This is a genomic window from Legionella sp. PC997, from assembly GCF_014109825.1.
Classification (GTDB): Bacteria; Pseudomonadota; Gammaproteobacteria; order Legionellales; family Legionellaceae; genus Legionella.
Map to the genome: position 1 here is coordinate 1,044,730 of NZ_CP059576.1, position 230,686 is coordinate 1,275,415.

Below are 230,686 nucleotides of genomic sequence, written 5' to 3' on the forward strand. Positions count from 1 at the left end.
GGTTTACAGCTCCAATATCAAATTCCGGTTCAACATGAAGCCCATCAATACCAAAAAGCGACGCTACGTAAGCGTAAAAATAATGATGAACCTTATCAACACCCAGAACAAGGTCCTTTGGCGCAAGTTCCTGACTTTGCGCCAGAAAATCCACGGACTGTTGTTGGTTCTTATCGCCAATTCAGTTTCTTGAAAAAAGATTTGGAAGCTAAGGCTCATTATAGGAAAGAGTTCAATAATTTATTGAATGAGAGTAGTTCGCCCGAACAACTCCAAGAAGCTTTTCTTATCTTCTTGTCTGAGGTGACAGGAACTAATGCACCCCAATTGAAGAAAATAGAAAGATTACTCCAGACAATACCTTTATCTGACCTTAATTATAAAGGTCTAGCTCAAGTGTTTATTCATACTGGAACGGATGGTGTTTTCCTGTTATTGCACCATCTTAAGGAATTACACGATAAGGAATTGTTGAAAGACTTTAATAAGCTATTTCTTGATAAACCCGAAGACTATCTTGCTCTAATGTCACGCCAAGGCTTGGCAAATCTTAAAAAGTTGAGTGAATTAAGCCCTGAACAGCACATATGGTGGACTACTTTAGTTTCTAAACATAAAGCAACAGGTGCTCGTACTGAATTTAACGATTTATTTGAAGCCTATGATTATTTTCTGAAAGAGCTGGAGAAGAATGAACTGACCTTACCTTTCTCCTCTACATTAGAAAACATTGATCTTATGAAGCCTGCCTTAAATCATCTACTGTTCATAATAAATAACAGTAGTGATCCAGAAGAGCAATTGACTTGTTTAGATCGGTTAGATCTAAAAGGTGCCTATCATGCCAGTCGTTATAACGATTATAAACTAGTATCAAGGCAGATGAATTTAATAGCCGATATCGGTGAAGAAGACCTTGATTATTCAACCCCAACATTGCCTAAAGATCTGAGCGTTTGGTTTAGTCAAAAAGATCTTCCCTATGAAGTGGCTGTAACTCAATTCTATCGTTTCATTGGCACGCAGGAGTGGGCATTTAGTCTGGATGTATATCAAAAGATTGAGCGTGAAATTAGTAACGATCGAAAGTGGAGTACCCAGAATAAAGTATTATTACTCAATATCGCTGCGTTAATGACAACGGGGCAGAAGGCATGTACTCAAACAGAAAACCCTTATCCCCACTTTAAAAGTTTGCTTAACAAATTTTCGGCAATAGCCAATCACTTTGAGGAGCACAAAGACCAGGTATCAATGGTCCTTTCTGTTTTTTTAACTGCTCTAGGGAATATCAGTTGGGAGTTAATGCCTACTGCTGAGGAATTGGTAAGGCTTATTGATTTCCTGATACTCACCCAAAAATCGAACGTCGCACAATCAGAACAAGCACAGCGTGATTTTAATACAGCATGTATTCTTGCTTTGAATCTCGGGATGAAATATGGTAAAGCAGCTTCATCCATCTTCAGCAATTACGAACGGCGTTTGGGTATAGAAGAAACTCAAACCGTACCCATTCAGAAATTTCCTTTTTCTTCGTTGCTTCAACATTTAGTTCCTCCTTCTAAATTAGATACTTTTTTATCTGAGCTTTTTCATGACCAACCTGAGTCATTATCTCCGTTTGTGACACTTCTCTCTTTTTTGAACGATGAAGTATCTAATGCATCACAATATGACGAAGACGATAGTGAGTTTGAAGTAAAAATAAAGACCTTGGCAGAAGCTATGCACCTCTTGCCTGCCAAGCTTAGAGGACAACTATTAGAAATTCTCATCGATATCAACATAGAAGCATCTTATCGCTTGCCTTCTGTTGCCCAATTGATAGAAATTGTAAATTCAGTGATTAAGGAAGCAGAGAAATTAGAGGGTTTACCTCAAGTTGAAGCGCAAAATAAGGTACTTCGAACAATGGTTTGTTCTAAATTGCCTGAGGTAAAAATAGGAAAGGATAATGTTAGCGAACCAGTAATTAATCTTTTTAGCATACTCGAACAAACTTATGATGATTGGCAACTCCAAGAGAGGTTTGAAAATTTTCCCGAAAAATTAAACGGATATTTGGAATCCTGGATAGGTTCTCATCAAGTTGTACGGTGGTATTTGAGACAACGTCCTGTTAATGCTCAAAGAGTTTTCGAGGTTTTGGCTGAGGAAGAACAAGACGCAAAGAATTTATTAAGCAGTAAGTGGTTTTTATGGACTTTATCTGGATTTCCAGAAGAAAAAAAACAAATGGATGAGGTTTTGGGTACTGCATTTTTTATACAGAAATCCTTCATGTCAGTTTTGAAACCCAAAATAGAGGCCGGTTGCCAAGCCAGTTTAAGAACCGCTATAAATACATTACAAACATCAAATAAAGAGTTTGACAGTTTTCTATTGAAGCAAATTGACGATTTAGACCCTGAACTACCTACTGACGAAGCACTGTTGAAATTGGAAGAACAATTAAAGGCAGTGAATGGATTAATTAATTCCTTAATTCGTATTAAAAACCGAAGCAACATTGAATTTCACCGTTCTATTTCCTTACTAACCGATCTCATTAAGTCCACAGTATTTGAAAAAAATTCGCAAACAGTGGCTCAGATCACTAATTTACTGGATGCTTTAAATCAAGAAAAAACGGGTTCAGTGTCATCTCCCTTAGCAATTATATGCAAAATATTAAAAGAAACACCGGAATACTCAACACGCCAGCTACAAAATGCCTTAAGCGAGGTTGCTTATCTAACAAAACACCGCGAAATTCTTGGGGAAGAGGCATTCGAACTTCTATTGCGTGGTTCATTCAGCCATAATTTAACTCAGAAATCCTTATTCCCATTAAAAAACTTGATGGGATTGAAATGTTTAGCAGGTGTGGATAAACAGCAGTCTGAAGATTTGTTTGATGCGTTAATCAATGGAATAAAGAAAGCAGGTCCGAGTCTTAATGAAGGTTTACTAAAAAAAGTTATTAATAAAACAGTATCGGTTATTCAGTCGAAAGCCGAGGTGGTCTCACTGGTCCCTTTACTTACTTTATTAATGAAATCATGTAATACGTGCGCTAAAGATGAGTTAACACGTTATTACAATTTACTCTGTACGTTAGAACGTACAGATGATTCTGATTTAAGTAATTGGGCCAAAATATTAATTATATTGGGTGAGCAGACACCGGATGCAAATCTTCATCGCTTGTTGGAAGTTCAATCAGGACTTGAGTTAAATTCACTAAATCTTTCGGAGCTATCGCAATTATTCGATTATCCTCCTTATCCAGATCTGGAATCATTTATCGATGTATTACATGGATATGTTAAAGATCTTTGTGCTTATGCTGAGGCCTTTGATAAGGATCCTAAATCTGCCCGGGTACCGCAAAAAAATGCATTTAATATTATTTTAAAAGACACCAACCAAGTTCTTAATGAACAATTTGATACTTCGCGCGTTGCCAAAGTGATTACCAATATTAAAAATATTGTTGAAGGAACTGAGTTAAGTGATCAGGAGCAATATGATTTAGCACAACAAGTAATTTATATTAATTCAATAGGAAGAGAAAAACCTTTAACTTTAGCTGTAGGAAATGATCCATCAACTTATCAAATAACAGTCTACGAGGATTTGACCCTAGTAAGTCGCTCAGACTTACGTGAATTGTCCGATACTCTGATTTCTGTACTTAGAACATCCCCTTTGGATGCTCATGAGAAATTAAAAGCTCAATTGAGATTGCTTGCTGTATTACGTGAACAGTACTCTCGAGCTACAGGAGTTTTTGTTGATACCACCCAGCTGATTGCTATTTTAATGGCAATAAAAAATCGGAACAGCAATATGCTGATGGAACTCAATACCGATGAAAGCAGGATAGCCACTGCATTGTTTTCTGTAATGCAATGGGTTGAGGCCGATGGTGGGTCTGTTGATGTCTGTGCCCCAAACCGTGATTTGATGATTCAGAGTTATCAACAGGATGAAGATTTTTTTGTTTCCCTAGGGATCCCTTCTAGATGTGTGGGAGTGAGTTCCCCCAAAGGAACTTATCAAGTGGGTGGAATAAATTATTCTACTATAGGGGATCTGGCTTCATATCGCTCTCGTGCCAAAACCGAAAATGAAGACATGACACGTAATAAGGATGGTCATCCTGTATCGAGTAATTTAATCCTTCTTGGTTCTGATTTCTCAGAATTAGACGAAAAGACTTTGTTTCATCTCGCTCTTAAGTACGAAGGTGAGGATGAGAGCAGCTCTTATACCTGGGTTTATCCTTTAATTAATGAATTCATTAATCAAAAACGATTTAAAACTCTCGAAAAAGGCTGGAGCGAAGATCGAGATATAATCCAGTTAAGAGAGTTCCTAGACAGGCATGCGCCTACAGGTTTGCATAAAAAACAGTTAAACTCGTTACCGGATAAGAAATTTAGCCTATGGATTAATGCCGCTATAGAGGCACAACGTTTCATTGAAGGGGAAGATTTTATTATTCCTCCTTCTAAAACAGCACGGCATGTTGCTATTCCCTTAAATCAAAAAACCTCTCAAAATGATTTAACTTTTGTGACACATCAATTTCTGCATGCCCGTTTGCAAAAGAAATATCCGGACTGGGAGTTCGTTATTGAACCTGAGCTCCACTGTGTAGATTATGTATCAACCAGGGAATGCATTGAGCACTATAAAAAACAAGGACGCATTTTAAGTCTCTCGAACACTTTAAATCGAAAAGAGAGATTAGTGGAACAATGTAATAAATTCGATATAGATATCGCATGCACCATTCCATCACATGTAAGAAACAAACGTGAGGAACTGACTACAAAATCTATTGCAAATAAAACAGCTCACCTAAGTGCTGTAAAAACCGCGATTAAGCAAGCACAAGCAGGGCAACCGATCGTCCTATTCGCGAACGATGTTAATGAAGTAAAATTTCTTGAAGAAAAACTAAAAAACCAATTTCGTAAAAGCCATATTGCAGCATTTACTGGTACTGAATCAGTGGCAGAACGAAAAAAATGGATGAATGAGCAGTCAGGAAAACCAAATACAATAACGATTACTATGGCTACACTGGCACAAAGCGCTGATTTTATAACTCCGCATCCAAAGGGATTTTTAGCGATTCACACCTCTTTAGATCTACGAGCAGCAAAACGAATCACTCGCTGTGTTGGTGGCGAGGGCAAGCCAGCTACCTATGTGGTACTTACTGAAAAACAAGACGCCTTCGTTCTTGAATCTGGATTCTATAGGACCCAAAGTGAACGGAAAGAACTACTTCTTTCTTTGGCAGAACTGCAACGCCAACAAAATGAAGAAATTGCAGTGACCAATCATTACAAGCAAAAAGTAACCGACCTACAACAAGTTGTTTTGCAACAATTCCAAGACTGGAAAGAGTTTTTACATCTTGTTTATCCAAAGTCCGAATGGCGAACACTAGATGCCGAGTTAGTAGTCCAACGAGAAGATTTGATTCGTTCTTTGAGAGAGCATTGGGATCAATGCTTAGAAAACTCTGATCCACGAAAAAAATACCCTAATCCATATATACGTCGTACCGAAAATAAGAAGTTACATACGAACGCATTAGAGCACTCAATAGCCACCTACGAAATTGCGGTACGTTCTATTTGGGAGCAGCATCGTGTGCTTCTCAAAGAAAAAGCGCAGGGCTTTTTAACAGAAGGTTCAGTGAATGCATTGCGCTGTCAGTATCTGGATCAGGTATCTTTAACTGAGCAATTAAAATTTAATCGATTGGCTGCGCGCATAGGCAAGAAAGAAATGTTTGCCAAGAAGAAAAAATCGTGCCGTTATGTAGAGTCCGGATTAGATATAAACGGAGCGATGTTACGATTTACCGACGGTGATGTAGAAAGCTACCGGGAAGCGTTTGCTAAAAACCAAGTGAAATTATTAGCGAAAGATATTAGCGGGATTATAGAAAATAATCCTCATTTAAAGAACATCGTACGATCCATATTGGTTCAGCAAGTGATGAATGTAAAAAATCTAGATAATCTCGTTGTTTTTTTATTGGATTATGCCACTAAAGACTTGCCTGAAGAACGATTTAGTGAAAAGTACGCCATGCAACCTGTAATTCAAGAGTTGTTGCGTGTATATCAAGAAACGGGCCTTGAGGAACCAAGCGAGCTGAAAGATTTAAAAGCAGTGTATATTGATGGAGTACTCGCAGAACTTGTTGATGAATTGCAAACAAGTCTTTCCTGGGCTAATGAAAAATACCGGGGCCTAGGATACTGGCTCGAACGTACCGCTGTAACTGACGCAGCTAAAGATATATTGAGTGCGGCACATAGGTTAGCAGATGCCGACTTATTAAAGGGAGCTGAAAAACTTAGTGCCCAACAAAGTGCAATCAGAAATTTGTACCAAGTATTGGCAGAACATGAATCGCAACTTGAAAATTTATGGATATTTCCTTTAGGGCACAAGAATACACGTACCCTAATTAAAGAAACTTTGAAAACTCTTGATGGACTAACAGTTATTGGTTCAAAACGAAATAAATTAGATGCTGATTTCATACAGGATTGTAAAGAAGAATCGATTTGCGCAATAACGAAAAGAAAATTTAATTCTGCGATCCAAGCCCTGGAAGAGACGGAAAAAGGTTTACAGAAAAATAGGGATTGGGTTGCAATTAAGGATTCATTAAATGCAGTCCGAGCAGAAAGCAATTCGATATATGCTTTTCATGAAATGTATCATGTTCTCTCGAATAAAATGAACGAACTCACAAGGAAAAATTCTAAATTACAGGGACCTGTAGCTCGATTACGCGCAGAGGTGCGACATCTTTGTGAATCGTTAAGTCAGGAACATAAAGAACTACTGAATACAAGTAAGTATCTAAGATGTAAAGCTGAAAACCTTCATGAAAAACTTAATGGACTAAATGGCTTTAAGGTTGACAATGTTAAACTCAAGGAAGGGGATAATGGCTCTACTCATTATTTTGATTTAGTGATTGAAGGCACTGGTTCACATCCATTACTGCGACATTTTACTCATTATAATTCACCAACTCAGCATTTAAAGGAGCAACGAGATTGTTTGGAAGAACGTTTAATTGCAATAAAAGATAGACTGAGCGCTTTGAACCAATTGATAAAAGAACAAGTACCTCTACTTAAATGGGAATCAAGAAATAAGACAAGTGTGGCTAAGTTTCCCGAGCAGTTTCAGCATCAGGTCAATGAACTTTTTAGTTTAAAAGAATTGGTAACAGAGCAGATACCTGAAAATTTAGATTCCTTCCCTGAACCCGTTCGTAAACATTTTCATGACAGAGAATTGATTAAAAAATTTAATTTTCCTGATTTAGAAGAAGAAGAAATAGAACAAATTCAAGATATAATGTTAAAGATCGGATTCCGGGACTTGCATGAACGGATTATGGAAGGAAGAGAGCCTAAAAGTTTATGGGGCAATATTTCTGCCTACATGTGGAGCTATGTATTTACACCCGAAACTATGGATGATTTGCGGCGAGAGTTTAACGAATTAAGAAAAAGACCGATGAGAAATTTAAAGGATGCATTCCGTCCGGATATTGAAAAAAAACAGAATGCCTTAGCGGGGCAACTTGACCAATTACGACAACAATTAGAAGAGCAAGCTGAATCGTTGAAACAACAAGTTGCATTTTTGAATGAGAAAATTGTCGAGGAAGGGAGCAAAGAAAGGGTTTATGCGCTGCGAATTACAGATATGGCACAGCTGGTGGAATTTGAAAAAGAATTAATGGCGGTTAAATCAAAACAAGCAGTGAAAGGAACTCTCCAAGTGCCTTCCAAATCTAAGGTGCCTCTATCACCTTTATCTCTTGATAATCATGAAACAGTACTCGAATCAGTAACTCTAGTTATTTAATAAGTTGTAGCGCGGGTAACCGCGCTTCTCAATTAAGGCTTATTTAAATATAAGTACTTCTCCAAATACCCTATTTGTTTAAATATTGAACTATACTCAAATTTAGGTGCTGTTGAAATTTTGGAATAGCAATGTTATCTCAAGATGTAGTAAAAGTTATTGATACTATAAGCGAAAAAATTGAAACAAGTGATTTTGAATCATTAACTTTTGAAGATATAAAAAATGCATGTTTTATGGTGATGGGTCAAATTGAGCATATAAAAACCAGCAACCCATTTCCTACAGAACAGCATGCGAAAGAAAAGGACCTAATTGCCTATAAGCGTATTGTGATGCATTTAGTGGAATGGCAAGCCAGATTTATAGAAATGAAGAAAAGTAATGTGTTAGGAAATTACATTGCAGATTTAAATTTCTTACGAGATATGGTTCATTCCATTCCTGACGTACTAGGAGATGTTTACAAAGAAAAAATAGAAAAAATAAATTTCTACATTTCTCAGATACTTGCGCATATAAATAAGCTAAAAGTTAAATTACTTGAAGCGAATTGTTTTGATATTGCTTTAATGGCACATGCACAATGTGCTTATGAAGTCACTTTTTTGTATTCTAAATTACTTGAAATGCATTACACCGAGAAAATGCGTTATTCAGTAGTTATCAAAGGTTATTTTGAAGCAATTCAAGAGACGTTTGATTTTTATTTAAAAGAAATAACCTATTTTCGGGATCTTGAGATTACCAATGCAAAATTTTTAAGCTACTGTGTAATGAATTACCTCCCTAAAAACGTACGCCACTGACACTTACTCGCTTCCAATTACTCGATTAAATCCTGTTATTCAATTGAAAAATCCTTACTTAGTTGATCACAATTAGATCGTACAGAATAAAAAATACTATACTTTAGTGAAATATGAGCAATTAACGGGTAATGAGTGATGGGAATTCTTCATATATCACCAGACGAGCATTTAAAACGGGTTATGGGCAATCCCAGTGATGCCATCTTAAAACAACGTGAATTATCTGAAGCAACCTATCCTCTTTTGATTTCTTATTTAGAATGGCTGCGTAGAGTCAATTCGATCCAGAATAAAAACGATGTAATTCGTCAAAATGAACAAGTTTTAAGTGAATTTATTCATTTGTGTGAGCACAATTTACTATTTTTTCTTACGGTAACTGGGCGATTTGATATCATCCGCTCGCTTTTTGAAGATAAGGATTTAGTGGCGAAGGAAATTGCATTACTTGAGGAAATCGAAAAAGAACAAGCTCAGGCTGCAGCACATCAACAGGATTTTGTCTTTGTTCCTCGAAAAAAAGAGGCATCAATGCCACAATCTGAGGTGTCTAAATCATTTCCTCCTCCCACTTCTGAATGGGAAAAATCACTTTATGGTTTAACTAACATGGAGTTATATCGATATTATGAAGATGAAATGAGACGGATTACTCATAACTACCACACAAAACAAATAAAACGAATCGATGCGGTTTATGATCAACATCTAAATTTAATGCGTGAGGCATTAGATGTAATTGATCAAGATGAAAGTATTAGCGAAGAAACAAAACAAAAAGCGGTATCTCTTTATAAAAATTTAGTTGTACTAAGAGAGACAATGGATGCGCAATGTCATGAGGCAACTTCAATGGATGGAGAACCCCTCCTAGAAATACAAATCCTTGAAAAACAACATCAGATCAAAGAAGAAAAATTTAAGGAAGCGCAAAATGCTTTGAGCTCATTTTTTGAAGAAGTCCGCGATGAATCACCTCAATTACAAAAGATTTATGAGCAACATCAAACCATTACCCTGAATTTTCAACAAGAAAGTGAAGCGATTCAAAGGGAATGGAAACAGGCGATGGAGGAGTTATCTGTCCATTACGAGACTTCCCGGGAGCATGCTTTAGAGGATGTAAACGTTAGCTTGAGTTTAATAATAGATGAATTAAAAAAGTGTCCCGTTGATGAATTGAATGAGGAGCAAATCAACAAACTGGATATGAGCTTAATGCAATTAGAAAAATATAAAGAAGAATTAAAAACAGTTAAGAATTATGATTCCACTCAGGTTTTATTAAACCAATGTAATAAAGAACTAGAAAATTTAGTGAGTATTGTTGAACCAATATTGCCAGAAGATGCAAAACAACGTTTTGATATTAATGTAAAATTAATAAAAAAAATGTTTACCTTAGCTCCAATAAATTCTTCTCTAGTTCAAGAAACCCTTGATGTGGATGCTAAAACTTCTCTCCCTGTACCTACTGAGCCAGCATTGGAAGAAAATGTGAGTTTAAAATCAAGCACACCGGTAATCGAACCTCCGAGCAAAGAGCAAGACCTTGGTCTTAAATCAAGTTCGTTTACGGATGAGATTAAGACTGAAAAACATCAGGATTCTAAAGTATTTAATGAAGAACCCTCCATTCCTTTTATGGCTACAACGCGAGATGTGGACTTAAAATCGAGTAGTTCTGCGGTCGAGGTTATGAATGGGAAGTCCAAAGATATTCTTGATGAAAAAACTCAGAGTGTTCCTTTGCCAGAAGCGCAAAATATCGATGCGAAACCCAGTACATCAATTATTGAACTTGCGAGTCTTAAAAAAGATGAGTCTGAAGTTGAACCCAGTGGAGAGTCTCGAAATTCATTACACGTTCAACGCTATCGATTTTTTATGAATACTATAAGGGATGGTAGTGAACTCATTGAGTTTGATTCAGAAAAACAGCGTAATTATGAATCCATGATCGAAGAATTATCCACTGTTTTAAGTGAATTAAATGAAGAAGTTGAACCGGAAATCGCAGAAAAAATAAAAAGAATCGAAGATCTGATTGAAGATGTAAAATCCATTGGCTTTGATAAAGCATATCCATCTCAAATTCAAAAAATTTGTGAGGCATGTAACGTTTTAGGCATTGATTATGAACCTTTAAATCAAGTAAAAGATAATCTCGCCTCTATGTTTCAGTTCCCAAATAGCCCTCAAAGTAGTTTGGGGATGTAAATGATTTTTGTATCATAATTGAAATTTTATACCACATCATGCCTCTTTTTTGCTATAATATGTGCAATTTTTTATAAAAGGGAGAGGAAAATGTCACCACATGAAGAAGCATTATGGCAAGCTGTAACTAAAAAAGAATATGACAAAGTTAAAACATTGATTGATGATCATCCTGATTTAGTCAATGCAGTAAATACGAATGGAAGAACTCTTCTGATGCGAGTCGTCCTCCTCTTAACACCGCCGTTAGATCTGATTGAGTTTATTGCCCAACACCCTGATTTCAGCTTTGAAAACTCTATGGCCACTAAAACGACTATGAGCGTTATTTTATCCACAGGTCGTCCAGAAATTTTAGAACTTTTTGCAAAAGATCGACACATTATTTTTGATGGTGAGAATTTAGCTTATGTAACAGCCAAGAAGCTCGTGGAAAGTGCAGCTAAAGAGAAAATTGAAAAATACACAAAAATGCTGACAATCATTCGTGACGAAACGATACGCCATGCAATTGCAAGTGATGATTCTTCTTTACTGGAACGATTACAAAAAGCAGGAGATAACTTGGCTCAACCATTAAGTGATGGCAAACTTCCTGTGCGTCTTATCACTAAAGAATGTCCGGCCCCTCAGGTTAAATCATGGTTCCAATCTCAAATTGGAAAAAACGAAACAGGCATTGGAAATAGTGTCGATTCGTTCTTTGCTAATACTCGCAAAATGCAAGAAGCTCAAAAGGACATGGAGGAAGTTAATCGACGTAGATTAGAGAGTGAGAACCTATTGCTTGGAAATACTTATCACAGTATGGAACAAATAGCTTCTGCTATTAGCCTTACAAACTAAAATTGATTGGATCCTCTCTGGGTGAATGCATCGCTGTAGCCCAGGATCTGATCTTCTTTAAGCCCATTTTTCTTGTAACCCATGAATAAATCCTTTAATTTTGAGTTACTAAAAACTTCAAAGGTAAAGGAATAAGTGTGGTATCAACGCGATGATGAATGTTTAACTCTTCGTTTATATATTCAACCCGGTGCAAAAAAGACAGAGATTGTTGGTCTTTATGAGGGGGCGCTTAAAATACGCTTAAATAGTCCCCCTATTGAGGGGCGCGCTAATAAAACCCTTTTAAAGTATATGGCCGAACTATTTAAAGTACCAATAAAGCAGGTTACGTTGCTACGAGGAGATAAATCCAGACACAAAGTACTGTCTATCATTGGTTCCATGGTCGATCCTGATAATTTGCTTTGAATCGTAACGTAATTTTGCGATAGTAAAAAGAACCTATAACTAATCATCATTAATCTTATGAAAATCGAACAATTCGCGATCACATTTCATACTTCAGGAAGAGGAACGCAGGATATTACTGCTGATATAGCCACTTTGCTGTCAAAAACCCCGATCCAACAAGGCTTATGTCATTTATTTCTTAAACATACAAGTGCCTCTTTAATGCTTTGTGAGAATTATGATCCTCAAGTTCGCAAAGATTTGGAACAGTTCCTGGTCCGTTTAATTCCTGACGGGGATCCACTTTTTAAACATGTAATTGAAGGTCAGGATGATATGCCTGCACATATTCGTACTTTATTAACTCAAACCAGCTTAACTCTACCTATACAAAATGGGAAATTAGCTTTAGGTACATGGCAAGGGATCTATCTCTATGAGCATCGTTATCAAGCGCAAGAACGTCACCTGCTTAGTACTGTTGTGGGAGACTGATCGAGTTTTTGCTATACTATTATTCTCTTTATGAATGGAAAAAAATATGTCTTCTCTACCTCAATGCCCTAAATGTAATTCAGAATATACGTATGAAGATGGAAATCAATTAATTTGTCCGGAATGTTCCTATGAATGGGCAAAGGATGGATCCGAAGAACAAAGCCAGGACGATCAACGAGTAATTAAAGATGCAAATGGTCAGGTTCTGCAAGATGGTGATACGGTTACAGTGATTAAAGATCTAAAAATTAAAGGCTCGTCTCAAGTAGTAAAAGTTGGCACTAAAGTAAAAAATATTCGCTTGGTTGAGGGGGATCATGATATTGATTGTAAAATTGATGGAATTGGTGCCATGAAATTAAAATCTCAATTTGTTAAAAAAGGATAAAGTATGTCTAAACCGCTGCACATTACTTTTTTATTTTATGAAGGAATGACCGCTCTGGACGCCCTTGGTCCCTATGAGGTACTTAGTCGTTTGCCAGAAGTGATTGTGCAGCGGGTTGCTCTAAATACTGGGCCGGTGCGTACTTGTTCTGGACTTACATTAATTGCTGAGCATGCATTAAAGGATATCTCAGAGACTGATATTGTGTTGATTCCTGGTGCTGGTAATGCCACTGCATTACGTGATTGTCCTGAGATTCTTAAATGGGTCAAAATGATACATGAGCATACTTTATGGACTACCTCGGTCTGTACTGGAAGTTTAATCCTAGGTGCAGCAGGAATTTTATCTGGAGTTAAAGCAACAACACATTGGGCAGTAATGAATCGATTAGAAAATTGGGGGGCTATACCCACGCATAAACGATTCGTAATAGATGGGAAAATCATTACTGCAGCTGGGGTTTCAGCGGGTATCGATATGGCTTTATTTCTTGCTGCAAAACTTACGGATGAACACGTAGCGCAAAGTTTACAGCTCGGTTTGGAATATGATCCCGAACCACCTTTTGATTCGGGATCACCCAATAAAGCGTCAAAAATTGTACTTCAATCGGTTCGTGAGCGTTTAAAATATAAATTCGAACCGGAATGATTAAGGCAATACATAGAATATCAAACAAATAAATCCGGCAAGACCCATTATTGGATGCACCAGCACTCCTAATTTTGGAATGTGTTTTCCTTTCTTCGCAAGCGCAACCAAGCTTAACCCACCTAATGCAGCAAGAATTAAAAGAATTAAGCTCGCGACAAGAAGCGTGGCTTTGCCAGTCATAAATGCAAACGTGTGAACGATGATAATAAGTAATCCTAAGGTTGCAAAAACTGCATGCAAATTTCTCACCGTTCTATTTATAGGTCTGTCTTGAAGTATTGCTGTAAACAGAAAAAAACCACACACTATTGCAAGCAGAAAAAGAACAATAGCAATTATTAACATATAATCTCCTGACTAATTTACATATTCACATTGTTTTGCCTGGGTGCAGCGAAAAGGAACCCGGGATCTGTATTAGAAATACCTGGACTCCATTTCGCCGCACCCAGGTGAGAAATCTACTAAGGCGTCACATAATTTTCTTTTGATTTTGGAAGATTCAGTAGTTCAATTTCCAGTTGCTCTCCCAAAGTATCTTTTTTCATAGAAGGAGAAAAATTAATGATGGGTGCGGGATTTTTCAGAGCTTCAGCTAAACTAATAAACTTATATCCATTTTTTTGATACATTTCCAAAATATCTCCTAATACATAACTATTAAGGAGATTTGCATGAATTAATAATATTTGTTTGGCATTCTCACCCTTAGCATTTTTTTCCGCTCTTAATGTTTGTTTCCAGATATACGCTAGATATCGTGGCTTTATTTTTTGAATGTATTTTTCTCGAGAACGATAGGGGACTTTATAGAGCATTTCATTAAAGTCAAAATCTTTACTATCAATGGTTACAGGAGCAATGGTGTAATTATGTTCTTTTAGGTAATCGAATACTTTTTGTTTTTTATCATTTTTGCCTTCTGCGAGGTAAGGATAGCGAAAATATTTAGGTTCAGTCATTATAGGCGTAAGAATCTTATCGGCACGAGACACATCAGCTATATATTTATCAGCGCTCAGCTGATTTAGATTATAATGTGAGTAAGTATGATTACCCAACATAAAGCCTGCTTTACGAAATTGTTCTAAGAAATCCCATTGTCCTTTTTCGATTGCTCCTGCAATCACAAAACCTGTGACTGGAACTTTGTATTTTTGGAATGTTTGCACAATTTGGGTAAACCGTTCGGTGGATCGTTGACGATTCCCTGGGGTATCCATTCTTGAGGCTACCAGGGGTAAATCATCCATGGTGATGGCAATTTCTTTATCATCTGCAAAACAAACTGAAGAAACCAATGTAATTAAAAAAAAGAATAATTTAAGCATTGATAGTCCTTATCAGAATTCTAATAACCGGGGATGGTATCATAATTCGATGAATACGTTAAAAAAAGATTAACCCGCTATAAATCCATACTTCCATAATGCATTTTTAAAAATTTCGGCATCTATATACATTAAGCGCATATTCCTTATGCCTGAAAGGAAGTTTATGAGTTGGTACTTTTTGACATTGATCAAAATGTTGAGCCAAGCAAATCTTCCGATCATACTGATCAATATATATTATTTCTTTCAGTGTTTTATTTGCAATTTTTTTATTGATGTCTGCATTCCATAAAGCATATTGATTTTGAGGACTTTCACAACCCAAAGTATAAATAATGGGTTTGTTTTGCAGAAAAAAGAGCATGCGTGCTGCAAACCAACCTGAAGTAAAAATCGTATCCGGTAATTGGGGCTGTGTCGCATTAAATTTTTGGATTAAATTATAAAAAATAAGTTTTTTTGATTTGATAATATTAAATTTGGAGGTGTTATCTATAATCACGAACAAACTAATTATTGCGTAAAGTGCAGGTAATAGAATAGCAAATTTACGATAAGGGAATGTTGTAAGCCAATATCCCAATAAAATCGCACTACTGATTAAATAAGGAGTGAGCCAGAATTCCCGAATCCCAGCCTGGCTTGCGGTGTATAAGTAAAAACACAGAAAAGTAATACAAATAATACGGCATAATTTCACAATTAATGCATTTTTTTCATCTAGTTTTTGAGTTCTTACTAAAAATGGAGGAAGCAACATTATATTTAATGAAGGGACGAATAGGGTAAAAAAAGTTTCTATTGTATGAAAAAGAGGATTTACTTCTGGTTTAAGTGTATGGGTCGTTAACTGATAGATAAATGATTGCCAATGATTTTGATAGTTCCAGACAATCACAGGACTAAAAATAATAATGCTGAGAAGCGTAGCAAAATAAAAATGCTTCGATTTAAAGATGGAGCGATAAGTACTAAAAAATAAAAAAATAAGCAGAGAAAGGATTAAAACGATGCCACTATATTTGGATAACATCATCAGCCCTGCATTAATTCCAATTAAGTACAGCTCTTTTATTCTATTGGTTTGAATAAATTTTATAGTATAGTAGACGGTTAATGACCAAAATAAAACAAGGGGTGTATCATAGGTCGTTTGTTTTAAAATATCCAAAGTGACCAGAGGGGAAAATAGCCACGATAACATTGCAATACAGCTTGCTTCGCAGGATAAAAAAAAGCGAGCACTTTTATAAATAATCCAACTCGTTAATGCAATGCATAGGATGCCTATAAAGCTCAGGGCAAATAGGTTATCTCCGAATAATGAAGTGGCAAACCTAATAAAATATGCAATCATGGGAGAGCCATCGTAATAGGATAATGCCAGGTGACGACTCCAATCCCAATAATAATACGTATCAAGCGATAATATATTAATAGGTGCCATCAGGAGTAAAATGATAAAATACAGAGTTACAAACAGATAAACGCGTCGCGAGCTAAAAAATTCCCACGAAATAATCCTATTATTTGCTCTTTTCCCTGATGGATATCCTTTTCCCAATGGCATTGATACTGTTTCTTGTCGATTCATTCTGATGACAATAATTATCTTTAATTACTAGGAACATATTGTTCTGCCCAGATATGACGAGAATAAGTATAGTAATTTAAAAGAGATATTAAACCGATGCCGATACCCATTATTATATTTTCACGTAAGGGTCCAGCGCCAAAACAAAGCACTCCTAAGCGTAACCAATAACTTTGTAAGTTTATTATAAATATGGAATAAATAGCAAAAAGTAATAAACGCTTTATTTTTAATGGCCATGCTGATTTTTTTTTGACGCTAAAGGTGATTTTGCTATTTAAAACGAAATTATTGATGATTGCGGCGCATACTGCAATTTGTGAGGCGTCAAAAGGTGAGAATTGAAAATATTCGCGCAACACATTGTAGCTAATAAACTGTACTAAAATACCTAAAGAGCCTACGAGACACATTTTTAAATAACGTTTAATTTCATGATAACGTAAAGAAAAAACGACTCGCAGGGAATCGACAATGCTGTTTTTAGGCAGCTTGCTGTATCCTTTATTTCTATCAATAAAATCAATAGGATATTCACGAATTTTTGCTTTGTTTTTATGTAAAAGCCACAATAATTGCATTTTATATGCATAGTGATTTGTAAGAAATTGATCAGGCAGAACTTTTAAAAGTTGCTGTCGGCGAGTGGCACGAAACCCACTAGTAAAATCCTTATATTTTGGTGTGAGTACAGATCGAGCAACATAATTACCTAAAACGGAAAAAAGTTTGCGATGTAATTCCCAATTACTCGGAATACTCCCGCCTTCAACATAACGACTTCCTAGCACACAATCACATGTTTGCAACATCTCTAACATTGGGTGAATATACTTGGGTTGATGGGAAAGATCCGCATCAAACTCAAAAACAATATCCGCATTCAAAACAGTTAATGCATAGTTCATGGCTTGCAAATAAGCAGAGCCCAGTCCAGATTTAGTTGGTTCATTTTGTAAATGTAATTTGGGGTAATTATTCTGTAGCAAAGTAACGACTTTTTTGGTGTTATCTGTAGAGGCGCTATCGAAAATTAAAACATGTATATCATACTGCTCATTTTGTTCTACTGATGCAAATACTTGTTCTATTGTTGATTGAATGACCAACGCTTCGTTATGCGTTGGAATAATAATAACCACTTTCTCTTTTTCTAAAGAATGCTTTTCAATGGAATCAGAGGAATTACTTGCATCAGTCAACTTTATCTCGGGATTATGGTTATTTGGGGTGTGAGTTTATCAATTAGTTTTTATAAAAAAAAGAGGGAAAGGCTTTGTACTTAAATTATCCTTAAATTTTGAATTTGGATCATTTTTCTATTTTAACTATTTTTTTGCAGAAACTTAACAGTATTGATTTAATCGGTTTTTAATAACCCATTGTACAATTGAGCAATTCTTCACAATTCATCTCAAAGAGTTCTTTTATGGGAAAATCAAAAATTGGTCTCATAAAGCATACTTTTTTTAATAATTCATTAAAACCAAGTGATTTTTCTTTTAAAGAAGACGGGTTTCACTTGGCTCAATTAAAGGAGGAGTTTTTAACGTTAAATCAAGTAATTATATCGAATAGGTCCTCCTGGTCAGAAGAGAGTGCCAGCGTCCATTATCTTTATTTTTTATGTGATTTGCTGATTTCCTATTATCAGGTTGATTTTGTAGATTCTGATTTAAGAACGTTAAAACAACTTCGTCAGAGAATAGAGGCATTTTACAATATAGACCGCGCACCAAAAAAGAAAAAAATAATTGATAGTTTCCCTAAATTTCTAACAGAAAGCATACAAACAAGCATTTTGGATTATCTTTCCTCTTTTATTCGTATTTCCAAGCTACGTCAAAATGTCGGTACCATAAATACCCGGCGTTCTCAATTTTCTTACAGCCGTGGTCTTGCAAATTATGTAATTATTTATCTTCAAAAGAGTTCTGTATCCAAATTGATTCAAGAGATTAATAAAGTTCTAGGTAATCAATACAGCTTTATTGAAGGTCTTAATTTCTTAAATCACTCACGCAAAGCCATTACGGATCTGGGTATTTTGCTTTACACGTTGCGTTTCCTGATTAATTTACTCTTACTACTTAAGCATATCATTCAAGCTGCAACCAAGGAGGAATTATCGACAAAGAAAGTACTCGAACACGAAATGGAAAAGCGTGGTTTTATTATGGCGAGCGACTTGGTATGGGCTGTAGTAGGTTTGTTAACAACGTATAATAACTTTTTTCATATTGCGGATGCTGCTGTTCCACTAATCACAGTTGCCTTTCTGACGTTCGATACGTTATTGTTTTTAGCTCAGTGGCTTTTTGAAGCCAGTAAATATCACGATCACGTGCGAGAATTGCAGGCCCAATTAAAGGATGCAACCCTGTTTGAACGAAAAGTCATCCAGCGCCAAATTGATGTGGTCAATGATGAATGGGAAACCCAGTGCGCCTATTTTGCAATTAATATACTAGGAGCAAATCTACTCGCCACCTGTTTCGCAATCAGTATGCTATGTACCGGTCCACTTGCTTTAGCCGGGCTAGCATTATTCAGTATGCTAGGAAATGCTTTGTATAACACCTCCGAAGAATATAAAAAATATCAAAAAACCTCTATTGCAATACGGCGTGAATTAGCAAATGGAGCTCGAGTAGACGATGAGCAACACCGCCAAATCCTCAATAATCTCAATGATGAATGCAGCAAAAATTACTATGAATTTTGGAAAAACTTAGCATTCAATGTGGGGGGAATTACATTTCTTATTACTGCGGCCGTGGCTTCCTGGCCAATTGCTTTGGGAATAACGCTTATTTATGTAGGGTATCGATTAAAGGATGCTTATCAAAAACAACTCCATCCCCAGGAGGAGACCTCTCAAGATGTTTATCGAATTTTAGATCTCGACTCGCAGCTATCAGAAGGATTTTCAGAGTTTGCCTATAATTAATCATTACAACACCTAGGTTCTTATCGTTATTGATAATGGTCTATTATAAAAAAGAAAAACCTTATCGATCTGGATTTTTTTGCTACCTCTGCGGAGGTGAATTTTTTGCATTCCGCCAACAAATCCTTCCTAATTTAGAAGTTACCCAGAAGGAGACACATGAGGCAGCAAAAGCCGCGACAGCAGCTTGAGACAGGTTTTTATTTAGCTCATATTTTCTAACATCTTTTGCAATTATGAGCTATTATTCATGCACCTCAAATAAAATAAGGAAATCATTATGTCACAAAATTCTATGGGTCAATTTTGTTGGAATGAATTAGCTACTGCGGATGTGAACAAAGCGAAAGAGTTTTATAGCAAAGTACTGGGCTGGCAATTTAAAGAAATACATTCTGGTGAAATGACATATACTCTAATTCAAGCCAACGATAAAGAATTTGCAGGTATATGGCAAATTCCTGCAAATCAACAAAATGAAATTCCTCCTCACTGGATGGCGTATATTTTAGTAAATAATGTTGCTGATACCCTAGCAAAAGCAAAAGAGAATGGGGCTCAAGAAATTAAAGGGGTGACCCATGTTGGAGATATGGGACTCTTTGCGATTATTAAAGATCCTACAGGGGCTCATATTGCATTCTGGGAAACAAAGTAAATGGCTTATGTAGCCTGAGTGCAGCGAAGGGGGACAAGGAATTTATACTCTCCACTTCGCTATGACTGGCTACAGATCTACGAGTCTTTTATATAGCCTTTCACTCTTTTGATTGAGCTTCTGCCAAAGCTTATATACTTTGATTGCATCAGGAAGAGCCTGGTAGGTTATGGGTAAATTTCTTTCTTACCAGGGCCTGGCAAATTCATCAAAAAATTCTCTAATGTAAAATATTTGCGTTCATCAATATTAAAGGGCTGCAATAATACATCCGGCCAACACAAGAACAAGGGTGAGCAAGTCCTTTGAATTCAAGATGTTTAAAAGTATAAGACAAGTTATTTTGTCAGCGCTAATACTTAATCCAATCTTGCTCAGAAGAGTTATTTATAGGCAATAGTTCATAAGTTTTGAAGATATTTCCGTCTTGAGATAAAAGAATGGCTATAGGTCTGGTTTTTTCAAAGTGAGCAAAAATTATCATCATCATTACGGTTATAGGTACGGATAGAAACATACCTAATATTCCCCATATTGCCCCCCAAACTGCTAATGCAATTAAGATAACCAATGGACTTAAATTTAATGAATTACTTAAAAAACGGGGTTCAATCAAATTTCCAACAATAAATTGGATGGTTCCTAAACCCAGAGTGATTTCAGCAAAAGGAATCCAACTGCCAAACTGAACAAGAGCCAGAGAAGCAGGAAAAGCAATCGCAATAATGGCTCCAATATTGGGAATAAAATTAAGAAAAAAGATGAGAAGTGCCCAAAACTCTGCAAAATCCAATTTAACCCATTTCATAATTATCCAGCTGGAAAGTGCCGTAATAATACTCAAAATGGATTTGATCCCCAGATAGGTCTGAGTGTTATTCACAATATGGCTGATGATGTTGTTCACTATGAGACGACTTTCCAAAGAGGGGAACAGCGAATCGATTTTTTTTAGAAAAAAATGTTGTTCCACAAATAAAAAGGCAACATACAATAAAATGAGTACAGTAGAGCTTGCAAGCGTTGTGAATACTCCATACACACTGGTGAAAATCGTTTGAAAATTTAGACTTTTGATCATGCTGTTCATACTCGCTAATATTTGAATATGAAATTTTTGATCAATATTGTTAAAAATTGTTAATAAGTTTTCTTGATAGCGATTAGATGCCGCGATGACACTAGTGACATTATTAGTAATGATATTTATAAAAATTAAAAGAGATATTCCAAGTATGGCAAAGGCAAAAATCATACTGAGCCAACTGGGGACCTTGGGTATTCGTTGAATGATATTACTTATGGTATTAAGAAGATACCAAATGAAAACGGCGATCACGAATGGAATCAAAACATGACTTCCTATCACTAGGAAATAACCCACTATCCAGATGATAATTAATCCACAGGTAAAAAGAAGCATGCGACTCATTGATTCAATCCTAATACATGAGTGAGCTGAGTAGATACGGCCCGGCGCATAATACACTTCCTTTTGAATTTCTAATTATTATACCAATAATAGCACTTATTGCAGGAGGATAATTTAATATGAAGAATTTATTTTGTGGAAACTGAATTTAAAGTTATTGAGTAAGCTGCTGAAATATAACCTGGAATGTGAGTCCCAGGTTATATATAAAATCCGTATTAGCTTAGTATGAAACCACATGGAAGATCTTCAGGATCTTCAATCGCTACGTTGGTGAGTGCTTGTTTTGTAGTGGTATACGCTTCATTCATATCTTTTTTCAAGCCAAGATCGTTTTTCTCTACTGTAAAATAGGGTTCGCCAAAATAATGCTCCAGAACGGCGTTAATAAATGCTTTGAGCTTATTCCCAACCCCTGTGTGTGCCATCAAGGTAGGTTCCCAACTATAAATAGCAGAACGACACTCATTGGCAAATTCTTTGACACGATATTTATAATTAAGCACTCGTATGCCATTATTATAATCTTCGTCAAACTTAGTCATTGTTGATTCGAGCTGAGCTCTCAATTGTCGTAATGCATTGAAAACATCGCTAGGAAGTGGTTTTTTTTTGTTTGCATCAATTTCCGCATCTAACTGATTAATTAACTTTCTAACTGAAGTATAAATTTGAGGTTTATCTGTAACCAACCCCCCAAGATCTGCTGCTTTATTTTTAAAGAACATCCAAAATGACATATTATCAACCTCGCTCTCATTATAAAATTCAAGCTTTCTCTAAATGGTAGAGAAGGCAAGCGGCATCTTAGCACAACTAGATCACAAATTAATAGTGAAGTGCAAAATTAGATCTCTTTGGTTCAACTTTAATCCGATTAAAATAAAATCGAGATATAATCTTAGGTAGAGGCGGATTAGGCACCACTTATATTGCCCGAGCAAGGCATGCTGGGTACTCACCCATCCTAATACGCTGCCCAGCCTGGATTCCTTGACGTAGTTGGGTGCCGAAGGCTTCACTGCACCTGCATTCAGGCTACATTGGAAATTTGCTATTTTTAAGTCGAATAATTTCATCGCACATCTGCTGAATATTAAGCTCTTCCGTGTCAATACATAATTCACAATACTTCTGAAAGTTGAATCGCTTTAACCAATGAAGCGCCGAGCCTTTTAACCGATCACCTCGAGCGTCCTCTCTTTGTGCAATTACTGTTTCTGAGGCATAAAGATAAACAAATAATATTCCAAAGGGTTCTAACGTTTTTTTGTAGGCATTAAATTCATCTAAAGTGGTAATAAAGGAGTCAACAATAATATTGAAGCCTTCCTCACCGAGGAGCTTCAAAACATTGGGTATCGTTAAATAGAGTTTTGAACACAATGCTCCCGGCACGATTTCATAAGTTCCATCAGTATGTTTTTGTGCATAACAAATATCATTAGGAACACATACTTGGGGATTATCTGGATGTAATCCATCAAATCTATCGCCCAGCATACCCAAATATCCATCCGTACTAAAACTGAGCCAACCCTCATCAAGTCTGCTTTGTAATTCTTGACAAAGAGTTGACTTTCCTGAGGATGAAGTACCACAAACAATAATAATCATTTTTTACCTTGAAATAATAAGAAATATTAAGTTTTAATTGGTGCTAAAGTGAGTTCGTTATTTAATAAATAGATTAAGTTTAATGTTAAAAAAAAGTTTTGTGAAAGGGTATTAAAGACGAGTTAGTATAAGGGGAAATACATGACAAATAATGGTTCAATTAGCCCAGAAGATATTATACCTGATGGAGTAGATAACATATCCATCAACGGCACCATTGTAAGAAAAGGTACGGTTGCTGCTTTTTTAGCAAATGCAAAGGTTCTTGAACACCAATACAGTACCGAAATACAAAAAAACGAAGCAATTAAAACCATGAAGGAATTAGCCCCAGCGATAATTGCTACGGGTTTACATCAACATGTAGTATTTAAAAATAAGGTAGTTGAGCAAATTCTTATTGATGCTGAGTAATAGAGATAAATACTTAAAAAGTAAGGGCAGAGGAGATCCTATACTCGAGTAATATCGCCTATACTATGTATTGAATTTGCTCATTTACTATTAATCTCATGAATTCACCAAACTATCAGAGCCTTGCTTGGGCCCATCCGCTTGTTCAGGATTGGTTTATCCAGAAAGTAGGACAACCTACCGAACCCCAGGAGCAAGGATGGCCTTTTATTTTGGCGGGTAATGATACCCTCATTTCATCGCCGACGGGCTCGGGAAAAACTCTGGCTGCATTTTTAGCATGCTTGGATAGTTTAGTGCGTAAGGCGGTATCCGGAAATTTACAGGATATGACTGAAGTCTTGTATGTTTCCCCTCTTAAAGCACTCAGTAACGATGTACAAAAAAACTTACTTATACCCCTAGAAGAAATTACTGAATTAGCCAAGGGAAGAGGAATGCCTATCCAGGAAATCCGTGTGGCCGTGAGAACTGGGGACACCCCTAGCAGTGAACGACAAAAAATGCTTAAGCAGCCACCGCATATTCTTATTACTACCCCAGAATCGTTTTATATTTTATTAACCGCCGAGAAAAGTCGTATTAATTTGGCAAGTATCCATACGGTGATTGTTGATGAAATACATGCTTTGGCCAACAACAAACGAGGTACACACTTAACTTTATCTCTTGAACGTTTGGAAGCACTCACCTTAAAACCCTTTATTCGTATTGGATTATCAGCAACACAAAAACCTTTGGAAAAAGTGGCCCATTTTTTAACGGGGGCTAAGAAAACTAAAGTAAAATTAGTCAACATAGGGCATGCACGTCAGCTGGATTTGCACGTGGTAGTACCAGACATCGAATTAGCTGCCGTTGCTTCCAATGAAATGTGGGATGAGATTTATGAAAAAATTGCTGCCTATGCCCGAAAACATCGTTCTACTTTGGTATTTGTCAATACGCGAAAATTGGCAGAACGGGTTGCTCATCATTTAGAACAACGTTTAGGTGAGCATAAGGTTTTAGCTCATCATGGTAGTTTATCGCGAAAATTAAGACTCGAAGCAGAAACAAAATTAAAAAATGGATCGCTCCAAGTATTAGTTGCTACTGCTTCTTTAGAACTGGGTATCGATATTGGAAGTATTGATCTGGTTTGCCAAATAGGTTCCCCACGTGCAATTGCCACCGCATTACAACGCATTGGAAGGGCAGGGCACTGGCATGCTGCGATTTCTAAAGGACGTGTTTTTGCCACCACCCGCGATGAATTATTAGAATGTGCTGCACTGGTCTACGCAATACGTCAAGGAGATTTGGATCAGCTAATCATTCCAAAAGAGCCACTCGATATCTTGGCGCAACAAATTGTGGCCGCTTGTGCTACTCAGGATTGGGAAGAAAAATCGCTCTTTAACTATTTTAAAAACGCCTACCCTTATCATCATTTAACCTGGGAAAAGTTTGAAGAAATTCTTACGATGTTATCCGAAGGAATCGCGGGTTCTCGAGGACGTTATGGTGCTTATATCCACAGAGATCAAGTCAATCATATGATTAAAGCACGACGAGGAAGTCGACTTGCTGCGATTACTAGTGGGGGTGCTATTCCTGACAACGGATTATTTACGGTTATTGCGATGCCCGACAACGCAATGGTGGGCACTTTAGATGAAGATTTTGCGGTAGAAAGTAACCGTGGGGATATTTTTTTATTAGGGACTAACTCGTGGAGAGTACTTCGTATCGAAAATGGACGCGTACTTGTGGAAGATGCACATGGAGCGCCGCCAAGCGTACCTTTTTGGTTGGGGGAAGCACCTGCACGGAGTATTGAGTTATCACTACAAGTTTCGCAGATGCGCGAAAAAATCAATGAATTATTGCCAGAAAAAAGTCCGCAAATTGTTGATATAAAAAATTATCCTGAAATTAAATCGGCGATTGAATGGTTAATCAATCATTGTGGACTGGATAATTCCGCTGCGGAACAATTACTTGAATATGTTCGTTTAGGTCGACAAATTTTGGGAGCCGTTCCAACCCAAAAAACAGTAATTGCAGAGCGTTTTTTTGATGAAAGCGGGGGAATGCAACTAATTATTCATGCACCTTTTGGTGCGCGTATCAATAAAGCTTGGGGATTAGCTCTACGCAAGAAATTTTGTCGATCCTTTAATTTTGAATTACAGGCAGCGGCAACCGATAATGGGTTAAATATTTCTTTGGCAGAACAACATAGTTTTCCTTTACCTGATGTGTTTCATTTCTTGCATACCAACACGTTAAAAGAAGTTGTGACTCAAGCAGTTTTACAATCCCCATTATTGGGCATGCGATTTCGCGCAGTGGCTTCCCGTTCTTTAGCACTATTACGTTTTCGGGGGGGTAAAAAAATTCCTCCAAACATCCAACGTATGTTAGCAGATGATTTATTGGCCGCTGTTTTTCCCGATGCTGCGGCCTGTCAGGATAATTTGGGTGGACTTGATGTTATTTTACCTGAGCATCCACTAATTGAAGAGACCATGAAAGATATTTTAACGGAAGCTTTAGATATTGAGGGATTTGCTGAGGTGATTCATGCTATTGAGTCCAAGAATATCGCTTGTCTTGCAGTGGATACTCCTGTTCCTTCGGTATTTTCCCATGAAATTTTAAATGCTAATCCCTACGCATTTTTAGATGATGCTCCTTTAGAAGAACGACGTTCTCGCGCAGTCGAAATGCGCCGAGTACTTCCCGAAGCACTTTTGGAGGAGGTGGGTAAACTCGATCCTAAAGCCATTTCTGAGGTACAAGAACAAGCGTGGCCAGATATTCGCTCTGCAGATGAATTACATGATATCTTACAAACGGTAATTGTGTTTCCTGAAACCATTCAATTGTCTGAGTATCAATCTACTTTGCCCGCATGGAAACATTATTTTATTGAGTTACAGCACGAGGGAAGGGCTGCTTTAGCTTCAGTTGCTGGTAAAAATTATTACGTGGCAACGGAAAAAAAGAAAACTTTTCTTGGCATTTTCCCACAAGCAACATTTGCTAACGAAATTGCTGATATTGAGCATAAACCCAGCTCACAAGATGAGGGCATTTTAAACACTCTACGCGGTTGGCTTTTACATACAGGTCCCATAACCCCAAAAATTCTTAGTCATTTTTTGCAGCTTTCTTCTTTGGATGTTGAACATGCTTTACTCAAATTGGAAGCCAGCGGATATCTATTACGGGGGAATTTTCGTGCAGAGCATGTTGGAGAAGTCGAATGGTGTGAGCGTCGTTTACTCGCACGTATTCACCGTTACACTACAGAATCCTTACGCAAACAGATCAAACCCGTTACACGGGCACAATTTATGTCCTGGTTGTTGAAATGGCAACATGTGACCAAAGGAAATCAAATGCGTGGCGAGGTTGGATTATTAGAGGTTATCAAACAACTACAAGGTTTTGAACTTGCTGCAAATGCCTGGGAATCAGAGATCTTTCCTGCACGCGTGCACAATTATGATCTATTGATGCTGGATAAGCTCTGTATGAGTGGTCTGGTGGGATGGGGACGAATGTCTCCTCATCCTTCCATAGTGGTTAATGAAGAAGAAACAAAAAAATCAAGGCGCTTAACACCAACTCGAAATGCACCGATTACATTTTTTGTCCGCGAAGAAGCCGATTGGATTCCACCTCATGAACTTGTGGATAATATCGAAGAAGTAGATAGTTTGAGTCATCCTGCACGTAATATTTATCAATTCTTACAAAAATATGGTGCCTCATTTTATGCCGATATTGTGCGTGGCACGGGAAATTTAAAAGTGGAAGTAGAAAATGGGTTATGGGAGTTGGTTGCAGCGGGAATGGTCACCGCCGATAGCTTTGATAATGTACGTACTTTGCTGAGTACCAAACGTAAAAACAACAGGAGACATCGTAGCAGACCACTATTTCCACTGAGTACAGGACGTTGGTCTTTGTTGCATGTTCACGCACAAGCGGATTATGAAAAGCGTGTGGAAGCTGCATGCTGGATGCTTTTGAAACGCTACGGTGTGATATTCCGTGATTTGCTCGTCCGTGAGAAAAATATTCCTCGCTGGCGAGATTTATTGATTTTTTTGCGACGTCTTGAATTACGTGGTGAGGTACGCGGAGGCCGTTTTGTTGACGGATTTTTAGGCGAACAATTTGCATTACCTTATGCGGTTGATTCCTTACGTGCTATGCGAAAAGAGGAACTTGATGGGGAACCCCAAATTATTTCGTCTGTGGATCCTCTAAATTTAGTAGGTATTGTATTGCCAGGTGATCGAATTTCTGCAGCAACAAAGTCAGAGATCCAATTAGTAGCTGGTCAAGTTTCTATGTGAATTGACTCCTCTTCAAATCCAGGTGATTTGAGATTCTCTGCAAATAATTGAGAAAAATTCGGTACTATTAAACCGTTATAATGCTATAGATTTAAAATAAATTTTTTGTTATATATTTAGATAAAATGCCAATAATTTGAAACAATTTGAGTCAAATTTTGTTTGTTTTACCTCGTTATGTGTTCTTCGTATTCCCTTAATCACCTCAATCAGACATGGAGTAAAAAAATGAAAGTCAGTGAGTTAAAACTACGAATGGGTGAACTTAAAAGTAGTGTTGAATTATTAGAATCTCCCAAGGAAATCGTAGAATTGGTCTCAAGACAAACTGAGATGCTTGCCTTACTCGAGGATCAAAAAGAGGTTGATTCGAATGTGATGCTTCCTGTTAAAGAACTCATCAATCAATTCTGGCTATGGGTTATTAGAAATGTCGCTTATGACCAATGGGCCACGGGTACGCATGTCCGACCTTGGCTTTTATTCCAAAACTCATTGGCTAAAGCAAATTTGTTAGAGGCGGATTTCCTTCATCCTATACTGTATGAAAAGTTAAACTCTCATTTTGATGATTTAGCTGAAAATCGCTTAAGGATAACCGAACTCATGCCTTTACTTATTTCCGCTAGTCGAATGTTAGGTTATAAGGAGGTAACCGAAAATAATTATCCTCTCGAACGGTTAAACGCAAGGATATCTTCAGAAAAGCCTCAAGTAATTGCAAATATAAAAGATGTGATGTTTTTATTAAGAACTATTTTTTATCTAATTTATAGATATTGCACTTTTGAACAATGTTCTTTATTGCCTTCCTTGATTTATTTTCGTTCCCATACTACAGATGAAGAACGACGTTCTGAGTTGGCAATTTTTAATTGGTTAACTCAAAATACAGTTGAATGCACCCAATTTTTTAATACACATAATCAATACATTGATACTCGCTCAATTAAACTCATTGAAGCTTTGCAAAGGGTTGCTCATTTTCTTCCGTCTTTACGTGTCGAGTTTCTAAGTGCTACGAACCAAAGTCGTTGGCTTTACCCCTTTATTCAGCAAACCAGATTGGAGCAAAAGGATACCGAAAATAGTTTAATAGAGAAAACATTTCATTTATTAGAGACAGATTTTAAAACTCAAAAAGATAAATCTCTTGCCGCAAGCTTAAGTTTTGTTTCCGAAGTGAATAGACAAGCCCGAATCCTAACAAACCCAGAAGCAAAAATTGTTTATTCAGCAACCTACTTATTTTGCTTGGAACAATATAAAAAGCATCGCGAAAAGGATTTGCGTGACAAACATTCTTTATGGTCGCTTTCCGGAGACACTAAATGTCAAGCTGCAGAGAAAAAAAAGTTAGTTGTTCTTGGCAAACCTGTTAGGTTTGGTTTTTTTGAAACCTTAGCCATTAATCAAGGACGTTTGAAAAAAATAGTCAATTTTCTTGATGAGAAGCAAAGTTTAGAGTTGGAAGATTATACTTCTTATCTATCGAACTAACTTCAACATCGAGTGAAAACGATTGTTTTATATAAAATTTATTCCATTTGAAATTTGCTTTTCCATTTTGCGTAACATATATTTATTATTAGCTTTGGTATCTTAAAATCATTTTTAAGTTATTAAGAAAAGGAGTTCTTATGCGTGTCATCAACAAACTGTCCCTAGCAACCATGTTAGGTATTTTAGCAGTGTCACCCAGTATCTACTCTGCAGATACACCTGATATTTCTGGATCCTATAAATGTTCGTACCACGATCCTTTTACAACTCCCAATGATGGTACTGAAACCGTAGTGTTCAAGAAAAATGGTGATGTTTATAAAATCTCCGGTATTCCTACTGGAAGCGTATTTCCATATTACATTGGTAAAGGCATATTTAATAAAAACGTCAATAATGCGATTGGCTACATATTTTGGCAACCAAAGTCCCCCTCTGTAACAACAATCCAAATTTTTACAGTGAAACCTGATGGCACTTTGGATGGTGTTTTTGCAGAAAGCAATAAGGATAAAGGTGGTACTGAAACCTGTACTAAATCAACCCAATAGTGAATATTCGCATAAAGGTGAGAAAAGGAATTTATTATGAAAACTGTAATGAAAAGTATTTATTTAGTTACTGCATTATCCCTACCCACTTTAACAGCCTATGCAGATACAGAGAGCACGAGCACGACTCCTTCGAGTACTCCCAGCAGTTCGAGTACACCAAGTAACTCAAGTACTCCGACAACTACTCCTGCTACGAGTGACACTTCAACAAGTAAGACCGGAACATCTTCTTTTTTAGGAGATTATCAATGTCAACGTGTTGATGCGGCAAATAATACTGCAACTTATCCTCTTACCGTATCCAAAACAGGGGATACTTATACGTTAGAATGGGATAATAGTAACGGAGATCCTGTTCTTTACGGTACCGGTGTTATGCATCCAAATCAAACTAATGTGGTTGCCTCTTCATTTTGGGATCCAAGAAAACCGGACACAATTGGTATTCAAATGATAGAAATCAAACCCGATGGTTCATTGCAATCTAATTGGGTTTTGCAATCAGACAATCAACTTGGATCAGAGACTTGTACTAAAAGTAAATAATCAAAATAATCCAAGCATAAAGGGTTACCTTAGGGTAGCCCTTTCATTCTAAGTACCTAAGGAAACTTCAGTTCTGAATATAACGTTCAATTACCACACTAAATTCTTAGATAAATAGGCTCATAACCTATTTTTCATTTTATAAAAAATTATGGCAAAGGGTTCTTTGAGAAAGTAACGTGAGCTGTATTTGTTCTTTATCCAGCAGGCACTTGTTATTGCAGGAGAACTGAATACGGTGAGGCCCAGTTTTTGAGCTACTAGAATGGCTCGTGGGGCATGAAAAGGTTCAGTGACTAAAATAATGGATTTAAATTGGTTCGCTTGCAATAATTTTTTAGAATAAAGAAGATTTTGGAATGTGGAAGTTGATTCGGATTCAAGCAGAATGTCTTTTTCGGGTACGCCCAAAGATATAGCAATTTTTTTCATGGTTTGTGCTTCATTTATGCCATCTTCCACATCCGTACCGCCTGAGAAAAGTAGTTTTGGAGCATAGTTAGCCTTATATAAATCAATTGCATGTTTTACGCGAGCCACAAGGCAAAGGTTATAGGAATTATTGCGATAGGCTTTTGCTCCAAGAACTAATATAACATCGGCACGTTTTCTCTCATCTTTTTCCGCATTGTTTATAATATACACAGCTAACAAAGCATAAATAGCAAGAGTCGTAATCAAGAGAAAGATACCTAGGGGTATGTACAGTTTCATTGAATTCTCAAAATAATTCGTAGGGTTCTTAGTAACGGAAAGTTTATCAGATCTTATGAGGGCTGAATAAAAAGAGTTGGCTGTAAGTAATTTTTAAATATGTAAATGGGCCAATTGGCCCAATTTTTAGTCAAGAATTTTTATAATCAATGGTGTTGATGGTATTGAGGGTAGGGTGCACCATTTTCCACTACAATATAATCTCTTGGCGGCGTCCAGCGATGAGCATTTCTCCATCTTGAATGATGATGGTGATGGCGAAAATTTTTAAATCGTGGATAATAATCATGGGTATGATAAAAAGCAAAGGATGTAGTGGAAAATAAAGTAGCCGCGCCTAACATCCCGCACAGCAATATTTTTTTGATCATCATTTTTATTCCCCTCTTTAATTGTTATCTGCTGCTGAGTCTAAATAATGAATGTAACAGGGATATAACAAATTGTTGTGAAATTGTAACAACGTTGTTACAAAAGATGACACAGTGGAAAGAACTAACGGCAAACGCTTTTTCCTACCTCCATGCGGTTCAATTTAATAGATTTTCTTTTATCCGGAATTTTTTCAATGAATGGCAGTTTGTTTCAGACTATAAAATAAATCAGTTATGTACGTTTTTAGCGTAAGCTAATTTTCGCTTGTTGTTGTGATTCCATGTGAGTAACTACCTCAGTCAAATCAACTACCTCATCAGGAACATTAGGGATGCTGCAATGTGCAATCAATTTTGATAATAATATAGAGGCACAAGGACTGAAACATCCTGTAACTATTACCGTGGCAGGTAGTGTAGTAAGAAAAGTTAAACTCGTTGAATAAGGTACTTCGCTTGCGCGAAGAATATAATAAATACCAAGATGAACTCCAGCACCAAGGGCCATCGCAGCAAGAATTGCGCATTTTCTATAACAACAATTCTCGTTAATATTGGAAGAACGTTCCATAATCATTTCATCTCGTTCTTTTACATTATCCAAATAAATATCCTTATGTTGGCTAACAAGCTTTTGGACTAAAGGAGTAATGTATTGACTTTCCAGTTCGGGAGGTAATTTTTTATTGTTGTACAAAGTAAAAAAAAGATGAGGATTCGTTTTTTCGATTTTCTGTGCTGCTAGAGTAACAAGTGTGGGTATTAGTTTTGGCATGATTAAGCCCCTATCTAAATTCTAATGATGTTTTTATGAGTAATTGTTGTTATTTTGTATCAAATCATTAGGATTTGTTTCCATTTACTGGGTCAAACTATCCTGATTTTTGTTTATTTCCTGTGTACGTTGCGCTTCAATACTCAAAAATAAGGCCATTTTAGCCTAAGCGCGCGAAATGTAAACAGCCATTAAAAGATATGATGTTTTTGACAAAATAATTTAAGCTATACGAGAAGTGATTTTTATGGATTCATTGTACGACAACGAGATTATGATTAAGGATAAACATGTGGGATTTTTTTTATGGCATGGGTTATATGCTTCGAGGAGTTCGAACCCTTTCTACCTCAGGCTTAAGACGTTTTGTGCTATTACCTTTAGCAATTAATTTTATAATGTTTTCCGGATTGTTTTATCTGATACATCACTATGTATTGCCTTATGCTTATCATTACCTTGATAAGTTGCCTTCTTGGTTAAGTTTTCTTAGCAGCATATTTTTTATCATTTTTATCCTGAGTTTTTTCTTAATGTTTTTGTCGCTTTTTACTGTATTTTTTAATCTAATCGCAGCTCCTTTAAACGGATTATTAGCGGAGAAAACCCAAAAAATACTGTTTGGGAGTGCAATTCCGTCTTTATCATTTTATCAAGTGGTACTTCGCAGTATCAAGCGTCAAGGTGAGTTTCTTGGCTATTTTTTGCCTCGATTTGTGATTATAGTTATTTTATTTTTTGTTCCTTTTATCCAGCCGATTTATCCTCTCTTATGGTTTTTATTTAATGCTTGGATACTAAGTATCCAATATCAGGATTTCGCCATGGATAATAATCTGATTAGCTTTAAAGAGGCGCGAAGAATCGTTGCTCGTAATAAAATGCGTTCCCTTGGATTGGGTTTTTCTATAAATATAGCCAGTTTTATACCTATCTTAAATTTCTTGATCATGCCTGCAGCAGTGATAGCAAGTACCATTCTCTACTGTGAGCTTAATAAGAATTTGCTTCCGTCTATAAAGCAGGAATGAGAGTTATAGCCTCGGTGTAGCGCAGCCCAATCTGGATAATAAATCCGATTTTCGCTACGCTATTCTGGCCTATGGGATTAATACGCTTGAACTACAATTTTTCCTACGGCTTTACCTGATTCGAGTAATGCATGGGCTTTATCAATATTCTCGAAATAAAAAAGATGAGGATCAATAAGCGGCTTTAAAGAATCTTGATCCGCTAATGTTGCGATCTCTTTTAGAATTTTGCCATGACGTTCACGTTCGATGTTGCGTAATAATGGCAATAGCATGAATACTGCATGTAGACTTGCCGATTTACTATGTAAGGGTGAGAGATCGTGGTTTGAAGCGGCTTGAATGCTAATTACATTCCCATATAAGGCAACCGCAGCTAATGACTTATCGAGATTCTCTCCACCGATTGTATCAAATACAATATCAAATCCCTTTCCGTGAGTTAGTCGATTAACATAATCTTGAACGGATTCAAGCCGATAATTAATCGTTTCTTTAGCTCCAAGCGATTTTGCTATATCTGCTTTATCTGGGGAAGATACCGTTGTGTATACTTCCGCGCCACCCCATTTGGCGAGCTGGATCGCAATATGTCCAACTCCTCCAGTACCCGCATGAATTAATACTTTTTGTCCCGGTTTAATTTTAACTTTTTCAAATAATGCTTCCCAGGCAGTAATGGCCACTAGAGGTAATGCAGCGGCTTCAACCATACTCAAGGTTTTAGGTTTTTTCGCAATTAATTGGGCATCAGCAAGCATAAATTCTGCTAAGGCACCTGGTTCATTGAGGAATCCTCCCGCACATCCATAAACTTCATCGCCCACAGCAAACTCAGTTACGTAGTCACCAACTTGTTCAACAATACCTGCTACATCACTATGCAAAATGGCAGGAAATGGAGGAGAAATTTGGCTGTATTTACCAGAGCGAACTTTACAATCGACAGGATTTACGCTAGTTGCTACAACTCGAATGAGCACATAGCCGGGTTTAATTTGGGGAGTGGGGAGTTCAATCGTTTCAAAGATTGAAGCGTCACCAAAAGATGATATTGCTTGTGCTTTCATAGCGTCCTCCTAACTTGATGCACCAGACGTTTATTAAAATTGAAGAGAGCCGAAAAAATCTATCTTCCTTAATGCAAAATAGCATTCTAAAAAAATCGCAGAACATTTTCCAGCAACCGTTAGTTTTTTAATGGTTTTTTCAGGTATTTGCTCTGCAATTAAGCTTTTAGAATAACAGTTGTAAAAGTAAATTGGCATAGTTCAGCTTAACTGCACTATAGTGTTCATTAAACATCAAATTTATGATTAATAAAATTAAAAAGGATGAACACATGATGTGGCCGACAAAATTGACTCAAAAAATGGGCATCAAATTTCCAATTATCCAGGCCCCTATGGCAGGAGGTGCAACTACTCCGGAACTCGTCGCGGCGGTATGTAATGCAGGTGGTTTAGGTTCATTAGGAGCGGGATATATGCCTCCTGCTGAAATAAAAAGTGCACTCAAAAAAATACGAAAATTAACGAATAAACCCTTTGCAGTGAATCTGTTCATTCCCGAGCATCATTACGCCACAACCGAACAAATTCGAAAATCGTGTATGGATATCAAACACTCTTGTCTTGAATTAGATATAGAAATTGAACCCGTTTTCGAACCTTATGCACAATCCTTTGAGGAACAGATAAATGTCTTAATTGAAGAAAAAATTCCTATTTTTAGTTATGCATTTGGTATGTTGGATTCGAAATGGATAGCCAAATTTAAAAGGAATCACATTCTTTTAATAGGTACAGCAACCACTTTAGCTGAAGGACACCAACTTGCAGAATGTGACATCGATGCGATTGTTGCTCAAGGAAGTGAAGCGGGCGGACATAGAGGAACTTTTATAGGGCCAGCAGAGGAGGGATTGATCGGTTTGTTTAGCTTGGTGCCACAATTGGTGGATGAAATTAACCTTCCAATCATTGCTGCGGGTGGAATTATGGATGGCAGAGGAATTAGGGCCGCACTGGATTTGGGTGTCGAAGGCATACAAATGGGCACTGCTTTTTTGAGTTGCCTGGAGTCTGGTATTCCCGAGGTCTATAAACACGCTTTACTATCACAACAGCAGGATAATACTGTACTTACACGAGCTTTTTCAGGTAAATTAGCACGAGGTATACGCAATCAATTTATCGAGCGTATGAATACTAAAACACTAAATATCCTGGATTATCCCATTCAAAATACCTTAACGAGCGGAATGCGAAAAAAAGCAAAAGAACAAAACAATATTGATTTTATGTCTTTGTGGGCAGGTCAATCTGCTCAATTATGCAGGGATATGAGTGTAAATGAGCTAATGAATGCATTAGTGCAGGAAGCAGAGGCATTAAACTAAGGTACATGGTACACACTAAGAAAGAAAAAATAATAAGAACTCCCATTAAACATGGTATGGGAGTTCTATAATTAATTTAGAAATAATAGCTATTTGTTGATTCCATTTGAGCGACCTCATCTGGCTTTGCAAATTCCTTTCTAAATTCTTTGTCAATTTCTTGTCTTTGAAATTTGAAGCTATTTATAGCCTCCACTTGGTTTGCGCGCAGTTCATTATTGCTGGAGAAGAACGAATGTTTTTCCGTATAAGTACGGGAAGCATCGGTACATTTGTCGAGTTGTTGATACATTGTGTAATAACTTTGGATTTTACGAGCAAGATATTGATCATCTAAAATATCGATAGAGTACCTTCTGGAGTTTACTAAGTGTGTCTTTAGTTCAATTAGCAAAGTAACATAATTATCTCTTACCGACGTATTTTGAAATTTAATACATTGAGTATCAATGCAATCGAAAATTAACTTGTAATCTCCACTAGATAACGCTTCCAATAGCTTCTTAAACGAATTGCGACGTTCATAATAGTCCTTCCCTTTAGTTTTACTTAATAAAGAGGTTGCTTTGCCCAAATCATGCACATACTGGTGTATTGCTCTTAATCCTTGGATTATTGGCAAAGGATTAGGTTTTTCGGATAAATTCATTGTAGGGATAGATGGAGAGGATTTTGTCTTCTCGGAATAACAAGCAGAATATTGTTCCCACGTTAGTCGACTTGTTTTTCTCTTCTTTGTTGAATTATCAAAAGAATCGATTTCTTCTTTTTCTATAAAGAAATCGCCTCTAAGATCCTGAATAATGCAATTGCTCGCCAAAACATTACGACCATATAGGGCCTTCACCGCTCTATAGAGACAAAATGGCCCAGGTCTATAGTGGCCGCTTCCATTTGTAATTTCAGTTATCTTGCCATCTTTAACCGTAATTTCTCCTGCACAGGCTACAGCATTTCCACGGGTAAATGCCGGGTGACCAATCCGTTTCCCCTCTTTATATTCATCATCAGGATGTACAAATAAATTTCCTTCAATATCCATAGCGTAAATATATCCGGTGCCAGAGGAAAAAGGTTGTGTGGTGCCACTAAGACAAAGTTCGTTTTGATTATTGGTTGTAAGCATACAAGATAGTGCTTCTTCATGAGAAAAATAATAATTCTTAATCACTGCTTGGGATTTTTTTGTTTCATCAAACTCAATTTCTACAGTTAAATCTTCGCATTTGGGTTGTTGTTTTTCCCATGCATCATGAATGGGTTCCAAGACTGCTTTGGTAGTAGGATATAAAGTTCCCCATGCACGATGTTGAGGGTCTAAGAATTCTTTTTGCACTCTATCTGGTAATGCTAACCCTTGCTGATTTAATAGCGCGTGTACATCTCTAGTCACATCCAAGTTATCTTCGGCATACGGACGAGCTTTTGATTTTTCTTGTTCAGAAATATCTCTTGAAAGGAGATGAGCTTTACACTCAAAACTTTCCTTCACGATAAAGCTTTCTGCCCAATAATTGAATTTTCTACCTTGTTGTAATAACTTAAATACATCATCTTTAATCGCTTGATAGTGTGCTTTTTCCGGGGTTTCCAGAGACAGTTGACGGGAGGAATATTTATAAATTTCGATTAATTCACCGCGGTTATGTTTGATGAAATTATAAATTGCAATAATCACTTCGGTTTTGGAACTATTATCCTGAGAAAATTGCTGGATAATAGGAAGTAACTTAGAGTTATATCTCTCTTGATACCTTCTTATTAGATCTTTTAAATAGTCATCGTGTGTACCGTGGGGAGCTATTTTTTTTACAAAATCAAAGTTCTTAGTTTTAAGTTGATTTACAAAGGAAGTAATTTTCATCGGTTCTCCATCGATTGTTGGACTTTTTTTATGGTACCAATACTGACTTAGAGAACTATTATTAAATATACGCGAATTGTGCAAATAAGAACCATGAAAGGGTGAGATAGGAAGCTTATGCCCATTCAGCGATAGGTCATAAGCTTAAGAAAAATAACCGTCAAGATAATATTCTTTTACAGGCTCATTCCATTACCACTGCCTTCATCCATTTCAGCATCGTTACTAAGACTCTCAGGATATTCTTCTTTTGTTTCTGGATATAACGCTTGATAAAAAAAACTAGCCCCAGATTGACTTATGAAAATAGAGTTCTGACTCTCTTGCGATATAGAAGGGGATGCAGCAAGGAATTGTGATTGTGAAATATCAGGTTTCTTCGATAGATGATGTATTTGTTCTTCCAAATGTTGCATTATCTGCTGATCACTTTTTTGCGGTACTTTTATCGCTTGTAGTGTTTTAAGTGCTTGCTTATATGTTGCAATGGTATCTCCTAGCCGTTGATTTTGAATATGGGCTTTGGCCAGTGCTAAAAGTTGCATTGCCATATTACGGTATGCACCATCACTAGGTGTTTCATTGATTAAAACAGGAGTAAATGGATGTTTATCAGCGGATAGAGAAAGCTGATTTAACATATTTTCTATATTGTGGTCAATTTGTTGAATTTCATGAATGGAGATGGTTTCAAACTGTTCAAAAAGTGCTTGCTCTTGTTTTGCAAATTGTCCTTCACTGAGTAAATGTTCATGATTAGCAAACTTGGAAGAAGCAATATATGAATCCGTTGAGAGCTTCTTTTCATAATGTCCATGGAATTGCTTGAAATTAACAACTGGATCACCAATCTTTTGTTCCTCAAAAGTTTTATCTTTAATGCAGCCGAATGCTTTTATGGCATTCGCCATAGCCTCATCTCCTGCTGGTTGCTTTAATGATTCATAACATGCATCTGCTAAATCCATATACAACTCAGTTAATTTCCTATAACTTTTATCATGGAGAGGGGTTTGCAGTATTTGGTTTATAGCATCCATATAACATTGCGCTGATTTTTCATATTGAGCACTATTAAAATGGAGGATCGCCAGATCATGGTAAGCAGAAGAAAGATCTTCAAAATCTGTTATTGTTTTATTTACAATTTGTGAAAATAAATTGATTCCTTGTAGGTATCGGATTACTCCTTTTTTGGTTAGAGATGCTGTCTCAAGATATTTGGCTTCTGCAATTTTTAACTTAGCTTGTTTTCTGTATTCTTCATCCATTAAAGATCTCCTAACTCATTGACATTAAACTGTTTCCAATCAAAATATCATTATCGGAGATAGAAATACAATGGCATCAATTTCCATTGCAAGAGGAAACTCGAATATTTTTAAAAAGGATTCCTGGACTCGCTTCGCGTCAGTGGAAAGCGGGCCTCTTTAGAGATACGTTCCCTCTTTCGGGGGAACGGTAGTCTTTTTTAATGGTACCTATCTTCATACATCAATTGGTAATTTTTGTGGATTTTTATTACTCTACTGCAATTAAGGTGGATAATTCGCGTAGTGCAACAAAGAAAATCGTGTAATCAATGCTTGAGCTACCGAGTAACATCTCCAGCAATCTTTCCCATCGTTGCTGAATAAAGGGATTTTTTGAGAACCAGTAAGTGATCAGTTCTTCTGAACTCAGCCCTTTTTGATTATTCTTCAGAATGACAATGCTGAGCCGACGTTGCAAATTGTCCAATTCATCACGTAGAGATAAACGTGCCAGGCTATTCCAATGCCCTTCACGAGAATCATTACCAATTTGGTCCCGGAACCAGACCAGACTAAATTTGCTACCTACTTTGAAATAAACTTCAGCAGTTCTTCCTAGATCAAATTTATTTTGTGTCGCTACTTCCACTACATTTAATACGGTATACATAGCACGGGTAGTAGCGATTTTTTTTGCAGCTTCTTCCGGTAAACCAATGTCGACAAATTGAATAACAATTTTTTCTAAATATTCTTTTGTAACCCCAGCCATCAAATTAGGAATTGATTTTTCAAGTTTGGCTATAGATTGACTGTAGTGGGTAATATTATTAGTAATTCCACCGCTTAAACGTTTATGGTGCAAGAACCATCGAGTAGCCAAATTCATTAATTGTCTGACGTGGTGAAGCAACTCGTACTGAGTTTGTACTGTGACTTTGTAATTAAGCGAATCAATTAATTGGTGTAATTGCTCGGTTCCATATGCCTTTGAAGCAATAATATAAGCACGGGCAATGTCTGCAACTGATTGTCCAGTTTCCATTTGTAAACGATACATAAAGGTAATACCCATGCTATTCACAATTTGATTACTAAGCTGGGTGGCAATAATTTCACGTCGCAAACGATGTGTTTGCATGGATTTGGCGTACGATTTCAGCAACATGGATGGGAATCCGGTCTGTAGAATGGTTGCAAAATAAGGATCATCAGGTAAGTCGGATTTTAATAATTCACTCGTGATATAAATTTTTGTATAGGCCATGACAATAGATAACTCTGGGCGCGTTAGACCTTGACCCGCAGCTTTACGTTCCAAGAGATGTTTATCATCCGGAAGAAATTCGACGGTTCTATCTAAATGTACCAATCCCTCCAATTCCTTAATATAAGCTTGATATAAACCACTGTAAGCGAGAGCGTTTATTGCAGAAAAGCTTAGAACCAATGCTTGGTTGTAATTATCTTGTAAAACCAGCTGGGCGACTTGTTCCGTCATTTTGGTAAGCAGCTGGTTGCGTTTCTTTTCGGTAAGCTTGCCTTGATTCATTTCTTTATTGAGGAGAATCTTAATATTCACCTCATGGTCGGAGCAATTTACTCCAGCGGAATTATCAATTGAATCAGTATTGATCAGTCCCCCTGTAAGCGCAAATTCAACTCTTCCAAGTTGAGTAAATCCGAGATTACCCCCTTCTCCCACAATTTTGCAGCGCAAATCATTACCATTGACACGTAAGAATTCATTGGTTTTGTCACCTACATCTGCATTCGATTCAGTAGATGCTTTTACATAGGTACCAATACCGCCGTTGAATAATAAATCCACAGGTGCTTTTAATATTTCCCGAATCAGTTCATTGGGGGGTAGCGAGTCTGCTTGAATATCGAGTGCTTTTTTTACTTCAGGTGTCAGGGTAATCGATTTGCTTGAACGCGGATAAATCCCCCCACCTTTAGAAATTAATCGAGGATTGAAATCTTCCCATGAAGAGGTCGGCAAATTAAATAAGCGTTGACGTTCTTCAAAAGTTTTACGACCATCAGGATTTGGATCAAGGAATATATGACGATGATCAAAGGCTGCAATTAAAAGAGAATGATTGGTATAGGTTAGGCCATTACCAAATACGTCTCCACTCATGTCGCCGATACCAACCACCGTAAAATCTTGTTTTTCAATATTAATGTCTAGTTCACGGAAATGTCTTTTAATGGATTCCCAGGCTCCACGCGCTGTAATTCCCATTTTTTTATGATCATAGCCCGCAGATCCTCCAGAAGCGAAGGCGTCTCCAAGCCAAAATTTGTATTCTTTAGATATACCATTTGCAATATCGGAAAATGTGGCGGTTCCTTTATCGGCTGCAACAACAAGATAAGGATCAGCGTCATCATAGCAAATAGTATTCCGGGGCGAAACAACACGGTCCTCTTCATAATTGTCTGTCAGATCAAGCAAACCTCTGATAAATGATTGGTAACAGGCAATGACCTCATGTTTTATCTGCTCTCGATCAAGAAGGTGAGCTGCTTTCTTTAAAACAAAGCCTCCTTTGGCTCCAGAAGGTACTATTACTGAGTTTTTTACTTTTTGAGCTTTCATCAAACCCAGAACTTCTGTACGAAAATCTTCGGGCCGATCAGACCAGCGAATACCACCACGAGCCACCTTGGCGCTACGCAAATGTATACCCTCAAATCGTGTAGAATACACAAATATTTCATACATAGGTTGCCCAGGGGGTAAATCAGGAACTTTGGCGGAGTTGAGTTTAAATGACAAATAATCTTTGGGATTTCCATCATCGCCTAACTGAAAATAATTGGTACGAAGTGTTGCTTTGATTAAAGACCAAAAAAAACGAATGATATAATCCTCATCTAAGCTGGTAATCGCATCAATATCCGCTCGAATTTCTTTCTCCAATTCAATGCGTTTATTTTTACTTTTAGTGTTTTGTTTCAAACTAAACTTTAAACAAAAAAGTTCAATAAGTTTGTTGGCAATGGGTGCATAGTTAGCAATGGTTTTTTCAATATATTGTTGGCTAAAACGAAATCCAATTTGTTGCATGTATTTGGCATAGGCACGAATAATCATTATTTCACGCCAGGATAATCCCGCCCCTAACACCAATCTGTTAAACCCATCGTTTTCACTAAGCCCGACATTTATTTTGATTAAGGCTTCATTAAAATTGCTTTTAACTTGATCCAGCGTGAGTAAATTAGGATAGGAATAAGAAACATTAAAATCACCAATCCAAATAAATTGATTGGGTTCTAAAGCAATTTTATAGGGTCTTTCGGTATAAGTGCGTAATCCCATGTTTTCAATCATGGGTAAAATATCTGATAAGGGAATAGGGCCGCCGTATCGATATAGTTTAATGTGTAACGGGTGTTCCCCGCGTGCTGATTCAAAAAACACAATCGCCAAGGGGTTTTGTAGGGATAAATTATCAATTTGAGAGAGATCTTCTACTGCTTCTTCAATTGTGTGTTGTTCACAATAACTCATTGGTAATGCAGGAAGATATTTTTCAGCAAATTCTTTACCTTTTTTCGTACCGAACTGTTTTTTTAATTTTTGATGCAACTGATCTTTCCATGTGTTTTCCATTTTTATATCTCACACAGTTGAGTGTTATTATTGAATAAGTATAGGTCATGAAATGAATTGCATGTAATGGAGAGATTTGCCTAATAAATGTCAGTTTTCATTGCATTTCATATGAAATCATTCATGTATAAAAGACCTATACCCCCATTTCCTAAGGCTCAATGATGGCTAGGATTCATTTTCTTTTATTGAGACCAGCAAGCTTGTGGAGTTCTGGTAGTATTAAGTCCATTAACTGTCAAGGTTAAGGTACTACACGAAACGCCATTCTGGGTGTCATTAGCTTGGGCACCTTGGGCAGTTGCAGTAAGAGTATACCCCGTTGCGGTATTGTTAGTAGCTGATAATGAATAGTAGTTATTGTCTGTAGTAGTTACGCCGTTCCAAACGTCTGCTAAGGTACCATAAGTTGGGTTTTGACCACGGTATTTTTCTTCCTCAAGTTGGATACTGTTTAGAGTATTAATCCCTTCTGTGCGTCTAGAACGCATCACATAATTAAAGTAACTGGGCATACTAATCATAACAAGAATAGCAATGATGGCGAGGGCAATTACTAACTCCATCAATGAAAATCCCATTTTATTCTTTAAATTATCCATTTTAAAGGCTCTCCTGAATTACCCTCTTTAATCTTAGACTAAACTAATAATATATATTACCCATTTTGCATGGATGATAAAGTAAATGGAGTTTCTTTTTATGACCGTTCAAAGGATTGGCACCTATAAAGTAATGGGCTTTAGTTTCCTTGAGTTATTAATTACCGTAATAATTCTCGTCATTATTACGAGTATTGCTTTTCCTGCCTACACAAATTTTATGAACCAGAAGCGTGTCAGGACCGGAACGGAGGAATTGTATAATTTTATTAAAATTGCGCAATCAGAGGCTCTTACTACAAAAAATACCTATTATCTTAGTTTTAGTCCAACAACTTGGTGTTATGGGCTTAGTGATACTGCTCCATGTGATTGCACCGTAGTAAATAGTTGTATGGTTAAAAGTATTCAAACCATTGTTCGAAGTGGTGATTACTCAGGTAACCCGGTTGCTCTTTCTATAACTGGATTTTCAGGAACAAGTTCTGCCCCTTACATTATTTTTGACGGATTCCATGGAACAATAACTTCTGGAGGATCTATAACCGTTTCTTTGTCAGATAAATCTGCCAGAATTAATGCCAACAGTATGGGGTTGGTAACTGTGTGTTCTAATACTGTTTCAGGATACCAAACATGTCCTTAATACCGATTAAACAACACAAGGGTTATACCCTGCTCGAAATATTAATTGGAATTGGTATAGGTTTATTCTTATTAGGGGGGAGTATTGTAATTTATATCTCCTTAATGCGTTCTTTTTACAGTGTCATAGCAATTAATCGACTAGATCAACAATTACGTTCTGCCATGAATATGATGGTTATCGAAATCCGTCGTGCAGGTTATTCTGCAAATGCTGCTAATGATATAGGGACTGGAACGATTACTAATCCTTTTATTGCCTCTGCTAATGATATTACTGTCCCGGTAAGCAGCTGTATCTTATTCACCTATGATATCGATTCAAATGGCACTATGCCTGCATTAAATTCAGCCGGTTATGATAAACGCTTTGGATTTAGACTTTCAAATAATGTCTTACAAGCTAGAGCAGCAACAGACTCATTTTTTGATTGTACTAATGGCACCTGGATCAATTTGACAGATCCTAATCAGATCCAAGTGACTAATTTATCATTTACCCTGACACCTACGGTTATCACATTAAGTAATGGAGTCAGCACACTTACGATACGAAATGTTACAGTTACGCTAACAGGGAATTTGATTTCTGATACTTCAGTAAGCCGAACATTTGTCCAAGAAATACGAGTACGTAATGATAAATTTCAGCCCTGAATTATAGGAGGAGGGTATATTGCTATGAACTTTCAACGTGGCTATGTCCTGCTTGCTACATCGGTGATGATTTTACTGGGAATTGCAATCACGGCACTATTAACCAGTAAAACAGTGGATTTTGATCAAAAAATAGAAAATAACTTTTATCGGACCTCCCAATCATTCATGGCTGCTGAAGCGGGTTTAGAATATGGGTTAGCGTATCTTGAAGCAAATAAAACCGCCATTCGTGTTGATGCGAACAATGATGGTTTTATAGATACCTATACCAACTCTCAAATAACCAATGTTGCTTTTAGTAATAATACAAATTATACCGTCACTTATAGCAATCCAGTATATAATAGTTTCAACCGCATTACGGTATCTTCGAAGGGAACGGCAGATAATAACTTAGCCTCAACTACTGTAGTTCAAATTATGCAGATTTACCCCTTTGTACCGACACCTACACCTGTCCCACTCCTTGTAAAAGATAATGTAAATTTGAGTGGTTCTTTGACTATTAGTAATACAACAACAGGAACAACTATTTGGAGTGGAGGTGATACGGTTCTGGGCGGCTCGGCAAGCACATCCTCAAATGCAAGTTCTGGCTCTAATAGTGGCAGTCTTCAGGCTGATGTGGTGCACCACGATTCAAGTTTAAGTAGTTTGAGCTCGGATCAATTTTTTAGTAATTTTTTTGGTACAACAAAAACTTTAGCACAACAATCTGCAGATATTACCTATACTAATAGTAGTAATACCGATTACAGTGGTCTTTTAAATGGAGTGGTGGGTCAATCCATTTGGATTAACCAAACTGGAACAAGTACAGCCGGTTTCTCAGGTAATGCCACGATTGGTTCCCCTACCAATCCAGTTGTCTTAGTAGTTAATGGGCCTCTGCAGTCTAATGGTACTACAACAATTTACGGTATGGTTTATATAATGGGAGATTGGAATAATAGTGGGGGGGGAACATTGGATATAATCGGAGGAGCCGTAGTCGAAGGTTCAATCACTTCAACTGGTTCACCGAATATTACTTATAACACAGCAGTCCTGAATCAATTGAACAAAGTTGGGGCTTTTGTCAAAGTTCCAGGATCTTGGCGAGATTTTTAAGGATTTAAAGGTGAGGAGAGAGACGATGAACACTCATCAATTCAACTCAACCTCTTGCAAACAGAAAGGCTTGGGACTGGTTGAAGCCATGGTTGTTACCTCATTATTAATTTTTGGGATGGTAGCTGGTAGCAAGACGGAAGTGCATCTTATTAAAGCTAAGGCCAATACCAATCAAGATTATTTGTCCACTCAATTATTTAATCAAAAAATGGAAGAGTTACGTAATTACTCCACTATTGCAGGGTATAATGCCATTACAACGGGCTCCGATATAACGACTGAGTTTGATTCTACTTTTTATCGTACCTGGACGATTACCAATAATTCTAAATATAAAAAAGTAGATCATATTGTTACTTGGACCAATTCTAACGGCGAAAACTTGTCTATGGTATCTGCCAGTTATATTAGTCAAAATGATCCGGCGCTCAGTGGCCAATTGTTTAATTCTACTTTTACAAGTACAAGTTTACCCCCTATAGGCTCAGGGGTTCCTAATGCAGATCCAAATCCCAATCCTCCTTCGGTTCCATCGGGCTCTACTTATACGGTTACAGTTCCTAACACTAATATCGTGCTTACCTATGATTCAAATAATAATGTGACATTAATTAATAGTGAGCACGCTGTAACGCTATCAGGAACGATTGCTCTGGGTACAGGAGGTAATGCACCTCCTAATACAGTGGATCTTTCGAATGTAACTATATCCGTCGATTCATCTAATTCCCAGACTGCCACCTGTTTTTATGTAGGATCTTCAGCCGCCTTTAACTGCATTATGGCTTCAAGTTGGAGCGGCCGGGTTTTGTTGGGGGGAGTGAGTAATGTCAACGTATGCACCAGCAATCAGCAACCTTATACTAATCTGCTTACTTCATTAAATAATCAAGATTATCTAATTATAAAATCCAATAGAAACTGTCCTTCGAGTAATCCATTCTTATTGCAGTCTCTCTAAATACTCACCGAACACTTCAAATCTTTAGGGAAGGTAAGAAACCAAGAAATCAATCGATTATTTTCTATAATTAAAAGATTCAACTAAAAGGCTTAGCGGAGTGCCGTGTATGATAAAGGACCCCAATATGGATACACCAATCAATTTTAACGCAGGACCTGCAACCCTACCTGTGCAGGTATTGGATATTATTCAGAAAGAGCTATTTAATTGGAACAATACAGGGGTTTCAATTCTATCGATTGGTCATCGTACTCCCCAATTTTTGGAATTAGGGGAGAGGCTGGAGGCTTCAGTTCGACGTTTGCTCCACGTACCTAATGATTTTGCGGTTCTATTTTTACCAGGTGGTGCCCAAATTCAATTTGCAATGATTGCGATGAATTTAACGCGAGGCTTTAAGTATGCCAATTATATTGAAACCGGTTATTGGTCGGGTATGGCTATAAAAGAAGCACAAAAATACATACAAGTACATTTAGCTGCCAGTAGTAAAGATCGGCAATTTACAACTATTCCTGCTCAGGAAACATGGGATCTCCGGCCTGATGCCGCATTTTTGCATTTCACTGATAATGAAACAATTGGTGGAGTTGAATTCCCCGATTTCCCACAGGTAAGCGATAAGGTATTGGTCAGTGATATGAGTTCCAATATTTTTTCAAAGCCGGTGGATTTTAATCGTTTGGGGTGTATCTATGCTTGTGCGCAAAAAAATTTTGGCATCTCGGGTATGAGTTTGGTGATTGTCCGTCGTGATTTGTTAGATAGGGCCTTACCTGAAACACCCGCTGTATTTAATTATGCAATGCAGGATAAAAATCATTCACTTTTAGCTACACCTACCACCTTTTCCTGGTATATAGCCTCGCTTGTATGTGATTGGATAGAGCAAGAAGGCGGGGTAGTCGAGATGGAAAAACGAAGTTTGGCTAAAGCCAAATTACTTTATAGATGTATCGATGAAAGCCATTTCTATCATAATTCGGTATCGACTGATTGTCGTTCACGAATGAATGTTCCTTTTCTCCTTCCAAATCCCAGTGTGGAGGCGGAATTTTTCTCGTCAGCAAAAAAGGCAGGCTTATTGTATTTGGAAGGTCATCGCAGTGTTGGTGGTGCCAGGGCAAGTATTTATAATGCTATTAGTTTAAAAGAGGTTAAAAGATTGACTGAGTTTTTAAACTTTTTTGCTAAAACGCACAGAATGCATTAAATATGTTCTCGAAAGGTAAAAAATTTATGTCCCAGATACGTTGTAAAAGTGGGGAAAATAAGTCCAATTGCGTGTGCTGTTTCTAGAGGAAATGATTTAATACCCAACTCAGGAAAAATATGTTCGGCGAGAAACAAACTAACCAGCCAAACTTGAACCATACCAACTAAATTGACGAGGATAAAAAACATAATCGAACGTAAAAAGGTTTGCTGACTGTTCTTAAATACAAATAATTTACCCAGAATGAACGAGGTGATCATCCCGGTAATATAAGCCAAGATAATAGAGATTGAAAAGCTGAACTCATAGTTATAGAGAATTCTGCTGCAGAAATTTACCATAACTGAAATTGCTCCTGCCACTATGAAAGCAAGGAACTGTTTTGATTTAAATGCCTTGATCACAAAACACTCTCTTCAGTTTTTTCCAATGTGTAAGATGATAGTTCAATCCATGTAGACTGATTGTTCATAAATACAGTTTCCTAGTTCGCGGGATTAGCGCTTATTAAGATTATTCCAGATTTTTTTACCTATCCAATAAACAATTAAAACGATACAAATCCATAATAGTAGTAAGGGTAAAACATACACAAAGAAAGCGATCAAGCCATAAGTAAAATTGCGTAATTGATCAATGAGGGCATGATATGAGTCAATAAATGTTTCGGTAATTTTCCATTGTTTTTGTTGCTCTGTTTGAACGATCGGGTTCATGCTTAAGTTAATATTGATTAATGAATAAGCTACTGATTCCTTGAAATATTTAATTTGTCCTTGGATGACATCAATTTGTCCTTGGGTATCGCTTAATTGCTTAAAGACACTTAAAACGTCAGATGTATTTGTTGCGCTGGTCATAATTTTGGAGAGCTGTTCTTTGGCTTTTTGTAAATTGCTCAGTTGGCTTTGTAAATCAACAAATTGTTGGGTAATGTCTTCACCAGTTACTGATTCTTGCATGACTCGGGTTGCGAGGGACTTCAATGCAGTCAAGGCTTTATGTAAGCCTTGGGCAGGTACTCTAATACTAATATTTGCATTAGTATTATTGGTTGCATCGTTATCCTGAGTTACATTGGAGCTTACAACATAGCCACCTGAATTTTCTGCTAGTTGAGAAATTTTTTCTATTGCGGTGTTAATGTTATTAACTTGCAAGGAAATATTCGCATTACGAATAATCATACCTCGCATAACCTGATCTGATGGTTGGCTTGCAGAAGATGGGCTTGTGCTCTGCATTGCTACAGAGCCACCAGCATACTCTTGCTTTCCGACTCCCGCTGGCATGGGTACAGGACCGCCCTCATACATCGTCGTTCCCGTTATGCTAAACCATTGAGCGATAAAAAATAATATAGCCAAAGTGCCAATGAAAGCTAAAAAATAAAGGATTATTTTCTTCATTATTATTTCTACTCGTTACAATGGGTCAACTAAAGTGTGGCAAAGGTTTATTAAATTGTAAAATAATTGGCCTTTTGTTATAGGCTAAGGACGCCAAATAGAGCAGTTTCCAAAGCTTTTAAAATGAAAAAACCAGCAATTCTGAATCAATAAATTGCTGGTTTGTCTGGGCTTTGCCCTAAATATGAAAAATTTTATCTTTATCAGAGCGTCGGGACGAATTATAAGCTTTGCCTAATGCTTGTCACAAAACGCGACACATACTTTATGTTCTCTGACTTCCCCGCCACAGGCGGAATAACAAGCACGATACGTAGACTCACATTGACACGAATTGGTACAGCTATTGCTTCGATCAAAATCAGTTATAGATTTACTAATCGGTAAGCCCATTCTTTTTTGGTCTTCTTTGTATTGTTTGTATTCAAACATCGCATTTTGTTGAGCCCTTAGGCGGCAATTTTCATTGTCTACTCGGCAACTTTGTTGGCAATCATTTTTACTTTGAATACACTGGGCAGTGCACATTTTTGCTATATCTGATTTTGGTGGAACATAACTGTATTGGGTATTATAGATAGGACCACAGGCAGTCAATACGCCAGCTAGAACCAAAATAGAAACAATGAAGAGTTTTCGAAGCATATTTATCCTCTTTTGATGAGTTATGTAAAGCAATAGTTCTGGCATAGTGGTCATATAGCATGCAGACAAGTCTTAAACAGAACAAAATAGGGTTAGTTTAGTAATGCCTAATTGAAAAAGCAAGCGGGGATCTGGCTCACGTATGCAAGATCTTAAAATAAAGGATCGTTACTTTTATTCCTATTTTGATATATAATTAATCAACTTTTTAATCGTTTAATGATCATGCTTCGCATCATCAATCTCTTATTTTAAAAAACATGAATACTTCATTTTTATTTGGCTTTTTAAGCGGGTGTTTTACTACTGCTTTAGGTGGGTGGCAAGTACAAAAATTCGTGCAGAATAAGAATAAAACAGAACATATAAAGCAAAAAAAAATATTGGATTTAGATAAGCTTTTTAATGAATACCCTCATTTCATGAATGTGATTAAAAATGATGTGACCAATCCAAATTTTAAAAATATAAAAGAATTTTTTGTTGTCGATAAGGACGCAATATTGAATTCTTCTGTACCCAGATTCCGCTATGAGTTGTCTCCAGATGTTCTTCCAGCTTTAAATAGACTAGAAGAATTAGGTTATATTGAAAAAGTACAAAATAATTGCCTGCATTATAAAATTGCTGAAGAGTTTATAATGCAGCTGAAATCAATTAATTAGTGGCCGTTTAAGAAGTGATAGTCTTTTCAATAGACATGACCCCTATTTGATTCTTGGCCTTTTTGTGAATCAAATAGATTAATCCTGCTCCCATCAACGCACATAAAGGTATTAGCATTAATGCATGATAATAAGATTGGATACTGTATTGTCTTAGGCCATCTTCAGTGATACCTCCCTCCCAGTAATAATTCATTATTTTGCCTATTACTGTATGAAAAATTGAGCCGCCAAACATATTCACACAGTTTAAAAAGGCTATAGTTATTCCCAAATGTTTTGGGGAAACCAGTGTAGAGCCTGCTGCAAATACAATTACTTGATAACAGCACAAGATCCCAACCGTGAAAAATGAAATACTAAGTATCCACCAATTACTCACATTTTCTGTGAGAAGTGTTAAAAAAGTTAAGGCCAATCCAATTCCACAAAATCCTATAACTTTATAATTTCCTATTTTTTTACTCAAAAATGCCAACACGGGGCCACCAACCAGCATGCCTACGAAGATAAATGAAACGAGGAGGGCGGCATCAGATTTAGCAAAACCATAAGCGGTAGTAAGATAAGCTACCCCCCAAACATCTGCAAAACCCTCCAGTGCGCCTACCATGAGCAAATTTGCTAGGGCAAGCGTCCATAATATTCTTGAGGTAAATAAAACCGATAAATAAGATAGGCTTATCGCATTGGATTTTGTTGTTTTAATATTCTTTGGAGTACGTAAGATTAAATAAACCAAAATTCCTATACTGATACAAGTGAGTGCAAGTAATAAACCAACCTGTTGACCACCGTAAGTCTCAATGAGCTGGGTTGCTGGCTTGCCTCCATAGACCGCCCCTAACAGCCCAATACTAAAAGAAAATCCAACCATTTGAGAGTATTGAGTACTACTGAACCATTCCGAAATAATTTTGGACACTCCTAAGAAGCCAACAGCAGAACTCGCCCCAATTAAAAATCTACTCAACAAGGCTAGATAGAAATTATCAGTTGAGGTAAAGAGTAAGGCGCTGAGGCCACAGAGTACCGTAAAAATAAAAATTACTGTTTTGGTGCCAAATTTTTCGAGTAATAGCGCCATAGGAATTTGCATTCCCGCATAACCATAATAATAAAATGCAGCTAAGAGCCCAAAACTGGATGCATCTATTGAAAATTGTTTCATTATTTCGTGCATCATTAATCCTGGCCACAGACGCAAAATAAATTGAAGCGCAAAAAATGATAGGGGGAAAAACCACATCAAAAAGGGCAAACAAGTATTATTTAATTTAAAAAAATTGGTGCGAGTCACGATACCCTCCAGTATAGACAGTTATTCTAGTATCCCAAGACTTCCTCCCTAGAGAGGTTGGGAATAGAAAAAGCTAACCGCTCTAGGGTAAAGAGGGCAAAATAATAATAATGTGTACTAAAGAGGTTGTTGTCTGAAGGAAATCATGGCATGGCGATACTTTTGCAGTAAGCACTGCACTATAATTATTGCCTTTGTTCGTATCGCGATGATTCATATGGATAGCAGTTTGACTAAATTTTATCTATTATTGGATTAACATACCAAATTAGCCTTCAATATGTCAATTTAAATTTTCAGAGCATCACTTGGATTGATTGAGTAAATATTGGGGTAGGGGAATAAATCTATGAAACGAATCGCACCATTTCTTTTATTTATGGCTTCATTGAATCCATTATTTGCAATGGATAGTACACAATGGACTCTTTCACCGGATGGTTTAGGTCCTATTAAAATGAATATGACCCTGAAACAGGTTGAACGTAGTACTGGGAAAACATTCAACGCTACAAAACCCAATCCCGATCAAGCTGAAAATGAAGGGTGCTTTTATGTCACTTTGAATGGGGTAAAGAACGTATCCTTCATGGTTTCAGGTAATAAAATTGTGCGTATTAACATTAATTCTCCTAAGTATTTGACATCAAAAGGCGCAAAGATTGGAGATACTGAATCTCATGTCCAAGCGCTATATAAAGGTAAATTATCCATAGAACCCCATCATTATGATCCTCAAGGTCATTATCTCACTTTTTTTGAAAAACCCGATAATCGGGGTATTCGATTTGAATCTGATGGCAAGGTAATCACTTTAATCTATAGTGGCAACCATGAAGAAGTTCAATATGTTGAAGATTGTCTTTAAGTGGAAGGCTTATATTTTTAGTACAGTTTTTTATAATAAATTCTAATGAAACCTCATTGTATCTTTCTATTAAATTTAAATGCTTAGAAAACATACTGACTCAAAGAAGAACAATGAGTTCTTCTTTTTCAATGAACAAACATTAGAGTTGCTGTATTCAATAATTGACAATAGGCTCGATGTAATTCGCGTCTGTTATAGTTAATCTACCGCTTTAGGGCTGAATCATTCAGACAGCAACCTTGAATGTCGCTGAATGAGCTTGACGATAAATCTCATTAATTATAAGTTGAATGGTTGTACTTAATAAATATAAATTTTTTACTCCAAAGGAGGGTGATAATAATAATGAAAGGACTTATTAGATTAAGTAGTATTCTACTATTTAGCGCAAGTTATGGATTACATGCTCATGGATCCATGGAAATACCTATTTCAAGATCTTATCAATGTTATAAAGAAAATCCTGAGAATCCAAAATCTGCTGCGTGTCGCGCGGCTGTCGAATTAGGTGGTGCTCAACCACTGTATAATTGGAATGAAATCAATCAGGCGGCAGCTAATGATCGCCATCAAGATCTTATTGCTGATGGGCAACTATGCGCAGGTGGAAGAGATTTTTTTAAAGGGTTTAATCTTCCTCGAGCGGATTGGACTACGACTACAATTAAACCTGATTCTAATGGTAATTTTACCTTTACTTATCTCGCGACTGCGCCTCATCAAACAAAGTATTTTAAATTTTATATCACGAAAGACAGTTATAACTTTAATGAGCCGTTGAGGTGGTCTGATTTAGAGGCTAGCCCATTTTGTACGATAACTAATGTAACTCTCGCTAACGGACGTTACAAAATGGATTGCCCATTACCTACTAATATGAGTGGTAAAAAAATAGTGTATGTAATATGGCAGCGTTCAGATAGCCCTGAAGCATTTTACTCGTGTAGTGATGTATTTATAGATAACGTTTCTCTACCTACTTCCTGGTTTGAATTGCAAGATTTTTATGGTTCAGCAGATATTGCGGTAAATACCCAAGTGGTATTACGTGTCTTCAAGAATGAAGTTGAAGTCGAAAATAATAGCTTAACGGTCACTGATAGTAATAATAAGGCAACTCAATGGCCATTGGCTCTGGGACAAATAGTTAATGCTAATTCAAATTTAGTACACATTGGTCGGTTAGATCCTCAGACGGGACAAGTCGTTTTAGAGGCCGATCAGGCAAATAAAATTTATCTAAGTGATAGTGGAACCCAAAATTATCATGTGGTCCTTGATTTTATTGAGCCTAACGGCCAAGTCGATTACATCTATCCGGATGGCATTAACAATTACAAAGCAGGTACCGTAGTTATGGGGCGTTCGGATCATAAGCGGTATCAGTGTAAACCTTGGCCTTATTCAGGATGGTGTGCGCAAGCCCCAGCTTATTATGAACCTGGCGTAGGTTTGGCTTGGAGGGATGCTTGGGTGTTGTTGAATAATTAATTCTTAAAGTTTATGGTAACTCATGCAGGTTGAATTGATTCAACCTGCACCATTAATACCTATCATTTAGTATGGACTATTGCTGGTAAATTGACTCTCAGACCGATTAATACAGTGTTTACATAAGGCTTATAGCGTCCTTGCAGTGTCTCATCAGATAATGGTTCAATCTGAGTTCGTTCCGTACTGCTGTACTGGGTAAATTGATACGTTAAGAGTAGGTCCAGATTATTATTGAGCCTTGTGATGGCTCCTGCTTTTAAACCGCCACCGATTAGCCATTTTTTAAAATTGTCGCTAACTCCCACATTACCTGCAGTATTGTTCATGCTCACCGCAAAACGACTTCCTGAAATTCCAGGTCCTACGAAAAAGCGAGCTGACTCATTATATTGGTATGCGGGCAATAAAAAGAAGGAAAATCCATATTCTAAGTGTTCTTCAGCATGAACATCATCATTAAAGAACCATTCATTGATTCTATATCGTGACTTCCCTGTGAACAGATCTGCATCTGCTTCTAACGCAGTAGAAAATCTTGCGCTCAAGGGCAATTCATATCCTGCTGTAAGTTGTCCATGAAAATTAGTATATGCGTTGTTAAAACTGGAAGAAGTAGGTGTGACTTCTTCAAGAGGATAGCTCAAGCTTTTATCTATTGTAACTGAATTAATACCTAAATTTAGACCAGAATAAACGCCGGTATATCCATTACATGATAAGATACAAGCGAGGATTGTTGATAGGGAATGTTTATTCATATTAAAGCCTTTTCTATAAAATACTGGGAATAGTAATTGGGTTTGAAGTTTGACTTATGTGATTTTCACTGGTCGCAGTAATCGTGACATGAGGAATCCTTTTGGACGATCGAATGTTTCCAATAACGAAGCGATGGTTCTTAATATCCAACTTTATCGTGGCGCCAGGTAAACCATTCACTGTATAGACATCATTGGATATGGAAATACAATTAGCATATGAAACAAATGCTGTACTTGTGTTCATAGGATCACGCTCGGCTGCCGTTAATACCGGAGCTTTTGTTGGAACTGCGGTGATTGAGAAATTATTTTTTGACATATTAAAGAAGGTTCCATTACTTGCTTGCACCATAATCCGGGCTTTAGTGGTATTTAAATTAGGTGCGCAGATTTGTTCGTGCCCATCGTTTGGTATGTTAGACAAAAGAGTATAGGGAAATGTTTTACCGCCATCAGTAGATAAAAGAACGTTTACATTCTTGGCATTAACCGGAGAAAAATTAGTATTTGCTACATCCCAAGTAATTGTTTGTGGGGATAAACCTATCCAGCTAATACCTTTACCGGTGGGGGAGGTCACGATAAAAGGACCTGCACTACTTGTGGTGGTTACAGTGGTATCCGTATATGCGTTGCAAGATCCCCCTGGCGTATTCCCGCGTACTGAAACTCTAAATTTCATAACACGTGAAACTGAAGGTAAAACTTCCCAGGTAAACGGACCTCCATTGCTGAGTGCGGTGAGACTTGGGAAAAAACGAGTACCTTTTGGTTGTGGTGAAAAACTTCTAAAGCTGGGGCCTCCTGTTGCTGTACTAGTTGGAGGTTGGGGAGCAACTTCATTGTTCATTTGTTCCCAAGTATAGGTTAATACTCCATTGCCCCTACTTTTAGTTGCTGATGCAGTCAAAGCAAAAGGTGTTTGAGCAGGAATAATAACTCCTCCATTGACGCTAGAAATCTCCGGAGCGCTAGGGATCTCTGTAGTAACAGGACAGGTATGTGAAGGACTAGAAACAAAAGTTCCCATTTCTTGAAGATTAATCCCATTAAAATACGCATCTGAATTTTTTTGAACATTCGGGGGGCAAATTCCCGCATAACCCATAATGGTACTGCCACTTCCTGGTTCTACAGCTGTAGGCCCATTTCTTTGGCAGCTGTTATTTTGGACGTGATTTGCGCCAAATTGATGGCCTATTTCGTGAGCTACATAGTCAATATCAAAAGGATCTCCTACAGGCTTGGTTTGCCCCGTGACTCCACTTGCTTTATATGCATCAATACACACACTGGATAATTGTGCGAGACCGCTTCCTGCTGAATCTACAACATGACCAATATCATAATTGGGTGCACCAATAACTTGATTCACATTCTTCTGATTCTCTCGAATCATTTTTTGGGGGGAACCGTGTGTATAGGGTTGATCATTAGGATCGGTATAAATAATGAGATTATTATTAGCAATAATTTGCATGGTAATTGCCATGTCAATTTCATAAACGCCGTTCACTCTGTTCACTGTGGTTGCTTCTGCTCCCAATGCATCGTTTATGGTTCCACCTTGAAATTGGGTGTACTCTGCTGTTGCAGCCATGGCCAAGCGGTACTTTTTGAGTTGGCAAGGATTAAAACGGGCAAAATGTTTTGAACGAACAGGTGAGGTTGCAAATGGATTTTGACTATGGACCTCGCATTTTAAGCGCTTTGAAGTTATAAAATCCTTTTTACTATAAACCATATAATACTGATTGTTTCCTTTTCTTAAGGGATCAATAAAAACCGGACTTAGTCCTGGTCTGAAAATCATTGCATGAAACCCCTGGGGTGTTAGATCCAGCTTAACAAATTCACTTGGATCAGTAATCCCATAAGCATCGTAGGTTTTGATTGTGGGGAATTTTGCACTGAGCTCTGGATGCAAGGTGCTATTTTCAACAACCTGATACAGCTTTGTGGTTTCATCAGGTAGAGGAAGGGCAATTTGTAATCCAGCTCCTGATTTTAATTCATCTCGATGTGGCGCGTTCTCCAGCTCAGCGTAAAGTTGGCTGAGGTCAATTTCAACAAGGCGAAAATGGGTGGCCTGTATATTGTTTTTCGTCTTGGAAGACAATACTGAGGGATTTACATCTTTAAAAAAATGCTCAATCACTTGATCTTGTGCAGAGGCAATGGAACAAAACAGCATGAGTGATGAAGTAAAAAACGTCCGTGTCATTATATTTATCTCTAATAATTGAGAGACAAAATTTAACATTAGAATAAGAGGAATTCAATTTAAGATAGAATTTTTGCATAAACAAAAAAAACGATCGTAGTTTATTGTATTTAAAGCAATAAAAGAATTTTTTAGGTATCATAAAAAAGATTCTTTATAAAAGGAGCAACCCTAATGATCGTTGAAATGAATGTTATTCTTGGAGGAATTCTTCTTGGAGTAGCTGCCGGAGTAATGTTGTTGGTTCGAGGAAGAATTCTAGGTTGCAGCGGAATACTTTTTAATGCCTGGAACTTTGCTACTTATCGACCCAATATCGATAATCTTTTATTTATTATGGGGTTATTTTTAAGTGGATTATTCTTTAATTTGTTAATAACTGTGTCCGATCCCCTAGCAATTTTTAAAACCAATTATTGGCTCATATTCCTCGGAGGGGTATTAGTTGGCGGCGGTACCTATTTAGGTAGTGGTTGTACCAGTGGACATGGGCTATGTGGACTGTCTCTATTACGTAAACGCTCCATCATCGCGGTGGCTATCTTTTTTCCTGTGGCAATAATCACCTCTTGGTTAGTGCACTAAGGAGCTAATATGAAATCTATAATCTCATTAATTGCTGGATTGATATTTGGTTTAGGCTTAATTTTAACGGGAATGTATAGTCCCGACATTATTATTTCTGGCTTAAAAATTGGTGCAGCTACCTTTAAAATAAATTTATACCTCACTTTTGTTACTGCTTTATTGGTAACTTTTCTGTTATTCCAATTACGTAAATGGCTTCCTAAACCTTTATTAAATACCCGTTATGAATTACCCACCAAAGAAAAAGTTGACTGGCAACTTATTCTTGGTGCAATCGCTTTTGGTGTAGGTTGGGGAATTAGTGGAATTTGTCCAGGTCCCAATATTGTAGGGCTGGGAATTTTTGTCTGGCCGTTTTACTGGATAAATTTTATAGGTGTTATTATTGGTTTTTTGCTCACTCGATTTTTTATGGAAAAACGAGCGTCGAACTCCAAAAGTGTCTCGTCCTAATCAACTCAACAAAGCTCCTCGATTACTGAGGAGCAGTATGTTCTTGTATAAATTATATTTTTTAACAGAGTGCTTTCTTCTTTTAACTCCTTGCTTTAAAATCGTTCTATTCATCATTGAGATGATAACAATGATTTGCTCATTGAGAAGGAAACTTATTTATTATATCGAAACTCAAAAATGAGGATGGTGTATGTGGCGGATACTCAAAAGATCTTATCTTGCGATAATCTTAATCAGTGTAAGTCCTATTCTTTCGGCAAGAGCTATTATTGACGCCGATGTCCTCCAAACTTTGAAACATTCCAGAAGTTCTTCACATGCTCCTTTGTCACTTCTGATTTTTTTACATGATTTCTCTGAAAAAGAATCTTTTATTGAAGAAATAAAAAAAATTCCTAATGTAAATATAAAAGATTTAGGCTTTATGCCTGCAGTAGGAATACAAATTCCTAGAGATCGTAACTTAGTCTATCGTATTGCGGGTTTAAATGCAGCAGCACAAATTTCTTCTCATCCGGCAGCTATGCCAGAGTTAGATGTTACAGCACAAGTTTTAAAACTAACGCCATCATCCTTTTACCCTAATGTAAGTAATTGGTGGGCTCATGGTTATACGGGTCAAAAAGGTATTATAGGTATTATCGATACCGGGGTAGATCCTTTACATCCTGCTTTAGCCAGTAAACGATTAGTAGTGCGTCAAGATGTAGGCTCTGGATATTCTAATTTGATTAATGGTGTAAAAGAACCTCATGCAACCGGCGTAGCCTGTATTTATGCCAGTACTCATGAGAAATATAAGGGAATTGCTTATGGGGCCTCAGCCATCGTTTCTGGATTAGCAGGAGAGGAAACCGCTGATCCTGCAAGTATTATGCGTACGATGGAAACTTTGGATTGGATGTTGAATCGTTCTGAGTTGAAACCCACCATTATTAATTACAGCATGGGGAATGGTCGACTTGATTTAAATTGCCCTGCTTGTCCTGAGTGGAGTGGGCTTGCAAAAGTCATAGATTATGTAGTAAATACTCAGAAAATTCTTTGGGTAAAATCGGCAGGAAATGCCGGATACATAGAACCCGCGCATCAATTTACCTTTGCTTCCACATTAACAGTCCCAGGCGATAATTATAATGCGCTTACCATTGCCAATATGAATACTCTTGTTGCCGAAAATGAAACGATGGTGAAAACCGTAGATAGAACCAAACATCATATAAAGAATACCAGCAGTCGAGGTCCTACACCCTTTGGTAGACGTAAACCTGATTTAACTGCTCCGGGCCATGATACGATGACCTGCGCTCCCGATCCTAAAATATATGGTTTCGTCTATTCCAATGCGATGAACTATAAAGATGGGTATCGTCTTATGGGAGGAACAAGCTCAGCAGCTCCTCATGTAGGTGCGGCAGCTTTGTTATTACAAGATGCAGGGATTCAAAATCCCATGGCCATCAAAGCCTTACTCATTAATAGTGCAGATACGTGGACTGATGCGGGTACCATGGATACAGGACATACTAAAATCATGGGTTCAGCCTGGAATCGAACTTATGGATGGGGTTATCTCAACATGGAAAAAGCATTTCAACAAAGAAATGACATTGTGGAACGTGAGTTAACCGTAGAGCAGCCCACATGGGAGTATCAAACTACTTTAAAAAGAGGGCAAAAAGTTACCCTAGTTCATGAACGACGCGTTGGGTATACTCCCGAAGGAAAAGAATGGAAACTAAGCCACCTTGAGTTAGTGCTTATTGATTTGGAGCATCAAAAAGTAATAGATAGCGATAACAGTCCTATCGATACAGTACACCAGGTTTCAAACTGTAAAAGAGAGCCGAATGAGACAAAATGTTCTGATGACAGTAAAACAAGGAAGGTTTTAATACGAGTTACGCTATTAGATAAAGTTATCGATGGTAGCACAAGCGAACCCTTTGCTATTGTGGTTCCTCCCAACAATGAAGAGCATTAAAGGTAGAACCCGCAATTGTTTTCTTGGGGTTTAATTAAACTGATATCCAAATCTAATTGATTAATTCAAAGGACTATTAAATGCAAAAGTTGCCTCAATTAAATTAATGAACATATACTATCTATTTTAAAAATAAAAAGATTTTTATGTCAAAATTCTTAGCCAATCAATTTTTAGTTCGTGTGATTAACCATTTAAAGCAACAATCTGATCCATCCATTATCAAAAAAATACTACATGATTTTAGATTAAATTCACTTGAACTTCGCGACCAGGGGTTAAAGAGTTTTTTGGATAAACTCACCGAAAAATCCATTGATTTAGAGCAACTTATTGATTCTGTGAAGGAGGGATTGCTAAACAATCCGCCCATATGCGAATTACTTGCTTTTATAGAGCGAGAAAAATTAATTAGCGATCATGAGTTAAAAATAATGACAGAGCAGCTGCAAGTTCAACTGAATTTATTATGTTTATTTGAAGCATTTGCAGTGACTATGGTAAACAGCTTCACTTTTAATGAAGATATATATAATTTTACAAAAAAACAAAGGAATACTTTTTATCCTGGAAATCCTATCAACAATTTCTTCTTTTGTTCAAATAAGAGTAATAGTTCTCTTTTTAAAAGCCTAAAATTAGTTTCTGTTGATCCTGTTATTACAGAAGGTGCATTTATTCGTGCATTAGGAGATGAGGAGCTTAGCCAGGAAGGACTTGTTAAAAAATCAGAAGAGTTTATTAGGCAACATGGATTAGCATTGTGGAATGCGAAGATTTGTCCTCCTCCATTAGGCCAAATGCAGGATGATTCAGTTAAAAATGTGAGCTTAAATATATTAGAAGCAACTTGGGAAGAACAATACACCAAGGATGGAAAACCGGCTGACAATGCGTTTGCAGGAGCTACGCTTATTCGCATGTTAGAATACCTTCGACCCTCTCACTGTTATTTCTTTAGAAATTTAGTTTTGCCTGAGAAAAGTTCAATTACAGAGGAGGGAAAATATAGTCTATTACCGGACTTAATCGTAAATCAATTACAGAAACGAGTCAGTCAATTTTATCTATCGAAAGAATGGATGTATTTGTACAACAGTTGGAATTTACTTTTTGTAATCCGGAATTTAGAAGATAGTAAATTCCTTGCACTTAAACTTCTCATTCCTTCGGTATTGAATGCTATGCCAATGCAATATATGGAAACCCGAGTTTTTGTTCTTTATCTAATGGGCAATTTATATCATTTCAATAAATTAAGTATTTTCCCAAATGAGGCTCGACTCGCTCATGCCAATGTCATATTGAAGAAATGGGGAGAGATCAATAAAAAATATGCTGATCTTCTACTCAAAAACTGTTGCCCTGCATTAGCTGAAACTCCGGAAGGGGTTTATCATGATATTTTTGGGGAACATGCTAATTTTTCGTTAGCGTATCATATCGCCAATTTCATCCGAGATTTTGAAAATTTTCGAATTACCCCTGAAGAAACGCACACTTATGGAGTCCTTGCACCTGGAGCTAGCAATTACGAAATCTCATAAGTAGGGTTGTTGGTTTTTATTGTTCTTCGTGATACAACTCCATGTTCCTATTAGGATAGCAGATTTAACAAAAGGACTAGATTTCATAATGAGAACAGCAGCTTTAAGTCTTATACTTGGATTGAGTATAATGATTTCACCCCTATTTGCGAACGATAAAATAGAAATTTATGATTCCTCATCTAATGAATGTATTGAAAATATAGAACTACGTGTTAGCGATGGAGGTTTATTCCTGGATCAGTGCAGTCTCCGCGATCGTGATATTCCACACATTTTATCCTATCTCAATGAGCACCCAGAAATCACTCGTTTAAGTCTATCGGACAATCAGATTGGTTACCAAGGAGCAGAATTACTTTCTACTAGTACTCATATTCGATATCTTTTTCTCACCGGCAACCGTATTGGTTCGCTAGGAGCTGAAGCATTGGCAAAGAATGTTTCTTTAATATACCTTCTTTTAGGGAACAATCATATTGGTCCCTATGGAGCGCAAGCTTTGGCAAATAATACTTCATTGATCTTTCTTTCTCTGGATGGTAATCCTATAGGTTCTTCGGGAGCTAAATCATTAGCAAAAAATAAATCATTAATCCATCTTTCTCTCAAAAGAAGTCAAATAGGGGCAGAAGGTGCGAAAGCATTGTTTGCGAATCAAACATTAAAAAGTTTATATATAAGCCATAACCGCTTAGGGAATGAAGGTATCGAGTTTCTTGATAAAAATTTCTCCCTGAACTTTATTGATTTAGAAAACAATAATATTGATAAAGACGGCGTCGAGATTATAGCAAGAAAACCTAATTTACTTTATCTCACTCTGGATAATAATCCGTTACAAAATGAAGGAGCGGATTTTTTAGCTCATGCCAGTTCACTTGAGTGGCTTTCTATTGCGGGTTGTAGCATAGGCAATGCAGGAGCTCAAGCTTTATCAAATTTGAGTCACCTTACTTTGCTTAATATTGATAATAATTTAATTGGAGATGAGGGTATTGCAGCTCTCGCAACAATGAGTTCTCTAAATAATTTATATGCTGATAATAATCTTATTGGAGATGAGGGGGCAAAAAGCTTATCTAAAGCGATACCACTTCAAAATCTGAGTTTGAGTCATAATTACATTGGAGATGAGGGGGCTTTAGCCTTATCAGAAACGACAACGCTTTACACTTTAGATGTAGGATTTAATCAAATTACTGCCATCGGAATAAACGCACTAAAAAACAATGAGGTATTGACTTATCTGAATACTCAAGGCAACCCTGGAGATGAACGAAATACGCTCTAAACTTGGGCCTGGGTGAAATGAAGTGGGAGCCTGGGTTACGTCTTTTCGACAAAACCCAGGGTACTAAGATGAATCTACCTATTTGAAGCCAGTTGAACGATTGTCTCAATTGCATTATCCAAGCTTAGTAGTTGTGTTTCTCCATTAGCTCGGTTTTTATATTCCACACAGTTTTGTTCCATATTCCGTTCACTTACGATGATACGATGTGGAATACCAATCAAATCGTGATCCGCAAACAATACACCAGCTCTTTCATTGCGATCGTCAATTAATACATCAACGTCTAACTCTTTTAAACGTTCATATAACGCGTCTGCTTGTTCTTGGACTAACGGGGAGCGATTTCCGTTCAAAGGAATAATGACTACTTGGAAAGGTGCAATATTCTGAGGCCACAGAATGCCTTTTTCATCATGATGTTGTTCGATTGCGGCTGCAACTACACGAGTGATACCTAAACCATAACAGCCCATCAACATAGTTTCTAATTGACCTTGCTCATTAATGACTGCAGCGTTCATTGCTTTGGCATATTTGTCGCCCAGCTGAAAGACATGGCCAACTTCGATACCACGGCAAGAGCGCAGTATCCCTTTCCCATCTGGACTGGGATCGCCTTCTTTTACATTACGTAAGTCATAAACATGATATTCGGGCACATCTCTATCCCATGCAGCATGTTGGTAGTGCTTGTCTGTTTGATTGGCACCACAAATAAATGAATCCATAGCCAGTGCATGGTAATCCACGATAACAGGAATCGGTAAATTTACCGGACCCAGTGAACCAATGGGTGTCTTCAGGTTCGTTAAAATAGATTCCTCATCTATAAATTGCAAGGGAGAGTGCACCAAAGGATTTTTTATGGCTTTGACTTCATTGAGTTCGTCATCACCTCTTAAAACTAAAGCAACCATAGGATGCTCTTTTCCTTTTACAATCAGGGTCTTAATGGTTTTACTATTCGCTACACCCAGGAAGTTTGAAACTTCTGCTATAGTTTTTTGTTTTGGGGTATCGACCAGAATCATTTTTTGAGTGGTAGGAGTTGCTCTTTGAGGTTTGAGACTGGTTGCTTGTTCAATATTTGCGGCATAATCTCCGTGATCACTATAGAAAATTAAATCTTCACCCGAGTCAGCTAATACTTGAAATTCATGAGATGCAGAACCTCCGATTGCACCTGTATCTGCTTCAACGGCACGGTATTTAAGACCCATGCGATCAAAGATACGACAATAAGCCTGATACATATCTTGATAGGTCATTTGAAGACTTTCTAAATTTAAATGGAACGAATAGGCATCTTTCATAATAAATTCTCGTGCACGCATCACCCCAAAACGTGGTCTGATTTCGTCGCGGAATTTGGTCTGGATCTGATAAAAACTTGCGGGTAATTGCTTATAGGATTGCAATTCATTACGCATAATATCCGTGATTACTTCTTCGTGGGTTGGGCCATAGCAATATTCTCGACCATTAGAGTCTTTCATGGTAAGAAGCTGGCCACCAAAGGTGTCCCAACGTCCTGTTTCTTGCCATAGCTCTGCAGGTTGCACTGCGGGCATGAGCAATTCCATGGAGTTGATGCGGTTCATTTCCTCTCGTACTATTTGTTCTATTTTACGTAATACTTTTAAACCCAAAGGCATCCAGGTATAAAGGCCTGAACCCAGCTTACGAATCATTCCAGTTCTCAGCATTAATTGATGAGAAACAATCTCAGCATCGTTGGGAGTTTCTTTGAGAGTAGCTAAAAACCATTGAGACGCACGCATTTCTGCTCCTGAAAAATAGTATTGTTCTTGAATTACAATGCATTATACAGAAGGTTTCTGTTCAAAAACAGATGAATTGATGTGAGATAATGGCCCGACGAAGTTGAACCCAGGGTTAAATAAAGAGCTCCCAGGTCCTACTTCGCTGGATTTACTTAGAGGCTATTCCTTAATCTTAGCTTCTTCTAATAATGTATTTAATTTAGTTGCAAAGTGGGCGTAATTTTTTTCACCAAGTTGACTTAGTTCATACTCATAATTTTTATAGTGGACTTTACCTGTTTGAACATTATAAATCGCACCCACTATAGCTATATCATTTTGTTCAATCATGTCGTGCAAAATAGAGCTGCGATCATAAATTTCTTGCATGGTATGGGCTACGTTTAACTCAGTAACATTATCTACAAACGTTTTATTTTTACTGTGACGATTCGTATCAGTTTCGTTTTCAGCCTGGATAGCGGGTTTTATTTTGTTCAGTAATTCAGTGATATGGCCTTTTTCAACCCCATCACAAGCAGATTGAATTGCACCACAACGAGTATGGCCCAGAACGATAATCAGTTTAACACCCACAACATGACAGGCATATTCAATACTGGCCAAAACGTCATTATTGACGACATTGCCAGCAACTCTCACACAAAAAATATCACCAAAGCTCATATCAAAAATGGTTTCTACAGGAACCCGGGAATCAATACAACCAAGAACAATGGCAATGGGATGTTGCCCTTTAGCAGTGAGTTTAATGTCCAAATGGTTTGAACGGTGGATCCGGCTATCATTAAGGAAGCGTTGGTTTCCTTCATATAAGATATTTAATACCTGCGCAGGAGATAGGTGCGATTGTACGTCATAGGTGGTTACATTGATAAACTCAATATAATTATGAATCTTATAATGTTCTTTAAAGCCAATAAGATTCAATGAAATTTTCTTATTGGGAGCTTGCTCTTCTTTAAACTCTTTTAAAAGCTCAGTAATTTCCTTATCAATATACTGAGTATAACGAGCATCAATAATTAATTGAGACTCTCTCGGTATGGAATCAAGTTCCGCAACCAAAGCTGCCTTATTAAGGAAAGTCATTTGTTGCGGAAGCATTAAACGATTAATTTCTCCGGTGGGATGAATTTCTTTAAGAATATTAATTCGTGCTTGGCTGTTTGATTTTAATATATAAAATAAACTTACTGCTAATCCGATTAAAATACCCGTCAAAAGGTTAAACACAATGATACTGATGACGGTAGCGAGAAATGGAATAAATCGATCACTTCCCTGAGCATAAATGGAGCGATAAATTGAAGGCTTATTTAGCTTATACCCGGTGTAAATTAAAATGGCAGCTAAAGAAGATAAGGGAATCTTATTTAGAGTACCAGGGATTAACATCACTGCAAAGAAAATAAAAATACCATGTAAAATAGCTGAAATTTTGCTTTTCGAGCCCGCTTGAATATTAATAGAGGTCCGTACGATTACCGAGGTAACGGGAATTCCACCAATTAAGCCTGCGGTCATGTTTCCAACCCCTTGAGCAACTAATTCTCGGTTTGAAGAGGGATGACGACGTTTTTTATCCAGTTTCTCTCCGGCCTTAAGATTCAATAAGGTTTCAAGAGAAGCAACAATGCCAATAATAAAAGCATAAAGATAGACTTTGGGATTAGTTAAAGCTGCCCAATTGGGGTATTCCAATTTATTAACTAGCTCACCAAAACTTCCTGTATGCGGAATGTTAACTAATTGTGGAGAATCTTGAACCATACTTGAGTTGGTCCATTGAAAAAATTCATTAAGTAGTACTCCCAAAATAACGACGAGTATCGGCGCAGGTATTTCTTTTAGTATTTTATTTTTAGTTAGATCAAAATAAATTAAAGTACTGAGCGAAAGAACTGTAATCAACATCGCCCCTGTATTGATATGTTGATACAACCCAAGAATAGGACTCAACTTGATCTCTTCTGCTGTTTCTAACAAATGCATTTTGAGTTCATTGAAATCTGCAGAAAGAGTAAATGCTAGCGGTAGCTGTTTGATTATTAATAAAATACCAATAGCACATAATAAGCCTTGCACCACATTTGAGGGGACATAGTCTGCAACAAATCCAGCGCGTAAGCTTCCTATAACCACTTGAAGTATACCTGCGAGAAAAAGGGCAATTAAAAATGTATTGAAATCCCCAAGTTGGGTAAGAGCAGCAACTACCACCGCGGCCATACCGGCTGCTGGCCCGCTGACACTTACGTGCGAGCCACTTATACAACCTACGACCACTCCGCCTATAACTCCACTTAAAATTCCTGAGAAAAGAGGTGCGCCTGAAGCTAAGGCAATACCCAGACATAAAGGTATGGCAACTAGAAATACGACTATGGCTGCTACAAAATCAAATTTAAAATAACGCTTTGCATAAATTCGAAATATACGGGAGTCAACCGTTGAATTTGTAAACATGGGGTAAAATCCTCTATTAACGAAATAAAGTAAAAGGGTTACGTAGAATTTTCTGATTTTAGACTAAAGTGCCATCTAATAAAACATCATTGTAACAAAAATGTTATTAAAATGTTACGGTTTTGTTAAGATTTTGTGTTTGATACCAGCTTATTGATCTAGATTTGAGCATTATGTTTGTTTAATTGGGTTTGGATAAGATCAATAAATAGAAAGTTATGAGGGGGGTGCGCGTGAAACTAGAAAGATGTTTTGCAGGTAATCCTGGGCTCTTCACCCAGGGTAGGTAATTTAGACTTCAACTGGATCGAATTCTTCAGTACCAAAGACTTCGTCGGTATTAATTGTTTGGTTGGTAATTAATTCATTCTCAAGATTTCTAAAATTCCACATGTTTTGATCCATAAGCTGGCTGGGTTTAATACTTTGCAGCGCATGCAGGATATTACTAGGAACTTTGGGATTTTCTTCTGCAAGCTGATTAATTAAATGGGTTACTTTTTTCCGCATTAAATTTTCTTGAGAACCACAAAGTGTACATGGGATGATGGGGTAAGATTGTTCCTGGGCGAAGGTGATGATATCTTTCTCTTGCACATAACATAATGGCCGAATGACGATATGTTTTTTATTATCGCTAAGCAATTTAGGAGGCATTGAGCGGATATCCCCATTATAGAATATGGACATTATTAACGTACGAACTAAATCATCACGATGGTGACCAAGGGCAATTTTATTGAAGCCATGTTCCTCGGCATAACGATAGATAATCCCACGACGTAATCGTGAACATAAGGAACAATAGGTTTTACCTTCAGGAATTTTTTCTTTTACGATACTGTAAGTATCTCGAGTTAGGATTTCATACGGAATGAATCGATCAGCAAGCCATTGTCTCACGGCAGTATCATTCCAACCTGGTTGGGCCTGATCCAGAGTAAAAGAGAAAAGTTCAAATTTATTACCAGAACGTCGGCGTAATTGATCTAAAATCGTTAAGAGCGTAAAAGAATCTTTGCCACCAGATAAACAGACCATGACGCGATCACCACGCTGGATCATATTAAAATCTGCAATTGCTTTACCAGTATAATGGAGTAATTTTTTTTCAACTTGAGAGGGATTGGACATTATTAAAAACCTGAATAAAAGTGTTATTTAGTGATTGTGGTCTTGCTTACAGTAGAAATTGATCCATTAATACGAGTTGTTTCTAACCATGAATTTATCAACTCAAGATCATTTACATTCAATGTTCCGGCAAGATATTTTAGAGTTAAAACAGCATTAATTAAACTGTATTGATCATTAGCAAGTTGGTTCTGCGCTTCAAAGAGGCGCTGTTGGGCATTTACCACATCTACCATGGTGCGAGTCCCTACTTCAAATTGTGCCTCTGTACTTTCTAATGAATTTTGTTGGGAAATAACAGTCTGCCTGTCCGCTTTTACTTTGCTAATTCCATCAGTAATGGTATTAAAGGCAATCCGGCTGTTTACCACCACATCTCGATAAGTTTGTTCGACTCGTTCACTTGTGGCTCGAAAATTATGTTTTGCTTGCCGTGTTTGCGAGAGTACTAGTCCTCCTTGGAATGCAGGAAAGTTTAATGCCAAACCCACGCTGGATTGCTTTTGATTTGCTGGTAAAAACGGGCTGGAAGTGTTTACTTCATTTGTTGTTTCTGTGGAGTTGCCTTGGATCGCCACGGTAGGCCAGTTTCCTGCAGAGAGTGCCTTCATATTTTGACGGGCTACTTCAAGATTGCATTTAGCAGACAGTAATTTATAGTTTTGCCTAAGCCCTGTATCTATCCATTCATCTACATCGTTGGGTTCTGGCTTAATAAGAGGAATTTTTCCATCGCGTAGAGGCGCTATGAGTTCGTAAACATGATTAGTTAATTTCCTCAAATTTTCGTTTTGATTGATTTGATTGTTACGGGAAGCAATCACTGTAGCAATTGACTGATCATAAGCCGCCTTTGCTTCATATACAGAGGTAATTGGATCAAGTCCTACTTCAAAACGTTGTTTGGCTTGTTCATATTGGCGCATGTTTGCACGCTTTTTTGCCTCGGCAAAATTTAAGGTATCTTGGGCAAACAGTATATCAAAATAGGCTTTTGCTGTTCTAAGAATCAAATCCTGAGCTGCATCGTTAAAAGTGGCCTGTGCTGCTTTAACAGAGGCTCTTGCTTGTTTTACTTTTGCCCAAGCTTGGTAATTGAAAATAGCCTGAGATGCGGAAAATTGCCAGGTTCTAGATTTGTAATAGTCGTCTTGGACACTAAAGAAGCCATCATTAACATGAAGGAAATTTCGAGTTGTTCGTGCTGTAAGACCGGCCTGGGGAAGCAATGCCGCCCATGCTTGAGGCACAGCTTCCCTATTAGCCATGTAGGTTTCATAGGCATTTTTAAATATAGGATCATTTTCAAGAGCTTGATGATAGATATCCATTAAGTCCGTTGAAGCAAATGTTGGCGACAACAGACCAAAAGCCATAAGATAGCAAATCAACAATTTTTTCATTTAAACCAAATCCTAAAATACAAATTGCTTATGCATAGATTTATCGATCAACAAAGGAATGTTTGTTTCAAAAATCAGTGTTTCATGCCAATGTTCACTATGATCCAATTCGTACAATCGGCCTTGCATTGCAGGAGATGTTCCTTCAATAACAAATAATTTTCCGCCCGGAAGTATCTGTAATTTTTGAGTCTCATTTATTTGTTCTTTGGCTCCCGTGAACACAACCACATCATAAGGAGCATTTTCTAACCACCCTTGGCTGGCATCACCCGTAATTAATTCGACATTATTACAGTGGTGTTTTTTTAATACACGTGCTGCATGGCTCGTGAAATCGGCAAAATAATCTACGCTAATTACCTTTTTGCATAGCTTACTGAGTAAAGCAGTAAAAAATCCACTGCCGGTTCCTACCTCCAAAACTGTTTCATGGCCTTGCAAATCCAGGGCTTGGAGGATTTTTCCTTCTTCCAAAGGCGTAAGCATGCATTGATTATGATTCAGAGGTATTTGCATATCTGAATAAGCAAAATCGATAAATTGCTCGGGAACGAATTCGTGTCTGAGTACTATATCATATAGATTAAGTATGAATTCGTTTAAAACATCGCCAGTTCGAAGTTGTTGTTTGACCATGTTAATGCGTGCGCTTTGATAACTCATTTGTTCTACCGGGTTGATTGTTTTAGGTTAAGATTGACTATCATTTGCCAAGATTGCTCTTTCGCGATTTATTCGCGGTGATCTATTTTTAGTGATTTTAGAATTCCGCAAAATATGCTGTGAAACGAGATGGCAGCAGTGAATTGTCAATACACGTTCAAAACTGTTACACATCTTAGCAAAAAAATAGCGCATGCGCTAAGAAATAATGTCTGAATCCCAAATTTCGTGGTGACTCTGTTTAAAGTTTGTTATGATCTGCAATTTTTAATGGTTTTCTTAACCGATTTATATTTACCGATACATCAGTCACGAGATGAATGACTGGGGAAAAAAACAATCTAACGTAGGGGAGAATGCAGTGCTTGAGCAATTTACTGATTATTTGCAAACTGAAATAGCGACACTTAAAAGCGAAGGCTTATATAAAGGGGAGCGTGTTATTTCCAGCCAGCAACAAGCTGCTGTCACCGTAAATCATAAAGAAGTAATCAATCTTTGCGCTAATAATTATTTAGGTTTAGCCAATGATCATCAACTTATTGCTGAAGGACAAAAAGCACTGGCTCAGTATGGGTATGGTATGGCTTCTGTGCGTTTTATTTGTGGCACCCAAACTCCTCACAAACAGCTCGAACAGAAAATTAGTCAATTTTTAAGCAAGGAAGATACCATATTATATTCTTCATGTTTTGATGCGAATACTGGGCTTTTTGAAACCTTATTAGGTGAAGAAGATGCGATTATTAGTGATGCTTTAAACCACGCCAGTATTATTGATGGGGTCCGTTTGTGTAAAGCTGCGCGGTATCGATATGCAAATAACGACATGAAGGCATTAGAGGAACAATTAATTGCTGCTCAAGGTGCACGATTTCGTTTGATTGCTACCGATGGGGTTTTCTCTATGGATGGAATTTTAGCAAATCTTCCAGCCATTTGTGAATTAGCTGACAAGTATAATGCCATGGTTATGGTTGATGACTCACATGCAGTAGGCTTTATGGGTGAAACAGGTCGAGGAACTCCAGAGCATTTTGGCGTGAGTGATCGTATTGATATTATAACGGGTACTTTGGGTAAAGCCTTAGGTGGTGCTTCTGGCGGCTATACTTCAGCAAACAAGACGATAGTTGAGTGGTTGCGCCAACGTTCTAGACCTTACTTATTCTCAAATACTTTGGCTCCTGTTATTGCGCATACCTCTTGTGTCGTTTTAGATAATTTAATGGCCAATAATCACTGGGCTGAGAAATTAAAACAAAACAGCCGTTATTTTCGTGAAGGAATGACCCAATTAGGATTTAAGTTAATCCCGGGAGAGCATCCAATTATCCCTGTTATGTTAGGTGACGCAAGCTTGGCAGGACGCATGGCAAATCGTCTGTTGGATTTAGGTATCTATGTGGTGGGTTTTTCTTATCCTGTAGTACCTAAAGGGTTGGCTCGAATTCGTACTCAAATGTCTGCAGCACATGAGTTGCATCATTTGGATAAGGCAATCGAAGCTTTTGAAACCGTAGGTAAGGAATTTTCTGTTATTTAGTAAAGTGCTCTTCTTAAACTTAAAGAAGAGCTTTTTTTGAGGTACTTTTATGAAATCATTAGTCAAGGCGAAAAAGGAACCTGGAATTTGGATGGAAGATGTTGCTATGCCTGAATACGGCGTCAACGATGTATTAATAAAGATTAAAAAAACTGCGATTTGTGGTACTGATATCCATATTTATTCCTGGGATGAATGGGCGCAAGCGACCATCCCCGTACCGATGACTGTAGGCCATGAGTTTGCTGGTGAAATTGTTGCAGTAGGGCAGGAAGTACAAGGACTACATGTTGGACAACGAGTTTCTGGAGAAGGTCACATAACCTGTGGTTTTTGCCGAAATTGTCGTGCAGGTAAGCGTCATCTGTGCCGTAACACTTTAGGTGTAGGTGTCAATCGGCCTGGATGTTTTGCGGAATATCTCTCTATCCCGGCCACTAATGTGATTGTTCTTCCAGATAATATTACCGACGAACAGGCTTCGATTCTTGATCCTTTTGGTAATGCAACTCACTGTGCTTTGGCTTTCGATGTAGTTGGAGAAGATGTATTGATTACCGGTGCTGGGCCCATTGGAGTTATGGCTGCAGCTATAGTAAGACATATAGGGGCTCGCCATGTAGTTATTACGGATGTGAATGATTACCGTTTGGATTTAGCCCGCAAAATGGGTGTAACTCGTGCAGTAAATGTTAAATATGAAAAACTGTCAGATGTCACTGCAGAGCTGGGAATGCTAGAGGGTTTTGATGTAGGCTTGGAAATGTCAGGTAATCCCATGGCGCTTAATGATATGATGAAAGCGATGAACCATGGTGGGCATGTCGCCATGTTAGGTATTCCTCCCCAAGAAACAGCTATTGATTGGAATCAAGTTATTTTTAAAGGATTAGTAATTAAGGGTATTTACGGACGTGAAATGTTTGAAACTTGGTATAAAATGATTGCTATGTTACAAAGTGGATTGGATATTTCACCTGTTATAACGCATCGTTACCCAGTGAATGATTTCCAACATGCATTTCAAATTATGGCATCAGGCCAATCTGGCAAAGTAATACTTGATTGGTAGAAGACGATGAATTTTTTAATTGCCTCCCCCAGGCTATAAAGACAGTTTAAAGAAGACGGAGTAGTTATGTCACAATATATTTTTACCATGAATCGTGTCAGTAAAATTGTTGAAAACCAAAGATTTATTTTAAAAGATATTTCCTTGAGTTTTTTCCCTGGCGCTAAAATCGGCGTTTTAGGATTGAATGGTTCGGGTAAATCAACTTTATTACGCATTATGGCGGGGGTTGATACTCAATTCGAAGGCGAGGCAAGACCTCAACCAGGAATTAAAATCGGTTATCTTGAACAAGAACCTAAATTGGATCCGGATAAAACGGTACGGGAAGTTGTGGAAGAGGGCGTAAAGGAAATGAAAGAAAAACTCGCCCGCTTTGACGCAATTAGTATGCGTTTTGCAGAACCAATGAGCGATGATGAAATGAACACACTGCTTGCTGAACAAGGTGAATTGCAAAACGATATTGAAGCCGGTGGCGGTTGGGATTTGGATAGAAAATTAGATGTTGCAGCTGATGCACTTCGATTATCCGATTGGAATGCAGTGGTCGGTAAATTATCCGGAGGCGAGCGTCGTCGAGTCGCATTATGCCGTTTGTTGCTTTCTAACCCCGATATGTTGTTGCTTGACGAACCAACCAACCATTTAGATGCAGAATCTGTAGCCTGGTTAGAACATTTTCTGGAAAGTTTTCCTGGTACTGTTGTTGCGATTACGCACGATCGTTATTTCTTGGATAATGCTGCAGAGTGGATATTAGAACTCGATCGTGGTGAGGGAATACCATATAAAGGAAATTACTCTGCTTGGCTTGAGCAAAAAGAAGCACGCCTAGAGATGGAACAAAAGCAAGAAGATGCACATATGCGTGCAATGAAAGCAGAATTAGAGTGGGTACGCACCTCACCTAAAGGACGTCATGCTAAAAATAAGGCTCGTCTTGCTCGATTTGAAGAAATGAATTCGAAGGAATTCCAAAAACGTAATGAGACAAACGAAATATACATTCCGCCAGGGGAAAGATTGGGTGACCTCGTTCTTGAGGGTGAAAAAATCAGCAAATCATTTGGCGACCGAATCCTAATCGACAATTTGGATTTTAAACTTCCTAAAGGGGGTATTTTAGGGATAATTGGTCCTAACGGAGCGGGTAAGTCTACATTTTTAAAAATGATTACAGGTCAAGAAGAGCCAGATAGCGGAACTATTCGTATCGGAGAAACCGTACAATTGGCCTATGTAGATCAATTACGTGATGAATTAGATCCCAATAAAACAGTGTGGCAAGAAATTTCTGATGGTCATGACATAATGCAAGTAGGTAGTTTTCAAATGCCTTCCCGTGCATATGTAGGTCGTTTTAACTTTAAAGGCACCGATCAACAAAAGAAAATGGCCCAACTTTCTGGGGGTGAGCGCAACCGTGTTCATTTAGCAAAACTATTAAAAAGTGGTGGGAATGTATTACTCCTTGACGAACCGAGTAACGATTTGGACGTGGAAACGTTACGTGCGTTGGAAGGGGCGATTCTCAACTTTCCTGGTTGCGTCATCGTTATTTCGCATGATCGATGGTTCTTAGATAGAATTTGTACCCATTTGATGGCATTTGAAGGGGACTCACAAATTACCTTTATTGAAGGCAACTATAGTGATTATGAGGCAGATAGAAGACGTAGGTTGGGTGATGCAGCAGATAGACCATCCCGCATTAAATACAGAAAATTAGAATCGTAAGTTTTAATTAACTGTATGAAGCTATTTAGATGGAAATAAGAGGTAAATATCACTACTTATTTCTAACTGCAGGTCTAGAATGGATTGGTTAATTTCTAGATTCTGCAGTATTTTTTTTGTAACTATTCTAAGGGAATAAAGTGTAGGGAAATGAGAATTTCAAGAAAAGTTTTAATTAAGTGGAGATAAAATTTAAATGAATAAGTTGTTTTGGGCAGGTTTGTTACTATGTATCGGGGGGTTAACATCCTGTGTTGAGAATGATCCATCTACTTTAATTACTGATGATGCAGGTTATGTGCATCGAACAGTTCATTACACAAAAGATAAACGAGGTCGTGATTATTATCCTCAGAAGATTCAAGCAACAGGTGAGAGACGCTTTATTTTTGATCCAAAAGTTTCCGCATGGGCTGCTTATGATGAAGATGGGAATCGATTATTGACTGGGGGTGGATCCGCAGGTATTGATGTATGCGAAGAAAATCCAAATCAATCATGCAGAACTGTTACCGGAACATTTAAAGTTTATAACCGTCGCGGAGTCGATTGTAAGTCTGGGGAATATCCAGTTGATAAAAATGGCGGCGCTAAAATGCCTTATTGTACCTACTTTTATCAAGGATATACCGTTCACGCAGCCTACGATGTTCCAGAACATCCATCTAGCCATGGCTGTGTACGTATCTTCCCAAGTGCTGCAAAATGGTTAAGTGAAAACTTTTTCAAAATAGGTACAAAAGTTATTGTATTGGAATATCCTAATGAAGTGGGTGCCAATAAACCTGCTGTATCCGCATAAGGGAGAGATGAATTTATTCATCTCCCTAAAAACCAACTATAGCTTTGGTGAAGAGTACGTATGTTCGTTAGAATAAAAGTCACCTCTAACGTAGTAAGGGCGAGCTCCTCAGTAAATTCTTCCCGGGCTCCGCGTACGCTTCACCCAGGCTGCCATTCTAACGCTGGAAAGACAATAGTCCAAATTAAGGAGTATTAGGTGGTAGTGATGGTTGTGTGGAGCGATTTTCAGGCAAAGTAGGCTGTCCAGGGGTAGCTGGGGTCTGAGTCGCCGCCGGATTTGCAGTAGTGGGTTGGGTTGTTGTCGTTGGAGTTGACGGTGTAGCTTGATTTGGTGCAGTTGTGGGGGCCGGTGAGGTCGTTGGCGTTGAAGTATTTTCCGTATTTGGATTCATTACTGTAGCAGGGTTGGGATTAAAATCAGGCGGTAGTTTTTGAGTCACTGTTCCTCTTGGAGCAGCAATCATCTGGGTAATTCCCAAGTCTCCAGTCATTTTACGACCAATAGTCACGTCAACACTGAGTAATTGGGTTACTTTTTCTTTCTCATTCTGATAAACAACTTGTATCGGTAAATTAATTTTCCATTGATTGTCTTTTGCTTCTGTTAAAATAACTGGCCCATCTACTTGACTGCTTACAGTCAGCTTTTGAGATTTAATGGCTTCTAAATTCCCTGATTTTTGCAAAGCAGTGTTAAATCCAGTCCAGCCTTGTTCGGTAAAGCAAGGTTGCAATTTTTGCAGTTGAGCCTCCAAATTATTTGGATCAAAATCAAACGCTTGGGTAACTGCCTTCCCTGCCCATTTTAAAACCAAGGATTGATCGATAGTTTTAGTTTCTGCAGGAATTTTATACTCACAATTAATCGGTGCTGTGGGGGCTTGTGCTGGATTTATTGAAGGTATATTTTGACCCGGAGGTGTTGGTGTAGGAGGGGTCTGTTGTACTGCGCCTGGAGTTTGAGGCGGTGGTGTCACTGGCTGAGTAACATCTGCATGTACTTGAGTACCCAGCAGAGCAAATAGAGTACTCCAGAGTAATGTGTTCTTCATGAAATTGACTCCTTAAATAGTATGTAGCAATTCTGCGATAATAAGAGCCGCCAGTCTAGCAGTTTTTTGATCTTGATCCAAAGGCGGTGATAGTTCAGCAACATCAAAACTAACTACTTTGCCACTTTGAATAATGTATTTCAAGAGTGGTAAAATTTGCCAGGGGGTAAGGCCCAAGGGTTGAGGCGCACTGACGCCGGGTGCAAAGGACTCTGCTAAAACATCCAAACAAATTGTCAGATAAATATGATCTAAATTGAGTATAAAATCATCAAGAAAAGCCAAGTGCCAAGCTAAGCTGTTCCCATATAACTCTTCTGCTGTTAAATAATTAACATTAAGTTCATCTGCTTGTTCGAAAAGGGAGGGCGTATTTCCCATTTTTTGAATACCCACACAGCAATAATTAAAAGCTTGATTATTTTCTTTACAGTAGGCTGCAATTTGTGAAAAAGGGGTCCCCGATGTACCAGGCTGATTTTTTTGATGGGGTCTTAAATCAAAATGCGCGTCAAAATTGATAATACCTAACTTAGAATAATGGGGCGCTAAACCCTGATAATGTGCCCAGGAAATTTCGTGTCCCCCTCCAAAGGCAATTGTTTGATGCCCTTGTTGATGGCAAAAACTGATTAAATTAGCAAATTGAGTTTGTGCTATTTCCAGTTCATCTTCTTCACAAAAAATAGTTCCTAAATCAAAAAGTGGTTTATCAATAGAGCAAGGGAGTTTTGCTAATTGTGTTTTAATTTGATCCGGGCCTAATTTTGCTCCTGGTCTGCCCATATTTCGACGAACACCTGCATCACTGGCGAAACCAAGAAAAACCGTTTTTTTCTCTTTAGTGATTAAATCAGTTTGTTTAACAGGAAAAATAATTTTTTGAAAGAACCGCTCCGCATTAATTGTATCTTTTCTACCTTGCCAGAGTGCAGGATTGGCACGTTGGTAATTGGAAAGATGTTCAAACATTAAATTCTCCCTATAATCATTATGATATTACAATTTATCTTTGTTTATAAAAATCGGCATTTATCCTTATCCTTTAGATCCTACTTATTAAATTCATTTTAGTTTTCATAACTCTGAGCTTAAATGCAGTGGATGGCAACTACTTTCGAAAAATTTGCATTATAAGTTACAGTACACGATTTTGTTCCTGCAGGTAGTTTTTGTATCAACTGAATTTGAGTTTGGGTGTACTCACAAGCAATCCAAATTTCTTGCTCACCAAATGTCCAGGTTAGTTTTTTAATTTTAGAAGATTCAGTATCCGGTGCAAGGCTTGCATTGTCTTTAGGATGTCCAGAATAAAAGGTGATCCGTTCAAAATGATTAGTGCTATTCAAATTATCCAAAAATCCATTCCACGGGGTTATTTCCTGCTGTAAAGATTGATTTGTTTGAATGACCGCAGGACAGTGGATTGTTGCTGCAGACGCAATGGGGCATAACCCGATAAATCCCAGAAAGAAGCTGTAGCCCACAGTAGTTTTCATTTAACTTGCCTCTCGTGTTTTTTACTTATTGAATTCATTATAACATGTCAAAAAGATTTGACTCCGGCACTAGTTCATTTGATTTTTTGCCAGGACTCTCAATCTATTGCGATCGATTTTTCCAGTAAAACCATAAGGAAGTTGGTTCATAATGATCACTTGATAGGGACGTTTGTTGATTGGGAGTGACGCATGAGCAAAATTCATTAAGGTTTGCGGCGTGAGTTGCGACGCTTTGGTTTTAAATGTGACATACACAACAATATGATCCTGATTTTGCTTATTAGTATTGGGTAAAGCAATGGCCGCAGCTTCTTTAACCCCATCAAGTTGATAAAAGATATTTTCAATTTCTATAGGAGAGATAAGTTCCTCATTATAACGAATAATATCTACTTTACGACTGACGAACCAATAGTATCCCTCTTTGTCTTGATAAGCTAAATCACCGGTATGAAACCAGCCATCTTTTATAGTTTTTGCTGTCAGAGTCGTATCTTGCCAATATCCCGAGCACATACTTTTGCCACGAACAATTAGCTCGCCAATTTTGTGGGGAGTCACAATGGTTTTATTTTTATCATCTATTAAGCACATTTCCATATTGATTATCGGGAAGCCTATGGATCCAGTTTTCTTTGCTCCATAAGGTGGATTCATGGCGTAGATCTGTAATTCAGACATACCACAACCTTCGGTAATTTCAATATTAAATAGTTCCTTAAATCGCTCCTGAAGTGAAACCGGTGTTGCATCGCCTCCTGAAAAACAAAAATTAAGTGTGTTAATTTTAAAATCTGAAGACTCTACGTGGTTAATGAGCTCCAAATAAAGCTTAGGAAAGCCGTAGATTTTTGTAATCTGATGAGACTGGAGCTTTGCTAATGCATTCTCTGGATGAAATTCAGGTAATAGCACTACTGTCGCACCAACAGCGTGAAAAGGAAGAATTTGTGAACCAAGTCCAATTAAATAACACACTGGAAACATTACTAAGGTTTTATCCTCATGATTAATCTTAATTTGGGTGATTTGATTGCGCGTCCCTTGATATAAGCTTTGATGGCTGTGTACAACTGCTTTAGGTAATCCCGTAGTCCCAGACGTAAAGAACAGCAAAGCATTTTTTTTTAATCCAATTTCCATATTTACTGGAGAAGCTGTCGCAGATGAGAGTAATTGTTGAAAGTCTTGCACTCCAGGATAATTGTCTGATTTGAATGTTAGATAGCATTCTTTTATTACTTTTAATATTTTTGCATCTAACTGATTATAATATTCTGGTGACGTTATAAAAATACGTGCATTACTGTGTTCTAGCACATAATGAATCAATTCATTATTAAATCGAATGTTAACCGGGACAGCAATAGCTCCTATTAAAAAACAGGCGTAGTAGCAGAGGATAATCTCGATGCAGTTTGGTAATAGAAAAGCGACACGCTCTCCTTGTGAAATACCTCTCTTCAATAATGAAGCAGCCAGACGTATAGTTAATTCGTTGAGTTGTTGGTAACTGTAGCACCGTTGATCAACAATCAAGGCAATATTTTCAGGGAATTGTTCCGCTGATTTACCAAGTAATGTGCTTAATTGAGACATAAGACCTCCGGGGTTATTTTACAGAGTAAACTACTTACGTCAGCAGTAATTATTGCATATGGATTTTTAAATTGCTCCAGAGGTGAGTTATAAAGTTTTTTAGTTTCCTAGTACTTTTGGATTATTACTACATCACTGGAAGGCATGCCCGGATCGTCGTCTAGATTAACTTCTTCTATATTTTCGGCTTCGTATAAGATTTGGGTTGTTTTATCTCGCACTAATTTATTTTTAATTCCCGTAAATATCGAAAATAAAGCAAAGCCATGAACTGTTCTAATTCTATCGATTTCATCTTTGAAATCCTTATAGGAAGAAAATGAACCAGTATTAAGCTTCATCATTTGGGCTATCCTCATAGGAACCTTATAAGTCAAATCCCCATATTGGATTTTTGTTCCTCCATCTGCTAATACTTTTTCTTGCCAATATTTTAGATGCTCAGGATTTTGTGCGTTTAACTTTAATTTTTCTTTTAAAATGAAAATATCTTTAAATTCTTTTGCTTGGGCTGTTTGTACTTCGGCCTTTATTTTAAAAAGGGAATCATTAAAAGAATGAGATGTATCTGTCCCCTCATAGGCTTTATTATCAGAAAAATATTCTTTCAATTCTGCTTTGAAATCTTCCTCGCAGGTATCCATGTTTAAATTTAGTACGAATTTTCTAAATTCTTTGCTTTTCAAAGCCTCAGTTTTTAGTACGCTTATACGCTCCTGAAAGAAGCTGTGAATCTCATCTTTTAATTCAAGATCTGCTGGGGCATTCACTTCTTGGATCATATCCAGTGTTTCTGGTGGATAAACAAGTATTCTTAAGATTTGAAGATATATTTCTTGTTTAAATAATTCATTTTTTTTGAGCTTATCTTTTATTTCTTTTTTCAGACCTCCTGCCCAGATAACGGGATGGAATACTTTGGGGGATAAAATATCGTCGAGATCCTCGAAACTAAAATTGATTTGATTCACATCATTTTCAAAAGACATTATTTTTATAACAAATGGCCACAAAGAAGAGTCATGATCAATTTTAACGCTTCTGGCATTTAAATTTGTACCAATGTTATCTGATTTTAGATCTGTTTCAGCAAGAACCAAAGCACTAACGAGAATCCGTGCAAAAGTCTTATAGTCTGTAGGCTCTAATCCTTTTTCCATTATAGATTTAAAGGTTGTGAAACCAGGAACGCCTTCGGAGGCTACATAACGGTTCCCTAATTTGTCAGTTACTAATCGAGTTTTTGGTTGTGTGTTTCCAATCCAGAATCGATAAACTTCACCTGAAATTACTTCCAGTTCTAAGGGCTCATCTGGAGAATAGGCTTGTTTAACGAACCAAATTTTTTTATTACGTGCACTAATTTTTTCAGTGTTTTTTGGCTTTTTTTTGTAAACCCCAGCGGTATGTCCACCCGATTTGTCTTGAATGCCTTCTGACTCAAAGTTTTCTAGCGATTTGATTAATTTATCTTTCGAGAACATATCCACCAGCTTTAAAAATGACCTGATTTAAATATAATTATATCAAAAAATGGCCAATATTAGTACAGGTAGGTTTATTCTTGATATATTGGATTAAAAAATAAATGTGATTCGGTCGAAATGGAATAAAATAGATGATTAAGTTAGAATGCTCTGTTTTAGCTGCAATTGGTGTTCAAATATGGAGTTCTTCACGCCTCAACCGTATCAATCTATTCAGGAAATGAAAAACCTGTGGAGAATAGCCATGCACATGGCATACGTGAATACCCATCAGCAAAATCACACCATCCTAGATTGTTCATTATGTGTAGATGATGAAACCAAGGCAGAGATCGTGAAACGTTTGCTATCTACGCTTTCTTATACCAACTCAGCGGATATAATCTCAATAACTCTTTTTTGTTTAGGTGTACTTCATACAGGATTGCAGGCAGATGAGATAACTTTTCAAAACGGACTAGAGTATCTACAACAGGCCCTCACCCACAGAAATAAACAGGCGGTTCATTATTTAGCTAGAATTTATTCTGGGTGTCATCAATATAGAGGAACTTTGTCTCTAAATGATGAGGAACCAGCGATCCATTATTATCTTACTTCCTTTAAATTAGATTCCTATGAGGCCTTAAACGACCTTATGTCGAGTTTGAGATTAGGAGAGGGGGATATTTCTAAAGATAAAGATCGTTGGTATCAATTCTTTATTCAATTATTTTTAGAGGCGGCAAAGAATGAGAATTTGGAACTCATACCTCATTTAATTCGCTGTTTAATTCAACAAAATTATGTACTTTCTAAAACGGAGCCATTTTTAGTTATGGCCGCTGAAATTATTCATTCTTGGATGACCACATCTTATTGGAAGCCACGTTATACAAGGCTGGTTCAAGGTTACCTGGAGCAAGAGCAAAAAAAGGGGAACCAAGGAACGCTTTACTTATTTTATAAGCTCGATTTCTCTAAATCATCAACTGGAACTCATTTTTTTAATTCGAAGAATTCATTGAGTAATGACGACTGGAAGTTTATTCAGTCCATCGAGCAATTGCATAAAGAATTGGATATAGAATTACCAGTGCAAAATAAAATGGATGAAAAATATAAGACCTTTTCTGTACTATAGAAGAGCCAGGGTTGTCTCTAATTGTCTCAATGAGTTGATAATACTGGAATGATCGTTGAAAAAGGAATAGGGATTACCTGTGGAAAAAACAGAATGAGAAACTTCATAAATTAAGAAGAGAATAGGGCTGAATTCTCGATTACCCCCCCATCGTTTCCTTAAATCTTGTTTCGCTTGTTGAATCAATTTAAAGCATTGTCGTTGAAAATCAGCTTCTTCATATTTGTTTTGTGCATTAATAAAATGATAAAGCTCTTGTTTTATTAAAGATAAAGAAGTTAATGAATATTCAACATCTTCCTTAAATTGGGGGTCAAGTTTTTTGATTTTTTCTTCAATTGCGTTTACAGCTTCATATATAGTAAAAAATTTTTTTGTTTTGTTTATTAATTGCGGATGGTCATGGTTCCATTTTTGAATTGCAGGATTTTTACCAACCATCAGGATGGAGCGTCTTAAAGACCAGTTTTTTTCCAATAAATCAATAAGGCGTTGTTCTTCGCCGCAACGTAAACACGAAGTATCTTTGGGTTCAAGCGATTTCCCGATTAATGCGTCAATAAACTCGGCTATATATGAAGTAGGATTAGTTAAAGGGATTATCAAGGAATCAGTCAGATTTCTAATATTCTGTTCTTGTCCGGAACTCAAAGTCCAACGTTGAAATTCTTTTTGATTAAAAAAAGGAGCACAAAAGAAATCCAAATTTGTTTTGATAATATGTAGGGCGTGCTGGGTATCTTTATGCATGGCCTTGAAATAGGAAATTGATATATTGGAGTCATTATAATGTTCTAGTGGATACGGAGCTAGGGCTTAAAGGTCTAGAATCCAAATTAATTATAAAGATAAATGAACATCTTGAAACATCGTTAAACGAAGTTCCATTAAATTCCCTCTAAAAATTTAGATTCTTCTTTCATTTTTATTGATAACTCAATCATGCGCATAAAATTATGCCAACTTTATTCAATGTCTGGTATTATTTCTCGCATGTAAAATAAAAAAGTGTAAGAGGATATTGTGATTGTTATTACCGGTGGAGGAAGTGGGATAGGAAGATCATTAGCCTTTTCTTTGGCAAAACGAGAACAATCAATCTTAGTTGTAGGTAGAAGAGAGAAGGCATTGCAAGAAACAGCAGCCTTTTCTGAAAACATCCAATATATATGCGCTGATGTATCCACACGTGAAGGTCTTGAGTTTATAAAAAAACGTTTACAGGATATTGAGCAAATTAATGCGCTTGTTAACAATGCAGGAACCTTAAATCCCTTGGTACCTATCAAGGAAATTCATTCTGAAGACTGGAATCAAGCTTTAAATACCAACTTGAATGCCGCTCTTTTTCTTCCACAAATGATTTACGATAAATTGACTCATGGCCGTGTTTTGAATATTGGTTCCGGAGCTGCTTATTTCGCGATAAGAGGCTGGGCTGCATATTGCGTCTCTAAAGCCGCTTTATCGATGCTAACAAAGTGTTGGCAACTGGAATGTGATTCAATCGCCTTCGCCAGCGTGATGCCAGGAATAATTGATACAAAAATGCAAGTTATTGCGCGAAGTGAACAAAATCCTGATTATGAGCGAATTAATTTTTATCAACGCTTAAAAGATGAAAATCGACTGATTTCCCCAGATACCGTTGCCGAATTTTTGACTTGGCTTTTGTTGGATGTAGACAAAAAAACTTATGCCTCTAAAGAATGGGATATTTATGATACTAAGCATCATAAAGCCTGGCTTAAACCTCCTCATCAAGTTCAACATTGGGATCATTAATGGCTGCCTGCGACAAATTATTATTAAATGCAACGACCATTGATGCTCAGGGAAATCAATTAACCCAGCAAGCTATTGCGATTAAAGACGGTCTTATTGTCTGGTGTGGGTTGCAAGCCCAATTGCCAAAACAATTTTACGAAGCGCAACACAAAGAAGAATGTCAGGGGAAATTGATTACCCCAGGGCTTATTGATTGTCATACTCATTTGGTTTATGCAGGAAATAGGTATGCTGAGTTTCAAATGAAACTGGCAGGAGTGAGTTATGCTGAAATTGCTAAGGCGGGAGGAGGGATTTTATCTACAGTACGCCACACTCGAGAAGCCTCTGAAGAGGAATTGCTCCAACAATCTCTCCCCAGAATTCTTGCTTTACGCGCTGATGGAGTGACTACAGTTGAGATAAAGTCAGGTTATGGCCTTGATCTGGCAAATGAGTTGAAAATGCTGCGAGTAGCTAAACGTTTAGGAGATCTAACTGGCTTAAGAGTTAGAAAAACCTTCCTTGGAGCGCATGCAATAGGTCCTGAGTTTCAAGGAAACAGCCAAGCGTATATTGATGTTCTTTGCCATGAAATGCTGCCTGCATTGTGTGAAGAGAATTTGGTAGATGCAGTGGATGTATTTTGTGAGTCCATTGCATTTTCTCTGAAGCAAACAGAACAAGTTTTTACAGCTGCACGTGATTTAAATCTCCCTTTAAAATGTCATGCTGAGCAATTATCCAACCTCGGGGCAAGCGAGCTTGCAGCAGAATTTGGTGCTTTGTCTTGTGATCATTTGGAATTTCTCAATGAGCAAGGGGCATCTGCTATGGCAGAAGCCAACACGGTTGCTGTTTTACTTCCTGGCGCTTATTACTTTTTGCGCGAAAAACAAAAACCTCCAGTAGAACTTCTGAGACGAGCAGGGGTTGGTATGGCTGTTGCCACCGATTGTAATCCAGGCTCTTCACCAACTACTTCATTACGTTTAATGATGAGTATGGCCTGTCAATTCTTTTCATTGACGGTTCCTGAGGCTTTAGCAGCGGTTACCCGTCAAGCGGCAAGAGCATTAGGATTGCAAAAGGAACTTGGAACAATTGCTGCGGGCATGAAAGCTGACTTGTTATTGTGGTCTGTTAATGACAGTGCGGCTTTATGTTATTACTTTGCCTATCCTTTATCCCATCATATGATGATTGCAGGGGAATGGGTTTCTACATCAGATAATTACTAGGAATACTTTATGTTAAAACCACTAAAAACCATTATTTCTTTAGGTATTATTGTAAGCTCGTTTACTGTTTGGGCAGTAAATCCGATATCAATTAAAAAAGAAACTCCCGCATATATTATTGATGTTAAATATCCTCAGGGATTTACCGATCCACGGATTAATGCAGTAGTACAAGACTTCATCGATAAAACCAAAACGAGTTTTTTTAAAGAACTTTCAGCTGATGCCGATGTGCCTTTAGACGCACCCGGAAAATCCGGTTTAAATGTCACCTACTCTTTGCCTTACAAAACAAAGGAGGCCTTGAGCGTTGCTTTTAATATTTCAATTAATCATCGAGGAGCTGCACATCCTTCAAACACTGTAGCTGTGTTGAATTTTATCCATGGTAGCCAAGTTCAGTTAGCGGACTTATTTCGACCTGAGACAGATTATTTAAAACCTATAGCAAGTTTCTGCAGTAAAAAAATCGCTGAGAAAAATATTTCAGACAAAAAATGGCTCGAAGAAGGCACTAAGCCTATAGACAAAAATTATAAGATTTGGTCTTTTTCAAAAAATGGCATAGATATTATCTTTGATACATATCAGGTAGCAGCCTATGTTTATGGTCCGCAAACAGTAAACATACCTTTATCCCAGATTTCTTCTTTACTAATTCCTGAAGTAAAGCATAGTGTTTGGGGTCATTAATGGCTGATACTCCTTTTATAGCTGCCGATAAAAAGGTAGCTGAACTTACTATCCGAGTGGTGTTTCTCGCGATCATACTCACTGTATTGTTGGCGATGTCCAATGCGTATCTTGCCTTAAAACTTGGAATTTTAACTTCAGCATCAATACCCGCTGCAATTATTTCTATGGGGGTCTTACGTTTTTTTAAAAACTCTACCATTCTAGAAAATAACGCAGTGCAAACTGCGGCTTCGGCAGGTGAGGCTGTTGCAGGTGGGATTGTTTACACCATTCCCGCGTTAATAATTATTGGTTTTTGGAATCATTTTGATTACATGACCAATTTTTTCATTGCAGTATGCGGTGGAATTCTAGGTGTATTATTCTCTATTCCCTTACGACGTATTTTAGTCCATGATCCTTCATTGAAATTTCCGGAAGGCCGGGCAATTGCCGAAGTTTTAAAATCATCCGCCGAAAAAACTGGCCTAATAGATATATTAATCGGTGGGGGGATAGGCGCGACTATTGAGTTACTCCAAACTGGATTTAAAGTCATTGCTAACAGTTGGAATTATTGGTTTGTAGTAAAACGTTCACTATTTGGTTTAGGCGCAGGTTTTTCTGCAACAATGATAGGTGCTGGTTATCTGGTTGGTCATGATATGGCAATCAGTATCTTTTTAGGCGCAGTGATTTCCTGGCTCATTGCATTACCTATTGTCAGTCAATTTTATCCAGAATTTCTAAATCAGCATCCTGCGGAACAAGCCGCATCCCTGTTATGGAATAGCGAAATGCGTTATCTGGGAATAGGTGCAATGTTGTTTGCTGGGATGTGGACTTTTTTAAAATTAGTTAAACCCCTTTCTAGAAGTATTCAGACTTCCCTGAAAACATATACGTATAAAGGTATTGCGGCGCAGGTGCCACGTACGGATAAAGATATTCCATTACATTATATTTTAATAGCTATAGGTGCATTAGCTGCAATTCTTTTTCTCTTTTTCCAGCTGGTTCTCCCTTTACATTCAGTAGGATTGGATAACGAATACTCTCCAACCCTAATTTTCATTGCCGTTCTTTACGTCTTGATTATCGGATTTATTTTTTCAGTTATTACCGCCTATTTTTCTGGTATGGTTGGTGTCACAGCAAGCCCGGGAAGCTCTGTCGTTATCTCGGGAATGCTTTTTGCTGCTTGGTTATTATTGGTCGCGGTGGATCATTTTTTACCCTTACCTCTAAAGCCCGAACAAATTAAGGCTGCCGAGGCAATTACAATTATGATAGGCGCAGTAGTAACTGGTATTGCGGCAATTGCCAACGATAATACCCAAGATCTTAAAGTGGGGCAGTTGGTTGGTGCAACTCCATGGAAACAACAATTGATGCTGTTGTTGGGCGTGGTGATTTCTTCTTTGGTTATCCCACCAGTGATGCAATTATTATTTAATGTATATGGGATTGCAGGGGTCATGCCTCACGCAGGGATGGATATTAATCAATCGTTGCCTGCTCCTACGGCGGCTTTGATGGCAGCCATTACAGAAGCTGTTTTCAGAAATTCACTACCATGGACCATGATGTTTATTGGCTCGGCAATTATTTTGATTATTATATTTCTTAATCATTTTTTTCAGTTGCGCCGCTATTTAAATTTATCCATTTTAGGCGTTGCTATAGGAATGTATTTGCCACTTTCTTCATCCTTTCCATTGTTTATTGGGGGAATGATTGCATTGTTTGTTAAAAAGCGTTTACAGCGTTCAATGCCTGTAAAAGAAGAAGCGATGATTCGTAAACAAAAAGGAACGCTCATTGCCTGTGGTTTAGTTGCGGGCTCTGCTATTATGGACGTCCTGCTTGCAATTCCCTTTTCCATTTTTCAAAGTCCTGATGCTTTGCAATTGGTAGGGCCCAGTTGGAACAATATAGGCGTTTATTTGGGAATTTTATCTACCTTATTTCTTGCTTGGTGGATTAACCATAGAGTGGTTGGAAAAGGAAGCAATTCAATTTCCTAATTTTTTAGGACCTGGGGGGCAGTGGAACGAAACCTGGGGTTTCGATCCTTGGATCTGCACCCCATTAAAAACGCTGCAGTTTATTACAATGACTCAACTCTGATTTTATGTTGCAGGAGCTTTTCTTTGGTTTGTTGTGCTTGCGTTAATTTTTCACGTTCTTTAGCAATAATTTCCGCAGGTGCTTTATCCGTAAATTTAGGATTATTTAATTTACCTTCAGCAAGATTGATATCCTTCTCTAATTTGGCCAACTCTCTGGATAAACGAGTTAGTTCCGCTTCTTTATCAATTAAATCAGCCATGGGAATGAGTAATTCAATTTCTCCCAGCACAGCAGTAGCTGAAACGGGAATTTTTTCATCTGCCTCCAAATAATGGATCTGGCTTAATTTACTCAATGCCTTTAAGGTATGTTGATATTTTTCCACTCTGTCTTTAAGTATGGGTGTAATATTCCGAATATAAAGCGGAATAAGCTTAGCCGGCGAAATGGACATTTCACTCCGGATGGTGCGTATCGCTTGAATGGCTGCTTTTAACCATTCTAATTCCTCTTCAATGGTATCATTAATGAATTCAGGGTTTACTTGAGGATAAGCACTGATCATAATGCTTGAACCGTTATCAATGGTTAACTTTGTAGTACGTTGCCAGATTTCTTCTGTAATGAATGGCATTAGAGGATGCAACATTTTGAGAATCTGATCGAGTACATGAATTAAAGTCTTACGAGTACCTCGTTTCAAAGCACTCAATGCGTGCTCATCTTGTAGGATAGGTTTAGATAATTCAAGATACCAGTCACAGTATTCATGCCAGACAAATTCGTACATTGTGTTGGATAACAAGTCAAATCGATAGGTTTCGAAATAATGATGTACTTTACTGATGGTGTGTTGCAATCGTGATAAAATCCACTGGTCTGCTGGGGTATATTGAAATGCTCCGTCATCGAAATCTATTTGTTCTTCAGCAGTATTGAGCAATACATACCGTGCGGCATTCCATAATTTGTTACAAAAATTACGATAACCTTCAACTCGGCCTATATCAAAGCGTACGTTTCGGCCGGTGGATGCCAGAGAGCAATAAGTAAAACGAAGAGCATCTGTTCCATAGGAGCTAATTCCTTCAGGGAATTCTTTACGGGTGTTTTTTATGATGTTGTCCCGAACAGATTGCAGCATTAAATTAGAGGTTCGTTTTGCAATAAGCGAATCCAGATCAATTCCATCAACAATGTCTAGGGGATCAAGCACATTCCCTTTTGATTTAGACATTTTATGTCCTTCACTGTCTCGAATTAAGCCGGTAATAAAAACCTCTTTGAAAGGAATCTTTCCGGTAAATTTTAGCCCCATCATAATCATTCGAGCTACCCAGAAAAAGATAATATCAAAACCAGTAACCAGAACCGAGGTAGGGTAGAACTGTTCTAATTCGGGAGTACGTTCAGGCCAACCCAAAGTTGAAAAGGGCCAAAGTGCCGATGAAAACCAAGTATCTAAAACGTCTTCATCTTGCTTCAACACAGTTGAGTCTTTAATTTTATATTTAAAGCGAACATCATTTTCGCTGTATCCTACGTAGACATTGCCATTACTGTCATACCAGGCGGGTATTCGGTGTCCCCACCATAATTGGCGGCTAATACACCAATCCTCAATATTATCCATCCATTGAAAATAGGTTTTGCTCCAGTTTTCAGGAATAAAGCGAATTTCGCCATTTTTCACTGCAGCAATTGCGGGCTCAGCGAGAGGTTGAGTTTTGACATACCATTGATCAGTTAGTAGGGGTTCTATAATGACATTTGATTTTTCACCACGAGGTACTTTTAATTTATGGGGTTCGGTTTTAACTAATAAACCCTCGGCATCCAGATCTTTAATAATTTGTTCTCGAGCCACAAACCGATCCATGCCTTGATATTTCAAAGGGGCATTTTTATTAATAGATGCTTTTTTAGTTAAGATGCTAATAACGGGGAGTTGATGACGTTTACCAACTTCATGATCATTAAAGTCATGAGCTGGGGTAATTTTAACGCAGCCACTGCCAAATTCCTTATCGACATATTCATCCGCGATAATTGGAATGGTTCGATCACAAAGTGGAAGATGTACCTCTTGTCCAATAAGATGTTTAAAACGCGAGTCTTCGGGGTGTATCGCAACTGCAGTATCCCCTAACATCGTTTCAGGTCGGGTGGTAGCAACAATAAGAGATTCAGTTGAGTTTACGACTGGGTAGCGGATGTGCCAGAGAAAACCATCTTCTTCTTCGGAAAGCACTTCGAGATCAGATACTGCTGTACCTAATTTAGGATCCCAATTCACTAAACGGGTTCCACGATAAATTAAACCTTCATCATAAAGTTGTACGAATACTTTTTGTACTGCGGCGGATAATCCTTCATCCATAGTAAATCGTTCACGACTCCAGTCTACTGAAGCACCCAAACGTCGCATTTGCTGGGTGATAGTATTTCCAGATTCATTCTTCCATTGCCAAACGCGTTCTAAAAACTGTTCGCGGGTAAGATCTTTTCTAGAAGTTCCAGCGGCCTCAAGTTGACGCTCAACCACGAGTTGGGTAGAAATGCCCGCATGGTCAGTACCAGGTTGCCATAAAGTCTTATGGCCTAGCATCCGATGATAGCGGGTTAATGCATCCATAATCGTATGCTGAAAACCATGCCCCATATGCAGACTGCCTGTGACATTGGGAGGAGGAAGCATAATACAATATTTTTTACCATCACCATGAGGTTGGAAATAGTGATGAGTTTCCCAATTTGTATAGCATGCTTTTTCAATTGCTTCAGGGGAATAGATTTTATCCATGATTAAACCTGTACTGATAAAAAGACGAAATGTTATCACAAAATCAACCATAAGTTGAGTTAATACGGTGAGCAATAATTTTCGATTGGAAATTTATAATTGTAGGTTTGGAGCTTAGTTGAAGCGCAGCAAAACCCGGGATCAATTAGATCGAACTCCTTGGTTCACTGCGCATCACCCAGGCTAGACTTGGTTAGGGATGTTGATGATTATGAGAGGGCAATTGAACATCTGGAATTTTTGCTTCATCAAACTGGGGTTCAGATTTCTTGGAGCGATGATCTTCCGCAATGTAAGTATATAGGGTAGGGACTACAAACAGGGTGAACCCCGTTCCGATTAACAGACCTGTAGCGATAACCAGCCCTATATCAAAACGGCTTACTGCTCCGGCACCACTAGCAAACAAGAGAGGTAATACACCAAATACCATAGCAGCAGTAGTCATGAGAATAGGTCTTAACCTAATTCCCGCAGCCTCTTCCACTGCAGCTCGTCTATCAAGATTTTTTTCGCGCTGTAAATGGTTGGCAAAATCAACGATCAAAATTCCATGTTTGGAGATTAATCCGATTAGAGTAATCAAACCAACCTGAGTGTAAATGTTGAGACTTGCCTGACCCAAATTCAAGGGAATTAAAGCTCCGCAGATCGACATGGGTACGCTGATTAAAACAATGAGCGGATCACGAAAACTTTCATATTGAGCTGAAAGTACCAAAAAGATAATGATGATTGCAAAAACGAATGCAAAAAGTAAAGCGCTTCCTTCTTGAATAAATTGTCTCGATTCACCACCATAATCAAAAGAAAAGCCTTTAGGTAAAGTATCATTGGCCGCATCTTGTAAAAATGCGAGGCCTTCGCCTAAGGTTTTTCCAGGCATCATTACTGCTTGAATGGTCGCAGAATTCATTTGTTGGAAATGTGTTGCTGCATTAGGTGCAGTTTGTTCTTTGGCAGTGACTACCGTTGAAAGGGGTACCATGGTACCGTTTATGGTTTTCACATATATTTGCCCCAATTGCTCAGGAGTCATACGAAACGAGCGGTTTAATTGGGGTATTACCTGATAACTGCGGCCTTCTAAATTAAAATAATTCACATAACTGCCTGATAAAGCACTGGTTAAGCTGCTTCCTACAGCCTGCATATCTAATCCCATTTCTGAAGCCTTAGAGCGATTAATATCCAATACAATTTGCGGTTTATTGAATTTCAGTGAATTATCGATGTAAATAAATAAGCCACTTTTTTTGGCTTTTTCGGTAAGCTTATCGGAGACATCTAACAAGCTCTGAAAGTCATTTGTTGTTTTAATAACGAATTGCACTGGCGTACCCCCTCCGCCGCCTGGAAGGGGGGGAGGGACAATTGCAAAAGCATTTAAGCCTGCAATCTTTGATAATTTATCTTGCAATGGTTGTTTTAAAGCAAACTGGCTTTGACTACGTTGATTCCATGGTTTCAATACCATCCCTGAGATGGTTTGACTGCTGTTGTTCACGGTAAAATAATTTTCTGTTTCAGGGAAACTTTTATAAATATCATCAAATGGTTTGGTGAAGGCTTCTATATAATTAAGTGTCGCATATTGAGGGATCATGGCCATGACAAAGAAGAAGCCCTGGTCTTCATCAGGGGCTGTTTCAGCGGAAGTATGGGTATAGAGATAAGGCAGCATAAGTATAACAATTGCCGCAAAAAACAACATAATTACCCGAGTGTACAGCAAACTGTGTAATGCATTTTGATATCTTACTTTTAGTTTATTGAAAAAAGTATCAAGAAAATTAACAAATTTGCCACTACTAATGTCTTTAGACAAAACCCTTGAACACATCATAGGAGAAAGAGTTAAGGCGATAACTCCGGAAATGATTACTGCACTCGCTAAAGTAAAAGCGAATTCTTTGAATAAAGCACCTGTTAACCCCCCCATGAAACCGATAGGTGCATAAACCGCTGCCAAGGTTATAGTCATTGCAATAACTGGAGTAGCTATTTCTCGAGCCCCAATCAAGGCAGCGTCAAAAGGAGTTTTTCCTTCTTCGATATGTCGATGGACGTTTTCTACGACCACAATGGCATCATCCACTACCAAACCAATGGCGAGTACAAAAGCGAGTAAGGTCAGCAAATTGATACTGTATCCTAAAATAAGCATCAAGGTACATACACCTATTAATGAAAGGGGAATGGTTACCACAGGAATCAGTACCGAACGGAAGGAACCTAAGAATAAAAAAATCACTACGATAACAATCAAACCTGCTTCAATAATGGTATGGGTTACTTCATCCAAGGAGGCTCGAATAAATGCAGTTGCATCATAAACTATTGTTCCTGTTAAGGAGGGCGGAAATTCTCTGATAACCGAAGGAAGTATTTTTCTCACATCACTGATTACGGTCAGGGGGTTCGCAGTTGGAGTGGGAGTTATAGATATGAATACTGCTTTTTTGCCATTGAATGTTACTGAGGTGTCATAATCCTGTGAACCTAATTCAATAGTGCCAACATCGCGTAAGCGAACTATGGATCCTTTATCACTTTTAACAATTAAATTACTAAATTGAGTTGTGTCATTAAGATCGGTTTTTGCAGTAATGCTGATCGCAACGTATTCACTTTTTGTATTTCCTGCTGCAGTGAGGAAATTATTTTTGGCAAGTACCATAGAGACATCTGAGGGAGAAACCCCTAATGCGGCCATTTTAACGGGATCAAGAAATATTCGCATGGAGTAGGTAGCACCGCCCAAAATCTCTGCTTTAGCTACACCATCTACTGTTTGCAATTGGGGTTGGACAACACGAGTGGCATAATCAGTAATTTGCTGGGGTGTCATTTCCGTACTGTCTAAGCTGATATACATCAGTGCTGTTGAACTATCGGAAGTTTTCAATATAACGGGTTGTTGAGATTCTTTGGGCAATTGGTTTAATGTTTGTTGGACTTTACTCATCACATCAGTAAAAGCCACTTGCGGATCAAAGTTTAATTTAATATTGAGAGTGATGGTACTTAAGCCTTGAGTACTGGAAGAGGTCATATAGTCAATTCCCTCTGCACTGGCTACAGCTTTTTCTAAAGGTGAAGTAATGAATCCGGCAATAAGATCTGCATCTGCACCAGGATATCCTGTCATAATGGTAATAACTGTATTGTCCATGCGGGGGTACTGACGAATTTGCATCTTATAGATCGAGTTGATACCAAAAAGCAGAATGAGCAAACTAATTACCATGGCAAGTACGGGCCGTTTGATAAAAAGATCGGTAAACTTCATAACGTGTTCCTGATTAAATTTTTGTAATAGGTATGATATGCCTATATTAAAATTAACCTGGGTTTATTTGACCCAGGTTACTATGATTCAATTAGTTTATTGTCCCAATATATCCGGATTACTGATTTCATTTAGTTTGACATCATTATTGATTACAACAGGCGTGCCATTTTGTAATTTTATTTCTCCGGCGCTTACGACCAATTGTCCTGGCTTAACTCCTTTTTTGATTACCGTATAATTTCCTCGTTGTTCTCCGGTTGAAACAAAAACACGTTTGACCGTGAGTAGGTCAGAACCATCTTCATTTTTCTTTCCTTCCGCATTTTTTTCAATGATGTACACTGCGTTACCGTAGAGACTGTATGATATAGCGGTTGAAGGAACAATCACGGTATTAGGCTCAGGCGGTTGGCTTATTTCAATTGAAGCAAACATACCCGGCACAAAGGTAAAACTATGAATTTTATTTTTGCTATTTAGATCAGAATTGCACGTAACAATTCGTTTATTGCCCATGGATTCTTTTCGGGTTTCGACTAAAGGAGAGTGTTCAGGATCTTTAACTGCTGCGGTAGGGCAATTAGCAAGGGTACCTTGTACTAACATATTGTGTGTGTTGAGATCCACTTTAGAGTTTATTGCAGTAACTTTGGCCTCAAAAAGAGCATTAGGAAATCCTTCTACGGAAAACGTAATAGTTTGGTTAGGTTGAATACGTTTATACATTTGTTCGGGGAGATAAAACTCCAAATACAAGGGGTCAAGTGATTGTAAGGAAACAATTGTAGTTTGTCCCGGGCTGATAAATTGGCCTAGGTTTACTTGTCGTATACCTAATTTACCCGCAAAGGGTGCGGTAATGTGCTTTTGCTTAATCTGTGCTTGCGTTTGATCAAGTTTTGCTTGGGCTTGATCGAGATTTGCTTTAGCTTCATCAACACTGGAAATAGGAGCTGCACCACGTTTGAACAAGTCATATTGACGTTTATAACTGAGCGTTTTCAGGGTTAATTCTGCTTGATTAAATTTTAATAACGCTTGATCCACACTATCATCAATAGTAATTAAGGGGGCATCTTTATCAACATATTGTCCTGATTCAAAATCAATTTTTACCACATTTCCTGAAGCTTGGGCGCTTACATCGACTCCGTTAAATGCAACAAAATTCCCTACGGCATTAATGGTTGGCTGCCAGTTTACTGACTTGGCAACAGCTGAGGCGACAGAAACAGCAGGTGGTTGGTAGCTTGCAAAAAAACGCTTAATCAAAATTGATTTGATCAGGTTAAAAGCAATGATCCCACCGAAAACAATCACTAAGGCGACTCCCATTATGATCATTCGCTTTTTCATTAATACTCCCCTAAATGCTTAAAAAAAACGATAATTTTGAAACCCGCCAACTATACCATGAAAGATGAATATTATTACCCTATATTGTGCTTATAAGTTTCAATTTTATTTATTTCATGGTTATAAAAATATCCTATTGACTAAATACAACACTTTGCTACTATGCTGCTTTCATTAAACGAAGGAGAAACCATGAAGTTGAAGTCCTTGTTATTTGCTCTTTGTTTTAGCTTGATCGGTCAAGCTTTGGCTGCAAACGCACATTTGCATCCTAAAGCTACTGAAGCTGACAAAAATAAACCTGCTGGTAAATCAATGATGTATCCTGGTTATTGTGAAATTGAAATCATCAATAACAGTGTTGATAATGTTCGCGTCTACGGTTCTTTTGATGATGGTGCTCCTTTAGATCCATTCACCATATTTTACTATGATGCACCTCATTACATTAGCTTGTACTACTACGGTTACTGCCATTCTGGTATGAACCTGTTGATCCAATCTCCTTATGGTACTATTTACTCCGGTTGGACTAATGTAAATAGCACTGTACGTATCGTTAATTACCTGAACAAAGGTATTAAAGGCGATAAAGTTGAGATTACGGCAAAAAAATAAGTAATTTCTAAAAATAAGCAATAGCTTATTTGATGATAGGGAAGTTGCATGCAAGTGCACCTTCCCTTTTTATTTGTGTTCCAGGAGTTGTTCATGAAGCGTTTAATCCCTTTTCTTTTGTTAGTCCCTTTTTTGACTTCGTGTGAGATGTCCGACCCGGAATATTATGATGCGGGTTATTATCACACTGTTCCTCCCCGAGCTGAAATCTATGGTTTCGATGAGCATCCACAGGACTACCGGCCTCGTCTTCCTTACCATCGCGGTCAAAAAATAAATGCCACACCGAGTCAGAATAAAGTGCACGGCCATCACCAACAAACTCACAAACAAATTCCGAATCCAAAACAAGTTGTTGTGAACAATTCAAATAAGAGCACTGCTCATGGACATGAGAAGAAAAATCAGGTGGTGAAACATCACCCATCAGAATTGGGATCCAAGGTTGTAGTTACTGAATAATGGAAAAATTTTAGGAAGGGAATCTATGTTTGCGCAACCTGGGTATGTTTGGTCCCAGCCCAGGAAATGCGTTTTTTTAAATCAAAATTACAGCATGATTTCCAATTTATATTCACGATTCGTATCCCGGTAAATTTTGTGGTAGTCTTAGGACGTTTTTCCTTTAGGGGTTTTGAGGATGCGTAACTTACTTAAAATACTGTTTGTAGGACTTTTATCTATACTTATCATAGCATGTGTTGCTTCTCCTGGAAGTGAGAGTACGGGAGAGTTTTTGGATAGTTCGACTACCACTACTAAAGTGAAAGCAACATTAGTAAATCATTTAGGACGTACGGGTTTAGCCGTGCAAGTTAAAACCTTTAAAGATGAAGTGCAGCTCAGTGGTTTTGTTGCTACCCCAAGATTGAAGCAAAGAGCAGGGATTATTGCTGCGAGCGTGGATGGTGTTAGAAAGGTACGTAATGACATCATCGTTAGACCTTAACCATTTTCCCAAGGATTACTCATGTTTGACCGAAGCTATACTATAAAACATTTTGATGATGAATTATTCCAGGCTATTGTTGATGAGCAACGCCGACAAGAAGAGCATGTAGAGCTTATTGCGTCGGAAAACTATGTGAGTCCCCGAGTACTGGAGGCTCAAGGTTCTGTGTTAACTAATAAATATGCTGAGGGATATCCGGGCAAACGTTATTATGGCGGATGTGAGTATGTCGATGTGGCTGAAGAGCTAGCAATAGCCCGCGCTAAAAAACTTTTTTCAGCGGATTATGTTAATGTTCAACCTCATTCTGGATCCCAGGCTAATGCGGCAGTAATGATGGCTCTATTAGCTCCTGGCGATGTTGTTTTAGGTATGGCATTACCGCATGGTGGTCATTTAACGCATGGTTCCAAAGTCAATTTTTCGGGTAAGCTTTATGAAGCAATTCCTTATGGGGTGGATGCGAATACTGGTTTAATCGATTATGATGTATTAGAGAGTTTAGCCCTCGAACATAAACCTAAATTAATCATTGCGGGGTTTTCAGCTTACTCTCGCGTTCTTGATTGGGCATGGTTCAGAACTATAGCGGATAAGGTCGGAGCTTTCTTAATGGCCGACATTGCTCATGTGGCTGGATTGATTGCTGTAGGTCTTTATCCCTCACCTGTTCCTTATGCTGATGTAGTAACCACCACAACTCATAAAACACTCAGAGGACCAAGAGGTGGGATGATTTTATGTCGTGCAAATGAGGAAATCGAGAAAAAATTAAATTCATCCGTTTTCCCTGGCAATCAAGGGGGACCCTTAATGCACGTGATTGCTGCCAAAGCGGTTTCCTTTGCTGAGGCCTTATTGCCTGAATTTAAAACTTATCAACAACAAGTATTAGTGAATGCTAAGACTATGGCTTCAGTACTTATGAATCGCGGTTATAAAATTGTTTCAGGGGGCACTGATAATCATTTATTATTAGTGGATTTAATTGATAAAAATATTACGGGTAAAGATGCCGATTCAGCCTTAGATAAAGCAAATATTACCGTGAACAAAAACACAGTGCCTAATGATCCTCGCTCTCCTTTTGTAACGAGTGGCTTACGTTTGGGAACTCCAGCAGTTACAACAAGAGGATTTAAAGAAAAAGAAATAACGCTTTTGTCCAATTGGATAGCGGATATTCTTGATGATATTAACAATGAAGCGACCATAGCAAAAGTTAAAGAACAAATATTGCTTTTGTGTCGTGAGTTTCCGGTTTATGGATAATTATGTTTTGCCCTTTTTGCCACGCAGAAGAAACTAAAGTAGTGGACTCGCGCTTGGTCGCTGAAGGCGCCCAAGTGCGTAGAAGACGAGAGTGTCTTGTATGTCACGAACGGTTTACTACGTTTGAAACAGCTGAATTAATCATGCCGTTAATTGTTAAACGTGATGGCAGGCGTGAGCCGTTTAATATTGATAATTTACGTTCCGGCATGTTGCGCGCTTTGGAAAAAAGGCCCGTCAGTGTTGATGCCTTAGAAGCATCAATTATTGCGATTACACAGGAAATTCGCCGTCGAGGAGAGCGAGAAATTGACTCCCAGATTATTGGTGAATTGGTCATGAAGGAATTATATAGTTTGGATCATGTAGCTTACGTTCGTTTTGCGTCGGTGTATAAGCGCTTTAAAGACGTAAGTGACTTCAGACAAACAATAGACCAGATGAATAAAGACTAGGGTAGTTAAAAATATTACTTGTTAGGGGCACTCAGGCTCCAAAAAGGGTAAATTTTTTAATACTCAGTATTCGCTATTTTTATGCTCTCTCAATAAAATTAAAAGAGAGGTTTTATAGATGTTACTAAGAATTCATGAGGTTAAGGTGGAAAAGCAGTCAATTAGCGGTAAAAGAAAAGCCAGAAAATTAGCACTTCAGGCTCTTTATCAATGGTTAATGTCTGGAAGTGATTTAAATGAAATCGAAGCACAATTTCGAATCGTTAACAATATGGATAAAGTGGACGTAGAATACTTTTGCCGTATTTTACATGGCGTTCCAGCTCATGTTGAAACCTTGGAAGCAAGTATTACTCCTTTTCTTGACAGAGATATTACCGGCTTAAATCCAATTGAATTGACTGTATTGCGCATTGGTTCTTTTGAACTATTACATTGTCCGGAGATTCCATACAAAGTCGTTCTTGATGAATCAATATCGCTGACGAAAGAATTTGGATCTCAGGATGGACATCGTTATGTTAACGGTGTATTAAATAGTTTGGCACAACAGGTACGTTCAGTCGAAATCAGTCATAACTATGGATGAGTTCACCCTTATTGAGCATTTTTTTAAACCCCTAGATTATAAGCGTGATGATGTATTATTAGGTATTGGTGATGATGCTGCTTGTGTGCGTCTTTCTCAGGAAATGGATTTACTTGTGAGCACGGATACGCTTGTGTCAGGAGTACATTTTCTCCCTCAATGGAATGCCTATGATATTGCATGCAGGTCAGTCATGGTCAATGTGAGCGATATGGCCGCTATGGCGGCAACCCCTTGTTGGATTACTCTTGCTCTAACCTTACCTGAACTCAATGAACAATGGCTCAATTTATTTACGCAAGGGCTAAAGGACTCCTTAAACCGATTTAATATGACTTTAATAGGTGGCGATACCACACAAGGTCCTTTATCGATAACGCTTACTATTTTTGGAACCACGCCCAAAGGAAAAGCAATATCACGGAAGGGAGCAAAACCTGGGGACATTATCGTGGTTTCAGGTGAGTTGGGTGCTGCTGCTTTAGCTGTAAAATTTCTTGAAAATCAGCATCTATCAAAGCAAGATAAAGGTGAATTAATGGAAAAATTAATCCACCCTAAACCTCGAGTGGATTTAATTGAGTTTTTACGATCTTATGCAACTGCAGTTATAGATATTTCGGATGGGCTTAGTGCGGATTTAAGCCATGTCTGTGTCGCGAGTGGTGTTGGTGCATGCCTCAATAAAGATGCAATTCCAATACATCCCTTGCTTAATAAATATTGGAAGGATAATGCAGTTGAAATGGCATTGACTGGCGGTGATGATTATGAATTATGTTTTACCGTACCCGAACATCACTTAGCTTTATTGATAAATGATTTGAAGAACGCTAATTTGCATTGTTACCCCATTGGAGTAGTTGAGGAGAGCCCAGGTTTAAAAATGAAAGATGCAAACCATCAATACCATGAGTTAAAACCAAAAGGATACTCACATTTTTAGCCAAAGATATGAATAGAGCATCGTGGAGTGGCTAGTGTAAGTTATTGTATTTTGATCCAACTTTTTAAGATTAGCTAAGTAAGAGAAGAAGAAATGAAACAAATAAATTTAGCAAAAAGTGTTTTTCAGGATCCTATATATTTTATTGCCTTCGGGTTTGGTAGTGGTTTAATGCCAACTGCTCCGGGTACATGGGGCACATTAGCTGCAATACCGGTGTATTTATTGCTTATGGGTACTCATTGGGTAGTTTATCTTTTATGTACATTCCTTGCTTTTTTATTGGGAATATGGGTAAGTGAAAAGATTACTCAGGATTTGGGGGTACACGATTATAAAGGGATTGTTTGGGATGAGGTTGTAGGTTATTTATTAACTATGTTCATGGCACCTCACGGGGTCAAATGGATGATCTGTGGTTTTATTTTGTTTCGTATTTTTGATATTTGGAAACCCCAACCTATTGATTATATTGATCAGAAAGTACGTGGTGGTTTAGGTATTATGCTGGATGATGTATTAGCTGCAGTGCCTGCCTGGATATTGATGCAAATTTTAGTGTGGAGTTTTGCTTAATGAATGAGAACCATAAAGAACTCATTAGTATGGGTTTAACTATTGGTATTGTAGTCCTTAGTTTATTTATTATTCATCGTTTTATTCCATCATTAATATGGGCATCTATAATCGTTATTGCTACTTACCCCTTGTACGAAAAATGGTGTAAGTTTTTTGGAAATAAAAATAATTTATCCGCGTTACTTTTTACTACTTTAATCGGTTTGTTGTTTTTACTTCCTTTAAGCTGGTTATTGGGGCTGTTAATCAAGGAATTACAAATATTCATTAATTTCCTGCAAGATATAAATCACCAAGGTGGTGCTGCCCCTGGCTTTTTAAGAGACTTTCCATTTTGGGGGACTGAATTAGTTGCATATTGGGATGAACATATTGGTAAACCAGGAATGATTAAGAGTTTATTGTCTAATGTTCATTTATCGCTTACACCAACTAGCTATTATGTAAAACAAATAGGGGCAAGTTTAGCTCATCGGAGCGTCCAGGTAGGCTTTACGCTGTTAAGTTTGTTTTTCTTTTATCGTGATGGAGACCAGTTATTATCTCAAATTTACCAAGTAGGAGAATATTGCTTGGGGAAAAGATGGTTTCGTTACGCAGATAGACTACCCAGAGCACTTAGGGCTACGGTTAATGGTACGATAGTAGTGGGCCTTGGAGTAGGTATTTTAATGGGAGTCTGCTATGGTTTGGTTGGTTTCCCAGCACCTACCTTAGTGGGATTTATCACTGCACTCGCAGCAATGATCCCCTTTGTTGTTCCAATAGTATTTATTACGGTAGCAATGGTTCTTTTTTCCTTTGGCAGTATGATTGGTGCAATTGTAGTTTTGGTTTGGGGCACCCTTGTGATGTTTGTTGCAGATCATTTTGTTAAACCTGTTTTAATCGGTGGTGCAATTGAGCTGCCTTTTTTAGCTGTATTGTTTGGAATTTTAGGCGGGGTGGAAACTTTAGGGCTTCTTGGTTTATTCGTAGGCCCTTTGGTTATGGTATTGTTCATGACTTTATGGCAGGAACCACAAATTCTAAATCCTAAAACACCCCTCCAGTATTAAAAAAAGTAAGGGTTAATGTGAGCTGTTTACGACCCGTCGCCTTAGATAGTATACGACGAGGGGTCTTGATTCACAGAGGATATAATGTCTCATATTACTAATCTATCCCCTAATTTTTTTTAAGATACTTTACTTATAAGTACATTGGTCAAAGCGATAAACGATACCTACATTACCCATGTGAACTTGTAGAGTTCTACCAAAATCGTCGTTACTGGCTGTTGCTAAATAACGATAGGAAGCATTTAATGCCCAGTTTTCTGCAAAATTATAAGTTAGCCCCGCAGTCCCCTGATATGCAAAGGCTCCTTCCGTGACGCCAAAGGAGTATGCACCAAAGGGGCCTGTACTATCCAAAGAAGTCTCAATATAAGCATATCCGATACCCACTCCTAGGAACGGAGATATTGAGGGTAAGATAACATCAGCAAAATCATAATAAATATTTGCCATACCAACATTGGCATTGGTATTCCCTGATACTCCAGTTTGAGCAATGAAGTCAACATCAAAGTCTTGGGTATTCGCTTGTAAGTAGGTGTACTCTAATTCATAACGAATTGGATTACTTTGATAACCTAAACGTAGTCCAGCATTAAAACCACTTTCATAATCTACGTTATCAAATAGAAATCCCAAATGGTGTTTTGATACATTTCCAGAGATGTGGGTATATCCACCAAATACGCTGGAATACCATCCATTCACTGGTACTGCAGCTACAGCAATACTACTTGATAATAAAGTAGCTGAAAAAAATGCAAATTTCATAACATCCCTTTGTTATTATTTTTTTTGTCGAATCATGTTAACGTGTTACTTTAAATTTGCAAGTATTAGACACGCATATTTTTTTGAAAAACGAATGATGAATGTGCTTTTTTAATTATATAAGTGTGCTTAATTTCGGTAAAATTTATTAGCAATATTCTGGTTGCCTGAGATTACCTACTGTAAATTTAAGAGTGAAACTCTTTTTGGCAAAAATTGGAACAAAGTCTATACTTTCAAGTGGTATTTCTTATTTAAGAGTTCTTCGTAAGTAGATGCCAATGCCAACAAAGCTTAAACCAATGCTCATGATATTCAGTAGAGCAACGGGTTTTAGAGAATTCAATTTTATCTTTTTGAAAATGCAAGTCTAAGGCCATCAGCTAATGGAGTGGGTTAAAAACGAACAATTTTTATAACTTAGTGCGATGTAGAAAAATTAACATGACTATACGTATGCGAGCAATTTAGCATAATAATTTTCTACTTGTATAAAATTAACATTAATGTAATCATGAATTTTGCATCATGAAAAGGAGTTTCAAAAATGCCAAAAAAAAAATCATTGAAAATACCCAAAGAATTTGTGGAACAAGTGGTAGGGATCATTGCAAATGAGTCCGAAGCAGGACGCCAAAAAATAGTCGCTATTGCTCGAAGAGCAGAAAAAAATTATCAGCGCCCGGTACAATCATGGGTAACCGGCTGGTTTTATCAGCACACCAGAACTCGTGGTGAAAAAATAGAACAATCCATTAATGTCATGAAAGACTTTCCTGATGCTTATACTCGATTGCTGGAATTAAAGCTCATGATTAGTGAAGGTGAATGGAATGTAAACAGCTCCTATAACTATTTTCTCTTTCTTGAATTAATCGATGCCGTGCCGGACTATCAACCCGTTGAAGACAGCCAACTTCCTAAATTTATAATGGAACTTAAAGACGAAGTATTAGCTGAAATTAATATCTTTATGAACCAATATAAGCTCTCATTGGAAGAGAAAAATAGATTAAATGAAGAACGTGAAGCGATAACTCTATCATCAATTCAATTAGTTAAAGATGTACTGGTCTTTAATAATCTTTCTACTGCAAAAGAGCAATCGGTGCAACAAAACAAGATTGTTTTTACTCTAAGTTATAAAAATTCACAATGGCATCTTTCTTTGGTTGATTCCTCCGGAGAGGTTTATCCTCTAACTCCAGGTGAAGAATTGGCTCAGAAGCTGGCCACCCTTGAAAATCGGGACATAGAAAAATTAAACCCTGTGCATTTAAAACAAGTTAAACGAGAGTGCCTTGCAGCAAGAAAAGAATACCTTGCTAAAGTTCATTTACTCATTAATCCCAAAAATACCAAAACGAAGCTTGAATTAACTAATGAAGATCTTAAAGAGCAAGGCATTACTTCAACATTCGTTTTACGACGTACTGAAAAAGAAGAGGTAAGCCTTTGGTGGATAAATAGTCTAGGAAATGCAAGTAAAATTTCATTATCTGATCATCCTAAGCTGGATTTCTGGTTAAGTAACCAGAAGGGAGAATTTAAAGAGGCAGATGTTTTGCAGCTTAAAGCCTATTTGTTGCAATTGAATACTAATAAATCAATTTCTTCTGAAAAAATGGTTGAAATGAATAATATGATTTCTCAAGTATTGCAAAATAAAAGTAAGCTAAAACAACAAGAACCTTCCAGTCAAGGCAAGATCAATTTAAAGGAATTTGCTCTGCTCGAAAAACATATGAAGGCTCGAATTGAAAAAGAATCAACCATAAAACCTAATTTATCTAAGGAAGAAGTTGTAGAGGCAGTTGCTAATGAGACGCCTGCAGAAAACACGTCAAAAAAGTTAGACGATAGTAGGTATAAAGCACTTTCAAAGCTACCAAATTTTTGGCAACAACGAAAAATTGCTGCGGAACAAGCGACCATGGAAGAATCAAAAACTTTAACAAATGGTTAATTTTTGTCTCCTAGTCGATTATAAAGAAATTAGTTTTGTAACCTGGGTGAAGGCGTGAGCCGTAGCCCAACCCAGGAACTTGTCATTAAAAACTGGATAAATTATTCCCAAACCACTTCATTCTGCGGAGTTTACGACAAAGAATCTTCTTAATTTAGCGTTATATGCACTTACAGGAAATCTCCCACTGTGAGTTTCGGTTGACATCGAGAGGCACGTTTAAAACCCATTGGTAATTGGATAACGCCAGTCCTTTCCAAAAGCAGTGGGACTTATTTTAATTCCAGGTGCCGATTGACGGCGTTTATATTCATTGCGTTTGATCAAATGAATCACTTTGTTTACTGTCTCTGCAGAATACCCTTGTTGAATGATTTCTGTAGGTGATAAGTACTGTTCCATGTAAGAAACTATGATTGCATCTAATATCTCATAGTCAGGCAAACTGTCCTGATCGGTCTGATCCGCTCTTAATTCAGCGGACGGGGGTCGGGTTATCACGCGTTCAGGAATGATTTCAGAAAGACTATTCCGGTATTTGGCAAGTGCATAAACTTGAGTTTTAAGTACATCTTTGAGTACCGCAAACCCACCGGCCATGTCTCCGTATAATGTAGCGTAACCTACAGCGGATTCACTTTTATTCGAGGTTGTGAGTACCATTTTCCCCATTTTATTTGACAATGCCATAATTAGCAGACCCCGAATACGAGCTTGAATATTTTCTTCGGTTGTATCAGGGGCTAGTCCTGTAAATACTGGTTCAAGTGTGGTTAGCAGTGCATTAAAAGCGGGTTCAATTGATAATAGGGAATGGGATACATTCAATTTTTTTATTTGAACTAATGCATCTTCATTACTCATTTGCGCGGTATAACGCGAAGGCATAAGTACGGCATGAACTCGCTCGGCTCCTAACGCATCAACTGCTATAGTCAATGTTAGTGCCGAATCGATTCCTCCTGAGAGTCCGACTAGAACTCCGGGGAAATGATTCTTATTGACATAATCACGTGTACCACAAACTAAGGCGTCATAGATTAAGGGCTCAAACTCAAGAAGAGGAGCCACTGCCCCTGTAATGTGGTTTCCTTGGATCTCAACGGTACACAAATCTTCTTTAAATGCGGGGGCTCGTGCACAAACTGTTCCTTTGGTGTCGATTGCTAAGGATTGGCCATCAAATAATAGTTCATCCTGGCCGCCAATTTGGTTCACATAGATTATGGATATCCCTCGCTGTGCATAAAATCTTAAAAGCGATTCTCTTTTGAGATATTTGCCGCAATCAAATGGGGATGCATTTAAAATGAGTAAAACCGAAATTCCATTTTCTATCAAATCTTCAGTAGGGCCTGGATACCAAAAATCTTCACAAATCATTACTCCTACTTTGTATTGATTTATATCTAGAACACATGGATTTCTTTTTCCTGGGGTAAAATAACGTGCTTCATCAAAAATTTCATAATTAGGTAAATTTTGTTTATGATACTCGCTTATTTTTTGTCCATTATGAAAAATACTCACACTATTGTAGAGTTGTTGGTTACGCGAAGGATGACCTACTAACACATAGCAATCTTTAGTTGCAGCTTGTATTTGTGTTAAATGCTCATCAACTGCTTGTTGAAATTCCTTACGCAATAGTAAATCTTCGGGAGGGTAACCCGTTAAAGCCAGTTCAGGAAAAAGAATAACATCGTGTGTTTTTTGTTTACTTTTTATAATCTCTATAATTTTATCCCTGTTCGACGTCAAGGCGCCTACTGTGGGATTGATTTGTGCCATAAGTACACTAAGCTGATTCTGCATTATATATACTCTAAAAAGACCCAAGATTCGAAAAGTAGGATTTGCTGACAAAACGCTACTCACTCTTGGTCATTACGGATGAGATTTAACACGCTACGATATCACATAGTTTGTGCATTTCGGGTGTTCTAAAAGCTCCTCATTTTGTCTTAATCCAGCGAATTGTCAACAGACCCTTATTCAAAAAAATCTTAGATTTGAAGATAAAATTGTTAATTAATTTAAAAATTGACTAAAATAGATCCTTTGTCCAATAAAAAGCACATTTTATGTTAAATGAAGCACTATCAAAAATGCCAGAAGTCTTTGAACCCAAAATATTATTGCGTGGTCAAGAGTATTTTGAAAATGGACATGTGCTCAATATACGTTTTAGCGATGGACTGTTAAAGGGACGAGTTAAAGGAAGTTCAAGTCAGATTTACGATGTACATATGGATTTAAAAGTCTGGCCAACGAAATTAGCCCATTGTACTTGTGCATACCAATATAATTGTAAGCATGCCGCCGCATGTTTGTTCGCTTTGCGGGACAGAGAAAAGGGAAATTCCCAATCTGTATCGGGTACTAAATTAAATAGAAGACTCGACAGCTGGTTGAAAAATTTACGGGCCCAAGAAGCGGCTGTAGTGAAAGCACCCGAAGTGACGCATCATTTAGTTTATCTCATAGAACTAAGACTTGATGGCCATGAGCATCGAGTGGCGATTAGATTAGCTTTAGCCAAGTTATTAAAACGTGGTGGCTATGGAAAAATGATTCCTTTCAATAGTCTTTCTGACTCCAAAAAGCAACATTTCATTGATGATGATAATGAGCTGGTGGCTTTGCTGTTGTTTAAATGTGGTGTTTCAGGCTGGTTTGATACATTAACCATTCGCAATAGTGAATTATTAGAGAGGGTTCTTGCTACAGGAAGGGCTTTTTTTATACAAAATAAGGATGAACCAATTCATTTAATTGAGCCGATTCAAGGTACCTGCCAATGGGTGTTATCTCATAATGGCAGTCAAAATTTGTTATTAATGCATGAAGGAAAAGTCATTGAACCTTTATTGTTGGATGACAGTTGGTTTTTTAATTATTTAGAAAGCACCATGGGGCATTTAACTACCCCATATCCAATAAAGCAATTGGGTTATTTATTGGAAGCTCCGCCAATACCCCTCGATCAGGCAGAATTATTAGCAAATAAAATGGGCCAAACATGCCCTGAATTTCCCATACCCCAAGTTTTTAAAGAACGCGAAGTTCGAAATGTTATGCCAGTACCGGTGCTTATCCTAGATGCCATTAGTGAACTTGGTGAAGAATCTCCATGGCTTTATGATACAGAAGAAGAATTGCATGCTTTATTTACTGCACGTATTGTATTTGATTATGCAGGTTTAAAAATCGCTGCATCTGAAGAATGCGACACAGTAGTTTGCCAGCAAGAAAATGTTTTAATTGAATATAAGCGGGATAGGGATTTTGAGAAAGCCAAATGGAATGAGGTACAGAATATACTTAAGCTGAGGGAACCAAGAGCCTGGGAAAATGAACAGTGGGAAAAAATAAAGAAAGCTGATTTTATAGTCCAGAATATAAATGTTTTGGCGGATTTGGAATTTCTTTACAGTCAATTAGTGCCAGAGTTAAAAAGTCGTGACTGGCAAGTTGAGTTTATTAGTTCGTTGTATCAAGAAGTTATTCATGCTGACGATGTAGAGTGGTACTCGGATCTGTATGAAAATACGACTGATTTTTTCTCTTATCAATTGGGAATTTTGGTTGAGGGTAAACCAGTGAGTATCGTACCTTTGGTGGCCGATTTGATCCACCGTTATAGTGGTAATGATTTGGATAATCTGCCAGATAACCAATTAGTAAAATTGCCCTTGCATGATGGGAGGGCCTTACAGTTAGAAATGGGACGAATTAAGCCTTTAGTTCGTTTGCTGTTACAATTTGGCTTGCGGCATATAGATGAAAACCAACAGGTCCAAATTAATAAGTACCAACTTATTCTCATGCGAGAGGCGGAATTAGCTATTGCAGCCACTAAAACACGATGGCAAGGAGCTGAAACCCTAAGAGAGCAAATCCGACAACTTTCCCAATTAACTCAGATTCCCGAGGTACAGCCTCCCACTGGGCTAGATGCTCATTTGCGAGATTATCAACGGGATGGATTGAATTGGTTACAATTTTTGCGGACCAGTCATTTTAGTGGAATTCTCGCCGACGATATGGGATTGGGTAAAACAGTACAAACCTTGGCGCATTTACAATATGAAAAAGAACAAGGTCGTATAAGAGCAGCGACCTTAATAGTTGCTCCCACAAGCCTTGTTGGAAATTGGCAAGCTGAAGCCAAACGTTTTACTCCTGAATTAAAAGTTTTAATTTATCATGGTTCAGATCGTCATCAGGATAATTTTGATGACTATGACATTGTTGTCTCTACTTATGGACTAATACATCGTGATAAAGAGAAATTTATAGCCTATTCGTTCTATTATCTTATATTGGATGAGGCGCAATTTATAAAAAATGCGCGCACCAAGACTACGCAGATTATCCAACAATTACACGCGACCCATCGCTTATGTCTTACCGGTACCCCTTTGGAAAATCACTTAGGTGAGTTATGGTCTTTATTTCATTTTTTAATGCCTGGTTTACTTGGTGATGCAAAACAATTTAGGCTTTGGTTCAGAACCCCTATTGAGAAATATGCAGATTTGAGTAGACGGGAAGTGCTTACTAAAAGAGTACAACCATTTATATTGAGAAGAACAAAAAATCAGGTGGCTCGTGAATTGCCTCCCAAAACTGAAATGACTCGCACTATAGAGATTGTGGGTCCCCAGCGGGATCTCTATGAAGCGATTCGTATGAGCATGGAGAAAAAAGTTCGTGATGCTATTGCCAAACAAGGATTAGGGAAAAGCCATATTCTGCTTCTGGATGCCCTACTAAAGTTACGTCAGGTGTGTTGTGACCCCCGACTGCTGTCATTGCCGGCAGCAGAAATTGCCTATGGGACTTCTGCCAAACTCGAAGCATTAATGGATTTATTAGATAATTTGGTGGGTGAGGGAAGGCGCGTGTTGGTATTTTCACAATTTACTTCGATGTTGCAGTTAATTGAAGATGAATTGCGTGCAAGAAATTATGATTACTTAAAATTAACGGGGCAGACAATGCATCGACAGGCCATGGTGGAAAAATTTCAGGAAGGAAAAACACCTGTTTTTCTTATCAGTTTAAAAGCAGGAGGGACCGGACTTAATTTAACACGAGCTGATACAGTGATTCATTATGATCCATGGTGGAATCCAGCTGTGGAAGACCAAGCGACCGATCGAACACATCGAATAGGTCAAGAAAACCCTGTGTTTGTTTATAAGTTGATTACCTCAGGTACTGTAGAGGAAGCTATTTTAGGGATGCAAGAGAAAAAAAGATTGCTCGTAGAAGGTATTTTATCTGCTGATCCCGCTAAAGCGTTGACTTTAAGTGAAGAGGATGTAGAACAATTTTTTATGCCTCTAGCTTGAGTTATGTTATGCATACAGGGGCGGGGATTACACCTACCCATAATATTTTATTTAATCGAACATAAGCCATCCATTTTTAAATTTATTCTATTTAAAACTGGCATAGTTTTCGATCATGGCATAAGCTATAAATGATTGTAAACATGGAGAAAATTATGAACTTATGGAAACTAGCTTGTGGCTTTTTTGTTGCCGCGTTCTATTTACCTGCAGTATTTGCAGCATCTCAAGCACCGGTAGGTACCTGGGTAACAATTGATGATAAAACGGGTAAGAAAAGAGCTGTTGTAACCATTAATGAGTCTGGTGGTACTTTAAGCGCAGTTATTAATAAGGTCTATCCACAACCTGGTGATACAGGTATTTGCGAGAAGTGTCCTGGAGGATTTAAAGGTAAGAAAATCCAAGGATTGCAATTTATGTGGGGATTGAAAAACGAGGGTAATAATGAATGGGGTGGTGGTTCAATACTAGATCCAAAGTCAGGTAAAGTCTATCGTGCTAAACTCACTGTTCAAGGGAACAGACTCTTAGTTCGAGGATATGTAGGTATTTCTTTATTAGGCCGTACTCAAGTTTGGCAAAAGCAATAATTAACAAACCAAATTTATTTTTTGTCATTCCTGCAGAGGTGGGAATGACAAAAAAAGATCGGATTCATTGAAAGTATGATTTTTGCCCGGTTGTTCGAGGTGACATCCTTTTAAAAGATCATTACAATAGATATCGTTCAAAATTCCATTATGTCATTACCATGTATGATCTGCAAAATTCCAAAAAGACAGTTGATCCTTTAAAACGACCACCTCATTCAGTGGAAGCAGAACAATCCATCATTGGTGGATTAATGTTGGACAATGAAGTTTGGGATAAGGTCAGCACTAAATTATGTGAAGCAGATTTTTATCGCACTGAGCATCGAATTTTATTTCGCGCCATTGCTTCTTTGGTAAAGAAAGATCAACCTTTTGATGTGGTGACCCTTCTTGACGCATTAAAGTCTTACAACGAATTGGATGACGCGGGTGGGGAAGCCTATCTGTTTGAACTGGCAAATAATACCCCCAGCGTTGCTAACGTGTCTGCTTATGCTGATATTGTGCGAGAAAAATCTGTACAAAGACAGCTTATTGCTGTAGCAACAGAGATTGCTGATTCGGCGTATAATCCTGGGGGCAGACAAGTCCCTGAGTTACTTGATATGGCAGAAACTAGAGTTTTTGCTATAGGCGAACAAACCGCCGGCGATGGTGGGCCTGAAAATATAAAATCCGTTTTGGTGCGTGCAGTGGAAAAAATTGATGCACTTTATCATAATGGCGATGCGATTACTGGGCTTGCTACGGGCTTGTCTGACTTGGATGAAATGACCTCAGGGTTACAACCTTCTGATTTAATTATTGTTGCAGGCCGTCCCTCCATGGGTAAAACGACTTTAGTTATGAATATGGCAGAGCATGCGGCGATTAAATCAGGAAAACCCGTGCTTGTTTTCTCTATGGAAATGCCCTCCGATTCTTTGGCAATGAGGATGATGTCTTCTTTGGGACGTATTGATCAACATAAAATTAGAACGGGGAAACTGGATGACGACGATTGGCCTCGTGTCACCTCTGCCGTGCATATGCTTTCGGAAGCTCCATTATTTATCGATGATACTCCAGCTTTAAGCCCTGGGGAAATGCGTGCACGAGCACGACGATTGGCAAAAGATCATGGAAATTTAGGGCTAATTGTGGTGGATTATTTACAATTAATGAAAGTACCTGGTTTTTCCGCTGATAACAGAACGGCAGAGATCTCTGAAATTTCTCGCAGTCTCAAATCGCTTGCTAAAGAATTACAGGTCCCGGTTATTGCTTTGTCACAGTTGAACCGAAGTCTGGAACAACGTTCAGATAAACGGCCTGTTATGTCTGATTTACGTGAATCGGGTGCGATCGAGCAAGATGCCGATCTAATCTGCTTTATTTATCGCGATGAAGTCTACAATGAAGACAGTCCTGATAAGGGAACCGCAGAAATAATTGTAGCAAAACAAAGAAATGGTCCTATTGGTAAAGTACGGGTAGCATTTATTGGTAAATACACCCGTTTTGAAGACTTAGCGTTTAATGGTTATCAAGGGGTAGATTAAGATGTCACGACCCACCAAATTGGTGATAGATCCCAATGCATTACACCATAATTTAGCGCGGATAAGACGCATTGCTCCAGGCAAAAAAATAATTGCTATGGTTAAAGCTAATGCCTATGGCTGTGGTGTACATGTTGTTGCACCTGTATTGGAAGGGCACGTGGATGCTTTTGGAGTAGCTTGTATTGAAGAAGCTTTAGTTCTTCATAAGATAGGAATTCGAACTCATTGTATTCTTTTTCAAGGCGTATTTAGTCCCGATGAGTTTAAGGCCGTCTCTCAATACCAGTTTGGTTGTGTGATTCATCAACCCCACCAGGTCCAATGGCTTTTAAACACTCCATTAGAAAAACCCATTAAACTTTGGGTTAAGGTAAATACGGGCATGCATCGCTTGGGTTTTAAAATCGAAGACCTGCAAGAACTAATGAATGCATTGCAATCATGCCCTTGGGTTGATAAAGAAATAGGCTTGATGACTCATTTAGCATGTGCTGATGAGCCAGAGCGAATTGAAAATTCCCAGCAAATTACTTTGTTTGAAAATATTTCAATCGCAGGGTTTAGTCAACGCAGTATAGCCAATTCAGCCGCTATTATTTCATTTCCCCAAACACATGCAGATGTGGTGAGACCGGGGATTATGCTTTATGGCGTATCTCCTTTTGCCAATCAGACTGCGATTGATTTGGGTCTGCTCCCTGTAATGCGTTTTGTTTCAGCAATTAGTGCCGTTCATTACAATCCTCCTTTAGCTCAAGTCGGATATAGTGGACTTTGGAAAAGTGAAAAGCCTTCAATTATTGGTATTGTTGCTGCAGGTTATGGGGATGGTTATCCACGGCATATAGCGGCAAATACCCCCGTTTGGGTCCAAGGCAAAGAAGTGCCTATTGTAGGGCGAGTCTCGATGGATATGCTTGCCGTGGATTTAACAGATCATTCAGAAGTAAAGCCTGGAGCACCTGTTGAGCTTTGGGGGACTCATATTTTAGTTGAGCGAGTTGCTCAAGCGGCCGGTACTTCAGGATATGAATTATTATGTCAAATCTCTGAGCGAGTACGTCACGATTAAGAATATAGGTATTCTCTGCTAGTGAAATGGGAACTTAGGCCGATGAAATTAAAAGCAAATCTCGAAGTTATGGGCCGAATACCAAGGGATGCATTTAACTATGGATAATAACTGACCGTGATGATAGAATTACAACCGATTTCTATAACCTTTAAATTGGGTGATATGTTATGAAAAAAATAGCTGTTGCATCTTTGTCTTTATTATTAGTTGGTTGTGCATCAATGAATCACCAAGATGTAGGTACTCTTTCAGGTGGGGTTATTGGGGGATTAATTGGAAGTCAATTTGGGGGTGGCCCAGCAGCTAAATTGGCGGCAACAGCAGGTGGTGCTATTGCTGGTGCTTATTTAGGTGGCCAAATTGGTAAATATATGGATAAAGTAGATAGAATGGAAATGCAACGTGCCTTAGAAACTGCGCCCACTGGCAGATCAGTACATTGGTCAAATCCAGACACTGGAAATAGTTATACCGTACAACCCACTCGCACGTATTATCGTGAACATTTGCCTTGCCGTGAATATCTAACTAAGGCAATCATTGATGGAAGACCACAAACATTACGTGGTAGCGCATGTCGTCAGCCAGATGGCACATGGCATGTGGTAAATTAAATAAATCATCTATTATAGCCTGGGGGAAGCGCGGCGGAACCCAGGTTGAATCAGCCTCACTGAATTATGATCGCAGCCTCCCTTAAGCTCCTGCTTTTCTTAAAATAGACTAACCATTAATTAATAATTTCTCACAAATTAAAAAATATAGAGCTTCTAATTGATGCAGATCCTTTAAAGAAACGCATTCATTCACTTGATGAATAGTGGTATTTACTGGGCCCAATTCTACTACTTCAACGCCATAGGGCGCGATAAATCGGCCATCAGAGGTTCCGCCACTGGTAGAAAGCTCTGGCGTAATTCCAGTAAGTTCGTTAATTGCTTGCTTACAACTGTCTAATAAGGCACCTTGAGCTGTCAAGAAAGGCTCGCCACTGAGACGCCATTCAATGATGGGATTCAAATCGTGCTCCTGAAAAGTAGCAAAAACTTTTTCTTTTAATGAGCTATGTGTTTGCTCTGTGGAGTACCTAAAATTAAGGTGTAAAATCAGTTCTCCAGGAATTATATTTGGAGCATGCCCCCCTGATTGAAGGTGAGTAACTTGCATTGAGGTTGGTGGGAAATGATGATTGCCCTGATCCCAGAGCGTAGAAGTCAGTTTCGCTAAGGCGGGACTAATTTTATGGATTGGATTATCTGCTAGATGTGGGTAGGCGACATGACCTTGTTTTCCATGTAACCTAACTTTGGCGCTTAGTGAACCGCGACGACCAATTTTAATTACATCCCCAATTTTTTCACTACTTGATGGTTCGCCTACCACACAATAATCAATGTGAATACCTTGATTTTGCAAAAGCTGCATAACATAAGGGGTGCCTAGATCGTAATCATCGCCTTCTTCACCACTTGTAATAAGAAAACCTAATTTTCCCTGAAATTTAGGATAGGTTTTAATAAATCGCTGTGCCATCACTAACATGCAAGCCAGGCTTCCTTTCATGTCAGCGACACCACGTCCGTAAAGCATTCCGTTTTTATTCAGCGCTGCAAACGGATCAGACAACCATTTTGTGATATCGCCAACAGGAACCACATCCGTATGACCCGCAAATACTAAAAGAGGCCCAGATTCTCCATAAAAGGCAAAGAAGTTTGAGACAGAGCCATTATTCATCCGTTGACAAGTGAATCCTGATTGCTCCAAGAATTGAATCATAAACTCTTGGCAACCGGCATCTTCGGGAGTAATCGAGGGGAATTTCACAAGCTCCACTACGATTTCTTCTAACAATTTTTTCGACTCAATCATAGGCTAATTAGCTCTCAATAGTTCATTAATGCTTACTTTCGCTCGGGTCTTTTCATCCACCTGTTTCACAATGACCGCACAATATAAACTGTAGCTTTTATCTTCACTGGGCAAACTACCTGCAACAACTACAGATCCTTCTGGGATACGACCATAGGTAATTTCACCGGTAAGACGATTGTATATTTTTGTACTTTGCCCTAAATAAACGCCCATAGATAAAACAGAGTTTCGTTCCACAATAACCCCTTCAACTACTTCCGAGCGGGCGCCGATAAAGCAATTATCTTCGATAATGGTAGGATTAGCCTGTAAAGGTTCAAGTACACCACCAATGCCTACTCCCCCAGAAAGATGCACATTTTTACCGATTTGTGCACAAGAACCCACTGTGGCCCAAGTATCTACCATAACTCCTTCATCAATGTAGGCACCCACATTGACGTAAGAAGGCATTAAAACACAGTTTTTGGCAATGTATGCCCCTTTGCGGACTAAAGCATGAGGCACCACGCGTACCCCTGTTTGTTTAAACTGCTCTTCAGTATAGTTATTGTATTTAAGCGGTACTTTGTCATAAAACTGACAAAAACCGGAATCAATTACTTGGTTAGGATAAAGTCTAAAGGATAAAAGAACCGCTTTTTTTATCCACTGATGAACGATCCATTCATTATTTATTTTTTCAGCCACTCGGAATTGGCCGCTGTCCAAACACGAAAGCACTTCATTTACTGCAGTAATGAGTTCAGAAGGAGCTGTATCAATGGATAATGTTTGACGTTGTTCAAAACCTTGCTCAATTATAGTTTGTAAAGTCTGCATATATTTTTCCTATGTTACTTTGTATTCCGAGTGTATTGTAGCCTGGGTGCAGTGTAACCGGAGAAATTATAGGTCGAGTTAAAACCCAGATTTCGCTGGCAGCACCCATCGTACTCATTAAATTTAATATGCCAGCGCATATTCCAAATCAGCTTGTAAATCTTCTATATGTTCTATGCCCACTGAAAGTCTAATAAATCCATCTTCTATCCCTAAGGATTTACGTTGTTCTGGAGGGATCGAGGCATGCGTCATAATTGCTGGATGCTCAATTAAACTTTCTACTCCACCTAGACTTTCGGCTAGAGTAAATAATTCACAGCGAGCCAGAAAGCGTTTTGCTGCATCTATACCCCCATCAATTACCATGGAAATCATGCCTCCAAACCCATGCATTTGTTCTTTAGCTAATTTATGTTGGGGATGGCTTGCAAGACCGGGATAAATGACTTTTTTTACTCTGGACTGGCTACTCAGCCAATGTGCTAAATGATGTGCATTTTCGCAATGCCGCTCCATACGCAATGACAATGTTTTTAAACTTCTTAAAACTAAAAAACTATCAAATGGACCTGCAATTCCCCCACAGGAGTTTTGAAGAAAAGCGATTTTTTCAGATAAATTTTGATTATCACCCACCACTACGACACCACTGACCACGTCTGAATGGCCATTGAGATATTTAGTTGCTGAATGCAATACAATGTCAAATCCTAATTCAATAGGCCTTTGAATCCAAGGGGTTGCAAACGTATTGTCTGCCACAGTGATGAGATTATGGCGTTTGGCTATAGTCGCTATTTCCCTTAAATTGGCCAGTTTTAACATGGGGTTTGAAGGGGTCTCTACCCAGAGCATGCGGGTTTTGGGGGTAATCGCAGCTTCTATATTGCGTGTATCCGACATGTCGACAAAAGAAAAAGATAATCCAGATGTGCGGGTTTTAACTTTGTCAAATAAACGAAAAGTTCCTCCATACAGATCATCCATAGCGACAACATGATCTCCTGCATCTAATAAATCAACAATTGTATTAATTGCAGCCATCCCAGAAGCAAATGCAAAACCACGTTCCCCCGATTCTAAACTGGCAATACATCCTTCAAAGGCCCCCCGAGTAGGGTTATGGGTACGAGAATATTCATAACCAAGATTTTCGCCCGGGGCAATTTGTTTGTAAGTGGAGGTCGCATATATAGGAGTCATGACGGCACCAGTACTTGGGCAGGGTTGTTGCCCTGCATGAATGGCTCGAGTTTCAAAGTGATTCTTTTTCATTGGACTGTCCTTAGGTCTGTAAATATTTTTTATCAATACCTTCTTCATTAAACGAGTTCCAAACGCAACTGAGAAGATGAATTAAATCAAAGGCAGAGCTCGCATCCTCGGTACTGTCGTGTACATTCAGGTTCCTCTCTCTACGTCTCTTGTTAATTCACTTCATCAGCGAGTTTTGAAAAGAGGTGTATTTATAGAGGGCGATCTTTTCAGAGCGGTTTATGTAGGATATTCTAGTGGGGGTTCTATATATAGGCAAGTTCTACTTCTCTAAAGCACGAAGAGGAGTCTAGGTCTAGGCAAGTTAATACTGCAGGGGCGTTTTGATAATGAAATTTGATCTTCAAGCTTTATTTTCAGCAAAATACGCACAATGGATTATTATCTCCTTAATTTCACTTTTTTCCGTACTGATTATTGCCGAATATGCTACATTGATATTTTCTCCGGCACATATTCAGACAGAACCTGAAACCATAACTGAAATGCCGGTAGTTGCAAAACAAAATTCTTTTGATGCAATTTTACATTCTTCTTTATTTGGTGTGTATGTTTCTGATAATTTATCGACAATTAAAAAATCGATGCTGAATGTTACTTTAGTCGGAATTTTGTTTGCTAATGAAATAAATGATTCTCAAGTAATTATTCGTTCTGCTGATGGAGAGGAGAACACTTATAAATTGGGGGATAGCATTCCGGGCGGTGCAGTAATAAAACGCATCATGGCCTCTGGAATTTTAGTTGAACGCAATGGTGCCTTAGAGAGTTTAAGTTTACCCAAAATTGAATTAATCTTTGAACCCATAGCAAAGCCTTTAGATGAGGAATAAAAATAAATGAGACGTTTATATAATCTATTCATCGTTGTAATTTTTATTTCTATTCTTGCAGGATGTGCTATGACTAGTGCGCGGAATTTGCGTGAGGGAATAGATAATTTCAGACTGGAAGAGTATCGCAAGGCATTTATCCGCTTAAAACCGTTGGCTCAAAAAGGTCTACCTGATGCACAATATGCTGTAGGGTATATGTATTATTATGGCAAAGGAGTGGTTGAAGACCGAAAAAAAGCCTGGTTCTGGATCAATGCGGCTGCCAATTTAGGGCAACCTGATGCAAAAGTAGCGATTCAAATATTAACCAGTGGGGGTTCACTCCGTTAAAAACATAATATTTGTAGCCTGGGTGTAGAACAGCGACTCCGAAATTTTGGATACTTATTATAAAAAAATTAAAAAAGTCATAGTCATACCATAAGGTATTTCAAATGTACAAATTGTAATGAAAAGATAATATTTTGCTGGTAGGCTGCGCTAGCCCTAAAGCGCTTATTTGTTCTTTAGTAAACCACTGTCCTTTTGGTTCAAACAATGTCTTACCTAAAACTTTAGTTTTGATAGTAAGTGCGTTGATTTCTAAATGAAAATGGCTGAAACGGTGTTTAAAAGCAATCAGTTTCTGGGGTGCTTCTCCTGATAAATCATAGTTCAAACGAATGAAATCAAGTGGGCAATCTTCTTCATCTAAGTAGGGTAAACACCATAAACCTCCCCATAATCCAACCGGTGGTCTTTTTTCTAAATAAACGTGGCCTTGTTCATTGTGTAAGACAAGTAATTGTTGGTATTGGATGGGGACTGGTTTCTTTATTTTTTTAGTGGGATATAAGTGCTGTTCTTTATGTTTATAAGCTAGACAATTATTCTGTAAGGGACAATTAAGGCAATTCGGATTTTTAGGAGTACAGCATATTGCACCTAAATCCATAATCGCTTGAGTATAATCAGCACAGCGGTCTTGAGGCATACACGAATTAGCCAATTCCCATAAAGTCTTTTTTATTTGAGTTTGTTCTGGATAGCCATTAATTATGAAAAAACGCGTCAAAACTCGTTTTACATTTCCATCAAGAATAGCAACTGGTTGGTTAAAGGCTTGCGACGCAATGGCTGCTGCAGTAGAGGGGCCAATTCCTGGTAGTTCCGTAAGTAGAAGATAATTATCAGGGACAACACCGTCATGGTTTTGCATCACTGTTTTGGCTGTCTGATGAAGATTTCTAGCGCGGCTGTAGTAACCCAGGCCTGACCATAAAGAAAGTACTTCATCTTCATTTGCTTGAGCTAAATCCCCAATGTTAGGAAATCGTTGCATAAAACGTTCAAAATACGGGATAACCGTTTTAACTTGGGTCTGCTGAAGCATAATCTCGGAAATCCAGACTCTGTAGGGCGTACGGGGTAATTGCCACGGCAAGTTTTTTCGTCCATACAGATCAAACCAATTCAGCAAGGGTTTACTAAATTGTTCATATAAATTTTGCTTATCCACGTGCCAATTCTCGATAGTTTATTATTGGCGTACTGTAAAAAAAGTAATGCTCTAGGTCAATGAGATCCGCTTATCAATACCCATTTCAATAATGCTTCATGAGCCCCTCGCAAGGAATTTCGTCGGGTACAAAAAGGGATAATATAGCCAAATACTTAAAGTAACTTTTAGCTGTCCGCTTACAAAAATACAACTGGTTACAGGCTAATAACAACTCTGTCTCTAGTCATGCACACTTGCTGAACACTCATAACCTTATTAATATTAGGAAAGAATTAAAGTTGATTCGCTAAGTGTCGATATATAGTCTATCGTTTTAAATAGGGGGCCGGTTGTACTCAGGATGAATCAATCAAGCTGAATCATTTTGCTAAAGATTGTAGCGATGCGTTTTTATATTGGAGCAGTGAGTTTTTAAGACTTTTTCATAAAACAAAAGTTAAAATGTTTAAAGACAGAAAAAAAGATCTTAAGTGAACGCGCAGTTCAATGAATGAAACGTGTGCTGTAAATCTGTTGGTGAGAGATTTAGGTTCAAATCAAGGAGAGATTATGCGCCATAGCCAACATGAAATAGTGGTATTAAAACCCACGGCTGTTTTTTTATCATTTCTTGCTTCACAAATATCTGACACAAAATTACCCGATCTTAGATTGTTACAAATTGATAATACGGCTTACGTGTTACCCAAACAAAACTCAGATGATGCGACTTTGGATGAAATAGAAAAACATTTCTCAAAAATGTTTCGCCATGAAATTTGTCGTTGGTTAGGTGATAAAGCGCGTAACGAAATTGAAACCAATTTTCTGGATTTTCTTTGTTGTTTTAAATTTGAGCTACACAACCATATTGTATTGATGGAGCCTTCAATAGAAACAAGTCATCAATTATTGCTCATTAAGCCTCGTTCTGCTTTACTCGATTGGATAAAAGAATCATTAGAAGGCCAAGAGGATCTCTCAGATGTTATTGAAAAAGTAGAGTTATCGCATTTGGAAGAAAATGCTACTGCGTTAGTAAAGAATTTTTCAAATTTGACGGACATAAAACCGTTTATCAAAGAGCATTATTTGCCCATTTTTTCAGCAGCGATGAGTCGTATGTCAAGTGTACCTGAACAGTGGCCAATAATTGATTCTTATCAGACGTTTAGCCAGTATTTTGCCATTGAAATTCATACTCAATTAATTCATTTGTCTCATACTAGGAGTTGATTATGGAGCCAGTCAGTATAGCGCTTATTTGTGCTGCAGTATTGGGAACAGTTGTTGTTTTGGCTGCATTCATTAGACAAATTTTATTAAGCAGAGACAAGCAATTAAATGATACGGCACAAACTAGGGCTTTATCTCATGAGGTTAAAGAGCTTGAAAAAATGCGTACTCAAATGCAAAGTGAGAAGCGATTTGATTCTCATTATCAAGTGCTTGGTTCCAATAAAGATGCAATTAAGTATATAGATACTAAAGTAGAGGAGATTTTAAACAAAAAAACTGAATTAGTGGAGCGTTACGCCCAGGCTATTATCAAAGAATCTGGTTCTATAGTTAGTGGGGAAATTTCGTCTGAACGTAAAATTGCATGTGATCGCTTAAGAGAGGAAATTGACCGTGAGATCGCATTTTATGATACTGAACTAAAGCAACTACAGGAAAGAAGAGGTCTTTTATGGGATGCACATACTGATTTTCAAAAATATCTTTTGAACCAAGAAAAAGCTCGGAATGACAGTCTGGATAATGTATACCAACAGCATTCAGCGCTATTGGAAAAAGTTTATTTGCGTCATATCGATAATACTGAAATTGTAGCGGTGAAAAGCATCGAAGCATCATCCATGACTTTTAAAGACATGATAATGATTCCAATTCAATTTCTGATGCAATATTTTGGGGTTAGTGCTGGAATTTCGTTGATCCAAACGCGAGTAGAGCATGTTGCACGTATTGAAGTAGATAAAATACAACAGGAAATAAATAATCAGCCAGCAAAACAAAAAGAAAATAAGGTGGCTAAAGATAGCAAGACCCGTCAAGATAAACAGCACGAAAGCCCCCCAAAAGACGAGAAGAAAGAGGAGAGGAATCATTCAATAACATTTGCTTGAAAATTATTCTGCTAACTCATTTAGTGACATTTTTGATTGTTTATATTACAATTCCACTTTCATTTTTTGCTGGAATGCAAAATTTTTAGCTAATTGGGAGATATATTGATGGCAAAACATCGTTTTTTATGGTTTATGACATTTATGTTATGTTCTATTCTGGCTTTGCCAGGACATAGCGCAGGTGTAAACTCACTTCTTCCTGATGAACAAAATACGGTCACCGTATTTCATGAAGCAGCACCAAAGGTAGTTTATGTTCACAGGTTGACCACAATTACCAGCCGGTCGTTGCAGAAAAAACAAGTGCCAGATGGCGCGGGCTCTGGAATTGTGTGGAATAATAATGGGTATATAGTCACTAATTATCATGTCATCAAAGGTGCCGATAAGTTGGCGATTACTTTAGGGAATTTAACCGTTCCGGCTAAGGTTGTTGGCTCAGAGCCACGTAAGGACATCGCGGTATTGAAAATTGAATCGCCACAAGCCTTGGCTTTACTTAAATCATTTAAACCGTTTGAAGTAGTACATCTGCATGAACTCATGGTAGGACAAAAGGCTATTGCGATTGGTAATCCTTTTGGTTTGGATCATAGTTTGTCTAAGGGAGTAATTTCTGCTTTAGGTAGAAAGGTGCCTGGTATTGGGGGAGTTACAATCCGCAATATGATTCAGACAGACACTCCAATCAATCCAGGTAACTCAGGTGGTCCCTTATTGAATAGCGCCGGGCAGTTAATTGGTATGAATACGATGATTTATTCTCATTCAGGCTCATCTGCCGGAATCGGTTTTGCTGTCCCTGCTGATGATATTGACCGCATTGTGACGCAAATTATTAAAAATGGTCGAGTCGTATTGTCTGGTATAGGTATTCAAAGTGTACCGCCCAATATTGCTCGTCAATTAGGTATACGTAAAGGGATACTTATTGCTGATGTTTTACGCGATACACCTGCCGCTAAAGTTCATTTGCGCGGTACTCATAGAGATCCTTGGGGACGTATCGAGTTAGGTGATATAATTGTTGCACTCAATGGACATGCTGTTCCAAACTACGATGCTCTCTACAACATGTTGACTGAAATAAAAGTAGGCGAGCAAATAACCGTATCCATTCAGCGAGGAAGTAAGCAAATGGATGTAAAAATGAAAACAATCGATATCGCAGGAATCTAGATTTTTTCTCGATTTAATCTGTTAGTATGCACAGCCTGGATTGCAGTTTTAAATCCAGGCTGTATGCTTTTATAGGTCTTAAAAATTGATGGAGAATAAGGATGTTACTTAATAAAGAGGACTCACTTTTATTACTGGTTGATGTACAGGAAAAATTAACACCAGCGGTTCTAAATAGTGAAGCATTTATTTCGCGCTGTGAATGGCTTTTAAAATTAGCTAGAAAAATCGGCGTACCTATTTTGGTAAGTGAGCAATATCCTCAAGGTCTTGGTTCAACTCTGCAGCAATTTCAATCTTATTTTGATCCCCAACAATGTATTGATAAAGTAAGTTTTTCTTGTATGGGTGAACCTAAATACCAAGAGCAATTAAAAAAGCATCATAAAAAGCAATTAATCCTCATTGGGATTGAAACTCATGTTTGTGTTTTACAGACTGCCTTAGAAATGAAAGCGGCTGGATTTGAGGTTTTTGTTGTGGTTGATGCAGTAAGTTGTCGTGGTGAACAAAATATGAAATATGGACTGAAACGAATGAAAAATGAAGGCGTTCATTTGGTTACTTCCGAAATGGTATTTTTTGAGTGGTTAAGAAAGGCAGGGACTCCTGAATTCAAACAATTGAGTAAGGAGTTTTTTTAGGAGAGTTTGCATCTAATGTGCCAAAACCTTGTTCATTTTTTTCTGGGTGCAGCAAAGTGAGGGTTAACAAATCCCGGGTTCCGCTTCGCTGCACCCAGACTATAAATTATGGAGAATAATAGTGAATTTTACGAATCAAATCGCATTGATAACCGGTGGTGCTTCGGGCATGGGGAAAGCAAGCGTTCAATACCTGCGAAAGCGAGGAATGCGAGTTGTGGCATGGGATAAACAAGTAGACGACCACAGCGAAGCTGATTTATTCATCAGTTGTGACGTGACCAGTGATGAATCTGTCGAGAAGTCAATGCAACAAACGGTGGAACAATTGGGAGTCCCAAGAGTTTGCGTTAATTGTGCAGGCATTGCTCCAGCAAAACGTATTGTAGGAAAAGATGGAGCTATGCCTTTAGCAGCTTTTAAACAAGTTATCGATGTAAATTTAATTGGTACGTTCAATGTGATGAGGATTGCAGCTCATGCTATGAGCAGTTTAGAACTGGAGAGTAGTTCACAGGAGCGCGGAGTCATTATTAACACGGCTTCTATTGCCGCATTTGAAGGACAAATTGGCCAAGCCGCATACAGTGCCTCAAAGGGTGGAGTTGTTGCAATGACACTTCCAGCTGCACGTGAATTAGCTCAGTTTGCTATACGGGTAAATACTATTGCCCCTGGATTAATTGCTACTCCTATGCTGTTGAATATGCCGCAAGAAGTACAAGACAATTTGATTGCGACTATGACTTTTCCCAAACGGTTTGGGAAACCGGATGAATTTGCTTCATTAGTAGCGCATATCATTGAAAATGGGATGATAAATGGTGAAGTGATTCGTTTGGATGGAGCACTTCGTATGCGATAAGTTCTTTATTTACTGTGGAGATCCCGCACCACCTGCGGGATGGCGTATCTTTAGCTATTGTCGCCAGGATGGAGGAAATCCAAGAAGCTATTTTTTTCTTTTTAACTTAAAATTTTAAAATCCCTTTTTATATGAGAAGTCTAAAGTTGTTTCTAAGGAGGGCGTTACCGTAGTAGCCCCCTCAAACATTTTTAAATTTCTTTTCTTACTCGGCTTAGATTCTAAATCATCTATGGGAGTAAGAATCATTTCATCATCCTCATCATTCGCTTCAGACAATTTATCGACGTAATAAGGGTTAATTTCTTGAGTATCGACCAAAACGACCTGTTTCGGTGGCGTGCCTTGAAGTCCTTGTTCCCAACCCATCACAAGTTTTTGTTTGTCCGCTTTAACCAGTCCATCATGTTCACCTAAATCAACCCAACGATGTCCCGAACTATCCACAATCAAATCGGCTTTATAAGCAGCTATCTCGGTATAAATTCCTTCCTCAGCTAATTTTAATTGGAGTTCTTCAATAAATTTTCTCGCTCCTCCAAGATGGCATGCGAGGAACGTAATTCGTTTGACGGCGCTTAAAGAACAATCTTCCACTAAACGTTCTACCAGCATCTCTACATCACAACCTGAAAATTCTTGTTCTCCTTGGGCACTATGACCAATTAAGCATAAACGGGATTGAGAGGTGAGTTGACTCAGATCAGGATAACTTTCAAGTCGAGAAGAGTAAAATAATTGATTTTCTTCTTTAAAAAGCTCTCCTAATAAGTTTTTATAATTCTCCTTTATTGCTTTATCTTGGGTTTCGTGATCCGAGAAAAATTCCATTACTACGGAAGAATCATATTTTTTTGAAAACAATTTCATATTAATACAAATTAAAAACTTTATCCTATTATACATATTTTTGATTTTATTGTGTAAAAATAATTCTATTTATGTAGGTTGTTTCTGGGAACGAGGTTTGTTGGAGGTTTTTCTGGGTTCAGCTTTTGCTCTCACCCAGAAGGAATGCATTGTATTATTCTAAGCTTCTTGATGATGCGAATTTTCTTTTGTTGACTCGATGTTACCTTGGGAAGTATAGACACTAATCGCGTTTGTTTGATTTCCTGACAGTGTATTGACAATTTCTTGACGGACATAAAGATTGTTCGCTATGACTTGTCCATTTACTGCATTTAATTCGCGACAACGTGTAAGAAGTTCGGCTAGCGTGGTATTTAACTGATTGATCTCATTTACCTCTTCAGTACTGCAATCGTGAAGAAACTCAGTTAAAGCCTGATTCATCGTTTGATTGGGATTGGTGTGATTAAGAAGCTGCATCCGTTGTTTGGCACTTTCTTCTAGCTTGTTGGATAATTCTTGTTTTTTATTTGCAAACTCCTCAAGGCGGTTAAACTCTCGAGATACTAATATTTCTTTTTCGTCAACTAACAAAGAATTGAGCATTTCTATCCAGTTTATTTCTTGTGCCAAACAGCTACTCAATACTTTTTTCTTATCATCCATAATAGCCCTTAGAATTTAAGCAGGTTCTACATTTAACATGTTCATGGCAATTTTGTCACTATCGATCTGATAATTTCCAAGAGCGATTTCAGTTTTAAAATATAAAACTCGAGCAGCATTGATTTCAGATACTTCCTTAATAGAGTTTTTTATTGCATCTAATTGTTTGGAGGTGTCACTTATACTAACAAATGAAGAAGGGTCTTCAATCAAACTTTTAATTTGTTCTTGATGTTTTGTTTTTAATCGATTGTCTGCCTCTGGAGTTTTCACAGGAGCTGCATCACTGATTTGATTAAACATAATTTATCCTCAAGCAAGTTTGACTTCTAAATGTATCGGCCGTTTTTTTAAAATCTTTAGTAAATTTTACTTAGTTGTTGATTTTTTTAGATAATAACATTCACTTTTTTTGCATCTGTAATTTGAGCTTCAATAATTTTTTTGGAAGAAAGATTACGCACTTTAATGGTTTCACCTAATGAACCATCTTCCATAGCCACACCATCCATACTTATCATTAAATTATTATCATTGACTACAATAGAAACACGTTCTCCTTTATTAATCAATTTTGCTGCCTCAACATTATGAGGATTCAGCGGGCTATTCGGTGAAATATTTTGTTTGCAGATTTGTCCTACTAATAAATCCTTTTCAGTGAAATAGCCTTTGTTCAATCGTTGCACATCCATTTCTGTTTGGTAAATGTCATCTATAGTAAGTCGATTCCCTTTTATCAGGGCACGTTTTGCGACATAGATTCTTTTTAATACAGTTATTTTAACGGGAACATATAAGGACCAGTGATTATCATTTTCTTGACATTTAATACCCATAGTATTTGTGCTTAAGATGGGAGTTTGATAGGGGTTAAAGACAACCAATTGATTTTCGGCACATGCTTTGAGATTTAAACGGGAATCAATTTTATCTGCTGTGACTCGAATTGTTCCTTCTTTATATGATGAAAGTTCATTCCGTATATGTTGTTCTATTTTATTCGTCAGTATATCAGGCGACTGTATTGCATCAGCATTTAATCCAGTGCTTGCAAAAAATAGTAAAACACTTAGTATGCACTTGTTCACAAATAATCCCTCTTTGAGTAACTTGCGGTATGTTGCAAATATTGTGCCAAATTTTTGGAGAATACTACATAATGATTCGTTTCAATATTTACGTAATGATTTTACTAATATTTCAACTCCCTGCTTATGCAAATACTCATCATCCACAAGAGTTTTTGCAATCGATTAATGGTACCAAAAATGAAGGGGAACAAATCTATCATCATTTTTGTGCAAATTGTCATGCTAGTAAACCATTAATTCCCCTAGGTGCACCAAGAATTGGCGAAGAAGCAGATTGGAAACTGCGTTTAAAACAAGGGATGAGCGTCCTTTTTAAGCATACGGATGAGGGGTTCAACGCAATGCCTGCACGAGGTGGATGCTTTGAATGTACTGACAAACAGTTAATGAAAGCTATTCGATTTATATTACCAAAGCAATCAAAAAAATAGTCATTTAACAATCTTTAAGCTCATAAAAAAAACACTGTGTAAAAAATATTTATAAAAAACACTAAACCTATTTTTAAATCTCCCGATAAATAAGAAAAAAAGAGGGAGAAATAAAGTGAAAAAATATCTAGTGTTGGTGCCAGTGTGTGCTTTAGCAACATCCTGTGTTTCCATGGATAGGTCAGTCCCTGTAGTTGACGATGCTGGTTACACTCATTATACGATGAGTATGCAATCAGACCATAAGGGCTCAAATTACTTTCCTATGAAAAGACCAGCAACAGGAAAAAAAGTCATTGTATTTGACCCTAAAGCCACAGCATGGGCAGCTTATGACAAAGAAGGTAACAGGGTAAATACCGGAAGTGCTTCTGGGGGTAAGGATTTCTGCGAGGATGCAGGTAAACCCTGTCGTACTGTGACTGGGACATTCAGTGTTTATTCTAAAAAAGGTGAAGACTGTACTTCCAGTATTTATCCATTAGAAACAAATGGCGGGGCAAGAATGCCATACTGTATGCATTTCCATGGAGGATATTCAATTCATGCAGCGTACGAAGTACCTAACTACAACGCAAGCCATGGTTGCATCCGTGTTTTACCCAGTGCTGCAAAATGGTTAAACCAAGATTTTGCTGATATTGGTACAACAGTGATTGTTAAGCCCTACTAATCAACGGGATAATCTCCACTACTGCCCTGCGTTAAGCAGGGCTTTTTCATTTATATTTTTCAATTCTTTTGTTATAAATTCATTCATTTTTGCTGACTAATAACTTGATAATAAGAGAATCGCAATTTACTATCGTGTTTTTTGAACCTGGATGCATGCCCTTATGATTCTTTGTATTGATGTTGGAAATTCTCATATCTACGGCGGTGTTTTTGCTGGAGAAGAGATAAAGCTTCGTTTTCGTCATACTTCTACAGTAAGTACCTCTGATGAATTAGGCATCTTTTTGAAAAGTGTTTTAAGAGAAAATAATTGTTCTCCGGAGGCAATTAAACAAATTGGCATTTGTTCTGTAGTTCCTCAAATTGATTATTCATTGCGTTCAGCGTGTGTTAAATATTTTTCTATAGATCCTTTTTTATTGCAGGCGGGAGTTAAAACGGGCCTTAATATCAAATATCGTAATCCTATAGAAGTGGGAGCCGACCGAATTGCCAATGCAATTGCCGCAACGCATAGCCATCCAAACCAAAATGTGATTGTTATTGATTTTGGCACTGCCACTACTTTTTGTGTTATTAGTGCTCAAAAAGCTTATATGGGCGGTGCGATTCTGCCTGGGGTGAGACTTTCCGTTGATGCTTTATCAAAAAATACAGCTAAATTACCCGCTGTAGAAATCATTAAAACTGAAAATTCAGTGGGACGTTCGACTATAGAAAGTATTCAATCTGGTGTTTATTATGGTGCAATTGGCGCTTGCCGCGAATTGATCCAACGCCTAAATCAGGAGGCTTTTGGTGCAGAAAAAGCATTGGTATTAGCAACAGGTGGTTTTGCTTCTTTATTTGAAAAACAAGGTTTGTATGATCATTTAGTTCCTGACTTGGTCCTGCAAGGGATAAGATTAGCAGCCTTGATGAATTAATAAATTTATTATGATTTTATTATCAAACTTTCTGGTTTCGCTTTTGTAAAGTTCTGAGATTCGAGATCAAAAAACTTATAATACGAACTTATAACAATACGGCTTGTAACCTAAACTCATTTCGAATCACTTCTAAGTTAAATCGCATGTTTGTGGTCTCTTTTTTAAGAAATCCTTCCTAATTTTCTGCGTAATTAAATAATACCAGGAAGACAGTCATGACGTTTTAAATTCAATAGATGTTTATAATTTATCTATATAAATCAAATTTTAATCATTCGTTGCCTAATCCATAAATAAATTAGTTAAAAAGAGGTTTTTTATCTTGACGCATGGAGAAATGTGTTTCTATAGTGTAGAAAAGTGGGGTAAAATAATAAAAAAGTGGAGAATTGTGGAAGGAGAAAAACTTCCACATAAAAAAAACAATGTTTCGTGGAATAAATGCCATCACTATTGATACTAAAGGGCGCTTAGCAATCCCAACGCGTTATCGATCTGCGCTGGGTGCTGAAGAAAAAATCCCTTTAGTGGTGACTATCGATACGGAAGAAACATGTTTATTGCTCTATACCGCGGCTCAATGGCAGATAATTGAAGATAATTTGCAGAAACTGCCCAGTTTTAATGCTGCAGCCCGAAGAATACAACGGTTATTGATTGGACATGCGACAGATGTCGAATTAGATGCGAATGGACGGGTACTTTTGCCCACAGTTTTAAGAAATTATGCACAGTTGGAAAAAGATGTAGTGATGATAGGTCAAGGAAATAAATTTGAAGTATGGAATAAGGATATCTGGGAAGCCCGACGTGAACAATGGTTGGCTGAGGAAAGTTCCGGTACTAGCGGATTACCCGATGAAATGAAAACGTTTTCTTTGTAATGGAAACAAAAATGGCAATGCATCAATCTGTATTACTTCATGAATCCATAGATGGCTTGGCAATTAAAAGCGGAGGCATCTATTTTGACGGTACTTTTGGCCGTGGAGGTCATAGTCGAGAAATTTTGCGTCATTTAAACGAACAAGGTCGTTTATATGCCATAGATAAAGATTTAGAAGCAATTGCATATGCCTCCGAACATTTTGGCCAAGATAAGCGTTTTCATATATTTCAAGGTTCCTTTGCAAAAATTGAAGCGTTTGCTAGCGAGGCTGGGGTGTTGGGAAAAGTAGATGGTATTTTGCTGGATTTAGGGGTGTCTTCACCACAATTGGATAATCCAGAAAGAGGTTTTAGTTTTATGCAGCAAGGACCATTGGATATGCGTATGGATTTATCTCAACCAATGAGTGCAGCACGATTTGTTAATGAAGCCGAAGCAGAGGAAATGGCTTCAGTTTTCAGATTATATGGTGAAGAACGTTTTGCAGGTCGTATTGCCAAGGCAATTGTTGCTGCCAGAAATGTAGCTCCTATTAACACAACTTTGCAATTGGCCGAAATTGTAAAAGAAGCAAATCCCAAATGGGAAAAACACAAACATCCAGCAACACGAGTGTTCCAAGCGATAAGAATTTATATAAATCAAGAGTTAAATGATTTAAAGAGCTGTCTAGAACAATGTCTAAATGTTCTAGCTCCTAAAGGCAGGTTGGCAGTGATTAGTTTTCACTCCCTGGAGGATCGCATAGTAAAACAATTTATGCGTGATAAAGAAGAAGGAGACAAGCCCCCCCCTGAGGTGCCCATTCGTTATGAAGCATTAAAAACTAATTTTAAAAGAATAGGTAAGGCGATTATGCCAAAAGAAGTTGAAGTTAAAGAGAATGTTAGATCTCGAAGTGCTGTACTTAGAATAGGGGAGAAATTAGCATGAACGCTGCAGCGAAAGTAATCAATCAAGGTACCTTATTTAATGGTCAACTAGCTGATATGCATATGTCAAAATCATTATACATGCTGATTATATTATTAGTTGCTGTGTTAGTGAGTGCTTTGGCTGTTGTATACAGTACCAATTCTTACCGAGTGACTTTAAGTAAAGTAGAACAACAAGAACAGTTAACACACTATTTACAGCTGCAATGGGGGCAATTACTCTTAGAACAAGCAAGTCTAGCTACACCAGCGCGAGTTGAAGAATTAGCTACTGGAAAATTACAAATGGTTTTACCAACATCCACAAATACGTATTGGTTACAAGCACAGCAGTAGAAGTTTTGGTTTTAAACGAGTACCATTGCCATTTAGTTTTAGTGTAACGTAGCCTGGGTGTAGCAAGGTGGTAACCTGGGAGTTTTTGTGAATCAAACCCAGGTTATGGCATAGCCTTCATCCTGGCTACAGATGGATAGTATCCATGAAAAACTCAACTCATTTAAACAGACTGATTGTAGTATCTACCTTTTTTTCTTTGATTTTACTCATTTTGATTTGGCGGATGGTGGATCTCACTGTGTTGCATCGCCAATTTCTCCAAGGACAAGGTAATGCCCGAAGTTTGCGTGTTGTAGATATTCCTGCACATCGAGGGATGATCATGGATAGGAATGGTACCCCTTTAGCAATCAGTACCCCTGTAGAATCAGTATGGGTAAATCCAAAGGAGTTTTCACCTGACAAAGAACAATTTATGTCTCTAGCTGAATATTTGAGTTTGACGCCTCAGCAATTAAGTAGAAAAATAGTAGATGCAGAGAAAAAAGAATTGGAATTTCTTTACTTACAAAGACAATTACCTCCTCCCTTGGCTAAAAAAATAAAAACGCTAAAAATCCCAGGTGTTAATTTTCAAAAAGAATTCAAACGTTATTATCCTGATTCGGATAGTATTTCCCAGTTAATTGGATTTACCAATGTCGATGATCAAGGTTTGGAAGGAATTGAGCTTGCTTATCAAGATTGGTTAAAGGGTGTTGTTGGTAAAAAAAGAGTAATTAAAGACCGTTTAGGCCGAATTATTGAAGAATTGGGTGTCATAAAACAGCCACGACCCGGACGGGATATGGCTTTGAGTATTGATAGGCGTTTACAATATTTAGCATACAGTGAATTAAATAAAACCGTCGAAGAATTTGCTGCAAAATCGGGTTCTGTGGTCGTAGTTGATACAGAAAATGGTGAAATTCTGGCTATGGCTAACGTCCCCTCCTATAATCCGAATTCGCGAGGGCATTACGATAAAGATACCTATAGAAATAGGGCAGTTACGGATACCTTTGAACCCGGTTCTGTTATTAAAACGTTTAGTATCGCCAGTGCCTTAGAAACGGGTTTATTTACACCGTCTACGATTATAGATACAAATCCGAGTTGGATGAGTGTTCAAGGGCGTACAGTTCGCGATATTCATAATTATGGGGTCCTCGATGTAACGGGTGTATTGCAACACTCAAGTAACGTAGGGGTTACGAAGATGGTTTTAGCAAGTCCTCCAGAACAATTGATTGGATTACTGCAACGCTGTGGTTTTGGACAACGAACTGAAAGTACTTATCCTGGAGAGAGTGAGGGAGGAATTGTTAGTGTTAAAGATGCAAAACCTTTTGTATTAGCTACATTAAGCTTTGGTTATGGATTGTCAGTTACAGCATTGCAATTAGCTAAAGCAAACATGGTTTTTGCAAATCAAGGTAAGTTGATTCCAGTCACGTTACTCCATAATGATCCACCAACTCCAGGCGTGCAGGTAATGAAACCTGAAACAGCGCAACAAGTATTGTCTATGATGGAAGCAGTTTTAGGAAAAGATGGTACGGGAAAAGCAGCAAGGGTACCCGGTTATCGGGTAGCAGGTAAAACCGGTACCGCAAGAGTAGCAGGAAAGGATGGTTATAAAGACCGAAAATATACTGCGAGTTTTATAGGTATTGCACCGGTATCAAAACCTAAGTTTGTTGTAGTGGTAATCATTCATGAACCTTCCCGTAAAGGTTATTATGCTGCAGCAGTTGCCGCTCCCTTGTTTGCTAAAGTGATGTCGGGAGCCTTGCGTTTGTTTAATATACCTACTGATGAGTTGGTAGGTTAAATTCGACTTTAACCGGTCTTTGTAAATAACAGTTTAGCTGAAGCGTAGCGGAAACCGGAATGTTGTATGCCTAGCCTAGGTTTTGCTACGTTTGCACCCTGGCTATTTTTTAGAACTACTAGGAACCTGGTGATGAAACTTTCACATTTATTAAAACCTTGGATGCATCACATAAAATCAGATTGTATTGTTACCGGTCTGGAAAATGACAGCCGTCGCATTAAACCAGGAGACCTGTTTATAGCTTATGCGGGTGCAGCAGCGGATGGCCGGTTTTTTATAAACAAAGCCGTTTCTGCTGGGGCTGTTGCAATTGCTTATGATCCCTCTCATTTTCCCAAGGATGCTATATTACCCCAATCAGTTCCTTGTATTCCTGTTCCAGAGTTAGCGACCCAGCTGGCCGCAATTGCCAAACAGTTTTATGATAGTCCTGGCAGTTCTTTAAATATAACCGGTGTAACTGGTACCAACGGCAAAACTACAATTGCATATCAATTAGCTCAAGCCCATCATTTATTAGGACAAGAAGCAGCTTATATTGGTACGATTGGACAAGGAAATGTTGATAAACTTCAATTATTGGATAATACCACCCCTGATTCCCTGTGTTTACAGAAGTTATTACATCAGTATAAGAATCAAGGTATCAGACAAGTGTGTATGGAGGTATCTTCACATGCCCTTGCGCAACATCGAGTTGATGCTATTGAATTTAAGCAAGCTATATTCACCAATCTAACACTGGATCACCTAGATTATCATTTAACTATGGAAAATTATGCGGCCGCAAAAGCAATGTTGTTTGCCCGAGAATCATTGGATTGTGCGATCATTAACCAAGATGATACTTATCAAAGAATCATGGCAGCAGCAGTTAAGCCTCATGCAAAGAAATTAACCTATGGAATACACCAGAATTGTGATGTAAAAGTCGTAGATTGGTCTATGGATATAAAGGGCACCGAAATAGAAGTGCACTCACCATGGGGACAACATCTATTAAGAATAAAAGCTCTTGGACAATTTAATATTTATAATAGCCTGGCTATATTTAGTAGTTTATTGGCTTCTGATTATCACCCTAGTAAGGTTGTAGATGTGATGACACAATTAAAGGCAGCTCCTGGACGAATGGAAATTATTTCCCATGCACCCTATGTGCTGGTTGATTATGCCCATACCCCCGACGCTTTGGAAAATGCGCTACTCACGTTAAATCAATTGAAAAAAGGGCGTTTGTGGGTGGTATTTGGTTGTGGTGGTGACCGAGATAAAAGTAAGAGACCGGTAATGGGCGGGGTTGCAAGTAAGCTTGCTGATCAAATCATAATTACTAGTGATAATCCACGTACTGAAGATCCACAAATCATTGTTAATGAGATAGCACAAGGTATTACAAAATCCTCCAATGTCATTAAACTGGTTGATCGTGAAGAAGCAATTGCTTATGCATTAAACGAGGCCGATGAAAATGATGTAATTTTAATTGCAGGCAAGGGGCATGAGGCCTATCAACAGATTGGTTCGGTAAAACATGCTTTTTCCGATCAAGATGTGGTAAAAAAATTGATTCAGAAATAATTTTTTATAAATTTATAAAGATGAGTTTGCGAAAGGGAATTTTTAGTATTTTATAGCCTGGGGTGAAACGCAAATCCGGAGACTAATCCTACTTGCTACTGGTGTAGAATTTCCAGATTCCCCTGCGCTTCGCCAGGCTACACATTTTACTAATGAGCTTTATGTATATATTGTTTGAACTTCATAGGTGACATTTCTTCATAGTCTTTTATTGCTACTGCAAAAAGATCTGGATCATTTGTTTCGTAGAGGCATACTATTTCATCACCTTGACCTGACTCTGGAATCCCTGGAGCAGTCAAATCTGCTAAAATGTCATTAGTGATTTCTATAGTTTCTTCTTCAGATTTTGCTTCTACAGGCCCAATAGCAAATCCCCAGCTCGAAGAAGTATTGTAATGGTTGACTGAATAACCAATATAATAATTATAAGCCAGTTGCGAAGCCATTGTAATTCCTACCGATTGAATATCACTCAATTTAGGGCAGACAGGTTCTTCGGCAAAAGCAGATCCGGTGAGTACTAAGGCAACTGCAGCTGAGGTTAAAGTAACTCTTAAAGACATAGTATTTACTCCTTGTTAAATCTAATTATTCCAAATCAATTCAAATTTCTGTGAACTCTGAATATCAAATTTCTATTTATTTATGCGCTTTTAGTAAGTACTGTTTTAATTTCATTGGGCTGATTGCGTAATCTCTTACCGCAACAGAATAAACATAGGGATTGCCTGTGTCATATAAACAAACTAATGTGTCATTATCCAGTTCTAAAGGAAATCCAGGAGTAGCCATGTTATTTAAAATTTCATTTGAAACATCTAAAGCATCATCTTCTGTATCTGCTTGTACGGGTCCAATAGCAAAGCCCCAAGTAGCTGAGTTGAATTGACCGATAGAGAAACCAATGAAATAGTTAGTACCGATCTGTTGAACTTCTGAGAGTCCTTCAGCTTGAAGATCATTCAGATTGGGACAGGCGTTATTTGCGAAAGCAGAACCAGCAAGAACGAACGCTGCTGCTAAGGTTGATAATTTTACTCCTAAAGACATAACACATACTCCTTTGTTTTTTTAAAAATCCGAAAAAGAGTACCATTTGATCTCCTAATTTACAATGGACACGTTTGGATTTAATAATGGACATCAAGGAATCAATTTGAACATTAATTGATTTGATTTTTATATATCAAGTAATAATTTGGTTTTATAATCCAAAATTGAGTCAGCAAAGTATTGAGAAAAATCATGGCGTGTTTGGTGATTGGTACGTACGTTTAAGAATGTACTATTTTTGTCCGCAGCTTGTTTTAAGGCTAATGTTTCGTTAAGAGGGTTGTAAATTTTTAAAATCGTGTCATACCATGGTTTGTCTTTTTTAAAGCTTAAAATTTGAGGCAAAGAAGGGACTGCAAATTGTGGTAGAGTTAACCCCGCGATGTGGTGCAAAGCCGAACTAACCATTGCAACTGCAGCATATTTCGCCTCCAGGCTATGGCCTGCAATATGGGGTGTACAGATAGTCGATTTATCGATAATTCGTTTGTCAATCTTCGGTTCATTAAGGTATACATCAGTGCAATAAATAAATGGTTTTGTAGAATGGAGAAGTTCTTCCTCATTAACAATTCCGCCTCGTGCCGCATTAATAATAACGCAACCTGATTTTAATTGATTGAGAAAATTCTGATTAATTAAATTAGTACTAGGATAGGGATGAGTATTATGTAATTCGGCGTGGATACATAGCAGATCCACTTGGTACAATTCCTCCAAACTGCAACTTTGAAAAGCATCGGGTTCACGTTCTGCTTTGAGAGGGTCATAAGTGATGGTTTTAAAATCGGCTGCTTGTAAACGTGCGGCGACTTTGGTTCCCACTTTCCCAAGTCCAATAATGCCTGCTTTATCCCCATGCATAAGATGCTGTTGTTCCAACAAAGCAAGACAGGCTACCACATAATCAGCAACCGCTTGCGCATTAGAGCCTTTTGCATCAATTATTTTGATATTTTGAGAATCTAACCAAATGTGATCCAGGTGATCAGTACCACTACTGGCAGTAGCAACATATTGTAAACAATGATTTTTTAATAAAGATTGATTGACTTTGAGAGTAGAACGACACAGGAGAACATCTTGTCCGGGAAGTAACTTAGTTATTTCATCGTGGTGATGATATTTCGTTAAGTTGAACGGATTAGGGAAAGCCTGGTCCAATCCAGGAAGTGAGGCATCAGCAAGAACATTCATAGTGATATTTTTTCCACATCAAAATAGGCACTAAAATTTTGTGTTGAACGATCAAAACGTCACCATTCATATTTTAAAAATGGAGCTTAGTGCAATAAGCCCTAGATTGATTAACGGGTTCAGTATCATGCCCAGAACCCCTGTGAATACTAAAATAAGTAAAATAAAAAAACCATAGGGTTCTATTTTTTCGTAGGCCATAGCTTGTTTAGGGGGTAAAAGGCTACTGACTACTCGACTTCCATCTAGAGGGGGAATTGGGAGTAAATTTAATGCGGCCAAAATTAAATTAATAAATATACCTGCTTGAGCTGTCGCGTAAAGAAAAAGCACCGCCATGGAAGTATTAGGATTTAAGATGAGCGCGATTTTATCACAGGCAGCCCATATAAATGCCATAATAATATTTGCAAAGGGTCCAGCAAGGGTTACCAAAATCATATCACGTCGGGGGTGTCGAAATTGGTTCCAGTTAATAGGGACAGGTTTTGCATAGCCAATGACAAAATTAAATTGAGTTAAAACACCAACTAATAAAGGAATGAGGACAGTACCAATCGGATCAATATGACGTAGAGGATTTAAACTTAATCGGCCAAACATTTTGGCGGTGGTATCGCCGCAACGATATGCAACGTAGGCATGCGCTGCTTCATGTAAGGTGATGGCAAATAATATGGGGATGGCCCAAATACATATTTTTTGAATTAAAGTAAATTCTATCATTAAAAAACTGACCCGTAATCAATGTATTCCGATTCTATCGAATAGTGGCTTCTAATAACAAGTAAAAAGGAGCTAAAGTATCCTATCCTCACAAGGTCTCTCATTTTTAAAACTATTTTTTATTTTTATCATATGCAAAATCAACTTCAAGCTATTGATTAAATTGCAGTCACTAAGTTGATTGCTTGATCTATGCGTGATACTATTCTGGCCGAAAATTAACTAGTCTAGGAGACAAAATGCCAATATTAAAAAAATTAGAGCCGGAACTTGTTAAGGCATTGGGCATAGTAAAAAATTTTGAAGAACAATACGAAACATTGCGTGTTAAGGGCAAAGATGAGTCGCTTAGAGATAATAAAGACGCTATTAAATACGTTGATGACGTAATTAAAAGATATAAATTAATCAAAGCCACATCTCCTTGCTCTTTAGACTTAAAAGAACAAAGAGAATCTTATCTTAAGTTATTGAAGAAACATGCCGCTGAAGTCACCGTGCTCTCCTTCTCTAAGCCAGAAGAGGTGGCTTCTCGACTTAAAGAACTAGATTTTGCTCCCGAAACAATTGACTCAATGATTAAAGGTATGGAACAAGCGGGAACTAATGAGGATACATGCATAGCAATTTTGGTATCAATAATCACAAGTGAAATTACACTCGGAAGCTGCGGAAGAAATGAACATGGGCATCCTAGTCGTAGTTATCATTTCTAATTTAGGCTTTAGGAATCCGTTATGTTAGTGATGAAGGATTGTGCTATTGAGCCAGGGGATATTTTATTTGTAGTCTCAAATAGCGGTAAACCTTGGGTGCGCTTAAAACAGGCGGCCCAATCACTAACTACGGCGGGCAATAAACATGGACATAAAGAAGTAGTTACGGTTTTTGTTTGTACCGGTAAAAATAAATATGGAGTCATCTGTCATAATTATGAACGACAGCTTACCGTATCAACAGCAGAATTCATTAAAAATCTTAAAGAATGCACTATAGAAGAACTGACCTCATTACTTCTAAATTACTGCCATAAAGAGTTCAATGAACTTCAAATAAAGAAAGTCCTAAAACATGGTGCTCAATGGATGAAGCGATTAGCTGCTTCAATGACTGGAAATGAGGATTCAGAGGAATTAATTGAGCGATTTCTTACTGCAACAAAAGAGCGAAAAGCAAAACTAATTCAATTACTCGTTACCTTCTGGCGGGCTTCAGGAGAAGCTGAAGTTCTTCCCGCGGTTCATTCAAGCCTATTGGTGTTTAAACATACGGATAGTAATCAAAGAGAGAAATTTCTTAAAGCCTATCTACAGCAAGTTGAAGTGACTGCACAATTACGTAAACAAGGAAAAAGTCGAACCAGTTTTTGGGCTGTGATTAAATCTCTTTTTCAATGGTCAAATCAGCAGGATAAAAAAGACAGAGACAGAATTGCTCCGTCTGATGCAACATTTTGTTCAAAGAACGTGATGCAAGTTTTAAATCAAGTGGACCCTAATCTTGTAAACAGAGGAAGATATGTTCTTCCTAAAACCCTGGAGGCAGGTCTTCGTGAAGCAACACAAAGTAAAAAACAATCAGCAGTAAATCAGGAACAGTTTGACGATTTTGAAGCGATGATTACAGCGCAAGAGCAACTTCTTCCTCCCTTTAGACTGCAAATTTTACCTGCAACTGGCACAGAGTTAATGAGTACATTATTAGCAGTGGTTGATAATGAAATTGAGCGTATAGAAAATAAACCCTGGGGTAATGAAGAGGATAGAAAAAAAGCAACTGAGTTGAAACAATATCTTTTACCTTTTCGAGCCTCAAAATATCAAAAGTATCCCATAAATTTGCAGGTTGATACTGCTTTAAAGCTTATAGCAACCTTATTACCCATCCTAAAGAGGAAAACAGGTTGGTTGGGCGAGTGGTTTCCCGCCACTTCCTACGCCAATGTGAGGGCATTTGCCCGTACCCAAGGAATTTTTGATGGAGACATTCGTCACACTTTGGAAAAGTTAGAGAGCGATGCTTCAATTAAAGGGGGTATGCAAGAGAATGAGGTTGATGATCTTGAACAAACCTCTACGCTTGATCTACAAGGGGAGGTGCAAGACGAAGAGATTGATAATGATCTTGAACCAACCCCTACGGGTCAAATTTATATTCTTTCTGATTGGTCATTTTCGAGTTGGTCAACGAATAAACGTAAGCTGATTTTAGAGCATATGCTTGAATTGCTTGCTGATGGACATCAATTATATACCTGGGAAAATGGACAACTAATCCAAAAGAATAAACAGTCTCTAAAAAATGCCATCAATGGAAATGATTTTAATGATTTGCTGGCTTCCAAATTAAAACCCGCAAATCAGGGTACAATACTTGCGCAAGCTCAATATCAACACTTCGATACAACAAAAATTCATTTTCTTGATTATAAAGTCTGTCGAGAGTTAGCAGATGATCGGGAATCTTTTGAGACACATCTAGATCAGGTTGCTGCAATATTTTCACCAAAACTTGATGTGTATAATTTAAATCAAACCAAAGAAACAATTATCGATGTAGAGCTTGCAAATTCTGCATATGATCAAAAAGTACGATTAGAAATGCAGATCTTAAAAAAAGAAATCGCTACTCGAAACGCAATAAAACAAAAAACATACCAAAGTGGTATTGATACCCGGGCTTTCGTGTCCCAATCCTCCTATAGAGCACCTATATTTAAACCTGTTGATTTACTGACTAAAACCCCATCCCCCAAATACTACCGAAATGAAGTATATTCTGAGCTGGTAATTCATAAAGATCCCTCATCTCCATTCCAATATTTTGAGTTAGTGGGAATGAATGCCACCGAAAATTTGGTAAATATTAAATATGAGTTTCATCCTGAAGGAATAACAGACAAGCTAATTAATAAAAGAAAAAAAGAATCAAAACTAATTTTATTTGAAGGCCAGAAAAAATTAAGTTTGACAGAAAATTGGCAGGCCTTGCCCTCTTTACATCCAGGCGAGATCTTATTGGATATCGCAATTAAAGGATTAAAAAAAGACGATGTTGAAATAAAGTACTCTAAGGAAAATCGGTTGCATTATATTCGCTTACTTAAACCCACGGCTGAGCCGCAAGAAGTTCTTACAAATTTATTGCTTCGCATGCCCAAGCAGTATCGAGTAAATCCTATTTTTAATACGCTATCAAACTTATCTTCTGAGCATCAACAGATTCATCGCTTACTTATGAAATATCTTAAGTTTGGTAGAGATCAGGGAAAACTACGTAATGCCATTGGCGTCACGGTACATAATGGTAATGAATATCTAGAGGAAGCAAGAAAATTAGGTGTGGCAAGTTGCCGGTTGAGAGCTATTGCTTTTAAGGAAGAAATGCAACGTTTATATCCCGAGATTCCTGTATGTATTGACGCTAATCCTGATCATTGTTTTATTGAGATGGAGATTGATGGTCAATGGGAGAGATATTGCCTGGGAGGGTATAGAGACACTCCCAGTTTAGTGGACTCAGCTATGGAGGATACTTTTGCCTCGCTACACTTTAATCCTAAACCACAATCTTTCTTTACCCCAAAAACGAAGCGGCAACCACAAATTGTGGATGACGAGATGTTTATTAACAATTTTGCTTAGTAAGAATAGCTTAGGTTAATATTTTCAATGAAGTAAAAGTGTCAACAACCAAGAGAAGGATATCTAATAAAGTGGGGTATAATGAGTAACCTATTCGATGCGCATTTACATATTATTGATTTTCGTTTTCCTTTAGTTGCAAATCAATCGTATTTACCTAATGAGTTTACAGTTGATGATTATCTCAATATGGCAAAACCATTGCGCATTATTGGTGGAGCAGTGGTTTCAGGATCATTTCAAGCATTTGATCAAACGTATTTGATAAATGCTTTAAACGCATTGGGCCCAAACTTTGTTGGAGTAACTCAATTACCTGCCACAGTAAGTGATAAAAAAATCATTGAATTGAATTCTCAAGGTATACGAGGTATTCGGTTTAATCTGAAACGAGGTGGTTCAGAACAATTAATCCATTTAAGTGCAATGGCACACCGAGTATATGAGATCGCCAAATGGCATGTAGAGTTGTATGTTGATCCTTCGGAATATATTGAGTTAGCCGATTTATTGCTGAGCTTACCTGCTGTGAGCATAGACCATCTGGGGTTATCTAAAAATGGGCTTTCAATATTGTTCAATCTCGTTGAACACGGAGTAAAGGTCAAGGCATCAGGATTTGGCAGGGTTGATTTTGATGTAGCAAAGGCACTCAAAACAATCGCCTCAATTAATCCCGATGCTTTAATGTTCGGAACAGATCTTCCTTCAACACGCGCGCTATACCCTTTCAAAAAAGAAGACATTACTCTTATTAGGGATAGTTTTGATCCGTGGATGGCAAACAAAATTCTATTGACGAATGCAGTTAATTTTTATCGTTTACAGCTTAAATATTAAAATATTCCTGGGTTACGTTGCCCCTTCACCCAGGTTCTATTTGTAGCATTCTTAACTCTTTTAACCTAAATTAAAGTTCGTCTTTATTAAGATTTATTGAATGGTTACAATGGTTAAAAATTTTTAGGTTATAGGGACATGCCATTATTAGATAGAATTTTGGGAAAACCTCTTTCTTTAAGATCCAAGAAAAAACAAGCATTGTCTATAGCAACTGGAGTTCCTGCGCTTGGATTAGACTCCTTATCTTCAACGGCTTATGGCCCAGAGGCTATGCTCACTGCATTATTACCCGCAGGGCTCATAGGATTACATTATTTTTTTACCCTAAGTTTATTAGTCGTTTTTGTTCTTATGTTTTTGTATTCTTCCTATTTACAAACCGCCGCAGCGTATCCAGAAAAAGGGGGGGCATATGTAGTTGCAAGCGATAATTTGGGAAAGAAATATGGTTTAGGTGCAGCAATTTCATTAATATTGGATTATCTATTGAACGTAACCGTAGGAATCTCAGCTGGAGTAGCGGCTATAGTATCAGCTATTCCTTCATTACATCCTTACACACTTACTTTATGTCTTGTTATTTTACTGATGATTACCCTATTTAATTTGCGAGGTATTCGGGAAACAGGAACGCTTTTTTTGATCCCTGTCGTTATTTTTATCTTAAGCCTTTTCACAGCTTTGGCCATTGGTTTAGGAGATGTCTGGATTAGTGGAGCACAACCTCAGCCTCTACATCACCTAGAAAAATTACAAACGAGCTCTAATGAAACAATATCGTTTTGGATGTTATTAACTGCTTTTGCTTATGGATTGACTGCAATGACGGGGGTAGAAGCCGTGAGTAATGCAGTATCTTTATTTCGCAAACCCACAGTTCGAAATGCACAATGGACATTGACTATTATTGTAGGTGCCCTTGCTCTATTTTTAATACTCATTGGTTATCTTTGTCCCGCATATCATATTTTAGCGATGAATCAGAATAAGCCAGGCTATCAAACTATACTGTCCCAAATAGTTGAAGCAACCACTGGGAAAGGTGTTTTTTATTATATTTCCATTACTAGTATTTTTTTTGTCCTTGCCTATTCGGCACAAACTAGTTTCTCGGGTTTCCCTAGAATCTGTCGTTTACTAGCTGAAGATAATTATTTACCTCATTTTTTTGCTGAACGTGGACGACGCTTGGTCTTCTCAGCTGGAATAATTATCTTGGCCCTTTTTTCTGCCGTCATCCTGATTGTTTTTAAAGGAATCACGAATAATTTGATTCCTTTATTTGCTGTGGGTTCGTTTAGTGCCTTTCTCTTTTCTCAAGTCGGCATGGTCGTATATTGGTTTCGTAAGGAAAACCGACATGTTCGATATAAATTAATAATCAATGCAGTGGGCGCAGTGGTAACTGGAATTGCACTTGTTCTTATTATTATTACAAAATTTATTGAAGGAGCCTGGATAATCGTTATTCTTGCACCTACATTAGCATTTTTAATGCATCGTATTAAACATCATTACGAACGAATTGCTCAGGAAATTGAAAATCCCATACAAATTGACCCTTTGAAACTGACACCCCCGATAGTCATTATTCCAATACATGGTTTGGATTTGATTGCCGAAAAGGCAGTTCAATTTGGAATGCTTCTTTCTGATGATATAACGGCCGTTTTTATTGATGCAGGATATGGAGGTGTTGAGGGTTTGCAGGAACTTTGGCATGAAAAAATTGAAATACCCGCCAAAAAAGCAGGTAAAGAAATTCCTAGACTGGAAATTATTAAATCCCCCTATCGTCGTATTTATAGACCTTTATTAAATTTTGTAAGTAAAGTGAGAAAAGAGAAGAAAAATCGCCTCGTTGCTCTTATTATACCTGAGTTAGTAGAACCAAAATGGTATGAGTATTTGTTACACAACATTCATGCTCCAGGTCTACGCGCTTTGCTTTTTTTAGAAAGAGACCCCCATACGATTGTTATTACCATTCCATGGTATTTACGTGAGAACTAAAGAGAAGGACTTAATTGATGACACAATTTGAAAAGTTGTTTAATTTTATGAAAAAACCTTGGGTTATTATTTTTTATGCAATTTTGGTTTTTTTAGCCTATTATTTTGTAGATCGGTCTGTGGCAACTTATTTCCACCAATTGGATTTAGAAACCAAGTTACCCATTTTGGGGATACTTACTGCCTTAGGCAAATGGATTGCTTATATTGTTTTGTTTTTTGTTGCAGGATTATATTTTCGATACATACAAGTTAATCCTGTTTATGAACAACGATCGTGGTATTTGCTCGGTTGTGTACTTTTAGCTAATTTAGTTTGTTTGATTTTGAAAGTTGTGTTGAGCCGTGCTCGTCCTGAATTGTTGTTTGCAAGTAATGAATTTGGCTTTTATTGGTTTCAACTGAGTTCCAAGTACTGGTCTTTTCCTTCAGGGCATACCACAACAGTCATCAGTTTGGCTGCAGGGTTTGGAGCACTTTTTCCTCGATATTTTTATAGTTTACTTGTTATTGCCCTATTAGTTGCTGCATCAAGAATCTTATTATGCTTTCATTATTTGAGTGATGTGATGAGTGCATTTTATATTAGCTTATTAGTTGTTGGTTTTTTTACTGAATATGTTAAACGGAAGAATTGGTTCAAGAAAATCGCTGGTACTGTGCAATAACTAGGTCAGGGAGTTTACCAGAGTAACAGTATCGATTTATTGCCAATCTAGGGAGGATTTATGATTGAATTAAAAACTCTGGTTACTATCTATGCGAGTTACGACGAGGAAAAAAAATGTTATACCAGCGAGTTGAATCAAGAAGCGCTTTTAAGGCTGGATGCAGATTTCATTAAATTAATTAATCAATTGTTGCTTAAAGACGGTCCAGATAAAGATAGAATTAAAAAAAATTATAAGAGGTTATCTTTAAATTTTCATCCAGACCTTTTCGAGAAATTTTCTCCAGAAGCTAAATGGATTGAGAAAAATTTATCTGAAGCCCGCAATGATGGAGCTTGTTTTAAAACGTTAAGCCTGTGTTATGAAAAACTAACTTCACCTCAGGATTTTAAACCCATTAAATTTGATGAGATTAATAGTCGGGAAGATCTAAAAAAATGGATGGAAAACCTAAGAAATAGCTCTCGAACCTTTACTGAACGCCATTTTTATACAAGCCTATTAAGATTACTTGATGAATCAACGGGTTACTTAGACGAAGTTGGAAAAATAAAACCGAAGGGAATTCGCGCTTTAATTTCATTTCTTCCCATGGTTTTTATTAGTTTCGGTACTTTTGTTTTTGCCGAAGAATTATTTGCCGTTTATGCGCTTTATTTCGCTTTATTAAAAAGTGGGCAATACATTGAATCGAGTAATTCGAAAGAACTACAGAAACTTGGCAGCACCTTGCAAAAAATTACAATGGTTTCTGCGATCGCAACCACTACTTTATTGGTTCGTTTACTTGAAATGACGTTTTGGGCATCAAGACATTGTTATGATATGAGTCTTCAAATTGGTTCAACTATTTTAACGCCATTAATTTCTTCCTCTCCTGAAAAGTTTGATGACGGAACATCCGAGGAAAACTTATGCCGCGAATTAATTCTTGCAAGTCAAAATCCAAGTATTAGTGAAAATTTTAAAACTCCTCAATTAAAGATGATTGCGGCACCAATCGAATCATATCTTGGATTATTAGAACAGCAGTTTTTTAGAAACTGGCGTGCCGGAGGGGGAAAGTATCGTGCGTTAGACGCATTTTTATTAAGAATGCGTGTAATAGATAAAGATGATGAACTTAAAGTTGAAGAGAAAATTGATCAAGCTTTTGAGGCGTTAAAATTAGTGAAAAAGAATTCCAATGTGTATACTGAGGGAGGAAAAACCGCCTTAGCCGTTGATCGCGCTGAACGAGTAATAAATCTCCTAAAAGATGAGTCCGATATGCAACTTTCTTTATTAGGTAAATCTTAGTTTTTGGGAAAAAAAAGGGGGATATTGAAGCAAGATAACTTGTTTCATACTCAATTTAAGGCATTATATCTAGTGAAGATACCGGCGGTAAATCAGGCTAAATAAAAATAAACCCTTGAATTCGGCACGGTATCTCTGGCAAGATGCGTTTGTTTTGATTATCCAGTGAGGAATTATGAAAATTCTCGTGGCAGTGAAGCGTGTAATCGATCCCTATGTCAAAATTCGGGTCAAATCGGACCATTCCGGAGTTGAAACACAAAATATTAAGATGGCAATGAATCCGTTTGATGAAATTGCTGTAGAAGAAGCATTACGTTTACGCGAAAATAATTGGGCTACTGAAGTAATTGCTGTCAGCATTGGCGGAGAAAGTTCGCAAGAAACATTACGGCATGCTTTGGCATTAGGTGCTGATAGAGCAATTTTGATACAAACTGAAGAAGCATTAGAAAGTCTAAATATCGCTAAAATATTAAAAAAGATTATTGATGATGAAAAGCCAGATTTAGTATTAATGGGCAAACAAGCTATTGATGGAGATAATAATCAAACGCCACAAATGTTGGCTTCTATATTGAATTGGCCGCAAGCTACTTATGCTTCCAAAATAGATGCAACCCGAGATCATTTTCAAGTTACTCGTGAAATTGATGGAGGCCTTGAAACAATAAGTGTGAATTTGCCAGCGGTAATAAGTACTGATTTACGATTAAATGAGCCACGATACGCAAGTCTCCCCAATATTATGAAAGCCAAAAAGAAACCTTTGGATATCAGGCCACTTGATAGCCTGGGATTGGAACTAAAAAAACATATTGAGGTATTGCAGGTTACTGCTCCTCCCACCCGTAGTGGGGGAGTGAAGGTTGACTCAGTAACTGAATTATTGGATAAATTACAGCATGAAGCCAAAGTGCTTTGATAAGGGGGAGTGATGAGCACTTTAGTACTCGTTGAACATAATAATCAAACCGTACACCCATCTACTCGTAATGCTTTAGCTGCAGCATTGGAGTTAGATAATCAACCGACTTTACTGGTTGTAGGTCATCAATGCAAGGCGGTTGCAGAACAGGCTGCGACTCTTGCAGGAGCACATGCTGTTTGGTACATTGATAAACCTTGTTATGAACATCCTTTAGCAGAGCAAATAAGCGATTTGATCCTTTCTTTTGCGCATTCTTTTCAAGCATTCATCGCACCTGCGAGCACTTTTGGTAAAAACATTGCTCCACGTATTGCGGCGCGGTTAGATGTAGCTCAAGTGTCCGATGTCAGTAAAATTATTGATAAAGATACATTCGAACATCCAATATACGCGGGTAATGCAATTGAAACGGTACGAGTTCTTGATTCTATAAAAGTGTTAACCATTAGAGCAACAGCTTTTAATCCAATAACTGCAAGCCAGGCTAGTTGTTTAATCGAGCAAATTGACAAAGAGTTTATCGCAAAAGAGAGTCAATTTATTAAGCATGAATTAAGTAAGTCTGAACGACCTGATTTAGGAAGTGCTAAAATAGTTGTTTCTGGTGGAAGAGGATTGCAAAGTGCTGAGAAGTTTCAGTTGATCGAAGAGTTAGCTGATGTACTTGGTGCTGCTGTAGGGGCGTCCCGTGCTGCTGTGGATGCAGGGTTTGTTCCTAATGATTATCAAGTGGGGCAAACCGGAAGGATAGTTGCACCAATGCTTTATATTGCTGTGGGAATTTCTGGAGCAGTACAGCATTTGGCAGGGATGAAAGATTCCAAGATTATTGTTGCAATTAATAAGGATGAAGATGCCCCTATTTTTCAAATCGCCGACTATGGTTTGGTTGGTGATTTATTTGAGCTTGTGCCACAGTTAATCGCACAATTAAAAAACCGTTAGGGGAGAAAGTATGTTAGTAGGCGTTCCAAAAGAAATTAAACCTCAAGAAAATCGTGTGGGTCTTGTTCCTTCTAGTATCAGGGAAATTATTAGAGTAGGAAGTTCTGTTATAGTAGAGAAGGGTGCTGGATTAGGAATCGGTATTTCTGATGAAGATTATCAACATGCAGGTGCTGAGGTTGTTGACAGTGCTGATGAAGTATTTTCAAGAGCAGATCTCATTGTAAAGGTTAAAGAGCCACAACCGATTGAGTGCAAGCGTCTTCGCGAAGGCCAGACTTTATTTACCTATTTGCATTTGGCCCCAGATCCTCACCAAGCTCGTATGCTTAAAGAATCTGGAGTTACCGCTATTGCTTATGAAACAGTAACAGAAGAAGGCGGTGGTTTACCCTTATTGGCTCCTATGTCCCAAGTGGCTGGACGTATGTCTATTCAGGCCGGGGCTCATTGCCTGGAAATGGCTCAAGGTGGCAGTGGTATTTTACTAGGTGGAGTGCCTGGTGTCGCTGCGGCAAATGTCGTAGTTATTGGTGGAGGAGTAGTTGGTACTAATGCAGTGCGTATGGCGATGGGGATGGAAGCGCGAGTGACCGTACTGGATCGTTCTTTGCAACGTTTGAATGAATTGGATTTCCAATTTGGTTCTAAGATCAATACGGTTTATTCCACCGCTGATGCGATAGAACGATATGCTGCTAGTGCTGATTTGGTCATTGGTGCCGTTTTAGTACCCGGTGCAGCAGCTCCAAAATTAGTAACTCGGGCCATGCTTAAATCAATGCGTCCTGGCTCAGTACTCGTCGATGTAGCTATCGATCAAGGGGGATGTTTTGAAACTAGTCGTCCCACAACACACCAAGAACCCACATATGTTGTTGACAATGTCGTTCATTATTGTGTTGCGAATATGCCTGGTGCTGTCCCAAGAACATCAACGTTTGCTTTAAATAATGCAACCCTACCTTTTGTTTTAAGTATTGTAACTAAAGGTGTTAAGCTGGCTTTATTAAATGATAAACATTTACTTAATGGCTTAAACGTTCATGAAGGCAAGATTACCTTTGAGGCAGTTGCACGTGATTTAGGATATGAGTTCACACCTGCAGCTATAGCATTGGCTGGTCGATAGCATTTTGTTGTTTCTGATTTAAGTTGTACCCCGGGTTATGGTGGATCCGTAGCCCGGGATTTAAGATACTTATTTATGCAGTAAATTCGTTTTCACAGCATTTCTGCCTTTTGCACTACAATTATTTTCTTTATTACACTAATATTCAATTCAAATTCAGATTCTTTTCTATCCATGAGGGCGATGTGAGAGTACTTATTTCCGGAGCAGGGGTGGCAGGATTGACTGTTGCGTATTGGTTGAGGCGCTATGGTTTTACCACGACAATCGTAGAGCGTGCAAACTCCTTGCTGACGGGGGGTTATAAAATCGATGTACGAGGTTCGGCCTTACACGTTCTGCGGAGGATGGGTATTTATGAAACCATTGCCAACGCAAGTACTGATATGCAAGGTGCCTTGCTTGTCGATAAAAATGGAAAAGTGATTCAACAAATGAGCGGTGATGAATTCGGCCATCGTGTTGGTGATGATGTAGAAATTATTCGCGGTGTTTTGTGTCAAATTCTAATGGATCAAGTCCATGGTGCAGAGTTCATTTTTGGAGATAGCATTGAAGGGATATCCCAAAATTCTGATCGAGTAGAGGTCAAGTTTCAAAGTACTAAGGTTCGAGAATTCGATCTTGTAATAGGTGCGGATGGGCTTCACTCAAATGTAAGACAAATTGTGTTTGGTGATGAGTCACTTTTTTCTCAGCACCTGGGCTTATATCTCTGTGTGTTTACAGTTCCAAACTATTTGAATTTAGATCGAATGGAGATGCAATACTCGGAATTAGGTAGAGTTGCATCGGTGTGGAGCGCTTCAGGAGAACCTCAGGCTAAAGCATGTTTTGGATTTACAACGCCACTACCCATTGATTTACGAGATGTAGAACAACAACAGCAAATAGTGAAGAGAGTCTATGAAGGGATTGGTTGGGAGATCCCCAAATTTTTGCAAATGATGCCTAATTCTCCTGACTTTTATTTTGATACTGCCGCTCAGATTCATATGGATCATTGGTCGCAGGGGAGAGTGATTTTATTAGGGGATGCTGCCTATTGTGCTTCGCCCATGTCAGGCCAAGGTACTAGTCTTGCTATTATAGGTGCTTATGTACTTGCTGGAGAGCTAGCTTCAGCCAATGCAAACCATAAGATTGCTTTCAAGGAATATGAACAACAAATGCGCCCTTTTGTTCGACTCAATCAGGAGTTAGGAATTAAAGCAGCGCAAGTGATGCGCTCTCAGGAGAAGAATAATGTACTTTCCTGGGTGCTTCAAAAGCTCATGGAAATGGCACCAAGTTATCTGATCAAATTTTTTATTAATCGCTCCACGAGACGTATTAATAAAGCAGCGCATTCGATTAAACTAAAGGATTATTAATATTCTTTGGATATCGCACCAAAAGCGCGAGACAAAAGGTTTATAATTATCGCTTGGGTATTAGGAGACGGGACACAAGGAATTAGAACAAGTCATCGCATCGCGGCAGCAGATAAGTTATTTTATCTTGAGTAGGGCAATCCCTAGTCGTGCAGCGGAATCTACTAGTTCTGATATCAGATTTTTTCCGCTGCATTTTAGTACGCTATATTTGATTCTAAAATAAACTATCTACGTTTGTTGGAAGTTGTTGTTGATCATTACTCGCATTATAAATGGGCGTGGGATCTTCTTCCGATGGAACTTCTTTATTGCGAAAATACTCGATAATGCCATTGGCCTGATTCGGATGCGCTAATAAACCGCTGTGAGGATCAATGCGAACAGCAACTATATCGTCAGGTTGTTTTATTTCCCCCTCAGGTTTTCCTTTTAACGCAACTTTCATAAAGTCGATCCATAAGGGCAAGGCGAGTCCTGCAGCATATTCATGTAAGGATTTAGGATTATCAAAACCAACCCAGGTTGTTACTACCAGGTCAGAGTTAAAACCAGCAAACCAGGAATCTACTTGATCATTAGTTGTTCCGGTTTTACCTGCTATATCCTGACGATTAAGCACTCTAGCTGCACGAGCAGTACCATGTTGAATCACATCTTTTAAAGCGGTATACATTAAAAAGTTAATATCTTCAGGAATAACTCGGGGTGCTAAAGTTGAATGATCGACATTATTGTCACAATTGTTACACACAACAGTGGGTTTGGCTTGTAATAAAATCTTTCCATCTTTGTCAGTAATATGGTCGATGAGATAAGGTTCGATTTTATAACCACCATTAGCGAAGACAGCATAAGCTGCAGCCAGATCCATAGGACTAACTGACAAACTGCCTAAAGCCAAAGATAAACCTCTAGGAAGCGTTTTCTTATTAAATCCAAAACGAGTTAGGAAATCGATAGTATAATTAATACCAATATCATCAAGGATACGTATAGAGACTAGGTTTTTAGATTGGACCAGAGCTTGTTTTAAACGTGTGGGCCCATTGAATTTAAGATTCACATTATGAGGACGCCATAAGTTTGGTTGACTTGGATCATCAACGACTATAGGCGCATCATTAATTAATGTTGCCAAGGTATAACCATTGTTTAAGGCTGCGGCATAGACAAAAGGTTTAAAACTGGACCCCGGTTGTCTACTGGATTGAGTTGCACGATTAAATTTGCTTTTTTGGAAATTGAATCCACCAACCAGGACTTCTATAGCACCGTTTTTAGGATTAAGTGCTACCATTGCGGACTCAGCTTCCGGAATTTGTGCTAACTCCCAATGATCCTTGGTTGAATGAACATAAATAATATCTCCAACGGCAACCACTTGCATGGCTTTTGATGGAGACTTTCCTACCCAGCCATTTTTAAGTGCTGGTCTAGCCCAGGATAAACCCGCCCAAGGAAGAATAACGGTGCGACCACTCTGTAACGTGGCTGTAGCCTCCTTTTCTCGGACTTCGGTAACGACTGCTGGAGTAAGATGATTCAGTTGAGGATATTTTTCCAGATTTTTTTGAATGGAATGTAAGGATTTGCTGTCCTGTTCACCAATAGTAGCAACAGGTCCTCGATAACCATGGCGGTGGTCATAGGCTATTAAATTTTTTTCGACGACATCATTGGCGGTATTTTGTAATTTCCCATCAATAGTTGTATACACTTTGTAGCCCTTCGTGTAAGCATCAGGGCCGAAATTGTCATATAACGATTGACGAATCATTTCCGCAACGTAGGGCGCCTTGACTTCAATAGGAGTACCATGATACTTAGCTGTAATCGGCTGATTGATGGCATTTTGATACTGTTCTTCATTGATATAATGTTCTTCGAGCAAGCGTTCCAATACATGATCCCGACGTTTTTTAGCAGCAAGGGGATTTGCAATGGGGTTTTGTGTTGAAGGGGCTTGTGGAAGTCCTGCAATCATTGCCAATTCGGATAGATTTAGTTCTTTGAGCGGCTTTCCAAAATAAACCATTGCTGCTGCACCAACTCCATAAGCGCGATTACCTAAATAGATTCGATTAAGATATAGTTCGAGAATTTTTTCCTTGCTCAATTCTCTGTCTATCTTTATGGCGAGCATAATTTCATTAAATTTACGCAAAAAGGTTTTTTTACGACTTAAGAAAAAATTACGCGCAACCTGCATGGTAATGGTACTACCACCTTGAGATTTTGTCCCGGTTTTTACCATACGAACTGCCGCACGGCCCAGGCCTAGGACATCTACACCAGGGTGTTCAAAAAAGCGTTGATCCTCAGTGGCAATTAAAGCATGGATCAGCATAGGGGGTATTTCATCATAAGTAACGGGAATTCGTTTTTTCTCGCCATACTCCTGAATAAGCAGACCTTCTTTGCTGAAAATTTGTAAAGGTACTTGTAATTGTACAGTTTTCAACGAGTCTACGTTGGGAAGTTGACTTTCAAGATAGAGGTACAACAGACAGCCTGCTACTATTAAAACAAAAGACAGGCTCATCAGCGCCCATAGACCTTTACGCCAGAAGTATGCCATTTTCATAGAGTCATGTGATTTTAATGAAATTTGGCGGGTATTATACAGTGATTCTCAATAAGATTGCGAGTTTTGTGCAAAAAAGAGGGTAATTTTATACTAATTTTTAATGTTTCATTGAATTTTGCAAGAAAACTCAATGAAACATAATGAGGGTAGTTAATAAATGTCGAGCTTTACTCAATCGTTACCCTGGGAGGATTTTCTTCAAAATCATCTAGTGTTGGTAAAGTTTGCGATGATGTGGGCGGGGTTTGCATTGTTTGAGAAAAAAATCGAGAAGAATTTCCTCCTTGTCTTTGCAACATAGGAAGTCCAGCGAGACCATACCCATATAAAGGAGGGTATACCTGAAAACGTCTGGTTGGTGCTTCTTCGGTTTGTTTCTTTAAGCTCTCGTACTCTGCCTGAATTTTTTCTAATTTTAATGTTAATTCATCAATAGTAATAAGTTGTTGTTTCTCTTTTTCGCTTAACTCAACTATCTTGTTCTCAAACTCGGATTTTTGGGTTGCCATTAATAATTTTAGTTGTTCTAGCTCTAATTTTTCCGCTTCTCTATCTGATTCTTTTGTTGATTTTTTTGATGCTTCACTTTGCCATTGTAATAAAGTTTGCTGTTCTAAACATATGTTTGCAGCAATATCTTTAAGTTCTTCATTAGAATCATCAGGCGTCATATGAAGTACGAAAAGAACTTCTTCGATAAGTAGTTGTCCTGAATTACAGTATTTACTTCCTATGTATCGATCATTCAATAGGCCAGCTAATTCTTTGACTCGAGAGTCTTGGAGTGTTACCGGATGCTTTACTCCTTTTTTTATATTTAATAATTTTCGAAAATCAATGAATAGTTGAGTTAATTGTTCTTGAAATGCCCTTAACTCATGCTCCTTAAATGGAGTTTTAATATCGAGTTGCTCTTTTAAAAAACAAATTTTATTTAAAAGGAACAAAAGGAATTCTTCCCTTCCATGGTAACCTTTTGTACATGCGCTAATCTTTCCTTCCAGGTACGAAGCAAAACTAACGTTTTGAATTATTTCTACTGCACGGTCATGAGATTTTTTTCTGTGTATTGTAGGATCAACGGCAGTAACTAGTTTATCTTTAGCCTCGATATTGTCTTGGCTGTCATGATAACGAACTATAACGGTTGCCAATGCATAAATTAACTCTTCTAACCTAGTCATGAAAATCTCCTTTTTCAAAGCATAATTGCGAAATCCCATTACAAGTTGGTCTTTCACTATATTAAATGTTTTTGGGGAGTGCAAGTTGTTTTAACTTAATGGTGAAAATGCCAACAGGTCCACCTTGAATGACTTTCATGAGATAGAAAACAGTGTAATTTTTTAATAGGTTACGTTAACATCATCATATAAACCAAAGGAGTATTTTTTGAATGCATGGAAGACTCAAGGGAATAGGAAGTATGCTCAGACTGTTTCAACCCAAGCATCGTTCCATTCTCGGAATCGATATAACATCAACAGCGGTTAAAATCTTAGAAATTTCAGGCCAGGGCGATGAGTTGGTTGTCGAAAACTATGGCCGTGAAGTACTTCCTGCAAATGCAATGGATGGGAACACTATTAAAGATGTTGATGCAGTCTCTCAGTGCATAAAAAAAATAATTGACCGTCTAAATACCTCATGTAAGCAAGCTGCTCTAGCGGTTCCTGATTCCTCAATCATTAACAAAGTAATCCAAATTAATGAGGGTTTAAGTGAGGCAGAGATGGAGGAGTTGATTGTTACAGAAGCAGATAAATATATTCCTTATCCGATAGATGAAATCAATCTTGACTTTGAAATTTTAGGTCACTCTGAAAAAAATCCGAATATGCTTGACGTGTTAATTGTTGCTTCACGAGCAGAAAATGTGAATCAACGTGTAGATATTGCCGTCCACTCGGGTTTGGAGGTAACAGTGGTTGACGTCGAATCTTATGCCGTAGAACGCGCAGCGCAGCAACTTGCTAAAGATTTACCTGCCTCTGGACAAGATAAAACCATTGCCATCATCGATATTGGTGCAAGTTACACGCATTTGTTTGTATTACAAGGAATGAAATTAGTTTACTCAAGAGAAGAAAAATTTGGCGGAAAGCAATTAATAGACTCGACTGCGGAACACTATAAAATGACTTTAGAACAAGTCATGTTGGCTAAGGATAATGGAACATTACCTGAGGATTATGAAAAGGAAGTATTAGAACCGTTTAAAGAGGATATTTTGTTGCAAATCAAGCGTACCTTGCAGTTTTTTTATTCCACAAGTCAGGATGGCGATGTAGATCATATTTTATTGGCAGGAGGATTAGCCAAGTTGCCAGGTTTGGTGGCGTTGGTTCAAGAGCGATTGGGGATGAGTACGACAATTGCCAATCCATTGTCACATATGACTCCAGGTAAGATGGTGAATTTAGATTCTATAAATAATGATGCTCCAGGACTAATGGTAGCTTGTGGATTGGCTCTAAGGGAAGTTAAGTGAGAGTATATGACGCAAATTAATCTTCTTCCATGGCGAGAGCTCAAGCGGGAGCAGGAGAAAAAGTTGTTCATGACTATGCTGCTTTTATGCATTGTGCTCTCGGCGTTTATTGTTTTTTTAATTAATTCTTATGCATCAGGGTTGGTAAGTAATCAAACCACACGCAACGAGATGCTCCAGAAAGAAATTAATGATATGGATGCGCAAATAAAGGAAATAAAAAATTTAAAAAAAACAAAAGAATTGCTGATTTCTAGAATGTCTATAGTACAGCATTTACAATCTACGCGAACACTAATGGTTCATTTATTTGATGAATTGATTAATGTAATCCCGGCTGGTGTCTATTTTACTCAGATAAATGGGAAAAATGATGTTATAACCGTTATTGGCTATGCGGAATCGAATACTTTTGTTTCAATATTAATGAGGAATATAGAAAATAATGAGTGGCTCCATGATCCTGTCCTAAGTCAAATTAAAAGAGAGGATCAAGATAAGGATAAAAATAAAGATAATAACAAACAAGAATCTGCAGAGAATGAGTTTAAGTTAACTTTTGTGCTTGCGCCTCAGTTCCAGATCGGGATAAAACTATGAACGGTATTAACCTGAATGAATTGACAATGGAAAATTTGGGACAGTGGCCGTTAGTGGTTAAGATTTGTGTTCTTGCTGGGGTTAGTATTTTGATTATTGCTCTGGGGTATTGGTTAATCATACAAGATAATTTTACCCAATATGATCAACTTCAAGCTCAGGAGGTTACATTAAAAACAGATTTTGAAGGTAAGCAACGTCAGTTAATTAATTTGCCAGCTTATCGCCAGCAACTGCAGATTATGACGGAGCGTTTTACCCAAATGCTGAAACAGCTTCCAGAAAAAAATCAGATGCCCGGTTTATTGGAATCCATTTCCAAAACAGGTGTTGCATCAGGCTTAAGATTTGAGTTATTTGCGCCCCAACCTGAAGTAATGCACGATTTCTACATTGAGTTACCTATAAAAATTTCAGTAGTAGGTACTTATTTTCAGCTCGCCATGTTTATAAGTCGTGTTGCAGAAATGGATCGTATTGTAACATTACATGACTTTAGTATTGAAAGGGTGTCTTCCAAAGATAAAGATAAAGTAGTTTCGGGAGATGAATTGATAATGAGCATAACTGCCAAAATATATCGATATCGCACACAATGATAAGACGAAAACTAGGGATTAGTTCTATCTTTTTTTTATCGTTACTATTGGTTGCTTGTTCCAATAGTAATGATGATTTGGTGCGATACATTCATGATGTAAAATTAAGAAAAACACGGGATATTGAACCAATTCCTTCATTTGCACCTTTACCAACTTTTAAATTTCCTGATAATAGTAATAGACGAAACCCATTTATGCCAACGACTCAAAAAAAGACAGAAGTTGATGTAAATGCTCCCGATAAAAATAGGCCCAAGGAACCCTTGGAAGCTTATCCTTTAGACGCATTAAAATTTGTAGGTACTTTAACGCAAGGAAATGAAATATGGGCATTGATTAAACTACCTAATAAAGATATTACTCATGTCCGGGTAGGTAATTATATGGGACAAAATTATGGCCGTATTGTTTCAATTAAGAATGGCGCAATTGAATTACTAGAAACAACACAAACTTCAGGAAAGTGGGAAAAGCATACGACCACGCTTGAATTAAATACTGGGAAGTAGGAGTAAAAGTGCGGAAAATAGCTACTTTATTCATTTTATTTTGCATGAGCGTGGGTATGACTTTTGCCCAGAATAATCCTTTGATATCCGTCAAAGTAATTCCTTTGCCAGAGGAAAAGTTACGTATGGATTTCGAATTTGCAAATCCCATAAAACAAGAACCTGCAAGTTTTGTTACTCAAAGCCCAGCACGCATAGTCCTTGATTTTATTGACTCCAATTTGCAGTTGCCTCGAAAACAAAAAGCCAATGTAATTAAATTGGGCTCGCTGAATCGGTACTCGGTTGTTGCGGTGGGTTCACGTGTTCGGGCTGTTTTGGAGTTAAATTATTCAGTGCCTTATTCAGGAACCATATCTGGAAGGGTTTATACTGTTATTTTGAATGGCAAAAGTAATGAATTATTCCAACCCCCTCAAGCACTGATAATTACCAATCGCCCAGCCAAGACAAATTATGTAATCAATCATTTTGATTTTCGAGGAATTGAACGACAGGGTGGTCGAGCAATAGTGAATGTTTCTAGTACGAGTGTTCCCACCGAAGTGGAGGAGCATGGGAAAGAAATTCTAATTAAATTTTTAAATACTAAAGTTCCACCGAACTTACGGAAGCGATTCGATGTTTCGGATTTCCACAGCCCAGTGCAAATGGTTACTTTTCAGCAAGTGGGTAAAAATGCGCATATGACTTTATTCAACAAAGGAGGCTATGGCCAGAATGTCTATCAGGTTAATCAACAATTTATGATTGACGTAATTCCTTTAACACCAGAAGAGGAACAACAGGCCAAATTAAAAAAGAAGGTTTTTTCGGGGAAAAGACTTTCCTTAAATTTCCAAAACATCAGCATTCGAGCCGTATTACAGTTACTTGCTGATTTTACGGGAATTAATATCGTAGTGAGTGATCAGGTTCAAGGTGATATTACACTAAGATTAAATAATGTTCCTTGGGATCAAGCATTAGATATTATTTTAACTACTCAAGGACTTGACAAGCGGCAATCAGGTAATGTGATTTTAGTTGATAAAAAAGGTGTCTTTGAAAAAATGGAGGCAGAACAACTCAAAAATCAACAAACCATCCAGAAAAATGAGCCTGTACGTTCTGAGTTAATACAAATTAATTATGCCAAAGCAACCGAACTCGCAGTTTTGATTAAAGACAAACAAAACTCCCTTTTATCAGAAAAAGGTAGCGTGAGTGTTGATACACGTACCAATACCATCTGGATTCAAGATATTGGGGGCAGAATTGATGAAGTTAGAGAGTTGATTAAACAGTTGGATGTACCTGTCAAACAAGTGCTTATTGAGGCACGGATCGTTGAAGTAACGAAAGATTTTGCTCAAGACCTTGGAATTCGGTGGGGGGTTTCCAAACCTACTCATCTCAGTGGTACTTTAGAGGGGGCGAATCAATTAGCGCAGGGAGTTGCTCCTGCAAACGTCAAGCCCTTTACTGACCGATTAAACCTGGATTTAGTTGCTGCCCCATTGACAGGAGCTACACCAGCTTCTGTAGGTATTGCATTGGCACAGCTTGGCGATAATATCCTACTTGACCTTGAACTCTCTGCTTTGGAAAGTGAGGGACTTGCTGAATTAATATCTAGTCCTAGGCTGATTACAGCCAATCAACAGGCTGCAGAAATTCAATCGGGTCAGGAAATTCCCTATCAGGAAGCCACTTCAAGTGGGGCAACAGCAGTAGCTTTCAAAAAGGCGGTATTAAGTTTAAATGTAAAACCCCAAATTACTCCAGACAACAAGATACTGATGGAATTGAAGATTAATCAGGATAGGGCCTTGCCAAACTTGACATTTAATGGGGTGCCGGCAATTGCAACTAAAGAAATTCAGACGAATGTTCTGGTCAGTAATGGACAAACAATAGTGTTGGGTGGGATTTATCAGCAAGATAAGAGTAAGACCATTACGAGGGTACCATTTTTTGGCCAGTTACCGGTGGTTGGAAATTTGTTCAAAAACACACAAGTGGGGATTCGAAATGATGAATTGCTTATTTTCATAACCCCCAAAATAATAACAAATTCACTATCAATTACGGCAATTGAGGGGAGAAAAGTAGTTCGTTTTGATGAAAAATAAAATTTTTCAGATGAGAGAAATTGCTATGAGTTCAGCGAAATTAAGGCTTGTTTTACGCATAACTTGTTTTTAACAGGGCATTATTTTATTAATGAAGTGATATAATATAAATGAATAAGATAAACAGTTATAAAATATGCTCATTTGTTGTAGAATAATGGGCGGGAATTTCTAACTGCGAAAAATACAGTTAGGGTTGAGCCCCAAATATCCCCCACTTTGGCTTTGAATCATATTTTAGTCTAATGCTAAAATGGGAAGTTATTTCGGACTCGATCTTTAATTAATGACATTTCAGTTAAAGAGGTATGTGATAAAAAATGAGCATAGTTAAAGTACGAAATATTTTTCTCATCGGACCCATGGGTGCAGGTAAAAGCACTATAGGTCGTGCTTTGGCAAAGGAGCTCAAATTAGAATTTTTTGATTCGGATGAAGTAATTGAAGAGCGTGCTGGCGCGGATATCTCTTGGATTTTTGATATTGAAGGAGAAGAGGGTTTCAGACGCCGCGAACAAAAAGTTATTGAAGAACTAACTCAAAAAACCAACATTGTTTTGGCTACAGGTGGTGGGGTGGTGATTACCCCTGAAAACAGAAATGCTTTAGCAGGACGTGGCACCGTAATCTATCTTAAAACCTCCTTACAACAACAATTTGAAAGAACTAAGCGAGATACCAAGCGTCCTTTGTTGCAAACCACTGATCTAGAAGGCAGATTGGAATTGTTGAGAGATGAGAGGGAACCATTCTATACTGAGCTAGCTGATGTTAGTTTTGAAACAGATAAATTAACGGTCAAAGCTGTTGCAAACAATATAATAAAATATATTTATGGCGAACTTTGAGATATATGATCAGGTTGATGTTTCTTTAACGGAACATCAATATCCTATTATTATTTGCCGTAATGGTTTGCAAAAACCAGATTTCCTGCAAACTCTAGTAACTTCATCGCAAATTCTAATTGTTACCAACCAAACAATAGCTCCTTTTTATTTAAACTACGTGAAAGCCGCATTTTCCAAAGTTCAGTGTGACGTGTTGATTTTGGAAGATGGTGAACAATATAAAAATCAACAAAGCTTGTTTGCGATTTATGATGTATTAATCCAAAAAAAACATCACAGAGATACCACTCTTATAGCCTTAGGGGGTGGAGTAATTGGCGATATGACTGGATTTGCAGCTTCAACATATCAGCGTGGGGTAAAACTTATTCAAATTCCTACAACTTTATTAGCGCAAATTGACGCTTCAGTAGGTGGAAAAACAGGAATTAATCATGCTTTGGGCAAAAATATGATTGGTAGTTTTTACCAACCCAAAGCAGTAGTTATTGATTTAAATACATTAAATACTCTCCCTGAAAGAGAATTCCGTGCTGGATTGGCGGAAATGATAAAATATGCTTTGCTTGCCGGGAATGACTTTTTTAAACTGAGTAGTGACGCACTCCGACAAGGATTAACTGCTAAGAGTCCCCAGTTGCCTCAATTAATAGCAGAATGTTGCCGTATTAAAGCTCAATTTGTAGAAACTGATGAAAAGGAAGCTGGACAGCGAGCTTTATTGAACCTTGGCCATACTTTTGCCCATGCACTGGAAACATATACCCATTACCAACAATGGTTACATGGTGAGGCAGTAGCAATCGGATTATATTGTGCAGCTGTCTTGTCGCATAAAATGAATTTAATTAATGAACAATTGGTCGAACAAGTTGAGCAAATTCTACAACTAGCAGGTCTACCACATAAAATTCCAACACATATTAATTTAGAAAAACTCAAAGATTTAATGCAATCGGATAAAAAAATTAAAAATAATCGATTACGCTTTGTACTGATAAAAAAACCAGGCGATTGTTATCTTGAATCTGGAGTAACAGAGGATTGTTTGTATAATGCACTTGTTGCGGCTGTAAGAGGAGAATAAAAATGAAAGAGGGAATGATTCAGTCTGATGTAACGGCTGTAATTCAACCAAGAGTGTTATTTAAGCCAGGATCTTGGCTTGCTAAGATTGATTTCATTAACCATCTAGTTCTTTTTAATAATGTGCTTATTACGGTTTTATCCGAAAAGGAAGGGGGTAAAACTTCCTTTGGTACTTTGTTGCAAGGCAATTTAGATCAACAGATCAAATCAATTTCTATGACAGTGAAGCCTCCTTGTCATCGAGAAAGCATTATTCAACAAATTGCCACCCAGCTGCATCTTAATTGCGATGAACATACCGATATTAGTTCGTTGGTAGCTCAAATAAATGAGCGTAAAGCACATGTGTTGTTACTGATTGATGATGCGCAACATTTGCCAGAATCTTTTATTAAAGAAGCAATGTTAGCTATAAAGAGCCAAGAGAATTTTAGTTTTTTCCATCTTTGTCTTATATCGGACTATTCGATTGTTGCAACGCTTAATAATTTAGTCGCTTCATTTTTTGAGAATTTGGTACACACTATTGAATTGGGCTCATTGAATGAAAGTGAAACTAGAACCTATGTATTACAACGTGCTATGGCTGCACATTTGATAAGTAAACCTTTAACTGATGCGCAGTTTAAGCAGTTCTATCTATTAACCAAAGGAAATGTAGCCAAGATTAACGGCAATCTAGAAACATTTGTATTTAAATGTACTACCCAAAAGAAAAAGGAACCTTTAAAATTGGTGAAAACAACAAGTATTGCTGCTAGTGTGGCTTTTGTTGCCGGTCTCGTCGGTTTTTATTTTGCTCAGAATTATGATCTTTCAACATTTTATCATTCAATTACTGAGTCTCACCGTGATAAAAATATAGAGGATATAGCATTAAAGCAACAGAAACAACCTGAAGTGCTTGAGAGCCAAATTGCTTCTTGGCAGGATTCTTCAATGCGACAATTAGTATACTCTTCCTTACCCAAAAAACAGATTTTGGATGAACTTAACGAGGAGATACTTAGTGAGCCCCCAGTAGCTATTATTGATAAGGTCGTGGTGATTCCTAAACTACAAATGCAAAATCTTGCAGAACAAGCACCCAGAATTCCTGAGTCTGAGTTTCAACGTGAAAATCCAGAGTCAGATCTCAAACGTGAGTCAAAACTAGTTGAAGTTCCAACCCCACAAGAGAAGAAAGATAAAAAAGATCAATCTTCCAGTAATAATACAACTATGAATTTGTATACCATTCAAGTGGCTGCAAGTCATAATAAAACAGATATAGAACGTTTTCAGAAAAATAATAAGCTACTTGCAGAAAATGCTAAAATAAGACATTTTACTAATGCTAAAGGTGTTTGGTTTGTGCTGACGGTGGGAGAGTATGAAACTAGGGCTGAAGCACAACGCAGCATAAGTAAGTTACCATCAACTATAACTAAACTAAACCCTTGGGTTAGACCCGTATCAAGTTTGGGTTAAGCTGCTCAGGCTTAGAACAACTAATAATATAGAATCGTAGCCTGGGTGAAGCGTAGCCTAACCCGGGCAGTTTAAGAAAATTTCTGAGTTACACCTTACTAAAAAACCTTATTCTCGATTGTTTAAAGATTGGGTTATTTGCTCAATTCGTTCTTCTGCAGCTTCATAGATCTGTTTAAAGAGATCAAAAAAATCAGCAAAGGACAGTTTCTCCAAAGAGTGGGCGGTTACACCCTGAGGTGTACTTACACCGGCACGCAATTGAGAAAAAGAACGCCCTGATTTTTTTGCTAACTCTGCAGCCCCAACCACTGATTCCAAAGCAATTTTTTCTGAGATTTCTTCTGGAATCCCGCGACTTATTGCCGCTTTTTGTAGCGCTTCGAGAAATAGAAAAACATAGGCTGGTGCACAACCAATCGGGGCTGTAAGTGTGTCGAGCAGGGATTCTTGCTCAACCCAAAAACTGTATCCTACTTCATTAAAAAGAGCTTCAATTAATTGCTTTTGTTCCAATGTAGCGAACGAGTTAGCAAATAGGGCAGATGTTCCTTTGCAAAACTCGGTTGGAGTATTGGTCATTACCCGAATAACTCCAAGGTTTTTCTTGTTGAGCCAACAAGTGATATGATCAATCTCTATTACACCTGCCAAGGAAATAATAACAGGGTCTCTTGATTGCATGATAGGGGCAATCTCCTGGCATACATCCTGCATAAACTGGGGTTTTACAGCGAGAATAAGAATCTCTGCATTTTGAACTGCTTGAATGTTGTTTTCTGCTGACAGTACCCCTAGTTCCTTAACTAAACGCGCTAATTTACTGGGATCACGATTACTCAATGTTATTAAGTTTGCAGGGTGTCCACTTTTGATCAGACCACGTGCTAAAGCACTTCCTAAATGCCCTGCGCCTATGATAGAAATAGTTTTGTTTTTAAACATATTGTCTTATATTTTGAGTTTTTTACAAAATAGCAAGATGAATGGGGTATGTCAAGAATGGTTGAGAGCAGATTAAAATAACTATATTACATCTTAGGCATTGGCTATCTTATCTAACAAAGTTAAAAAGGTATCTCCGTAATTGAAATACCTCTTCTCAAACTTTATTAATCAAAGGTCAGGGATACCAATTAATTTTCCAGTACCAACACCAGTGATTGGCGCTAACTAATCCAATTATTCTGTCGCACTATTTCTTTTGAGCTTTCGACCCCGGGTTGATCAAAGGAATTTATATTCCAAATTACGCCTTGGACAAAAATTTTATGTTCATATAAAGAAATGAGTGAGCCAAGGGTTCGGGGAGAACAATCATCCAAGCAAAGAAGATTTAACGGGATTTCCCCAGCAATATAACTGTGCGGATTCTCGCTATGATTACCGCCTTTCGTTAATACTTCTTTGTGGGCATGGCATATTTTATTAATTACACTACCATCAAACGTACGGAGACAAATTAAATCAGCAGCTATTTTGTTAGTCCCTTGACACAATAATTGATAATAACTATGTTGCGCATGATTGCCCAAACCACCCCAGATAATCGGGCCTGTCGCGTAATCAATTCTACGGCCTTGTTTGTTTATTGATTTACCATTACTTTCCATATCAAGTTGTTGAAGATAGGGAACAAAATATTGTAAATCTTGTGAATAAGTCATGACGAGCAAGTTATTAATATTTAAAAAATTAATGTTCCACAATCCTATTAATCCCAAAAGAATCGGTAGGTTTTGCGTAAAATGTGCCGTACAGAAATGGTTGTCCATGTTGTTGGCTCCAACAAGGATTTCTGAAAAATGTTCGAAACCAATGGCAATACAGGAAATTAAATTAATTGCGGAGCAGAAAGAATAACGTCCCCCCACCCAATCCCATATTGGAAGAATAGTTTCAAAACCCATTTCCTCCGCTTTTTTAACATTTGCGGTGATTGCAATAAAATGCCGATTAAAATACTGTTTCTGATTGATCCAGGAGAAAGCTTTTTGGAAATGAGATAAGGTTTCAGGTGTAGTAAATGACTTCGAGGAAATAATAAATAGAGTGGTTTCCGGGTTTAATTTTGTAGTAACTCGTGCAAATGCATTGGGATCTACATCAGAAATGAAATGGAACCCTAATTGGTCAGTTACTAAATCGCTTAATGCATTGATACAAAAAAAAGGGCCAAGCATCGAACCGCCAATTCCTATGTTAACCACATCAGTAATAGGCTTCCCCGAGTAACCCAGCCATTCACCATTTCTGACTTTTGTGGAGATGAGTTTCATTGTGTTTCGAACATTGACTACATCTGGAATAATATTTCGCTCATTAACCAATAAGACTTTATTATCTGAGGCACGAAGTGCTGTATGTAAGACTGGTCTATTTTCTGTATTATTAATGGGCTTTCCATTAATCATGTCATTAATCTGTTCATGCAGATTACACTCATGGGCTAATTCAATAAGTGCATCCATAATTTGGGGATTAACGTGTTGTCCACTATAGTCTAGGGTGATGTTATCACTGGATATAGAGTAAATTTTTGTTTCTGGATTTTGATTAATATATGTTTTTGCTAATTTTTCGAGTTTTTTCCAGGAATTCATTTTTGTAAGTTGTTCCATATACATTCTCAGTCATAATTTAAGCTACAAGCCACTTGGAAAAATTTTTCCCCTCAGTAGGATGCTGTTTTCCTAAGTCTACATTCGCTTTAAGAAAACCGAGCACACTCCCACAATCATATCTTTTACCTTCATAAGGTAATGCTAAAACTGTTTCTTTTTTTACTAACTCATTAATTGCATCAGTTAATTGAATCTCTTTATGTTCTACACGCGGCAACATTTTAATGTGTTCAAAAATACTTGGGGTAAGCACATAACGACCTACAATTGCAATATTTGATGCAGCAAGGTGTGGTTTAGGTTTTTCCTCAAGATGATGTATGCTTAAGAGGTCTTTATCCCAGGGCGCCCCTTGAATAATACCATAACACTCTGTTAATTCCTGAGGAACATTTTCTACTGCAATAATACTATGACCATATTGCGCATACATTTCGGCCAATTGTTGAATAACAGGCGTTGTATTAGTCATTAAGTCATCTGCAAGAATTACAGCAAAGGCTTCATTACAAACGATTTGTTCCACGCATGAAACGGCATGGCCTAAACCCAGGGGTTTTGCCTGACGTACATAAAAACACTCCATATCCTCAGGAGTTACTGATTTAACTATAGATAAAAGTTCATTTTTGTTATGAAGTTCCAGTTCTTTTTCAAGTTGATAAGCATGGTCAAAATGATCTTCAATGGCGCGTTTATTGTGACACGTTACAAAGATCATTTGACGTATTCCGGCCGCATAAGCTTCTTCAACTGCGTACTGAATCAAAGGTTTATTTACAACAGTTAACATTTCTTTGGGTGCTGCTTTAGTTGCGGGTAAAAATCGTGTCCCTAAACCCGCCACTGGAAATACCGCTTTTCGTATTCGTGGAAATGTTGCATTCATTTGCTAGTCTATCCATTTAGTAACAATTAATATAAATGTGCAGTTTTTTTTAAGTATGCACTTAAATTTTTTTGATTTATATAGTTTTTTATCAAATTTTGGTAAAAGGTAAAGTAAATTTTTCGTAAGGGTGGTGGATGTATTCTTTAGACTGGGCATATGTTAATGGGCTACCAAAGTCCACTTCATGTTTTAAATGCACTCCAGAAGATTTTCAGGTGAATGAGTTTTTTGATAGTCCTTTTTCTGGAGAAGGAGAACATATTGTTCTGAAAATAGAAAAAAAGGGCTTAACCACTAATGAATTAGTTAAATCTTTAGCAAAATTAGTGCATAAACCCGAAAAATCCATTGGTTATGCAGGTTTAAAAGATAGACAAGCCCTTACTACTCAATGGTTGAGCATTCATGCTCCAGGGGAGCAGATACCAGAGATAGCAAAACTTGCAGCACCTGGATGGCGCATTTTAGAACATACGCGCCATCATAAAAAATTGAAACCAGGATTTTTAACTGGCAATCACTTTATTGTGCATTTGCGTGAAATCTCTCATCAAGAGGATTTGCTCAATCGCATTGAATGCATTAAAAAGGATGGTGTCCCTAACTATTTTGGAGAGCAGCGCTTTGGTCGCAATGCCGGTAATTTGCTGAAAGCAGAGGAAATGTTCGTTCGAGGGAGGAAAGTAAAAGATCGATTCCTACGGGGCATGTATCTTTCCGCCGCACGTTCATGGATCTTCAATTTGATTTTATCACATCGTGTTAGGGAGCAAAGCTGGAATATTCCACTACCTGGTGATGTGATGAAACTGCAAGGATCAAACAGTATTTTTATTATTAATCACGTCGATAACGAATTACTTGAAAGGATTCGAGACAAAGATATCTCTCCAGCGAGCCCGTTACCAGGTAAAAGTAAATTCAAAGTCCAAGATAAAGCGTTATCATTGATTAATAAAATCTATCTTGATTGGCAACCTTGGTTAACAGGGTTGGAACTTTATGGTTTAGAAGAAGATTGGCGCGCTAATATTTTGCATGTGAAGGAGTTGAGCTGCATAATTAAAGGTAAGGATGCTGAGTTATCTTTTAGTTTGCCGGCTGGAGGTTATGCCACAGCAATATTACGTGAATTGACCTTTTATCAGAATGGATAATTCCTAGGTTAAAAATAGCTTTTTTGCATATGTGACTCTTTTCACATTATTTGATGCAAGACGAACTATACTTTCATTAATAGAATGAGAGATTAGGATATTATTTAATGGGAAAAGTAGATCTTCTCAAAGCGGCGATAAAACAGGGAAATTTTGCTCAGTTTCAATGGCATATGTCAGGTGTTTATGAAGATAACTTTCAAATGACTGATGAAAACGGTAATACCCTTATGCATCTAGCAGCAATATACGATCAGCCTGAAATTTTGAAAGTATTAATGAGAAAAGCTGAGGATTTCCATAGTTCAATACTTGAAATTCCCAATGACGATGGATTTACCCCTCTGGAATGTTGTCACTTGTATTCATCATCAAAGACGATGCCATTTTTAGAATCTGCCCCCCAGTTAAGTCCTTCTGCACAGATAGTTCTCTCGCAACAATACGATAAAATGAAAGGCTTACCTCCCACTGGCTTGCAAAGAAAGGGACTCGAGAAAATTGCCCTGGTTGCGGGTGCCTTAGGTGATGTAACGGCATTAGAGATCCTTTTAAATAGGGCACGGAATAAAGATTTTTTACTTCGTCATCAAACTAAAAATGGATGGTCTGGAGCGCATTTCGCTGCATTAAATGATCGATTGGATGTAATTAAATTATTTCCTGAAGAATTCGCCGCAAAAGTAGAAGATAAACAGGGAAATACTCCATTAATGGTTGCTGCGGGAAGAGGAAGTTTAAAAATTATTGGATACTTGCTTGGAAAAGGCGCAGACCTAAATAAAAAAAATAGTCATGGGGAAAATGCAGTCCTTTTGGCTGCTGAAAATGGGCATTTAGATACCCTGCAATTTTTACATGAAAAAGGTGCCGATCTGACCATGGTGAATAAAAATGGTGAAAATGCTTTGCTGGTAGCTGCAAGAAATGGGCATTTAGCGTGTGTCAACTATTTATTAGGGAGTGGTCTATCAGCTGAGTTGAAAAACAACCAAGAAAAAACAGCTTTTCAACTTGCATTAGAGGCATCTCAACTTGAGATTGCTAATTCTCTAGTGACTCTAAGTACGGCAAATGAAAGAAACCAAGCTTTAATTGATGCTGTAAAAAGAGGTGATCTAGTCGCTGTACCATGGTTAGTAGAACAAGGGGCTTCTTTATCGGCTATGGATGAATTTCAAATGACCCCTTTGCTCATTGCGGCACATTTTGGTAAAACAAAAATAGTCGATTATTTTCTCAGTTTAGATCCATCCCCTATCCAGGATAAGGATGTTGAAAATGACAATGTATTGTTTGTTGCCATAAAAAGTGGCCAAACTCAGCTTGTTGATCATTTAATTTCTAGTGGTCATTTTTCAATCCACGATAGAAACTCTAAAGGAAAAACTCCATTACTAGTAGCTGCAGAGATTAATTCAGCGGAACTTGTAAAGCTTTTGCACGATAAAGGTAGTTCATTGGAGGAGCGAGATGGAGAAGGCAATACAGCGTTTCATTTGCTGCTCGCCAAAGGAAATTATGGGGATGCTGCAGGTTATATTCATACTCATAATCCTGATTTACTCCTGAAAAAAAATAATAAAGGTGAACCAGCGATACATAAAGCAATTATGAATAAGCACATTGATGCATTAAGGAACGTACTCAGTTTAGTCCATGGAGAACCTGAGAAACGAGCTCAGTTGATTGAGCTAAGAGATGCTCAAGGCAATACTGCATTATTGTCAGCCGTCGAATCTCATAATATCGATGCTATATCATTGTTGCTAGAAGCGGAAGCGGATGTCTTAGCTAAAAATGATAAAGATCAATCGGTTATTACGATTACCCCGTTAAATACTTTTCCTCTGGAAATGATTAAAAATTTTTTTGACAAGTATAAGATTGATTATAGTGAATACTATGCCAGACGGAGACTTTACTTTATTTTTGGCGGAGAAAAGTTGAATGAGGTTCTTAAATTTCCTAATGCAGAGGTTAAATATGGTTCGGGATTATTCGATGAAGGGGTTAAGATTCTAAATGGCTATTTAAGTGATTTTATTCGCGAAAAACACCCAGAATATGCTTCCCAATTCGAACCCTTATTAATGGCCTTGAATACACTTCAATCGGATACAACAGCTGAAGATATATTAAGACGTTTAGACAGGGAAGGCATGGCCTTTCAGGCTACAGGTTTTACCGGCCACGCCGTTCTTGCTACTCTAAAAAAATTATCCGAAGAACATACGAAACTCTCACTTGCTGAACGAGGTGCCCGGGTAGGTGGCGCTCCATTTTTAAATGATGAAAACAAAAAATTTGCAGCAATTCGATCGCTTGTTGTTCCTAAAGAAAAACGCCAACACGTGATTGAACTATTGCATCAAGCAAGAAATGCCTCCCAGGAAGAGGGCGTGGATATTTTGTTTAATCAAATACCGAAGGTGGTGGGGGAAGACTATAAATTTTCTTCGATATATCAGAAAAAATTTACGGATATTTGTTTTTACAGTAATCCCAAAACAGGTTTATTTGACCAATTTATTGAAATTCTTGGCGATGAGAAGGGAAGGGGCTTTTACAAGGAGTTTGAGCTCTATATGCGAGAACAGGAGTTAGAACACTATAAAGAACTTTGTAAACGAATACACCCAGGGGAACTCCTACACGATAATCCAATTGTTGTTAAAGCGGAAGACCTCATCGAAAAAAGGCATGAAGTATTAAGTTCTTCACCCAAGCCAGACTAAGACAGTTCATATTCTGAGGCATTATTAATTCATTGTTTTCAAGACTAAGTTAGATGATTTGGTGAGCTATTTTTTGTATTTTATTTGAGATTGGTGAAAAAATGGTCGGTAAAGTCTACCTTTTACTTTCTGGAACCTCTTCATGCCGAGCAACGAATATTATCGTCTTTCATCATTGAATCTTATCAGTTAGAATGGATTATTTAATGGCTCTGTATATATATCGTGCTTTAAAATGAATAACCAAATCAATTTCTATTAGAGAATAATTGGATTAACTAAAATAAGGATATTTTCTATGAGTTGATAGTTTTTAATAAAATTTTTAACAAAACCGACTTCAACTTTAAGAAATGAAATATAGATGAAACTCATTGGTTATGTAAAAACACCATTTTTAGGCTTATTAACTTGTGCTACTTTATTACTCACACATAATGCTATTGCATTCAACACGCCTTCTTCTACTAATGATAACTTAACATCTGAGGATAATTCTTTAAATATAAAAAACCTGTTGTTAGAAAAAGCTCTTTTTGAAGAACTAAATAATAAATATGATTTAATGAAACAAACCCTTGAACGTTTAGAACTAATAGCACCCAACGATCCTGAAGTTATCTCTGCTCAGATTAGGCTAGCCGTAAAAGAGGGCAATCTAACCCGGGCAAAAATACTTTTAAAAAAATTAAAGGCACTTGTTCCTGATACACTTCTTTACAGAAATGCTCTAACAATAATTACTCTGACTCAACCTGCCGAAAATCAAAAATTACAAAAAGCGCGTCTATTAGTCATAGCTAAGCAATACATTCAAGCGAAACAACAATATGATGAACTATTTCACAATAATATTCCCACACCCCAATTAACTGCTGAATATTGGATGGCCGTATCACAAATTCCAGAATATGAAGATACTGCATTGAGACAATTAAACACTTTATACTTATTTTTACAGACCCGTCATATTATTTCACCTGGTGTTCAAACAGCTAATTGGATAACTCTGATGAAAAAAAGATTATCCCAATTATTCGTTTACCATGGAGATAAATTGGTAAAATTGGGTAAATTTGATGAGGCTGAAAACGAATTTATTCAGGCTCAACACCTTGATAATCAAAACAAAAAAGCTTGGTCTGGGTTGGGAGATGTAGCTACTGAAAAAAATAATTTTAAAGAAGCAGAAGCGAATTATAAACACGCTTTATCAATCGACCCCACATTTCTAGATGCGATTTCGGGTATGGCGAGTATGTATAAACGCCAATCACCACAAAAAGCGCTTACCTATTTGAAAAGTACCCCCCCGGAAGTGCAAGGCAAACTTCAATATATAGAAAATAATTTAGAAGGCTCTATAGTCCAGAAAGAAGCAGAGCAATATGCCGAACATAACCAATGGGCACAGGCTGTAAAAAAATATCAACAAGCTAAAAAACTCGCTCCTGATGATGTATGGTTAAACTTCCGTTTGGGCATTGCTTTATATAAGTCAGCTAGAATAAAAGAAGCCGATGCTCTATTTAAACAACTTCAGGCAAAACAACCTTCAAATCCAGATCAAATCTATGCTTATGCGCTTTATCTAAGTACTATAAAAAAAGAAGACGTACTCGCTTTAAAAAAAATGAATACACTTCCAAAAGAAAAATGGACTTCAGGAATGCTGAAATTTGTACATGGATTGCAAAGTTCATTGGCACAGAAAGAAGGGGAATACTATGCAGAACATGATCAACTACTAAAAGCGGCAGACAAATATCGTCAGGCGAAAAAATTAGATCCAGACAATATATGGCTAAATTTTCATTTAGCTCAAATTTTATATAAATTATCTAAAGAAAAGGAAGCGGATAATGTATTCAAACAACTTGAGGCAAAACACCCTTCAAATCCTGAGTTAATTTACGCTTATGCACTTTACTTAAGCATGAAAAATCAAAATGAACTTGCTTTAAAAAAGATGAATACACTTCCAAAAAGAAAATGGAATGCAGACATGCGTCAGTTTGTACAACGATTACAAATTGAGTTGATCTTAGCATTTGCCCAACAGTTACGGGATAAAGGGGATAAGGTAGGGGCAAATGCTTACCTAAAACAAGCACCAGAGAATGATACTATTTTAATGAAATTGGCTGATTGGGCTAGAGAAGATGAACAATACAATGAAGCGTTGATTTATTATAAAAAAGTACAGGCTAGAAACTCGCACAATATTGATGCCCTTTTAGGTGAAATTGAGGTATTAATCGCAGCACGGCAGTTGGATGCCGCACGACAACTTTTACATAATCAACGACTTAATCAACAAAAAGATGTAAATATTAATAGACGAATAGCAAATAGTTGGGGGGATGTGGGTGACCTCAAAAAAGCATATTCCCAATTTCAACAATTAAAACAGCAAGTGAATAGGAAGAAGCCAAGTCCTGATAATGCGATGCTCTTCCGAGACGCTGCAAGGCTAGAACGCAAAGTAAAAGCATTTAAACAAGCTCAAAATGATTATCGGGAGGCAATGGTCCAGAGCCAGATTACCTCGATACTCCCAACAGATAATCTTGCCTACACGTATTTAACCCGTAATAACCCTGCAGATGATTGGATCAAAAGCAGTATCCGGGGAGAAGCTGCTACGCTGTATCACGAATTAGAAACTACGGTAACACTTGATTTTGATTATTGGAGTTTGACTGGAACTCGTGGTGAAGGTCAAATAAATGCTCAAGATGAGGTCTTACATGCAACTAGACATTTATTTGGGGGGCAGGCTTTTTTTAGAAGCGATTTTGTCACATATAGTGCAGGGACATTCCATACTACTAATGGAGTATATTTTAGTAACTTTGGGACGTGTTCTACAGGCTGCGATACGGGTGTATCCCAAATAGCTAAAGGAGATAGTGTTGCCGCAGGATGGCAAAATGAACATTGGGTAATGGATCTGGGTGAAACCCCGATTGGTTTTTATGTTGTTAATCCCGTGGGTAGTTTAAGTTACCGGAGTTCTCTACATCATATTGGATGGCAGCTAGGGATCGCTCGACGTCCTGTCACGAGCTCTCTATTATCTTTTGCAGGCGCTAAAGATCCGAATACAGGAACAGTCTGGGGTGGCGTTGTCTCTAATAATGTTAATTTATCGTTGGGGTATGATCGAGGAAAGTCTTACGGACTTTGGTCTTATATTACTGCGGGTGTCTTAACTGGAAAAAATGTCCCCTCAAATCAGCGTGTTATAACACTTGAAGGTTATTATTATAGATTAGTGAATAAAGTAAATCGGATTGCCACAGTGGGACTTATGAATATGAATTGGTTTTCTCAAAAAAATCTAAATTTTTATTCACTGGGCCAAGGTGGGTATTACAGTCCACAGAGCTTTGTTGGGTTTTACATCCCTGTTGCGTATCGCCAACGTACACAAAACTGGTCGTTTGAATTGGGAGGATCCGGTGCTTGGTCAGTCGCCACAGTGGCATCAAGTCCATTTTATCCCATACCAAGTCTTGTCCGAAACATAGAAACTTCCTCAGACTATACTGGAAGTACCACCGCTGGTTATGGATACTCAATAAATGCTTTAATTGAATATCGCTTAAGTAATCATATTATTTTAGGCGCAAATTTGGATTATCAACAATCTACAGATTATGCGCCAAGTCATGCCTCGATTTACCTTCGATATTCTTTGGAGGGTTGGCAAGGTGATATGAATATGCCCATTAATCCTATGATCCGATACGCTGAATTTAGGTAGGATACCCTAATTATAGGGTATCCAGTTTGCTTCTTTGCTTAAAAGAATATAATAATGTCCGCGATATTTCATCACAGTAACTACACCATTATCTGAGACCATAGGTGTTTGAGGTAAATTTTGTATGAGCTTTTGCCAATCAATTGTTGTTTGATTAAAAATTCCTCCATCAACCACTCGCGATATTAATTCCGATAAGGCCAAATAACTACTTGGAGCCTCAATTAAAATAGGGTCAGTATGAACTGCTTTCATACCAATAAATTTAATTCCCGCTGGTATATGAGTTACATTAGGAGAGGGGATATCCCTTAAACCAGGTATTTGTAATTTGTCGCCGGTAAGGTTGTTACCATGTTCTGAAACCATGATTACCATTACTTTTCGACCGGATTGTTCTAAACGACGAAATAAATCATCCACGTCAGTAAATAATTCTACTACTTTTACTTTATAAGGAATCACTTTATTATCATTTAAAGAGCGAGCCCCATCGTGTAGTGCCAATATATTAAAAAAAGTAAAACTACGATCTACTTTCGATTGAACCAAGTTGTTAAACCAACGATTTAAAAGTTGGGAATCATTATAAATGGGTTCATTATCAAAAGATTTTTCCTGTAGGCTAATACCTGCTTGTGACAACAAAGGAGCATTCTTTAAACCTCCATATTCTTGTATGTCCTCTAAAAAATGCGCAAATTCGCCTGAGTTATCTAAAACCACTTGTGGAGAGAATCCAAGTTTAGCCAAATTATCTGATAGGTAACATTGAGACTCTACAGGAGTATAAAGCGCAGACTCAGGTGTTTGACCACAAGAGGAACGTAATAATCGAATTGCTGATGGGGCACTGTACGTAGCGACAGAGTTAAAATTTTTAAACAAAATATCAAATTTACTCCATAAAGGGTCATTTTCTAAATGAACAGCCTCTATATCAGTCCATCCTAACGAACATATCTGCAAGATTAAAATATCGAAAGGTTGGGCATCTGCCGATAATTCATTAGGGAATGCCGTGTGTAGGTTTTTTTGTTCTTTATAGAATTGACTTAAATATTTATTTAATTCTTCATCAGTAGGGGGGGCATTACTATTAGGTGTCGATTTTGAATCTGTCGTAGTTGTATTATCAACAACTACTTCTTGGTTTTTTTTCATGAAAGTAAATAAAAAAGAAGGGTTTATAATGCTGGTGATCATTAAGCCTAGTAGGATCACGACTGTAAAAACAGTCATTTTTACCCATTTTGAGATTAATAAATAAGCAACCAATAATAACAAAGCAGCGCCTATCATGTACCAATTGATAAAGCGATTGAGGAGTTCGAGAAGATAATCCGGTGTGAATTCAAGTAGGTTTTCACCTTGCGAAAGGATGGATTGGATGCCTGGCAACCAGGTATCATGATAGAACAAAACAAAACCAATAGGAATAGCGATGTAATTCCTATAGCGATGAAGTTTCAAAGAAGGAAGAGGGAACAGTAGAAATACTAAAAACAGGAAGTTATAAAAGGGATGAAAATTAAGATACCCATACCATAATAGAGCAAACTTAACTATAAAATAATAATTCCATAGGCCTAATCCTCTCCAATGATTCATTCTTTGTTTCAATGAGTTCATAATACTCCTATAAAATATTAAGCAGCTGAGATGGGCTGGATTTTTTCAGCTTATAGTCTTATTATTAACTTAATAGATACAAATAGTTAATATTATTTCTTCCTATACGACAAAAGTTTAAGTATGTCTCGTGAAAGTAAAATATAATCTCATATATAGAAGCATTATATCATCTATGAACATATCAACGACTGACTACCATTATTAAAACATAAGTTTTCTATTGAAATACGGTGCAAATCAGTTGTGTACAAGGAAAGTGTAGTATGAAAAATGGTCGTGTACAGAGTGTGATTTTATGGATATAACAAACTCCGGTTTCAAGAAAACCCGAAATCATATCATTATTTCTCTTTCACTCTTAATAACGACGTATTACATAATTTGGCGGGCGACCACCTTTAATCCTGATGCTTTGGTATTTTCGGTATTGCTTTATGCCGCCGAGGTATACGGTTGGCTTGCCGCGCTTCTCTTTTATTTTAGTATTTGGAATCCAACTAATAGACAATCCATTCCACCTAAACCCGGCCTCAAAGTAGATGTCTTTATCCCCACATTAAATGAGTCTACAGAAATATTAAGAAAAACTATCCTGGGATGTATCAACATTGCCTATCCTCATAAAACATATTTATTGGATGATGGGAATCGAGCAGAAGTTAAAGCCTTGGCCGAGGAAATGGGGTGTAACTATATCGCCAGACCTCATCATACTCATGCTAAAGCGGGTAATCTTAACTATGCACTTACTCAGACTGAAGGGGATTTTATTGCCATATTTGATGCTGATCATGTACCGCAAGTGAATTTTTTAGATAAATTACTTGGATATTTTAATGATGATCAGGTTGCTTTTGTTCAATCTCCCCAAGATTTTTACAATATCGATTCATTTTCTCATAGGATTATGAAGAATGATAAATTGTGGTCAGAACAAGCCTTATTTCATCATGTAATTCAGCCTGGAAAAGACCATTGGAATGCCGCTTTTTTTTGTGGAACTTGCGGTATTATGAGAAGAGCTGCCCTAATGGAGATAGGGGGGTTCGCGACTGAAACAGTTACCGAAGATTTACATACTTCCATGAAATTGCATTCAAGAAAATGGAAATCTGTATACCATAATGAAAGCCTAGCCTACGGCATAGCCCCCTCTACTTTAGGACCGTACTTAAAACAATGGACGCGATGGGGACAGGGGGCTATGCAAATCTATCGTTTAGAAAACCCTCTGTTTAATAACCAATTGACCATAAGCCAAAGAATCGCCTATTTGCCCAGCATGCTCACCTATATGACTGGCTTGCAAAAATTAATTTTTTATTTCGCGCCTATCGTCGTTTTATTTACGGGCATAGCACCCATAAAAGCCATAAATGTTGAATTCCTCATGAGATTTATTCCCTATCTCGTTTTTTCACTTCTTGCGTTTAAAGTTTCATGTCCTCGCTATAGCCTATTATTACAAGAACAATATGATGTACTTAAGTATTTGGTTTTTCTCAAGTCATTGCGGGGTATTGTACGAAGAAATATTCCCTTTGTAACTACCCAAAAATCAAACAATCAGGCAGCTAAAAGTAGTATGCTTCTAGCACAATTAATTATTCCAATTTTTAGTGTAATAAGTATTATCTATGCCGTTTTAAATTTAGAGAGTGTTTTTGCTAGAAGCCCATTAATTCTTTATACTGCTATATTTTGGACCTGTTACAACAGTTTCCTTTCCTTAACAGCTACTAAATTTGCCCTATCAAAAAGTGAGAAAAGAGAAAATTTCAGATTTCCTACCATAACTCCTGCGTTAGTATCTAATAAACCTTCTAGAAGAGACATAGCCATTTTAACTGACCTACATGAAATGGGAGCATCTATGTTTTGTTTTACAGAACTGGATAAAGACCAAATCCTAAAGTTAAGAGTTTTCTTAGGTAAGGAATATGTTGATATAAAAATACAGATTATGAATAAAGAACACTACGATTTAACTGAGACAAAAATATATAGTTATGGAGTGAAATTTATATCTGAAACGAATGCAGACAAGAACAAGATCATCGCTTATAATTTTCTCTACAATATACAGGCGATGTTTGAAAACCCACGCTTATCTAAAAAATACGATAATCTCAATTACTTATTTAGTAAGCCTTTAAACTTAATTTCATTTAATCTATTTGGTTTTTACAGTTTTAATGAAAACGATATGAGGCCTTTTTATATTGTTAAAATAGAAGACAATAATAAAATGCAATTATTTATTTATCAGCCCAATGAACATTCCAAAGCGATATTTCAATTTTTTACTAATCACGGCATAATATTATATACTGGTAAAATTATCAGTAAAGAACCTAAGTTGTTGAATAATCACAATGGATTTTTAATTTCGGTTGTTTTAGAGACTTAGACGTTAAACAGATCAATCCATTCTTAAGAGCGGTTAAAAAGGAAGTTAATATGTTTCGGAGAATGATGTTATTAGTGTTATTAGGTAGCGCCTTCCTAGTAGAAGCTAGTCCTCTTTTGCCTGCACAATCTAATCCAATCAAACCTTCTTTTGCTAAGCCTTCCTCCGAAATACGAAAGATTTTTTTAAAAAATGCAGCAACCCCAAAAAATGCTATTGCGCTCAAAGGAATGCAACCAATCCAATCCGTTTTTTTTACGTTACGAAAGGATAAAATCGTTACTGGGGCAGTATTAAAACTACACTTTACTCCTTCACCTTCATTAATTCCGATACAGTCTCAATTAAAAATTTATCTTAATGACGAATTAGCGGGTTTGATTACCATTACTGCCAACCATTTAGGAAAATCTAATTATGTAGAAATTCCATTAGATCCCCGTTATTTTGCTGATCGTAACCAATTAAAATTTGAATTTATCGGCCATTATCAGGCGGTATGTGAGTATCTCGGAAGCACTACGTTATGGTTAGATCTCAGTCAGACCAGCTTTCTTGAACTTACACTAAATACACTACAATTAGATAATGACTTGTCTCATTTCCCTATACCATTTTTTGATCCGCTTGATGAAGATCCTTTAAGATTACCCATTGTATTTGCCAACCAACCGAGTTTAGTACAACAACGTGCTGCGGCTATTTTGACCTCATGGTTTGGTAGTTTATCGCTTTGGCGTGGGCAGTCTTTTTCTGTACTTTTAAATCAATTACCACAGCAAAATGCCATTGTGCTTGCAACAAATAATGAACATCCAGATTTTCTAAAAAGTCATGCTCCAGTGAATGCCCCAACTATAGAAATGATGAGCCATCCCGATAATCCAGCTATAAAGCTATTGCTTATACTAGGTCGTGATGATAACGATTTAATAAAGGCAGTTAAAGGAATAGCCCAAGGTAATGTATTATTTCATGGTACGAGCGTGACTATTGATAAAGTAGAAACAGTAAATGCTCGGAAACCTTACGATGCACCAAATTGGGTGCGCACAGACAAACCGGTCACCTTCACCGAACTTCAACAATACAAAGGACAACTTCAATCATCTGGGTTCTCTTTGTCTCCAATTCTAATCAATTTTAATATCCCTCCAGATTTATATATACCCACTAATTCAGGGATTCCATTAGAATTAAAATATCAATACACACCGGCACCTGCTGTGGGGAACTCGCATCTCACTATTAGCGTGAATGATATGTTTGTTAAAAGTTATTCCTTATCTAAAACAGGTAAGCAAGAGTCACAAAATGCGCAACTCTCCAATCTATTTGGGCTATTACATAGCGATACAAAATTTGACATCCCCTTATATGCGGTAAAAGTGAATAATCAAATGAGTTTCTTTTTTGACTATGCGGCCTCTATTGGGGGAGGAACAATGAGTGGGCATTGTGAATCGCATAACATAGTTACTAATAATGCAATAATTAGGGAAACCTCAAATATAGATTTGTCACATTTTTATCATTATATTGAGATGCCTAATTTAAATGTTTTTATTAATGGGGGGTTTCCATTTAGCCGTTTAGCTGATTTGTCGGAATCCTGGATACTTATCGATAAAAATCCACAAGCTTCAGAGATAGCTACTTTACTCAATGCCTTAGGACTTATTGGCTCACGAACTGGTTATCCAGCTTTATATTTTAATCTAGTTGATGATTGGTCTCTTGTACAAAATAAAGATGTGGATATTCTGATTATTGGAAAAATTCCTAAAGAAGTTCTTCAGGAAAGTGAATTGAATTTGCTTATCGATAAAACAAGAAGCTTCATTAAGGAACCTTTACGTCCAAGTCATTCGCCCGATGTTCCCTTAGAACAATCAAATACCGCAGTAAATAGTATGACGGCCATCACTGCAAATAATTCTATAGCGGGCATTGTGGGGGCTCAATCTCCATACTTCAAACAACGCAGTATTATTGCCTTATTAGCTGATAATTCACATGGCTTTGATTTACTTAATTATGCGTTAACCAATAAGAAAAAACAGTCCCAAATATTTGGTTCGGTATCAGTAATTCGCGATTCAGGGGTGAATAGTACCCAGGTTGGAGCAATTTATACTGTGGGCAAGTTGTCTTGGTGGTTAAGTATGAAACTATTTTTTAAAAATCATTTGGTTTTTTTAGCTATTCTTACCATATTAGCCGTGCTAACAGTTACCCTGCAGTTATGGGATGCGCTTCCGTTTTTTAGAAAGAACAAGCGAGAATAGCTTTTGTGGTCTTAATTATTTTTTGGACTACTCCGGATGAATAAAGAAATAAAAATTATTTTGGGGATGTTCTTTTTAGGATGGAGTAATACTTACTCAAAAGCAGTGGATATTATTCAGAATCAAAAGTCGCCGATTTTATTGGATAAAAAAATATTGTGTCCAAATCAAGATCGAAAAGGAGATTGTGACTCAGCTATACCTCAGAGATCTGTAAATTGCAAACAACCCTTATTTTTTTCGAATTTAACGTGGTGCGCTCGAGATGGTTTTGGGAGCCCTGGTCCAAATTTGTGGTCGAGTAATAATGTATGGGTTGATTCAAAGGGCTGGTTACATTTAAAGATTATACACAATCAGGGTAAATGGAGTTGTGCTGAATTATACACCACAACTTCTTTGGGGTTCGGAGAATATTGGTTTTATATCGTAGGGCAAGTTGACCAATTAGATCCTAATGTAATTTTTGGATTATTCAATTATCCACCGAAAGATACTGAACCTGCTGGAACTAATGAAATTGATATTGAATTTTCCAAATGGGGAATAAAAAGTACTGCTGCGTCTAATAGTTCTTATACGGTTTGGCCTTCCATAGCTGAACTCAATAAAACCACATTAAGCTATACATTGAAATTAAATGGAAATTATTCAACTCATGGCTTTATATGGAGCAAGAATAGGATTTATTATCAAAGTGGTAACGGTCACTATGAAGATTACCGTTACCCAATACAAAATTGGGTCTTCTCACCACCGGATCCAACAAAGTATATTCCTCAAAAACCTTTACCAGTACATATTAATTTATGGCTAAATAATGGGGAACCTCCTACAAATGGAAAAGAAGTCGAACTGATTGTGAAAGAGTTTTGTTATAAATCCATAGATGGACAAGCGAATTGTAAAAATAATAATCAATAAAATAAAAATATCTTATTCCTTATATCCATTTAATGCTTTAAGGAACTGACTTCCATAATGAGCCAACTTATGTTGACCCACACCGGGTACTGCGAGTAGCTGTTCTAGGTTTTTAGGTCTTATTTCTGTCATTGCGTGCAAGGTTGCATCACTGAAGATCATAAATGGTGGCTTGTTTTCTTCATCGGCTAATTCACGTCGTAATAAACGCAGCAATTCAAATAGAGGACTCTTTGTGACTTGAATAGAACGTCGTTCTTTGGCTTTCTTTTTACTGCCCTGAAAATCATTATTAGGGATGGTTAGTGCTATTTTTTCTTCGCCTTTAAGTAAAGGAATAGCCTTGGGTGTTAATTTAAGAACTTGAAACTGATTTATATCTTGTAGGCAATATTCTTTATGGATGAGTTGCCAGGCTAATTGTTTCCAGTAGTGGGCTGATTTATCTTTACCAATGCCAAAAGTACTAAGCTGCTCATGACCATTTTGTTTAATTTTATCTGAAGAACTACCACGCAATACATCTATCGTATAGGTTAAACCATAATTTTGTCGTAATCGATAAATACAGGATAAAAATTTTTGCGCATCTTCTGTAGCATCAGCAGTTATTGGTGGATTATCACAAACATCACAATGCCGACATTCAGTGTCACAGAGCTCATCAAAATAGTGTAATAAAATTTGGCGACGGCAATGAGATGCTTCAGCAAAAGCAAGCATATGGTTAAGCTTATTGGTTTCAACTCGTTTTTGTTCGTCAAGTGGGTTATTCATGATCCAGGAACGTAGTCTAGCGCTATCCGCTGCGTCATAGAGTAAAAGTGCTTGAGCGGGTAAACCATCACGCCCAGCCCGTCCCGTTTCTTGATAATACCCTTCAATATTTTTAGGTAGATCGTGATGCACTACGAAACGAACATTAGGCTTATCGATACCCATCCCAAAAGCGAGGGTAGCAACAACGATATCGATGCGATCATATCGGAATAAAGTTTGTACTTCCCGACGTTCATTATGAGTAAGTCCTGCATGGTATGCTCGGGCTTTGAATCCCATCTTTTGTAGTTTTTGAGCCAGCTGTTCTACCCCGGTACGTGTGCCACAATAAATAATTCCAGATTGTTGTTCTACAGTCTGTAAAAATTGATTTAATTGTTTCGCCGCATTAGTCTTAGGAATAACCTTGTAATGGATATTAGGTCGGTTAAATGAAGCAATGTATTTTTTTGGGGAATAATTTAACCTATCTACAATATCTTTGCGTGTTTGTTTATCTGCTGTCGCAGTTAAGGCAATAATTGGAATATTAGGAAAATGGTTTTTTAAAATACCTAAAGCAGAATATTCGGGCCGAAAATCATGCCCCCATTGAGAGATGCAATGGGCTTCATCAATGGCAAAAAGTGCGATATGGCAATCACTTAATCGCTCCAGAAATGAGGAGCTAATCAAGCGCTCAGGAGCAATGTACAGTAAATCCAATTCATCTTGGTGTAATTGAGTTAATACGTTTTTTGCTTCTTCACTGGTTAAAGAGGAATTATAATAAGCGGCACGAATTCCCTGTAATCTGAGCGCAGTGACCTGATCTTCCATTAACGCAATTAATGGAGAAACAACAATGCCTACGCCCGGTCTTACTAGGGCAGGTATCTGATAACACAGAGATTTCCCCCCGCCGGTAGGCATTAAAACAAGCACGTCTTGGCCAGCAATAACATCATTAATAATGTCTTCTTGTGGTGTTCTGAACGTGTCAAAACCAAAGTATTCTTTGAGTACAGCAAGTGGATTTTTATTGCGAGTTACAGGTGCTGCAAGAGTTTCCATTGTTTATTCTTATTTTTTTCAAGGATGCAGAAAATTTGCCATCATATCATTATCCTTCAAAAAGCTGTAGGCTTCATTTTTAACCTGAAGTTTAAAGCTTTTCTATGGATTAAGGCTTGGATATAAAAGCATTATCTTTGATATAAAAGCGTAGTAATTTTTTTGCCCAATCTTTTGCATAGTGGACTCCAATTCTTGGTTTTTCTACAATAATAAAGGGCTCTTGATTCTCTGCTTTGGCGATGTAGAAGGTATCACTGGTTAGATCCTGCTGGTTGAGGTGTTTATCTATATGCATTGCCCTTGAAAGTAACCCAGGGCCTTGAGTTCGACCTTGGATGTTTTTGATGGGTTCGATAGCGCGCAACAATATTGCCGACCCAATTCCTTCAGCTTCAGTAACGATATTAGTGCAGTAATACATGCCATAAATTAAGTAGATGTAAGCGTAACCAGCAGGCCCATACATGACTTTTGTTCTTTGCGTAATACCCTTAGAAGAGTGAGAGGCCAGATCGTGTTCCCCAAGGTATGCTTCAACCTCAACGATCCTTCCGACGTATTCCACTCCTGCATGATTGTGAATAATGTATTTGCCTAAAAGTTCTTTGGCAACAATAATAGTATCTCGTTCATAAAATGTTTTGGGTAATTTTCGAAACATATATCTTTCACGGAAGATAAAAATTCGCAATAATAACAATATATTTGAATAAATTCTCTAAGGACAGTTTATGGATTTTGAATTCACAGCAGAGCATTTAGCTTTTCGGGAAATGGCAGCTGACTTTGCACGCGACAAATTAGCTCCTATGGCCGACAATTGGGATGAGCATCATTATTTTCCAGTTGAGGTCTTACGTGAAGCCGCCAAATTAGGAATGGCAGGGATGATGGCACGTGAGGATATTGGTGGATCTCAATTGACGCGTTTGGACTCGGCATTATTGTTCGAACAATTAGCAACAGGATGTATTAGTACCAGTGCTTACCTTTCTATTCATAACATGGTTACCTCTTTAGTTGATCGATATGCCGATTCTGAGTTAAGAAAAAAATGGGGACCTAAATTAACCTCTATGGAAGTTATTGGCAGTTATTGTTTGACTGAACCTGAATCAGGTTCTGATGCGGCTTCTTTAAAGACTAAAGCTGTAAAGGATGGGGATCATTACATTCTTAATGGTTCTAAGGCTTTTATTTCAGGAGGTTCAGTCAGTGATGTTTATTTATGTATGGTTCGAACAGGTGATGAATCGCATCATGGAATAAGTTGCTTGTTGATTGAAAAAAACACTTCTGGATTGAGCTTTGGTAAATTAGAACAAAAAATGGGTTGGAATAGTCAACCTACTTGCATGGTATATTTTGAAAATTGTCGGGTACCTGTCGCCAATCGTGTTGGTGACGAAGGAATGGGATTTAAAATTGCCTTGAATGCTTTAAATGGAGGGCGGATTAATATTGCTTCCTGTTCTTTAGGAGGGGCCCTTGCCTGTTTACGGTTAACGCAAAGCTATATGCAGGAGCGTAAACAATTTGGTAAGCCACTTACCGAGATGCAAGCATTGCGATTTTATTTTGCTGATATGTTGACAGATTATGAAGCGGCACGCTTGATGGTTTATCGAGCAGCCAGTGCCATGGATAAAAATGATCCTCAAGTTCCTATATATTGTGCTATGGCCAAACGATTGGCTACGGATGTGGCATTTCGCATTTGTGACAAGGCAATGCAAATTCATGGTGGCTATGGCTATTTACGTGATTATAAGATAGAGCGAATATTCAGGGATTTAAGAGTGCACCAGATTCTTGAAGGGACGAACGAAATTATGCGGGAAATTGTAGCCAAGGCAACTTTGGATGAGGAGCACATTTTGTGCTGATTGTGTGGTAGTAATTTGGCTGCGTTATGTTCAATAGCAAGGAGTAAATAAATGAATTTAATTGAACAAGATTTGGATAGTCAGGGAATTTTAACGTTAACTTTAAATCGACCTGAGAAGTTAAATGCTTTAAGTTCCGAAGTATTAGATGCTTTAGAAGAATTATTTCATTATGCAAAAACAAATCCCAAAGTTAAGGCATTGATGATCACGGGTAATGGTAAAGCATTTTGTGCGGGTGCAGATATTAACCGCTTGGCTGAATGTACCGCTCAAACAGGATATGAATTTGCATGTCGAGGACAAGAAGTGTTTCGACTTTTGGAAACTTTGGGTAAACCTTCATTGGCAGCGGTAAATGGCTTTTCATTCGGTGGGGGCTGCGAATTAGCTATTTCTGCAACATTAAGAATTGCTTCCACAAAAGCCCAATTTGGTCAGCCTGAAGTAAAGCTGGGGGTGATTCCTGGTTATGGGGGCACGCAACGATTAGCGCGTTTAATTGGTAAGGGACGTGCGCTCGACTTATGTTTAACTGGGCGATTTATTAATGCAGAAACGGCGCTCCATTGGGGATTGGTTAGTGAGGTTGTTGAACCAGAAGCTTTGTTAGAACGCGGTAAAATATTATTGCAGGGAATATTGAGTATGGCGCCGCTTGCTGTAGCGAGCATAATTGAAGTTATTGATCACGGTTATGATTTGTCTTTATCTGATGCTTTACATCTAGAAGCAATACATTTCGCAAAAGTATGTGCTTCTGAAGACAAGCGAGAGGGAGTTGTGGCATTTCTAGATAAACGAGTTGCTCAGTTCAAAGGAAAATAATCATGACTGATGAAGTACTTTTTAATCAAGAGGGTTCATTAGGAGTCATTACATTAAATAGACCCAACGCATTGAATGCATTGACTTTAAATATGATTCTTAATATCCAAAGACAATTGAGTTTGTGGAAGGAAGATGACGCTATCCATGCAGTCGTAGTGCGAGCAGTTCCTGGGAATGCTTTTTGTGCGGGAGGTGATATCCGCTCACTTTATTTTTCCGGGCAAGTTAATGATGCGGAACAAATGCAATTTTTTTGGCACGAATACCGTTTAAATCATTTTATTCATCATTTAGGTAAACCGTATATTTCGTTAATTGATGGGATGGTGATGGGCGGGGGAGTAGGTATTTCCATGCATGGAAGCCACCCCATAGCCAGTGAGCGATTCGTATTCGCTATGCCGGAGACCGGCATTGGTTTCTTTCCCGATATTGGTGCAAGTTATTTATTAACTCGATGCCCCGGATCTTTGGGTATTTATTTGGGGTTAACGGGTAATCGCTTGAGCTCGCATGATGCCATGAAAGCAGGATTAGTTAAAAAAATAATATCTTCGGAACAAATGCCTGCTTTGTATGATGCATTAATGAACGAAGATTTATCAAAAGATCCTATGGAGCAAGTCAATCGATGTATGCAAGCCTTCACTAGTACATCTTCTACGGAGGAAGTAAGCCAAATTAAACCTTCAATTGATGTATGTTTTGCGCATCCAACAGTTGAAATGATCCGCGAGTCATTACAAAGTGCTAATACAGTATGGGCAGAGTCAGTTGATAATACTTTGGCACAGAAATCTCCTTTGAGTCTTAAAGTGACGCTAGCGCAATTACACAAAGCGAGGGGAATGTCTTTAGCACAATGTTTAAAAATGGATTATGACATGGTCAGTCATTTTATGCATGGCCATGATTTTTATGAAGGAGTTAGAGCTTTACTAATAGATAAAGATAAGAGTCCTCAATGGCATCCGACCCGTTTGGATTTGGTTTCAGAGCAAATGGTTCAGAACTATTTTGAACGCTCTCATCCTGGATTGGAATTAATATAGAACTTACCGTTTATGTTTGAAATTGGTGTTGTAATTGAAATTGACAACACCATCTTTGAGTTATTCATTAAAATAAGTATGAGGATATGGAATCAAAAATGCATTTTTGTAGTACTTGAGGAATGTTCTTGCTCTAGGGAGACAGATTTATTTTCTTGATTTTCTTTGTTTTTATCATTCATCGTGGTGAGTTTATAAACTGAAGAACCAACCGCTGCGGCTGCAATAGAATAGCCTGTAGTTTCAAAAGCGGCTTTAACTGGCGCAACAAAAAATCGTGACATCATTTTCAATCCTTTTAATAACGTTAAATACTGTAGAATGCCCTAAAATTGCACACTACAGCATTTATCATACACTATTTTTGCACATAACAAACCATTTTTTGAAAATTAAATGATTTGTTATGTAATAGATGTCGCTCATTAATTTAATTTAGAACCTTTGTTTTGCTCTTTTTCATTGCTTTGCTCTTCAACGACTTCTTCAATTCGAGGTGTTGATCCCTTGGTCGCAAACATAGTATGTCTTGATTTTCCAGGTGATGGTTGGTAATCCTCTGGAACCACTTTTTTCAATGGTTCAGGTCCCATAGTTTCACCTACACTAGAAACAATACCAAATATGGCGGCAGTTAAGCACATGCGCATCGGTACTTGTTTCAAAGCCATCGATCCAAAGGATTTCAATGAAGTTTTTGGATCGTTTAAGAAGCAATAAAATAGTTCTTTGGTTATTTTAAAGGTGCTCGCATTGTGGAGGCGTCCATCAGGTGTAACCTTAGATTGCAGGAGTAAGTAATCTTTATATACTGTTGGGACATACGCACAACCGCCTGCAACGGCCCCCGCGGCTGCTCCGCTTATAAGATGTCCCTTACCACCTTCAAACTGTAGTTTTTTGGCAATTTTGTCTTCAAGAACACATAAAGCCGTAAAGTTAATCAACCCCGATCCATATCTTGGTATAAATCCCCCCGACATTAAACTCCACGCGTTATGAGGGGTTTTCCATTTAAAGTTTTCAGGAAGAATGTTACCTTTTCTCAACGTAGATAAAGACTCGGATATTTGGGTAACCAGAAGCTCGCCAAGTGCCATAGGCCCAATATAACGCCAAGTCGCTCCTGAATATTTCTTCCCCTCTTCTTGTAGAGTTCCCTCATCCTTTAGAAGATTTTCTTCTACAGGCTTGCTGCCCCCTTTAGCACTGGAAACATAGCCACTTCGAATTACTGATCCCGAAAGAGAAGCTGAAGTGCCTGCATACATTGCATTGAAGAATCCCAGAACTCCACCTTGGTAAGGAGGAATCATCGTACCGTTCTTGGTTAAGCTAACTAACATTGTTTTTATCGGACTTTGAACAAATACAATACTAAAACTGGTGAACAATGCAACAGTTGAGAAATTCAGTCCATTCCAAACTTGTGTGTGGATCTGATCCATTGAGGGCATCCATTTTGGAAAATCAGGCCCTTTTTTCCCTGGAGGTGGAACCATGGGAGATGCAACAACTGGTGTGGTTGCGTGCGTAGATGTTTTCGCCGTTTTTGCTTGCATATTAAACTTTACTACATCCATTGGGGTAGTAAACCACGCAGTGGGGTACAAGGTTGAGAACCATTTTGTGGTCACCATCTGTCCGGATTTGGAGGCTTTTATTTGTTCTCTTATAAAATTCATGGGTGTGGGAAGCCATGAATAGTTTCCCATATTTGGAAGATTCAATATTGGAAACGCAGGAGCTTTCCCATTTTTTACGTCTTGCATTCTTTGCTTTATCAAATCCATTGGTGCCAACGTACTCCATATAGATGGAACTATGGTTTGCCTAGATTTTGTATTTGAAGTTTCTCTTTTAGTCTGCATAGCTATATCTTATATTAATTGTTGAATTTGAATTCGTATTATACGGATCAAAAATTAACTGAACCTTAACAAAATTGATTAATTAGAATAAAATCAATTCTCAGGGTTCATTTTGTGGGCACTCGGGTATTTGAATGAAACAAAACCTCCCGTAAATCGTTTTTTTATAAGATAAAATTGTATATTTACAGGAGGTTACTAAGATAGATATCGGTTAGTGCCGAAGAAAAGCACAATGATGATAGAAAAAAATTACTATTTAAACTTCTAAATTTTTAAAATTCAAACGAACAATTAGAAACATGGGGTTATTTTAGCCAATCACCAAGAATATCAATGATTTTTTGTGCTTGTTCGGCGCTGGAAATATTAAATTTAGATTTTTGCCAGTATTGATTATTACGTTTTTGATAACGGCGAATTGAAAATTTTACAGGGCCGAAGTCATTTTGAGCATTATCCCAATCTTGATACTTAAACATAATCGTAGTCCAAGCCCCACGAGTTAGTATTTTTTTATCCAATTCTTTAACTGTTTCTGTCCCATTTTCGCCATATGCAATAGTAATTTCATCTATACTTGCTGTCATTTCTTGGTTTACCTCAATGAATATTTAAAAAACAAAGAACGTATCACTAATAAGTGCTTCTCTGCGCTAAAATTTTGACAGTTTAGCTTATTTCTTTAACTTACCATAGAGTTGAGTTGTGATTCGCTCAAAAAATAGAAATCAATGAAAAAATAAACGCTTTATTGGATGGATTGTAGTTTACCGTTAACAAAAGTCATGGATACAGTAGGTTGATACTCACCAGGCTGATAGATCCAAACTACAGGTTTGGTTGCTGTGGGTACAATTTCATTGATAAAGGAATTATTTACAATAGAAGGGCTTCCGCAAGCGTAATAGACTTTTTGTACCGGATCTCCGGCTTGAATATTAGCCCCCTGGCAAACAGAAACTGCATTGCTATCAGAACCATTCATTTTGATGGAGCGTACTTTTTGATTCACAATGTCTATTTCAAGCTGTACTCCGCCACTACCTGTAGGCACATTCCATACTCCATAAAAAGCGGTACTCGTTCCCATATTATTGTAAATGAGTTGTTGTACTGGAATTTTTTGCATCAAAGGTTGATTGGATTCCTGCTGGCTTACGGGTTGGCCACAAGCTGCAATCACTTCATCAGGAGTCATCCCTACCTTAATATATCCATGGTTTTGTGGACAATAATAAGATTGGGTATCAGCAAATAGACTAAAAGGTACAAGAAGCAATCCTAAGCCAGTGCTACTGAGGAGCGTCAATTTCATAAGTTAATCCTGATAATCCTCTGCTTAAAATTAAGTATAGTCGCTTTTATAATAATCTCCAGGGTAGGCTTGCATTGATAAATAATGTAATAATTTTCAATAAAACCAGAATGATAAAGGGGGAGAAATCAAAACCTGAAATATCTGGAACAATCTTTCTACCAAGCTTTAACAAGGGTTCTGTTAACATACGTAAAAAATCGGCAATTGGTCCTTGCCAGTTGGGATTAATAAAACTCATGATAACGCGCACAAGTATGGCATAAAATAAAATATCACATGGTTGGATAATTAAGTCCGCAATGATGTACATCACTATGAATCCAATAGGAATTAATCCACCTAAGGCAAGAAGGCTGATACAGAGAATTTTCAATAGCTCAACCAGAACCAAAGTAATGAAAGCGGGCACATCATATTTTTGTCCGGGTTTATAGGGTTGTTTTGTTATCAGTTGGATAGGATTGACTATAGGGTTAGTTACTTTATAAATAAGTTGGCTTACTGGGTGAAGGGCACTGACACGTAAATAGCGTAGGGCGATTCGAAGCCATAAACTGAAAATGGCGAGTGAAAAAAATAACGAAACCACGAAGATCAATACAACGATAATTCCAGACATATATTCCCCTACACGTATTTAGGCAACTAATTTTTCCAGGATTATAGCGCGTCGCTTTATTTTTGTCGCTCACCAAATAAGGCGCGTCCAACACGCACAATAGTAGCACCTGCTTTAATAGCTGGGACTAAATCATCACTCATTCCCATAGACAAGGTATCCATGTTTAGACCAAGTTCACGATTGAGTGAATGCATCAATTGATTAAGTTGCTTAAAGATTTCATATTGACTTTGCATATCCTGTTGGGGGGGCGGAATAGTCATTAAGCCTCTTAGTTTGAGATAAGGTAGTTGATTCACAGCTAAGGCTAGTTCGGCTGCATGTTCTGGGGGTATTCCTGATTTGGTTTTTTCCTCAACCAAATTAATTTGTAAACAAATATTGAGTGGGTCTAAATGGCGTGGACGGTATTCATTGAGATGCTGGGCGATTTTAAATCGACTAATACTATGCACCCAGTTAAAGGAAGTGGCAATCCCTTTGGTTTTATTACTTTGAATGGGGCCGATAAAATGCCAGCATATAGGACTATTTTTAAAGGCATCTATTTTTTTTTGTGCTTCTTGGAAGTAACTTTCACCAAAGTTTGTAATTCCAAGCTGAAATAATTCATTAATGGCCTCGATGCTTTGTTGTTTGCTGACAGCGAGCAAAAGGACACTTCCAGGTTTTCGGTCGCATTCAAGTTCAGTTTGTCTGATTAATTCTTTGATTAGTTTTAGATTGTTATAAAAATTCATAATTTTTAGATACACCCTTGAAAATCTCAACAATAACAAAAGAAACAATATTTGCCGAGTACCACTTCGTGAGCTAATCTAATAGCATTAGATTGAGATTGATTTTAAGGTCCAATCTATTATTGATTCAATCGGGATGATTAAGCAATGGACATAGCGGAACTATTGGCGTTTTCAGTAAAAAATAAATCCTCAGACTTACATCTTTCGGCAGGTTTGCCTCCAATGATTCGAGTTGATGGGGATTTACGTAAAATCAATTTACCCGCCCTGGAGCATAAAGAGGTAATGAAAATTGTCTATGATGTAATGAATGACAGGCAGAGAAAAGAATTTGAAGAATATTTAGAGGTTGATTTTTCTTTTGAAATCGCAAATCTAGCCCGTTTTAGGGTGAATGTGTTTAATCAATTACGTGGCGCCGCGGCAGTTTTTCGTACCATCCCTTCCGAAATTTTAGGCATGGATGATCTAGGACTACCTCCTATTTTTGAAGAAATGGCTAGTTATCCTAAGGGATTAGTATTGATAACTGGTCCTACAGGCTCAGGTAAAAGTACTACATTGGCTGCGATCATCGATTACATTAATGCAAATCGTTACGATCATATTTTAACAGTTGAAGATCCTATAGAGTTTGTACATCAAAGTAAGAAATGTTTGTTAAACCAACGGGAAGTTCATCGTGATACGCTGAGTTTTAATGCGGCTTTACGTTCGGCACTTCGCGAGGATCCGGATGTGATTCTAGTCGGGGAATTGCGGGATTTGGAGACAATCCGCTTGGCAATGACTGCTGCGGAAACCGGACACCTTGTATTTGGGACCTTACATACCAATTCAGCAACCAAAACCATCAATAGAATTATTGATGTGTTTCCTGCTGAAGAAAAATCGATGGTGCGTTCTATGTTATCCGAATCTTTGCAAGCCGTAGTAGCACAAACTTTATTGAAAAAAAATGGTGGGGGACGGGTTGCTGCTTTGGAAATTATGATTTGTACCGGTGCGATACGAAACTTAATTCGTGAAGATAAAGTGGCACAAATGTACTCTTCAATCCAAACAGGTCAAGGCAAAGGAATGCAAACTTTGGATCAGCATTTAACTGAGTTGGTGAAGAAAAATATTATCTCTATTTATACAGCACGTGAAGTGGCTATTGATAAAAATTTATTTTAAAGAGTTTCCCGAAGGTCTATGTAATGCAGCCATTCAATTCAGTTGGACTCTTTGATTTGTCATCTTTCGATTTGGATTCTATTCTGGTGCCTCTTAGAGGGCGAAGCTCCCGTTTTGAGTGCTGAAGATTTCATAAAACTCGGTTCCCGCTTTCGCGGGAATGACCAATGATTAACTTTAATGACATGAAGCCCGGAGCTATTTAAAGCTTAAGCATTTTTCTGCAATTCAATCAATTGAGGAATACCAATTTCGGCAAGTGCCAGCATGTTGTTCAATTCATCGCGATTGAAATGTCTGTCTTCGGCAGTGCCTTGAATCTCTATGAAATGTCCTGCTTCGTTCATTACTACATTCATGTCTGTTTCAGCAAGTACGTCTTCGGCATAATCTAAATCAAGTACCGGTTGACCCCGATAGAGGCCCACAGAAACTGCGGCAATGTAATGAAATGCAGGCATTTTACGTATTTTTTCGCGTTCGACCATCCAAGTTACCGCATCCCTCATTGCGACGCAGGCACCGGTAATAGCGGCAGTTCTTGTACCCCCATCAGCCTGAATTACATCACAATCTAATGTTATTGTATTCTCCCCTAAAACTTTTAAATCAACACAGGCTCTAAGAGAACGGCCGATTAGACGTTGAATTTCCATGGTTCTGCCGCCTTGCTTTCCCTTGCTTGCTTCGCGTTCAGTACGGCTATGAGTTGCGCGGGGAAGCATTCCATATTCAGCAGTAACCCAGCCCTGGTTTTTACCTTTAATAAAACGAGGAACTCCATCAGTAACCGAAGCATTACATAATACTTTAGTTTGTCCGAATTCAACCAGGACGGAACCTTCAGCGTGTTTGGTGTAGTTTCTGGTGATTTTAACAGAACGTAGTTGATTTGCTTCTCGATTACTTGGGCGCATAGAATAATCCTCGTTAAAAATTAGGAATTATAACGCTTAACTCCCGGAGTTGCATCCTAAAGTATATACGACGCAATAAAACAAATACCATTTGGATTATGAGTGATTCATTCAGCAAGGAATAACTTGAATATTAGAGAACAGAAATGCTAAAGAATAATTCACTCAAAATTATGAAAATTTCTTTATATTCATATTGATTAATATTGATTCATCATGTTATTTTGAATTCTATCTATAAAAAAAGTGTCCATTATGTGTCATCGCAGTCATGAATACAGTGTTGCATTATCTGCAGATTTATCTGCAAGCTCTCTGTTTGTCTGCGATTTAGTTGTTTCCCAAAGTCATTCTTCTTTATTAGTGATTCTTGTCTTACCCGATTTTCCCTAGGGCGGTTTTTTTGCATTATCCGCACCTCTCTAGGGAGGAAGCGAGCGGGTAATGAATTAAATTTGACATCACTTTTGGAGAATATTATGACTCAAGCTAAAAATGAGGCGCATAAAGACAAGACGCGCCCTAAAGAAAAGAAAAACAATCTTAGTGTAGTTCAAAGCATCATCTCGGGAAGTATCACTGGGGCTTTTGAAGTGTTCGTGGATCATCCTTTGTGGTCTATAAAAACACGAATGCAAAAAAAAGAACCCTTTACTCTAAATCCACAAGTATTGTATCGAGGAATATTGCCAAATGCTGCGAGTATGGTCCCAATAACTGCGGTTCAAGTTGGTTTGAATCGTTTTTTCCAAAATTGGTTTTTTGGGAATAAATATGAATTGTCTAATACCCAAAAGCTAATTAGTGCATTTGCTGCAGGAGTTGGTTCTGCTGCAATTAGTTGTCCAACTGAGATGATCATGACCCACCAAAAGCACAGTTTTTTTGCGGCGGGCTCCTATATGGTGAGGCAGGGAGGATGGTCTCATCTTTATACGGGGATGTTGTCAACGATGCTTCGAGAGGGTATGTTTTCTACATTTTTTTTGGCGGTGACACCTGCATTAAAAGTCAGAATAATGGAATATTGCCCTAATGATTTTGCTGCTTCTTCCTTTGCTGGTATATTGGCAGGAATTGGAGCAACATTAGCGTCACAAAAGTTTGATGTAATAAAGACAGTACAACAGGCTTCTATTTCTAAAAATTCTTCTGGTTTTTTCCAAGCGACTCGGAAGATTCATGCAGAGTATGGCATTTATGGTTTTTTTAATGGTGGGCTTCCCCGAGGTCTACGAGTGATGTCTGCGGTTACACTGATGAGTTGGATGAATGAGAAGTTGAGTGAATTATGGTCGCATCATCAGTCGCCACCAAAATCCGGGCCTGGTTCTTCGCTAAGCAAATAATTCTTTAATCCCGGGTTTTCAATCCGGGATATACTTTAATATGTTTTCATAAGTAGATCTCTAATTAATCTTCAAATTGTTTTAATATTGATCACTGTGGTTGCTATGCTGAGGTGCATATCAAGAGGTTTGTATCTGTGCAATTGCTTTAAATTGGGGTATATTCGCGCAAGGTTTATTCATTGGTATTCTATATGCTTCAAAGTATGACGGCTTTCTCGCGAGTGCAAAAGCAAATCGAAGAGGGGCATTTTTGTTGGGAAATCAAGTCAGTTAATCATCGATATCTGGATGTTTCATTTCGTTTACCTGAATCATTCCGATTTATAGAACCTCAATTGCGTCATGTGTTGCGAGATGTAATCAATCGCGGCAAATTAGAGTGTCAGCTTAAATATCAAGACACAAGTTCTAATAATCAGTCTATGCTTATAAATACAGGCATGGTTAATGCATTAGTAAATTTAAGTGAGAAACTTTCTGCATCACATCATTTGCCGAATGATTTAAGTATTAGTCGTGTCTTATCTTGGCCTGGTGTGGTGCAAGCCAGTGTGCCCGATGCAGATATTTTAGGAGAGCACGCACTTTCTTTATTTAAGAGTGCGATTGAGCAACTAAAACAAATGCGTGTAACCGAAGGGAGCGCACTGAAAGCACATATTGAAGGGAGACTAAGTGAATTAGGTCAAGAAGTTAAGCGCGCACGTTCTATAGTATTAACGCAAACAGAACAAGTAAAAGATAAGCTATTGACCCGATTACACTCAGTGAAACTTGAAGTGCAAGAGTCACGTGTGGAGCAAGAAATTGCTTTAATTTTGGCTCGTCTTGATGTCAGTGAGGAATTAGATAGACTACAGACTCATCTTGATGAGGTGAGTCGGACGTTAAATTGCGATAAAATCGCAGGAAGACGTCTAGATTTTTTGATGCAAGAATTAAATAGGGAGGCGAATACGCTAAGCTCAAAATCGGACTCTGGAGAATTGACTAAGAGTGCAGTAGAAATGAAAGTTTTAATTGAGCAAATGCGTGAGCAAATTCAAAATATTGAGTGAGTACTATTGTGGGTGATTATTCGGGTAATTTATTTATTGTTGCAGCACCTTCTGGGGGAGGCAAAACAAGTTTAGTAAAAAGGTTGATCGAAACTATGGATAATATTGAGGTATCCATTTCGCATACAACTCGAACCATGCGGCCTGGAGAGCGTAATGGAGTGGATTACTTTTTTACTGATGAAAAAGAATTTATGCGTATGATTGATGATTGTGCTTTTTTGGAGCATGCCCGGGTCTTTAATCATTTATATGGAACCTCCATGGAGCAAATTGCAAGACGTTTGCAAAATGGTATCGATGTGGTTCTGGACATCGACTGGCAAGGAGCGACTCAGATTAGACGTTCTTTTCCTGAGGCGGTGAGTATTTTTATTGTGCCCCCATCCTTGGAAGTCTTGAGACAACGACTATTAAATAGACGACAAGATAAAGATGATGTGGTTAGTGATCGAATGAAAAAGGCTCAAGATGAGCTGAGTCATTATCCTGAATTTGATTATTTAATCGTTAATGATAATTTTGAAAAAGCAGCGATGGAGTTGGGAGCGATTGTGATTGCAAACCGCTTGTGTATTAAGCGACAGATAAATAAACAATCAAAATTGCTTTCTTTCCTGTTGTCATCGCAGTAAAATACAAGGTTTTGCTACCGGAGAATGATTTATGGCACGAGTTACAGTTGAAGATTGTTTAAAAAATGTTGCGAATCGATTTGAGCTGGTTATGGTAGCCACGAAACGGGCACGTCAAATTGCGGTTCGAGGAGATCAACCCATGGTAGAATGGGAAAATGATAAACCGACCGTGGTGGCTCTACGTGAAATAGCAGAAGGTTTAATTACCCCAGAAATTTTGGATAAAGAGTAGATGGCACTGTTTATATAGCCTGGGCGAAGCGGACCTAGGTTTTGGTTACTCATTCCAGGATTCCGCTTGTTCACCCTAGCTACGAATCAAAGAGAGGACTGTGATTATTCGAAGGTGCCTTAATAGGGTGAATTTAGAGGTATAGGGGTATGGTCATGTTAGATACTAGGGAGTACTGCGTGAGCTACTTTAAGGAGCTCGATGAAGAGCTGAAATGCTACCTTGAGCAGTCGCAAATAGAAAAATGTTACCAAGCCTATTTGGTCGCGGAGAAAGCGCATCATGGACAAATGCGTCGTTCTGGCGAGCCCTATATTACTCACCCTGTTGCAGCAGCCTTGATTCTCGCTCGAATGCGTCTTGATTATCAAACGATCATGGCTACTTTACTCCACGATGTGGTTGAAGATACTTCCGTGAGTAAAGAAGATTTAACCCGTCAATTTGGCGAAGAAATTACCTCTCTTGTAGATGGTGTTACCAAACTAACTAAAATCAAATTTGAATCAAAAGCAGAAGCGCAGGCGGAAAATTTTCGTAAAATGGTCTTGGCCATGGTCAAAGACATTCGTGTAATTATCGTTAAGTTGGCTGACCGACTACACAACATGAAAACTCTTGGTGCAATGCCTTATGCAAAACGCAGACGTATCGCCATCGAAACTTTAGAAATTTATGCACCAATCGCTAACCGTTTAGGGATGCATTCAATTTATGTAGGCTTAGAGGATTTAGGATTCCAGGCATTGTATCCGATGCGGTATAGGGCAATTAAATCAGCAGTTGAAAAATCTCGGGGCAATCGACGTGAATTGACCCAAACTATTGAACGTGATTTGCAACTGGCATTAGCACAATTGAATATCCCTTATGAACAAGTATTCGGCAGACAGAAGCACTTATATAGCATTTATAAGAAGATGCGTCAGAAAAAAGCCTCATTTACCGAAATTACTGATGTTTTTGCTTTTCGTGTGATTACTGAAGATATTGATTCCTGTTACCGGATTTTGGGTGCTTTGCATTGTACTTATAAACCGGTACCGCAACGCTTTAAAGATTATATTGGCATACCTAAGGCAAATGGATATCAATCGCTCCATACGACCTTGTTTGGACCTTTCGGAGTCCCTTTGGAAGTGCAAATTCGTACTCGTGATATGGATAAAGTAGCGGATAATGGAGTAGCTGCACATTGGATCTATAAATCTTCAGGTCTCGAGGTCAATGAAGCCCAATTGCGCGCAAGAGAGTGGGTACAAAGTCTGTTAGAAATGCAACGCAGTACAGGAAGCTCATTGGAATTTATCGAAAATGTTAAAATTGATTTATTCCCCGATGAAGTATACGTATTTACCCCTAAAGGTCACATTATGGAGTTACCCAAGGGAGCGACTCCGGTTGATTTTGCTTATTCAGTTCATTCTGGAGTAGGTAATAGTTGTGTCGCTGCGAAAGTAAATCGAAAACTGGTTCCACTCAGTATACCCTTATCAAATGGCCAAACAGTAGAAATTATCACCGCGCAGGGAGCCCATCCAAATCCGGCATGGCTAAACTTTGTAGTTACTGGAAAAGCCCGTTCAAATATTCGTCATTTTTTGAAAAGCCAACAGAATACCGAATCAATTAGTTTAGGTAAGCGCCTTCTTGAGCAATCTTTAAATGAGTTGTCTAGTGATTATGCAAAAATACCACCTGAATCCTTACAAGCATTATTAAGCGATTTACACTATAAAGCGATAGAGGATTTACTTTATGCGATTGGCATAGGCAATCAAATGGCGATGGTAATTGCGAAAAGATTGGTAGTTTCACAAGATTCTAATGAATTGGATAAAGGAATTAAAACCCACCCCTTGGCAATCAAAGGTACCGAAGGAATGGTGGTGCATTTTAGTGAGTGCTGTCAGCCTATTCCTGGTGATAATATTGTAGGAAAATTCCAGCAAGGTCGAGGAATTATAGTACATAGCAGTGATTGTACTACACTCAAAAACTCACGAACCAATCCAGAGCAATTTGTTGCTTTACGGTGGGATGAGAAGGTTGAAGGCGAGTACTGGGTTGATATAACAGTGGATGTAGTGAATGAACGCGGTGTGTTGGCCGCACTCGCAACTGCTATCGCTGAGGCTGGATCAAACATTGGTAATATAAATGTAGATCCGCGTGATGGCCGGCATAATGCGGTAACTTTCTCAATTAGTGTTGTGGATAGAACCCATTTGGCTCGCGTCATGCGTCGATTGAGAGCAAATAAAGTAGTCATGCGTCTTTATAGAAAAAAACAAGGGGATAATTAATGCAACCTGTAAATACAAAATTGGCTCCTGAGGCTATTGGAACCTATTCACAAGCAATCCAGTGTGGCGATACAGTTTATCTTTCAGGTCAAATACCAATTGATCCAGTTACTATGCAACTATGTAGTGAAGATATTAAAATACAAATTACACAGGTTTTAGAAAATTTAGCAGCAGTTTGTGAAGCCGCTGGTGGTAGTTTGGCGCAAATTGCGAAATTGAATGTGTATCTTACAGATTTGCGTCATTTTCCATTAATTAATGAAGCAATGAGTCGTTATTTTGCGGCACCTTATCCAGCACGTGCTGCGATAGGAGTTTCTGCATTACCACGTGGCGCTCAAGTTGAGATGGATGGTATAATGGTTTTATCTTCGAAGTAATTCATTTACAAGTAGCCTGGTGAAGACCAAACGGCAATCCGGGAATCAATAATAAGAAAACCGAACACCGCTTCGCTTCCCGGCTACATATTTTAAAAGTCAGAGTTAGTGTATGAGTATAATTTCCCTTCATGGCGTGTCCCTCAATATTGCGGGTAATCAGTTATTGGATAATGCAGATTGGCAGATTCAACCACAGGATCGTATTGCCTTAGTTGGACGAAATGGAGCAGGTAAATCTACACTTCTTAAACTGCTGCAAGGGGATTTGATTCCTGATAGCGGTCAAATCCAGCAACTTTCTGGATTGCGTGTTGCTGGATTAACGCAGGAAGTTCCAATTGCAGAAGAAGAGTCCGTCTACCATTTCCTCGTAAAAGGCCTTGGTGAAGTAGGAGAGGTTTTATGCCGTTTTAATGAATTATCCCAATCGGGAGATATGGATAAATTAGCCGCATGCCAACAACAAATGGATACTTTACATGCTTGGGACAAATTGCCGCACATTGAGACCATGGCCAGTCGTTTAGGCATAGAGACTCGAGAGCGTATGAATAACCTCTCAGGTGGCATGAAACGACGCGTGCTTTTAGGAGCTGCGCTAATCGCCACCCCAGATTTATTATTATTGGATGAACCGACCAACCATTTAGATATTGAAGCAATTGAATGGTTAGAATCTTATTTGAAAAGTTTCAAAGGATCGGTGTTGTTAGTCACTCACGATCGGGAGTTTTTAAGTCAAGTCACTAATCGGATTGTAGAAATAGATAGAGGGAAGTTGTACCAGCATGACTGTGATTATGAAACATACCTGGACAGAAGAGAGTCCATTCGTCTAAGCGAACAAAAGCAAAATAATTTATTTGATAAAAAGCTAGCCGAGGAGGAGGTATGGATTCGTACAGGAATCAAAGCACGGCGTACTCGAAATGAAGGGCGAGTTCGTGCCTTGAAAGCATTGCGTGAAGAATATAAAGCACGTCGAAATCAAGTGGGGAAGGTTAAAGCATTCACCCTTGATGTAACTCGTTCAGGTTCGGTCGTGATTGAAGCAAACCACGTTAATTACACCCTAGGAGATAAAACGATTTTACGTGATTTTTCCTTATTGCTGACTCGAGGCGATAAACTGGGAATAATTGGCCCTAACGGGTGTGGTAAAACGACTTTAGTACGACTATTGCTTGGAGAACTGCAGCCAGACTCTGGCGAGATAAAACTTGGTACGTCCCTGAGCGTTGCTTATTTTGATCAACTACGTCGGCAATTACATGAAGATCAAACCGTCATGTTTAATGTGGGTGATGGGGCCGATTATGTAACAATTAACGGCAAACAAAAGCATGTGGCCAGTTACTTGCGTGAATTTTTATTTTCATCCGAGCGGTTTAATCAACCGGTTTCGGTCCTTTCTGGTGGAGAAAGAAATAGGTTATTACTCGCAAAACTCTTTGCAAAACCAGTTAATCTGCTCGTGATGGATGAACCCACTAATGATTTAGATATTGAAACATTAGAACTTCTAGAAGACATGTTAGGGGAGTACCCTGGAACATTAATATTAATTAGCCACGATAGGGCTTTTATTAATCAGGTGGTTACCAGTGTTCTGGTTTATGAGGAAGCAGGGCAATTTAATGAGTTTGTTGGGGGTTATGATGAATATAAAATGCATAAGAAACAACAACAGCGTGATCAGGCAACAAAAGCACCGAGTGTCAAACGAACTACGCCAACAAATAAATTAAGTTTCAATGAGCAACGAGAGCTTGCACAATTACCCCAGAAAATTGAGTTATTGGAGTCAAAAATAGCAGAGTTACATTTAAAAATGGCTGATCCTAAATTTTACCAACAAGATGCTCAGATGATTGCAAAAATTAATCAAGGATTGGCTGAAGATGAAACGTTATTAACCCAACTTTATGAACGTTGGGAGGTATTAGAAGATGTTGAGAAAGGGAACAGATAAATGTTAGTAACATTAGCTTTGGTTGTTCTGTTAAGTTCGATTATAGTGTTCTTTTCAGAAGAATTTATCAAAGCCTTTAACAAACTCTTTGCTATAAAAGGTGCCAAATTAATTATACCCATGTTTGCTGCCTCCTGGCTCCTCTATACTTATAATTTTTGGGTTTTATGGGGATTATTTTACGCTCATGAACTATTACAAGATGTATTAAATTTAATAGTGCGTATAATGCCTTTTCAGAAGGGGGCGGTCTCATTAGTTTTGGTATTTATGCTAACTTTTCTTTCCGTTGTCCCGGTACTTATTTTTGATGTGTTCTACCGAAGAAAAAATTTTAAAGGATATGAACATCCTTATGTTGCGAGCGGTTTAATTTGGATACTAGCTGTTTTTCTATTAGTCATCATATGATCTTTGTAAAGAAATGTAATTTTTTTGTAAAGGTTCATGGGTCTTATTAATAAAACCTTAAGTTTTCTTTTTTATACTTCTTGCTTCAAATTTTGGAATTTAATAAAAAGAAAAAGGAGAATAAAGTGTCATATAAAAACCATCATCACCATAATCAAGTTACTGGTGTTCATTCTGGGGGCTCCCATCATCACAATCATGGTTCGCGATTGTACCCGCAAGTGGTCACAACCCCTTATAGCCCTACTGTTCAGGTTACATCCCGGCGTCCTCAAATTGCAGTAGTTTCTCCTTCCCCTTATCGTCAGCATTACTATTCTGGTGGTCCTGGAGTAGTACTCGTAGGTAGTTTGGTGCTTCTTCCTATTATTATCGTTGCAGTACTATTCAATCTTACTATGGGATTTACTGCAGCCTCAACTACCGCAGGAATTGCAGGAGCGGGTGCTGCAGGTGCACTTGGTTTGAATCTGGCAACTTTTGGGCTGGGTGGACTTGTTTTATATGGGGCTTTAGGTTTGGTTTCTATATACTCTAGTGCTAAAGAATGTTACGACAGCAATAAAAATGTGTTCGAGATGATTAAATCGAGAGTGGTTAATGATGATGGATTAACTTTTAAAGGAATTATAAAATCTGCAGGTGCAGTACTCTGGTCACCATTTTTGCTCATCGGTGGGTTGGCTGGAATGGGAGTTAAAGCAGCAATGAGAACTCGTTCATCCATCTCTCCAAGTTCTGAAAATCAGGGCGAAAGTATAGGTATAACAGGTTCTTATTCGGATATGGGTAATGTGTTTACACCTGGAAATACTGCGAGCTCAAGGAACGAAAGAAATCCGACTCATTATAGAAATGTGTTAGCTGATTCTACCGAATTGCCCGATCTTCATCTCTTAGATTCACAGACCTCTTTTACCTATACTATAAAAAATTAGAGACCAAGTAGTATTACTTGCAACGAGTTTCTCTACTCAAACTAGATGGCAGTTTTTGGGTTCGTGGTTGAACCCAAAAACTAAAATAAAATCCCTACTCCGATCAGAATAAAATTCTTTCCCCCTCTAAAGGAATGCTCTATAGAGCCATTTTCCCGTATGAGGAGAATTCCAGAGCAAACTATTCTAATAGGGCAGCTAGATGAAACAGAATCGTTTGGTTTTAGAACAAAATGAGCTCAATTACAAAAACTCCAACACAACAAACTGTTTGATGCTGAAATTGAAGGGTTACAATTGCGCAAAAAAAGAGTAATGATATTATCCTGGGAACCTCTAATACAATGTAAATATTCTCTTATTCATCAGGGATGATGAATGCTTGTAATCCGTGTATAATAGCGGCAATTTATTTTCAGGTTGCTCTATGAATAAACAGGATTTTTACTTTGACTTACCCCCAGAACTCATTGCGCAGTATCCATTGGCTAATCGCAGTGACTCACGTCTTTTAATCTATAACCGACAGAATGGTGAATATGGTCATTATCAGTTTCGTGAAATAGCAGATTTTTTAAATCCTGGCGATTTATTGGTAATGAATGATTCCAAGGTAATACCAGCCAGACTTTATGGCCATAAAACTACAGGTGGAAAAGTAGAGTTATTGGTTGAACGGATTACTAGCGAGTCTACTTTTCTCGCTCACATTAAAGCCAGTAAAGCGTTGAAGGCGGGCTCAATTATCAAGTTAGAGCAGAATAAAGAAATTAAAGTGATCGATCGAGATGATGATTTATTTCTTTGCCAAGCTGATATGGATGTCTTGAATTTATTGAATGGAATAGGACATATTCCATTACCCCCCTATATTACCCGAAATGATGAAATTTTGGATCAGAATCGTTATCAAACCGTTTATGCAAAATATGAAGGATCTGTGGCAGCTCCCACAGCAGGTTTACATTTTGATGAACACGTATTATCAAGCATACGTTCAAGAGGAGTTAGTGTAGCCTATCTTACGTTACATGTAGGAGCAGGAACATTTAGACCGGTTCGATGTGATAATATCAAAGATCATAAAATGCATAGTGAGCACTTTACAATAAGTGCTGAATTGTGTGAGGCAGTACACCTCACGAAGGCTGCGGGAAATCGTGTAATTGCAGTAGGGACAACCGCTTTGCGTAGTCTTGAGAGTGCTGCACAAAATGGAACACTGACGCCTTGTAATAAAGACACAGATATCTTTATTTACCCAGGATATGAGTTTAAGATTTGCGATGGATTAATGACTAATTTTCACTTGCCTGAGTCTACTTTATTAATGCTCGTTTCAGCATTTATTGGCCATAAACAAGCAATGATGCTTTACCAGGAAGCAATTGAAAAAAGATACAGGTTTTTTAGTTATGGCGACACCAGTTTATTGCTGTAAATCAGGAGATCAGGAATGTTGGCTGCAATACAAAATTTTATCCCTGTTTTAACTTCAGAGGCCGGTTTGTGCCTCACAATGGCCAATTGGCAAGAGGCAAAGGTTACCGCAGCATCTTATTCCTTAGAAAGTTTGTTGTATAAGCCTGGTCAAAATGTACTTAAAAAAATATCTAATTTAGCGCATTATCTGGCATGTCCAGGGGTTATGATAATCAATGCCGCCTCACTTGTTGCCAATAAAGAAAAAGTTTATGTTCTCAAGTCTCCTTATGATGGTTCTCGAATCAAATTGACCGCTGTGGAACTTATCGAACTGATCAAGCATCTTAAGCCTAACGCAATACTCTTGCCCCAAAATATCATGCGTGATTTTCCACAAATTTGGGATAATTGGAATGAGGATATCATCCCCTTTCTTCATAGTGATGACTTAGAAAAGCATACGGTTATTCTACCCCATGGGGTTTATTTTAAAATTTTGAATGAACCGAATGGTGCAAAATTAGACCAATGGGCCAATATCCCTCGTTATGTAGCGGGCTGTTTTGATTCTGAGTTAATCCAGGGCTTGCTTCAACAGGGGATAGAATTTATTGAGACGGATGAGCCAGCACAAGCAGCTATACAAGGAAGAGTATACAGCCACACTGGTACTTTAGACCTAATGGATTCAAAAGCAGCAATGGACTTTGAAATGATCGATGCAGACTGTGTTTGTCCTACATGCTCGCAACAATTTACCCGGGCTTATTTACACCATCTGTTGCATCATACTCCTTTATTATGTCAGCGATTTTTGATCCAACATAATGTGTTTTATGTGCAAAATTTATGATTCAAGTTGTTGACCTCTAACCCGTCACTTTAACCCTCACTGCCTTAAAGATGTATTTTCATGAAAAGGGGAGGGGGAGCTATGTTCTCTGCTTCCTTTTGGAGAGAAAGTGTCTGTAAGCGGATGAGAGGGGTATCTAATAATGTTTGACAGTTTTTTCCATACCCGATAGCATTACGGACAATTTGATGGCGCGGGGTGTCGTTATTAACGACTGAGAAATACCCGTTGAACTTGATCTGGTTCATACCAGCGTAAGAACGCCTTAAATCTGTATTATTTAAGCCAGTTAATTTCAGAGTACTTTGTATCCAAATGATGGGGGCTCTGTTAAGTTTTACGACTCGCGGAATGCAGATTCTTTCTTCTATTAAGTCTTAGCGCGATACCTCTAGCCATCCTATTTTATTTATTAATACAAGGAGCTATGGCATGAGCGCGTTATCTACGAGAACTACCTTACTACTTAATTGGTATGCAAACCCTTATCATACCCCCATCTTTGTTGCCCATGCGTTAGGTTATTATCAACAGGAGGGTATTAAGCTGGCGATTTTAGAGCCAAGCGATCCTAGCGATGTGACCGAAATTGTGGGAATGGGGCATGTTGATTTTGGGGTCAAAGCTATGATTCATACCTTAGCTGCTCGTGCAAAAGGCTATGCTGTTACCTCAATTGGTACATTATTGGATGAACCTCCTACTGGACTCATTGCCCTTAAATCCAGTGGCATTCAATCTTTTCAGGATATTGTTGGTAAACGAGTTGGTTATATTGGTGAGTTTGGCAAAATCATTATTGATAATTTGGCAACTTTAGCTGGGATTGATCCTTCAAGTTATGAAACAGTTCGCATCGGCATGAATGTTACTGATGCTATTTGTCGTGACCTCATAGATACAGGAATTGGTTTTATTAATTTTCAGAAAGTTGAGTTAGAACATTTACGAGGTGAAACGGTATTTCTGCGTATCGATCAGCTTGCCGGATTAGGCTGTTGTTGTTTTTGCTCCATTCAATTTATTGTGCCAGAACGCATGTTAAAAAAGCCAGAACTTCTTAAAGGATTTCTCAATGCCACCCAACGTGGTGCGGCCTTTACCACCGAAAATCCCGACGAAGCCTATGAACTTTTATGTAGGGCAAAGCCTCAATTAAGAACTCCTATGTACCATACAATTTTCATCCGTAGTTTACCTTTTTTCTCGCGCACGCTTTTAAATGTGGAGCGTGATTGGAATAAGGTAGAGCGGTTCGGCAAGCATTTGGGAATTATCAATGAATCTTTTGCAGTTAATTCTTGTTATACAAATGAGTTCCTTCCTAAAACTCCTCATTCTGACCTAGAACCCATTGCATGTTGTGTTAGTGAATGAAATTAAGGATGCAGCCTATGTGCGGCTGCACTCAGGCTGTAATATTGAAAAGTGATTCATTAAATGAAAAACGTTGCTGTTGTTGGTGCTGGAGTTATGGGATGTTTATTAGCTTTACGTTTAAAAAACGAAGGCTGGCAAGTGACATTATTCGAGGCAGAAGGATTTTTTAATAATTGCAGTAATGCAGCAGCAGGACTTTTGTCACCCATGTCTGAACTCGATAAGGCGGACCAAATGATTTTTAATTTGGGTATGGAGTCAGTTGACGTTTTATGGGAGTCCATTCTAAACCAGTTAGAGGTGCCCGTATATTTTTGCCAAAAAGGATCTCTTGTAGTGCATCATCCCCAAGATAAAGCAGAATGGCAGCAATTTAGTTCCAGAATTGTAAATAAATTAAGCGATTCCTGTTATCAGTTGCTCCCTCAAAATGAACTAAGTCAACTGGAACCAGAACTGAATCATTTAAAAATGGCTTATTATTTTCCCAAAGAAGCACAACTTGATAATCAGACCTTGTTGCAGGAACTTAAAAAACATCTTTGTCAGTGCGGTGTTATCTGGCGAGATTATAGTTTTGTTTCTTGGGTGCATCCAGGCAAGATAGAAACAGGAGGAGCGCTTTATCCATTTGATTTTGTTTTTGATTGCAGAGGACTTGGAGCCAAAAGTACTTTTCCAAATTTACGTGGGCTTCGTGGTGAACTTCTTTGGCTGTATGCACCGGATGTTCAATTAAACAGGCCGATACGTCTTTTGCATCCACGATATAATATTTATATTGCACCTCGTCCTAACTCTTATTACCTTATCGGCGCCAGCGAATTAGAAACAGAAGACTTCAGTCCTATTTCAGTGCGTACAACACTTGAATTATTAACTGCTGCCTACTACGTGCACAGAGGTTTTGCTGAAGCACGGATAATTAAGACAGTAACACATTGCCGTCCGACTTTAGTCCACCATCAGCCACGTATAAGATATGCCCAACAATTTATTGCTGTTAATGGACTCTATCGGCATGGATATTTAATTGCTCCGGCATTAGTAGAAGAAATTTTACGTGGACTAAAGAGCAATCAAAAAGACCTTTGTTACCCTGAGCTTTGGGAGGCTTATTCATGATCATTTTTATAAATGATAAATCCTTCACTCTTGATTCATCTTGTACCTTACAGGAACTGCTTGAGCAAATCGAAGGTATTGCTGCGCATGTAGCAATAGCAATAAATAATCAGTTCGTTCCTAAACCTATGTTTTCCAACACTATATTGTGTGAAGGAGACCGTATTGATTTGATTGTTCCGATGCAGGGAGGATAGGGTATGTGGTATTTAGCAGATAAACCGTTAACAAGCCGATTACTTCTAGGTACAGCAGGCTATCCATCACTTGAGGTAATGACCGAGGCTGTTCGAGCTTCTAAAACGAACGTAATTACGGTGTCTTTAAAACGGCAAATGCCTTGTAATATGGGGGGAGATTTATTTTGGCAGACTGTACGTTCTTTGGGTTGCCATATACTGCCTAATACTGCGGGCTGTCGTGACGCACAAACTGCTATTACTACAGCTGAAATGGCACGTGAATTATTTCAAACTTCCTGGATTAAATTGGAAGTAATAGGAGATGATTACAGTTTACAACCCGAGCCTTTTGAATTGCTGCATGCGGCTACTGAATTAGTGAAACGAGGATTTGAAGTATTCCCTTATTGTACGGAGGATTTAGTTTTATGTCAGCGATTAGTTGATTGCGGATGTAGGATTTTGATGCCTTGGGCCGCTCCTATAGGTTCTGGAAAAGGCTTGCTAAACCCCTTTGCATTGGAGACCTTACGCCAACGATTATCTGATATTACTCTGATTGTCGATGCAGGAATCGGGAAACCTTCTCATGCCACACGGATTCTGGAATTAGGTTTTGATGCAGTCTTATTAAATAGCGCGGTGGCCTCATCGATTCATCCAGTAACCATGGCTGAAGCTTTTTCACATGCAGTCATCGCAGGACGTTCTGCTTTTGAAGCAGGCCTTATGCCTGAACGAATTACGGCACAATCGTGTACCCCTTTAATCGATACGCCATTTTGGCATCAGGAGACCGCATTATGAGCGTTGTGTGGTGCAACACGGATAATGAAGCAGATAAAAAAACTTTTCGCGGCTTGGGTCTGTTGCCAACACAGCGATTTCAAATCGAGAATCGGCCTGCTGCCATCAAAATTGAAGAGAGATTTTCTACCGAGGACCTGCAAATTCTCAATCATTATACCGGCCCAGTAGTTTGGGATTTTAACTTATCATTACGGAAGGATGGTGAGGAGAAAAGGGGTACTGTAAGATTTTCTTTTGCCGATGTTTTGGTGCTGAATACACGTGAAGCTGAAGTCATTTTAAATGGCCAAGTAGACACGCACCAAGCCATGCAAGAGGCGGCACATAAACTGCTAGCTTTTGGCGCTAAAAGTGTATTTCTCTTAGGATCGACTATGCAGAAATCCTCACGTCAGCATGATTATTGGACCAATGGAACCACTTCTTTTTGGCTCACTCAAAATCGTGTTTCTGATTCAAAATATCCAGAACTTCGTTCGATTCTCTCCGCGGCAATTACTGGTGCACTGGCTCTTGGCCATTTACTTGAAGATGCATTAATCATTGCAAAAATGTATGTTCATCAGGCAGTACGTCGAGGACAAAATAATGTTTATTATGGAGCTTTTCCAGAAGATGAAGCAGATTTACCTTATCTTGCTTCCGAACCATTATACGATCCACCGCAACCATTTAAGCCATGTCATCGTTTAGGTCTTTATCCAGTGGTTGATCGGTTTTCTTGGGTAGAACGGCTTTTGAATCTTGGAGTCAAAACCATTCAATTACGGGTTAAAGAACAAACTAAAAGCCTAGAAGAAGAAATGCGGCGAAGTATCGCCCTGGCTAAAAAGTATCAGGCAACTCTATTTATAAATGATTACTGGGAAATGGCTTTAGAGTTAAATGCTGAAGCAGTGCATTTAGGACAATCCGATTTGGATACTGCAGATCTTGAGGCACTTAGAAAGCAGGGGATTTTGCTGGGAGTGAGTACTCATTGTTACTACGAAGTCGCACGAGCGCATGCACTGCGTCCTTCATATATTGCAATTGGCCCTATTTTTCCAACAACAAGCAAAGTAATGTCTTTTACCGCCCAAGGCATTGAAGGCTTACAACGTTGGACCCGTACCTTACATTATCCTTTAGTCGCTATAGGAGGAATTAATATTGAGCGTATGCCTGCTGTAGTGGCTACCGGTATCCAAGGTGTTGCTCTTATTTCTGCAATTACAGAAGCAGAAGATCCACAACAATCCACCCTAAAGCTTTTAAATTTAATGGAACAATGAGGGCTGAGTATGTCTGTTTCATCCGAGGTACAACGCTATATACAGCAAATAAAATTAGAAGAGATAGGTCTTCAAGGACAAGAAAAACTCCAAAGAGCACGTGTATTATGTGTTGGCGCGGGAGGAATTGGAGCGACGTTACTCCCGTACCTTGCTGGTGCTGGGGTAGGGAATTTAGGCATAATTGATGATGATGTTATTGAGGAAAGTAATTTACATCGGCAAATACTTTACCAAGAAAAAGACATCCACCAACTAAAAGCAGCCACTGCAAAACTGAAATTAGAGGCTTTGAATTCAAATATTAACATCCAATCTTATGACGTTCGTTTAAGTGATGAGAACGCAAAAGGTATCATTTCACAATATGATCTTGTAGCTGACTGCTCGGATAATTTTTATACTCGTTACCTGACTCACGATATTTGCTATCGGTTGCAAAAACCTTACGTTTATGCCAGCGCTTACCAATTTCAAGGTCATTGTTCCTTGTTTTATGGTAAAGAGAACCCATGTTTACACTGTTTATTTCCAGTAATCCCCGATTCAGTTGGAAATTGTCAGACTGGTGGGGTTTTAGGGACTCTTCCTGGTTTGCTCGGGATCATGCAAGCGACAGAAATTATTAAATGGATCACCCAAAGTGGTGTTTCTCTATTGAATCGTTTGCTGTGGATAGATTTTCTATCGATGGAGATAAAAAAGATTCATTTGGTAAAAAATAAACAATGTCAGTTCTGTGTTTACGACCAAACAATGGAAAAAAGTGTTTTTTCTCAATGCGTATCCTCCTATGAGATGGAGTCTTTTGCAGTTTCCTCACATGCATTACCCGGCTTTTTACAACAAAATACTGACGCATTATTGCTGGATGTAAGAACAGAGACAGAACACAGAAATTATAATTTAGGAGGACGATTCATTCCCTTGGCTGAGTTGCCAGACCGCCTTGATGAATTAAATCCTCTACAACCCACTCTCGTTTATTGCCAATCAGGTCAAAGAAGTAAGCGAGCTTGGATGCTATTAAGACAGGCTGGCTTTCGCACCATTTACCATTTAGCTAATGGACTAGGTTCTATGACGGACGTAAAACTGGGCTAACTAAAGATTCTACTCGCGTAACTCTATGCTGCCTAAGGCTACACTTTGATAACATTGGAATGGAAGAAAAATTTTTTTTTATGAATAGTCCTTAGATTTGCTCATTTGAATTTCTTTTTAATAGTTCGAGAGAATTATAGTTCAAAATAAAAACCGCTATTGTGAAAAACTGTTTTAATTTCCGCGTTGATTCATTTACCTTAAGACCAATTCCCTATATGATGTCACGCGATTATCAATAGTAGATTAAAGGAGACAATATGAGTTTTTTTATTAGTGATGCTCTAGCTGCAGCGGGGACTACAGCAGCGCCTCAAGCAGATGGAAGCTTTTCGCTCATTATGATCGCCGCTATTTTTGTGTTGTTCTACTTTATGCTTATAAGACCCCAAAACAAAAGAGCAAAAGAACACCGTGATTTAATAAGCCGCTTAAAGAAAGGCGATGAGATTATTACTTCAGGCGGTATATTAGCTAAAGTAGTTAGTCTAGACGAGCAATACATGAAAATCAGCCTTGCTGAAGGTGTAGAGATTAATATACAAAGAGGTGCAGTGAGCACGGTATTGCCCAAAGGCACTTTAAAATCGCTTTAAGAAGGTCAGGACACGGAAATGCAAAATAAATATCCTTTATGGAAAAACCTGCTGCTGATTATTATTGCAGTTGTTGGGTTTATTTACGCTATACCTAATTTGTATACAGAAAATCCTGTAGTACAAATTTCGTCTGAAACACCTGTGGATTATGATGAATTAAAAAACCAGGTAGAAGATATCTTAAAAAAAGGTAATCTACCGTATAAATCACTCATTACTCAAGCTGAGTCAGTTGAAGTTGTGTTCTCATCAACAGATTCACAGTTGTTAGCTCGCGATTCAATTAAGAATGCTTTGGGATCTCAATACACTGTAGCCTTGAATTTGGCTCCATCCACACCAAGATGGTTAGACTCTATTCGTGCAGCCCCAATGAAACAAGGTCTTGACTTACGAGGAGGAGTACACTTCCTGTTAGAGGTTGATGTGGAAAGTGTGATAAGCCGCCGTTATGAAGGAGTAATGAAAAACATTAGTCAAGAATTGCGAGAGCTTGGAATTCGATATACCGGTATTCGTTATGTAGCAGACAAGGGGATAAATTTACATTTCCGTGATAGTGAGTCAACGAATAATGCCTATTTGGGTTTAAAGGAAAAAATGCCTGATCTCGTTTTTGTTAAAAGTAAAACAGGCAATGAAATTTTAATATCGATTTCACCCGTTGAGTTGAACAATACGCGTCAAAACACCATTGAACAAACAATGAGTATTTTACGAAATCGAGTCAATGAACTAGGAGTTGGTGAAGCGGTAGTACAACAACAAGGGGCAACTCGTGTTGCTGTTGACTTACCTGGAATTCAAGATGCAGCCCGTGCTAAGCAAATTCTTGGTGGAACTGCAACCTTGCAATTTTATATGGTGGATCAGGATAATGATCCGCAAATTGCAAAACAAACTGGAGCCATACCCGTCAATGATAAGTTACTGGTAATGGATGGACATCCTATTCTGTTAAAAAGACAAGTGGTATTGAGTGGCGATTCAATTACCTCAGCAGTTTCCAGTTATGATCAGCAGACGGCTACTCCTGCAGTACAAATACAACTCGGTGGGGGCGGAGAAAGTTTGTTTACCAAAGTAACTCGCGAAAATATTGGTAAACGTATGGCTATTGTCTATGTTGAAACAAAAAATTCCATACAAACTGTAAATGGAGTGGAGAAAAGAGTTACACATAGAGAAGAGCGTGTTATTAGTGCGCCAGTTATTCAAAATGCTTTAGGAAATAATTTCCAGATTACTGGTCTTACGGATAGTAAAGAAGCAAGTAATTTAGCTTTATTGCTTCGAGCAGGGGCGTTGCCTGCTGCGATCTATCCCATAGAAGAACGCACCGTCGGACCAACTTTAGGTAAAGAAAATATCCGTAGAGGTATAATTTCACTACAAGTTGGCATGGGCTTAATCTTAGTATTGATGCTGGTTTATTACCGTTTTTTCGGTCTCATCGCTAATATTGCGCTACTGCTTAACCTAGTTCTACTTTGTGCTTTACTCTCGGTGATTGACGCAACGTTAACGCTTCCAGGTATAGCCGGAATTGTATTAACGGTGGGTATGGCAGTAGATGCGAACGTACTGATTTATGAGCGTATTCGTGAAGAATTACGGCATGGATTATCACCCCAGGCTGCAATTAATGCGGGATATGAGCGTGCATTTTCTACGATTCTTGACGCGAACGTCACCACCTTAATCGTAGCAATCATTTTGTTTGCTGTGGGTACAGGACCTGTACGTGGATTTGCTGTAACGCTTTCTTTAGGATTGTTGACCTCCATGTTAACGGGTATCACTTACACCCGAGGGATTGTAAATTGGTACTATGGTGGTCGGGCTGTTAAGAAATTATCTATTGGTATTTAAGGCGAGGCTCAGATGGAATTTTTTAATCCAAATTCAAATGTGGACTTTATGGGTGCTCGTCGTTGGACGGCGATATTCTCCATATTGATCTTTGTGCTTTCTATAGGTGCTTTAGCGATTCATGGTTTGAAGTGGGGACTTGATTTTACAGGTGGAACTCAAATAGAGGTTTCTTATTCCTCAGCTGCAGATCTACCTTCAATTAGGGAAAGCTTGAGTAAGGCAGGATTTAAGGAAGCTCAGGTTGTGAGTTACGGTACTTCTAAAGATGTATTAATTAGTATTGCTCCTCGAGAAGATAAAGAACAAGCACGCTTGGTTGAGCAGGTCATGAGTGCTCTGCCGGGTGCTTCAAAACAAAGAGTCGATTTTGTTGGGCCACAAGTCGGACAGGAACTCGCGACAAAAGGAGCCCTAGCTGTTGTTGTTTCTTTGTTAGCAACGATGATTTACATTGCCATGCGGTTTGAATACCGTTTGGCAGTGAGTTCTGCTGTCGCCTTAGTTCATGACCCTGTGCTGATATTGGGTATCTTTGCTTTTTTTGGTATTGAATTTGATCTGAAAGCGTTAGCGGGCTTGTTGGCAGTCATCGGTTACTCGTTAAATGATACTATTGTAGTTTTTGATAGGGTGCGTGAAAATTTTGTCAAAATTCGTCGTTCCAGTTCAATCGAAATTATGAATATTTCGATTAATCAAACTTTATCACGTACCATCATGACATCCATGCTGACGCTTTTTGTGGTGGTTGCTCTGTTTATTTATGGAGGAGAAGCTATTCATGGATTCTCCCTGGCATTGATCATTGGTATTGTAATCGGTACGTACTCTTCGATCTATGTAGCAGGCGCTTTAGCAGTAGCAATGGGCCTTGATCGAAAAGATTTTATGCCCAGTCAGCGCAAAGAAGTGGATAATCGTCCTTAATAAGAAACCTGGGTAAACGGAGCATAACCCAGGAGCTCGGAAATGCAAGGTATTGCATCGCAATAGAATGCATTTCTGAGTTTTCTCTTAATTTTCTAGAATCTCAATAAATTAAATGCAACAACTTATACGAGGGAGAAGGATCCTCCTATCTCTTCTGCTTCCTCTATTTTTTGAATTTCTTTTGTATCTTTTTCTTGCTCGACATTGGTGGGTTCGGATGCTTGTGTAGAGCGGCTTGCAAGTTGTTTCTTTAACTCTTCAATTACTTCAGGAGGAATTTGCATGGGAGTTTGACTGTCTTTTATCTCTTCTCCTTCAATACGTATCTCGCCTTCTTCTGTTATTTCCACAATTTTTTTTGTACACCCTTCAGGTAGAGCATTTTCAGCAACCCATTGAATAGGAATGCCCGCCATGATTGTAGCCCCATCCACAATGCGAATCCCATCAATGGGGGCAAGCTCAGGGGTTTTACTGTAGTGACGACTTATGAGGGAGCAAATAGACCAAAGTAAATTATATGCTGCATCAAATGGAAAACCTACTCCTATCCCTACACCTTGTCCTAGATATCCAGCTGCGGTTCCCATAAGATGCGCTAAACTGATTGTACAAAAAGATGTAAAAAGTTTGGTGGCAATCACGGGGGCAAAGAGGGCGACACCGGTAGCTCCTGCAGGACTGAAAATCAATAAGGTGCTTCCAACCAGTGCGGTTAATTTAACCCGAGGAGATATGGCCGTGGTCGAGTTAGTCGCTCCTTCTGCTAGTACGACACCTACAGTAGCTCCTACATAAGCAAAAGCAGCACCAAATAATGGTTGCGTGATTGAAATGACGGGAAATTTTTTGATTTGCTCTGGAACTTCTTTTTTATGGCACATTTCGCCTAAATAATCTGCAAACTGTTTCCACTCCCTCTCACTAAATGGCTTGAGTCCTTCTTTTTCGAGGAATACATTAGCATGTTCTAGAGCATGGGGCGTTTTTATAAGTCGCTCTGCAGTTAAATAGCATGTTTCTTTATCTTCCTCATCCAGGAAGTTTTCGTCTGTAACTCCTAAATTATTCTCAATAATGCGGTATAAGGCAGAGTTACGTTTTGAACTTCCGATTTGTGATTGTACATAAAGACTGGCAGCAATCATAAATCGGGCGGCAATGATATATACTTGCCGTTGTGCTGGGGTTTTGATGTCCTGTTCGCGAAGCAAATGTATTTTAAGAACAGCGTTTACTTTTTCTAAGAATGAAACCTGTTTATTTCTACTGAGAACATCTGTTCCGCCGAAAAAAATAGGTGTTCCTATCATGGAAGGTTTTTCATTCAAATCAACATGTTTCTCTTCTTCATAGGTTTTTCGAAGGCGGTTAAATTTTTCAATACGTCCCGGTGTAAGAATAAAGTGCATGATATCCCCCGTCCATTGGCATTCTTGGTATTTGATATACGTGTATAATTCCTTTTGTATATTTTATCTTACTTCGTAATTGTATAAATGCAATGTTATTTGATTATTTTTTACTAAATTGCTTCAATATATTGAAAGTTTATATTTTATTTAGTGATTAAGCTTTTGAAATGATGCATTTTTTCAGGATTGTGATACTTTTAACTAAATGACTATCGTTTGGTGGATGTGCTGGGTATGTAGGTCGTTTAACTTATGTGTAAGTTATGCGCTGCCTTGTTGCCTGGGCTGTATCTTTTACAGGAACAGATAAGGTGATTGAATTGATAAATGATATAAAAAAAGTGAGTGTCATGGAAAGGCTGAAACATTTATTTCTGCTTCTTCGTGTGTCCCACTGGGCCAAAGCTGTCTTTGTGATGCTGGGATTTTGTTATACACCCACTCCTGGATATTTTATACCTGCTTTACTCGCTTCTTTAGCTTTTTGCTTGATTTCAAGTGCCATATACATTTATAACGACATCGAAGATAAAACCGAAGACAGTTTACATCCCCACAAACGACATAGGCCAATAGCAAGTGGAAGCGTTTCTATTTCCGAAGCAATTTTTATGTTGTTTTTATTGCTCCTCACTGGACTTACTTTAGGTTGGTTAATCTCTAAAAAACTGGCAATTATACTTTGCATTTATTTAGTAATTAATGTGGCCTATAACCATCTTTTTAAATTGATTCCAATTGTCGATGTGCTCTGTATTGCTGCAGGGTTTATGCTACGCGTATTGGCAGGGACGGTGGGTATCGGCTTACCCATTTCTATTTGGTTAATTGTTACTGCAACATTGCTTAGCCTCTTTATTGCTTTAAACAAACGACAAATGGAAATGCAATTAGGCCTTAAGCATGCTACACGTAAGGTATTGAAAAAATATAATCCTGTAGTGCTTCACTGGCTAATTCTTGTAATTGGTTTTGCCAGTTTCATTACTTACGTTTTTTATATTATTTATGCTCGAGATGAGTCGTTTTATTTTATGCTAACTGTTCCATTTGCAGCAATTGCATTGTGGCGTTTTGCCTGGCTGGCTACGCAGAACATTGAAAATGATGACCCTGTTATAGTTTTTTTAAGTGATCGATTATCACGAATCAATCTTTGGTGTTTTGTAGTTTTAACGTTTATGGCTTTGGCTCAATGAAATCTGGGGTGCGTTGGTATGACAGCATTCTAATTGTTTTATTCATTTATTTATTTATTCTACAGATTCAAGCAATTTGGCCATTTACTATCGATGATATGTATATTTCTTTGCGCTATGCCAAGCATTGGGCTGCAGGAGAGGGCATATTATGGAATGTGAATACTTCCCCAGTAGAAGGGTATTCTAACTTTAGCTTTGTCGCTTTAGGGGCTTTAACACTCCTATTAAAAGGTAACCCCGTAATTGTTTTGAAAATGGCTGGACTGTTAGGGCTATTGTTTACCTGTTTCTTCATTTATTTAATTACCAGACTTTGGCTTTCCACACGAGAATCACTTCTACCCTGTATGGGTTTATTATTTTATAAAGGACAGATTATATGGGCAACGAGTGGCTTGGAAACTGCGGTATATGAGTCATTTATATGCGGAGCCGTGTATTGTTGTTTGAGAGGATTGGGATATAACCCTTTTCCTAATGCACGTGCAGCCATAAGAATAGTCTATTTTGTAAACGCTGGAATTTTGCTTGCTCTGGCGGGAATGACAAGACCTGAAGCACCTGCATTTATGTTTTTGTTTTTCCTGCTGATGTGTTGGGATAGGCCTAAAGAAAAAATAGGACAATACGGGTATGGCGTTTTACTATTTTGCCTCACTCTCATATTGTTTTATGGGCCTTATTTTCTTTGGCGTCTTATTTATTTTGGATATTTTTTTCCCAACTCAATCTATTGTAAAGGATTATCGCAGTCTTTCCCTTTTTCCTTGGATATTCATTATATCAAATTAATTTGGCCCTTAGCTCTGTTGTCTTTACCTGCTTGCATCAAGTCTCAGGATAAACGGCATTATTTTTTGTGGTTACCCAGTCTTGTTTATTTAATTATGTTAGCAAAAGCCGATCCTGTAGTGGCATTTGATAATCGACTCTTTTTACCTGCATTTGTCCTAATTCTTCCTCTGGTCGTACAAGGTATCCGTAGTATAGTTTTTGCATTGAGACAAAAAGAAGATTTCATTTTTGCATTGCTTTTTTATTTAAGTTTTTTTGTGGTTTTGTTTTTATTTGTGCCAGCCATGAGTTTGGCAGATTACCAGTATTTTAGCCAAAATCCAGTTAAAGGAGAACAATTACGTGGCAAGGTAGTAGAGTGGTTAAATAATTATGCATCTCCCAACGATTGGGTGGTTTTAGCGGATAGCGGATTGATTCCTTATGCTAGCCCATTAAATTTTATTGACTCATATTGTTTAAACAATGTAACAATGGCTCATTTTCCAGCGGAACACATGTATGAGGAGTTTTGTAAGGAAGTTCTGCATAAAAAACCCGCATTTATCATTTTAACTTCGCTTATTGAACAAGGAAGAGTAATATATACCCCCAGCGATGTTTGTTTAAAAAAAGCTTTGAGTAACAATCACGACTATAAATTAAGTAAAGCTTATAAGACCGATAATCGTGATTCAATTTATCGCTATGAAATATATGAAAATTCCTCTTTGTTTTCACTTGAAAAGAAATAGATGTGGAATTAATGAATACCTTAGTGCGAAGTGATTTTTGATGAGTTACATATCAACATAGTGTACTATCTTACGATAATAAGAAAATAAAATGAGTGAAGGATGATTCTTGTATGATACACAAAATGCCAATATTTCTGCAAAAACTGCATAAAAAATTACCAGTTTTTCTTTGTGATATTCTTGCTATTCCAGTAGCATGGTTTACAGCATATTGGTTGCGTTATAACATGCACCCTTCTCCTAAAACATTTACTTCGACACATTTCATTATTGCCTTAACTCTTTTAACTACGATTCAAGTTTCTTGTTACTTTTATTTTAAAACATATCGTGGTTTGTGGCGCTTTTTTTCATTGAACGATGTAATGCGAATTTTGAAGACTACTCTTTCTGCTACTGTGTTGGCGATCCCTGTTTTATATGTAGCTTCGATAGTTCAGGAAGTTCCTCGCTCTGTATTTCCTTTATATTGTCTGATTTTAACTACTATTCTTTGTAGTTTTAGAATATTGAGAAGAATCTATTGGGATAAACGAGCCAAATGGAATAAAGCAACTGAAATGAAAAGGGTTCTTATTATCGGGGCGGGGATGGCTGGTGAAGGACTTGGTCGTGATTTAAAACGTTCCAATCAGTACCTGCCAGTAGGTTTTATTGATGATAATTTAGCAAAACGTGGTTTAGAAGTTCATGGCATACCGGTTTTGGGAACAACGAGCCAAATTGCCGAGCGAGTAAAAGAGTATGATATTGATTTGATTTTTATTGCTATTCCATCAGCAAGTTCTTCATTGATGCGCCGTATTGTGACCTGCTGTGAGGAAAGCCAGACTCCGTTCAGTACCCTACCAGGTCTCAATGCTTTAGCGGCTGGACGAGTGGAAGTGAATGCATTAAGGCCAGTTAATATCGAAGATCTATTAGGTAGAGATCAGGTAAACTTACAATGGGACCGATTAACAGCGGGTATTGCTGGAAAACGAGTATTGGTTACTGGAGGGGGAGGATCAATTGGTTCAGAGCTGTGCCGGCAAATTTTAGCCCTTAAACCTAAGAGTTTGGCCATAGTCGAAAACAGCGAATTTAATTTATATCAAATTGAACTTGAACTGCGACAAACTTTCCCAGATATTCCTTTAGAACTTAAATTGATCAGTGTTACAGATGAAGTAGCAATTAATCATCTCTTTGCTGATTTTTTACCGGAAATAGTGTTTCATGCTGCAGCATACAAGCATGTTCCACTTTTACAGGATCAAATACGTGTTGCGGTAATAAATAACGTACTTGGAACCCAGATTGTTGCAAAGGCTAGTATTACTGTTGGGGTTGGAAAGTTTATTTTGATTTCTACGGATAAGGCAGTAAATCCTACCAACATTATGGGAACTACCAAACGCGTTGCTGAGATTTATTGTCAGAATCTGAATGGGAGGGTTAACACTCAATTCATTACAGTCCGTTTTGGAAATGTTTTGGGTTCAGCGGGAAGTGTTGTTCCCCTATTTCAAAAGCAATTGCAAAGTGGTGGTCCTATAAAAGTAACCCATCCTGATATGCAACGATATTTTATGACTATCCCTGAAGCATGTCAGTTGATTTTGCAGGCTATGGTCAATGGAAGCGGGGGAGAAATTTTCGTTCTGGATATGGGAGAGCCTGTTAAAATCAGCTATTTGGCAGAACAAATGATTCGCTTAGCAGGAAAAGAGCCTGGAAAGGACATTATGATTGAATACACCGGATTACGTCCCGGAGAGAAATTATTTGAAGAGTTGTTCCATGAGTCCGAACAATTGGCTTCGACAGAACACGAAAAATTGTTTAAGGCAAAATTCCGTGAACTTAATTGGGACGAGTTAATTCAAACAATGCGTTTACTAAATACCGCTTGCCAGGAAAATCAAACCGATGAATTGTTTATTTTATTAAAGAGCTTGGTTCCTGAGTTAAATACCAATAGTGTTGTCTCAGCAACTTAATTGGTTTATGAGTCTTTTTATGCTCCTGATTTATGAGGAAGAGTTTTTAAAATGATTATATCGTTCGATGATTTTGCTAAAGTTGAATTGCGCTCAGGTACCGTGGTTAAAGTGGAAGAATTTCCTCGTGCAAAGAAGCCAGCCTATAAAGTATGGGTGGATTTCGGCAAAGATATAGGCGTATTACAAACCTCAGCACAAGTTACTGCACATTATACCCCGGAAACTTTATTGGGGCGCTCCGTAGTTGGATGTGTCAACTTGGGTGAAAAAAATATTGCCGGCTTCACTTCCCAATTTTTGCTGGTTGGATTTTCTGATGAGAATGGGGCGATATGCCTTATCACCACCGAACCTAAAGTACCTAATGGACAAAAGTTACATTAATTTTTTAAGTGCTCAGAGGGAAACTAAAGCTTTTGGGAACTTATTTCTTTAGTATCAAGTCTGCATCGTTCACTTAAAGGCGGGATGCCTTTTTTTTGTAAATATTTTTTAATTTCTGGTAAACTTTCTGCCCATTCTAGATAACTGCTTAAGGGGGTATAATCATTCTCGAAGCCAGAAAAAATATTCTCTTTTTCTATATGTCTTTTAGGCCTACGTAAGTCAGCGATTTGTATCTCTGGATCCAGTAGATTCTTATTGTGTAAGAAATAAATTAACTTATAAAAAGATAATGAAGTGGGTTTGTAATGACCACTGTTATTATCAATAGACTTTATTTTCCCATGCTCTACTAACCACATCCCCGCACCGCGTACCTTTTTACCAGAAGTCATCGTGGAATGATGATAAGTACCAGATTCGTGAATATGTGTATAGAAATGGTTCTTATCTTTTATATCCCAAATAAAAGCAGTTGCCCCGATCGGACAACCAACCTTAAAGACAAAATCAGCTAATTGATTGGTATTTAATTCAAATACATCCTCAGAGCTTATTTTTTGAGCCATTAATTTATAATCACCATCCACATGTTCAATGTGTACCGATACGTTTTCTGAAGACTCATAATGAACAGGGCCCATTTTATTTTTATAATAACCACGCCAATTATTACTGATATCTCGAGTGGAAGTGCTAATAGGATGTTGTTCCAACCATAAGAAAAAAGGAATTTTAGTATTGCTTTCAACCCACTGATAAAAAGCCATATTCATTGGATATTCTGCAGTATTGCGTTTATTTTTTAAATCATCGAGCATAAATTCAATAGGACGATGAACTGGATCTTGCTTTTCCAATAAGGTTCCACTGCTTAAGCGAAAAAATTTCTGTTTACAATGTTCTTTTTCTTCAGTCTTGAGTGTCTTAAGTAGCGATTTCTTATCGACATATTTTGAATTTGCATGCTTATAATACTCTTTCAATTTATCTAAGTAATTTATTTTTTTGTTAGCTCTTTGTAGTAATCCATGAATCCAGGGATCTATAGAGCCTTTCAGCCGTGTATCTTTTCGTGGCTTGCTTGAAGTTGATTCCAAAAATCCATAGGGAAATTTATCTTCAGTTACGTTTTCTTGTTCTTTGGTTATAAATTGATCCCCTAAATAATCTTTATATTGCTGAGCAAGCTGTGCTATTTGTGCTAATTTTTTTTGTCGTGTGTTAATATTTTTTAAGTTTACTTTTGAAATATTATGATATTCTTCTAATAGATTAGATAGTTTGTTGATTAATTCTTCAGCATTTGGATCATCATGTTGTTTACAACTTTTTAAAATCAGAAGCCAATCATCAAGGGCGTAAACATCTTGCCATATAGCCATGGATTAAAACCTATACTTTATCTGTGTACAAAAAAAGGATATGCAATTAAATTATAATCCAATTTGAATTAAATGTGAGCCATTCATGCCTAGATACAGAAAAATACTCTTAAATGAAGCAATTGCCTTATTACAAAATAATGTACCAGATTTAGTTTGTTTAGACTTAAGTGATCAAAAGATAAGCGAGGAATGTTTGTACGAACTGGTTGATGCAATCAACGCAAATACCCATTTAAAAAGAATTAAATTGAATTGCTGTATGATTGATGATGACAAAGTTAAAATCTTATCAAGACTAAGCTCTATTGAAGTACTTTCCTTACGAACAAATAAAATCACCGATAAAAGTATGAGCTTACTAGCTGACATGACCTCTCTTAAAAAATTAGATCTAAGTTCCAACAATAATGGATATAACAAAAACATTACTGCCGGGGGTTTAAAATTTTTTATTAGAAATTCAACTCTTGAACAGCTCACTTTAAGCGATAATGAACTTGATGATGAATGCGCAAAAAGTTTAGCGCGAAATAATGTACGGCGACTTATATTAAGCAATAATCAAATTACTCTTAGAGGCGTAAAGTATTTGGCTGCGCATAAAAAACTAAATTTTCTCGATGTAGGCACAAATATAATTGGTGATGCCGGTGCCATTAGTTTAATTAACGAAAATCAAAGCATTAGAGGATTAATTCTTAACAATAATAAATTAACTATTAAAGCAATAGCTAAAATGAAACCCGAAAAGTTAAAGCAAGTAGAGCGATTAGACATCTGTTTAAATCCTTTAGGTCAGGAGGGTGTTAACTTATTGCAGGAGAAAAGGGGATCACGAGCTGGATTAAGTACTTTTTTTTGTCACAAGAGAAATAAAAATTTCATTCAAGGATTATTTACTACGATTCAGAGTCAATTTTCTCCTGAAAAAGAAAACAAAACAGAACACTCACTAACGATTTAAAATTTATTGTAGTAAGAGATTTTCTTAAAAGCCAAGCCCAAATTAGTTTGGGCTTGTATCTGTTAAACGGGGGGAAAGAGATCCTGGAATTTAACACGAGTCTTGAGGTGTAGTGCTTTTTTCCTTTTCTTTGATAAATCAAAAATCTTATAGATTATGATAGGAATAATAAAGCTAACCATACCTATGTAAAAAGCAAGCTTATAAGTAGGGTCTTTATTCAACACAAGGAAGAATAAGGCAATACACATCAGGATGATTGCGAGGATCCCAGTATAGGGAGAGTATGGAGTTACATAGCGCAGGTTCGCTGTAGTATAGCCAGCTTGGTATAATCGATTCCTGAACCGAATTTGTGAAGTGCACAAGGAGATCCAAGCCAGAGTTCCTGTAAATCCAGAGACAAGAAGTAGGGCGATGTAGAGTTGGGTCTGTCCGAAAAAGTACCCAACGCCTAAAAGAATCCAGATGGTGATTAAGGTAGCAATAATTGCATTTTGGGGTACTGAATTATGATTAAATTTGGCAAAAGTATGTGGCGCCATACCATCACGAGCCAAAGCATTCAGAGCACGAACTGTGCCATAAAATCCTGAATTAGCACAAGATAAGGTTGCACTCAGTGTCACAAAACTGGTTACAGCACCAGCCCACTTTAGATTGTAAAAGTTTAGGGCATCTGCAAACACGGAGTTAGATAATCCAGCTTTTTGCCAAGGGAAAATTAATACCAAGCAAAATACCGGAATAATGTAGATGAAAAGAATTCTTAAGGTTACATTGCGAATTGCATGGGGAATCATCCGTGCAGGGTTTTCTGATTCTCCTGCAGCAAGACCAATGATTTCAGAGCCTTGATAGTTGACTAACAGCAGAACCATAGCGGTTAATAAGGACATGGTACCGTTAGGAAGGAGTCCTCCATCGCCGAAAATGTATTTAGATCCAATAAATCCATCCGATCCTGGCCCCTGAATAAGGCCTAAGAAGATTAAAACAGCCAAAATAACAAAGCCAAATAAAGCTAAAATCTTAATTAAAGCCAGCCAAAATTCGATTTCACCAAAAGTATCTACTTTCGCAAGATTAATATAGGTAATTAGTAAACCAAAACAAACCGCCCAGACATAACCATTTACACCCGTAAACATTTCCATGATGATACCCCCTGCAACACATTCTGCGGGGATATAGGCGACCCAACTTATCCAATACGACCAGCCTACGCCACAGGCAACGGATGGAGATATAAAATCAGCGGTATAAGTAACAAAGGAGCCTGAAATGGGAATTGCCACAGCAAGCTCACCCATGCAAAGCATGGTGAGAAAAATAATTAAGCCGCCTAGTATATAAGCTAGAAACACGGCAGGTCCGACCAGGTTAATTACTTCACCGGTACCTAAAAAATAGCCTGAGCCGATAATTCCCCCCAAGGCAATTAGCTGCACATGACGGTCTTTCAATCTTCGGCTATAACCACTATCTTTAATGGGTTTGTCTGTTTCAATCTTACTCTTTTTCACGGGCTGTTTGTTTCTCACAGGTTGTCATATTTTTGGGTGACGCTATGTTATATTCATCTGCAATAATTTAAAACCATTCTCAATTAAAAAATCTGAAATATTTTTTATTTATACTAAATTTCTTTTTTAACTGATATAAAAAATTTTAAAGCAGGGTATTATAAATCATTTTTTACCTATTTGGATATTTTTTTACTAAATTAGTGAAAATTATTACAAAATATCTTATTTGTTGATTTATCTAAGAGAATAGACAATAAAAAAAGTAATAATCATTATTTTTATATACAAAAGAGCGTATTTCGATTTTACAATTAAGACGTCTACTAAAAGTTGCATCAACATACAACTTGGGTATACTTTTCCATAAGCCGCTGTAGCTCAGTCGGTAGAGCAGTTGATTCGTAATCAAAAGGTCCGCGGTTCGATTCCGCGCAGCGGCATAGTAAAATCAATAGGTTACGTTAAATCTATTTGGTACTTAATTTTTGTGTCGCATCTGTGTCGCAATAAAATATTGCATTTTTTCTAATCTATACTCTAAGTATCAGTATTTCAGTCGAAAGGACACGATATGGATACTAGATTCTTAATAGAAGTTACTATTGTTTTATTCTTGTTTAATTCTTCTTTATATGCCAAATCAGGTTGTTGCTCTCACCATGGGGGAGTGGCTGGATGTAATTCTACAACAGGATTTAATATTTGTGCTGATGGCACAGATTCTCCATCTTGCACTTGCGGATACCCTAGTGATTATAACTCTTTAAATAATAATTATGATTCAAATTCAACTACACCTATTCAAAATTCAATCATAACTATTCATAAGTGTACTGATAAGAAAGGAGTGGTGCATTTTAGTGATAAGAATCTTAGTCCTGATTGTAAGTAAGGAAAAATAATGGGATCAGCCGCTTTTCATTAATACAATTCTACTTATTATTTTTTGTTTTAATGAAAAGCCACTTGACCCCTTATTAACTTATAAAGAGATTCAAGAAAATCTGGACGTAGATCATTTATAAGTCTAAGTAATTTAGTTTCTTATATATATTCATCAGATTGAAATCGCTGTTTGGCAAAATTAATGAGGATTTTAACCAATATTCTAAAGATAATAGTATTAAATAAATGCGCCGCAAGAATCACTCTACTAGAATTATTTGTAATACGTTTGGATATAAAAGACTACACTTGTAAGTATATCCCCAACAAATTATACAAATGAAAAACTCTAATAATCTATATTCTAATGCAATTAGCTCGATTCAAATGGGTGTTGAGGATTTTTCAAAAGATGATTCCAAAAGAATGCTTTCTGCGGTTAGAAACATCTATTCCGGTCTAGTTCTTCTCTATAAAGCAAAATTATGGGAACTATCACCAGTAAAAGATCAATATTTATTAATTTCAGAAGATATAAATTTTGAATTAAATGGTTCTGATGTAATTGTAAGAAGAAAAAATCCAGACAAATTACCTACTAAAACGATTGATACTACGGAAATTAAAAAACGTTGCCAATCCTTAGGGATACAAATAGACTGGCTCAATTTTGATGGGTTTCGAAAAGAAAGAAATTTTATTGAGCACCTATTTCCCCAAAAAAATAATGATCTTTTAAAACAGTTGCTATCAGATGCATTTGTATTAATTGACGATTTTATACGGTCGAATCTTAAACTAGATACAAAAAGATGCTTAGGCCAAAGCACTTGGGAAGTTCTTTTAAATGAGCACCAATTGTGGGCAAAAGAACTGAAGCGATGTCATGATACCATTGATAGAATTAATTGTTTTAGCTGGGTAAAGGCTTATTTAAAAAATACTACTTGCCCAAAATGTAGGTCAAAACTGATTGTATACCAATGCAATAGTGATGACCTTTTTGATTGTGAAGGGAAATGTTCAAAATGCGATACATTTATAAATGATATTATCAACCTTTTGAATTATGCGGTTACATCAGATAGATATAATCATGAGGATATGCAATCGGGGATTGATAATCTAACTTACTGTCCTGAATGTCATAATCTCTCCTTTTTTAAGTCACATATGGCATGCCTAAGTTGCCAAACTGAAAAAACAGACAGTGATCTTGAATGTAAAATATGTGGTGTGCAGGAAACGGATATAGATAATATAGAAGACGGGATATGTAGCTACTGTTTAAATAGAGGCAGCAATGATTGAATTTCACAACGAAGAGAGATCTCTAAATTGTTCGGCTGTTTATCTATATTTCTTACTCCATTAACAACCATGACCAGAGGTCTTGGATCTGGGTATATTGGGGTGCTAATTTTGAAATAATACTATTGATTTTCTACTAATTTTCTTACTTGCTTTGCTTGTCCAGGATATCTCCCAGTAATCAGCCAACATAATATAGAAAAAACAAAACTAATAATCCAGAAAAATACGCTAATAGGAATAATAAGCCATGCATATCTTGCGTAACTTATGTTTTCTGTAAAGGTTAACCAAACAACATAAATAAACAGAGCTATATTAATAAGAAATCCTAATACTTGCCATATAGTTAAGATTGATCCACATAAATCGGATATCCTATTTCTAAATAGGTCATTACTAAATCGATCAAGAAAAAATGCTGTTATTTTAGGAGCTAAACCAGGAGATAATTCTTCCTTATATAACTCAGCTATATCAATACCAAGGGATGATGAAATTTCTAGCAGAGCAAGTTTTTCATTTTTTTTCATTTGATATGCTGCTAACCATAGTATCCCTGATTCAAATAGAAAAAGAACAATGCATGCCCCTACAATATGGCCAATTGCAAGATATAAGCTCATTACCTCTCCTTGATTATACCGGGTTCCACGAGCTAAATATTTTCCACATATTGACTAATGGTAGGTCTTATTATGCAATAAAGCAACTATGATGCGACTAGGCTTAAAAGAGTCCATCTTTCCAATTACCAAATTTCTTAATTTGAAATCTTTAAAGACACTTACTAGGCTGAGTAATAGAGTTCATGAGTAAACTGTGGATTTTAACCTATACATTCTTACTCTACTAACTACGTATTTTTAATCTATTAGATAAAAAAGATAAAGCTACAATTATTAACTTCTCTTTTCATAATTACAAGCAGTTCTACTTCGTACTAAAAGCCAAGAATTATAAGCTATTATTTATTAATGGTTAACTTTCTGAATACACCGATGACAAAAGCTAATAATTTACCATTATCTATGAACACATATCCTGACAATAAGTTTTCTTGTCAGGTATTAATTAAAATCATTAAAAATGAATATGTGGAGGATCTTCTAAAAGGCTATCTTTATATGAATCCTTTCAAATATTTTAGGAATTTTGAAGAAAAAAATACTGTAGGGGATGATCTTGAAGGCATCGATTCAAGTTATCGAGCTGAAGACGTTATTATTAAAATCAGTAATGATAAAGATGAGTTAATTCCTAATGGAGTTTTTGGTAGATGTAATTTTCATAATAATTATGTTGAAAATTCCAATTTATTTTCTTTAAGCGCTTTCTCATTTGAAAAATTACCGGAAGGGATAACCAAATTTTTTTTAGATAAAAATTTCCGAGAATTTAAAGGGGATAAAGCTATAGTTATTTTGGATGTCCCTAGATTTATATCAAAAACTCAATCAGCTATGGAAAGTTTAAAAAATATTATTCAAATTCCGAATGAACCTTTTTTTATTAGACATATTGATTATGTTTCTGATTCGTATAATGGTCGATTAGGAGTTTTTAGAAAATTGGAAAAGTACCAATGGCAGCAAGAGTTACGAATTGCTATTTACAGAAACGTAAAAAAAATCAAATCAAAACCCTATATATTAAAAATTGGATCGATAAGATCATTCTCTGTAGTAATGGATACTGAGGAATTAATTTCAAAAGGTGCTACCATCAATAAACAAAATAGATAACCTATTCAAAGTGAGATGACACGTAAGGCCAATACATTAAATCTGATTATTACACCTAGCCTAGTAATCAAGATAATCGGGATCTAGATGGACACTAGCGTTTTAATGCCATGGATACATTTTATCAATCTCAGACGTGCAATTGTTTTGCACTAAAGATTAATTAATTTATAAATGAATAAGGCAAGGCAAAATAAAGATATCTTATAAACATCAATATAACACACACCTTTCGCATTATTAAAAATGCCCATATTAAGAAGGCTGTATAAGGATAGAGGACGGTTTTTTTATAAAATATTGAAAAAAATGGCGGTGAATAGGTGGTGCGCTCTCATGGTGAGCCATAATAAACAACCTTTGCTTAACTTATATGATTTTTCGACTCAATAATTTATGTGTTCACCATAAATATGGTGCACTCATGCACCAAGGATAGAAAAATAACTAATGAATTTTCTATATAAATTGAGCAAGGTTGAACGAGGGTTTTCTGGTTAGATTGGGTAAATTTTACCATATTATATTTTCTCAATATCTTTCGAGACAAATTAAACTTAAAATACGAAAAAATAGATTTGCAATGTGTTATGCATGAATAACCAAATGTGGTCTTTTTAAAGGTAAATCATTTACTAAAATAATGGGTCAAATGGGACAATCGGGACAAACTTATAAACACTAAATTTTCAATGTCCCGATTCAAAGAAATCGCTTGGGACAAATGGGACATATTTTTCAAGAAAAATTTTTTTAGTAACAAAAAGTATCATTTAATAACAATAAGATCACGAGGCTTTAAAGCGCTTGACGCCCTTTTAAATTCCAAGCAATACTTATCGCGAGCAGTAAACTTTTGCGGGTCCACGGTCCTGTAAAAGTCACGGAAAATGAAATATCACGACTATTATCCGGCCGGACACAGTCAATTGATATTCATCGAGCAGGACGCGTACCGTCGGCATTAAGCTGAATGAATAATCATTTGATGAGGTTCCATATGAATAAAAAACTATCTCGGTTACAACTATTAAACGAATTTGAATCCGCACCAACTTCTGCGTTGTTTAATCAACACACTTTGGCGGCTGTTTTAGATTGTTCCACCCAACTTTTGGAACGCAATCGTTGGGAAGGAAAGGGCGTTCCCTATCTTAAAATAGGCCATAAGGTTTTGTATCGCAAAAGTGATGTGCTGTCTTTTCTCCAGCAACAGAAAATCTATCGCTCTACTAGTGACGTTGGGGAGTTGCTTTCTCTGGTCAACGAATAAATTCCATTGAAGAAAATAGATTGTTCACGGATGGATAGGGTCTCTATCTGCCATGAACGTTGCCGGAGTAAAATGATGCTGCAAAATCAAATTATTATGTTAAAAAACAAAAACGGTCATAGCCCTATAACCTGTGAATACGCTGGAGGTTGTTTTAAATTAAATGAGCAGGGCGTGTCTTTCCTTGGAAAAGATAAAGACGGTAATCCAATGGCGCCAAAGGATTTGTTCTCCTTTGTATGTAGTAGCTAAAACTCGTGATGCTAAAAGTGGGGAGTGGGGTAGATTACTCGAATGGCAGGATGATGATGGAATCATTCATCAATGGGCTATGCCTTTAGCTTTATTACAAGGAGATGCCTCCGAAGTTAGACGGGAATTGGCTAGCCTAGGTTTAACTATTTCACCTCATAGAATTTCTCGGGATTTACTGGCTACTTATTTACAAGTCTTTCCAGTTGAAGATCGGGCACGTTGTGTTGAAAAACTGGGTTGGCATGAAAACCTCTTTGTCACTGCTTCACAAATCATA

The 230,686-nt window shown here is 37.7% G+C and carries 195 protein-coding genes, 1 tRNA gene, 1 pseudogene and 1 riboswitch (2 of these 198 running past the window's edge); of the genes and pseudogenes, 129 read left to right on the plus strand and 68 right to left on the minus strand.

What is annotated here, in order from left to right:
• The 8 genes from HBNCFIEN_RS04350 to HBNCFIEN_RS04385 form a co-directional block, all read left to right on the plus strand.
• Positions 1 to 7,908 carry the 3' portion of a hypothetical protein gene (locus HBNCFIEN_RS04350; protein WP_182392859.1) on the plus strand. It extends 396 nt beyond the left edge of the window, so the window shows 7,908 of its 8,304 coding nt (coding positions 397–8,304); its start codon lies beyond the left edge, outside the window; the stop codon is at positions 7,906 to 7,908.
• Between the two features lie 131 nt (positions 7,909 to 8,039).
• The gene (locus tag HBNCFIEN_RS04355) at positions 8,040 to 8,717 is read left to right on the plus strand and encodes a hypothetical protein (RefSeq protein ID WP_182392860.1); all 678 of its coding nucleotides are present in this window, start codon (positions 8,040 to 8,042) and stop codon (positions 8,715 to 8,717) included.
• A 138-nt stretch (positions 8,718 to 8,855) separates the two neighbouring features.
• On the plus strand, positions 8,856 to 10,940 hold the full coding sequence (locus tag HBNCFIEN_RS04360; protein ID WP_182392861.1) for a hypothetical protein: 2,085 nt from the start codon (positions 8,856 to 8,858) through the stop codon (positions 10,938 to 10,940).
• Positions 10,941 to 11,030: 90 nt separating this feature from the next.
• Positions 11,031 to 11,786 (plus strand): hypothetical protein, encoded by a 756-nt coding sequence (locus HBNCFIEN_RS04365; RefSeq protein ID WP_182392862.1) that lies wholly within the window; start codon positions 11,031 to 11,033, stop codon positions 11,784 to 11,786.
• Between the two features lie 135 nt (positions 11,787 to 11,921).
• Positions 11,922 to 12,197, plus strand: coding sequence for a DUF167 family protein (locus HBNCFIEN_RS04370; RefSeq protein WP_182392863.1), 276 nt, complete (start codon positions 11,922 to 11,924; stop codon positions 12,195 to 12,197).
• A gap of 57 nt (positions 12,198 to 12,254) precedes the next feature.
• Positions 12,255 to 12,674: a secondary thiamine-phosphate synthase enzyme YjbQ gene (locus tag HBNCFIEN_RS04375; RefSeq protein WP_182392864.1), complete on the plus strand. Its 420-nt coding sequence runs from the start codon at positions 12,255 to 12,257 to the stop codon at positions 12,672 to 12,674.
• A 46-nt stretch (positions 12,675 to 12,720) separates the two neighbouring features.
• Positions 12,721 to 13,065, plus strand: a complete 345-nt coding sequence (locus tag HBNCFIEN_RS04380) for a zinc ribbon domain-containing protein YjdM (RefSeq protein ID WP_182392865.1) — start codon at positions 12,721 to 12,723, stop codon at positions 13,063 to 13,065.
• Between the two features lie 3 nt (positions 13,066 to 13,068).
• Positions 13,069 to 13,719 (plus strand): DJ-1/PfpI family protein, encoded by a 651-nt coding sequence (locus HBNCFIEN_RS04385; protein WP_182392866.1) that lies wholly within the window; start codon positions 13,069 to 13,071, stop codon positions 13,717 to 13,719.
• On the opposite strand, the gene HBNCFIEN_RS04390 is transcribed toward HBNCFIEN_RS04385, so the two are convergent.
• From HBNCFIEN_RS04390 to HBNCFIEN_RS04405, 4 genes are all read right to left on the minus strand, one after another.
• Positions 13,720 to 14,067 (minus strand): hypothetical protein, encoded by a 348-nt coding sequence (locus HBNCFIEN_RS04390; protein ID WP_182392867.1) that lies wholly within the window; start codon positions 14,065 to 14,067, stop codon positions 13,720 to 13,722. It lies immediately after the preceding gene.
• Positions 14,068 to 14,186: 119 nt separating this feature from the next.
• Complete coding sequence (locus tag HBNCFIEN_RS04395) at positions 14,187 to 15,053, minus strand: polysaccharide deacetylase family protein (protein ID WP_182392868.1); 867 nt, start codon at positions 15,051 to 15,053, stop codon at positions 14,187 to 14,189.
• Between the two features lie 106 nt (positions 15,054 to 15,159).
• Positions 15,160 to 16,650, minus strand: a complete 1,491-nt coding sequence (locus HBNCFIEN_RS04400) for a glycosyltransferase family 39 protein (protein WP_182392869.1) — start codon at positions 16,648 to 16,650, stop codon at positions 15,160 to 15,162.
• A gap of 20 nt (positions 16,651 to 16,670) precedes the next feature.
• Entirely contained in the window at positions 16,671 to 17,852 is a 1,182-nt protein-coding gene (locus HBNCFIEN_RS04405) for a glycosyltransferase family 2 protein (protein ID WP_182392870.1), read from the minus strand.
• Positions 17,853 to 18,079: 227 nt separating this feature from the next.
• On the opposite strand from HBNCFIEN_RS04405, the gene HBNCFIEN_RS04410 reads away from it, so the two are divergent.
• Both HBNCFIEN_RS04410 and HBNCFIEN_RS04415 read left to right on the plus strand, forming a co-directional pair.
• Positions 18,080 to 19,600, plus strand: a complete 1,521-nt coding sequence (locus HBNCFIEN_RS04410) for a hypothetical protein (protein ID WP_182392871.1) — start codon at positions 18,080 to 18,082, stop codon at positions 19,598 to 19,600.
• 280 nt (positions 19,601 to 19,880) lie between these two features.
• Positions 19,881 to 20,258, plus strand: coding sequence for a VOC family protein (locus HBNCFIEN_RS04415; protein ID WP_182392872.1), 378 nt, complete (start codon positions 19,881 to 19,883; stop codon positions 20,256 to 20,258).
• A gap of 352 nt (positions 20,259 to 20,610) precedes the next feature.
• Here HBNCFIEN_RS04415 and HBNCFIEN_RS04420 read toward each other — a convergent pair whose 3' ends face one another.
• The 3 genes from HBNCFIEN_RS04420 to HBNCFIEN_RS04430 form a co-directional block, all read right to left on the minus strand.
• Positions 20,611 to 21,690: an AI-2E family transporter gene (locus tag HBNCFIEN_RS04420; protein ID WP_182392873.1), complete on the minus strand. Its 1,080-nt coding sequence runs from the start codon at positions 21,688 to 21,690 to the stop codon at positions 20,611 to 20,613.
• A 218-nt stretch (positions 21,691 to 21,908) separates the two neighbouring features.
• The gene (locus HBNCFIEN_RS04425; RefSeq protein ID WP_182392874.1) at positions 21,909 to 22,430 is read right to left on the minus strand and encodes a hypothetical protein; all 522 of its coding nucleotides are present in this window, start codon (positions 22,428 to 22,430) and stop codon (positions 21,909 to 21,911) included.
• 298 nt (positions 22,431 to 22,728) lie between these two features.
• Positions 22,729 to 23,307, minus strand: a complete 579-nt coding sequence (locus HBNCFIEN_RS04430; protein WP_182392875.1) for an AAA family ATPase — start codon at positions 23,305 to 23,307, stop codon at positions 22,729 to 22,731.
• A 141-nt stretch (positions 23,308 to 23,448) separates the two neighbouring features.
• On the opposite strand from HBNCFIEN_RS04430, the gene HBNCFIEN_RS04435 reads away from it, so the two are divergent.
• From HBNCFIEN_RS04435 to HBNCFIEN_RS04455, 5 genes are all read left to right on the plus strand, one after another.
• A complete protein-coding gene (locus HBNCFIEN_RS04435) occupies positions 23,449 to 23,721 on the plus strand; it encodes a hypothetical protein (RefSeq protein WP_182392876.1) in 273 nt (90 codons plus the stop codon).
• Between the two features lie 98 nt (positions 23,722 to 23,819).
• Complete coding sequence (locus tag HBNCFIEN_RS04440; protein WP_182392877.1) at positions 23,820 to 28,076, plus strand: DEAD/DEAH box helicase; 4,257 nt, start codon at positions 23,820 to 23,822, stop codon at positions 28,074 to 28,076.
• A 228-nt stretch (positions 28,077 to 28,304) separates the two neighbouring features.
• Positions 28,305 to 29,576: a hypothetical protein gene (locus tag HBNCFIEN_RS04445; protein WP_182392878.1), complete on the plus strand. Its 1,272-nt coding sequence runs from the start codon at positions 28,305 to 28,307 to the stop codon at positions 29,574 to 29,576.
• Positions 29,577 to 29,716: 140 nt separating this feature from the next.
• A complete protein-coding gene (locus tag HBNCFIEN_RS04450; RefSeq protein ID WP_182392879.1) occupies positions 29,717 to 30,130 on the plus strand; it encodes a hypothetical protein in 414 nt (137 codons plus the stop codon).
• A gap of 36 nt (positions 30,131 to 30,166) precedes the next feature.
• Entirely contained in the window at positions 30,167 to 30,679 is a 513-nt protein-coding gene (locus tag HBNCFIEN_RS04455; RefSeq protein ID WP_182392880.1) for a hypothetical protein, read from the plus strand.
• A 120-nt stretch (positions 30,680 to 30,799) separates the two neighbouring features.
• On the opposite strand, the gene HBNCFIEN_RS04460 is transcribed toward HBNCFIEN_RS04455, so the two are convergent.
• The 3 genes from HBNCFIEN_RS04460 to HBNCFIEN_RS04470 all read right to left on the minus strand — a co-directional run bounded on the left by HBNCFIEN_RS04460 (position 30,800) and on the right by HBNCFIEN_RS04470 (position 32,542).
• On the minus strand, positions 30,800 to 31,393 hold the full coding sequence (locus HBNCFIEN_RS04460) for a YdcF family protein (RefSeq protein ID WP_182392881.1): 594 nt from the start codon (positions 31,391 to 31,393) through the stop codon (positions 30,800 to 30,802).
• A 146-nt stretch (positions 31,394 to 31,539) separates the two neighbouring features.
• Entirely contained in the window at positions 31,540 to 31,767 is a 228-nt protein-coding gene (locus tag HBNCFIEN_RS04465; RefSeq protein WP_255464345.1) for a hypothetical protein, read from the minus strand.
• Positions 31,768 to 32,011: 244 nt separating this feature from the next.
• Positions 32,012 to 32,542, minus strand: a complete 531-nt coding sequence (locus HBNCFIEN_RS04470; RefSeq protein ID WP_182392882.1) for a hypothetical protein — start codon at positions 32,540 to 32,542, stop codon at positions 32,012 to 32,014.
• Between the two features lie 290 nt (positions 32,543 to 32,832).
• Here HBNCFIEN_RS04470 and cysZ point away from each other — a divergent pair, with 290 nt between their 5' ends.
• Positions 32,833 to 33,573, plus strand: a complete 741-nt coding sequence (cysZ, locus tag HBNCFIEN_RS04475) for a sulfate transporter CysZ (protein WP_182392883.1) — start codon at positions 32,833 to 32,835, stop codon at positions 33,571 to 33,573.
• A 77-nt stretch (positions 33,574 to 33,650) separates the two neighbouring features.
• Here the strand turns inward: cysZ and HBNCFIEN_RS04480 are convergent, their stop codons facing one another.
• Positions 33,651 to 34,643 (minus strand): zinc-dependent alcohol dehydrogenase family protein, encoded by a 993-nt coding sequence (locus HBNCFIEN_RS04480; protein WP_182392884.1) that lies wholly within the window; start codon positions 34,641 to 34,643, stop codon positions 33,651 to 33,653.
• Positions 34,644 to 34,918: 275 nt separating this feature from the next.
• On the opposite strand from HBNCFIEN_RS04480, the gene HBNCFIEN_RS04485 reads away from it, so the two are divergent.
• Positions 34,919 to 35,974, plus strand: coding sequence for a nitronate monooxygenase family protein (locus HBNCFIEN_RS04485; protein ID WP_182393606.1), 1,056 nt, complete (start codon positions 34,919 to 34,921; stop codon positions 35,972 to 35,974).
• 76 nt (positions 35,975 to 36,050) lie between these two features.
• Here the strand turns inward: HBNCFIEN_RS04485 and HBNCFIEN_RS04490 are convergent, their stop codons facing one another.
• The 4 genes from HBNCFIEN_RS04490 to HBNCFIEN_RS04505 form a co-directional block, all read right to left on the minus strand.
• The gene (locus HBNCFIEN_RS04490; protein ID WP_182392885.1) at positions 36,051 to 37,838 is read right to left on the minus strand and encodes a hypothetical protein; all 1,788 of its coding nucleotides are present in this window, start codon (positions 37,836 to 37,838) and stop codon (positions 36,051 to 36,053) included.
• A 176-nt stretch (positions 37,839 to 38,014) separates the two neighbouring features.
• Entirely contained in the window at positions 38,015 to 39,109 is a 1,095-nt protein-coding gene (locus HBNCFIEN_RS04495) for a hypothetical protein (RefSeq protein ID WP_255464346.1), read from the minus strand.
• A gap of 250 nt (positions 39,110 to 39,359) precedes the next feature.
• The gene (locus HBNCFIEN_RS04500; RefSeq protein ID WP_182392886.1) at positions 39,360 to 42,719 is read right to left on the minus strand and encodes an NAD-glutamate dehydrogenase domain-containing protein; all 3,360 of its coding nucleotides are present in this window, start codon (positions 42,717 to 42,719) and stop codon (positions 39,360 to 39,362) included.
• Between the two features lie 185 nt (positions 42,720 to 42,904).
• The gene (locus HBNCFIEN_RS04505; protein ID WP_182393608.1) at positions 42,905 to 43,321 is read right to left on the minus strand and encodes a type IV pilin protein; all 417 of its coding nucleotides are present in this window, start codon (positions 43,319 to 43,321) and stop codon (positions 42,905 to 42,907) included.
• A 100-nt stretch (positions 43,322 to 43,421) separates the two neighbouring features.
• Here HBNCFIEN_RS04505 and HBNCFIEN_RS04510 point away from each other — a divergent pair, with 100 nt between their 5' ends.
• The 5 genes from HBNCFIEN_RS04510 (at position 43,422) to serC (ending at position 47,916) form a co-directional block, all read left to right on the plus strand.
• Positions 43,422 to 43,967, plus strand: coding sequence for a GspH/FimT family protein (locus HBNCFIEN_RS04510; protein WP_182392887.1), 546 nt, complete (start codon positions 43,422 to 43,424; stop codon positions 43,965 to 43,967).
• Positions 43,958 to 44,623 carry a prepilin-type N-terminal cleavage/methylation domain-containing protein gene (locus HBNCFIEN_RS04515; protein WP_182392888.1) on the plus strand — a complete coding sequence of 222 codons (666 nt, stop codon included), beginning with the start codon at positions 43,958 to 43,960 and terminating at the stop codon, positions 44,621 to 44,623. The genes HBNCFIEN_RS04510 and HBNCFIEN_RS04515 overlap by 10 nt, the downstream gene beginning before the upstream one ends.
• A 24-nt stretch (positions 44,624 to 44,647) precedes the next feature.
• On the plus strand, positions 44,648 to 45,736 hold the full coding sequence (locus tag HBNCFIEN_RS04520; protein WP_182392889.1) for a hypothetical protein: 1,089 nt from the start codon (positions 44,648 to 44,650) through the stop codon (positions 45,734 to 45,736).
• 25 nt (positions 45,737 to 45,761) lie between these two features.
• Positions 45,762 to 46,700 carry a hypothetical protein gene (locus tag HBNCFIEN_RS04525; protein WP_182392890.1) on the plus strand — a complete coding sequence of 313 codons (939 nt, stop codon included), beginning with the start codon at positions 45,762 to 45,764 and terminating at the stop codon, positions 46,698 to 46,700.
• Between the two features lie 127 nt (positions 46,701 to 46,827).
• The gene (serC, locus tag HBNCFIEN_RS04530; RefSeq protein WP_182392891.1) at positions 46,828 to 47,916 is read left to right on the plus strand and encodes a 3-phosphoserine/phosphohydroxythreonine transaminase; all 1,089 of its coding nucleotides are present in this window, start codon (positions 46,828 to 46,830) and stop codon (positions 47,914 to 47,916) included.
• On the opposite strand, the gene HBNCFIEN_RS04535 is transcribed toward serC, so the two are convergent.
• The 3 genes from HBNCFIEN_RS04535 to HBNCFIEN_RS04545 all read right to left on the minus strand — a co-directional run bounded on the left by HBNCFIEN_RS04535 (position 47,913) and on the right by HBNCFIEN_RS04545 (position 49,973).
• Positions 47,913 to 48,323 (minus strand): GtrA family protein, encoded by a 411-nt coding sequence (locus tag HBNCFIEN_RS04535; RefSeq protein WP_182392892.1) that lies wholly within the window; start codon positions 48,321 to 48,323, stop codon positions 47,913 to 47,915. The genes serC and HBNCFIEN_RS04535 overlap by 4 nt on opposite strands.
• Positions 48,324 to 48,416: 93 nt before the next feature.
• On the minus strand, positions 48,417 to 49,328 hold the full coding sequence (locus tag HBNCFIEN_RS04540; RefSeq protein ID WP_182392893.1) for a DUF4349 domain-containing protein: 912 nt from the start codon (positions 49,326 to 49,328) through the stop codon (positions 48,417 to 48,419).
• 234 nt (positions 49,329 to 49,562) lie between these two features.
• Entirely contained in the window at positions 49,563 to 49,973 is a 411-nt protein-coding gene (locus HBNCFIEN_RS04545) for a hypothetical protein (RefSeq protein ID WP_182392894.1), read from the minus strand.
• A gap of 260 nt (positions 49,974 to 50,233) precedes the next feature.
• On the opposite strand from HBNCFIEN_RS04545, the gene HBNCFIEN_RS04550 reads away from it, so the two are divergent.
• Complete coding sequence (locus HBNCFIEN_RS04550) at positions 50,234 to 50,638, plus strand: hypothetical protein (protein ID WP_182392895.1); 405 nt, start codon at positions 50,234 to 50,236, stop codon at positions 50,636 to 50,638.
• 7 nt (positions 50,639 to 50,645) lie between these two features.
• Here the strand turns inward: HBNCFIEN_RS04550 and HBNCFIEN_RS04555 are convergent, their stop codons facing one another.
• Positions 50,646 to 51,938 (minus strand): MFS transporter, encoded by a 1,293-nt coding sequence (locus HBNCFIEN_RS04555; protein ID WP_370530107.1) that lies wholly within the window; start codon positions 51,936 to 51,938, stop codon positions 50,646 to 50,648.
• Between the two features lie 349 nt (positions 51,939 to 52,287).
• On the opposite strand from HBNCFIEN_RS04555, the gene HBNCFIEN_RS04560 reads away from it, so the two are divergent.
• Together HBNCFIEN_RS04560 and HBNCFIEN_RS04565 are read left to right on the plus strand one after the other, a co-directional pair.
• Complete coding sequence (locus tag HBNCFIEN_RS04560) at positions 52,288 to 52,806, plus strand: hypothetical protein (protein ID WP_182392896.1); 519 nt, start codon at positions 52,288 to 52,290, stop codon at positions 52,804 to 52,806.
• Between the two features lie 348 nt (positions 52,807 to 53,154).
• Positions 53,155 to 54,300, plus strand: coding sequence for a lytic polysaccharide monooxygenase (locus HBNCFIEN_RS04565; protein WP_182392897.1), 1,146 nt, complete (start codon positions 53,155 to 53,157; stop codon positions 54,298 to 54,300).
• Between the two features lie 62 nt (positions 54,301 to 54,362).
• On the opposite strand, the gene HBNCFIEN_RS04570 is transcribed toward HBNCFIEN_RS04565, so the two are convergent.
• Both HBNCFIEN_RS04570 and HBNCFIEN_RS04575 read right to left on the minus strand, forming a co-directional pair.
• Positions 54,363 to 55,061: an outer membrane beta-barrel protein gene (locus HBNCFIEN_RS04570; protein ID WP_182392898.1), complete on the minus strand. Its 699-nt coding sequence runs from the start codon at positions 55,059 to 55,061 to the stop codon at positions 54,363 to 54,365.
• Between the two features lie 13 nt (positions 55,062 to 55,074).
• Positions 55,075 to 57,288 carry a reprolysin-like metallopeptidase gene (locus tag HBNCFIEN_RS04575; protein ID WP_182392899.1) on the minus strand — a complete coding sequence of 738 codons (2,214 nt, stop codon included), beginning with the start codon at positions 57,286 to 57,288 and terminating at the stop codon, positions 55,075 to 55,077.
• A 174-nt stretch (positions 57,289 to 57,462) separates the two neighbouring features.
• On the opposite strand from HBNCFIEN_RS04575, the gene HBNCFIEN_RS04580 reads away from it, so the two are divergent.
• The 5 genes from HBNCFIEN_RS04580 (at position 57,463) to HBNCFIEN_RS04600 (ending at position 63,157) form a co-directional block, all read left to right on the plus strand.
• Positions 57,463 to 57,873 (plus strand): YeeE/YedE family protein, encoded by a 411-nt coding sequence (locus HBNCFIEN_RS04580; protein WP_182392900.1) that lies wholly within the window; start codon positions 57,463 to 57,465, stop codon positions 57,871 to 57,873.
• A 9-nt stretch (positions 57,874 to 57,882) separates the two neighbouring features.
• Entirely contained in the window at positions 57,883 to 58,329 is a 447-nt protein-coding gene (locus HBNCFIEN_RS04585) for a DUF6691 family protein (RefSeq protein ID WP_182392901.1), read from the plus strand.
• A 193-nt stretch (positions 58,330 to 58,522) separates the two neighbouring features.
• Positions 58,523 to 60,316: a S8 family serine peptidase gene (locus HBNCFIEN_RS04590; RefSeq protein ID WP_182392902.1), complete on the plus strand. Its 1,794-nt coding sequence runs from the start codon at positions 58,523 to 58,525 to the stop codon at positions 60,314 to 60,316.
• 146 nt (positions 60,317 to 60,462) lie between these two features.
• Positions 60,463 to 61,863, plus strand: coding sequence for a hypothetical protein (locus HBNCFIEN_RS04595; RefSeq protein ID WP_182392903.1), 1,401 nt, complete (start codon positions 60,463 to 60,465; stop codon positions 61,861 to 61,863).
• A 130-nt stretch (positions 61,864 to 61,993) separates the two neighbouring features.
• Positions 61,994 to 63,157, plus strand: a complete 1,164-nt coding sequence (locus tag HBNCFIEN_RS04600) for a hypothetical protein (RefSeq protein ID WP_255464348.1) — start codon at positions 61,994 to 61,996, stop codon at positions 63,155 to 63,157.
• A gap of 74 nt (positions 63,158 to 63,231) precedes the next feature.
• Here the strand turns inward: HBNCFIEN_RS04600 and HBNCFIEN_RS04605 are convergent, their stop codons facing one another.
• The 5 genes from HBNCFIEN_RS04605 to HBNCFIEN_RS04625 all read right to left on the minus strand — a co-directional run bounded on the left by HBNCFIEN_RS04605 (position 63,232) and on the right by HBNCFIEN_RS04625 (position 70,616).
• The gene (locus HBNCFIEN_RS04605) at positions 63,232 to 64,941 is read right to left on the minus strand and encodes a proline--tRNA ligase (protein WP_182392905.1); all 1,710 of its coding nucleotides are present in this window, start codon (positions 64,939 to 64,941) and stop codon (positions 63,232 to 63,234) included.
• A gap of 162 nt (positions 64,942 to 65,103) precedes the next feature.
• Positions 65,104 to 67,413, minus strand: coding sequence for a bifunctional SulP family inorganic anion transporter/carbonic anhydrase (locus HBNCFIEN_RS04610; RefSeq protein ID WP_182392906.1), 2,310 nt, complete (start codon positions 67,411 to 67,413; stop codon positions 65,104 to 65,106).
• A 291-nt stretch (positions 67,414 to 67,704) separates the two neighbouring features.
• Positions 67,705 to 68,547 (minus strand): tRNA 2-thiocytidine(32) synthetase TtcA, encoded by an 843-nt coding sequence (ttcA, locus tag HBNCFIEN_RS04615; protein ID WP_255464349.1) that lies wholly within the window; start codon positions 68,545 to 68,547, stop codon positions 67,705 to 67,707.
• A gap of 23 nt (positions 68,548 to 68,570) precedes the next feature.
• Positions 68,571 to 69,950 carry a TolC family outer membrane protein gene (locus HBNCFIEN_RS04620; RefSeq protein WP_182392907.1) on the minus strand — a complete coding sequence of 460 codons (1,380 nt, stop codon included), beginning with the start codon at positions 69,948 to 69,950 and terminating at the stop codon, positions 68,571 to 68,573.
• Between the two features lie 12 nt (positions 69,951 to 69,962).
• Positions 69,963 to 70,616: a protein-L-isoaspartate O-methyltransferase gene (locus HBNCFIEN_RS04625; protein WP_182392908.1), complete on the minus strand. Its 654-nt coding sequence runs from the start codon at positions 70,614 to 70,616 to the stop codon at positions 69,963 to 69,965.
• Positions 70,617 to 70,977: 361 nt separating this feature from the next.
• On the opposite strand from HBNCFIEN_RS04625, the gene HBNCFIEN_RS04630 reads away from it, so the two are divergent.
• The 4 genes from HBNCFIEN_RS04630 (at position 70,978) to HBNCFIEN_RS04645 (ending at position 75,776) form a co-directional block, all read left to right on the plus strand.
• On the plus strand, positions 70,978 to 72,162 hold the full coding sequence (locus HBNCFIEN_RS04630; RefSeq protein WP_182392909.1) for a glycine C-acetyltransferase: 1,185 nt from the start codon (positions 70,978 to 70,980) through the stop codon (positions 72,160 to 72,162).
• 49 nt (positions 72,163 to 72,211) lie between these two features.
• Entirely contained in the window at positions 72,212 to 73,234 is a 1,023-nt protein-coding gene (gene tdh, locus HBNCFIEN_RS04635; protein WP_182392910.1) for an L-threonine 3-dehydrogenase, read from the plus strand.
• A 66-nt stretch (positions 73,235 to 73,300) separates the two neighbouring features.
• Positions 73,301 to 74,974 (plus strand): energy-dependent translational throttle protein EttA, encoded by a 1,674-nt coding sequence (ettA, locus tag HBNCFIEN_RS04640; RefSeq protein WP_182392911.1) that lies wholly within the window; start codon positions 73,301 to 73,303, stop codon positions 74,972 to 74,974.
• 196 nt (positions 74,975 to 75,170) lie between these two features.
• Entirely contained in the window at positions 75,171 to 75,776 is a 606-nt protein-coding gene (locus tag HBNCFIEN_RS04645) for a L,D-transpeptidase (RefSeq protein WP_182392912.1), read from the plus strand.
• A gap of 184 nt (positions 75,777 to 75,960) precedes the next feature.
• On the opposite strand, the gene HBNCFIEN_RS04650 is transcribed toward HBNCFIEN_RS04645, so the two are convergent.
• The 5 genes from HBNCFIEN_RS04650 to HBNCFIEN_RS04670 form a co-directional block, all read right to left on the minus strand.
• Complete coding sequence (locus HBNCFIEN_RS04650) at positions 75,961 to 76,830, minus strand: DotI/IcmL family type IV secretion protein (RefSeq protein ID WP_182392913.1); 870 nt, start codon at positions 76,828 to 76,830, stop codon at positions 75,961 to 75,963.
• Between the two features lie 12 nt (positions 76,831 to 76,842).
• Complete coding sequence (gene hutG, locus HBNCFIEN_RS04655; RefSeq protein ID WP_182392914.1) at positions 76,843 to 77,802, minus strand: formimidoylglutamase; 960 nt, start codon at positions 77,800 to 77,802, stop codon at positions 76,843 to 76,845.
• A 119-nt stretch (positions 77,803 to 77,921) separates the two neighbouring features.
• Positions 77,922 to 78,329 (minus strand): STY0301 family protein, encoded by a 408-nt coding sequence (locus HBNCFIEN_RS04660; protein ID WP_182392915.1) that lies wholly within the window; start codon positions 78,327 to 78,329, stop codon positions 77,922 to 77,924.
• Positions 78,330 to 78,398: 69 nt separating this feature from the next.
• A complete protein-coding gene (locus tag HBNCFIEN_RS04665) occupies positions 78,399 to 79,931 on the minus strand; it encodes a class I adenylate-forming enzyme family protein (RefSeq protein ID WP_182392916.1) in 1,533 nt (510 codons plus the stop codon).
• A gap of 107 nt (positions 79,932 to 80,038) precedes the next feature.
• Positions 80,039 to 81,415, minus strand: a complete 1,377-nt coding sequence (locus HBNCFIEN_RS04670) for a hypothetical protein (RefSeq protein ID WP_182392917.1) — start codon at positions 81,413 to 81,415, stop codon at positions 80,039 to 80,041.
• 247 nt (positions 81,416 to 81,662) lie between these two features.
• Here HBNCFIEN_RS04670 and HBNCFIEN_RS04675 point away from each other — a divergent pair, with 247 nt between their 5' ends.
• Entirely contained in the window at positions 81,663 to 82,541 is an 879-nt protein-coding gene (locus tag HBNCFIEN_RS04675; RefSeq protein ID WP_182392918.1) for a hypothetical protein, read from the plus strand.
• On the opposite strand, the gene HBNCFIEN_RS04680 is transcribed toward HBNCFIEN_RS04675, so the two are convergent.
• Positions 82,536 to 83,291, minus strand: a complete 756-nt coding sequence (locus HBNCFIEN_RS04680; protein ID WP_182392919.1) for a hypothetical protein — start codon at positions 83,289 to 83,291, stop codon at positions 82,536 to 82,538. The genes HBNCFIEN_RS04675 and HBNCFIEN_RS04680 overlap by 6 nt on opposite strands.
• A 273-nt stretch (positions 83,292 to 83,564) precedes the next feature.
• On the opposite strand from HBNCFIEN_RS04680, the gene HBNCFIEN_RS04685 reads away from it, so the two are divergent.
• From HBNCFIEN_RS04685 to HBNCFIEN_RS04700, 4 genes are read left to right on the plus strand one after another with little or no spacing between them, the layout of a single operon-like run.
• A complete protein-coding gene (locus tag HBNCFIEN_RS04685) occupies positions 83,565 to 84,326 on the plus strand; it encodes an SDR family NAD(P)-dependent oxidoreductase (RefSeq protein WP_182392920.1) in 762 nt (253 codons plus the stop codon).
• A complete protein-coding gene (hutI, locus tag HBNCFIEN_RS04690; RefSeq protein ID WP_182392921.1) occupies positions 84,326 to 85,549 on the plus strand; it encodes an imidazolonepropionase in 1,224 nt (407 codons plus the stop codon). The genes HBNCFIEN_RS04685 and hutI overlap by 1 nt, the downstream gene beginning before the upstream one ends.
• A gap of 9 nt (positions 85,550 to 85,558) precedes the next feature.
• On the plus strand, positions 85,559 to 86,242 hold the full coding sequence (locus HBNCFIEN_RS04695; protein WP_182392922.1) for a DUF3298 and DUF4163 domain-containing protein: 684 nt from the start codon (positions 85,559 to 85,561) through the stop codon (positions 86,240 to 86,242).
• Positions 86,242 to 88,251, plus strand: coding sequence for an OPT family oligopeptide transporter (locus HBNCFIEN_RS04700; RefSeq protein WP_182392923.1), 2,010 nt, complete (start codon positions 86,242 to 86,244; stop codon positions 88,249 to 88,251). Before HBNCFIEN_RS04695 ends, HBNCFIEN_RS04700 begins: the two co-directional genes overlap by 1 nt.
• Positions 88,252 to 88,334: 83 nt before the next feature.
• Here HBNCFIEN_RS04700 and HBNCFIEN_RS04705 read toward each other — a convergent pair whose 3' ends face one another.
• The 3 genes from HBNCFIEN_RS04705 to HBNCFIEN_RS04715 form a co-directional block, all read right to left on the minus strand.
• On the minus strand, positions 88,335 to 91,100 hold the full coding sequence (locus tag HBNCFIEN_RS04705; protein WP_182392924.1) for a valine--tRNA ligase: 2,766 nt from the start codon (positions 91,098 to 91,100) through the stop codon (positions 88,335 to 88,337).
• Positions 91,101 to 91,293: 193 nt separating this feature from the next.
• On the minus strand, positions 91,294 to 94,392 hold the full coding sequence (locus HBNCFIEN_RS04710; protein ID WP_182392925.1) for an efflux RND transporter permease subunit: 3,099 nt from the start codon (positions 94,390 to 94,392) through the stop codon (positions 91,294 to 91,296).
• A gap of 96 nt (positions 94,393 to 94,488) precedes the next feature.
• A complete protein-coding gene (locus tag HBNCFIEN_RS04715) occupies positions 94,489 to 95,751 on the minus strand; it encodes an efflux RND transporter periplasmic adaptor subunit (RefSeq protein ID WP_182392926.1) in 1,263 nt (420 codons plus the stop codon).
• Positions 95,752 to 95,943: 192 nt separating this feature from the next.
• On the opposite strand from HBNCFIEN_RS04715, the gene HBNCFIEN_RS04720 reads away from it, so the two are divergent.
• The 9 genes from HBNCFIEN_RS04720 (at position 95,944) to HBNCFIEN_RS04760 (ending at position 102,220) form a co-directional block, all read left to right on the plus strand.
• A complete protein-coding gene (locus tag HBNCFIEN_RS04720) occupies positions 95,944 to 96,369 on the plus strand; it encodes a hypothetical protein (RefSeq protein ID WP_182392927.1) in 426 nt (141 codons plus the stop codon).
• Between the two features lie 93 nt (positions 96,370 to 96,462).
• Entirely contained in the window at positions 96,463 to 96,831 is a 369-nt protein-coding gene (locus HBNCFIEN_RS04725) for a hypothetical protein (protein ID WP_255464350.1), read from the plus strand.
• A 178-nt stretch (positions 96,832 to 97,009) separates the two neighbouring features.
• The gene (locus tag HBNCFIEN_RS04730) at positions 97,010 to 97,318 is read left to right on the plus strand and encodes a BON domain-containing protein (RefSeq protein ID WP_182392928.1); all 309 of its coding nucleotides are present in this window, start codon (positions 97,010 to 97,012) and stop codon (positions 97,316 to 97,318) included.
• 21 nt (positions 97,319 to 97,339) lie between these two features.
• A complete protein-coding gene (gene glyA / locus HBNCFIEN_RS04735) occupies positions 97,340 to 98,593 on the plus strand; it encodes a serine hydroxymethyltransferase (RefSeq protein ID WP_182392929.1) in 1,254 nt (417 codons plus the stop codon).
• A 2-nt stretch (positions 98,594 to 98,595) separates the two neighbouring features.
• Positions 98,596 to 99,048 (plus strand): transcriptional regulator NrdR, encoded by a 453-nt coding sequence (gene nrdR, locus HBNCFIEN_RS04740; RefSeq protein ID WP_058468406.1) that lies wholly within the window; start codon positions 98,596 to 98,598, stop codon positions 99,046 to 99,048.
• A gap of 145 nt (positions 99,049 to 99,193) precedes the next feature.
• Positions 99,194 to 99,637, plus strand: coding sequence for a transcription antitermination factor NusB (gene nusB, locus HBNCFIEN_RS04745; protein WP_182393611.1), 444 nt, complete (start codon positions 99,194 to 99,196; stop codon positions 99,635 to 99,637).
• Positions 99,630 to 100,583 (plus strand): thiamine-phosphate kinase, encoded by a 954-nt coding sequence (thiL, locus tag HBNCFIEN_RS04750; protein WP_182392930.1) that lies wholly within the window; start codon positions 99,630 to 99,632, stop codon positions 100,581 to 100,583. The genes nusB and thiL overlap by 8 nt, the downstream gene beginning before the upstream one ends.
• Positions 100,584 to 100,676: 93 nt before the next feature.
• Positions 100,677 to 101,159: a phosphatidylglycerophosphatase A gene (locus tag HBNCFIEN_RS04755; RefSeq protein ID WP_182392931.1), complete on the plus strand. Its 483-nt coding sequence runs from the start codon at positions 100,677 to 100,679 to the stop codon at positions 101,157 to 101,159.
• Positions 101,159 to 102,220: an AI-2E family transporter gene (locus HBNCFIEN_RS04760; RefSeq protein WP_182392932.1), complete on the plus strand. Its 1,062-nt coding sequence runs from the start codon at positions 101,159 to 101,161 to the stop codon at positions 102,218 to 102,220. The genes HBNCFIEN_RS04755 and HBNCFIEN_RS04760 overlap by 1 nt, the downstream gene beginning before the upstream one ends.
• Before the next feature lie 129 nt (positions 102,221 to 102,349).
• Here the strand turns inward: HBNCFIEN_RS04760 and HBNCFIEN_RS04765 are convergent, their stop codons facing one another.
• A complete protein-coding gene (locus HBNCFIEN_RS04765; protein ID WP_182392933.1) occupies positions 102,350 to 102,991 on the minus strand; it encodes an outer membrane protein in 642 nt (213 codons plus the stop codon).
• Between the two features lie 547 nt (positions 102,992 to 103,538).
• Between HBNCFIEN_RS04765 and HBNCFIEN_RS04770 the strand changes: the two genes are divergently transcribed.
• Positions 103,539 to 104,957: a hypothetical protein gene (locus HBNCFIEN_RS04770; protein WP_182392934.1), complete on the plus strand. Its 1,419-nt coding sequence runs from the start codon at positions 103,539 to 103,541 to the stop codon at positions 104,955 to 104,957.
• 219 nt (positions 104,958 to 105,176) lie between these two features.
• On the opposite strand, the gene HBNCFIEN_RS04775 is transcribed toward HBNCFIEN_RS04770, so the two are convergent.
• Positions 105,177 to 106,772, minus strand: a complete 1,596-nt coding sequence (locus tag HBNCFIEN_RS04775; RefSeq protein ID WP_182392935.1) for an NAD+ synthase — start codon at positions 106,770 to 106,772, stop codon at positions 105,177 to 105,179.
• A gap of 269 nt (positions 106,773 to 107,041) precedes the next feature.
• Here HBNCFIEN_RS04775 and HBNCFIEN_RS04780 point away from each other — a divergent pair, with 269 nt between their 5' ends.
• The 5 genes from HBNCFIEN_RS04780 to HBNCFIEN_RS04800 all read left to right on the plus strand — a co-directional run bounded on the left by HBNCFIEN_RS04780 (position 107,042) and on the right by HBNCFIEN_RS04800 (position 114,146).
• Complete coding sequence (locus HBNCFIEN_RS04780; RefSeq protein WP_182392936.1) at positions 107,042 to 110,317, plus strand: DEAD/DEAH box helicase; 3,276 nt, start codon at positions 107,042 to 107,044, stop codon at positions 110,315 to 110,317.
• Positions 110,318 to 110,472: 155 nt separating this feature from the next.
• Entirely contained in the window at positions 110,473 to 110,910 is a 438-nt protein-coding gene (locus HBNCFIEN_RS04785) for a DUF2147 domain-containing protein (RefSeq protein ID WP_182392937.1), read from the plus strand.
• Between the two features lie 161 nt (positions 110,911 to 111,071).
• A complete protein-coding gene (gene dnaB / locus HBNCFIEN_RS04790) occupies positions 111,072 to 112,454 on the plus strand; it encodes a replicative DNA helicase (RefSeq protein ID WP_182392938.1) in 1,383 nt (460 codons plus the stop codon).
• Between the two features lies 1 nt (position 112,455).
• Positions 112,456 to 113,529 (plus strand): alanine racemase, encoded by a 1,074-nt coding sequence (gene alr / locus HBNCFIEN_RS04795; RefSeq protein WP_182392939.1) that lies wholly within the window; start codon positions 112,456 to 112,458, stop codon positions 113,527 to 113,529.
• A 170-nt stretch (positions 113,530 to 113,699) separates the two neighbouring features.
• Positions 113,700 to 114,146, plus strand: a complete 447-nt coding sequence (locus HBNCFIEN_RS04800; RefSeq protein ID WP_182392940.1) for an RT0821/Lpp0805 family surface protein — start codon at positions 113,700 to 113,702, stop codon at positions 114,144 to 114,146.
• 109 nt (positions 114,147 to 114,255) lie between these two features.
• Here HBNCFIEN_RS04800 and dapE read toward each other — a convergent pair whose 3' ends face one another.
• From dapE to HBNCFIEN_RS04815, 3 genes are all read right to left on the minus strand, one after another.
• Positions 114,256 to 115,404 carry a succinyl-diaminopimelate desuccinylase gene (gene dapE / locus HBNCFIEN_RS04805; protein WP_182392941.1) on the minus strand — a complete coding sequence of 383 codons (1,149 nt, stop codon included), beginning with the start codon at positions 115,402 to 115,404 and terminating at the stop codon, positions 114,256 to 114,258.
• A gap of 3 nt (positions 115,405 to 115,407) precedes the next feature.
• On the minus strand, positions 115,408 to 116,229 hold the full coding sequence (dapD, locus tag HBNCFIEN_RS04810; RefSeq protein ID WP_182392942.1) for a 2,3,4,5-tetrahydropyridine-2,6-dicarboxylate N-succinyltransferase: 822 nt from the start codon (positions 116,227 to 116,229) through the stop codon (positions 115,408 to 115,410).
• 123 nt (positions 116,230 to 116,352) lie between these two features.
• Entirely contained in the window at positions 116,353 to 117,507 is a 1,155-nt protein-coding gene (locus tag HBNCFIEN_RS04815; RefSeq protein ID WP_182392943.1) for a PLP-dependent aspartate aminotransferase family protein, read from the minus strand.
• Positions 117,508 to 117,836: 329 nt separating this feature from the next.
• On the opposite strand from HBNCFIEN_RS04815, the gene HBNCFIEN_RS04820 reads away from it, so the two are divergent.
• Positions 117,837 to 118,340 carry a type II secretion system protein N gene (locus HBNCFIEN_RS04820; protein WP_182392944.1) on the plus strand — a complete coding sequence of 168 codons (504 nt, stop codon included), beginning with the start codon at positions 117,837 to 117,839 and terminating at the stop codon, positions 118,338 to 118,340.
• Between the two features lie 6 nt (positions 118,341 to 118,346).
• On the plus strand, positions 118,347 to 118,673 hold the full coding sequence (locus tag HBNCFIEN_RS04825; protein WP_182392945.1) for a tetratricopeptide repeat protein: 327 nt from the start codon (positions 118,347 to 118,349) through the stop codon (positions 118,671 to 118,673).
• A gap of 100 nt (positions 118,674 to 118,773) precedes the next feature.
• Here HBNCFIEN_RS04825 and mutY read toward each other — a convergent pair whose 3' ends face one another.
• Positions 118,774 to 119,841 carry an A/G-specific adenine glycosylase gene (mutY, locus tag HBNCFIEN_RS04830; RefSeq protein ID WP_182392946.1) on the minus strand — a complete coding sequence of 356 codons (1,068 nt, stop codon included), beginning with the start codon at positions 119,839 to 119,841 and terminating at the stop codon, positions 118,774 to 118,776.
• A gap of 552 nt (positions 119,842 to 120,393) precedes the next feature.
• Here mutY and HBNCFIEN_RS04835 point away from each other — a divergent pair.
• The 5 genes from HBNCFIEN_RS04835 to HBNCFIEN_RS04855 all read left to right on the plus strand — a co-directional run bounded on the left by HBNCFIEN_RS04835 (position 120,394) and on the right by HBNCFIEN_RS04855 (position 124,643).
• Complete coding sequence (locus HBNCFIEN_RS04835) at positions 120,394 to 121,059, plus strand: hypothetical protein (RefSeq protein ID WP_182392947.1); 666 nt, start codon at positions 120,394 to 120,396, stop codon at positions 121,057 to 121,059.
• A 2-nt stretch (positions 121,060 to 121,061) separates the two neighbouring features.
• Complete coding sequence (locus tag HBNCFIEN_RS04840; RefSeq protein ID WP_182392948.1) at positions 121,062 to 121,952, plus strand: hypothetical protein; 891 nt, start codon at positions 121,062 to 121,064, stop codon at positions 121,950 to 121,952.
• Positions 121,953 to 122,060: 108 nt separating this feature from the next.
• Positions 122,061 to 123,134, plus strand: coding sequence for a S1C family serine protease (locus HBNCFIEN_RS04845; protein ID WP_182392949.1), 1,074 nt, complete (start codon positions 122,061 to 122,063; stop codon positions 123,132 to 123,134).
• A 101-nt stretch (positions 123,135 to 123,235) separates the two neighbouring features.
• Complete coding sequence (locus tag HBNCFIEN_RS04850; protein WP_182392950.1) at positions 123,236 to 123,778, plus strand: hydrolase; 543 nt, start codon at positions 123,236 to 123,238, stop codon at positions 123,776 to 123,778.
• A 121-nt stretch (positions 123,779 to 123,899) separates the two neighbouring features.
• Positions 123,900 to 124,643: an SDR family NAD(P)-dependent oxidoreductase gene (locus tag HBNCFIEN_RS04855; protein WP_182392951.1), complete on the plus strand. Its 744-nt coding sequence runs from the start codon at positions 123,900 to 123,902 to the stop codon at positions 124,641 to 124,643.
• A 114-nt stretch (positions 124,644 to 124,757) separates the two neighbouring features.
• Here the strand turns inward: HBNCFIEN_RS04855 and HBNCFIEN_RS04860 are convergent, their stop codons facing one another.
• From HBNCFIEN_RS04860 to flgA, 4 genes are all read right to left on the minus strand, one after another.
• The gene (locus HBNCFIEN_RS04860) at positions 124,758 to 125,513 is read right to left on the minus strand and encodes a C80 family cysteine peptidase (RefSeq protein ID WP_182392952.1); all 756 of its coding nucleotides are present in this window, start codon (positions 125,511 to 125,513) and stop codon (positions 124,758 to 124,760) included.
• Positions 125,514 to 125,672: 159 nt separating this feature from the next.
• Positions 125,673 to 126,161 carry a flagella synthesis protein FlgN gene (locus HBNCFIEN_RS04865; RefSeq protein WP_182392953.1) on the minus strand — a complete coding sequence of 163 codons (489 nt, stop codon included), beginning with the start codon at positions 126,159 to 126,161 and terminating at the stop codon, positions 125,673 to 125,675.
• 15 nt (positions 126,162 to 126,176) lie between these two features.
• Complete coding sequence (gene flgM / locus HBNCFIEN_RS04870; RefSeq protein WP_182392954.1) at positions 126,177 to 126,464, minus strand: flagellar biosynthesis anti-sigma factor FlgM; 288 nt, start codon at positions 126,462 to 126,464, stop codon at positions 126,177 to 126,179.
• An 86-nt stretch (positions 126,465 to 126,550) separates the two neighbouring features.
• Positions 126,551 to 127,252 (minus strand): flagellar basal body P-ring formation chaperone FlgA, encoded by a 702-nt coding sequence (gene flgA, locus HBNCFIEN_RS04875; protein ID WP_182392955.1) that lies wholly within the window; start codon positions 127,250 to 127,252, stop codon positions 126,551 to 126,553.
• A 71-nt stretch (positions 127,253 to 127,323) separates the two neighbouring features.
• Here flgA and HBNCFIEN_RS04880 point away from each other — a divergent pair, with 71 nt between their 5' ends.
• The 8 genes from HBNCFIEN_RS04880 (at position 127,324) to HBNCFIEN_RS04915 (ending at position 134,850) form a co-directional block, all read left to right on the plus strand.
• A complete protein-coding gene (locus HBNCFIEN_RS04880; RefSeq protein ID WP_370530108.1) occupies positions 127,324 to 127,686 on the plus strand; it encodes a cytochrome c5 family protein in 363 nt (120 codons plus the stop codon).
• A 115-nt stretch (positions 127,687 to 127,801) separates the two neighbouring features.
• Positions 127,802 to 128,359, plus strand: a complete 558-nt coding sequence (locus HBNCFIEN_RS04885) for a L,D-transpeptidase (protein WP_182392956.1) — start codon at positions 127,802 to 127,804, stop codon at positions 128,357 to 128,359.
• A gap of 163 nt (positions 128,360 to 128,522) precedes the next feature.
• Positions 128,523 to 129,287, plus strand: a complete 765-nt coding sequence (locus tag HBNCFIEN_RS04890; RefSeq protein ID WP_182393613.1) for a type III pantothenate kinase — start codon at positions 128,523 to 128,525, stop codon at positions 129,285 to 129,287.
• A gap of 428 nt (positions 129,288 to 129,715) precedes the next feature.
• Positions 129,716 to 130,174, plus strand: coding sequence for a division/cell wall cluster transcriptional repressor MraZ (gene mraZ / locus HBNCFIEN_RS04895; RefSeq protein ID WP_182392957.1), 459 nt, complete (start codon positions 129,716 to 129,718; stop codon positions 130,172 to 130,174).
• A gap of 11 nt (positions 130,175 to 130,185) precedes the next feature.
• Positions 130,186 to 131,112, plus strand: a complete 927-nt coding sequence (gene rsmH / locus HBNCFIEN_RS04900; protein ID WP_182392958.1) for a 16S rRNA (cytosine(1402)-N(4))-methyltransferase RsmH — start codon at positions 130,186 to 130,188, stop codon at positions 131,110 to 131,112.
• Positions 131,109 to 131,450 carry a cell division protein FtsL gene (ftsL, locus tag HBNCFIEN_RS04905; RefSeq protein ID WP_182392959.1) on the plus strand — a complete coding sequence of 114 codons (342 nt, stop codon included), beginning with the start codon at positions 131,109 to 131,111 and terminating at the stop codon, positions 131,448 to 131,450. Before rsmH ends, ftsL begins: the two co-directional genes overlap by 4 nt.
• A 145-nt stretch (positions 131,451 to 131,595) precedes the next feature.
• Positions 131,596 to 133,266, plus strand: a complete 1,671-nt coding sequence (locus HBNCFIEN_RS04910; RefSeq protein ID WP_182392960.1) for a penicillin-binding protein 2 — start codon at positions 131,596 to 131,598, stop codon at positions 133,264 to 133,266.
• 132 nt (positions 133,267 to 133,398) lie between these two features.
• Positions 133,399 to 134,850: a UDP-N-acetylmuramoyl-L-alanyl-D-glutamate--2,6-diaminopimelate ligase gene (locus tag HBNCFIEN_RS04915; RefSeq protein WP_182392961.1), complete on the plus strand. Its 1,452-nt coding sequence runs from the start codon at positions 133,399 to 133,401 to the stop codon at positions 134,848 to 134,850.
• A gap of 149 nt (positions 134,851 to 134,999) precedes the next feature.
• Here the strand turns inward: HBNCFIEN_RS04915 and HBNCFIEN_RS04920 are convergent, their stop codons facing one another.
• The 4 genes from HBNCFIEN_RS04920 to HBNCFIEN_RS04935 all read right to left on the minus strand — a co-directional run bounded on the left by HBNCFIEN_RS04920 (position 135,000) and on the right by HBNCFIEN_RS04935 (position 137,829).
• Positions 135,000 to 135,416 (minus strand): DUF4949 domain-containing protein, encoded by a 417-nt coding sequence (locus tag HBNCFIEN_RS04920; RefSeq protein WP_182392962.1) that lies wholly within the window; start codon positions 135,414 to 135,416, stop codon positions 135,000 to 135,002.
• A gap of 76 nt (positions 135,417 to 135,492) precedes the next feature.
• Positions 135,493 to 135,903 (minus strand): DUF4949 domain-containing protein, encoded by a 411-nt coding sequence (locus HBNCFIEN_RS04925; protein WP_182392963.1) that lies wholly within the window; start codon positions 135,901 to 135,903, stop codon positions 135,493 to 135,495.
• Between the two features lie 129 nt (positions 135,904 to 136,032).
• Positions 136,033 to 137,103 carry an NAD(P)-dependent oxidoreductase gene (locus tag HBNCFIEN_RS04930; RefSeq protein WP_182392964.1) on the minus strand — a complete coding sequence of 357 codons (1,071 nt, stop codon included), beginning with the start codon at positions 137,101 to 137,103 and terminating at the stop codon, positions 136,033 to 136,035.
• 66 nt (positions 137,104 to 137,169) lie between these two features.
• Positions 137,170 to 137,829 carry a site-2 protease family protein gene (locus HBNCFIEN_RS04935; RefSeq protein ID WP_182392965.1) on the minus strand — a complete coding sequence of 220 codons (660 nt, stop codon included), beginning with the start codon at positions 137,827 to 137,829 and terminating at the stop codon, positions 137,170 to 137,172.
• Between the two features lie 239 nt (positions 137,830 to 138,068).
• Between HBNCFIEN_RS04935 and HBNCFIEN_RS04940 the strand changes: the two genes are divergently transcribed.
• The 10 genes from HBNCFIEN_RS04940 to HBNCFIEN_RS04985 all read left to right on the plus strand — a co-directional run bounded on the left by HBNCFIEN_RS04940 (position 138,069) and on the right by HBNCFIEN_RS04985 (position 150,680).
• On the plus strand, positions 138,069 to 138,545 hold the full coding sequence (locus HBNCFIEN_RS04940) for a coiled coil protein (RefSeq protein WP_182392966.1): 477 nt from the start codon (positions 138,069 to 138,071) through the stop codon (positions 138,543 to 138,545).
• A 21-nt stretch (positions 138,546 to 138,566) separates the two neighbouring features.
• Positions 138,567 to 141,473 (plus strand): hypothetical protein, encoded by a 2,907-nt coding sequence (locus tag HBNCFIEN_RS04945; RefSeq protein ID WP_182392967.1) that lies wholly within the window; start codon positions 138,567 to 138,569, stop codon positions 141,471 to 141,473.
• Between the two features lie 81 nt (positions 141,474 to 141,554).
• A complete protein-coding gene (locus HBNCFIEN_RS04950; RefSeq protein ID WP_182392968.1) occupies positions 141,555 to 142,313 on the plus strand; it encodes an amidohydrolase family protein in 759 nt (252 codons plus the stop codon).
• Positions 142,314 to 142,451: 138 nt separating this feature from the next.
• Positions 142,452 to 144,329, plus strand: coding sequence for an APC family permease (locus HBNCFIEN_RS04955; RefSeq protein ID WP_182392969.1), 1,878 nt, complete (start codon positions 142,452 to 142,454; stop codon positions 144,327 to 144,329).
• A 17-nt stretch (positions 144,330 to 144,346) separates the two neighbouring features.
• A complete protein-coding gene (locus tag HBNCFIEN_RS04960) occupies positions 144,347 to 144,997 on the plus strand; it encodes a phosphatase PAP2 family protein (RefSeq protein WP_182392970.1) in 651 nt (216 codons plus the stop codon).
• Positions 144,998 to 145,057: 60 nt separating this feature from the next.
• Positions 145,058 to 146,299 (plus strand): J domain-containing protein, encoded by a 1,242-nt coding sequence (locus tag HBNCFIEN_RS04965; RefSeq protein WP_182392971.1) that lies wholly within the window; start codon positions 145,058 to 145,060, stop codon positions 146,297 to 146,299.
• Positions 146,300 to 146,474: 175 nt separating this feature from the next.
• The gene (locus tag HBNCFIEN_RS04970; protein ID WP_182392972.1) at positions 146,475 to 147,224 is read left to right on the plus strand and encodes an electron transfer flavoprotein subunit beta/FixA family protein; all 750 of its coding nucleotides are present in this window, start codon (positions 146,475 to 146,477) and stop codon (positions 147,222 to 147,224) included.
• Positions 147,225 to 147,236: 12 nt separating this feature from the next.
• On the plus strand, positions 147,237 to 148,175 hold the full coding sequence (locus HBNCFIEN_RS04975) for an electron transfer flavoprotein subunit alpha/FixB family protein (protein WP_182392973.1): 939 nt from the start codon (positions 147,237 to 147,239) through the stop codon (positions 148,173 to 148,175).
• Positions 148,176 to 148,185: 10 nt separating this feature from the next.
• Complete coding sequence (gene ald / locus HBNCFIEN_RS04980; protein ID WP_182392974.1) at positions 148,186 to 149,307, plus strand: alanine dehydrogenase; 1,122 nt, start codon at positions 148,186 to 148,188, stop codon at positions 149,305 to 149,307.
• 185 nt (positions 149,308 to 149,492) lie between these two features.
• Complete coding sequence (locus HBNCFIEN_RS04985; RefSeq protein ID WP_182392975.1) at positions 149,493 to 150,680, plus strand: FAD-dependent monooxygenase; 1,188 nt, start codon at positions 149,493 to 149,495, stop codon at positions 150,678 to 150,680.
• A gap of 217 nt (positions 150,681 to 150,897) precedes the next feature.
• On the opposite strand, the gene HBNCFIEN_RS04990 is transcribed toward HBNCFIEN_RS04985, so the two are convergent.
• Both HBNCFIEN_RS04990 and HBNCFIEN_RS04995 read right to left on the minus strand, forming a co-directional pair.
• Positions 150,898 to 153,267 (minus strand): penicillin-binding protein 1A, encoded by a 2,370-nt coding sequence (locus tag HBNCFIEN_RS04990; RefSeq protein ID WP_182392976.1) that lies wholly within the window; start codon positions 153,265 to 153,267, stop codon positions 150,898 to 150,900.
• A gap of 170 nt (positions 153,268 to 153,437) precedes the next feature.
• Complete coding sequence (locus HBNCFIEN_RS04995; protein WP_182392977.1) at positions 153,438 to 154,454, minus strand: hypothetical protein; 1,017 nt, start codon at positions 154,452 to 154,454, stop codon at positions 153,438 to 153,440.
• 242 nt (positions 154,455 to 154,696) lie between these two features.
• On the opposite strand from HBNCFIEN_RS04995, the gene HBNCFIEN_RS05000 reads away from it, so the two are divergent.
• The 8 genes from HBNCFIEN_RS05000 to HBNCFIEN_RS05035 all read left to right on the plus strand — a co-directional run bounded on the left by HBNCFIEN_RS05000 (position 154,697) and on the right by HBNCFIEN_RS05035 (position 162,996).
• Positions 154,697 to 155,761, plus strand: a complete 1,065-nt coding sequence (locus tag HBNCFIEN_RS05000) for a pilus assembly protein PilM (RefSeq protein WP_182392978.1) — start codon at positions 154,697 to 154,699, stop codon at positions 155,759 to 155,761.
• Positions 155,762 to 155,767: 6 nt separating this feature from the next.
• Positions 155,768 to 156,361, plus strand: coding sequence for a PilN domain-containing protein (locus HBNCFIEN_RS05005; protein ID WP_182392979.1), 594 nt, complete (start codon positions 155,768 to 155,770; stop codon positions 156,359 to 156,361).
• Positions 156,358 to 156,960 carry a type 4a pilus biogenesis protein PilO gene (locus tag HBNCFIEN_RS05010; protein ID WP_182392980.1) on the plus strand — a complete coding sequence of 201 codons (603 nt, stop codon included), beginning with the start codon at positions 156,358 to 156,360 and terminating at the stop codon, positions 156,958 to 156,960. Before HBNCFIEN_RS05005 ends, HBNCFIEN_RS05010 begins: the two co-directional genes overlap by 4 nt.
• Positions 156,957 to 157,472, plus strand: a complete 516-nt coding sequence (locus HBNCFIEN_RS05015) for a pilus assembly protein PilP (RefSeq protein ID WP_182392981.1) — start codon at positions 156,957 to 156,959, stop codon at positions 157,470 to 157,472. The genes HBNCFIEN_RS05010 and HBNCFIEN_RS05015 overlap by 4 nt, the downstream gene beginning before the upstream one ends.
• Positions 157,473 to 157,480: 8 nt before the next feature.
• Positions 157,481 to 159,586, plus strand: coding sequence for a type IV pilus secretin PilQ (locus HBNCFIEN_RS05020; protein ID WP_182392982.1), 2,106 nt, complete (start codon positions 157,481 to 157,483; stop codon positions 159,584 to 159,586).
• Positions 159,587 to 159,906: 320 nt separating this feature from the next.
• Positions 159,907 to 160,434 carry a shikimate kinase AroK gene (gene aroK, locus HBNCFIEN_RS05025; RefSeq protein ID WP_220471005.1) on the plus strand — a complete coding sequence of 176 codons (528 nt, stop codon included), beginning with the start codon at positions 159,907 to 159,909 and terminating at the stop codon, positions 160,432 to 160,434.
• Positions 160,421 to 161,524: a 3-dehydroquinate synthase gene (gene aroB / locus HBNCFIEN_RS05030; protein ID WP_182392983.1), complete on the plus strand. Its 1,104-nt coding sequence runs from the start codon at positions 160,421 to 160,423 to the stop codon at positions 161,522 to 161,524. The genes aroK and aroB overlap by 14 nt, the downstream gene beginning before the upstream one ends.
• 2 nt (positions 161,525 to 161,526) lie before the next feature.
• Positions 161,527 to 162,996 carry an SPOR domain-containing protein gene (locus HBNCFIEN_RS05035; RefSeq protein ID WP_182392984.1) on the plus strand — a complete coding sequence of 490 codons (1,470 nt, stop codon included), beginning with the start codon at positions 161,527 to 161,529 and terminating at the stop codon, positions 162,994 to 162,996.
• A gap of 108 nt (positions 162,997 to 163,104) precedes the next feature.
• On the opposite strand, the gene proC is transcribed toward HBNCFIEN_RS05035, so the two are convergent.
• From proC to galU, 3 genes are all read right to left on the minus strand, one after another.
• A complete protein-coding gene (gene proC, locus HBNCFIEN_RS05040) occupies positions 163,105 to 163,941 on the minus strand; it encodes a pyrroline-5-carboxylate reductase (protein WP_182392985.1) in 837 nt (278 codons plus the stop codon).
• Between the two features lie 224 nt (positions 163,942 to 164,165).
• Complete coding sequence (gene pgi / locus HBNCFIEN_RS05045) at positions 164,166 to 165,617, minus strand: glucose-6-phosphate isomerase (RefSeq protein WP_182392986.1); 1,452 nt, start codon at positions 165,615 to 165,617, stop codon at positions 164,166 to 164,168.
• A gap of 19 nt (positions 165,618 to 165,636) precedes the next feature.
• Entirely contained in the window at positions 165,637 to 166,509 is an 873-nt protein-coding gene (gene galU, locus HBNCFIEN_RS05050; RefSeq protein ID WP_182392987.1) for a UTP--glucose-1-phosphate uridylyltransferase GalU, read from the minus strand.
• A 137-nt stretch (positions 166,510 to 166,646) separates the two neighbouring features.
• On the opposite strand from galU, the gene truD reads away from it, so the two are divergent.
• The 3 genes from truD (at position 166,647) to HBNCFIEN_RS05065 (ending at position 174,176) form a co-directional block, all read left to right on the plus strand.
• Positions 166,647 to 167,669: a tRNA pseudouridine(13) synthase TruD gene (gene truD / locus HBNCFIEN_RS05055; protein WP_182392988.1), complete on the plus strand. Its 1,023-nt coding sequence runs from the start codon at positions 166,647 to 166,649 to the stop codon at positions 167,667 to 167,669.
• Between the two features lie 107 nt (positions 167,670 to 167,776).
• A complete protein-coding gene (locus tag HBNCFIEN_RS05060) occupies positions 167,777 to 170,407 on the plus strand; it encodes an ankyrin repeat domain-containing protein (protein ID WP_182392989.1) in 2,631 nt (876 codons plus the stop codon).
• 364 nt (positions 170,408 to 170,771) lie between these two features.
• The gene (locus HBNCFIEN_RS05065) at positions 170,772 to 174,176 is read left to right on the plus strand and encodes a cellulose synthase subunit BcsC-related outer membrane protein (protein ID WP_182392990.1); all 3,405 of its coding nucleotides are present in this window, start codon (positions 170,772 to 170,774) and stop codon (positions 174,174 to 174,176) included.
• 6 nt (positions 174,177 to 174,182) lie between these two features.
• Here HBNCFIEN_RS05065 and bcsG read toward each other — a convergent pair whose 3' ends face one another.
• Positions 174,183 to 175,808, minus strand: a complete 1,626-nt coding sequence (gene bcsG, locus HBNCFIEN_RS05070) for a cellulose biosynthesis protein BcsG (RefSeq protein ID WP_182392991.1) — start codon at positions 175,806 to 175,808, stop codon at positions 174,183 to 174,185.
• A 298-nt stretch (positions 175,809 to 176,106) separates the two neighbouring features.
• Between bcsG and HBNCFIEN_RS05075 the strand changes: the two genes are divergently transcribed.
• From HBNCFIEN_RS05075 to HBNCFIEN_RS05085, 3 genes are read left to right on the plus strand one after another with little or no spacing between them, the layout of a single operon-like run.
• Entirely contained in the window at positions 176,107 to 178,221 is a 2,115-nt protein-coding gene (locus HBNCFIEN_RS05075; protein ID WP_182392992.1) for a glycosyltransferase, read from the plus strand.
• 50 nt (positions 178,222 to 178,271) lie between these two features.
• Positions 178,272 to 180,509, plus strand: coding sequence for a cellulose biosynthesis cyclic di-GMP-binding regulatory protein BcsB (gene bcsB, locus HBNCFIEN_RS05080; protein ID WP_182392993.1), 2,238 nt, complete (start codon positions 178,272 to 178,274; stop codon positions 180,507 to 180,509).
• Between the two features lie 36 nt (positions 180,510 to 180,545).
• Entirely contained in the window at positions 180,546 to 181,433 is an 888-nt protein-coding gene (locus tag HBNCFIEN_RS05085) for a glycoside hydrolase family 16 protein (RefSeq protein WP_182392994.1), read from the plus strand.
• Positions 181,434 to 181,445: 12 nt separating this feature from the next.
• Here HBNCFIEN_RS05085 and recQ read toward each other — a convergent pair whose 3' ends face one another.
• Together recQ and HBNCFIEN_RS05095 are read right to left on the minus strand one after the other, a co-directional pair.
• On the minus strand, positions 181,446 to 183,266 hold the full coding sequence (gene recQ / locus HBNCFIEN_RS05090) for a DNA helicase RecQ (RefSeq protein WP_182392995.1): 1,821 nt from the start codon (positions 183,264 to 183,266) through the stop codon (positions 181,446 to 181,448).
• A gap of 109 nt (positions 183,267 to 183,375) precedes the next feature.
• Positions 183,376 to 183,930 carry a DNA-3-methyladenine glycosylase gene (locus HBNCFIEN_RS05095; protein ID WP_182392996.1) on the minus strand — a complete coding sequence of 185 codons (555 nt, stop codon included), beginning with the start codon at positions 183,928 to 183,930 and terminating at the stop codon, positions 183,376 to 183,378.
• A gap of 70 nt (positions 183,931 to 184,000) precedes the next feature.
• Between HBNCFIEN_RS05095 and HBNCFIEN_RS05100 the strand changes: the two genes are divergently transcribed.
• The 3 genes from HBNCFIEN_RS05100 to HBNCFIEN_RS05110 are packed head-to-tail and all read left to right on the plus strand — an operon-like array spanning position 184,001 to position 187,038.
• Positions 184,001 to 185,155, plus strand: a complete 1,155-nt coding sequence (locus HBNCFIEN_RS05100) for an acyl-CoA dehydrogenase family protein (protein ID WP_182392997.1) — start codon at positions 184,001 to 184,003, stop codon at positions 185,153 to 185,155.
• A gap of 51 nt (positions 185,156 to 185,206) precedes the next feature.
• Positions 185,207 to 185,983 (plus strand): enoyl-CoA hydratase/isomerase family protein, encoded by a 777-nt coding sequence (locus HBNCFIEN_RS05105; RefSeq protein WP_182392998.1) that lies wholly within the window; start codon positions 185,207 to 185,209, stop codon positions 185,981 to 185,983.
• A gap of 2 nt (positions 185,984 to 185,985) precedes the next feature.
• Entirely contained in the window at positions 185,986 to 187,038 is a 1,053-nt protein-coding gene (locus HBNCFIEN_RS05110) for an enoyl-CoA hydratase/isomerase family protein (RefSeq protein ID WP_182392999.1), read from the plus strand.
• A 92-nt stretch (positions 187,039 to 187,130) separates the two neighbouring features.
• Here HBNCFIEN_RS05110 and HBNCFIEN_RS05115 read toward each other — a convergent pair whose 3' ends face one another.
• From HBNCFIEN_RS05115 to HBNCFIEN_RS05140, 6 genes are all read right to left on the minus strand, one after another.
• On the minus strand, positions 187,131 to 187,325 hold the full coding sequence (locus HBNCFIEN_RS05115; RefSeq protein ID WP_182393000.1) for a hypothetical protein: 195 nt from the start codon (positions 187,323 to 187,325) through the stop codon (positions 187,131 to 187,133).
• A 138-nt stretch (positions 187,326 to 187,463) separates the two neighbouring features.
• Positions 187,464 to 188,909 (minus strand): hypothetical protein, encoded by a 1,446-nt coding sequence (locus tag HBNCFIEN_RS05120; RefSeq protein WP_182393001.1) that lies wholly within the window; start codon positions 188,907 to 188,909, stop codon positions 187,464 to 187,466.
• Positions 188,910 to 189,217: 308 nt separating this feature from the next.
• On the minus strand, positions 189,218 to 189,499 hold the full coding sequence (locus HBNCFIEN_RS05125; RefSeq protein ID WP_182393002.1) for a hypothetical protein: 282 nt from the start codon (positions 189,497 to 189,499) through the stop codon (positions 189,218 to 189,220).
• Positions 189,500 to 189,660: 161 nt separating this feature from the next.
• Complete coding sequence (locus HBNCFIEN_RS05130; RefSeq protein WP_182393003.1) at positions 189,661 to 190,227, minus strand: DUF2845 domain-containing protein; 567 nt, start codon at positions 190,225 to 190,227, stop codon at positions 189,661 to 189,663.
• A gap of 46 nt (positions 190,228 to 190,273) precedes the next feature.
• Positions 190,274 to 190,849 carry a YggT family protein gene (locus HBNCFIEN_RS05135; RefSeq protein WP_182393004.1) on the minus strand — a complete coding sequence of 192 codons (576 nt, stop codon included), beginning with the start codon at positions 190,847 to 190,849 and terminating at the stop codon, positions 190,274 to 190,276.
• A 56-nt stretch (positions 190,850 to 190,905) separates the two neighbouring features.
• Complete coding sequence (locus HBNCFIEN_RS05140) at positions 190,906 to 191,592, minus strand: YggS family pyridoxal phosphate-dependent enzyme (protein WP_182393005.1); 687 nt, start codon at positions 191,590 to 191,592, stop codon at positions 190,906 to 190,908.
• Between the two features lie 147 nt (positions 191,593 to 191,739).
• Between HBNCFIEN_RS05140 and HBNCFIEN_RS05145 the strand changes: the two genes are divergently transcribed.
• Positions 191,740 to 192,774, plus strand: a complete 1,035-nt coding sequence (locus HBNCFIEN_RS05145; RefSeq protein WP_182393006.1) for a type IV pilus twitching motility protein PilT — start codon at positions 191,740 to 191,742, stop codon at positions 192,772 to 192,774.
• Between the two features lie 209 nt (positions 192,775 to 192,983).
• Here HBNCFIEN_RS05145 and rph read toward each other — a convergent pair whose 3' ends face one another.
• Entirely contained in the window at positions 192,984 to 193,691 is a 708-nt protein-coding gene (rph, locus tag HBNCFIEN_RS05150) for a ribonuclease PH (protein ID WP_182393007.1), read from the minus strand.
• A gap of 255 nt (positions 193,692 to 193,946) precedes the next feature.
• On the opposite strand from rph, the gene HBNCFIEN_RS05155 reads away from it, so the two are divergent.
• The 21 genes from HBNCFIEN_RS05155 to secF all read left to right on the plus strand — a co-directional run bounded on the left by HBNCFIEN_RS05155 (position 193,947) and on the right by secF (position 214,538).
• A complete protein-coding gene (locus tag HBNCFIEN_RS05155; protein WP_182393008.1) occupies positions 193,947 to 194,084 on the plus strand; it encodes a hypothetical protein in 138 nt (45 codons plus the stop codon).
• An 86-nt stretch (positions 194,085 to 194,170) separates the two neighbouring features.
• On the plus strand, positions 194,171 to 195,040 hold the full coding sequence (locus HBNCFIEN_RS05160; RefSeq protein ID WP_182393009.1) for an MC/SLC25 family protein: 870 nt from the start codon (positions 194,171 to 194,173) through the stop codon (positions 195,038 to 195,040).
• 194 nt (positions 195,041 to 195,234) lie between these two features.
• Entirely contained in the window at positions 195,235 to 196,101 is an 867-nt protein-coding gene (locus HBNCFIEN_RS05165) for a YicC/YloC family endoribonuclease (protein WP_182393010.1), read from the plus strand.
• Between the two features lie 5 nt (positions 196,102 to 196,106).
• A complete protein-coding gene (gene gmk, locus HBNCFIEN_RS05170) occupies positions 196,107 to 196,736 on the plus strand; it encodes a guanylate kinase (RefSeq protein WP_182393615.1) in 630 nt (209 codons plus the stop codon).
• Positions 196,737 to 196,767: 31 nt separating this feature from the next.
• Positions 196,768 to 196,971, plus strand: coding sequence for a DNA-directed RNA polymerase subunit omega (gene rpoZ, locus HBNCFIEN_RS05175; protein WP_010653170.1), 204 nt, complete (start codon positions 196,768 to 196,770; stop codon positions 196,969 to 196,971).
• Between the two features lie 155 nt (positions 196,972 to 197,126).
• Positions 197,127 to 199,277: a bifunctional GTP diphosphokinase/guanosine-3',5'-bis pyrophosphate 3'-pyrophosphohydrolase gene (spoT, locus tag HBNCFIEN_RS05180; RefSeq protein WP_370530109.1), complete on the plus strand. Its 2,151-nt coding sequence runs from the start codon at positions 197,127 to 197,129 to the stop codon at positions 199,275 to 199,277.
• A complete protein-coding gene (locus HBNCFIEN_RS05185) occupies positions 199,277 to 199,660 on the plus strand; it encodes a Rid family detoxifying hydrolase (RefSeq protein WP_182393012.1) in 384 nt (127 codons plus the stop codon). Before spoT ends, HBNCFIEN_RS05185 begins: the two co-directional genes overlap by 1 nt.
• 112 nt (positions 199,661 to 199,772) lie before the next feature.
• Positions 199,773 to 201,635, plus strand: a complete 1,863-nt coding sequence (locus HBNCFIEN_RS05190; RefSeq protein WP_182393013.1) for an ATP-binding cassette domain-containing protein — start codon at positions 199,773 to 199,775, stop codon at positions 201,633 to 201,635.
• On the plus strand, positions 201,636 to 202,046 hold the full coding sequence (locus HBNCFIEN_RS05195; protein ID WP_182393014.1) for a hypothetical protein: 411 nt from the start codon (positions 201,636 to 201,638) through the stop codon (positions 202,044 to 202,046). It abuts the gene before it with no gap.
• A 125-nt stretch (positions 202,047 to 202,171) separates the two neighbouring features.
• Positions 202,172 to 202,984 carry a hypothetical protein gene (locus HBNCFIEN_RS05200; RefSeq protein ID WP_182393015.1) on the plus strand — a complete coding sequence of 271 codons (813 nt, stop codon included), beginning with the start codon at positions 202,172 to 202,174 and terminating at the stop codon, positions 202,982 to 202,984.
• A 427-nt stretch (positions 202,985 to 203,411) separates the two neighbouring features.
• Positions 203,412 to 204,425, plus strand: a complete 1,014-nt coding sequence (gene queA, locus HBNCFIEN_RS05205) for a tRNA preQ1(34) S-adenosylmethionine ribosyltransferase-isomerase QueA (RefSeq protein ID WP_182393016.1) — start codon at positions 203,412 to 203,414, stop codon at positions 204,423 to 204,425.
• Between the two features lie 15 nt (positions 204,426 to 204,440).
• On the plus strand, positions 204,441 to 205,262 hold the full coding sequence (locus tag HBNCFIEN_RS05210) for a tRNA-guanine transglycosylase (protein WP_182393017.1): 822 nt from the start codon (positions 204,441 to 204,443) through the stop codon (positions 205,260 to 205,262).
• A gap of 184 nt (positions 205,263 to 205,446) precedes the next feature.
• Positions 205,447 to 205,540, plus strand: a riboswitch (TPP riboswitch).
• 154 nt (positions 205,541 to 205,694) lie between these two features.
• Positions 205,695 to 206,639: an ABC transporter substrate-binding protein gene (locus HBNCFIEN_RS05215; protein WP_182393018.1), complete on the plus strand. Its 945-nt coding sequence runs from the start codon at positions 205,695 to 205,697 to the stop codon at positions 206,637 to 206,639.
• A gap of 63 nt (positions 206,640 to 206,702) precedes the next feature.
• Positions 206,703 to 207,767 carry an FAD-dependent oxidoreductase gene (locus tag HBNCFIEN_RS05220; protein ID WP_182393019.1) on the plus strand — a complete coding sequence of 355 codons (1,065 nt, stop codon included), beginning with the start codon at positions 206,703 to 206,705 and terminating at the stop codon, positions 207,765 to 207,767.
• The gene (gene thiS, locus HBNCFIEN_RS05225; protein WP_182393020.1) at positions 207,764 to 207,964 is read left to right on the plus strand and encodes a sulfur carrier protein ThiS; all 201 of its coding nucleotides are present in this window, start codon (positions 207,764 to 207,766) and stop codon (positions 207,962 to 207,964) included. The genes HBNCFIEN_RS05220 and thiS overlap by 4 nt, the downstream gene beginning before the upstream one ends.
• A 3-nt stretch (positions 207,965 to 207,967) precedes the next feature.
• On the plus strand, positions 207,968 to 208,756 hold the full coding sequence (locus tag HBNCFIEN_RS05230) for a thiazole synthase (RefSeq protein ID WP_182393021.1): 789 nt from the start codon (positions 207,968 to 207,970) through the stop codon (positions 208,754 to 208,756).
• Entirely contained in the window at positions 208,753 to 210,033 is a 1,281-nt protein-coding gene (gene thiE / locus HBNCFIEN_RS05235; RefSeq protein WP_182393022.1) for a thiamine phosphate synthase, read from the plus strand. The genes HBNCFIEN_RS05230 and thiE overlap by 4 nt, the downstream gene beginning before the upstream one ends.
• A 9-nt stretch (positions 210,034 to 210,042) precedes the next feature.
• Positions 210,043 to 211,137 carry a HesA/MoeB/ThiF family protein gene (locus HBNCFIEN_RS05240; protein WP_182393023.1) on the plus strand — a complete coding sequence of 365 codons (1,095 nt, stop codon included), beginning with the start codon at positions 210,043 to 210,045 and terminating at the stop codon, positions 211,135 to 211,137.
• A 260-nt stretch (positions 211,138 to 211,397) separates the two neighbouring features.
• Positions 211,398 to 211,733, plus strand: coding sequence for a preprotein translocase subunit YajC (gene yajC, locus HBNCFIEN_RS05245; protein WP_182393024.1), 336 nt, complete (start codon positions 211,398 to 211,400; stop codon positions 211,731 to 211,733).
• Positions 211,734 to 211,751: 18 nt separating this feature from the next.
• Entirely contained in the window at positions 211,752 to 213,608 is a 1,857-nt protein-coding gene (gene secD / locus HBNCFIEN_RS05250; RefSeq protein WP_182393025.1) for a protein translocase subunit SecD, read from the plus strand.
• Positions 213,609 to 213,620: 12 nt separating this feature from the next.
• A complete protein-coding gene (gene secF, locus HBNCFIEN_RS05255) occupies positions 213,621 to 214,538 on the plus strand; it encodes a protein translocase subunit SecF (protein ID WP_182393026.1) in 918 nt (305 codons plus the stop codon).
• Between the two features lie 125 nt (positions 214,539 to 214,663).
• Here the strand turns inward: secF and HBNCFIEN_RS05260 are convergent, their stop codons facing one another.
• Positions 214,664 to 215,953 (minus strand): hypothetical protein, encoded by a 1,290-nt coding sequence (locus HBNCFIEN_RS05260; RefSeq protein ID WP_182393027.1) that lies wholly within the window; start codon positions 215,951 to 215,953, stop codon positions 214,664 to 214,666.
• A gap of 314 nt (positions 215,954 to 216,267) precedes the next feature.
• On the opposite strand from HBNCFIEN_RS05260, the gene HBNCFIEN_RS05265 reads away from it, so the two are divergent.
• The 4 genes from HBNCFIEN_RS05265 (at position 216,268) to HBNCFIEN_RS05280 (ending at position 221,059) form a co-directional block, all read left to right on the plus strand.
• Positions 216,268 to 217,155: a decaprenyl-phosphate phosphoribosyltransferase gene (locus HBNCFIEN_RS05265; protein ID WP_182393616.1), complete on the plus strand. Its 888-nt coding sequence runs from the start codon at positions 216,268 to 216,270 to the stop codon at positions 217,153 to 217,155.
• Entirely contained in the window at positions 217,152 to 218,687 is a 1,536-nt protein-coding gene (locus HBNCFIEN_RS05270) for a protein LphB (RefSeq protein WP_182393028.1), read from the plus strand. The genes HBNCFIEN_RS05265 and HBNCFIEN_RS05270 overlap by 4 nt, the downstream gene beginning before the upstream one ends.
• 113 nt (positions 218,688 to 218,800) lie before the next feature.
• On the plus strand, positions 218,801 to 220,672 hold the full coding sequence (locus HBNCFIEN_RS05275; protein ID WP_182393029.1) for a nucleoside-diphosphate sugar epimerase/dehydratase: 1,872 nt from the start codon (positions 218,801 to 218,803) through the stop codon (positions 220,670 to 220,672).
• A 51-nt stretch (positions 220,673 to 220,723) separates the two neighbouring features.
• A complete protein-coding gene (locus tag HBNCFIEN_RS05280; protein ID WP_182393030.1) occupies positions 220,724 to 221,059 on the plus strand; it encodes a tRNA-binding protein in 336 nt (111 codons plus the stop codon).
• A 23-nt stretch (positions 221,060 to 221,082) separates the two neighbouring features.
• Here the strand turns inward: HBNCFIEN_RS05280 and HBNCFIEN_RS05285 are convergent, their stop codons facing one another.
• Positions 221,083 to 222,444, minus strand: a complete 1,362-nt coding sequence (locus tag HBNCFIEN_RS05285; protein WP_182393031.1) for a hypothetical protein — start codon at positions 222,442 to 222,444, stop codon at positions 221,083 to 221,085.
• Positions 222,445 to 222,529: 85 nt separating this feature from the next.
• Here HBNCFIEN_RS05285 and HBNCFIEN_RS05290 point away from each other — a divergent pair, with 85 nt between their 5' ends.
• Positions 222,530 to 223,411 (plus strand): hypothetical protein, encoded by an 882-nt coding sequence (locus HBNCFIEN_RS05290; protein WP_182393032.1) that lies wholly within the window; start codon positions 222,530 to 222,532, stop codon positions 223,409 to 223,411.
• 62 nt (positions 223,412 to 223,473) lie between these two features.
• On the opposite strand, the gene HBNCFIEN_RS05295 is transcribed toward HBNCFIEN_RS05290, so the two are convergent.
• Complete coding sequence (locus HBNCFIEN_RS05295) at positions 223,474 to 224,955, minus strand: amino acid permease (RefSeq protein WP_370530110.1); 1,482 nt, start codon at positions 224,953 to 224,955, stop codon at positions 223,474 to 223,476.
• A 352-nt stretch (positions 224,956 to 225,307) separates the two neighbouring features.
• Here HBNCFIEN_RS05295 and HBNCFIEN_RS05300 point away from each other — a divergent pair.
• From HBNCFIEN_RS05300 to HBNCFIEN_RS05310, 3 genes are all read left to right on the plus strand, one after another.
• Positions 225,308 to 225,380: transfer RNA gene (locus HBNCFIEN_RS05300), tRNA-Thr, on the plus strand.
• Between the two features lie 131 nt (positions 225,381 to 225,511).
• Positions 225,512 to 225,832, plus strand: a complete 321-nt coding sequence (locus tag HBNCFIEN_RS05305; RefSeq protein WP_182393033.1) for a DUF4124 domain-containing protein — start codon at positions 225,512 to 225,514, stop codon at positions 225,830 to 225,832.
• Positions 225,833 to 226,164: 332 nt separating this feature from the next.
• Positions 226,165 to 227,136, plus strand: coding sequence for a hypothetical protein (locus HBNCFIEN_RS05310; RefSeq protein ID WP_182393034.1), 972 nt, complete (start codon positions 226,165 to 226,167; stop codon positions 227,134 to 227,136).
• A gap of 122 nt (positions 227,137 to 227,258) precedes the next feature.
• Here HBNCFIEN_RS05310 and HBNCFIEN_RS05315 read toward each other — a convergent pair whose 3' ends face one another.
• The gene (locus tag HBNCFIEN_RS05315; protein ID WP_182393035.1) at positions 227,259 to 227,762 is read right to left on the minus strand and encodes a hypothetical protein; all 504 of its coding nucleotides are present in this window, start codon (positions 227,760 to 227,762) and stop codon (positions 227,259 to 227,261) included.
• 375 nt (positions 227,763 to 228,137) lie between these two features.
• Between HBNCFIEN_RS05315 and HBNCFIEN_RS05320 the strand changes: the two genes are divergently transcribed.
• The 3 genes and pseudogenes from HBNCFIEN_RS05320 to HBNCFIEN_RS05330 form a co-directional block, all read left to right on the plus strand.
• Complete coding sequence (locus HBNCFIEN_RS05320) at positions 228,138 to 228,881, plus strand: hypothetical protein (RefSeq protein ID WP_182393036.1); 744 nt, start codon at positions 228,138 to 228,140, stop codon at positions 228,879 to 228,881.
• A 1,000-nt stretch (positions 228,882 to 229,881) separates the two neighbouring features.
• Complete coding sequence (locus HBNCFIEN_RS05325; protein WP_182393037.1) at positions 229,882 to 230,154, plus strand: DNA-binding protein; 273 nt, start codon at positions 229,882 to 229,884, stop codon at positions 230,152 to 230,154.
• A 75-nt stretch (positions 230,155 to 230,229) separates the two neighbouring features.
• Positions 230,230 to 230,686 (plus strand): annotated as a pseudogene (locus HBNCFIEN_RS05330) (DUF927 domain-containing protein); it runs 1,292 nt beyond the window's last position.

Excerpts from the sequence above, each read along its gene's own strand:
- HBNCFIEN_RS04775 (WP_182392935.1), bottom strand. The coding sequence starts at position 106,772 with ATGCAGAATCAGCTTAGTGTACTTATGGCACAAATCAATCCCACAGTA.
- HBNCFIEN_RS05075 (WP_182392992.1), top strand. The coding sequence starts at position 176,107 with ATGGATATAACAAACTCCGGTTTCAAGAAAACCCGAAATCATATCATT.
- HBNCFIEN_RS05290 (WP_182393032.1), top strand. The coding sequence starts at position 222,530 with ATGCCTAGATACAGAAAAATACTCTTAAATGAAGCAATTGCCTTATTA.
- HBNCFIEN_RS05005 (WP_182392979.1), top strand. The coding sequence starts at position 155,768 with ATGACGCAAATTAATCTTCTTCCATGGCGAGAGCTCAAGCGGGAGCAG.
- HBNCFIEN_RS04780 (WP_182392936.1), top strand. The coding sequence starts at position 107,042 with ATGTTAAATGAAGCACTATCAAAAATGCCAGAAGTCTTTGAACCCAAA.
- HBNCFIEN_RS05240 (WP_182393023.1), top strand. The coding sequence starts at position 210,043 with ATGTCTGTTTCATCCGAGGTACAACGCTATATACAGCAAATAAAATTA.
- HBNCFIEN_RS05270 (WP_182393028.1), top strand. The coding sequence starts at position 217,152 with ATGAAATCTGGGGTGCGTTGGTATGACAGCATTCTAATTGTTTTATTC.
- HBNCFIEN_RS04495 (WP_255464346.1), bottom strand. The coding sequence starts at position 39,109 with ATGGATGAAGAATACAGAAAACAAGCTAAGTTAAAAATTGCAGAAGCC.
- HBNCFIEN_RS05280 (WP_182393030.1), top strand. The coding sequence starts at position 220,724 with ATGATTATATCGTTCGATGATTTTGCTAAAGTTGAATTGCGCTCAGGT.
- HBNCFIEN_RS05325 (WP_182393037.1), top strand. The coding sequence starts at position 229,882 with ATGAATAAAAAACTATCTCGGTTACAACTATTAAACGAATTTGAATCC.
- HBNCFIEN_RS05015 (WP_182392981.1), top strand. The coding sequence starts at position 156,957 with ATGATAAGACGAAAACTAGGGATTAGTTCTATCTTTTTTTTATCGTTA.
- aroK (WP_220471005.1), top strand. The coding sequence starts at position 159,907 with ATGAGCATAGTTAAAGTACGAAATATTTTTCTCATCGGACCCATGGGT.
- HBNCFIEN_RS05275 (WP_182393029.1), top strand. The coding sequence starts at position 218,801 with ATGATACACAAAATGCCAATATTTCTGCAAAAACTGCATAAAAAATTA.
- rsmH (WP_182392958.1), top strand. The coding sequence starts at position 130,186 with ATGGCAATGCATCAATCTGTATTACTTCATGAATCCATAGATGGCTTG.
- mraZ (WP_182392957.1), top strand. The coding sequence starts at position 129,716 with ATGTTTCGTGGAATAAATGCCATCACTATTGATACTAAAGGGCGCTTA.
- ettA (WP_182392911.1), top strand. The coding sequence starts at position 73,301 with ATGTCACAATATATTTTTACCATGAATCGTGTCAGTAAAATTGTTGAA.
- HBNCFIEN_RS04400 (WP_182392869.1), bottom strand. The coding sequence starts at position 16,650 with ATGAATCGACAAGAAACAGTATCAATGCCATTGGGAAAAGGATATCCA.
- HBNCFIEN_RS04545 (WP_182392894.1), bottom strand. The coding sequence starts at position 49,973 with ATGCTTCGAAAACTCTTCATTGTTTCTATTTTGGTTCTAGCTGGCGTA.
- yajC (WP_182393024.1), top strand. The coding sequence starts at position 211,398 with ATGAGTTTTTTTATTAGTGATGCTCTAGCTGCAGCGGGGACTACAGCA.
- HBNCFIEN_RS05230 (WP_182393021.1), top strand. The coding sequence starts at position 207,968 with ATGTGGTATTTAGCAGATAAACCGTTAACAAGCCGATTACTTCTAGGT.
- HBNCFIEN_RS05145 (WP_182393006.1), top strand. The coding sequence starts at position 191,740 with ATGGACATAGCGGAACTATTGGCGTTTTCAGTAAAAAATAAATCCTCA.
- HBNCFIEN_RS05195 (WP_182393014.1), top strand. The coding sequence starts at position 201,636 with ATGTTAGTAACATTAGCTTTGGTTGTTCTGTTAAGTTCGATTATAGTG.
- HBNCFIEN_RS04945 (WP_182392967.1), top strand. The coding sequence starts at position 138,567 with ATGTTAGTGATGAAGGATTGTGCTATTGAGCCAGGGGATATTTTATTT.
- HBNCFIEN_RS04815 (WP_182392943.1), bottom strand. The coding sequence starts at position 117,507 with ATGAAAAAGAATCACTTTGAAACTCGAGCCATTCATGCAGGGCAACAA.
- HBNCFIEN_RS04845 (WP_182392949.1), top strand. The coding sequence starts at position 122,061 with ATGGCAAAACATCGTTTTTTATGGTTTATGACATTTATGTTATGTTCT.
- proC (WP_182392985.1), bottom strand. The coding sequence starts at position 163,941 with ATGTTTAAAAACAAAACTATTTCTATCATAGGCGCAGGGCATTTAGGA.
- HBNCFIEN_RS04850 (WP_182392950.1), top strand. The coding sequence starts at position 123,236 with ATGTTACTTAATAAAGAGGACTCACTTTTATTACTGGTTGATGTACAG.
- HBNCFIEN_RS04960 (WP_182392970.1), top strand. The coding sequence starts at position 144,347 with ATGACACAATTTGAAAAGTTGTTTAATTTTATGAAAAAACCTTGGGTT.
- HBNCFIEN_RS04915 (WP_182392961.1), top strand. The coding sequence starts at position 133,399 with ATGAAACTTTCACATTTATTAAAACCTTGGATGCATCACATAAAATCA.
- HBNCFIEN_RS04355 (WP_182392860.1), top strand. The coding sequence starts at position 8,040 with ATGTTATCTCAAGATGTAGTAAAAGTTATTGATACTATAAGCGAAAAA.
- alr (WP_182392939.1), top strand. The coding sequence starts at position 112,456 with ATGTCACGACCCACCAAATTGGTGATAGATCCCAATGCATTACACCAT.
- HBNCFIEN_RS04990 (WP_182392976.1), bottom strand. The coding sequence starts at position 153,267 with ATGAAAATGGCATACTTCTGGCGTAAAGGTCTATGGGCGCTGATGAGC.
- HBNCFIEN_RS04420 (WP_182392873.1), bottom strand. The coding sequence starts at position 21,690 with ATGAGTCGCATGCTTCTTTTTACCTGTGGATTAATTATCATCTGGATA.
- tdh (WP_182392910.1), top strand. The coding sequence starts at position 72,212 with ATGAAATCATTAGTCAAGGCGAAAAAGGAACCTGGAATTTGGATGGAA.
- HBNCFIEN_RS04460 (WP_182392881.1), bottom strand. The coding sequence starts at position 31,393 with ATGAAACTGTACATACCCCTAGGTATCTTTCTCTTGATTACGACTCTT.
- aroB (WP_182392983.1), top strand. The coding sequence starts at position 160,421 with ATGGCGAACTTTGAGATATATGATCAGGTTGATGTTTCTTTAACGGAA.
- HBNCFIEN_RS04660 (WP_182392915.1), bottom strand. The coding sequence starts at position 78,329 with ATGAAAACTACTGTGGGCTACAGCTTCTTTCTGGGATTTATCGGGTTA.
- HBNCFIEN_RS05100 (WP_182392997.1), top strand. The coding sequence starts at position 184,001 with ATGGATTTTGAATTCACAGCAGAGCATTTAGCTTTTCGGGAAATGGCA.
- HBNCFIEN_RS04670 (WP_182392917.1), bottom strand. The coding sequence starts at position 81,415 with ATGTTCTCGAAAGATAAATTAATCAAATCGCTAGAAAACTTTGAGTCA.
- HBNCFIEN_RS05060 (WP_182392989.1), top strand. The coding sequence starts at position 167,777 with ATGGGAAAAGTAGATCTTCTCAAAGCGGCGATAAAACAGGGAAATTTT.
- HBNCFIEN_RS05185 (WP_182393012.1), top strand. The coding sequence starts at position 199,277 with ATGCAACCTGTAAATACAAAATTGGCTCCTGAGGCTATTGGAACCTAT.
- HBNCFIEN_RS05115 (WP_182393000.1), bottom strand. The coding sequence starts at position 187,325 with ATGATGTCACGATTTTTTGTTGCGCCAGTTAAAGCCGCTTTTGAAACT.
- HBNCFIEN_RS04770 (WP_182392934.1), top strand. The coding sequence starts at position 103,539 with ATGCCAAAAAAAAAATCATTGAAAATACCCAAAGAATTTGTGGAACAA.
- glyA (WP_182392929.1), top strand. The coding sequence starts at position 97,340 with ATGTTTGACCGAAGCTATACTATAAAACATTTTGATGATGAATTATTC.
- HBNCFIEN_RS04970 (WP_182392972.1), top strand. The coding sequence starts at position 146,475 with ATGAAAATTCTCGTGGCAGTGAAGCGTGTAATCGATCCCTATGTCAAA.
- HBNCFIEN_RS05000 (WP_182392978.1), top strand. The coding sequence starts at position 154,697 with ATGCTCAGACTGTTTCAACCCAAGCATCGTTCCATTCTCGGAATCGAT.
- HBNCFIEN_RS04430 (WP_182392875.1), bottom strand. The coding sequence starts at position 23,307 with ATGATTATTATTGTTTGTGGTACTTCATCCTCAGGAAAGTCAACTCTT.
- HBNCFIEN_RS04920 (WP_182392962.1), bottom strand. The coding sequence starts at position 135,416 with ATGTCTTTAAGAGTTACTTTAACCTCAGCTGCAGTTGCCTTAGTACTC.
- HBNCFIEN_RS04455 (WP_182392880.1), top strand. The coding sequence starts at position 30,167 with ATGAAAACTGTAATGAAAAGTATTTATTTAGTTACTGCATTATCCCTA.
- HBNCFIEN_RS04700 (WP_182392923.1), top strand. The coding sequence starts at position 86,242 with ATGGCTGATACTCCTTTTATAGCTGCCGATAAAAAGGTAGCTGAACTT.
- HBNCFIEN_RS04515 (WP_182392888.1), top strand. The coding sequence starts at position 43,958 with ATGTCCTTAATACCGATTAAACAACACAAGGGTTATACCCTGCTCGAA.
- HBNCFIEN_RS04470 (WP_182392882.1), bottom strand. The coding sequence starts at position 32,542 with ATGCCAAAACTAATACCCACACTTGTTACTCTAGCAGCACAGAAAATC.
- secD (WP_182393025.1), top strand. The coding sequence starts at position 211,752 with ATGCAAAATAAATATCCTTTATGGAAAAACCTGCTGCTGATTATTATT.
- HBNCFIEN_RS04565 (WP_182392897.1), top strand. The coding sequence starts at position 53,155 with ATGAAAGGACTTATTAGATTAAGTAGTATTCTACTATTTAGCGCAAGT.
- HBNCFIEN_RS04395 (WP_182392868.1), bottom strand. The coding sequence starts at position 15,053 with ATGCTTAAATTATTCTTTTTTTTAATTACATTGGTTTCTTCAGTTTGT.
- HBNCFIEN_RS04580 (WP_182392900.1), top strand. The coding sequence starts at position 57,463 with ATGATCGTTGAAATGAATGTTATTCTTGGAGGAATTCTTCTTGGAGTA.
- HBNCFIEN_RS04500 (WP_182392886.1), bottom strand. The coding sequence starts at position 42,719 with ATGGAAAACACATGGAAAGATCAGTTGCATCAAAAATTAAAAAAACAG.
- HBNCFIEN_RS04595 (WP_182392903.1), top strand. The coding sequence starts at position 60,463 with ATGTCAAAATTCTTAGCCAATCAATTTTTAGTTCGTGTGATTAACCAT.
- HBNCFIEN_RS04840 (WP_182392948.1), top strand. The coding sequence starts at position 121,062 with ATGGAGCCAGTCAGTATAGCGCTTATTTGTGCTGCAGTATTGGGAACA.
- HBNCFIEN_RS05220 (WP_182393019.1), top strand. The coding sequence starts at position 206,703 with ATGAAAAACGTTGCTGTTGTTGGTGCTGGAGTTATGGGATGTTTATTA.
- HBNCFIEN_RS04925 (WP_182392963.1), bottom strand. The coding sequence starts at position 135,903 with ATGTCTTTAGGAGTAAAATTATCAACCTTAGCAGCAGCGTTCGTTCTT.
- HBNCFIEN_RS04680 (WP_182392919.1), bottom strand. The coding sequence starts at position 83,291 with ATGCATAAAGATACCCAGCACGCCCTACATATTATCAAAACAAATTTG.
- rpoZ (WP_010653170.1), top strand. The coding sequence starts at position 196,768 with ATGGCACGAGTTACAGTTGAAGATTGTTTAAAAAATGTTGCGAATCGA.
- HBNCFIEN_RS05105 (WP_182392998.1), top strand. The coding sequence starts at position 185,207 with ATGAATTTAATTGAACAAGATTTGGATAGTCAGGGAATTTTAACGTTA.
- spoT (WP_370530109.1), top strand. The coding sequence starts at position 197,127 with ATGTTAGATACTAGGGAGTACTGCGTGAGCTACTTTAAGGAGCTCGAT.
- HBNCFIEN_RS04520 (WP_182392889.1), top strand. The coding sequence starts at position 44,648 with ATGAACTTTCAACGTGGCTATGTCCTGCTTGCTACATCGGTGATGATT.
- HBNCFIEN_RS05305 (WP_182393033.1), top strand. The coding sequence starts at position 225,512 with ATGGATACTAGATTCTTAATAGAAGTTACTATTGTTTTATTCTTGTTT.
- HBNCFIEN_RS04440 (WP_182392877.1), top strand. The coding sequence starts at position 23,820 with ATGAATTCACCAAACTATCAGAGCCTTGCTTGGGCCCATCCGCTTGTT.
- HBNCFIEN_RS04765 (WP_182392933.1), bottom strand. The coding sequence starts at position 102,991 with ATGAAATTTGCATTTTTTTCAGCTACTTTATTATCAAGTAGTATTGCT.
- HBNCFIEN_RS05135 (WP_182393004.1), bottom strand. The coding sequence starts at position 190,849 with ATGTCTGGAATTATCGTTGTATTGATCTTCGTGGTTTCGTTATTTTTT.
- HBNCFIEN_RS04725 (WP_255464350.1), top strand. The coding sequence starts at position 96,463 with ATGAAGCGTTTAATCCCTTTTCTTTTGTTAGTCCCTTTTTTGACTTCG.
- HBNCFIEN_RS04390 (WP_182392867.1), bottom strand. The coding sequence starts at position 14,067 with ATGTTAATAATTGCTATTGTTCTTTTTCTGCTTGCAATAGTGTGTGGT.
- truD (WP_182392988.1), top strand. The coding sequence starts at position 166,647 with ATGTATTCTTTAGACTGGGCATATGTTAATGGGCTACCAAAGTCCACT.
- dnaB (WP_182392938.1), top strand. The coding sequence starts at position 111,072 with ATGTATGATCTGCAAAATTCCAAAAAGACAGTTGATCCTTTAAAACGA.
- rph (WP_182393007.1), bottom strand. The coding sequence starts at position 193,691 with ATGCGCCCAAGTAATCGAGAAGCAAATCAACTACGTTCTGTTAAAATC.
- HBNCFIEN_RS05260 (WP_182393027.1), bottom strand. The coding sequence starts at position 215,953 with ATGCACTTTATTCTTACACCGGGACGTATTGAAAAATTTAACCGCCTT.
- HBNCFIEN_RS04975 (WP_182392973.1), top strand. The coding sequence starts at position 147,237 with ATGAGCACTTTAGTACTCGTTGAACATAATAATCAAACCGTACACCCA.
- HBNCFIEN_RS04410 (WP_182392871.1), top strand. The coding sequence starts at position 18,080 with ATGGGAAAATCAAAAATTGGTCTCATAAAGCATACTTTTTTTAATAAT.
- HBNCFIEN_RS05065 (WP_182392990.1), top strand. The coding sequence starts at position 170,772 with ATGAAACTCATTGGTTATGTAAAAACACCATTTTTAGGCTTATTAACT.
- HBNCFIEN_RS05085 (WP_182392994.1), top strand. The coding sequence starts at position 180,546 with ATGAATAAAGAAATAAAAATTATTTTGGGGATGTTCTTTTTAGGATGG.
- bcsG (WP_182392991.1), bottom strand. The coding sequence starts at position 175,808 with ATGAACTCATTGAAACAAAGAATGAATCATTGGAGAGGATTAGGCCTA.
- HBNCFIEN_RS05285 (WP_182393031.1), bottom strand. The coding sequence starts at position 222,444 with ATGGCTATATGGCAAGATGTTTACGCCCTTGATGATTGGCTTCTGATT.
- HBNCFIEN_RS04380 (WP_182392865.1), top strand. The coding sequence starts at position 12,721 with ATGTCTTCTCTACCTCAATGCCCTAAATGTAATTCAGAATATACGTAT.
- HBNCFIEN_RS04585 (WP_182392901.1), top strand. The coding sequence starts at position 57,883 with ATGAAATCTATAATCTCATTAATTGCTGGATTGATATTTGGTTTAGGC.
- HBNCFIEN_RS04760 (WP_182392932.1), top strand. The coding sequence starts at position 101,159 with ATGAATGAGAACCATAAAGAACTCATTAGTATGGGTTTAACTATTGGT.
- HBNCFIEN_RS04600 (WP_255464348.1), top strand. The coding sequence starts at position 61,994 with ATGATTTCACCCCTATTTGCGAACGATAAAATAGAAATTTATGATTCC.
- HBNCFIEN_RS04755 (WP_182392931.1), top strand. The coding sequence starts at position 100,677 with ATGAAACAAATAAATTTAGCAAAAAGTGTTTTTCAGGATCCTATATAT.
- HBNCFIEN_RS04820 (WP_182392944.1), top strand. The coding sequence starts at position 117,837 with ATGAAATTTGATCTTCAAGCTTTATTTTCAGCAAAATACGCACAATGG.
- HBNCFIEN_RS04540 (WP_182392893.1), bottom strand. The coding sequence starts at position 49,328 with ATGAAGAAAATAATCCTTTATTTTTTAGCTTTCATTGGCACTTTGGCT.
- HBNCFIEN_RS04675 (WP_182392918.1), top strand. The coding sequence starts at position 81,663 with ATGCACATGGCATACGTGAATACCCATCAGCAAAATCACACCATCCTA.
- galU (WP_182392987.1), bottom strand. The coding sequence starts at position 166,509 with ATGAATGCAACATTTCCACGAATACGAAAAGCGGTATTTCCAGTGGCG.
- HBNCFIEN_RS04605 (WP_182392905.1), bottom strand. The coding sequence starts at position 64,941 with ATGCGTGCGTCTCAATGGTTTTTAGCTACTCTCAAAGAAACTCCCAAC.
- thiL (WP_182392930.1), top strand. The coding sequence starts at position 99,630 with ATGGATGAGTTCACCCTTATTGAGCATTTTTTTAAACCCCTAGATTAT.
- HBNCFIEN_RS05215 (WP_182393018.1), top strand. The coding sequence starts at position 205,695 with ATGAGCGCGTTATCTACGAGAACTACCTTACTACTTAATTGGTATGCA.
- HBNCFIEN_RS04880 (WP_370530108.1), top strand. The coding sequence starts at position 127,324 with ATGATTCGTTTCAATATTTACGTAATGATTTTACTAATATTTCAACTC.
- HBNCFIEN_RS04825 (WP_182392945.1), top strand. The coding sequence starts at position 118,347 with ATGAGACGTTTATATAATCTATTCATCGTTGTAATTTTTATTTCTATT.
- HBNCFIEN_RS04935 (WP_182392965.1), bottom strand. The coding sequence starts at position 137,829 with ATGATAGAATTTACTTTAATTCAAAAAATATGTATTTGGGCCATCCCC.
- HBNCFIEN_RS04525 (WP_182392890.1), top strand. The coding sequence starts at position 45,762 with ATGAACACTCATCAATTCAACTCAACCTCTTGCAAACAGAAAGGCTTG.
- HBNCFIEN_RS05190 (WP_182393013.1), top strand. The coding sequence starts at position 199,773 with ATGAGTATAATTTCCCTTCATGGCGTGTCCCTCAATATTGCGGGTAAT.
- HBNCFIEN_RS04705 (WP_182392924.1), bottom strand. The coding sequence starts at position 91,100 with ATGGATAAAATCTATTCCCCTGAAGCAATTGAAAAAGCATGCTATACA.
- HBNCFIEN_RS04650 (WP_182392913.1), bottom strand. The coding sequence starts at position 76,830 with ATGAAGAACACATTACTCTGGAGTACTCTATTTGCTCTGCTGGGTACT.
- HBNCFIEN_RS05210 (WP_182393017.1), top strand. The coding sequence starts at position 204,441 with ATGTTGGCTGCAATACAAAATTTTATCCCTGTTTTAACTTCAGAGGCC.
- HBNCFIEN_RS04360 (WP_182392861.1), top strand. The coding sequence starts at position 8,856 with ATGGGAATTCTTCATATATCACCAGACGAGCATTTAAAACGGGTTATG.
- HBNCFIEN_RS04930 (WP_182392964.1), bottom strand. The coding sequence starts at position 137,103 with ATGAATGTTCTTGCTGATGCCTCACTTCCTGGATTGGACCAGGCTTTC.
- HBNCFIEN_RS04365 (WP_182392862.1), top strand. The coding sequence starts at position 11,031 with ATGTCACCACATGAAGAAGCATTATGGCAAGCTGTAACTAAAAAAGAA.
- thiE (WP_182393022.1), top strand. The coding sequence starts at position 208,753 with ATGAGCGTTGTGTGGTGCAACACGGATAATGAAGCAGATAAAAAAACT.
- hutG (WP_182392914.1), bottom strand. The coding sequence starts at position 77,802 with ATGTTTGAACATCTTTCCAATTACCAACGTGCCAATCCTGCACTCTGG.
- HBNCFIEN_RS04910 (WP_182392960.1), top strand. The coding sequence starts at position 131,596 with ATGAAAAACTCAACTCATTTAAACAGACTGATTGTAGTATCTACCTTT.
- HBNCFIEN_RS04480 (WP_182392884.1), bottom strand. The coding sequence starts at position 34,643 with ATGAAAGCACAAGCAATATCATCTTTTGGTGACGCTTCAATCTTTGAA.
- ftsL (WP_182392959.1), top strand. The coding sequence starts at position 131,109 with ATGAACGCTGCAGCGAAAGTAATCAATCAAGGTACCTTATTTAATGGT.
- nrdR (WP_058468406.1), top strand. The coding sequence starts at position 98,596 with ATGTTTTGCCCTTTTTGCCACGCAGAAGAAACTAAAGTAGTGGACTCG.
- HBNCFIEN_RS04570 (WP_182392898.1), bottom strand. The coding sequence starts at position 55,061 with ATGAATAAACATTCCCTATCAACAATCCTCGCTTGTATCTTATCATGT.
- recQ (WP_182392995.1), bottom strand. The coding sequence starts at position 183,266 with ATGGAAACTCTTGCAGCACCTGTAACTCGCAATAAAAATCCACTTGCT.
- HBNCFIEN_RS04715 (WP_182392926.1), bottom strand. The coding sequence starts at position 95,751 with ATGAAAAAGCGAATGATCATAATGGGAGTCGCCTTAGTGATTGTTTTC.
- HBNCFIEN_RS04695 (WP_182392922.1), top strand. The coding sequence starts at position 85,559 with ATGTTAAAACCACTAAAAACCATTATTTCTTTAGGTATTATTGTAAGC.
- HBNCFIEN_RS04955 (WP_182392969.1), top strand. The coding sequence starts at position 142,452 with ATGCCATTATTAGATAGAATTTTGGGAAAACCTCTTTCTTTAAGATCC.
- HBNCFIEN_RS05160 (WP_182393009.1), top strand. The coding sequence starts at position 194,171 with ATGACTCAAGCTAAAAATGAGGCGCATAAAGACAAGACGCGCCCTAAA.
- HBNCFIEN_RS04510 (WP_182392887.1), top strand. The coding sequence starts at position 43,422 with ATGACCGTTCAAAGGATTGGCACCTATAAAGTAATGGGCTTTAGTTTC.
- HBNCFIEN_RS04435 (WP_182392876.1), top strand. The coding sequence starts at position 23,449 with ATGACAAATAATGGTTCAATTAGCCCAGAAGATATTATACCTGATGGA.
- HBNCFIEN_RS04940 (WP_182392966.1), top strand. The coding sequence starts at position 138,069 with ATGCCAATATTAAAAAAATTAGAGCCGGAACTTGTTAAGGCATTGGGC.
- secF (WP_182393026.1), top strand. The coding sequence starts at position 213,621 with ATGGAATTTTTTAATCCAAATTCAAATGTGGACTTTATGGGTGCTCGT.
- HBNCFIEN_RS04575 (WP_182392899.1), bottom strand. The coding sequence starts at position 57,288 with ATGACACGGACGTTTTTTACTTCATCACTCATGCTGTTTTGTTCCATT.
- HBNCFIEN_RS04385 (WP_182392866.1), top strand. The coding sequence starts at position 13,069 with ATGTCTAAACCGCTGCACATTACTTTTTTATTTTATGAAGGAATGACC.
- HBNCFIEN_RS04645 (WP_182392912.1), top strand. The coding sequence starts at position 75,171 with ATGAATAAGTTGTTTTGGGCAGGTTTGTTACTATGTATCGGGGGGTTA.
- HBNCFIEN_RS05155 (WP_182393008.1), top strand. The coding sequence starts at position 193,947 with ATGTGTCATCGCAGTCATGAATACAGTGTTGCATTATCTGCAGATTTA.
- ttcA (WP_255464349.1), bottom strand. The coding sequence starts at position 68,547 with ATGTCCAATCCCTCTCAAGTTGAAAAAAAATTACTCCATTATACTGGT.
- flgM (WP_182392954.1), bottom strand. The coding sequence starts at position 126,464 with ATGTTTAATCAAATCAGTGATGCAGCTCCTGTGAAAACTCCAGAGGCA.
- serC (WP_182392891.1), top strand. The coding sequence starts at position 46,828 with ATGGATACACCAATCAATTTTAACGCAGGACCTGCAACCCTACCTGTG.
- bcsB (WP_182392993.1), top strand. The coding sequence starts at position 178,272 with ATGTTTCGGAGAATGATGTTATTAGTGTTATTAGGTAGCGCCTTCCTA.
- HBNCFIEN_RS05125 (WP_182393002.1), bottom strand. The coding sequence starts at position 189,499 with ATGACAGCAAGTATAGATGAAATTACTATTGCATATGGCGAAAATGGG.
- HBNCFIEN_RS05110 (WP_182392999.1), top strand. The coding sequence starts at position 185,986 with ATGACTGATGAAGTACTTTTTAATCAAGAGGGTTCATTAGGAGTCATT.
- HBNCFIEN_RS04965 (WP_182392971.1), top strand. The coding sequence starts at position 145,058 with ATGATTGAATTAAAAACTCTGGTTACTATCTATGCGAGTTACGACGAG.
- HBNCFIEN_RS04950 (WP_182392968.1), top strand. The coding sequence starts at position 141,555 with ATGAGTAACCTATTCGATGCGCATTTACATATTATTGATTTTCGTTTT.
- cysZ (WP_182392883.1), top strand. The coding sequence starts at position 32,833 with ATGTGGGATTTTTTTTATGGCATGGGTTATATGCTTCGAGGAGTTCGA.
- HBNCFIEN_RS05165 (WP_182393010.1), top strand. The coding sequence starts at position 195,235 with ATGCTTCAAAGTATGACGGCTTTCTCGCGAGTGCAAAAGCAAATCGAA.
- HBNCFIEN_RS05320 (WP_182393036.1), top strand. The coding sequence starts at position 228,138 with ATGACAAAAGCTAATAATTTACCATTATCTATGAACACATATCCTGAC.
- ald (WP_182392974.1), top strand. The coding sequence starts at position 148,186 with ATGTTAGTAGGCGTTCCAAAAGAAATTAAACCTCAAGAAAATCGTGTG.
- HBNCFIEN_RS04415 (WP_182392872.1), top strand. The coding sequence starts at position 19,881 with ATGTCACAAAATTCTATGGGTCAATTTTGTTGGAATGAATTAGCTACT.
- hutI (WP_182392921.1), top strand. The coding sequence starts at position 84,326 with ATGGCTGCCTGCGACAAATTATTATTAAATGCAACGACCATTGATGCT.
- HBNCFIEN_RS05010 (WP_182392980.1), top strand. The coding sequence starts at position 156,358 with ATGAACGGTATTAACCTGAATGAATTGACAATGGAAAATTTGGGACAG.
- HBNCFIEN_RS05035 (WP_182392984.1), top strand. The coding sequence starts at position 161,527 with ATGAAAGAGGGAATGATTCAGTCTGATGTAACGGCTGTAATTCAACCA.
- HBNCFIEN_RS04445 (WP_182392878.1), top strand. The coding sequence starts at position 28,305 with ATGAAAGTCAGTGAGTTAAAACTACGAATGGGTGAACTTAAAAGTAGT.
- HBNCFIEN_RS04450 (WP_182392879.1), top strand. The coding sequence starts at position 29,717 with ATGCGTGTCATCAACAAACTGTCCCTAGCAACCATGTTAGGTATTTTA.
- HBNCFIEN_RS04785 (WP_182392937.1), top strand. The coding sequence starts at position 110,473 with ATGAACTTATGGAAACTAGCTTGTGGCTTTTTTGTTGCCGCGTTCTAT.
- HBNCFIEN_RS04625 (WP_182392908.1), bottom strand. The coding sequence starts at position 70,616 with ATGAGTTATCAAAGCGCACGCATTAACATGGTCAAACAACAACTTCGA.
- HBNCFIEN_RS04485 (WP_182393606.1), top strand. The coding sequence starts at position 34,919 with ATGTGGCCGACAAAATTGACTCAAAAAATGGGCATCAAATTTCCAATT.
- HBNCFIEN_RS05310 (WP_182393034.1), top strand. The coding sequence starts at position 226,165 with ATGAAAAACTCTAATAATCTATATTCTAATGCAATTAGCTCGATTCAA.
- HBNCFIEN_RS05315 (WP_182393035.1), bottom strand. The coding sequence starts at position 227,762 with ATGAGCTTATATCTTGCAATTGGCCATATTGTAGGGGCATGCATTGTT.
- HBNCFIEN_RS04665 (WP_182392916.1), bottom strand. The coding sequence starts at position 79,931 with ATGTCTCAATTAAGCACATTACTTGGTAAATCAGCGGAACAATTCCCT.
- HBNCFIEN_RS04835 (WP_182392947.1), top strand. The coding sequence starts at position 120,394 with ATGCGCCATAGCCAACATGAAATAGTGGTATTAAAACCCACGGCTGTT.
- HBNCFIEN_RS04425 (WP_182392874.1), bottom strand. The coding sequence starts at position 22,430 with ATGTCATTTTGGATGTTCTTTAAAAATAAAGCAGCAGATCTTGGGGGG.
- HBNCFIEN_RS04375 (WP_182392864.1), top strand. The coding sequence starts at position 12,255 with ATGAAAATCGAACAATTCGCGATCACATTTCATACTTCAGGAAGAGGA.
- queA (WP_182393016.1), top strand. The coding sequence starts at position 203,412 with ATGAATAAACAGGATTTTTACTTTGACTTACCCCCAGAACTCATTGCG.
- HBNCFIEN_RS05095 (WP_182392996.1), bottom strand. The coding sequence starts at position 183,930 with ATGTTTCGAAAATTACCCAAAACATTTTATGAACGAGATACTATTATT.
- HBNCFIEN_RS04610 (WP_182392906.1), bottom strand. The coding sequence starts at position 67,413 with ATGTTTACAAATTCAACGGTTGACTCCCGTATATTTCGAATTTATGCA.
- HBNCFIEN_RS04505 (WP_182393608.1), bottom strand. The coding sequence starts at position 43,321 with ATGGATAATTTAAAGAATAAAATGGGATTTTCATTGATGGAGTTAGTA.
- HBNCFIEN_RS04865 (WP_182392953.1), bottom strand. The coding sequence starts at position 126,161 with ATGGATGATAAGAAAAAAGTATTGAGTAGCTGTTTGGCACAAGAAATA.
- thiS (WP_182393020.1), top strand. The coding sequence starts at position 207,764 with ATGATCATTTTTATAAATGATAAATCCTTCACTCTTGATTCATCTTGT.
- HBNCFIEN_RS05140 (WP_182393005.1), bottom strand. The coding sequence starts at position 191,592 with ATGAATTTTTATAACAATCTAAAACTAATCAAAGAATTAATCAGACAA.
- HBNCFIEN_RS04860 (WP_182392952.1), bottom strand. The coding sequence starts at position 125,513 with ATGAAATTGTTTTCAAAAAAATATGATTCTTCCGTAGTAATGGAATTT.
- HBNCFIEN_RS04465 (WP_255464345.1), bottom strand. The coding sequence starts at position 31,767 with ATGATGATCAAAAAAATATTGCTGTGCGGGATGTTAGGCGCGGCTACT.
- HBNCFIEN_RS04710 (WP_182392925.1), bottom strand. The coding sequence starts at position 94,392 with ATGAAGTTTACCGATCTTTTTATCAAACGGCCCGTACTTGCCATGGTA.
- HBNCFIEN_RS04490 (WP_182392885.1), bottom strand. The coding sequence starts at position 37,838 with ATGAAAATTACTTCCTTTGTAAATCAACTTAAAACTAAGAACTTTGAT.
- HBNCFIEN_RS05130 (WP_182393003.1), bottom strand. The coding sequence starts at position 190,227 with ATGAAATTGACGCTCCTCAGTAGCACTGGCTTAGGATTGCTTCTTGTA.
- HBNCFIEN_RS04590 (WP_182392902.1), top strand. The coding sequence starts at position 58,523 with ATGTGGCGGATACTCAAAAGATCTTATCTTGCGATAATCTTAATCAGT.
- HBNCFIEN_RS04800 (WP_182392940.1), top strand. The coding sequence starts at position 113,700 with ATGAAAAAAATAGCTGTTGCATCTTTGTCTTTATTATTAGTTGGTTGT.
- dapD (WP_182392942.1), bottom strand. The coding sequence starts at position 116,229 with ATGCAGACTTTACAAACTATAATTGAGCAAGGTTTTGAACAACGTCAA.
- HBNCFIEN_RS04890 (WP_182393613.1), top strand. The coding sequence starts at position 128,523 with ATGATTCTTTGTATTGATGTTGGAAATTCTCATATCTACGGCGGTGTT.
- HBNCFIEN_RS04995 (WP_182392977.1), bottom strand. The coding sequence starts at position 154,454 with ATGACTAGGTTAGAAGAGTTAATTTATGCATTGGCAACCGTTATAGTT.
- dapE (WP_182392941.1), bottom strand. The coding sequence starts at position 115,404 with ATGATTGAGTCGAAAAAATTGTTAGAAGAAATCGTAGTGGAGCTTGTG.
- HBNCFIEN_RS04730 (WP_182392928.1), top strand. The coding sequence starts at position 97,010 with ATGCGTAACTTACTTAAAATACTGTTTGTAGGACTTTTATCTATACTT.
- HBNCFIEN_RS04620 (WP_182392907.1), bottom strand. The coding sequence starts at position 69,950 with ATGAAAAAATTGTTGATTTGCTATCTTATGGCTTTTGGTCTGTTGTCG.
- HBNCFIEN_RS04550 (WP_182392895.1), top strand. The coding sequence starts at position 50,234 with ATGAATACTTCATTTTTATTTGGCTTTTTAAGCGGGTGTTTTACTACT.
- HBNCFIEN_RS04720 (WP_182392927.1), top strand. The coding sequence starts at position 95,944 with ATGAAGTTGAAGTCCTTGTTATTTGCTCTTTGTTTTAGCTTGATCGGT.
- pgi (WP_182392986.1), bottom strand. The coding sequence starts at position 165,617 with ATGGAACAACTTACAAAAATGAATTCCTGGAAAAAACTCGAAAAATTA.
- HBNCFIEN_RS04560 (WP_182392896.1), top strand. The coding sequence starts at position 52,288 with ATGAAACGAATCGCACCATTTCTTTTATTTATGGCTTCATTGAATCCA.
- HBNCFIEN_RS05120 (WP_182393001.1), bottom strand. The coding sequence starts at position 188,909 with ATGCAGACTAAAAGAGAAACTTCAAATACAAAATCTAGGCAAACCATA.